Here is a 230,686-nt window from a genome sequence, read left to right on the forward strand (position 1 = left end):
TGGAGGAGTCGTTGGGGACTTCGAAGGCTCGTCGTGACCTGTCGGTCTCTCTGAACAATGTGGGGCGGGTGGCCGAGGTCCGTGGTGACTGGGATACGGCGCAGGTTGCCTACCAGCAGTCGCTGCAGATTCGTCGGGAGCTGGAGGACCTGCTGGGAACCCCGCAGGCTCAGCAGGACGTGTCAACCTCTGAGGAGCACCTTAGGCGCCTGAGTCAGAAGCGCGCTGACCTGGGAGAACTCTGAGCGGAACCGTATCTCAGTAAAGCTGAGGACCACCTGTTCGGAAGACGGAACAATCACAACGCGACCCGTCTGATAGGGGAGGCACAGTGCGCGCACAGGCGCAGCACATGAGTCTTGTATGATACCTACAAATGATAGCGGCTCGAGTTGTCTGAAATCTAGATCACAGTTGTGTTGAGATTGTGACCTCGTGCGTGTTTTGTTTGTTCGCTATTCCCAAACAGTCGGTTTGTGACACAGTGGCCTTGGTCATCACGGGGCAGCCTTCCCGTCTCCTGAGCGGGTAGTGAGGGCGTCCTGTGATGGTTCACGAGGCAGACCTTGTTATCTATGCCAGGAATCCGGAGATCCCATGAACACATTGTCCACGGGCGCCACCTCTCGGCCGGCCCTCTCACGGGGGGCGGTGAGGGGACTCGTCGCCATCCTTGCTCTCTTCCTCGTCGCGATCTTGTCTCAGCTCTCGCCCCAGGCGAGCGCCGACGAGAACAAGAGCGTCAACGTTTCCAACCTGTCTCTGACACGTGTGGACGGCAACAACGTTGAGCAGGACGGGAAGCTCAACTACTACGACCTCGCTCGCCTGAGCTTCGACTGGAACGGCGTCGACGCCAACCTCAAGTCGGGCGACTCCTTCACCATTGGTCTGGGCGAGTACTTCAGCAACCTGCAGAACAACGCCACCCACCCGATGACCGTCGAGTACGGCGGCAAGGACGTTGAGGTCGGCACCTGCACCCTCACCGTCAGGGACGTCACCTGCACCTTCAACTCCAAGGTCGATGAGCTGAAGGCTGCCGGCTTCCACAACTTCAAGGGCAGCGGCTCTGCCCTGGTGTCGGTCGTTAAGACCACCGACTCGCAGACCGTTGACCTCACCGCCAACGGCGTCACAACCCCTGTCATTCTGCCCGGTGGTGGCGGCATCGGCGGTCCTCAGGAGAGCGACTGGGAGCTCACCAAGTGGGCCTCCACTTTCTACAACAACTACAAGGAGCTGACCTGGGGTGTGAACTTCGGGACCAACCAGACCACTGGTGGCAAGCTCGGTAAGACCTTCGACGGTTCCCGCCAGACCATCGTCTTCACCGACACCCTCGGCGGTGGCATGAGCTTCAACCAGGCCGACGCCTCTCGTACGGTGCTCTACCTGCGTCCCGCGGACGGCAAGTCCATCCCGCTGACCAACGCCGCCGGCCAGGACTCCACCACCCAGTACGGTGACTTCGACGTCAAGGCCTCCTACTCCGCGGACGGCCGCGTCGCCACCTACGAGGTGACCGGTCCGTTCCAGAACAGCACCAACTTCACCCTGGAGTACCCGGTCTCCTTCGTGGACGCCAACGGCAACGCCGTCACCGCAACCCGGGGCACCGTCTACGAGAACAGCATCAACCTCAACGGCACGGACCTGATCAGCACTCAGCGGCAGTCCTACGTCCAGTACTTCGACATCTCGGTCCAAATGGAGCCCGGCTTCGGCACCTTCGACGTGACCAAGGTCGTTCAGGGCGACGGCGCCGCTCAAGCTGCAGACTCCTCCTTCGTCGTCGACGTCGCCTACGAGCTGCCGGCCGCCGCCAGTTCCTACCCGAACTGGAAGGCCCCCGAGGGCCAGAAGCCCACTGGCGAGGGCCGCACCGGTACGTCCTCCGTCACCGTCAAGCCCGGTGCACCGGTCACCTTCGAGGGGACCTTCCCCGTGGGCACCAAGATCACGCTGAGCGAGGACATCTCCAAGGCCCAGCCCGCAGCCTCTGGCTACAGCTGGGGCGAGCCGGTCTTCACCGTGGACGGTCAGAACACCAACACCTTCACCATCCGCGACCAGGAGCTCGTCAAGGTCTCTCTGACTAACACGACGACCACGACTACGGCTCCGCCGACCACCACGGCTCCGCCCACGACCACGGCTCCGCCGACCACCACGGTCCCGCCGGCCACCACGCCTCCGGCGACCACGGCTCCGCCGACCACCACGGCTCCGCCCGCGGTCCCGCCGACCACCACCCCGGGCGCTCCGGTTCCGCCCACCTCCACCCCGAGGACGCCGACCAGCACCCCGCCGCTGGCTCGCACCGGTGCTAACGCCGTTGCGCTCCTGCTCCTCGCCGGTGCCGGCGTGGGTGGCGGCGCTCTGCTGGTGGCTCGCCGCCGCAACGCCTCCTGAACGCGGGTGACCGCTTCTCGAGCCTGAACTTCATCAGGAGATCCCAGTGGCCCCTCCCCGGTTCAACCGGGGCGGGGCCACTGGCGTGCCGTCTGCATTCCGGGCGCTCCCGGGCCCGGGACGGTCCCTGGGCATGAGGGCGACTCAACCCTAGGGAGGAGCCTCCCTCACCATCAATCATTCTCCCGGGGGTCTCGGTGGCCTCGTCTCCCTTTCTAGCCTGGAGTCATGAGCGCAGCGACATCCTCTTCTCCGTCCTCACTGACCTCCTTCGTCTCCTCCCTGGAGCAGCCGCCCCCGGCCTGGGGGAGCTTCGACGACGTGCCGGCCCCAATGTCCATGGGCCTGGGACGGGTGATCGGTCGGCTGCTCAAGCAGCTCCTCTGGCGCCGCTGAGGGCCCTCGCCGCCTGGTAGACGCACTACCTCGGTGAGATCGGTCCTTGGAAGACCGGCTCTTCGCGAGCGGGGCGTGACGGGGTCGTCGCGTGTCCGTACATCGACAGGCAAGCGCTCCCGGGCCGATGGCCCTTATGCTGGCCCGCAGCGACGGTCGGCCCACGCGGGCAGCAGGTCACAGGCTCCTGCCGTATCCGGCCCCATCGCTTCACGCAGTCGAAGTGCCCGCAGAAGGCACGCTACACAGCAAGGTGGTCCATCTCGTGGCTCAGGAGCTCTCACCCGCCCAGCGCACCCTCACCGTCGGCGTCCTCGGCGCCGGGACCGTCGGCAGCCAGGTGATCCGCCTGCTCACCGAACAGGCTGACGACTTCGCTGCCCGTTCCGGTGCTCGCCTGGAGATCACGGGAGTGGCCGTGCGCGACGTCGACGCTCCACGAGACGCCTCGGTGCCCCGGAACCTCCTCACTGACGACGCCACCGCCGTCGCCACCGGCAACGATCTGGTCATCGAGCTCATCGGCGGCATCGAGCCCGCCCGGACCCTCATCCTGGCCGCATTCAAGGCCGGGGCCAGCGTCATCACCGGCAACAAAGCCCTCATCGCCGCCCACGGTCCCGAGCTCTACGCGGCCGCGGCCGCTGCCGGCACCGATTTCTACTACGAGGCCGCCGTCGCGGGCGCCATTCCCGTCGTCTATGCGCTGCGCGAGTCGATGGCCGGGGACCGCGTCACCAGCGTGCTCGGCATCGTCAACGGCACCACCAACTACATCCTCGACGAGATGAGCACCAAGGGCCTGTCCTTCGAGACCGCCCTGGCCACCGCCCAGGAGCTCGGTTACGCCGAGGCCGACCCTACCGCCGACGTCGACGGCCTGGACGCGGCCGCCAAGGCCGCCATCATCGCCTCGCTCGCCTTCCACACCCGCGTGGGCCTCGACGACGTCTCCGTCGAGGGCATCCGCGCTATCACCGCCGATGACATCCGCGAGGCCCACGCCTCGGGCTGCGAGCTCAAGCTGCTCGCCATCGCCCAGCGCCGCGACGACAAGCACGCCCACGGCATCTCCGTGCGCGTCCACCCCGCCCTCGTGCCCAACGACCACCCGCTGGCCAGCGTCCGCGGCGCCTACAACGCCGTCCTGGTCGAGGCCGAGAGCGCCGGGCGCCTCATGTTCTACGGACAGGGCGCAGGGGGAGCCCCGACTGCCTCAGCCGTCCTGTCCGACGTCGTCGCCGCCGCCGCCCACCGGGTCCACGGCGGCCAGGCCCCCCGCGAGTCCTCCTACGCGAGCCTCCCCGTCCTCGGCCCCGAGGCCGCCGTCACCCGCTACCAGATCCAGCTGCGCTCAGACGACGCCGTCGGCTCCCTGGCCGCCATGGCCTCCGTCTTCGCCGAGAACGGGGTCTCCATCAACTCGGTGCGTCAGAGCGCCTACGTCACCACCGACGGCAGCGACGACCAGGCCGTCGTCACCTTCGTGACCCACCCCGCTCCCGTCTTCCACCTCGACGCCGCCGTCGAGGGGCTGCGGGACTCGGACCGGGTCGCCGAAATCGTCTCCGTCCAACGCGTCGAGGGCGAGTGACATGCGGATCGTCTACGAGCGCGCCGCCGTCCGCGTCCCGGCCACGACGGCGAACATGGGGCCGGGCTTCGACTCCTTCGGCATGGCCTTCCGCTACTACGACGAGGTCTCGGTGCGCCCGATCACCGGCGTCACCCGCGTCATCGTCGAGGGCGTCGGAGCCGAGACGGTGCCCACTGACGACGACAACCTCGTCGTGCGGGCGCTGCGAGCCGGCCTGGACGCCGTCGGCGCCCCGCAGGCCGGTTTCGAAATGCGCTGCCTCAACCGGATCCCCCACGGCGGAGGCATGGGTTCCTCCGCCAGCGCTGCGGTGGCCGGGCTCATGCTGGCGCGCGGTCTCATCTCCGAGCCCGAGGCCCTCGACAACGACCGGATTTTTTCCCTGGCCACCGAGTTCGAAGGCCACCCCGACAATGTCGCCCCGGCCGTCTTCGGCGGAGCCACCGTCGCCTGGGTCGAGCGCGGCGGCCATCCGCGCATGGCGCCCATGCCGGTGGACGCCTCACTCGGGGTGAGCCTGCTCATCCCGCCGTCGACCACGCGCCTGTCCACCAAGGAGGCCCGCCAGGTCTTGCCCGTCTCCGTTCCGCGCGAGGACGCCCTGTTCAACACCTCCCGGGCGGCCGTCCTCATGCTCGCGCTCGCCGGGCGCCCCGACCTGCTCATGGCCGGCACCGAGGACCGACTCCACCAGGAGTACCGGCGCGGCGTCCTTCCGGCCTCCATGGCGGTCATGGACTCCCTGCGCGAGCAGGGCTACCCGGCGGTCATCTCCGGAGCCGGCCCCACAGTACTCGTCCTGTCCACACTGGCCGAACAGACCCGCTTCACCCTGGAGAACCACGGCTGGAGCGTGCTCAGCCCCGGCATCGACACCCGCGGCGCGGTCCTGACCTCCTGAATCTGCCCTACGTGTGGAGACAGATGCGGTGACCGTGCGCGGGTGTGATGTCTCGGAACATAGACGGCGAGAAGCTGGAATATCGGTGGAACGTTGCGCGTTGCTCCGTTAGGCACTGCGTGAACGGGCTGCTATGCTGACACCGTCGGCCGCGCGGATTGCACCGCGCCGCTGACCGCACCAGCCCCGGACCTGAGGCTTATGCCCCTGCAGGAGCCGGCAGTGCATGGCCTTCCCCGTGAACGATTCCGGGGGGTCTCCCCAGTTGAACGTCTCCTCCCGCGGAGCGTCATCACACCGTTAGGACACTCGTGACCGAGACCTCCAGCGCCCAGCCCTCACTTTCCACCATGCGTCTGGCCGAGCTCCAGTCGCTCGCAGGCTCCATGGGCCTCAAGGGCATCTCCCGTATGCGAAAGAGCGAGCTCGTCTCCGCCATCCGTCAGGCGCGCGCCTCCTCATCCTCCGCTTCCGACTCCCCGAGTGCGTCGACCGGCTCATCCGATGCCGACGGGACCGACATCCCCGATTCCTCCTCCGGCGCATCCTCCTCTGAGCCCGCAGAGGCGACTGCTCCGGCGCGCTCGCGCCGTCGTCGCGCCACCGCGGCCTCCGGCGCCCCCGAGGAGCGCCAGTCTTCGCCGGCGCTCGACCTGGGCATCGACCTGCCCGACCGTTCCGGCTCCTCCGCCGACTCCGACGACGAGGAGCGTCCCGCGCGCAACAGGTGGCGCGAACGCACCGCGCGTTCCGAGCAGACGGGCGACGACGGCGACTCCTACGCCCGTTCGGAGCGCGGCGAGCGTTCATCGCGCGATCAGACGCGCCGCGGCCGCAGGCGCGCCCACGCCTCCGCGGGAGCCCCCGAGCCCCAGGAGCGCACCTCCCGCGAGCCCCGCACGGACTCGCCCGAGGACCATGCCGATGCCAAGGCCGCTCTCATGCGCGACCTGGCCGACGCCACTGGGACCTCCGTCGTCGAGCCCCGGGAGCGCTCGCGCCGGGGCCGCGACGGCAATGACGACGCCGACGGCTACGACGACGAGCGCGGCGGGCGTCGACGTCGGGGCCGCAAGCGCGGACGCGACCGCTTCGACCGTGACGACCGTGACGCCGGCCGCGAGCACCGTGACAACAACAGCGGGCGCGGCAACCGCAACCAGCCGCGCGAGGACGAGGTCCTCCTGCCGGTGGCCGGCATCCTGGACGTCACCGACAATCAGCACGCCTATCTGCGTACCTCCGGCTATCTGCCCGGCCCCAAAGACGTCTACGTCTCCAACCAGCTCATCAAGGACAACGGGCTGCGCGCCGGCGACGCCGTGACCGGCTGGGTCCGCGAGGGCGGAGATTCCTCCGCGCCCCACCACGGCGGACGCAACAACCGCCGTCAGAACCGCGCCGGCCGGGTCAAGTACAACCCCATGGTCAGCGTCGAGACCGTCAACGGCATGGACGCCGAGCGCTCCAAGCGCCGGCCTGAGTTCGCCAAGCTTACCCCCCTCTACCCCCAGGAGCAGCTGCGCCTGGAGACCACGCCCAAGGCCGTCACCCCGCGGATCATCGACCTGGTCTCGCCCATCGGTAAGGGGCAGCGAGGGCTCATCGTCTCCCCGCCCAAGGCGGGTAAGACGATCGTTCTGCAGCAGATCGCCAACGCCATCAGCGTCAACAACCCTGAGGCCCACCTCATGGTCGTGCTCGTCGACGAGCGCCCCGAGGAGGTCACCGACATGCAGCGCACCGTCAAGGGGGAGGTCATCGCCTCCACCTTCGACCGGCCGGCCTCCGACCACACGATTGTGGCCGAGCTGGCCATCGAGCGCGCCAAGCGCCTCGTGGAGCTGGGGCAGGACGTCGTCGTGCTGCTAGACTCCATCACCCGCCTCGGGCGCGCCTACAACCTGGCGGCGCCTGCCAGCGGCCGAATCCTCTCCGGTGGTGTGGACGCCTCCGCCCTCTACCCGCCCAAGCGCTTCTTCGGCGCCGCCCGCAACGTGGAGAACGGCGGCAGCCTGACCATCCTGGCCACGGCGCTGGTGGAGACCGGCTCCAAGATGGACGAGGTCATCTTCGAGGAGTTCAAGGGCACCGGGAACATGGAGCTGCGCCTGTCGCGCCAGCTCGCCGACAAACGCATCTTCCCGGCCGTGGATGTGGCCGCCTCCGGCACCCGCCGCGAGGAGCTGCTCATCGACCCCGCCCAGCTCAAGATCATGTGGCGCCTGCGCCGCCTCTTCGCCGGGCTCGAGCAGCAGCAGGCCCTCGAGTTGGTGCTGTCCAAGCTCAAGGACACCCAGTCCAACGCCGAGTTCCTCATGGTCCTGTCCAAGACCACTCCGGCCAGCGCCTCGCCGGCCGACGGCGAGGACGAGTAGAACCTGCGGAACCGGTTCGGTTCCCGGCAGGACCGGGCGAGCTCGACTCCAGGCAGGTGCCCGTTATCACCAGGCACAACCGTTGCGCGGGTGAGCCGGCCGGTGGCATAGTCTGCTGCTGGCCTCCGGTTCACCTGCGCCCCCGCGCGGGACCCGGGACCCTCTGACGCTTAAGGAGAAACCTATGAAGCAGGGCATTCACCCCGACTACGTGGCCACCACGGTCACGTGCACCTGTGGCAACACCTTCGAGACCCGCTCCACCGTCACCTCCGGTGAGATCCGCGTGGACGTGTGCTCGGCCTGCCACCCCTTCTACACCGGCAAGCAGAAGATCCTCGACACCGGTGGCCGAGTCGCCCGCTTCGAGGCCCGGTACGGCAAGCGCGGCAAGTAACCGCGTCTAACGACGTCGGCGGCCGGCTCCCAGAGCCGCCGTCGGCGTCGTTCGCATATCGCGGCGTGTATCGCAGGTGCGCGTCAGCACGATTCCCAGCCCATGAAGGAACCCGAGTCCATGAGTGAGGACTTCTCCGCCGCCGAGCCGCTCCTGGCCGAGTACGCGGACATCGAGGCCGAGATGGCCGGGCCCGCGGCAGCCGACCCCGGCGCCATGCGTCGGCTGGGGCGCCGCTACGCCGAGCTGGGCAGGGTCGTTGCCGCCTACCGGGCCTGGCAGACGGCCAGCGCCGACCTGGCCGATGCCCTCGAGCTGGCGGCGGAGGATGAGGACTTTGCCGCCGAGGTCCCGGCGCTTGAGGCGGCCGCGACCGAGGCCGGCGAGCATCTGCGCGAGGTCCTCGTGCCCCGCGACCCCGACGACGCCCGCGACGTCCTCATCGAGGTCAAGGCCGGTGAGGGCGGGGAGGAGTCGGCGTTGTTCGCCTCCGACCTGGCCCGCATGTACTCCCGCTATGCCGAACGACAGGGGTGGGCCGTCGAGGTTCTCGACGCCACCGACTCCGACCTGGGCGGTTACAAGGACGTGCGGCTGGCCATCAAGACCCGCGGACCCGTGGAGCCCCAAGACGGGGTGTGGGCGCACCTGAAGTACGAGGGCGGCGTCCACCGCGTCCAGCGCGTCCCGGTCACCGAGTCGCAAGGGCGCATCCACACTTCCGCCGCCGGAGTCCTGGTCATGCCGGAGGCCGACGACCCCGGTGAGCTCCAGATCGACGCCGCAGACCTGCGCATCGACGTCTTCCGCTCCTCGGGGCCGGGGGGCCAGAGCGTCAACACCACCGACTCGGCCGTGCGCATCACCCACCTGCCCTCCGGGATCGTCGTGTCGATGCAGAACGAGAAGTCCCAGCTGCAGAACAAGGAAGCGGCCATGCGGGTCCTGCGGGCCCGGCTCCTGGCCGAGCGAGCGGCCGCCGCCGCCGCCGAGGCCGCGCAGGCCCGTCGCAGTCAGGTGCGCACTGTGGACCGCTCCGAGCGAATCCGCACCTACAATTTCCCTGAGAACCGGATCGCCGACCACCGCACCGGCTTCAAGGCCTACAACCTCGATGCCGTGCTCGACGGTGACCTCGGCCCGGTGATCGCCTCGGCTATCGCCATGGACGAGGCTGAACGATTATCCCAGGTGGGTGAGGGCAGTGGCTCCTGAGTTGTGCGGCGGCGCGCCGGCGGGCGCGGTGGACCGCTACGGGCTGCGGGCGCTGGTGCGCCAGGCGGCCGGGCGGCTGGCTGCGGCCGGCGTGACCAGTCCCCAGGTCGATGCCCGGATCCTCGCCGAGCACCTGCTGGGGCGGGCACTGCTGCTGGCCGACGGCGCCGACGGAGACTTCCCGGCGGCCTATGACGCGCTGGTGCTGCGACGCGAGTGCCGCGAGCCCCTTCAGCACATCATCGGGCGCATGTGGCTGCGGGGGGCCGAGCTCATCAGCCGCCCCGGCGTCTTCATCGTGCGCCCGGAGACCGAGGTGGTGGCCGGAGCCGCCATTGAGGCCGCCCGCGAGGTGATGGCCGGCGGCGGGGGAGTGGTTCTGACCGCCGACCTGTGCACCGGTTCGGGAGCGATCGCCGCCTGCGTCGCCAAGGAGGTGCCAGGAGCCCGGGTGGTCGCCGTCGAGATCAGTGAGACCGCCGCGACCCTGGCCCGCGAGAACTGCGAGCGGCTGGTCCCCGGACGCGTCGAGGTGATCCACGCCGACGCCACCGACCCGCTTGTCCTCCACGACCTCAACGGGCAGGTCGACGTCGTCGTCTCCAACCCGCCCTACGTTCCGGCCGGCGCCGTGGAGGATACTGAGACCTCCCAGCATGAGCCCACCGTGGCCCTCTACGGCGGGGGACCCGACGGGCTGGATATTCCGATCGATGTCCTCGTGCGCTCGGTCGCGCTGCTGCGCACCGGCGGGGTGCTCGTCATGGAGCACGACCACGAGCAGGGGGCACTGCTGCGCGCGGCCGCGCTCGGGGCTGGGTTCAAGCAGGCTGAGACCGGGCAGGACCTCACCGGCCGCGACCGCTACCTGCGCGCGGTGCGGTAAATCCCGCCGTCGGGGCCAGCAGTGCTCGGGCCGCCTGCCGCCTCTGCAGTCGGCGTGCTGGATACTCTGGTCATAGTTCTGCGGTTCTGAGAGAATAGTTCTGTGGCGGTTAAAGTGACGATTGATACCAAGGCGCTGGCGGAGGCATGCGCCCGGTTCGGTGTTGCTCGATTGCGTGTTTTCGGGTCGGTACTTACCGATCATTTCGATCCCCATACCAGCGACATTGACTTTCTTGTTGATTTCCAAGCGGGTCGTAATGATCGATTTGCTGATTTCTTCGGTCTGCAGGATGAGTTGACGAGGATCTTCGGCAGGAAGATTGACCTGGTCGTTGCAGAGTCGGTCAAGAATCCTTACTTCAAGTCCTCGGTGCTGAGGGGTGCTGAGGATGTCTATGCGGCCTGAGTCCTATGCTCACATCTGGGATGCTCTTCAGGCGGTGCGAGCCCTGCGACGATTCACGCAGGGTGTGAGTGAAGAGGAGTACCTGTCAAACCTGATGTTGAGTTCCGCTGTCGAACGGCAGATCGAGATCCTCGGTGAGGCGCTGAATAGGGTGCGGAAATCTGATCCACAAACGGTTAACCAAATTCCTGACATTCATCGAATTATTGGAATGCGTAATATTATTGCTCATGAGTATGGGAGTTTGGATAGTCAACTCGTCTGGGCTGCGGCGACGACTCGTGTAGTGATGCTTGAGACGATCTTGGCTGAGATGCTCCAGGATACTCATTGGCCTGAGTGACGGCGCCGAAGGCCTACCCGAGCCCGACCGCGGCGGGTACGTGATTCAGCTGTGTGATGCTCTCTCGCACTCGGTGAGCTGAGACGCCGCAGTTCGAGCGTATGCGGACTGATCAGGCGTGTCAGGGAGTCCAGCTGGACGTGGCCGTTCTGTTCAAGACGGGATGTCGTAGGCGGCATACGGTGTCGCTATGGCACTACGACTCGGATTCATCGGCATCGTGACTCGCAATATGTCCGCCTCACTCACCTTCTACCGTCTGCTTGGAGCGGCCGTTCCTGAAAGGAGCGACGAGCCGCATGTCGATACCAGGCTCGAAGACGGCACCGTTCTTGCATGGGACACCATCGACCTCATTCGCCGTCTTGATCCCGGTTATGAGTCGCCCTCGGGAGGTCACCGCATCGCCCTGGCCTTTGACCAGGGGACAGTGAGTGCTGTGGATGCCACCTACGCCAGGCTCACCGGAGCAGGATACGAAGGTCGCACCGAGCCGTGGGATGCCCCCTGGGGGCAGCGCTACGCCACGGTGCTCGACCCCGATGGCAATAGCGTCGACCTCTTCGCGGCCTTGGAGAACTGAGCCGGCGTCGCCCCGACCATGCGCACGAACTCGCGGGTCAGATGCGGTTGATCCGCATAGCCGGTAGTCGCTGAGACATGGGCCAGTGAAAGTCCCCGCTGGAGAAGCGAGCGGGCCCGGAGCGCTCGCTCGACACGTGCCAGAGTGGTGTACCCGTAGCCGAAGGTCTCCAGCATTCGTCTGCGCAGCGTGCGCTCCGACCAGTCCAGAGCCCGGGCGGCCTCTCGGGCTGACGCTCCGGTCCGGGCGAGTCGGTGCGCCGTCGTCACCCACGGTTCCGCCTGGTCGGCGAGCAGCGCAGAGAGTACAAGCTCGGGGTGGGGATCGTTGCTCGCTCGCATCATCAGGTCGTACAAGGCAACCGCCTCCGAACCCAACGCGGTGCGCAGCTCCACTACTCGGTTCCTCAGCTCGCTGAGGGCCACGGGCAGGATCCTGCGAGCCGTACCCGCCTCCAGCCTCAAACCGACGGTGGGGTGAACGTCGTCGGCGGGAGCGTGGATGACACGAGTCTGCGGGCCGCATAGGAGCACCTGCTCGCTGCGGACGATGAGGTCGACGCATCCGTCAGCGGGAATAGGGGTGGCGCTGCCGCCCGCCGATCGCCAGAGCGTGCGCTGCTCACTGAGGACCGTCTCGGAGTACACCTCTCTATCGTGGAGCCGTGAGCGATGCGAGTCCAGAGACCTGTAGAGGATGGATCGTCAGAGTGGATCCGGCACTATACGTATACGCGCGTGGGGAAATATTAGCGAGCTTAGAAGTTGTCACCGTCCTTGGTTGATAGCTGCTCCGCCGACTCGTGAATCACCTCGGTGGCGTCCTCAAGGAAGGTAATCAGCTGATCGACCCGGTTTTCGGGCCAGCCCTCCACCAGGGCGGTCAGCCTCCGATTGGCGGGCAGGAACATCTGGGCAAGGCGATCAACGCCCGTGGCATGGATGGTGAATGAGCGCAGGTCTGTCTCACTGGGACGACGTTCGACCCAGCCGTCGCGGGTGAGTCTGCGTAGCACGCTTGTCATCGTTGTTGTCCCCATCCGGGTTCGGCGGGCAAGGGCAGTGGGGGTCTGCGGACCATCGCGGTGCAGGACGTCGAGCACCGCTAGATCGCTGTCGTTGAGCCCGGTTTGCGCCGCTACAGCGCGGTTGCTGGCGGCGAGCTCACTGTTCATAGCACGCAACGCCCGGATGAGACGCTGATCATGAATCCGTCTGCTCAAGCGATCCTCCTGATCCGGTTCAACGTGGATGGGCGTCAGGATAGATCGACGGCGAGCTTGCCGCGGACGTGGCCCTTTGCCAGCTCGGTATAGGCGGCGCGAACCTGCTCCAATGTGAATGGGTACGTGCGAGCGATGTCGACCTTGATGACGTCGTCCGCCACCAGTTGTGCTACTTCCTCAAGGTCGATGCGTCCACTGCTGTGTCGTGAGCCGGTGAACTGCGCTCCCCTGAGTATCGCCGTGGGTGAGGGAACCAGGGTGCCAATGGAACGGCCCGTCAGCCCGAGATCGCGGCCAAGTTGTACGTAGCCGCCGCCGTAGCAGTCCAGGAGCTTGGTGATAGGTGACGGAGCCGCCTCGCAAACCCGACTTGTCAGGTTCTCACCATAGGTGACTGGAATGATGCCCAAGGAGCGGAGATACTCGGTATTGCGGGCGCCGGCAATTCCGATCACGGTGGCACCCCGGCTCAAAGCGAGCTGAGCGGCAATCGAGCCCACGCCGCCTGCGGCGGCACTGATGACAATGACATCGCCCTCGTGCAGGTTCAGCTGTCTGAATGCGCCGCACGCGGTTTGCGAGGCAACACCCAGACAGGCCGCCTGCGTGAATGACAACGGGGCTGGCTTCTTGACGACATCGTCGGTGGGTGCCACCAACTCGGTGGTGAACGCTCCGTGGGTGTCGGCCTGGCCAGGGGCACTTCGCAAGGTACCCAGCACGGCGTCGCCCACGGCGAGGTCCGTGACGTTGGTACCGACTGCGTCGATGACTCCCGCGAAGTCTCGGGCCACGCCCCTGGGGAAACGGGAGGATGCGCCCTCGAGCCACCGTCGAGGGTGAATGAGGCGTTGAACCCGTTCGACAGGTCGCAGGTCGCCTTCGAAGGTCTTGAAATCGAGAGGGTTGAGCCCGACGGCGCGCACCGCGATGCGTACCTCTCCGTCGCCCGGTGCCTGCGTCGGGCGCTCGACCTCCTCCAGGACCTCTGGTCCGCCGAATCTCCGGTACTCGATCGCCCGACCCATGGTTACCTCCTCTGACTCGCTCGACAGTGAGATGCTGTGCTCACCTTGAACTACTACGTGAAACGAATAGTACGAGATTCGTACTAGTTTAGACAAGGAGGCATCTCTGGATGAGTTCTGTGGGCTCTTCAAGGAGAGGGATGCGGCGCCACTGCGTCCAGGGATGCGGCGCCACTGCGCCCAGGGATGCGGCGCCACTGCGCCCAGTGCTCACTGTCCGACAGTGTCGTCAATGCCAGCAACGCATCCTTTGTCGGCGAGCCCGAGTGCATCCAGGATGATGTCGCTCGTTTTAGCCGTTGACCATGAGCGCGAGTTTCGAATCTGGTTGGACACGGGCGGCTCCCTAGGTGCCCGCTCGGGGTCCGGTGCGGCGGGAGTGGTTTCCTGCTTAAGGCGAGGGCTCCTCTCCGGCGGCTTGCCGGTAGCGGCGTGATGCGTCAGTAAGCCTGCTGATCAGCGTCCCCAGGGTCTTCAGGTTCTTCTCTCCGATCTCCTGGCCGACGGTGTCGGCCCAGGCGTGCTGCTCCGCGGTGAGTGCCGTGATCGCTCGCCGTCCCTTGCCGGTCAGGACGAGCAGGTTCTGACCGCGCCGCCCGGGATTGGGCTGCCAGTGCGCCCAGTCCTGCGCGACGACATCATTGGCCACCCGCTGCACGCTCTGCCGCGTCAGTCCGACCCGACGCGCGATCTTGGCAACCGGCAGCGGTTCCTCCAGGACGGCGCCCAGCACCTGCCACCGGGCCGGGGTCAGCTTATGCGGGGCCGTAATCACCGCAGCCGCCTCCAGGAGCTCCCCGTTGAGGGCGAAGACGGGAAGGACCAAGGCGGTGAGGGCGTCCCCCTCAGGCGTTCTGCCAGGCAACGGTCGCCTCCATCAGGGCCATGTAGTCCTTCTCCTTGCCGTTGAGGAAGACCTGTTCCCAGGAGTCGACCATCGCATCGGGCACAAGCCCGGTGATCCGCATGATCTCCGCGGTGAAGGGGACCGCATGGATGCCTGAGGCCGTGGTGACGCCCCGGTTGGTCACCACTGGGGCCTCCACGTAGTGCGCACCGCCTCGGTATCCGCTGGCCTCAAGGTACGAGGCGGCATTCGAGGTATGGCGGCGCTCGTCCAGGAAACCGGCTCGGGCCAGTAGAAGTGTGGCACCGCAGATCGCCGCCACCGGAATCTCCTTGTCCATGAGATGGCTGGCCGCCTTGATGAGCTTCTCGTGCCCGGCCGCGTAGTGGTCCCCTCCAGGGATGACCAGGGCTGCGAGCGAGCCGTCGGCGGCCAGCGCATCCAGGACGCCGAGGTCGGCCTCCGGCGCCAGCGGCAGGTTCCCGAGCGTGCGCACCGGCTCCAGCCCGTCGCCCACGAGCAGCAGTCGAAAGCGCCCGGGCTTGAGGTGCTCCGCGCCCGTGATCTGAGTGGTGAGGTAGGCGTACTCCCAGTCCGCCATGGTCTCGGTCGTGTATAGGGCTATGGTCCGCATCTCGGCTCCTCTCAGGTTGGTTCCGCCATTTATTGACAGCATGCTGTCAATATCGACAGTATGCTGTCAATGTCTGGTTGGGGTGGAGAAGAACGGAACGTGTCGGTGCCCTGGCCTAGGCTTGGTCTCACGATGAACGCGATGAACTCCCTCTTCGGTGCCCTGCCCATGCCCGGCTCCGGCGGTGCGGCCACGCCGCCGCCCGAGGCCGCGCTGCCCGCCCTCATCCCCACCGGAGGCTCCTTCGACGACGACTCCTGGGCCGACGTCGAGGCGCCGGAGGAGGACTGGGGCCCCGAGGACGCCCCGCCGCCCGAGGACGAGGCCGCCGCAGCCCCCACCTGGGAGGAGCGTCAGGACGAGGTCTCCGCCCTGGTCGCCCGGGCTCAGGCCAATGCCGCCGCGGCGCGGGCCCGAGCCGACGGCGCCGCGCCGTCGGGCCACGTCTCCGGCCCCGCCTGGGGGGTGACGGTCTCAGACCCGGCCGAGCTGCTCTCCGGCCTCAACCCCGCCCAGGAGGCCGCCGTCACCCACGCCGGCACGCCACTGCTCATCATCGCCGGGGCCGGATCGGGCAAGACCCGGGTCCTCACCCACCGCATCGCCCACCTCATCGCCACCGGCCGCGCCCGCCCCGGCGAGATCCTGGCCATCACCTTCACCAACAAGGCCGCCGCCGAGATGCGCGAGCGCGTCACGGCGCTGGTCGGGCCCGCCGGAGCGCGCATGTGGGTCTCCACCTTCCACTCCGCCTGCGTGCGCATCCTGCGCCGCGAGCACGAGGCCGCCGGCCTGCGCTCCACCTTCTCCATCTACGACGCCGCCGACTCCACCCGCCTCATCACTCTCATCGTGCGCGAGCTGGGCATCGACCCCAAGCGCTTCACCCCCAAGACCTTCGCCCGCCGCATCTCCGACCTCAAGAACGAGCTCATCACCCCGGCCCAGTTCGCCGAGCGGGCCGTGACCTCCAACCCCCTCGAGCGCCACCTGACCGAGGTCTACCGCGCCTACGCCGAACGCCTGAGCGCCGCCAACGCCCTGGACTTCGACGACATCATCATGCGCACCGTCGCCCTGCTCCAGACCCGGCCGGCCGTGGCCGAGATGTACCGGCGCCGCTTCCGCCACATCCTGGTCGACGAGTACCAGGACACCAACCACGCCCAGTACGTCCTCGTGCGCGAGCTCGTCGGCGGGCCCGGCACCTCCGGGGCGGACTCGACCCTGCCGCCGAGCGAGCTGACCGTCGTCGGTGACTCCGACCAGTCCATCTACGCCTTCCGCGGCGCCACCATCCGCAACATCGAGGAGTTCGAGGAGGACTACCCGACGGCGCGCACCATCCTGCTGGAGCAGAACTACCGTTCCACCCAGAACATCCTCTCGGCCGCCAACGCTGTCATCTCCCGCAACAGCGGAAGGCGCGAGAAGAACTTGTGGACCGCCGCCGGCGACGGCGCCCCCATCATCGGCTACGTCGCCGACTCCGAGCACGACGAGGCCCGCTGGATCAGCCAGGAGGTCGACCGCCTGTCCGACGAGCACGGCGTGCACCCCCGTGACGTCGCCGTCTTCTACCGCACCAACGCCCAGTCCCGGGCGCTCGAAGAGGCCCTCATGCGCGCCGGCCAGCCCTACAAGGTCATCGGCGGCACCCGCTTCTACGACCGCCGCGAGATCAAGGACGCCATCGCCTACCTGCGCGCCGTCGACAACCCCGACGACGACGTCAACCTGCGCCGCATCCTCAACGTCCCCAAGCGTGGCCTGGGGGACAAGGCCGAGGGCGCCCTGGCCGAGCACGCCGCCCGCTACGCCGTCTCCTTCGGACAGGCGATCGCCGACGCCGCCGGTGCCCCCCGCGAGGCGCAAACAGACGAGGCAGGCGGGGCCGCCGGTGCTGAGAGTGCAGACGGGCAGGCCCCGTCCGCCGCCGAGGCCGGCGAGCCGCCCGAGGTCGAGGGTCTGACCACCCGGGCCCGCAACCAGGTGCGCGGCTTCCACGAGCTGCTCACCACCCTGCGGCACATGGTGACCGCCGGCGACGGCGTCGCCGACGTCCTCGACTCCGCCCTGGACGCCTCGGGCTACCTCGCCGAGCTGCGCGCCAGCGACGATCCACAGGACGCCACCCGTGTGGAGAACCTCGCAGAGCTCCACTCCGTGGCCAGCGACTTCCAGGCCGCCAACCCCGACGGCACCCTGGCCGACTTCCTCGAACGTGTCTCGCTCGTGGCCGACTCCGACCAGCTCCCGCCCAGCGCCGATCTGGAGGACGAAGACGCCCGGCAGGCCGAGGAGCAAGGCCGGATCACCCTCATGACCGTCCACACCGCCAAAGGCCTGGAGTTCCCGGTCGTCTTCGTCACCGGCATGGAGGACGGCACCTTCCCCCACACCCGCTCCCTGGCCGAGGAGTCCGAGCTCGCCGAGGAGCGGCGCCTGGCCTACGTGGCCCTCACCCGCGCCCGCGAGCGCCTCTACCTCACCCGCGCCGCCGTGCGCTCGGCCTGGGGCGCGGCCAACGCCATGCCAGCCTCCCGCTTCCTCGACGACGTGCCGGGCGAGACCATCGACTGGAAGCGCCTGGCATCCTCCATGGAGGCGCTGCGCGGCGGCGGCACCGGCTGGGGGAGCAGCTGGGGGGAGGGCGGCTTCGGCTCGGGCGGTCGGCGCTCGGGTGGTTCCCGGCAGGGCTCCTACTCCGACGACGATGACTTCGCCCCTCCCGTGGGGGGAGGCGCCAAGCGCTCGGGCAAGCTGGGGCGCGTGGAGACCGCCCAGGACCGGGCCGCCAAGCGTACCTCTGCCCGCCTCGAGGCCCGTGGCAAGCAAAGCACCCCCTCGCCGGCCGGGAGCGCAGCCGCCTCGGAGGACCTGCCCGCGGCCGTGGCCGGGCTGAGGGCTGGCGACCAGGTGCGCCACGACTCCTACGGGGTGGGCACCGTCGTCGGCCTGGAGGGCAAGGGGCGCTCCCTGACCGCCCGCGTTGAGTTCGTCATCGACGGAGCCCCCGCCACCAAGCGCCTCATCCTGCGCTACGCCCCCGTGGCCAAGATCTGACGGATCAATCTCTCACGCTACTGGGAACTGCGCTAAGCGCAGGATAAGGGCTGGTTCCTCCTGGCGGGGGAGGCGTGGCTACCGGTGGGCAGGGAACACTGGGGTCATGAACAGCGCGGATTCCTCTCCAGCCTCTTCAGCAGAACCTCGGCCTGTTCGTCTCCTGGACCGACTCGTTCCGGTCAGTCCCCAGTGGCGTATTCCCCCACGGAAGGCGGAGCGCCTCGGCTGGCTCCAGCTCCTTCTGGGAGTCCCGGTCGTCGTCGGCGCTCAGATGGCCGTCGGGCTGCTGGCGGTGGCGACTGGTTTTGCGCGACTCGGTGCCGGTGGCGGAACGGTGGGTCGGCCGGGTGCCGCGTTCATCATCGCGATCAGTGCAGTGCCCCTGACCCTGCTCGGATACTGGCTGCTGGTGCGCTTCGTCGGCGGTCGGCCCGTCATTGAGCTCGGCGGGCGCAGGGCGGCACTGCGCGAGCTCCTGGTCGGCCTGGCCATGGGCGCGCTGCTCATGTGCGCCGTCATCGCGGTTCTGACCCTGCTCGGTTCCTACCACGTGGTGGACGTCGGCTGGAACACGGGGGTCCTCGCCGGTCTCCAAGCCGGAATCCTCGCAGGATTCACCGAGGAGATCCTCGTCAGAGGCGTCATGCTGCGCCTCATCGAGGGATGGCTGGGGACCTGGTGGGCGTTGGCCATCACCGCGGTGTTCTTCGGCGTCGCCCACCTCGGCAACCCTCAAGCCACCGTCTTCGGCGCGGTGGCGATCATATTGGAGGCCGGAATCCTGTTGGGCGCCTGCTACCTGCTCACCCGGCGCCTGTGGCTGGCGATCGGGGTGCACGCCGCCTGGAACTTCGTCCAGGGCGGCATCTTCGGCTCCGACATCTCCGGTACCGGGTCGGGACGCGGACTCATCGAGGCCCGCTTCACCGGACCCGACCTGCTCACCGGCGGAGCCATGGGCGTCGAGGGCTCCATCGTCGCGGTCCTGCTGTGCACGACGGCCGGTCTGGCCATGCTGGTCGCGGTTCACCGGCGCGGGCTCATCGTCCCGCCCTGCTGGCGCCGCCCGGCCCAGGCTGCGCCGGAGATCACGCAGCCGGCCTAGGGTCTGCTGCGAAGCTAGAATGGGGCACCTTGTGTTCGTACCATAGGGTGCGCGGTCGTACCCTCTACCCCTCGAACGCGCGGCATAAGGTACGACCGCGACGTCGAGCACCACGGGCGGTGACGGTCTGAGCGGGCCGCGACCGGATCAGCTGTGAGTCGGCACCAGGCGCACGGGGCGCCGCTCAGCCCGGAAGTCGTTGACCGGGGCGTCGGAGGCGTACCCCAGGGCGAAGCCCGTGATGAGGCGGTAGTCGGCCGGCGCCTCGAACTCGGCGTCGAAGGGGCGGCGCCAGGTGGCCAGGACCCCGAGGGGGCAGGAGTCGACGCCGTGGGCCTTGGCCGACAGGAACAGGGTCTGCAGCATGATCCCGGCGTCGAGCGCTGCGAAGGGCATGAGGCCCTTGTGGATAAGGACGAAACCGATGACCGGGGCGCCGAAGGCCTCACAGTTGCGGCGGGTGGCCGCGTCGCGGGCCTCGCGGTCGTCCCTCGCGATGCCCATGTGCGCGTACAGCTGGCCGCCGACAGCCTGGGAGTGGGGCAGCAGCTCCGCGGGATAGGGCGCCCAGGTGCGGTAGTCGCCGTCGGGCGCCTTGCCGCTCAGGACCAGGCGGGCCATGGCGCCGGGTTCCTTGTGCTGGAAGGGCAGTGTGGCATCGAACTCGGCGATGTAGGCCGAGCGCAGGCGGTCCGCCCGCTCACCGGTGGCCAGCGCCACCATGAAGGGCCGTGTGTTCGACCAGCTCGGAGCCTGACGGGCATCGTCAAGGATGGCGTCGAGGACCTGACTCGGCACCGGGTCAGGCCGGAAGTCGCGCACAGAATGCCGGGCAGTGGCCAAGTCGGAGAAAGCTTCGGGGTTCATTGTGACGTCTCCTTGGACAGGTCATGGAGCCGGTTGACGGGGCCGATTGCGGCGCAGCCTCAGTCTTGGGTGTGACGCGGCGTCGTACGCAAGCGTTACGACTGATGTCGGGGCCCGAAGGTGGAGTCGTCCAGCTGGCGCAGGACGCGGGCCGGGTTGCCCACCGCGAGACTGCCGGTGGGGATGTCCTTGGTGACCACCGAGCCCGCACCGATGACGCAGTTGTCCCCGATGGTTACACCGGGGCAGACGATCACCCCGCCGCCCAGCCACACGTTGTCGCCGATCGTGATGGGGTCGGCCGCCTCCAGGGAGCAGGCGCGCGGCGTCGGCTCTAGGGGATGGACCGGCGTGAGCAGCTGGACATTCGGGCCGATCTGGCAGTGGGCACCGATACGGATCTCCACGACGTCCAGGGCCACGAGCCCATAGTTGGCGAAGGTCCCCTCACCCACAGTGATGTTGTCTCCGTAGTCCACACGCACCGGCGGCAGCAGGCGAGCCTTGTCACCCAGTCCCGGGATCGCCGAGCGCAGCAGGTCCCAGCAGTCCTCTTCACCCTCGGCGAAGGCCCGCTCGAAGCGGTAGAGCATCTTGCGGGCGTGCGCCGCGATCCTGGCACTGTCCGGGTCATCGGAGACGTACCAGTCGCCGGCGAGCATACGCTCGCGATTGGTGCGCTCGTCCCCAACGAAGTAGGGCTCGGCCTCGGGGAAGCGCGGGGCGGGGTTCTCACTCATGGCTCGACCGTACCGTCATCATCGTGGCCGCGGGTCTTACGTACGATCTCGACTCACCGGTTGTTCCAGGCCTGGCGGGCATGGTCCACCAGCTCGCCCATACCGGTGTCCCCCAGCTTCGGGGTGAGCGCGCTGGCTTGGGGCCGGCCATTGTCGTCGAGCGCGCTCAAGCGTTTGGCCCCGGCCCGGGCGACCATCGACTCCATGCTCGTTTGAGCCTTCTGGGCTGCGGCCGTGTCCCCCCTGCGCAGTGCCAGGATGAGGTCGACGGCGGCCAGATCCGCACTTGCCCAGTTCGAGGTGGCGTCGATCCACGGCTTGGCGTCGTTGTAGAAGTCGCGCACTTTGACCGAGGCCAGCGTGGTGGGAGCGTCCTTCAGCAGTCGCAGGCGCGTGCGCAGCGCGGCCGCCTTGGCCTCGATGTCCGCGGTGTCCTCGCCGTCGAGGGACCAGATGAACGCGTAGACGTCGTTCCAGGTGCGCGAGGCCCGCCAGCCGGTGAACTCCCACTGCTCGTGCACGTCGACGAAGGCCTGCATCGCCTCCCACGCGGGTCCCGAGCTCGCGCCCACGATCTTGGCCATCGCCGTGCTCCTCGTGGTCTGGGCGTCGTGCCCGGTCGGGTTCCACGCGTAGCTGGCGTACTCGGCCACGGCCAGCCGGGAGGCGTAGGGCTGGATCATCGGGTTGGTGGTGATTCCGGTGATCGCCGTGCCCAGGTCGGTGCTGCGCGCCGGCATCGCCCCCAGGAACAGTCGGGCCTGGTTCTCCCCATCATTGGCGGGGAAGTTGTCCCAGACGACCAGCTTGCTCGTACCGTAGGCCGCAGCCGCCTGGGAGGCCTGCTCGGTGGTGATGGAGTCGGTGACGATTCCTCGCCCCGTCCACTGCACGGAGATGGCGGGGTCGAGCTCCTTCCCCAGGGTGGTCTTGTAGTCCGTCTTGTCCATGCCCGTGTACTGGGTGGGGGCCATCCACAGGTCCGGCAGGCCCTTCGACTTGATGTACTCCCGCTGAATGCGGCCCAGGAAGTAGGCCTGCGCCTGAGCTAGAGCCGCCTTGTCCCCGGTCGCCGTGAACTGCGCCGTGTCGGAGTCGCAGGTGAAGTCTCCGGAGATGTCGTCGAAGGCGACGTAGAAGCTCGTGATCCCGATGTCCCGCAGCTGATCGAAGACGCCGGTGGCGGCGGCGTAGTCCTCGGGGGAGGAGTAGCAGATGTCCTCCCCAGGGGAGAGCGCGACCACCAGGTTAATGTGCGCCGCCCTGGCCGTCTGCGAGAGCTGCTTCAGCCGGGCCAGGTCGGAGGCCGGGTAGCGCTCGCGCCACCTGGCGCGCAGATACGGATCGTCCTTGGGGGCGTAGACGTAGGTGTTCATGCGCTGATCGCCCATGTAGGACAGCATGTCCATACGCGCTCGGTGACTCCAGGGGATGCCGTAGAAGCCCTCGACCACGCCGCGCACCCGCATGGCCGGCCAGTCGGTGATCGTTGCGCCGGCGACCTTGCCGCCCACCGTGATCTGCCTGAGCGTCGTCGTCGCGTGGAAGGCTCCGGAGGCGTCGCTTCCCAGGGCGATCACGGAGGGGACGCCCGCCGATGAGGTGGTCAGGGCATAGCCCTCGGCCTGGGAGGGGACCGACAGGGAGGCCGGGCGGTACTGGGAAGCGTTGCCGTCATCGGTGCCGACGACGATCCTCGCCCGCCCGCTTCGGGACACCACCTTGCCCCCGGCATCGGTGACGATCGCGGTGGCCGCCTTGACGACGTCGTCGCCAGCCCCGCCTCCGACCTTGACGATCTCCACCGTCCCGGTCAGGTCCACCGCCGGTCCCGTCCACTGAACCGACTGGGGCGCCGGGGTCAGGGCCGGGGTATCCGGCGCGGCCGCGGCCGTGGGCTCAGGCGCCGAGGAGACGAGCCCGAGTACCAATCCGACGAGGAATGCGGGGATGAGGAGGGACCGAAGACGGGATGAGGAGGGCAATGCTCCTGAAACGACCATGAGGGCCATTGTTCACTAACGGCACTTGAACTGTTCGCGGTAAAAACCTTCAAACGATGCGGCCGGTTGGCGCCGCGCTCACAGCACCTCGGCCACGGCCGAGCGCAGCGTCTCCGGCAGGCCCAAAGACTCCATCTCGCCCAGGAGGGCGGTCCCGCTCAGACCCCTTCGCACAGCGGCCCAGGCCAGATCCTTGGCCATATACTCCACGCGCGCCGCGTCCAGGATCGCGTGAACCTCGCCGCGCCAGTCGGCCGGCGCCTGCTCCACTTCGCGCAGCACCAGCTCGACGCCGTCGGCCAGCTCCTGACGGCTCAGTTCCCCTAAGTGCACGAGTGTCCCAGCCCCCAGGGTGAAGCCGTCGCCGTCGACCTCCTTGACGGCCAGTCGGCGCGCCTGACCGCCGACTCCCAGCAGGGCGCCCGCCACTCGGCCGGCCAGAAGCCTCACCGTCACCAGCCGCGAGGCCGGGACCACGTCGGCGGCCCCCTCCAGGCGGATACGGAGCACCGCATTCCCGCCGTCCTTCCCCTCGGTCTGCGGCCAGGTGAACCTCATGCGGGTACGGGCGATTCGATCCGGACCCGGCTCGGCCGAGCCGTCGTCCTCCTCCAGGGTGAAGCCCCCCGCGCCTCCGGGCACGACGACGATCTCCAGCTCGCGCGGATTGTCCCCGGCCGCCTCCGTCAGGCTCCCGGCCAGGGGGATCACCGCCCCGGCCCGGGCGAGCACGCCGATACGGTCCAGCGGGCGAGACAGGCTCAGCATGCGCCCGTGCCCGCCGGTGGTGGCCTCGTAGCGGCGCCCCGTGGGCAGGTCGTACCAAACGCCGTCGGGCAACCAGGTCGTCTCCCGGCCCAGGCCGGTGGCCTCGTCCAGCGGGGAGGTGAAGGGCACCACCAGCAGGTCCCCGAAGCAGAAGGTGCGCCGGTGCTCATAGGCGGCCATCTCCTGCGGGTGGTCGTGGTAGACCGGTCGCACCGGGCCGACTCCCTCGCTCACCGAGCGCCTGGCCCACGTGTACAGGTAGGGCACCAGCCGGTGACGCAGCCGCAGGTGCGCCTCCATAGTGGCGCGCGCATCGCGCGAGTAGCGCCAGGGCTCCTTGGACGTGAAGCCCGAGTTCGACGAGTGCAGGCGGTTGATGGGGGAGAAGCAGCCCAGCTGGAACCAGCGGGCCGCCATCGCGTCGTCGCTGGTTCCCAGCATGTGCCCGCCGATGTCGTTGGACCACCAGAAGTAGCCGATGTTGGCGGCCGTGGCCGTGAACATCGGCTGGAAGCGCAGCGAGTCCCAGCTGATGATCGTGTCCCCGGAGAAGCCCACCGGCGTGCGGTGGCTCGAGGCGTCGGCGAAGCGCGAGAAGGTCACCGGCCGACGCCGCTCCACGCCGCCCGCCTCCGTCGGGCGCTCGCGGCCCGAGTCGAGGTAGTGGACGTGGTTGAGCATCCACAACGGATCCAGGCCGGGAACCGTGGTGGAGCCGCCCTGCTGCCAGTCCAGCCACCAGAAGTCCACGCCCTCATCCTCCAGGCGGTGGTGGAGCCGGGAGAGGTAGGAGGCCACGAAGCCCCGGTCGGCGATGTTGAAGGGAATGTCCTCACCGCCGCCGGCGTCCAGGCCCAGGTCGGAGCAGACCTCCTCGTAGGCGTCCTCGTGACGCCGCACCCCCTGGGCCGGGTGGACGTTGAGCGTGGTGAGCATCCCCCGCTCATGCAGACCGGTCAGGAAGGCCCTGGGGTCGGGGAAGAGGTCCCGGTTCCAGGTGTAGCCCGTCCAGCCCGTGCCGATCGCCGGGTCGATGTCGGTGACGTGCCAGTCCATGTCGATGACCGCCACCGAGAAGGGCAGCCCGTGGGCGGCGAAGCGGTCCATGAGCTCCAGGTACTCCTGGGCGCTGTAGGGGTGGTAGCGGCTCCACCAGTTGCCCAACAGCGCCCGCGGAATGAGAGGACTGGGACCGGTGAGGCGGAAGAAGTCGCGCAGCGCCCCCCGGTAGTCCTGGCCATAGCCGAAGACGTAGAGGTCCTGCGCCCCGTCGGCCAGGCGGTTGCCGGACTCACGGGGCCGGACCCACTCGTCCTGAGTGAGCAGCAGCGAGGCAGAGTCGTCCAGGGCGGTGATGCCGTTCAAGCTCAGCAGTCCCGGGCTGAGGGCGACGGCGCCGTCGGCCTCATCGAGGGTGCGGGTGGTGCCGCCCAGGTTCGTCGGGAAGGTCTCGTCGGGGTCCCAGGCGTCGCCGTGGTGCCAGGTGCCGCCGTGGGCGTGAAGCGCCGTCGAGCGCAGCCTGACGTTGAGTCCGGACGGGGAGAAGCCCAGCGAGGGGACATGAGTCAGGTGCAGGTGCTCGGTGATGATCTCCAGACGGTCTTCGCCCCGCACCACCTGGAACGACGGGGGCTCGCCGAGGTCGCGGCTGACGACCAGTTGGGTGGCGGCGTCGGCGAACACGCCGGCGGGGGAGAATTCCATGCGGATGAGCCGGGAGGTCAGCACCGTGAACCGGTATCGGGACTCGGCCGGCGAGGACCCGACCACGACCGCCTCGGCGGGGGCTGCTGCTGGACGCAGTGTGTCGGGGGCATTGGAGAGAGGAGAAACCAACGATCGGCCTTTCACAGGGGTCGTCATAGGGACACGATGGGAGAGGTGGCACCTGGGGCAAGGCGCGAGAGATCATCATAATCGGCCGCGGTTGGCAGCGCTTTCTGACACAATCGGCATGGGTCCGCCAAGACTGCGGCGGCGCAGCCGGGACGATTCCCGAGCTGCCGGGCCCGACGTCGTGCACCCGGGTGACGCATGCAGCCCCGTCCGCGTCGGGGCTGCTCTCTGTTCTTGTCTCCCCTTCAGATTCCGCCACATGCCGGTAGGAAGGAAGCCTCCCATGACCCGTCCCGCATCCCTGGTCGTCTCTCCCCATCACGTCGGCGAGGAACCGGACTGGTGGCGCCGCGCCGTCGTCTATCAGGTCTACCCCCGTTCCTTCGCCGACTCTGACGGCGATGGGATCGGCGACATCCCGGGCCTGACCAGCCGCCTGGACCACCTCGATGAGCTCGGGGTCGACGTCGTGTGGCTCAGCCCTGTCTACCGCTCTCCGCAGGACGACAACGGCTACGACATCTCCGACTACCAGGACATCGACCCCCACTTCGGCTCCCTGGAGGACCTCGACTCCCTCATCGAGGGGCTCCACGCCCGCGGCATGCGTCTGGTCATGGACCTCGTCGTCAACCACACCAGCGACGAGCACCCCTGGTTCACCGCCAGCCGCTCCTCGACGCAGGACCCCAAGCGCGACTGGTACATCTGGAGACCCGCCCGGCAGGTCGACGGGCTGACCCCCGGGCAACCGGGCACCGAGCCCACCAACTGGGGATCGGCCTTCTCCGGGTCGGCCTGGGCCTGGGACGAGGGCACCCAGGAGTTCTACCTGCACCTCTTCTCACCCAAGCAGCCCGACCTCAACTGGGAGAACCCCGAGGTGCGCCGCGCCGTCCACGAGATGATGACCTGGTGGCTGGACCGCGGAGTCGACGGCTTCCGCATGGACGTCATCAACTTCATCTCCAAGACCTACCCGCTCACCGACGCCCCCCAGGGCGAGGGCGACCTCTACGGCAACTCCTTCGCCGCAGTGGCCAACGGGCCGCGCATCCACGAGTTCCTCCACGAGATGAACCAGCAGGTCCTCGCACCCCGGCCCGGGCACGTCATCACCGTCGGAGAGATGCCCGGAGCCACGCGAAGCGAGGCCGCCCTCTACACCGACCCCGCCCGCGCCGAGCTCGACATGGTCTTCCAGTTCGAGCACGTCAGCCTCACTGACGGGCCCGGAGGCAAGTTCGACCCACAGCCCCTCCACCTCGTCACCCTCAAGAAGAACCTCGCCGACTGGCAGGCCGCACTCGCCCCCGTCACGGACTCCTCCGGCGTCGTCACGGCGGAGAAGGGCTGGAACTCAGCCTACTGGGACAACCACGACCAGCCCCGCGCCGTCTCCCGCTTCGGCGACGACGACCCGGCCTGGCGCGTCCGCTCAGCCAAGACCCTCGCCACGATCCTCCACACCCACCGCGGCACCCCCTACGTCTACCAGGGGGAGGAGCTCGGCATGGCCAACACGGTCTTCCGCTCCATCGAGGACTACCGGGACCTGGAGTCCGTCAACCACTTCCACGAGCGCGTGCGCGCCGGCGACGACCCGGCCGCCGTCCTGGCAGGCCTGGCCCCCATCTCCCGGGACAACGCCCGCACCCCCGTCCACTGGGACGGCAGCGAGAAGGCCGGGTTCACCACCGGCGAGCCCTGGATCGCCCTGGCCCCCGACCACGGCACCGTCCACGCCGCAGCCCAGGCGGGAGTACCCGGCAGCGTCTTCGAGCACTACCGCTCCCTGATCGCCCTGCGCCACGACGACGACGCCCTCGCCCTGGGCACCTTCCGGCTGCTGGCGGCCGACCACCCCACCGCCTGGGTCATCCTGCGCCAGTGGCGCTCCCCCGAGCCGGGCGAGGACCGCCTCGAACAGCTGCTGCTCATCGCCCAGTGTGCTCGCGAGGACCTGCCCCTGATCGGCGAGGGCGGCCTGCTGACCGCGCTCGCGGCCGAGGGACTGGAGCCGGGCCAGTGGGTCGGGGCCGAACAGATCCTTCGCGCCGGCGACCCGGACATCCAGCCGGGCTCAGAGCACACGGGAGTGCCAGAGGCTCTAGCTGGCTGGGACTCGGTGCTGCTGCGCCATCGGGCCTGAGACGGCCCCGACGGCGCCCGCCAGACGGCCCCGACTGGAATAGTGCCGGCCGGCCGATCGTTGGTCTCGGTGGACAAACCCGCGGATATCGGAAGTAGGAGAGCACCATGGAGTTCAGCCAGGTCGTCGCCAATCGGCACTCGGTACGAGACTTCACCGACCAGCCCGTCTCCCAGGAGGAGCTGGCGGACATCGTGCGCACCGCCCAGCAGGCGCCGTCGTGGGTGAACTCCCAGCCCTGGCGGGTCTATGCGGCCACCGGGGCCACGCTGGCCGGGATCAAGAAGCGCCATGCCGCAGACATCGCCGCCGGCAGGAAGGGAGACTCCGACCTCCCGGTGAAGCCCCGTACCGAGTGGTCTCCGACCACCCAGGAGAACATGGCCGCGCTCGGCGAGCAGATCGGTGCCCAACTGGGCGAGGGCGCCCAGGAGTTCCAGGCTTCGCAGGGACGGTTGTTCAACGCCCAGGCGGTCCTGTACGTGACGATCCCGGTCGAGTCCACTCCGTGGTCCTTCCACGACCTCGGGGCCTTCTCCGCCATGCTCGTCCTGGCGGCTGCCGACAAGGGCCTTGGCGCCATCAACGCCTACGCCCTGGTCATGTACCCGGACGAGGTGCGCGAGGCCATGGGGATCGGAGCCGATGAGATCGTGGCGGTCGGGATCGCGCTGGGCCACCCCGCGGACTCGGCGCTGGCGGCCTTCGCCCCCAGCCGCGTCGACGTCGACGAGATCCTCACGATCAAGGACTGAGCGTAGGGCGATGCTCCCGCCGCCGGCCCAAGAGGAGGATGAGGATTGCGGTGATAGCTGAGCCCAGGAGCAGGATGGCGGCGTTGAGCCATGAGATCTCGAAGTCGGGCAGGTTCTCGCTCTGAAGCTGGCCGATGAACAGGCCCAGCGCGTTTCCGCTGACGTGCAGACCCAGGGCGAAGAACACGGACCCCAGTCGCACCACCGACCAGCCGGCGAGCAGCCCGAAAAGCACCTTGTGGAGAACCTGCCAGGCGTAGCCCGGAAGGCTGGTCTCTGAGGCCAGCCAGGTCGGAAGATGCAGGGCGGTGAAGGATGCCGTTGTCATAAGCACAGCCGCAGTGGCCCCGAAGCGTTCTCGCACCGGTGCGAACAGGGTGCGTCTCAGCGTGATCTCCTCAGGGATCGCGTTATACGCAATGCCGACTAAGACGGCGAAGACCAGGGCGTGAAGCACCGTGGATGCGGTGATCTCCGGTTTCCACAGGGGGCCGGTGCCCGTCGGCCCCATCCAGGCGTGCAGCCCGCCAAAGGTGACCCCGGCCAGGGCGCCGGTGGTGAAGAGGACAGTTCTGCTGCGAATACCGCCACCGGCCAGCAGGTCGCACCAGCCGCGGTGAGATAGCCCGAACCAGAGAGCGAGTCCGCCGAGGTGAAGGAGGACGAGCATGAGGATCCACGGTCCCCGGACGAGTGCCAGGGCGGTTCCCAGTGCCGGGGCGCCGACCAGCAAGGCGACGGCGGCAAGGGTGACGCTTTCAGAGACAACGGGCTGCCCGGTCTCGAAGGTATGGGCGTCGGCCGTGGAGGGCCGTGACGCGTGGCGAGGTGGGGCGACGTCCCTGTGACGATCCATAGTGATTCCGGTGAGAAGTGGCTGTCTGTCACGATCCGCGCAGGAGTATACGGTCGATCGGAAGAATGAATGACCCTGACGCGCGGCAGGAGGCTTTTACTATCGCATCCCCAAGTTCCGCAGCCGGGAGGCCACGGCTTGCCGCCAGGTGGAGGAGGTCACCAGCATGACCGGCAGGACGACGGCGATCAGCGCTGTCAGTGTCCAGACCCCGGCGCGGGCCAGTTCCCAGGTGAAGACGATCCCGAAGATGGGGGCCTTCTGGGTCGTGGCAAGCACCGCGCCCGCTCCCGCCATTGCCAGCACCGAGATGCTGACCTCCACCCCGCTGGCCTGAAGCGCGATCGCCAGGGCGGCTCCTGCGCTTGATCCCACGGCCAGGGACGGTGCCAAGCGGCCGCCGGTAGCACCGGCCCCGAGCGTGAGCCCGGTGAGGGCCGGCTTGAGGACCACGATGCCCAGCAGCATGACCAGGGTCGCACCCGCAGCGCCGCTCGAGGCTTCCGGAACGCGGGTGCCCAGGGCCGCCTCCATGGCGTCGCGTCCGTTGCCGACGACGGCCGGAACCCGCAGGCTCACCAGCCCGGTGACCAGTCCGGCCGCCCCGATCGCCACTGGCAGCCAGCGGGTGGCGCGTACCTGGCGTGCCAGCATCCACGACCACAGTCGCCTGGCCCCCACTCCCAGCGCGGCGGCTACGGGCACGAGCAGAACCAATCCGAGGACGGTTCCCGACGAGGGTCCCTGCGAGGTGATCTCGAAGGTGGGCCGTCCGTGGGAGTGCAGCCAGGAGACGAGTGTGGCGATGACGCACACCGGGACCGCCACGAGGGCTCCGCGCCGTCGCATCCCGGTGACCATGACGAGCTCGACGGCGTAGGCCGCACCTCCCAGCGGCGCGTTGTACATGGCCGCCAGGCCCGCCCCGGCCGCAGAGGCGATGAGGATGGCGCCCTCGGGCCTGCCGATCCCCAGGCGGGCGGCGAGCCTGGCCGCGACCGCCCCGGCGGCCAGGCGCGGGGCGCCCTCGCGCCCCACCGAGTTGCCCGAACCGACTGTGAGGACCTGGGTGACGGCGTCGAGGAAGGGCCGTGCCAGTCCTATCCGGGTTGCCGCCCTGCCCGAGCGGTCCGCCACTGCGGTCTCCACGTCGGCCACCCCACCGGTTGCGCGCAGCCACCACCACATGCCACCGGCGACGAGGCCGCCCGTGGCCGGGGCGAGTGCGCGCCGCCAGGGTGGGGCGCCGGCCAGCCGCTCCAGGAGCGCGCTGTGGGCGACGCCGTAGAACAGCGACTCGAAGACCTCCAGGAGCAGTGCCATCGCGATCCCGATGAGGCCCGCGGCCACGCCCGCCAAGGCGGCGGCCAGAAGGAATCGGGGTCGGGTCAGCGCGCGCACGCCAGGCACGATACCCGGCCCCGCGGATCGGGCGCCGACGAGACGACCGACGCCGTCACCGGCCTCGGGCAGGCCCCGTTAGCGGCGGGGCCTCGACGTGCGGCTCGGGCGTCCCAGGTACCAGACGGCTGCGGCCGTCACCAGCGTCTCGGCGAGCATGGCAATAACGGACGGAGTGGTGAACCGGCTCCATCCGGTCAGGGTCTCCTCCCGGCTCAGAGAGTCCAGCAGAACACCGGTGAAGTTGCCGCCCACATGCATGCCCAGGGCGAAGGCCAGGGAGTCCAGGCGCAGGACGGACCAGGCGGCCACCAGTCCGAAGAGAAGCTTCTCGGGGACCTCAGCCGCATAGGTGGAGGCGGTGGCGTGAGAGGAGATCCAGGTGGGCAGGTGCATGACGACGAAAGCCAGGGCTGTGGTCCACAGGGCGAACCCGCCCCCGAACTGCGCCCGCAGGGGTTCGAGCAGGCAGCGGCGCAGCGAGAACTCTTCGGGGACGGCGTTCATGAGCACACCGACCCCCAGTGCCATAGCCAGGGCGGACAGCAACCCGGTAGGTGTCACCGGGGCAAGGGCGGCTCCCGGGTTGTCGATCGGGTGGTGTGCCAGGGCGCTGAGAGCGCACAGGCCCGCGCCGACGGCGAAGAGCAGCCAGGGACTGCGAGGTCCCGCGGAGCGGAGCAGGTCGCGCCAACTGCGGCGCCACACGAGGAACCAGATCGCCAGCGCCCCCAGGTGCAGAACGGCGAGGACCTGCCAGGGGCCGCCCACCAGAGCCAGGACGACGCCGAGCGACAGGCCTCCGACGAGCAGGACCAGGGCCGCCCAGGCGCTCCTCCGAGTGCGGGCCGCGTCCGCTCCGGCGGAGGCTCCGGCGGTCTCGGGCGGAACCACCGTGCGCTGCGGGCCGGGGCGGGCAGTCACCTCCTGCTACCTCTGATCGCCGGCCGCGTCGTCGACCGCCTCACCGAAGTCGGGGACGTCCTCGAGCGCCAGGGTTCCACTGTTCTGGCTGACCAGGGACACGGCGGGGCGCAGACCCAGCCACCACTGGTGGCGGGGGCGACGGTGGTCGCGGTCGAGGTCATCGTTCATGCGGTCCAACGGGTGGTTGGAGACCTTGCCCCCCACTAGGCCCACGTAGGAGGCTGTCGGCTCGCCGCGCTTGAGGGCACCGGCCAGCAGATCCAGGGAGTAGGCGACGAGCTTGGTCGCCATGATCCGGTCGAAGGCCGTGGGGCTGCCGCCCTGCTGCTGGTGGCCCAGGATCGCCTCGCGCACGTCGTAGAGGTCCTTGCCCTCCTCGGCGAAGATGTGGGCCAGCACGTCGGTGGTGTAGTTGACGCTGGCCCGCTCGTTGCGGATCACCAGGTAGAGGCTGCGTCCTGAGCGGAAGGACTCCACCATCCGCTCGGAGTCGGCGGCCAGGCCTTTGAGCGTGATGCCCTCCTCGTTGAGGTAGACCTTCTCCGCGCCGGTGGCCAGACCGGACATCAGGGACAGGTAGCCGCACTTGCGGCCCATGACCTCGGCGACGAAGCAGCGGTGCGAGGCCGCCGCGGAGAGCTTGATGGAGTCCAGCGCCACCACCGCGTTGTTGAGGGCCGTGTCGGTGCCGATGCTCAGCTCAGAGCCGGGCAGGTTGTTGTCGATGGAGGCCGGCACGCACACGATCGGGATCTGGAAGGCGGGGTAGCGGTCCCGCTCGGTGACCAGGCGGTAGGCGCTCAGGTAGGCGTTGTAGCCGCCGATGACCAGCAGGGCGTCGATCTCATGGAGCTCGATGGCCCGCCCCAGGGCGTAGAGCTGCTCGATGGTGGGCACCTCGCGGCGCGTTCCCAGCTGGGCGCCGCCGTCGCCGACCCAGCCCTCGACGTCGGCCCAGGTCAGCTCGTGCACATCGCCGTCGAGTAGACCGGGGAAGCCGCCGTAGACTCCCAGCATCGTGAAGTCGTGGTCGATGCCCAGACGCACGGCCGCGCGCGCCGCCGTGTTCATCCCCGGGGCCAGGCCCCCGGCGTGGATGATGGCGACCCGCTTGGGGCGCGTGGTGGGTGAAGCCTGCGAGCCCGTGCCGGGGACGGGATCGACTGGCGGGGTGGACATGGTCTCGAACAGCTCGAGCATATTGCCGAAGCTGGCCCCGCGGGCCTGGATCGCCCCGAGGTAGTCATGGGCGGCCACGAGGTCCTTGACGGCGCGGGTGGCCGCGATCTGCTCCATCATCGGCAGGTGGCGGATGCGGTTGTGGCGTTCGGCGATGATGGCAGGCTCGCTGCCCGGTTCCATCGACACCACCTCGCGGGCGGCGGCGCAGCCCAGCAGCGTGGACATCCAGCGGTCGTAGGCGCTGGGGCGGCCACCGCGCTGGACGTGCCCCAGGATGGTGACGCGGGCGGCCTCGCCCAGCTTGTCGGCGATGACCTGGCGGACGTCGTCGGCGGTGATGCGGTTGCCCTCGCGGTCGGTGGCGCCCTCGGCGACGATCACCATGGACTCGCGGCGCCCGGCCTCCCGGCCCGCCTTGAGCTTGGAGCACATGTCCTCCTCCCAGTCCTTGCCCGGGGGGAGCTCGGGGACCAGGACGTAGTCGCAGCCCCCGGCCACGGCCGCCATGAGGGCCAGGTAGCCGCAGTGGCGGCCCATGACCTCCACGACGAAGGTGCGCTGGTGGGAGGCGGCCGTTGAGGAGATGTCGTCGATGGCCTCCAGGATGCGGTGGAGGGCCGAGTCGGTGCCGATGGTCATGTCGGCGCCCACGAGGTCGTTATCGATGCTGCCCACCAGGCCGGTCACCATGAGGACAGGGTGGGCGGCGGCCGTCTCTGCGCTGATGTCGCCGGTCGCGACGAGCTCCTCGAGCAGGGATGGCCAGTTCTTGCGGAACTCGTTGGTACCGGTCAGGGACCCGTCGCCGCCGATGACCACGAGCCGGTCGATGCCGTGCTCCAGGAGGTTGCGGGCGGCTGCCAGCTGACCGGCGCGCTCGCGGAACTCAGCCGAGCGGGCGGTGCCGATGATGGTGCCGCCGCGCTGGAGGATGGAGCCCACCGAGTCCCACTCCAGGGGGCGGATTCCGTCGCCGCCGGCCACGGCGCCGGCCCAGCCCTCCATGACCGCGTAGGGCCTGGCCCCCAGGCGGATGGCGGTGCGCACCACGGCCCGCACGGCCGCGTTCATGCCCTGGGCGTCGCCGCCGGAGGTGAGGACCCCGATGCGCAGGGGCTCGCCGTCCAGGCCGAGCAGCGGTCCGGCCGACGAGCCGGTGGGGGAGAGGGTGTTGTCTGAGGACATGACGGCTGGCATGTGGGGTCCTTCCCTGGGGTCGCCGGTGGGCCTGGCTCCCGGCGTCGGCCGGGAGGACGTCGGTCCTTATTGTTGCTGGTGAGCGCCGCCACGTCATCCGCCTGTGGTCCCAGAAGCGTTTCCTGGCCGCGGCATCCACGCACTCGCCGGTTCCCGGTGAACCTCCAGGAGGAGGGGAGCGATGTTGTCCCCCTGCTTTGGGAGCAGGGGGACAGCAGGTCCACGGACCAGGGATCTACCTGTCTCGGCGAGCGTGGAACCTGCGGGCCTCGGCGTCGAGGGTGCGCTTGCGTCGTCGGCCCCACTGCCTGCCGCTCCAGAGGCCGAGGAGCACCATGGCGCCGACCAGAGCACTCGTGGCCGTGAGTGCGGGCATGACCGTCTCCCTTCTCGAGTCCTCTCCTCGTATCAATCCATGATAATTCGCGTGGTGGCGAGCAGCTCAGGATTGGGAACGTACTTCGTGATCGGGAAATGCGTTTCCCCGCAGACGACTGGGGTCTGTCCTCAGTCATCTGCGGGAGAATTCAGTCCTCGTGGGGAAAGTACGTTCTCGACGGTGCTCGTGGCCGGCGGAGGCCCCGGCGCGCACGCTCCGCCGTGAGACGCCGCGCCCGTCTCCTCATGAGACGCTGCCTCGCCCCCGTGTCCGACCTCCTCGCGAGGCACCGGGACGTTAGGCTCAATACCGGTGCCCGCCCGGCCGACGCCGGCCCGCGCCCTCAAGCCATCCACATGCCCCGAGAGGATCAGCTGCATGGATCTCTACGAGTACCAGGCCAGGAACCTGTTCCGCCAGCACGGCGTCCCCGTGCTCGCCGGCGCCGTGGCCACGACCCCCGAGGAGGCGCGCAGCGCCGCGCAGTCCCTCCTGGAGGCGGGCAGCGAGCTAGTGGTCGTCAAGGCCCAGGTCAAGACCGGTGGCCGCGGCAAGGCCGGCGGCGTCAAGCTCGCCCGCACCGCCGCCGAGGCCGAGGCCCGCGCCCGCGACATCCTGGGCATGGACATCAAAGGCCACACCGTGCGCGCCGTCCTCATCTCCGACGGCGTCGACATCGAGGCCGAGTACTACTTCTCCATCCTCCTGGACCGCGCCGAGCGCCAGTACCTGGCCATGTGCTCGCGCGAGGGCGGCATGGACATCGAGACCCTCGCCGCCGAGCGCCCCGAGGCCCTGGCCCGCGTCGGCATCGACCCGCTCGAGGGCATCACCCCCGCCGTCGCCCACCGGATCGTTCAGGCCGCAGGCTTCGAGGCGGGGACACTGGCCGACGACGTCGCCGCCGTCATCGAGCGCCTCTGGGAGGTCTTCACCGCCGAGGACGCCACCCTCGTGGAGGTTAACCCCTTGGTCAAAGCCGCCGACGGCCGCATCATCGCCCTGGACGGCAAGGTCACCCTCGACGACAACTCCCGCTTCCGCCACCCCGCCCACGCCGAGCTCGTCGACTCCGCCGCCACCGACCCCCTGGAGGCCCGCGCCCGCGAGGCCGGCCTCAACTACGTGCGCCTCGAGGGCCAGGTCGGGGTCCTGGGCAACGGCGCAGGTCTGGTCATGTCCACCCTCGACGTCGTCGCCGGCGCCGGCGAGCGCCACGGCGGCATGAAGCCCGCCAACTTCCTCGACCTGGGAGGCGGGTCATCGGCCGAGGTCATGGCCACCGGCCTGGAAGTCGTGGCCTCCGACCCCCAGGTGCGCGCCATCCTCGTCAACGTCTTCGGCGGCATCACCTCCTGCGACACCGTCGCCCAGGGCATCGTGGCCGCCGTTGAGGCCCTGGGCGGGCTGCCCAAGCCCGTCGTCGTGCGTCTGGACGGCAACAACGCCGAGACCGGTCGCGCCATCCTGGCCGAGGCCGCCATCGAGGGCGTCACCGTCGTCGACACCATGGACGGGGCCGCCGACGTCGTCACCGCCATCGCCGAGCAGATCAGCGGGCAGACCGCTTCCAAGGAGGCCTGAGACATGAGCATCTTCCTGACCGAGACCGACCGCGTCATCGTCCAGGGCATGACCGGCTCCGAGGGCCGCAAGCACACCACCCGTATGCTCTCGGCCGGCACCAAGGTCGTCGCCGGCGTCAATCCCCGCAAGGCCGGCACCGCCGTCGCCTTCGACGTCGCCCCCATCGGCCCCGGCGCCGGCGAGGTTCAGGCCGGAACCGTTGAGGTCCCCGTCTACGGCACCGTCGCCGAGGCCAGGCAGGTCACCGGCGCCGAGGTCAGTGCCGTCTTCGTCCCGCCGGCCTTCGCCAAGGGCGCCGTCGTCGAGGCCGTCGACGCCGGGGTGCGCCTCGTCGTCGTCATCACCGAGGGCATCCCGGTGGCCGACGCGACCTGGATGCGCGCCTACGCGGCCGAGCATGGTGTCCAGATCATCGGCCCCAACTGTCCGGGCATCATCTCCCCGGCCCGCTCCAACGTGGGCATCACCCCGCCCGACATCACCGGTCCCGGTCCCCTGGGACTGGTCTCTAAGTCCGGCACCCTCACCTACCAGCTCATGCACGAGCTGTCCGACCTGGGCTTCACCACCTGCATCGGCATCGGCGGGGACCCGGTGGTCGGCACCACCCACATCGATGCTCTGGCCGCCTTCGAGGCCGACCCCGACACCCGCCTGGTGGTCATGATCGGCGAGATCGGGGGCGACGCCGAAGAGCGCGCTGCCGCTTACATCCGCGAGCATATGACCAAGCCGGTGGTCGCCTACGTCGCCGGCTTTACCGCCCCCGAGGGGCGCACCATGGGCCACGCCGGGGCTATCGTCTCTGGATCGTCGGGCACCGCCGAGGCCAAGAAGACCGCCCTGGAGGCCGCCGGCGTCCGGGTGGGGCGCACTCCCAGTCAGACCGCCGAGATTGCCCGCGAGCTCTACCGCCGGCTGGCCGGCGAGGTGGGAGCTTGAGCCCGGCCCGGTCACGAGTCGCCGGCCTGACGTCCTGGACCCTGTGGTCCCTGCGCGTGGGGATCGAATCGGTCGGCCTGAGCTGGCTGATGGTGGTGCTGCTGACGGTCGCCGTGTCCATGGCGAGCTCCAGCCTCAGCGCTGCGGCCGCCCTGAGCGCCGGCGAGGCCGTGCGCGCCGGTACGGCCCTGTGGAGCCTCGGCTTCGGGGGGATGGTCACCTCCTCCTCCGCCGACCAGGGAACCCTCAGCCTGCCGCTGCTGGGACTGACCCTGGTGCAGGTGGGCTGGACCTGGAACTGCGTGCGGCGCGCCCGTCCCACTCGTCCGGCGGCAGGGGCGGCCATCGTCATCGCCGCGGCCGCCGTCGCGATCCTGGTCTGCCTGACCGGCCCCAAGGGGCCCAGCGCCTGGCCGGCGGTCGGCGGAATCGCCGCGATCACGTGCGCCGTCGTCGCCGTCCAGCTTCAGCGCGCCGGCAACGGCTGGTCTGCCCTGACCCGGTGGTGGGACCGTCGCCCCCTTTGGGCGGCTCCGGCCCTGTCGCTGGCCTACGGCGCCGCGCGGGCCCTGGCGCTGCTGAGTCTCCTGGTGGTGGCCGCGGCCGCTTTCAAGGGAGCCGGCCGGGTCTCGGTCCTGCACGACGCCCTTGCCGGCGGCGGGTTCATCGCGATGGCCGGCCTCGTCCTGCTCCAGATCGCCTGGGTGCCGACCATGCTCATCTGGGCCTGCTCATGGCTCATCGGCGCCGGCTTCTCCGTAGGGTCGGGGACGGTGTTCGCCCCCGACCGCGTGGTGGCCGGTCCCGCGCCCGCCTTGCCGTTGCTGGGACTGCTGCCAGCGGCGCCGCTGAGCACCGCGGGCCTATGGCTCCCACTCGTGGTGACGGTCGGCGCCATGGTGGCCGCCTGGAGACGTCGGGCGGTCCTCAACTCCCTGCGGGTGCGCCATGCCGTCAGCGCCGCCGGGGCCGCCGCCCTCCTCGTGGCCGCCGGCGTGGGGCTGTTGTGCCTGGCCGCCTCCGGCTCCGTGGGGCCGGGCCGGATGACCGACGTCGGCCCCCAGGTCCTCTACACCGTGATCCTCGTCTTCGTCGAGGTCGGAGTCGGCCTGGCCGCCATGGCGATCCTGGCCCACCCCTATACGTGCACCTGGGCCAGGGGCGCCCTGCCCGAGTCGATCCTGCCGGCGACCGACCGGCGTCGAGATGCGGACGAGGACGACGTCGAAGAGCAGGACGGCGAGGCGTAGGGCCGGTGCTCCCCTCGGAGGGTTGCTACGGCCCGCGCAGGGCGGGAGACGGCGGCGCACCGTGCTGATCGGGAACGTACCTTTCGATCGAGGACTGAGTTCTCCCGCAGACGACTGAGGGTGGACGTCAGTGGTTTGCGGGATGGGTACGTTCTCGATGGAGAACGCAGTTCCCGATCCGCTTGGCCGGCCGCCCCGCTCTGCGGTCGAGGCCAGCCAGGATCACCACGGTCCCTGTCAGGTTCTGCGGGCTCGCGTCACCAACCGCGTGGCGCCCACAGCGCCCACTGGTGTGGACTCTGAGCATGCAGAACTGTTCGAGTCAGCGGGCCGGGGCATCGGCACTGCTCAGGGCGCCGATCGCCGTGTCCACGGCCTTGATGAGCTCAGGCGTCACCGCGAGGGGCGCCGACCCGGCCCGGTAGGTCATCCCGGGAATGGGGGTGTACAGGACATTCGCCTCCATGCCCGCGCGGCCCTCCTTGAGGGCCTGCCACAGGTCGGGGGACTCGTGGAAGAATCGCGTGACGCGCTCGTCGGAGGCCATCTGCTCCAGGACGTTATCGGCCGACTTGTGTGCCGCCCGGCCCGGCAGCCTGCGGGGAGGAATGTCGGTCTCGTCGTCATCATCGATGGTGGGGGCGGCCCCCTGGTACTCGACGACGACCAGCTGAGCCCCGCCGGAGGAAAGTCCCAGAGCGTGGACCGGGCTGTCGACGGGACGCTGGTCGATGGCACTGCCCCGGAAGGCGTCGGTGATTCGCAGCCCCTCTAGGATGGCGAACTGCTCGCCGTTACCGGTGTTGAGGCGGCGCGTCAGGTCCAGGATCTCGGCCTGCTGCTCCGACACTGAGGCGGCCAGATCGCGCATCTCGCCGACGACCTGGGAGTCGGCCCCGGAGTCGGCCAGATCGGCGACGGTCTCATCGATCCGGTTGGGCTCCAGGGCCTCGGCGCCGACGACGCCCAGGGACTCGGCGAGGTTCCGAAGACGCGCGATGTCGGCCTCGACCGCCACCTGCCGCTTGGTGCGCGCCGTGAACAACTCTTGGCTCTCGGAGAAGCTCTCAGCACCCCGGATCCGCCGGTTGACCGAGAGCTCGGCGGCCAGGTCAGTACCGCCCCCGGCGGGACTCGCACTCAGAGCCGAGCGAGGCATGTAGGTCATGGCGAAGTCCAGCAGGGCCAAGCACGCCTGCCCCGGCGTGAGAGTGCCTAGGTGACGTAAGAGGCTGCTCGACGACGGCGCTGTGCTGATGCGACGCCCCGGCGCCCCCAGCGTCAAGACGAGGGACAGGCTCATAGCCACCGCGGTCAGCGCACCGATCGCGTAGAGGAGCCCCTGGGTGCCGCTCAACCCGCTCCACCACTGGGAGAACAGGCGTGGCAGAGCGGAGAGGAACAGGTCGTCCTCGGTCTCCTTGAGTTCGGGGGCGAGCTGCCAGACGGTGCGCACCTCGTACATGCAGCACAGGAGGAACAGCACGACACTGACCACCAGGATCCCCAGGCGGAAGCCCTGGCGGGCATTAGGCTCAGCACCCGGCGTCGTGGCCTCCATGGCGTCGGCCCGCACGCCGCGCACCTGCTCGGCAGTCGCCCGACCCGCCCGCATGGCGTAGAGGCGCCCCTGGCGTAGGTCCCCGTAGGCGCCCCAGGTGACGGCCAGGTCGCCCCAGGTGAAGTTCGCCAGCGCCACCACCGAGACGATGAGAGCGCGCACGAATGGCGGCGCTTCAGTGAGGTTGGGGTAGCGGGGTGCCGGCGCCCCGGCCACCGTCCAGCCGTGCACGCCCGCGTAGGCGCGGCGGTGGGCGTCCAGGAGTAGGCAGGCGGCCATGAGAATGACGGACAAAGGGATAGCGCTCAGGCCTTCGCCATTGACCCGCCACAGGAACATGAGCAGCGCCGGGAAGCCGCCACCGGAGTCACTGTGGCCGAGCTGCTGGGCGATCCTGGCGATGTAGGTGGCGTGGTCGCTCACCGACTGCAGGATGACCACCGCCGGCAGGATCCAGGCCACGATCCGCAGCCACACGAGGTTCCTGGCCCCCTCGAAGGCCGGTGAGTCCTTGAGGCGCCACAGCGTGATCGCCAGGGCCACCGCCATCGTGATGTTGGCGGTGCTCACCTGATTGCTGACCGCCAGGACATTGCTGTCCTCCTGGGTCATCGACCCTGAGGTCCATGGATTGAAGGAGAAGGGCAGCCGCCCGTTGCCCAGGTTCGAGGCGAGCATGCTGCTCTCCCCAAGGGCCCGGATACCGTCCTTGACAGCCGTCAGGCCGGCGCCGGCGGCGAAACCGAGCAGGGCCCAGTCGGAGGCCGCCAGACGGCGCATCCGGCCCGGTGCCAGGAACACCACGAGGACCAGGGGCACCAGGGGGCTGAGCACGTCCAGGGCAATAGTCAGAGCGATGCTCATCCCGTTGCCCATGACGGACAGTCCCGCGCCGGTGCGCACGGAGCTCATGATCATGGCCACGATGAGCGACCAGACGGCGCCGACGCCGTACATAATCACCACCGAGCGCCAGCTGATGGTCCGCGTGCGCGCGAGCAGGGCCACCACCATGAGGCAGATGGCCATGAACGCCGCCGGGACGGCGGCATAAGCCAATCGCGGAACGATGAACAGGGCGGCGACGAGCAACGGGATCATGATGGCGTAGGCTCCGCGCATCACCAGGCTCAAAGCGCTGGACAGCCCCGAATGGCGGCTCCACCAGCGCCGGTAGGCGGAGGCGGCCTCCTGCCACCGCTCGGAAGGAACCCCGCGGTATACCGGTGTCGCTGCGATGTTGATGGGCGCAGTCATGCTGTGGACTGTATGCCGTATCTAAAGCCGCCCGCAAGGAAACAGGCCGTTCGGTCGGCCGATTCGCCAGCAGCGACGTCTCCGATGAAGACAGGATGACAGAACCGTGCCGGCGCTGGTGGCCTGAGCGCCACCACTCGATAGGATGGTCCCGGCCGTGACTGGCGAGGGTGGGGCACCACCGGGGAGCGGCCGAGGCCGTCCACGAACGGGACGTCGCCCGCCTGGGCGTCCCGCCCCCACGTTGCAGCAGGAGCGCCATGTCCTCGTCGTCCTCTCGTTCTCCCCGACCGGTCAACACAGCCGCCGAGGCGGTTCCCACCGCCCACGTCCCCACCGAGGGCCTCGTCAGCCCCGACCGCGTCCCCGTGCGCCGCGCCCTCGTCTCCGTCTACGACAAGACCGGCCTCGTTCCGCTCGCCCGGGCTCTGGCCGACGCCGGTATCGAGATCGTCTCCACCGGTTCCACCGCCGCCACCATCGCCGCCGCGGGCCTGGCCGTCACCCCGGTGGAGGAGGTCACCGGCTTGCCCGAGTGCCTCGAGGGCCGGGTCAAAACCCTCCACCCCGCCGTTCACGCCGGCATCCTCGCCGATCGCCGCAAGCCCGACCACCTCGACCAGCTGGGGACCCTGGGGGTCGCCCCCATCGACCTGGTCGTCGTCAACCTCTACCCCTTCACCGATACCGTCGCCTCCGGCGCCCCCTTCGACGCCTGCGTCGAGCAGATCGACATCGGCGGACCCGCCATGGTGCGCGCCGCCGCCAAGAATCACCCCGCCGTTGCCGTCGTCACCTGCCCCGAGCGCTACGACGCCGTCGCCGCTGCCGTGCGCGAGGGCGGCTTCACCCTGGCCGATCGCCGCCGCCTGGCCGCCGAGGCCTTCGCCCATACCGCCGCCTACGACGCCGCCGTGTCCACCTGGCTGTCCGCGCAGGTCGAGGCCGACGCCGCGGACGGGGCCGGTTCGAGCGAGCCGGCCGCGCCTCCCGCCTATGTCGGCGTCGGCTACGAGCGCCTGGCGAGCCTGCGCTACGGGGAGAATCCCCACCAGCGCGCCGCCGTCTACCGCACCGCCGGGGCGAGCGGGGGAGTGGCCGGCGCCCGCCAGCTCCACGGCAAGGCCATGAGCTACAACAACTACACCGACACCGACGCCGCGGTGCGCGCCGCCTACGACCACGGCGAGGTCGTCACGGTCGCCGTCGTCAAGCACGCCAACCCCTGCGGCATCGCCGTCTCGGCCGCCGGCGACGTCGCCGAGGCCCACCGCAAGGCCCACGCCTGCGACCCGGTCTCCGCCTACGGCGGCGTCATCGCCACCAACGCCACCGTCACCGCCGAGATGGCCCTCCAGATTAAGCCGATCTTCACCGAGGTCGTCGCCGCCCCCGCCTTCGCCGACGAGGCCGTGAAGATCCTGTCCGCCAAGAAGAACCTCCGCCTGCTCGTCGTCGAGGCCCCTCGGCGCGAGGGCTACGAGATCAAGCAGGTTTCCGGCGGCGCCGTCATCCAGGAGCGCGACGTGCTCAGCGCCGACGGCGATGACCCGGCGACCTGGACCCTGGCCGCAGGGCCGGCCGCGGACGACGACCTCCTGGCCGAGCTCGCCTTCGCCTGGCGCTCGGTGCGCGCCGTGCGCTCCAACGCCGTCCTCCTGACCCAGGGCGGTGCCACCGTCGGGGTGGGCATGGGACAGGTCAACCGCGTCGACTCCTGCAAGCTCGCCGTCGAGCGCGCCAACACCCTGGGCGCCCGCTCCACCGGCGACGCCGCAGCCGACAGCCCGCAGAAGGACCGGGCGGAGCCGGTGGAGAAGGGCGCTGTCGGCGGGGGCGACGCCGCCGAGGTCCTGGGAGACCCGACCGGAGAGGCGGCGAGCGCGCCCGAGCGCGCCCGCGGATCCGTGGCCGCCTCCGACGCCTTCTTCCCCTTCGCCGACGGGCTCCAGGTCCTCATCGATGCCGGAGTGCGCGCCGTCGTCCAGCCCGGTGGGTCCATTCGCGACCAGGAGGTCATCGACGCAGCTCAGGCAGCCGGCGTCACCATGTACCTCACCGGCACCCGCCACTTCGCCCACTGACCCGCTGCGGCGGCCCGGGCCCGTCGCTCTCGCTTCGGGCACGGGGCCGCCCTTCGGGAGGAAGGTCGTGGACCGACGCCCCTGCGCGCCGATAGGCTCACCACCGTGACTCACGACCCGCATCCCCGGCAGGCCGAGCACAAGGAGCCCTACCGCACCATCTGTGTCATCCTCGTGGCCATTGGCCTGGCAGCGGTCCCGGCCATTGCGCTGCTGGGACACCGCCGCATCGCCGTCCTATGGGCGGCCACCGGGATCCTGGCACTCGCCATCGTCAGGATCCAGCGCCCCGACGGCACCTGGCTGGCCGCGCGCAGCCGCCTGTTCGACGTCGCCTTTGGAATCGCCCTGGCCGCAGTCCTGTTCCTCCTGTCCTCCTACGTCAACCTGCCCCACATCATGTAAGCGGCGCCGTCGCGTTATCGGCCCCGGCGATTTCTCCAGCCGGCATGATCACTCTCCTCCTGTGATCTGGGCCGTTCGGGTCCCATTTCTCGGTCCGAGGCGGCGCCGTCACCGGCCGGTGTGGCACGCTGGGCCCAGTCCAGACGTCCTGTCACCATCGTTTCACTCTCTGAAGGTCCCCTATGTCACGCAATCCCTCGGCTCCGCCTTCCCTGGGGCACCGCCTCAGCCACAGCATCCTGACCTGGGTCATCGGCGCGATCGTCCTGGCACTGATCGTGGGCTCGATCCGGGTCGGCGGCCGCCCGATCGTCCCCAAGCCCGTCGGCAACATCTTCGCGACCTTCTCCGACCTGTTCAGCCAGTTCCTCAGCTTCGCCATCCCGCTCATCATCATCGGGCTCGTGACCCCCGCCATCGCCGACCTGGGGCGCGGCGCCGGCAAGTGGCTCGGCGTCACCACGGCCCTGGCCTACACCTCCACCCTCTTCGCCGGCTTCCTCACCTTCCTGGTGTGCGCCGCCACCTTCCCCCGCCTGCTCGCCGGAACCTCACTGGCTGACGTAGCCAAGCCCGAAGGGGCCCTGAGCAGCTACTTCACCGTGGAGATGCCGCCGGCCGTCGAGGTCATGACCGCTCTGCTGCTCTCCTTCGTCCTGGGCATCGGCCTGTCCATGGTGCCCCGGGGCGTCCTGCGCAAGGGCTTCATCGAGTTCCGGGCCATCATCACCCGCCTCATCGAGCGGATCATCATCCCGCTGCTGCCCCTGCACATCTTCGGCATCTTCCTCAACCTCACCTACACCGGTGCGGCTGGAGCCGTCATGAAAGCGCTTCTGCGCGTCGTCGTCGTGGTCCTCATCCTCGAGGTCGTTATCCTGGGCATCCAGTTCGTCGTCGCCGGAGTCGTTGGCCGCCGCAACCCGCTCAGGGCCCTGGTCACCATGATTCCGGCCTACCTGACGGCACTGGGCACGTCCTCCTCGGCGGCCACGATCCCGGTCACCCTGCGCCAGACCAAGAAGAACGGCGTATCCGACGCCGTGGCCTCTTTCACCGTCCCCCTGTGCGCCACGATCCACCTGGCGGGATCGACCTCGAAGATCTTCTCCTTCGCCTTCGCCATCGTCCTTACCCAGGACCTGCACGTGAGCACCGCCCAGTGGGTCGGTTTCATCTTCATGCTCGGCATCACGATGGTGGCCGCGCCGGGCGTGCCCGGAGGCGCCATCATGGCGGCCACCGGTCTGCTGTCCTCCATGCTCGGCTTCAACGACCAGCAGGTGGCCCTCATGATCGCCACCTACATCGCCCTGGACTCCTTCGGCACCGCCACGAACGTCACCGGTGACGGCGCCATCGCCATCATCGTGGACCGCATGGCGGGCGGCTCCGTCAACGACGAGGGCGACCCGGAGAACGTTCGCGAGCTCTCCTTCGACGGCATGGCCTACCTCCATGCGGTCAGCGTCGAAGGGGTTGTCAGCCCCGAGGAGCTGGAGGCCTCCGCCGCCGCCCGCTCCAGCGAGTAGAACGGCAGCCACCCAATCGGGCGCCGAGAGTCACCGGAACTCTCGGCGCCCGATCTGTGCATCCGTCAGTGGCCGCGGGCGGTCAGGGTGCGCAGCGCTCCGGGCTCGGCCAGGAGCTTGGCCGGCGGACCGGCCTGCACCACCGTCCCGGCGTCCATGACCACGACGTGGTCGGCCTGCTCGGACCACTGCAGGCGGTGGGTGATCTCGATGATCGTGGCCTGCGGCAGGTAGGTGCGCACCCCGATCCGTACCCGCTCATCCAACTCGGGGTCCAGGTGAGAGGTGAACTCGTCCAGGATGAGTACTCCGGGGTTGGCGAGGAGGGCTCGCGCCAGCGCCAGACGCTGTCGCTGGCCTCCGGACAGGGACTGCCCGCGTTCGCCCACAAGGGTGTCGTAGCCGTCCTCGAGGGCCTCGATGTCCTCATCGATGCAGGCGGCCCGGCAGGCCCGGACCACCTGGGCGTCACTGGCCGCCGGCGCCGCCAGACGCACATTGTCCGCGATGGTGGCACGCATGAGGTGGACCCTCTGATCCACCATGCCGATCTCCTGGTAGAGGCTGATCGCCCGCAGGTCGGCCACGTCCTGGCCGTCGATGAGGATGCGGCCCGAGTCCGGCTCGTCGTATCGCATGGCCAGCTGGGCCAGCGTCGACTTGCCCGATCCGGAGGCCCCCACGATGCAGGTCCACTTACCGGCCCTGGCCCTGACACTTACTCCGCGGACGGCCTGCGCGGCGGTGTTGGGGTAGGAGTAGGTGACGTCCTGCCACAGGACCTCATGCGAGATACCGCCGGTCAGCTCTTGATCGCCGTCGCGTACCTCCACCGGGGCGTTGACGACCTCCCACACCCTTTCGGCCGAGGCGAAGGAGGCGTTGAGCGCGCCGGCGAGCTCCTCGACGCCGCGCACGGTCTCGCTCATCCGCAGCACCGCCGCCGCGGCGGCCGCAAGCAGGGGGACGCCCGCACCGCGGCCGGTGGTGGGCAGCATCGCCCCCACCACGACGACGGCGATCGGCGCGGTCAGGCTCGCCATCTGGTTGACGCCCCGGCGCACGGAGGCCCACTGGCCCACGGGCCGTGAGGCGCCGGTGATCTCGGCGTCGATCCTGGCCATCTCGTCGAGACGCACCCGGCTGCGTCCGTACCCGACGACCTCGCTCATGCCTTGGACGGTGTCGGTGACGTGCTGGGTGAGGTCCGCCCGCGCCGCCGAGCTGGATCGGGAGGCCTCCAGGGAGGCGGTGAATCCCAGACGGGGCACGATGAGCAGCTGGAGCGCCACGAAGGGGAGCACGGTCAGGGCCACCAGCCAGGACACCTTGAGACCGATGACCGCGAGCACCACGAGCGGGGTGATGACGGCGGAGACCGCCGGGGCGAAGGTGTGGGCGAAGAAGACCTCGATGCGGTCCACGTCCTTGGTGGCTCGCGACAGTAGGTCGCCCGAGCGGGAGGTCGCACTGACCCGGGGCGAGCGGGGGATGAGCGAGCGGAAGATCTGCCCCCGCAGCAACTCGAGGGCCTTGAAAGCCACCAGGTGGCCCAGGAACTGCTCGGCGTAGCGCAGGGCGGCCTTGAGTATCGACAGGCCCGCCATGACGGCCAGCACCGGCCAGATGGCCGGCAATGGTGCGCCGCTCGTCATCGCCAGCCCCATCGAGGCCACGGCGTAGGCCCCCAGGGCGAACAGGGACACGCCGCTGAGCAGGTCGATGGTGCGGCACAGGGTGGAGCCCAGCAGCGGTGATAGCACCGGGCGGGTGACATGAAGCAGCCAGCGCACCAGCACCGTGCGCGACGGCCGCTGCGGCCCTGAGTCGCCGTCGTTCCCGCTCACCGCGTTCTCAGTCGGTGCGCCGACGTCGTGCGGCCGGGCCGCCGGCGAGCGTCTGGTCCGGATCATGACCGCGCCTCCCCACTCTGCGCGGTGGCCGCCCCGTCGGAGGTTCCGCCTTCGTGAGCGTCGTCGGCGGCGCCGCCGGTGCCGGCCGGTGCCTTGGCCGTACCCGCCTCGTGAATCCCGCGGGCCGCGACCCTGACGATCCGGTCGGCGTTGACCAGCGCCCCCTCGCGGTGCGAGATGGTGATGACGGTGCGGCCCCGGGCCAGTTGCTCGATGGACTCGACGATAGCGGCCTCGCTGGCCAGGTCCACCTGGCTGGTGGGCTCGTCCAGCAGCAGCAAGGGGCGGTCGGCCAGTACCGCGCGTGCGAGCGACAGGCGCTGGGCCTGCCCGCCGGAGAGCCCCAGTCCGGCCTCACCGACCTGCGTCTCCAGCCCCGCGGGCATGAGCGCGACCTCCTTGTCGAGACGGGCTGCTTCCAGGGCGTGCCACATCTGCGACGGCGTCGCATAGGGCTGGGCCAGGCGCAGGTTGTCCGCGATCGTCCCGGTGAACAGCCACGTCGTCTGCGCCACCAGGGCGGAGGCCTCGCGCACCTCGTCCTGAGTGGCGGCGGTGAGCTCGGCTCCCTCGACGCGCAGCGAGCCCGCGCTGGGCAGCAGGTTCCCTGAGAGCATCGCCATGAGCGTCGATTTTCCCGCACCCGAGGGACCCACGACCGCTAGGTGCTCACCGCGCCGCACGACCAAATTCACGCCCTCGAGCACCGGCTCCTCGTCCCAGGTGGCCGCGACGTCGTCGAGCACGACGATGTCCTGTGCCGTCGCGCCAGCCGGGGTACCCGCCTCCGGGCGGGCACTCGGCGCGGACCGGGGCAGGGGCCGTGCCAGAATCCGGCGGATGGCGCGCTGATTGGCCATGCCTCCCATCCCCACGTAGAAGAAGGCGCCCACGTGGTCGAGCGGCTCCAGGAGCACGTAGGAGGTCAGGACGATCGCCAGTGCATCGCCGACGCCGATCGCTCCGTCCGACAGGCGCACGAGGGCCATCCCCGCGGCCACGGTGATGAGGAACAGGGAGAACAGGCTGTCGGTGAGCAGGATGACGAGCTGGTTTCCCGCCAACAGGCCCATGACGGCGCGCCGGTTCGTCTCCCCCTCCAGGCGCAGGCGGGCGCTGATGCGCTCGGCCGCCCGGGCCAGGGTGAGGGTCCGCAACCCCTGGATGGCGTCGAGGTACTCGGCGGCCAGACGCGTGCGCGCACGCCTGGAGTCCGACGACGATGCCCGCAGACGCGAGTGGCAGAAGGTGATGAAGACCGGTACCACGATGACGGCCACCCCCAGAATCACGGCGGGTGCGACGTCGACCGCCGCGGCCAGCTCGATGAGCACCAGCAGGGGCGCCGCCGCCGCGGCCAGAGTGGGGGCGAGGAAGGTCTGACGGTAGAGGGCCACGCGCTCGGCGCCGTCGGTCAGGAGGGAGACGGTGGCGCCGCTGCGCACGTCGGCGGCGCGCGCCGGCCCCAGGCCGAGCAGATGGGCTAGCGTGAGCCGGCGCAGGTGGACCTCTTCGCTGAGCGCACTGGAGCGGGCGACCCGCTGGGCCAGCAGCTGACAGATGGCGCTCAGGACCGCTGCGGCCAGCGCCTGGGCCAGCAGGCCCACCGCAGGCGAGGAGACCAGCAGGGCCCCCAGGGCGCGCCCGGTGGAGATGAGGCACCAGCCCGAGCCCAGGGCGCCCAGCAGCGTCAGACCGAAGGAGACGGCGCCCGAGCGGCGCCCGGCGGACGAGGAGATTCGGGCCGGGGGCTTAGAGCCCCGACGCAGCGGCGCCGGGAGAAGTACGGGGGATCGACGTGAGCTCATCACGGTCCTGGAGGCGAGAAGCGGGCTGGGGGAGGGCCCCAGAGTATCGATCGAGACGGGGTGCTGTCAGGACCGGGACGGATCACGCCTGGATCACCGGGCGCCAGCAGGATCTCCACCACTGTCGGTCAAGGAAGTGGTGAGAGTCACGAAACCTTGCGGATCGCTGTGTTCACCTGCGCGTACGTCATAGCGTTGTCCTGCCGGGCTGCCGCCTGCGGCCCGCGACGACACACGTCTCGAAGGAGTCCTCGATGGCAAATGCTCCCGTCAATATCACCATCACCGGTGCCGCCGGCAACATCGGCTATGCGCTGCTGTTCCGCATCGCCTCCGGAGCCCTGCTCGGCCCGGACCAGCGCGTCAACCTCCGCCTGCTGGAGATCCCGCCGGCCATCAAGGCCGCTGAGGGCACCGCCATGGAGCTGTTCGACTCGGCCTTCCCGACCCTGGGCAGCGTCGACATCTTCGACGACGCGAAGGCCGCCTTCGAGGGCGCCAACATCGCCTTCCTCGTGGGGTCCATGCCCCGCAAGGCCGGCATGGAGCGCGCCGACCTGCTCTCCGCCAACGGCGGCATCTTCGGCCCCCAGGGCGAGGCGCTCAACGCCGGCGCCGCCGACGACATCAAGGTGCTCGTCGTGGGCAACCCCGCCAACACCAACGCCCTCATCGCCGCCTCCCACGCCCCCGACATCCCCGCCTCGCGCTTCACGGCCATGACCCGCCTGGACCACAACCGCGCCCTGGCCCAGCTCGCCACCAAGGCGGGCTGCCACGTCACCGACATCGACAAGGTCACCGTCTGGGGCAACCACTCCTCCACCCAGTACCCCGACCTGACCCACGCCACCGTCAAGGGCGCCCCCGTCACCGACATCCTGGCCGACCGTGCCTGGGTCGAGGGGGACTTCATCCCGACCGTCGCCAAGCGCGGCGCCGCCATCATCGACGCCCGCGGCGCCTCCTCGGCCGCCTCAGCCGCCTCAGCCGCCATCGACCACGTGCACGACTGGGTGCTGGGCACTTCGGGATCCTGGACCTCCTCCTCGGTCATGTCCGACGGCTCCTACGGCGTGCCCGAGGGCATCATCTCCTCCTTCCCCTGCACCTCGGAGAACGGCGAGTGGAAGATCGTCCAGGGTCTGGAGATCGATGACTTCTCCCGCGGCAGGATCGACGCCTCGGCGGCCGAACTCGTCGAGGAGAAGAACACCGTGGCCTCCATGGGGCTGATCTGAGCGCTCTGAGCTATCCGGCTCGGCGCTCGGGCTCGGCCTGAGAGCGTGCTGGGCCGCCTCGTCCGCAGTCTGGTACAGACCACTCGGCGCCACTGAGCCTGTTCGGTGCTCACCAGGTCCTCGCTGCTTACTGAGCAGCGAGGACCTTTTTCATGCTCGCGACGCACAGGCTGCTGGTTGAACCATTGCCATTACTGGTATAGACCTGTGGTGGTCGACCGGAATAATGATTGTTTGCGCAATATATGTTTGAGTTTCGCTCAACTTAGGTCTACTCTCTGCCCTGTTGAGATCAGATGACTGGATGACATCTCCTCTCACCGCCCGCGGCGACGGTGCCGTGGACATGAAACAACGTCGTTTCTAAGGAGCAGTCCCATGCGTCCCACCCACTACCTCTCCCGCCGCGCCGTGCTGGCGGGGCTGGGAACCACTGCAGTCGCCGCCACCCTGGCCGCCTGCGCGACCTCCGGCAGCTCCGGCTCGAAGTCCGGTGGAGCCGCCGGCGAAGGGGACGCCAGCCAGGTCGACGTCGTCACCTGGTGGTCGGCCGGCTCGGAGAAGCTCGGCCTGGATGCCCTGGTCAAGGTCTTCAACGAGCAGTTCCCCAAGACGAAGTTCGAGAACAAGGCCGTCTCCGGCGGCGCCGGCAGCCAGGCCAAGCAGAAGCTCGCCGCGGACCTGGCCGCCAAGAACCCGCCGGACACCTACCAGGCCCACGCCGGTGCCGAGATCAAGGACCACATCGAGGCCGGCTACCTACTGGACGTCTCCAGCCTCTACGAGGAGTTCAAGCTCAACGAGGCATTCCCCGCCGCGCTCATGGACCGCCTCAAGGACTCCGACGGCAAGATCTACTCGGTGCCCTCCAACATCCACCGGGCCAACGTCGTGTGGGCCTCGGTTCCCGCACTCAAGGCCGCCGGGCTCGACCCGACCAAGCCCGCCACCACCATCGACGCCTGGATCGCAGACATGGAGAAGGTCAAGGCCGCCGGCCTGACGCCCATCACCATGGGCATGGCCTGGACCCAGCTCGAGCTGCTCGAGACCATCCTCATCGCCGACCTGGGCGTGGACGCCTACAACGGGCTCTTCGACGGCAAGACCGACTGGGGCGGCGCCGAGGTCACCAAGGCGCTTGAACACTACAAGACGATCGTGGGCTACACCGACTCCTCTCTCTACACCGAGGACTGGGAGCCCGCCATGAAACCCATCATGGACGGCAAGGCCGCCTTCAACGTCATGGGCGACTGGGCAGTGGCCGGCTTCGACGCCGCCGGAAAGAAGGCCGGAGAGGATTACGTCTACTTCCCGGTCCCGGGCACCGACGGCATCTTCGACTTCCTGGCCGACTCCTTCACCCTGCCTGACGGCGCCAAGCACCCCGGCGGAGCCAAGAACTGGCTCAACGCGATCTCCTCCAAGGACGGCCAGATCGCCTTCAACACCGTCAAGGGCTCTATCCCCGCCCGCACGGACCTCACCGACGAGGAGAAGGGCAAGTTCTCCGAGTACCAGCGCTCGGCCATGGAGTCCTTCGCCAAGGACAAGATCGTCTCCTCCATCGCCCACGGCGCGGCCCTGCCGGCCAAGGCCACCAACGCGATGAACGATGCCCTGACCAAGTTCGCCCAGGGCGCCTCCGACGTCACCGCGCTCCAGGCGGATCTCAAGGCCGCTGCCGCCTCCTGATCGGCTCTCCGGGGGCGGGAACGGGCCGCGCGTCCGCACCGGTTCGTTCCCTTCCTCGGGCCGCTCGCCCACCGGATGACCGGTGGCCACCACCACTGCGGGCCGATCCGCCCGCCACAACGCATCAGGAGAAACACGTGAGCACCAAGAGCGTCCCAGTGCGGCGCCGTCGGGCGAGCTGGAGGCAGTGGGGACCCGGCCTCCTGCTCATCTCGCCCTCGATCCTCCTCGTCGGCGTCTTCGTCTACGGGATGATCGGGATCAACATCAATACCTCCCTGCTGGACATGCACACCGCGGGCCAGGTCTCCGGGCGCAGGGGGACCACCGTCGTCGGGCTGAGCAACTTCACGGCCCTATTCGGCAATCCCGACTTCCGGCATTCCTTCGTCAACCTCATCCTGTTCACCATCACCTTCCTGGCCGGCACCCTCGTGGTCGGCTTCCTATGGGCCTGGCTCCTGGACCGCCCCATCAAGGGGGAGGGGATCTTCCGTTCCATCTTCCTGTTCCCCATGGCCGTGTCCTTCGTGGCCTCCGGCGTGGTGTGGAGGTGGCTGCTCAACTCTGCCCAGGGCGAGCAGGCCTCGGGACTCAATCGCCTCTTCGAGATGACGGGACTGAGATTCCTGGAAAACTCATGGACCCAGAACACCACCTGGGGGATCCTGGCCATCGCGCTGCCGGCCGTGTGGCAGCTGGCCGGATACGTCATGGCCCTCTTCCTGGCGGGCTTCCGCGGCATCCCCGACGACCTGCGCGAGGCCGCCCGGGTCGACGGCGCCAGCGAGTGGCAACTCTACAAGTCGATCATCTTCCCCCAGCTGACGCCGATCGCCCTGAGCGCCGTCATCATCATCGGGCACATGTCCCTGAAGTCCTTCGACCTCATCATGTCGATCACCGACCAGCGGACCTACTCCACCAAGGTCCCGGCCATCGACATGTTCAACTTCATGACGGACAACGACTACTCCAACGCCGCCGCCGTCGGCACGATCCTGCTGGTCCTGGTCGCGATCGCCGTCATCCCCTATCTCATCCATGACGCCAAGGGCAGGAGGTGAGCGGTCATGGCACAGACTCTTCCGATGCGAGCGCCGCGCCGTCCCGGCTGGGGCCAGAGCGTTCGATTCATCCTGCTGCTGGCCTCGGTGATCCTTGTCCTCATCCCCGTCTACGTCCTACTGGTCACCTCCTTCAAGGGATCCGCCGACGCCGACCCCTCCCGCACCTGGTACCTGCCCGAGGTCTGGGTCGCCAAGAACTGGGCCAACGCCTGGAACCAGCTCAGTGGCGGGCTGCTGCGCTCCCTGGCCCTGGTCATCCCCTCCTCGATCATCTCGGCGATGCTGGGCAGTGCCAACGGCTTCGTCCTGTCCAAGTGGCGCTTCCCCGGGGCCAATGTGGTCTTCACCCTCATCCTGTTCGGCATGTTCATCCCCTACCAGGCCGTCATGATCCCGCTCATGAGACTGGTGACCAGTGTCGAGGTGGGGTTCGGGATTCACACGCTGATCCTCATGCACGTGGTCTACGGCATCCCGATCACGACGCTCATCTTCCGCAACTACTATGAGACCATTCCGAACGAGCTCATCGAGGCCGCCCGGGTCGACGGGGCCGGCATGCTGCGCACCTACGGCTCGGTGGTCCTGCCGATCTCGGTACCCAGCTTCGTCGTCGTCCTCATCTGGCAGTTCACCTCCGCCTGGAACGACTTCCTGTTCGCCCTGTTCTTCGGTGGTGGGGCTCAGTCCGGGCCGGTGACGCTGGCACTCAACAACCTGGCTCACGGATCGATCCTGGCCGACTACGGGGCCTCCATGTCCGGAGCCCTCATCGCCTCTGTGCCCACCCTGGCGGTCTACATCCTGCTGGGCAAGTACTTCGTCGGAGGACTCATGGCCGGCTCGGTCAAGGGCTGAGGCCGGATGGTCTCCCGCCCCAGCTCCTGCGGGGCTCGCAGACACCCGCTATCGCTTCCGGCTCCCGTCCCCGGCTTGGGGGCGAGAGCCGGATGTGATGAGATCGGGGCATGGCACGTCGCAGATCCAAGCGCCCCTACGGGCGGGGGCACATCCCCTTGAGCATGGACCGTCTCGCCTCCGTGCCGCGCACCCAGACCGGTCCCGGCGGGGCCGATTTCACCGTGCGCTACCTGCGGGGCGGGGACAAGCCCTACACCTGCCCCGGCTGCCACCGCGTCATCCCCGCGGGCACCGCGCACGTGGTGGCCTGGACCAACGAGTCGCTCTTCGGGGCGGACCGGGGCCTGGAGGAGCGACGGCACTGGCACACTTCCTGCTGGGAGCGCCGCCTCTGGTAGTCGGGCCGAGGACGCGGCATGCGGGCCGGTCACACGAGTGGCTCGGGAGAGCGCTCCTCCCAGTCCGGCAGGAGGCGGTTCAGCGCGAAGCGCAGCGGCACGATGTCGCCATCGCGTCCGCCCTCGCCGATGGTCATCGGCACCGGCTGGCTCTCGGGCCTGACCCCGCGCAGGCGTTGGCTCAGGCTCAGCGGCATCGACAGGATGTAGAAGCGCCCCTGCGTGTCGATGCCGACGGTTTCGTCGGCCCTCAGGTACCACCCGCGCAGCGGGGTGCGGGCGCTGCCACCGGAGTAGCCGCGCACTCGCAGCGCAACGGGCTCAAGGCCCTCGTCACGGGCGACCCGGAGGAAGAGGCCGATGATACGGGCGGCTCGGGCGTGCTCGGCGTCCTGGCGCTCCTGGAGCATGCGGGCCCGCTGGGCGGCCGCTCGACGACGCGACGCCGTCCAGTCGGAGTCCCCGCAGTCCCCGGTGTCTGAGGCGCTGGATGACTCGTCCCCGAACCGGGCGGCGTCGTCGGCTGTCACGATTGCGCCTCAGCGGCGCCCCTTGCCCTGACGGGGGTGACGGTTGCCGGCGTTGCCGGAGCCGCCCTGGTTCCTCCCGGGAGCCGGAACGCTCTCGATGCGGCCGGAACCCCCCTTGGGCGCGTTCTTCTGAGCCGCCTGCGTGGATGCCTTCTTCTGGCCGCCACCCGAGGCCCCGGCCGTGTTCCCGGCCGGAGCGGGAGCCGAGGCGGCCGAGGGCGCAGAGGTGGCGCTGTTCGAGCTGGCGGCGTTGGCGCTACTGGCGGCGTTAGCGCTGCTGGCGGCCGCTGCCGGTTCCGCCGACGCGGCGGAGGACTGCTCCCGCGCCGGCTCCTGAGCCTCCTGGGGCAGAGCGACGACGTGGTCGCTGAAGGTGGGCGCCTGGGGCAGGGCACCGCCCAGGACGCCGCGCATCTCAGTGAGGTAGGCAGAGACCGAGTCGCGCTGGCGCTCGAGCTCCTGGAGCTGGCGGGCCGCAACCTGGGCGGTGACGTCCGCGTCGGCCCGGGCGTCGCCGACGATCTGCTCGGCCTCGATCCGGGCCTGCGCCAAGGTCTCCTCGGCCTGGGCGACGGCCTCCTCCTGACGCTTGCGGGCCTCGGCGTCGGTGCGTGCCCGGACCTCCTCGGCGCGGGACAGCGCCTCCTGCAGGCGCTCCTCGGCCTCCTGGGCCTGCATCTGGGCCTGCTCCTGCATCTCACGGATGCGCTCGCGGGTGGCCTCGTGGGCGTCGGAGTCCTCCTGGGCGGCCTGCTCGTGCGCCGCGGCGATCTCCAAGGTGGCCTGCTGACGAAGCTCGGTGGCCTCGGCTCGGGCGGCGGCGGCCTCATCGGTGGCCGAGCGGCGCAGCGTCTCGGACTCGTTGCGCGCAGAGGTGAGGATCTCCTCGGCCTCGCGCTGCGCCTTGCCGACGGTCAGCTCCGCCTCCTGCTTGGCGGCGGAGAGGATTTCCTCGGCCTTCGCCGTGGAGGTCTTGCGCAGCTCGTCGGCTTCGGCCGCGGCCGCCTCGCGGTTGGCGGTGGCGTCGCGCTCGGAGGTGATGGCGATCTCGGCCGCCTGCTTGCGGGCCTGGGACAGGACCAGTGCGGCCTCGCGCTCGGCGGAGGCCCGCATCTCGGTGACAGCCGCCTCGGAGTCGGCGGAGAGCTGGGCTGCCTTGCGCGAGGCGGAGGAGACGAGCTCCTGGGCGCGGGCCTCGGCGTTGGCCAAGGCGGTGGAGGCCTCCCCCTGGGAGCGGGAGCGCAGCTCGCTGGCCTCGCGTCGGGCGTCGGCGAGCAGAGTCGCCGCTTCCGAGGCGCTGCGCTCGGAGAGGTTCTTGGCGTTGGTGCGAGTGCGGGTCAGCAGGGCGTCGGCCTCGGCATTGGCCTTGGACAGGACGGACGCGCTCTGCTCCTCGGCGCTGCGCAGCAGCTGCTCGATCCGCGAACCCAGACCGGCGTAGGTCGGCTTGTCGGACTCTCGCAGCCGGCGCTGAGCGTCGGCCAGTTCGCCGGCCAGCGTCATGGCGCGCTGGTCAAGGCTGGCGACCTCACGACGCGCGTCGGCCAGCTGTCGCGAGAGCTGCTCCAGCTTCCGGTCGACCTGGGCGCGGTCGTAACCGCGCATCGTGATGGCAAACTCGCTGTATTCCTCAGCCACGTCGGGTTCCTCCTCCTGGCGAGCCGGGGACGCTCACCGCAGCCCAAGAGTAACGATTGGGTGTGATCGGGACGGTGGTCACGAAAGCGTGACGATACGCACAATCTAGCAGGTAGAGGTCCGGTTCTGAGCGCGATTGCCGGGGTTGCCGAGGATGCGTTCGGCAGCCGGACGGGTGCGGGTGGACCGCGCCGCCTCGTTTCTCCGAGCGTTCCTCCGGCTCCCGTCTGAGAACTGGTCAGGGCTTGGTGCCCGGCGGTGGTCTTTTCTGCCGACAGGTTTTCGGGAGAGATCGCTTCGCTCTGCGCGTGCTCCGTTGTGATTTTGCGCCGAGGTCAGTGCGTTCGTGGGGTCCGTCATGCGATTCTGGTGCCCGTCGGGCGCACGGTGAGCGCTCGTAGCGATGTCCGACACTTGTAGTCGGCCCTCGTCAACCGTGTCCGCGAGCATAGGAGATCCGCGTCGTGAGTCGACGTATCTTGAGCGTGGTGGTGACCGTCCTCGGACTGATCGTCGTCGCCCTGGCCGTCTGTTCGGCCACCATCTGGAAACCCAGCTCCAAGGTCGAGGCGACGCTCGCCTCCGGTCCTTCCCAGCCCTACGTCGTTACCGCTCCCGGAGTTCTCAGCAGTGCCGAGTCCGATGTCGCAGTGACCGCGAAGTCCTCCGACGGCAAGGACGTCCACCTTTTCGTCGCACGTGCGGCCGACGTCGAGGCCTGGCTGAGCCCCGACGCCGACAACGCTCTTCCCTATACGGTGGTCACCAGCATTGACGCCGACGCCGGCACCCTGGCCTCCAAGGACGAGACCCAGTACTGCCCCGATCCCTCCGCTGCCCCGGCGGCCTCTGCCACTCCGGCGGCCCCCGCTACTCCGACCGCCTCCGCGGCGACCGCTTCTCAATCCTCCGCCTCCGCCCAGGCCGGGGCGACGTCGTCGGCCTCCGGGTCGCAGTGCTCGGAGCGCAAGGCCGGCGCCGTGAGCGCCTCGGGCTCCGACCTCTGGTTGGGGGAGAAGACCGGCGGCTCCTCAGTCACCTTCAACACCGCCGAGTCCGCCGATCGCGAGCTGCTGCCGCGCAAGAACCTCGACGAGCAGATCGTCGTCATGGCGTTGACCGACGGCAAGGCCAAGGCCCCTGCCCTGACCATCAGCTGGTCGCGGCAGGTCGAGACGCCCTGGTACTTCTACGGCGGTCTGGCCCTAGGCGGCCTGCTCGTGCTCGCGGGAGCCTTCCTGTTCTTCATCGATCTCCAGCTGCGTCGGGCCGATGTCGAGCGGCGGACCCTTTCGGCCGAGCGTGCGGCCCGCATCGCCAATGCCGACTCCGTCTCCACGGAGGGCATTCCCCAGGTAGACGATCCTGACCGGCAGCTGACCCGTCGAGAGCTGAGGGACAAGGAACGGGCTGAGGCCTCCGGCGAGGCCTGGACCGACCCTCGCACCGGCCGCGTCTACCTCGACGGCATCGAGGCTCCCGCCGTTCCCCAAGCGCCCGAGATGCCCACGGCTGACGGCGGTGGCGATGGTTATGGTTATGGATTCGGCGGCTACGGAGAGAGCAGCATCGGGCAGGAGGAACAGTCGGTCGCGGGGGTCGCCCGGGGCTCGTCGGTCGTCCCCGGCCTTGATGAGGAGGCCACTCAGCAGTACCGAGCCGCCCGTGGACTGGAGGGCCTCCAAGACGGCGAGGCGCTGGCGATCGCCTCGGATGACGCTGACGCGTCGAGTGCGCCCGGATTCTCCGAGGCTCCCGCTCACACCAGTCACGTGAACCACCACAGCCACGCGGCTCCGAGCGACGATCCGGCCCCTGAGCAGCGTGAGGACCTCCAGGATTACTCTCGTTTCGCCCCGCAGGAGCATCACACCAGTCACGTGGCCGGTGACCCGCACGAGGAGCAGATCCTCGTCGAGAGCGACACAGCCGAGATCGAGGATGTGACGACGTCGGCCCAGCCCCAGGAGCCCGGTCTCCAGATACCCGACGGCCTCGCCCAGCCCGAGGTCCAGTCTTGGCCGGCCGCCGACCAGCCCCAGCCCGAGGTCCAGTCCTGGCCAGCCGCCGACCGGTCGGAGGCGACCAGTGTGCCGCAGGACCTGGTGGAGGTTGAGGAGGAGGTGCAGGAGCCCGCTTTCCCCGCGACCAGTCCCGCCGAATCGTCCGCGACGTCGACCACCGTGTCATGGCCCTCCTACTCCGACGGCGTTGAGCTGCCCCCTGCCGCCGACCCCGCCGCCATCCAGGCCGCCGCCGCCGAGCCCCTCGGCGAGACCGATCCCACCGAGGACCCCCACAACCAGGAGCACGCATGAAGTCCACCCGTCGAGCCTTCCTGAGCGCGGGCGGTGCCTCCGCCCTCGCCCTGAGCCTGGCCGCCTGCTCGAAGTCGCAGAAAACCAAGACCGCCGCGACCCAGGCCTCCGGAACGCCCATCGCCGAGCCCGTCCTCAACGACAAGCAGCTCTCCGAGATTCTCCAGCGTGTCCAGGTCGGTCTGGAGACAGCGGACAAGGAGAAGAACGCGGAAAAGCTCAAGGAGGTCATGTCCGGTCCGGCTGCACGGATCCGTGCAGCCGAGTACGCCACGGCCTCCGCCAGCGGGAACAACGAGTTCATCCACCCCGTGACCACCAAGATCCAGGGCGGGGGAGTGGGCCAAACCGCTGGCTTCCCCCGCAACGCCGCGGCGGCCTCGGAGGGCGCCAGCCCCTCGATCCTGTCTCTGGAGCAGAACTCGGCGCGTGACCAGTTCAAGGTATGGGCCTGGGTACAGGGATTCTCGGAGCAGAAGAACATCCCGGTTCTGACCAAGCAGTCAGCTCAGCACGCCAAGCAGGTGACGGCGGACTCCGCAGGTCTGGTCGCAACCCCCAAGGCGGTGCTCGACGCCTATGTCGATGCGCTCAACAACCCCGAGGGCGAGAACGGCAAGGCCTTCCCCGATGACCTGCTGCGCCAGAAGATCCAGGCGACCCGCGCCACCAACCTCAGCTCTTTGGGCGAGGTCTCCGTGACGGCGACTGCTGGGGCGGACGGGTTCCAGGGACTCCAGATGGAGGAGGGCGACGGTGGGGCGCTGGTCTTCACGACCCTGACCTATACGGTCGTCTACAAGCGCACGGTCGACGGATCCGACCTGACCCTGCAGGGTGACGTTGCCGCCCTCATGGGCGGCAACCAGAAGATCATCGGCACGGTCACCGCCACCTACGACTCCATGGTCGCCTTCGCCATCCCCAAGGAGGGCAGCAGCGAGAAGGCGACGATCCTGGGAGCGGAGACCGCACTGATCAAGGTGGACCGGGACGACTCCCAGACACCTGCCCCCACGGCCTCGGCGTCGGCCAGGCCGTCCTGAAACATCACCGCTGCTCGGCCCGACTCCGCGACGATCCTCGGAGTCGGGCCGCCGGCGCGCTCGGGCCTCTGACCGCAGGGCGAGGCCTGCCGGCCGCGTTGGCGCTGAAAGACAACAAAAGACCCTGATCAATACCCTGATCAATGAAGCTACCGGGCTGCGGCCCGAGGAAGGCAACCTGTCAATGAGCATGTTCGGCGCCGTCGACTTATCCAGTTTCGCCCCGGCCTCCAAGCCTGCCGGTTCCAGCTCCGGGGCCTCGGCGCAGGCCTCCAGCGACTCCGGTGGTGCCGGAGGCCCGGCGGCTGCGCTTGTGGTCGACGTCGATGCCTCCAGCCTGCGCGATGTGGCCGAGCTCTCCGCCCGGGTCCCCGTCATCGTCGTCCTGCACAGCCCGCGCAGCCAGGTCAGCACCGATCTCGCCGCCGTTCTGGAGCGGCTCGCGGGGCAGTATGCCGGCCGCTTCCAGGTGGCTCGCGTAAATGTCGACGCCGCTCCGGAGGTCGCTCAGGCGCTTCAGGCGCAGGCCGTTCCCACGGTCGTGGCCCTCATTGCCGGGCAGCCGGTGCCGATGTTCCAGGGCACGGTTCCCGAGGATCAGCTGCGCTCGATCCTCGATCAGCTGCTGGAGGTGGCGGCAGCCAACGGTGTCAGCGGCACCATCGCCGTCGACGCGGCGGCCGGTGCAGACGCCCGATCCAGGGAACCCGAGGAGACCGAGGTCGAGCGCGCAGCCCGTGAGGCCCTCGAGGCCGGCGACTTCGCCGCCGCCGAGGAGGTCTACACCCACGCCATCGCTCAGAATCCGGGCGATGAGGAGCTCAAGGTCGCCCGCAACCAGGTGCGCCTCGCGGCCCGCCTGGACGGCAAGGACCCCCATGAGCTACTCGTGGCGGCCGACGCCGAGCCTGCCGACCTCGAGGCATCCCTGGCCGGGGCCGACGCCGCTCTGTCCCTCGGCGACGTCAACGCTGCCCTCGGCCGGGCCCTGGAGGCCGTGCGCACCCACCAGGGGGAGGAGCGCGAGACGGCTCGCCTGCGTCTGCTCGAGTTCTTCGAGATCATCGGCCCCACAGCCCCGGAGGTCGCCCAGGCCCGCCGCCGCCTGGCCACCATGCTCTACTGAGCTCTGCTGAGCGCCTGTCGCGCGCCCGCCCAACAGACGCGACGCCCCCTCACCGCGGTGGTGAGGGGGCGCTCGCGTCTGTGGCTTGAGGATCAGGCGATCGGCTCGGGGTCGATCTTCCAGACCTCGCGGGCGTAGTCGCTGATGGTGCGGTCGGAGGAGAATCGGCCCGAGCGGGTGATGTTCACCCAGGCCCTGCGCTGCCAGGCGCGGGTGTCGGCGTAGTCGGCCGCCATGGCGTCCTTGGTCTCGCGGTAGGAGGCGAAGTCGCCCAGGACGTAGTAGACGTCGGCCGGCTCGTAGGAGGGCTCCAGGAGGCTGCGGCGCAGGTCGGCGAACCAGCCCGAGCCGTTGTCATCGAGGGTGCCGTCGGTGAAGGCGTCCAGGACGCGCTTGAGGCCGGGGACGTTCTCGTAGTGCCACACCGGGTCGTAGCTCTCGCGCAGGCCGGGCAGCTCGTCCTCGGTGGCGCCGAAGATGTAGGCGTTGTCATCACCCACTGCCTCGAGGATCTCCACGTTGGCGCCGTCGAGCGTGCCCAGGGTCAGGGCTCCGTTCATCATGAACTTCATGTTGGAGGTTCCCGAGGCCTCCTTGCCGGCCATCGAGATCTGCTCGGAGACGTCGGCGGCCGGGATGATGTGCTCGGCCGGGGAGACGTTGTAGTTGTGGACGAAGACGACCTTAAGGGTCTTGGAGACGACCGGGTCGTTGTTGACCAGCTCGGCGATGGCATTGATGAGCTTGATGACGCCCTTGGCCCGGATGTAGCCGGGAGCCGCCTTCGCCCCGAAGATGAAGGCCCGCTTGGGGACCTCCAGACTCGGGTCCTGCTTCATGCGGAAGTAGAGGTCCAGGATGTAGATGGCGTTGAGCAGCTGGCGCTTGTACTCGTGGAGGCGCTTGATCTGGACGTCGAAGATGGCCTCCGGGTCGATCTCGATCCCCTCGCGCTGGGCGATCCAGGCGGCGAAGTCCACCTTGTTGGCGTGCTTGATCTCCGCCAGGCGGTCGTAGACGGACTCGTCCACGGAGTCGGTGTGCTCGGCCAGGACGGTGAGGTCCTTGACCCAGGTGTCCGAGCCGGTGACCTCGTCCAGGAGCGCCGACAGGCGCGGGTTGCACTGGCGCAGCCAGCGGCGCGGGGTGACGCCGTTGGTCTTGTTGTTGAAGCGCTCGGGCCAGATGGCGTGCCACTCGCCCAGGGTCTCGCGCTTGATGATCTCGGTGTGCAGCGCGGCGACGCCGTTGATGGAGTAGGAGGCGTAGCAGGCGATCCAGGCCATGCGCACCTTGTCCCCGGAGATGGGGGCCATGTAGTCGATGGTGCCCTGCTCCAGGCCTCGCTCGGCCATCTCCATGCGGAAGCGGCGGTCGATCTCGCGGACGATCTCGGTGATGCGCGGGAAGAGACGGTCGAAGATGGAGATCTCCCAGGTCTCCAGGGCCTCGGCCAGTACCGTGTGGTTGGTGTAGGCAAAGGTCTTGGTGACCACCTCCCAGGCCTCCTCCCAGCCCAGGTGGTGCTCGTCCAGGAGGATGCGCATCAGCTCGGGGATGGCGAGCACCGGGTGGGTGTCGTTGAGCTGGATGGCGTTGTAGTCGGCGAAGCCGGTCAGGTCCTCACCATGGTGGCTGACGTAGTTCTCAACGATCTGCTGCAGGGAGGCCGAGCAGAAGAAGTACTGCTGGCGCACCCGCAGGACCTTGCCCTCGTAGGTGGCGTCGTTGGGGTAGAGGACACGGGAGATGTCCGAGGTGCGCTCGCGCTCGACGATGGCCTCGGTGAAGCGCTGGGAGTTGAAGGCGTCGTAGTCGAACTCCTCGAGCGGCTCGGCCTTCCACAGGCGCAGGGTCCCCACGTTCTTGGTGCCGTAGCCGGTGATGGGCATGTCGTAGGGGATGGCACGCACGGTCATGTCCTGGTAGTGGACCAGGCGCTGGGCCTCCTCGTGGCGGATGACGAAGGGGTAGCCCTCCTCCATCCAGGGGTCGGGGTGCTCGGTCTGGAAGCCGTCCTCGAAGAGCTGCTTGAACAGCCCGTAGCGGTAGAGGATGCCGAAACCGTTGACCGGCAGGTCCAGGGTGGCGCAGGAGTCCAGGAAGCAGGCGGCCAGGCGGCCCAGCCCGCCGTTGCCCAGGGCGGCGTCGGGCTCCTGCTCCAGGACATCGGAGAGACTCACGCCGAAGGAGCCGACGGTCTCACGGGCCTCATCGATCATGCCCAGGTTGGACAGGTTGTTGAGCAGGGCGCGGCCCATGAGGAACTCCGCGGAGAAGTAGTGCTCCTGGCGTCCGGCGCTGTACTTCTGCTCAGTGGCGTACCAGTCGTCCGCGATGGTGTCGACGACGGCGGCGGACAGGCCCTGCCACACCTCCATGAGGGTGGCTGCGGTCTCGGGTCGACCGGATACGGCGCGCACCTGCGCGGGGGCGCTTGTGACCAGGTTCTGTGTCATTCTTCTTCCCTTGTCAGGCTTCATGGTCGCCGACTGCGTCTACGTGCAGTGGGCTGGGCAACGTGCATCGCCTGGACTCGGGCCCGCCGGGCTGCCATGGGCCGCGCTGGGCTGCACAGGGCAGGGGAGGGCCACGCGCCTGTGCGAGACGCACCCAGACTACCGGCTCGGCCTGCGATACGCGTAGGACGAATGCCGCAGATCCGTCATGCGGGTTTCCGGGTGCAGGAGATGGTTGGTTGCAGGGCATGCGCTTCGTTACGCCGCGGGTTGGTCGGAGTGGGGCCACGCTGGTCAGTACTGGGGCCCTCGATGCATCGAGGGCCCCAGGCTGCTCTCATCGCACACCTCTTGAGGGGCGGATGAACTGTTGTGTGCCGTTTGTGGATTCAATCAGTGATCGCTGTGCTCGCGACGCGCTTGAGGAAAAATAAAGACAATCCCTGAAGCGTCATCGGAATGAGGAGCAGTGTCGGCATCCATAATCCCTTCACGCCGTACAAGTTTATGCTGAATGGTACGCTGAGTACGGCGATCGTGGCGGTGGCACTGAAGCACAGAACTGATATCGCGAAAGCCAGCTGAGCATTCCGTCCGTGCGGCGAGGGAGATGTGCTCTGGGACATTACAGGTACCCAAAGCATGTCACGGCGCCTGAGATTGCTCCTGCCCCAAGAGTTGCGATGCCGCCGATGCATGCGGCGCATATGGCTGCTCCGACGCCGGTTGCAGCGCCAGCGCATGAGCCCCCGCATAATGACGTGATCGCCCAGGCGGCACCTCCTCCGATTCCGAGGACGGTGCCCAGGCATGCGGCGACAGCTCCCGCGCCTACGGGCACAGCTTGGTCGGGGGCGGATTTTTGCTTCGCGATGGCGGCTCGAGTTTCGTCGAGTTGTTGCTGCAGGACATCGTCCCCGACGAATTCATGACCCGTGTCAGAATCCTTGACTAGTTCCCCGTCCGTGTATGATGTCATTTGGAAATGATTTGCGGCATTGTGGGTGAGGTGGGTCTCGGAGTAAGTGGCTGGTGCGCCATCTGGGGACAAGACGATGGTTGTGTTGCTCGTCAAGCTCAATCCGTTTCCTTTGAGGGGGAAGGTTACGGCACTGTAAGTTTTTTCTTCTGTGGTGACACGAAGAACAGTTGCGTTGTCGGTATCCACTGCTTCTCGTGAGGTGTGGATGTTGGCGGTTCCAGAGTCAAGGGCCTGTTCGGCCTGCAACTTCGCTCTGCTGGCGACAGATGGATCTGTTTCGTTGCGAACAGTCGCAGTTTTTTTCCCCTGTTGTTCTGCGGCGCACCCAGTGGTGACTGTACTGGATCGTGCCTGCGAACTTGATGGGGGCGAGTCTGGCGGGGATGCAACAGCGGCGCCTGCGGTTGAAATGGATAGCGTGACGGTTGCGGCGAGTGTCACGAGGAGTCGTCCTGGTTTCATGGGTCTTGCCTTCCCTGTCATCGTTGATTCTCGGCTGTTGTCCTTCCGCCCCAAGAGGAATCGATCGTAAGATACTCAGTGTGGGCGAATATTGTTCGATATGCGATGGGGTTGCTGCTGTGCCATGAGTCTTGATGCTGCTTCGTTGTTGCAGGGAGCCCCGATTGGTGCTGCTGCGCACGAAAATAAACTGGCGTCAGTCAGACTGAGGCCGTGCATGTCGAACATTTATTATTATACATGAATGTAACGGAGTAAATCGGGATAATTCTCTGGACCTTCCCTGAGAATAAACTGATGTCATTATCTGGTTTTTAAGGAATTATCAAGCAAACTGCTGGCCCATCATATGGGGCGCTCCCGTTGCCACAGCTGGGAGGGGGGCCGATGGCGCGCGAAGCGCCATCGGCCCCTGGCTCTAGGTCTGCGTGCAACCGCCGATGCCCGGCGGGTGCAGGTCCAGTTGCGGCTCAGTCCCGGCTCGGGCGCAGGAAGACCGCGCCCATCGGGGGGACCCGCAGGCGCACCGAGGCCGGGCGCCCGTTCCAGGGCAGGTCCTCGGCCTCGACCCGGCCCAGGTTGCCCACACCGGAGCCGCCGTACTCCTCGGAGTCGGTGTTGAGGACCTCCTCCCAGTCCCCGGCGAAGGGCAGGCCCACCCGGTAGCCCTCATGCGGGGTGCCGGCGAAGTTGATGATGCAGACCATGAGGTCGGCCCGCCCGTCGGCGTCGGTCCCCTTACGCAGGTAGGACAGGACATTGTGGTCGCCGTCGCCGGCCTCGATCCACTCGAATCCTCGGTGGGAGAAGTCCTCCGACCACAGGGCGGGCGAGTCGAGGTAGAGGCGGTTAAGGTCGCCGACCAGGGCGAGCAGGCCCTGGTGGCCCGGGTCGTCCAGGATCCACCAGTCCAGGGAGTTGTCCGCGTTCCACTCGGTCCCCTGACCGAACTCCTGGCCCATGAACAGCAGTTGCTTGCCGGGGTGGGACCACTGATAGGCGTACAGGGCGCGCAGACCCGCCAGCTCCTGCCAGGGGTCTCCGGGCATCTTGGACAGCAGGGAGCCCTTGCCGTGGACGACTTCGTCATGGCTCAGCGGCAGGATGAACTGCTCGGAGAAGGCGTAGACGAGGGAGAAGGTCAGCTCGCCGTGGTGATAGCGGCGGTTGACCGGGTCCTCGGCCAGATAGCGCAGGGTGTCGTTCATCCACCCCATGTTCCACTTCAGGCCGAAGCCCAGGCCGCCGTACTCGGTGGGGGCGGTCACGCCCGGCCAGGCCGTGGACTCCTCGGCGGCCATGATGATGCCGGGGTTCTTCCGGTAGGCGGTAGCAGTGGCCTCCTGCAGGAAGCTGATGGCCTCCAGGTGCTCGCGGCCGCCGAACTGGTTGGGGTGCCACTGGCCGTCCTGGCGCGAGTAGTCCAGGTAGAGCATGGAGGCCACGGCGTCGACGCGCAGACCATCGGCGTGGAACTCCTGGAGCCAGTACAGGGCGTTGGCGACCAGGAAGTTGCGCACCTCGTTGCGGCCGAAGTTGAACACGTAGGTGCCCCAGTCGGGGTGCTCACCGCGCTGCGGGTCGGGATCCTCGTAGAGCGCAGTGCCGTCGAAGCGGGCCAGGGCCCACTCGTCCTTGGGGAAGTGGGCGGGCACCCAGTCCAGGATGACGCCGATACCGGCCTGGTGGAGCTGGTCCACCAGGTAGCGGAAGTCATCCGGGGTGCCGAAGCGCGAGGTGGGCGCGTAGTAGCTGGTGACCTGGTAGCCCCAGGACCCGCCGAAGGGGTGCTCGGCCACCGGCAGGAACTCGACATGGGTGAAGCCGGCCTCCTTGACGTAGGGGACCAGCTCCTCGGCCAGGCCGCGGAAGCCCAGGCCCTGGCGCCACGAGCCGATGTGGACCTCGTAGATGCTCATCGGGCCGTTGTGGGGGTCGGTGGTGGCGCGCTTGGCCATCCAGTCCTGGTCCCCCCACTCGTGGAACTGGTCGGTGACCACCGAGGCGGTGGCCGGGGGGACCTCGGTGGCCCGGGCCATCGGGTCGGCCTTCTGGTGCCAGGATCCGTCGCCGAAGCAGATCTCGAACTTGTAGCGGGCGCCTACGCCGACGCCGGGGACGAAGAGCTCCCACACGCCGGACGAGCCCAGGGAGCGCATGGCGGTGGCGGTGCCGTCCCAGTAGTTGAAGTCGCCGACGACGCGCACGGCGCGGGCGTTAGGGGCCCATACCGCGAAAGCGGTTCCCTCGACCTCGCCCATGGGGCCGTCGTAGCGCTTGATATGGGCGCCCAGAACCTCCCACAGCTCCTCGTGGCGGCCCTCGGAGATGAGGTAGGTGTCCATCTCGCCCAGAGTGGGCATGTAGCGGTAGGGGTCGTCGACGGTGGTGGTCTCGTCGCCGTAGGTGACCTCGATGCGGTAGTCGGGAACCTCCTGGCCCGGCAGGACCGCGACCCATACGCCGTCCTGCTCGTGGGTGGCCGGGTAGGTGCCCTCCTTGGTGACGACGACGACGTTGTCGGCCAGGTGGCGCACGGTGCGGACGGTCACTCCGTCCTCGCCCACGTGGGCGCCCAGGACCTCGTGCGGGTCGTGGTAGCGCGCGTAGGCGATGTCGGCCAGAACCCAGGGGTCCACGGGGACGGGGGCGAGGTCGGCCGGGGCTTGGGACCTGGGGTCGTTCTCAGGGGTGTTGGCACTCATACAGCAACTCTTCCATGCGTCGGTGATTAGCGGGTGCTTTTGGACGTCGAACCGTTGGGAATGATGGGGATATAGAGATCGTTCTGTGCTCAGCCCTCCATGGGATCGTTCAGGACCGACGTGATACCCGCCACGGGGATGCTCAGCCAGTCGGGACGGTTGCGGGCCTCGTAGACGGCCTCGTACAGGGCCTTGTCGAGCTCCAGACAGGTCAGGACCGTCTGGTGCGAGTCCTCGGCCTGCTCCTGGTCGCCGGATGCCGCTGGCGACGGGGCGAGAGAGCCGGTCTCCTGGCGTCCCAGGCGGTAGCCCTCCTCGAAGGCGGAGCGCACGGCGGGGAGCCAATCGGGGTGGGGTGCCTTGCCCACGGCGGCGGCGTAGTCGAAGGAGCGCAGCATTCCGGCCACGTCCCGGGCCGGCAGGTCGGGATCGGAGCGCTGGGCCAGGGGACGCAGGGGCTCCCCCTCGAAGTCCAGGACGTACCAGCGCTGCTCGCCGTCGATCTCGTGGAGAACCTGTCCCAGGTGGTAATCGCCGTGGATGCGGGTGGCCGGTTCCAGGGCGTCCAGCGCCTCGAGCCGGGCCAGAGCCCGCTCCACCTTGAGCTCCAGGGCGGGGATGTGGCCGGAGAGCTCGGGCACCTCCTCCAGCGCCCACCGGGCGCGCTTGCGCAGCGCGGCGGCGAGCTCGGCTGGCGAGGGGGGCCTGCTCGCGCCCAGGGAGGCGGCCAGGTGGTGGTGCATCTGCGCCGTCGTGCGGCCCAGATCGCGGGCCAGGTCGACGGCGCGGGCCCGCACCGGCCCGTCGACGTCGTCGGTGGAGGCCAGGGAGCAGAACAGCTCGAAGCCGTCGTCGGCCCGGGGCACGAAGCTGCATGCCACCGCCGAGTCGGTGGACTCCTCCAGGGCGGGCTGGCCGCAGCCGCCCATGCGCGTCCAGGTCAGGGTGGACCAGGCCACCGGCGTGGGCACCCGGTCCCAGCCGCTGCGGGCCAGGGCCACCGACAGCTCCACGTCGGGATTGCGCCCGTGCTCCAGGACCCGCAGGAGCTTGACGATGAGGTCACCGGTGGCGGCGTCCTGCTCCCCAAGAGCCTCGGCGGGGTCGGAAGGGGCCGGCAGGATGACGGAGGTGTTGGACTGCTCCCCGGTGGTCACCCGCAGCCTCGGCGCCCGCTGGGCGATGGCCAGGGCTCCGGCCTCGTCCAGGACGGTGCCCGCCTTCAGCGTGCTCAGGGCCCAGGCCCGCCAGAAGGCCGGGTGGTGGGCGCCGTCGACGAGCGCCACCTGCGTGGGTGACCCCTGAGAGCCGGTGGTCACCAGCAGGCCGTGGTTGCCGGGTGCCTCACCGGGGGTGGCGAAGGAGTCGAGCGCCTCGGCGGCCTCCAGGACCACCGGTACGTGCAGCAGCACGGCGCTCCGGGCGCGCCCACTGTGCCCGGTGTGCTCACCGTGCCCGCTGCCGCCCCGCGGTGCGGCTATGACGAGGTCGCGCACGCCCTCCTCGGGTTCCCAGGAGGCGATGATGCGCAAGGAGCCCGGCACCGGGGCGGCGTCTCCTTTGAGCGGGAACCAGCGGCGCTGAAGCATCCACGGGCCCAGGGCCGCCAGGATCTCGGTGTCGCTGGGCCAGGTCGACGGGGCCTGGGCGCTGCGCAGCGGGGGCGCGGTCGACGCCGCGTTCTGTGCTGCCTTGGCTGCGGAGATGGAATCGGTGGGCATCAGGCATCCTCTCGGTGGGGCGGTTCTGGGCGGTATGGGTAGAGGTGGTGTCGGCCGGGGGCGCGGAGGATTGGGAGTCCCCCGAGTGCTCCGTGCCCTCGGCATTCTCCACGCTCTCCGGCGTGTCCCTGTCGACCGACAGCCAGTAATAGCCGCGCGCGCCCAGCGTCAGGGTGAGGCGGCCGTGTTCGTCGATGGAGGGGAAGGGGCAGCCGCCGAACAGGTCGATGGTGCGTCGCCCGGCCAGCTCGGGAACCTCGATCGTCACCGAGCGGGGCGTGGCCGAGAGGTTGGCGACGCACAGGAGGCTCTCCCCCTCCGGCGCCGAGGGGTCGTCGCAGCGCGTGTGCGCCAGGACGGCGTCGTCGCTGGTGGGGCGCAGGAGGAAGCCTCCGCGTCCCAGCACGGGGTGGGAGCGGCGCAGGTGCAGGATCCGCCGGGTGAAGTGCAGCAGCGAGTCGGGCCGGCCCATCTCGGTGGCCACCGTCAGGTGCGCGTAGCCGGGTGCCTGGATGAGCGGCAGGGTCAGCGCACCGGGGTCGACGACGGTGGAGAAGCCCATGTTGGGGGAGTCGTCCCACTGCATGGGGGTGCGCACCGCGTCGCGGTCCTCCAGCCAGATGTTCTCGCCCATGCCGATCTCGTCGCCGTAGTAGAGGCAAGGGCTGCCCGGCAGGGACAGGAGCAGGGCGTAGGCCAGCTCGACCTCGGCGCGCGAGGCGTCCAGGAGCGGGGCCAGGCGCCGCCGGATCCCGATGTTGGCGCGCATGCGCTCCTCGGGGGCGTACCAGGCGTACATCTGGTCGCGCTCGGCGTCGGTGACCATCTCCAGGGTCAACTCGTCGTGGTTGCGCAGGAAGGTGCCCCATTGCCCGTGGGCGGGGATGTCCGGGGTCTTCTCCAGCACCCAGCGGATGGCCTCGGCCGAGCCCTGGCGCAGCGCGTAGAAGATGCGCGGCATGACCGGGAAGTGGAAGCACATGGTGCACTCGGGAGCCTCTTCGGTGCCGAAGTACTCCACAACGTCGTCGGGCCACTGGTTGGCCTCGGCGATCGTGATGGTCCCGGGGAACTCTCGATCGAGCATCTCGCGGATGCCGGCGATGATCTCATGGGTGCCGGGCAGGTTCTCGCAGTTGGTGCCCTCAGACTCGGTCAGGTAGGGGATGGCGTCCATGCGGAAGCCGTCCACCCCGGTGCGCGCCCAGAAGCGGATAACGTCGTGGATCGCGTCGACGACCGCCGGATTGCGGAAGTTGAGGTCGGGCTGGTGGGAGAAGAAGCGGTGCCAATAAAACTGACCGCGCTCGACGTCGTAGGCCCAGTTCGACTCCTCGGTGTCCACGAAGATGATGCGGGCGTCGTCGTAGCCGGAGTCGTCGTCGGCCCACACGTAGAAGTCCCCGTAGGGGCCCTCGGGGTCCGAGCGGGAGGCCTGGAACCAGGGATGGGCATCCGAGGTGTGGTTGACGACCATGTCGATGACGATGCGGATCCCGCGCTGATGGGCCTGGTGGACCAGCTCGCGGAAGTCCTCCATCGTTCCGTAGCGCGGATCGATGGCCGTGTAGTCGGAGATGTCGTAGCCGCCGTCGCGTATGGGCGAGGGGTAGAAGGGCGGAATCCACACGCAGTCCACGCCCAGCCACGCCAGGTAGTCCAGACGGGAGATGAGCCCGCGCAGGTCCCCGATGCCGTCGCCGTCGGAGTCTGCGAAGGAGCGCAGCAGCGCTTCGTAGAAGACGGCCGTGCGGAACCACTCCGGGTCCGCGCTGATGCCGGGGCGGGCCTGAGCCGGCAGGACCGGTACCCCGGGGATCGGCGGTGCCACCGTCATCGGCATGGGGATTCCGCCGCTGGGGGTGGGGATCGCCGCCATCGGTGCCGCCACGGGGACCGTCGCCGGTGCGGGCTGGCCGAAGGGGCTGGTCTGTCCAGGCTGCCCGGGCTGCATGGGCGCGACGGCCGGCGATGCGGCCGGAACCTCGCTGCCGGCGGGCATCGGGGCGGCGCTCATCGGGTCCGTGCTCACAGCGGCTCCACGGAGAAGACGTGGGCGACCTGTCCTGCGAAGGGGTCGAGGCGCACGTAGTTCTGCCCGGACCACTCGTAGGTATCTCCGGTGAGCTCGTCAGTCACCCTGACCACTGGGTGCGAGGCGTCGATCCAGCCGGGCAGGCCCAGGGCTTCCAGGTTGAGGTAGACCTCGCCGGCCCGGGCCCCGTGCGGGTCGAGGTTGACCACTGTCAGGACGACGTCGTCCTTGCCCGTGGGGCTGTGGAAGGCGTCCACCCGCTTGGAGTAGGCGATGATCTGGTCATCGCTGGTGGGGTGGAAGTAGATGTCCCGCAGCTGGCGCAGGGCCGGGTGGGCGGCCCGGGCGGAGTTGAGGCGGGTGAGCAGGTCCTCGATGCCGTTGCGGCGCGCTGCGGCGAAGTCGCGCGGCTTGTACTCGTACTTCTCGTTGTCGATCTGCTCCTCGTAGCCCGGGCGGGGGGTGGACTCGGCCAGCTCGTAGCCGGAGTAGATGCCCCAGGTCGGTGAGAGTGTGGCCGCCAGAACGGCGCGCAGCTTGAAGGCGGGAACCTTCCCGTTGGTCATGAAGGGCGTGAGAATGTCATGCGTGGTGGGCCAGAAGGCCGGGCGCAGCAGGTGCGCGGTCGCCTTGCTGAGCTCCATCGTGTAATCGATGAGCTCTTCCTTGGTGTTGCGCCAGGCGAAGTACGTGTAGGACTGGTGGAAGCCGATCATGCCCAGGGTGCGCATCATGGCCGGGCGGGTGAAGGCCTCGGCCAGGAACAGTACGTCCGGGGACTCGGTGTGGATCTCGGCGATGAGCCGCTGCCAGAAGGCCAGGGGCTTGGTGTGGGGGTTGTCCACCCGGAAGATCGTCACCCCGTGCTCGATCCAGGTGTGCACGACCTCCAGGATGGCCTGGTAGATGCCCTCGGGGTCATTGTCGAAGTTGAGCGGGTAGATGTCCTGGTACTTCTTGGGCGGGTTCTCCGCGTAGGCGATGGAGCCGTCGGCCAGGACCGTGAACCACTCCGGGTGCTCGGTCACCCACGGGTGGTCCGGGGAGCACTGGAGCGCCAGGTCCAAGGCCACCTCCATGCCCAGCTCGCGTGAGCGGGCCACCAGGGCGTCGAAGTCCTCGAAGGTGCCCAGGTCGGGGTGGATGGCGTCGTGCCCGCCGTCGGGCGAGCCGATGCCGTAGGGGGAGCCGGGATCCCCGGGGCGGGCTGTCAGGGTGTTGTTACGGCCCTTGCGGTTGGTGGTTCCGATCGGGGAGATGGGCGTGAGATAGAGGACGTCGAAGCCCATGGCCGCGATGCGGTCCAGGCGCTCGGCAGCGGTGCGCAGCGTCCCCGAGTACCAGGTACCCTCCTCACTGACCCCCGAGCCCAGCGAGCGCGGGAAGATCTCGTACCAGGCGCCGGCCAGGGCGCGCTCGCGGTCCACCTGGAGGGGGTACTCGGCGGTGGGGGAGACGTGGTCGCGCAGCGGCAGGCGATCCAGGGTCGCCTTGACCGAGTCGGCCAGGCCGGCCGCCAGGCGGTCGCCCACAGGGTTGGAGGGGTCTCGCATGATCCACACCGCGTCGTTGAGGGCCTTGATGCCCTCCTCGTCCCGTCCTTCGACGGCCACTGCCCGGTCCAGGACCCGGGCACCCTCCTCCAGCATGAGTTCGACGTCGATGCCGGCAGGGACCTTGATGCCGGCGTCGTGGCTCCAGGTGGCGTACGGGTCCGACCAGCCCTCGACGCGGAAGCGCCAGTCCCCGGGGGCGTCGGGAGCCAAGGAAGCCTCGTAGCGATCCAGTCCCGGGGCGATGTCGTGCATGCGGGCACTGGGGCCGTCGCTGCCGTCAGGGCGCACCAGGACCGCGGTGGCCCCGTAGCGGTCGTGCCCCTCGCGGAAGACGGTGGCGCGGATCGGAATGACCTCCCCGACGACGGCCTTGGCCGGCCAGCGCCCGTCCTCAACGACGGGGAAGACCTCGGTGACCGGGATCCGGCCAATCAACGAGTGCTGGGCCGGCTGCGGTCTGCTCGCCACGGCCGCCGTGGACACCGTCTCTGTCGCATCGGTCGGATCGGCAGCGGGCTTGGAGGGACGGGTGGAATGCTTCTTGCCGGCCTCGGGCGTCGTGTTAGGAGTCACAGGAACAAGACTACGGTGAGAAACGATTTGAGTCACATATTTGGCTGTGCCACGGTGATCGGCCCGGTACGCGCGTCGCGAACCGGGCCGATCGGGCAATACGGGCCGGCGTCTCAGTAGTTCATGTGCATGGCGGTGCGGACGTCGTCGAGCGTCTTCTCGGCGACCTCGTTAGCCCGGGCGTTGCCCTGTCCCAGGACCTCCAGGAGGTAGTCCTCGTTGGCGGCCAGCTCGGCGCGACGGGCCCGGATGGGGGCGAAGAACTCGTTGACGGCCTCCGTGACGACCTTCTTGAGCGCGCCCGCGCCGCCGTCGCCGATGCGCTCGGCGATCTCCTCGGGCGCCCCCGCCCCGCACAGGGAGGCCAGCATCAGCAGGTTAGAGACCTCCGGGCGTCCGGCCGGGTCGTAGGTGATGACGCGCTCGGAGTCCGTCTTGGCCTTCTTGAGGAGCTTGGCGGTCTCATCGGCACTCATGCCCAGCTCAATCGTGTTGCGCCGGGATTTGCTCATCTTCTCCCCGTCCAGCCCCAGCAGCATCGGTGCCTGGCTGAGCAGCGCCTCGGGGCGGCGGAAGACCGGGTGGTCCTTGACGGCCCGTCCGTAGCGCTTGTCGAAGCGCTGGGCGATGAGACGGGCCTGCTCCAGGTGGGGGAGCTGGTCCTTGCCCACCGGCACGAGGTTCGCCTGGCAGAAGAGGATGTCGGTGGCCTGGTGGACGGGATAGGTGAGTAGTAGGCCGCTCATGGCACGTCCGCCCGTGGCCTCCAGCTCGGACTTGACCGTGGGGTTGCGATGGAGCTCTGACTCGGTGACCAGGGACAGGAACGGCAGCATCAGCTGGTTCTGGGCCGGGACCGCCGAGTGGGCGAAGATCGTCGAGCGCTGCGGGTCCACGCCCACGGCCAGGGCATCGGTGACCAGGGACAGGACGCGCTCGCGAATGGGGCCGACGGCGTCGCGGTCGGTGATGACCTGGTAATCGGCCACGAGGATCCAGGTGTCCACGCCCGCGTCCTGGATCGTCTTCCAGGAGTGCATGGTGCCGAAGTAGTGGCCCAGGTGCATGTTCCCGGTGGGGCGCACCCCGGTGAACATCCGGTAGCGGCCGGGGTTGACGGCGATATCGGCCTCGATCTCGGCGGAGCGTGCGATCGAGCGGGCCAGGGAGGCGTCATTGGTGGCGTTGGCCAGGGCCTCCTCGGCCGCGGTGGGGGTCTGAGTCATGGCCACATCCTAGGGGGTACGGTCTCGGCGCCGCCGCGATGGCGGTCGGCTTGGGGCGGTGGGCCCTGACGTCCTGAAGTCGCGTGGAGTCGCAGATAACTATGAACTATGAAGAAGGGCCGGGTTGCGGGCCGCCATGAGTGCTGATACCGGCCCAAATGGGTACTTGGCGGAGCTATTATAAGGTGTTGCCTGTTGTCGAAACTTGCTAAGTATTTCCATGTACTTGCAATAGGTGTGCGTGGACATGGGGGCGGCAGTTGGACGCCCGGCCATGACGCCTGGGGCATGGTCAGCATTAACGTGGCTGAGTTCGTCGAGGCGGTCGTTGGTTGGCCTATTGTCATTTCTGTAAATTCATCTGGCGGTATTATCACCTTGCGGTGCGCATCCCGAGTGAACAAGTGGGTAAAAGCAGACAATTGAGCCAAGCTGAAACATGTCATCCGGGGCAGCCAGTCGCTTTAGATCAATGGTACATGCCGCAACTATTGAAGCTATTGTTCAACTCATTGAAGATGTATGATCCGGATTTCGGCTGCGCATTTGTAGATGAGCGAATGTATAGCGACTTCGACCACTCTGCGGCACTGTCGGCCATGCGTTGCCCTATGTTGGTGCTACATGCCAACTGGAAACGGCTGCCAAGTTACGGTTTGGTTGGTGCTATGGATGATGACGACGAAAAACGGCTCCAACAATTATTGCCTTAGGCTCGGTGCCGGAGAGTGCGTGCTAATCATGTAATTGAGGTCTTCAGGCCGCGAGCCGTCATTCGGGAAATCGTGAATTTTGCGAAGTAAGACTCATCCTCATTGCCAGTGTTGAGCAGAACTGCATTCTGCAGGCCGTGCCGGGCGGGTAGGGCGGATCCGCACCGTTGCGCACGGAGAAGGCCGATTTCGCGCCCCGGATGATGATGCACGGGATTGCTCCGTTAGCCAGAGCGAAGCACCAGCACAATGATCCAGGAGGACTCCGAACGTACCGGCAGTCAGAGGCTCGCGTTCGTAGGGTAGACGTCGCGTTCGTGCCCTATACCCTACGAACTCGAGAGCTACCCTACGAACGCGGTGGCCTAGCCATACCTAGTTGTGTGAAGCCAGGGAGGTGATGGTCGCGGTGAAGGGCTGAGCACGATAGTTCATCCCGCTGTCGGTGACGACTCGCACGAGCTCGGTGATGCCGTGGGCGGCCAGGAAGGCCCGGGCACGGCAGAAGAAGCCGATCGTGGTAGAGGCCTTCTCATCCATCGAGGGCCTCGGCGTAGGCCAGGCGGGAGAAGCCGTCGATGGCGGTGTGCAGGTAGGTGCAGCCGGCCCTGGCGCTCCTGTCCCGCCTGGAGGCCTTCGACTCACCCATCCTGACAGCCCAAACCCCGCTGCCCCCACCCACGACTACAACCTCATGACTCACAACACCTAGCGCTTGCCGACCGTACCAACCTGTTCGGTCTGGCTGCCCGTCTTGAGGGTCTCCAACAACTCACCGGAGAAGTAGACCCGTAGGGACAGAGCCTCGAGCATCGTCGTGTCCCCGGGGCGGTCCTGGTGGCAGTCCGTGGGGCCCTCGGAATGCTGAGCACCGCTGCCGGCGCTCGCGGCCCCGCCGGATTTCTCAGTCTTCGGCGAGGCGCCTGCCCCCGAGTCCCCCGCGCGGCGGCTGACGCGACGCGTCTGGGAGAAGGGTGCCGTGTGGGGCTGGGGGACCGCCCAGGTCGAGTCCCAGGCCAGGTGCCAGTCGGTGCCGCGCCCCCCGGGCAGGACGACGTCGACCTGGTCCAGGGCGCCGTTGATGACCACGAGCATGTCGTCGTCGTTCCAGGGGCGCCCCGAGCGCAGCATCTGGACGACGCGCGTGTGCGGATCGTGCCAGGACTCCCCGTCCATTGGGGCGGCGTCGCCCCGGTACCAGGCCAGGTCCGGGATCGCGTCGCCCTCGAGGACCTGACCGGTCGCGAAGCGCGAGGGACGCACCACCGGATGGGTCTGGCGCAGGTGGATGAGGAATCGGGTCGTGGCGACCAGGTCGCGCTGCCAGACCTCGAGGTTCCAGTCGACCCAGGAGAACACCGAGTCCTGGCAGTAGCAGTTGTTGTTGCCCTGCTGGGTACGGCCCATCTCGTCGCCGCCCAGCAGCATGGGCGTCCCGGCGCTCAGAAGCATGGTGGCCAGCAGGTTGCGCATGGAGCGGCGCCGCAGCACCTCGATCGGCCCGCCGTTGATGCCCTCGACGACGTCGCCCTCGAAACCGTGGTTCCAGGAGCGGTTGTTGGAGGTGCCGTCCCGGTTGTCCTCCTTGTTGGCCAGGTTGTGCTTGTGGTCGTAGACCACCAGGTCGCGCAGGGTGAAGCCGTCGTGGGCCGCCACGAAGTTGACCGACCCCAGGGGGCCGCGCCCGCCGGGGAACTCCCCGTGGCTGAACAGGTCCGCGCTGCCCGACAGGCGCGTGGCCAGGTCGCGCAGGTCCGATCCCAGGCGCCCCTTGGAGATCTCCGAGGCGTCGTGCAGCCAGAAGGAGCGGGTGGTGTCGCGGAAGTGGTCGTTCCAGTCCTGGAAGGGTTCCGGGAACTGGCCGGTGCGCCAGCCGCCGGGGCCCACGTCCCATGGCTCGCTGATGAGCTTGACGGTGTTGAGCACCGGGTCCGTGGCGATCGCCGTGAGTAGAGGGTGGCGCGGCGAGAACTCCGCGGCGTGGCGGCCCAGCGTGGTGGCCAGGTCGAAGCGGAAGCCGTCCACGCCGACCTCGGTGACCCAGTAGCGCAGCGAGTCCAGAACCATCCGGATCGCCCCGGTGGCCCGGAAGTCCACCGTGTTGCCCGTGCCGGTGACGTCCATGTACTGCGCCGGCAGGTAGGGGGCGTGCAGGTAGTAGTCCAGGTTGTCCAGGCCGCGCAGGCTCAAGGCGGGGCCGTCGACCCCGCCCTCGCAGGTGTGGTTGTAGACGACGTCGAGTACGACTTCCAGGCCCGCCTCGTGGAGCATGGAGATCATGCCGCGCACCTCGTCCAGGACAGCCTGCGGGCCGGCCGCGCGCGCCGCGGCCGTGGCGTAGGAGGGCTCCGGCGCGAAGTAGCTCAGCGTGGAGTAGCCCCAGTAGTTGGTCAGGCCCCGCTTGGTCAGGAATGGCTCGGTCACCGAGGCGTGGATGGGCAGCAGCTCGATCGTGGTGACCCCCAGGCTCTTGAGGTGCTCGACCGTCACCGAGTGGGCCAGGCCCGCGTAGGTGCCGCGCAGCTCCTCGGGCACGCCGGGCAGCTTGTAGGTCAGGCCCTTGACATGGGCCTCGTAGATGATGGTGCGCTCGCGGGGCACGCGCGGGCCCGGAACGACCGGGAAGGTGTTGCCGGTGACGACGCCGACGGCGGTGCGGCCGGCCGAGTCCAGGTGAGAGGGACGCCATGGCTCGGCCGCGGGGACCAGGTCGTCGGTGACCTCGTGGGCGTAGACGGCCGGTCCCAGATCGACCTGGCCGTCCAATGCGCGGGCGTAGGGATCCAGCAACAGCTTGCGGGGGTTGTAGAGCAGACCCTCATGCGGGTTCCAGGGCCCGTGGGCGCGGTATCCGTAGCGCTGACCGGGGCAGATGCCGGGCACGTGGGCGCTCCAGATGCCGCGCAGGGGGCCGTGCATCCCGATCCGGGTCTCCTCCGCGATCGTGCCGTCGGTTCCCATGGTCAGGAGGCACAGGTCCATGGCTGTGGCGTGCGGGGCGTGGACCGCGAAGTCCGCGCCGTCGCCGCTGAGAGTGACGCCCAGGCCGTGGTCGGGAGCTGATGGCAGCTCGGCGCGCGGTGCTGGAGCGGGCTCTGGCGTCGAAGGCATAGGTACATTGTCCTGGCGGCCGCTGATTGCGACCACTTGAGGGGCAGTGAGGTCTCACTCGTGCGAGTGCGCCGCGTCGCGTTTACCAGTCGTACAGACATCGCATCGTCACCATGCGGACGCGACCGGGACGGCACGATCAATACTCTGACGCCGTGTCAGGGTGACTCAGCGCTCAGTGGCGAGATGCCGCTGTTATGGCAACCTTGAGCACATGAGAATCGTGGTCTGCATCAAACACGTTCCCGACGTGCAGTCCGAGCGGCGCCTTCAGGACGGCCGGCTCGTGCGAGGCGAGGAGGACGTTCTCAACGAGCTCGATGAGAACGCCGTCGAGGCCGCCGTCTGTCTGGCCGAGGAGACCGACGGTGAGGTCATCGCCCTGACCATGGGACCCGAGGACTCCGAGGACGGGGTGCGCCGCGCCCTCCAGATGGGCGCCGACTCCGGGATCGTCGTCGCCGACGACGCCCTGGCCGGCGCCGACGTCGTCACCACTGCCCGGGTCCTGGCCGCCGCCATTGAGCGCATCGGCGAGGTGGACCTGATCGTCACCGGCATGGCCTCTCTGGACTCCCTAACCTCGATGCTGCCGGGCGCGCTGGCGGCCGCCCTGCACCTGCCGGCCCTGACGCTGGCCAACCGGTTCGAGGTCGACGGCGGGACCGTGACCGCCACCCGCACCGTGGGAACCGTCCGCGAGGTCGTCAGCGCCCCGCTGCCCGCCGTCGTCAGCGTCACCGATCAGGCCAACGAGCCCCGCTACCCCAACTTCGCCGCCATGCGCGCCGCGAAGAAGAAGCCCATCGACTTCTGGGACGCTTCCGAGCTCGGCCTTGAGGTCGCCGACCCGGCCGTAAAAGTCGTCGATGACGAGGCCCGGCCCGCACGCGAGTCCGGAATTATCCGCACCGACGCCGGCGAGGCGGGCCGCGAGCTCGCCGCCTGGCTCGTGGAGAACAAGCTCGTCTGACGGTGAGCCGCAGCGCCAGCCCGTGCCCCTCAGCAGGGGTACCGGAGCCCGCCGCGTTGTCCCACCCGCCTCATACCACCCGCGAAAGAAGCTGATTCCCATGCTCGATGCCCCCATCCTCGTGCTCGTCGACCTCGAGACCACCGAGACGGAGCCCGCCCCCACCGGCCCCAGCCTGGAGCTGCTCACCGCCGCTCGGGGCCTGACCAGCGGCGACGTCGTCGCCCTGACCCTCCGGCCCCTGGACGATGCGGCCTCCGCGGTCCTGGCCGGCGCCGGAGCCACCCGCCTGCTGACCGCCGACCTGGGCGAGTCCGCCCACCTGCCCGCCACCGCTGCCGATGCCGTCGTAGCGGCCGTGAGCACCGTGGCGCCCGCCGCGGTCCTGGTCGTCTCCGACTACCGCGGCAAGGAGCTCGCCGGGCGGGCCGCCGTCCTGCTTGACTCGGCCTGCGTCTCCGACGTCACCGCCCTAGAGACCGCCAGTAGTGCGGATGGCTCCGTGCTGCGGGCCTCCAAGCTGGTCCTGTCCGGCTCCTGGTCCACCACCGTCTCCGTGGGCTCGGGCGCCGGCGCCCCGATCGTCGCCGTGCGCCCCGGGATCGCCGAGGTCGCCGCGGCTGAAGGCACGGCACTGGCCGCCGAGCCCCTCGATGTGCCCGTCAGCGCCGAGGCCGCCGCCGTGCGCCTCGTCTCGCGCGAGGCTACCTCCGTCGCCTCCGGCCCCGCCCTGACCGAGGCCCGCACCGTCGTCGTTGGCGGTCGCGGCGTGGACGGCGACTTCGACCTGGTCCGCTCCCTGGCCGAGCCGCTCGACGCCGCCGTCGGCGCCACTCGTGTGGCCTGCGACGAAGGCTGGATCGAGCGCAGCGCCCAGATCGGCCAGACCGGCGAGACGATCTCCCCGCGCCTGTACATCGGGCTCGGCGTCTCCGGCGCCGTCCACCACACCAGCGGCATCCAGGGGGCCGGGACGGTGGTGGCGATCTGCGACGACTCCGAGGCCCCCATCTTCGAGATGGCCGACTTCGGCGTCGTCGGCGATGTCACCGAGGTCGTGCCCCAGCTCGTCGAGGAGCTCGCCAAGCTGCGCGGCTGAGCCGCCAGTGGGGGCGCCGCGCAGCACCGACCGCTCTGGGAGAGGACGATGACCGCAGGATCGACGAGCCGCCCAGAGCCCGCAGAGGGAAGAGCGCTGCGTCCTGCAGCCGAGGAGCGGTGGGCCGATGAGCTGGCTGCTCTGGCTGCAGCAGATGCTAAGTCCGGCGCGGAGATCCCCCGGGGATGGCGCCTGTCACCCCGCTCCGTGCGCACCTTCATCGTCGGGGACGAGGACCTCGGCATCACCCGGAAGTTCTACGGCGACGATCCCCTGATCGACCGGGCGATCGTCACCCTGCTGGGCCGTCAGGGACTCATGCTCGTCGGAGAGCCGGGGACCGCGAAGTCCATGCTCTCAGAGCTGCTCGCAGCCGCGATCTGTGGGACCTCGACCCTGACGATCCAGGGCTCGGCGGGCACCACCGAGGACCACGTCCGCTACTCGTGGAACTACGCGCTCCTCATCGCCGAGGGCCCCTCGCGCAGAGCCCTGGTGCCCTCACCGGTCTACCAGGCCATGGAGCAGGGCGCCGTCGTGCGCTTCGAGGAGATCACCCGCTGCCCGCCCGAGATCCAGGACACGCTCGTCTCGGTGCTCTCCGAGAAGCAGCTCATGGTCCCAGAGCTGGAAGACGGCTTCCGCGTCAGCGCGGCTCAGGGATTCAACATCATCGCCACTGCCAACCTGCGCGACCGCGGTGTCCACGAGATGTCCTCCGCGCTCAAGCGGCGCTTCAACTTCGAGACGGTGAGGCCCATCGCCGACCGCGCCTTCGAGGCCGAGCTCATCGCCAGCGCCCTAGATACCGAGCTCGGTGAGCAGCGCGTGCCGATGAACCCGAAGGTGCTCGACGTCCTGGTGACTGTCTTCGCCGACCTGCGCACCGGGACCACCGCCACCGGGACCCCGGTCAAACGTCCCGAGACCGTCATGTCCACCGCCGAGGCCGTCAACGTCGGCGTGGCCGCCTCGTTGAGCGCGCGCTACCTGGGTGACGGCGCGGTGCGGGCCTCCGATATCGCCCGCCAGCTGGTGGGGGTGGCCCTCAAGGGCCAGGACGAGGACGCCAAGCGCATGCGGTTCTACATCGACTCGGTGGTGCGCGAGCGCGCCGCCTCCAGCACCGATTGGAAGGACTTCCTGACCGCCTCTCAAGGACTGTGGGAGTGAGCGCGCCGACGACACAGGTCCCCACCCGGCTCCAGCGCGCCCTGGACTCCCAGCAGCGCTGGGGCCGGGCAGGCGTCCACCTCGTCCCGATCCGGCACCACTCGCCGGCCTGCTCGCTGGCCCTGTCGGCGCTCCTGGAGGAGGTACGTCCCGCCACGGTCCTCATCGAGGGGCCGGTCGAGTACGCCGCCCTCCTGCCCGCCCTCCAGGACCCGGCGACCGTCCCTCCGGTGGCGATGCTCTCCCTGGGGGAGCGCACCGCCTCCTACTATCCGCTGGCCGAGTTCTCTCCGGAGTGGGTCGCTCTGCGGTGGGCGGGTGAGCACGGGGCCGAGGCCGTCTTCATCGACCGCAGCGCCTGTCTTCGAGATGATGACGATCCCTGCGACGATGCCCGCGGCGCTGTCGCCCGCACGCTCCAGGCCGAGCGGTACCTCGCCCGATCTCGCAGCCTGGACGCCCTCGCCCGGAGCCTGGGCTGCCGGGACCATGACGAGGTCTGGGAGCACCTCTTCGAGGACCGCGCCACCGCCGAAATCCGCAGTTGGCGGGGCTTCTTCTCCGACATGCTGGCCTGGTCCGGGCTGGCCCGCCTCGACACTGAGCGCGAGGTCCTCGACGCCGACGGTACCCACGCCCGCGAGGCCGTCATGACAGCGGCTCTGCGAAACCACCTGCCCGGTACCACCGAGGCGATCAAAACCTCCAGGGACGCCACCACGGCGCCGATCGTCATCGTCACCGGAGGATTCCACACCTTGGCGCTGCTCGACTGCCTCGATGGGACAGAGCACGCCGCCTGGCTACCCGAACCGCAGCCCCAGCCCGGCGGGCCGGCCTGGCTCATTCGCTACGACTTCGCCCGCCTCGACGCTCTGCGCGGCTACGGCGCCGGCATGCCCTCACCGGGACTGTGGCAGCGCGCCTGGCGGGCCCGCACCGGTTCCAACCCGCCGCCCGATCGCAGCAGCGGCTCGAACACGGCCGTGCGGCAGGCTGCGCAGACCGCCCCCGAATCGGTGAGAGCCGCCCGAGACTTCGCCACCACCGTGCTCCTCGACATCGCCACCGCTCTGCGCGAGCTCGGCGAACCACTGGGGACCGCCCAGGTGCTGGACGCCGTTGAGCAGGCCCTGGGATTAGCCGCCCTGCGCGGGCGCGCCTGGCCCGGCCGCTGCGACCTCATCGACGCCCTCACCAGCTGCCTGGTCAAGGACGACTCCGGCATATCCGGCAACCTGGGGGCAGCCGTCGCCTCCGTCCTGGCCCCCTCCGACGTCGGACAGATCCCCGAGGGCACCGCCATTCCACCACTGGTCTCCCAGGTGCGCGACCAGCTGCGCGCCGCGCGCATCATCACCGATGACGCCGTCGAGCACCGCGTCAGCCTCGACACCAGCCGCAGACCGCGCCACCGCGAGCGCCGTGAGCTGCTCGCCCGCCTGCGTTTCGTCGGCTCCGGCTTCGCCCACCAGATCTCGGGGGCCGACCTCGTCGCCGGCACCGGCATGGGCCAGTTCTTCGAGGAATGGGTCTACGCCTGGACCCCCGTCGTGGAGGCCGCACTCGTGCGCGCGGCCCAGGAGGCCCCCGATCTCGACGTCCTCGTGCGAACCCGACTGGCCGAACGACTCACCGGTGAGCTCGATGCCGACACCTTGGCCACCCTGGTCAGTGAGCTAGCGGTCATGGGGCTCGACACCGAGGCCGGCGAAGTCTGCGACCGCCTGGAGGACCGTCTCGGTCGGCTCAGCGACCTGAGTGAGCTCGTCGAGGCCCTGCACCGGTTGACGGGGCTGATCGAGTTCACCTCTCGTCTGCGCCTGGACCACGCCGTGCCCCGAATTCGTGCCATGGTGCGTCGAGGCGTCGCCATGATCGCCCGTCTCGTCCCGGACCTGGCAGGTCTGGAGGATCAGGAGGCCGAGGCGGCCGTCGACGCCCTCATCTCGGTGCGTGATCTCCTTGTCCGGCTGACGGCTTGGGACCACCGCGGCGGCGGTGACGATGGCGGCAAGGGGCCGCACGCCGGCCTCGGCGCGGTGATGCGTGAGATCGAGGCCCTTCGCCTCAGCCGTGACGCCGCCGCGGTGCTGGTCGGCTGCGCCACCGGTGTCGCAGCATCCGCCGGGGCGCTGACCGGGCAGGAGACGAGGAGCGCCGTCGTCGCCCATCTCGCGGTGGGGGCGGATCCGACGCGGGCGGCGGACTTCATCGTGGGACTGGTGCGCACCTCTCCGGATGTGCTCCTGCACTGCCCGGACACCGTCGAGGCCGTCACCGCTGCTCTCACGGCGCTGGACGACCAGGCCTTCGTCGCCGTCCTGCCGGACCTGCGTCGCGCCTTCACGACGCTTCGCCCCATCGAGACCCACCGCCTGGCCGGCACGGTGGCCGGGCTCGTGGGAACCAGCGCCGCCAACCTCGACGTCGTCTGGAGCGTCGACCCCGCTCAGGCCGCCCTGGGGGCCCAGGTCGAACGGGATCTGGTCGCCTCGCTGGTGCGCGACGGACTGGGGCAGTGGGCGCGATGACGAACAGTGCGCCGTCGAACCGTCCCGGCTCCTGGACGGGCACGGACCGGGAGCTGGCGGCGCGCCGCTGGCGCATGGTCCTGGGGCGCTACGCCGAGCCGGCTCTGCCGCGCAGCCAGCAGGACGCTGAGCTTGATGAGGCGCTGGGCTACGTCTACGACCGCGAGTACACCGGCCGCGGACACCGCCTGGGTCGTGGCGGTGGAGGCAGTGACGATCGGGCGCGCGGCGGACCAGGCCCCTCGGTTCTGCGGGCGGTCGACTGGCTCGACGGTGCCCGCCGGCTCTTCCCCGCCTCCACCCTGGAGCGTCTGGAGAGCGATGCCCTGACCCGCTACGGGCTCACTGAACTGCTCGCGGACCCGGCCGCCGTCGACTCCATCGACACCAGTGCCGAGTTGGGAGCCGCCCTGCTGCGTATCAAGGGAAGGATCCCGCCCCGGCTCTCCGACGGGCTGCGGGCCCTTATTTCCCGGGTTGTCGCCGACATCATGGAACGGCTGCGCCGCCCCGTGACAACCGCCCTGAGCGGCTCCCGGCGGCGCAGTAGCGCCAGTCCCCATGCCTTAGCGCGCAATTTCGATTGGCGTCGCACCATCACCGCCAACCTGGGCAACGTGGACCCCGAGACCGGCCGCATGATTGTTGAGGACGTGCGCTTCATGGCGCGCCACAGGAGACGTCACCTGACCTGGGACGTCATCATCCTGGTGGACCAGTCCGCCTCCATGGCCTCCTGCCTGCTTCAGAGCGCGGTAATGGCCTCGATCCTCGCGGGCCTTCCCGGTCTGTCCGTGCGTCTGGCCGTCTTCGACACCACCGTCGTCGACCTCAGCCACCTGGTTGACGATCCCGTCGAGGTCCTCATGACCAGTCAGCTGGGAGGCGGAACAGACATCGCCAACGCCGTCGGATACGCCGCCGAAGCGGTTACCAGCCCCAGCCGCACCATCGTGACGGTCATCAGCGACTTCCAGGAGGGCGGATCGGTGTCCACCCTCGTGAAACGAGTGCATGACCTGGTCGCGCAGGGCATCACCGTGCTGGGGCTGGCATCTCTGGGCGACGAGGGCCGCGTCTGGTACGACCACGACGTCGCCGAACGGCTCTCCGAGGTCGGAATGAGGATCGCCGCCATGACCCCGGACCGCTTCGCCACCTGGCTGGCGGAGGCGACCGCATGAACGTGCGGCGCGGCCCCGCTCGGCTCTCCTCCGACGGCCCCAGTTCCCCGGAGCGGCCCGAGCCCGCTGGACAATCCCCCTATGCGGCCTTCGCGGTCTACGGTGCGCTCGACGACGTCGCCCTGGCTGCCCTGGGCAACCGGGGCCTGCTGCGTCGCGGGCGCGCCGAGCTGGCGGCCGGACGCGTCGAGTCCGAAAGAGGCCCCGCAGACGACGGCGCAGCCCCGCATCCAGCGCCGGAGACGCTCACCATCCGGGTCGGCCGGCCGCCGATCCCGGTCACCCTGACGGCCGCCGGACCCCAGGACGCGCGCTGTCCCTGCCCCGTGGCCGGCATCTGCCTGCACGTCCTGGCCGCCTGCCTGTGGATGCGAGAGGCCGTCAACCGCGGCGGGACCGTCGAGGACAGCGGCGCCACCGAGGTGACCACGGGACCCACCCCGTCTCAGGTGCGGCCCAGGCCGCCCGAGGCGCCTGCCCATGAGAGCGGAAGCGACCCGGTCCTGGAGGAGGTGCTCGCCTGGGAGCCCGCCTGCGTCGAGAAGTCTCTGGGCGCAGAGGCCCGGCGGCGCGTGCAGGCGTCCCTGGCCGGCCTCGACCCGGCCCGACTCGCCACCGGCACCGAGGTGACCAGTGCGCCCGGGCGCCTGAGCATCACCTGGCCGGGCGCACCCGAGGTCGTCGTGATCGCTGGGCTGGGACCACGGGGCATGATCGTCTCAGGGCGCCACTCGCCGACGGCCAACGCGGCCTGGCGCCTCCAGTCCGTCATACGGCTCTTCGCCCGGGCGGGCCGCCCTTGGCCGTGGCCGGATGAGACGACTACCCTCAGCGACCGCCAGCGCGGTGCCCTCTCGAAGGTCGCAACCGTCATCGAGACCATCGTCTCCGCAGGGATCTCACACGCCGGCCCCCGCAGCGCCGCCGACCTCGAGCGCCTCGCCCAGGTCAGCCGCCTGGAGGGGCTGCCCCGGCTATCCCGGCTGCTGACCTCCGCCGCCGGGAGGCTCCGAGCGCTTGCCGAGCACGACGACGCCGTCGACGAGGCCACCGTCCTCAGCGCCCTGGCCGCCGCCTGGTCCCTGACCCAGGCGCTCACAGCCGTCACCGACCCACCCGGCCCCGCTCTCATCGGGCCGGCCGACACCGAGACGGCCGAGACCGGCCTGCTGCTACCACTGAGCGCCACCTGGTGGACGACCCCCTCGGGAAGCCGAGGACTGACCATCAGGCTCTGGGATCTGGACAACGGCCGACCGGAGGCGGTCACCACCGGACGAGCCGCCGGGGTCGATGCGGCCTTCCGCTACTCCGAGGACGCGATCCTCCTGTGGGGCGCCTCGGTGAAGAACATCCTGTCTGGACCCTTGCGCCTGACGGGCGCCGCGCGCCGGCCCGACGGCGCGCTGGCCCCCTCCAGCCGCACTGCCGTCACCCGCCGCAGCGGAGAGGCCGGTTACGACGACGTCGACCTGGAAGCCGTGGCCGAACGTCTTCAACAGGTCGGCTCCGGGCCGGAAGCCGCCCGCTTCGAAGCCCCCGTGGCCCGGGTCCGTCTGATCATGGTCGCCAAGGACGGCCTGGGACCGATCGACATCGACGAGGTCCACCAGCGCTACCTGTGGCCGGTGACCAGCACCGATGGGCACAGGCGTCTGCTGACCATGGAGGTCGGCGGTCGGGAGATGCAGATGGTCTCCGACGTGCTGTCCCGCGAGCTTCAGGTGCACGCCATCACCGTCGAGGGCGACCGCCCGGCTGGTGTCTTCGTGCGCGAGCACGGCCGGATCTGCCTTCTGGCGACAACCTTCCCCCCTTCACGCAGCGCCTCCAACCGGGAGTACCGTCGGCTGCGCCGACGCACGGAGCAGATGCACAGCCGGATGCGCACCCAAGCACCGGAAAAGAACAGGACGGACCAGACGCCGATGCGGGTGCTGGCCCAGGACGTGCACGAGGCGCTCACTGCGCTCGCGGCCTCCGGGACGACACGTCCCACAGGCATGGTGGCGCACGTGCTGCGCACGCGCGCTCGCATGGCCGATGACCTCCAACTCACCACCCTGGCGGCCGCGCTCGCCGAGGTGGACAACCGGCCGAGCCCCGGTGCCGTACTGCGGGCCTGCGCCGTCGTCGACCGGCTCGACGCCTTGACGCGCTGATACCACTGAGCGCGCTGATATCACCAGTCCCACTGGTGCCGCTCGCCGGAGCCGGGGGAGTGCTCCCCCGGGTATCGGGGCTGACGGGGAGCACGCGGCTCGCTAACCTCCGAGTGTCTCCGTGAATCGGTGCGGAGGGGGACGACGAGCGAGATCACCTCGCAGGAACCGTCTCGGCGCGATGCCGAATAGCAGAGAAGAACCAGGGGGCACAACAATGTTCGCACTCGCATCCTCGGCACGCAGGCTTGTCTCCCGGGCCCTGGAACCGCTGAAGAATGCGGGGCAGGACATGCACCGGCGCGCGGTCGACTACGTCATTTCCGGCGAAGACCCGCAGATCCTGGACGCCATCGGCTCCTGCCCGGCCGGTTCCGGGACCAGCCCGGCGAGCACGCAGGTCACCTCCTGGAGCTCGGTGCTTCAGGACCTCAGGCAGGAGGACGAGGCCCCGGCGACCTCCGGGACTGGACGGCGAGACAGCTTGTACAGCAGCAATGCCCTGACCACCGAGCAGTGGGGGCGACTTGGACGCCTACTGGAGGCGATCGATCAAGCCGGCTCGCAGAAGGAGAGTCCGGCGCTCACCATGTTCCCGGCCTGGTTATCCCAGTTGACCGCAGACATGCTCAGCTGCTCCGCCATCGCACGCGAGCACGACCCGAGGGCGCGCCCAGTCCTGGACGAGCCGTTGTCGAGCGCCTCGGTGATGGCCGCCATGCGGCCCGGATGGGACATCTCGCGCCTCATGGCCCTCCTCGATGACGGCGGCCTCGGCCCCGAGGACCTTCCCGCCGCGATCTTCCTCCTCGCCTTCGCCGAGAGCGGGGGAGCCAGGCGCGACTGGTTCACCTCCCACCGTCTCCTGCCTGTGGCCCTGCCCGGAGTACTGGACTATCTCACCGAGCACGCCCGTGAGCTGCCCACGGAGCTGATAGACCAGCTGAGCCTTGAAGAACGAGCCCGGGTGCTGGCCTGCACCAGGGCCGATGCGCCGTGGGCACTCGCCGGAGCCCACCTGGTCGGCGCACTCGCCGTCGGCTCATCCAAGAGGCTGCGCAAGGAGGCTATCGACATCCTGAAGGGCCTGGAAGCATCAACGTGCCGTCAGGTACTGGCACCGGCACTGGCCACGGCGCGGCCGTCCCACGCCGCAGAGCTGGAGGACTTCCTGTTGACCGTCGAGGGCGGAGAGGAACTGCTCGCTCAGGCGGCCGGCTCCAACAAGCGGCTGGGCGACATGATGGCCCGCAGGCAGGCCAACCGGGCGATCCTCGATACCGACGCCACTGGCGGGAGTACCGGTGAGGGCGATGGTGACTCCCAGGACGAGGAGACGATCGAGCTCGCGCCCCTGCCCGTGATCGACCCGAATGCGGCCGTTGCCGAGCCCGCTGAGCTGCGCCGAGTCGTCGAGCAGGTCATACGGCGCTCGGACTCCTGGGGCGCCAGGGCTGACCGGGCCTCGCAGTCCGCGCTTGAGAAACTGGTGGCGGTGGCCGAGGGAAGGAAGCGGAAGCTTCCGATCTTCATGCGCCACCGGTTCGGGGATATGTGGTGGATCATCGACTGCGCCCCGCACCTGAGTCCCGCCCATGTTCTGCGCCTTATCCGCGCCCACGCTCTTAAGCCCTACTTCCTCGCTGTGCGCTACTGCGTGGAGTGCGATATCGACCCGCGAGTGCTCCTGCGCCTGATCGACAACCTCGGCCTGAGCGACCACGAAGTCGATGAGGCCATCGAGGAAATGTCCGCCGCCATTGTCTCCGGAACGCCTCCGTGGCTGGCGTGGCCATGGTGCGCCGAACATCCCGAGCTGCTGCGCGAGGCCCTCGACAACCCGGCTCGCATCACCGATGCCTTGAAGATCCTGGCCCAGTTCCCCCGCATCCCGGCCGAGCTCAGGATCCCTGTCGGCGCGATCGCCCTCGGGTCCTCGAAGGTCAACCGGCCCCTGGCGCAACAGGCTCTGCGCACCTACCCGCGGGCGCACGAGCTAGCCGAACAGTCCCTGACATCGAAGTCCCAGGAGGTGCGGTCCTGGGCGGCGGACTGGATCCGCTCCCTGGCTGATCCCGCCTCCATCGAACCCCTGCGGACCGCGCTACTCAAGGAGAAGAAACCCGTACCCCGAGCGGCGCTCCTGGCGGCGCTGCGCGACTGCGGCGCCGACATGGACGAGTTCCTCTCCCCGTCGGTCCTGAGTGCCGAGGCCGCCGAGGGCCTCAAGGCCAAGAGAGCCCCGTCGCTGCGATGGTTCCACATGGGCTCCCTGCCGGCAGTGCGCTGGAGGGACGGCTCCGACGTCGAGCCGCAGATCATCCAGTGGTGGGTCACGATCGCCGAGAAGCTGAAGAACCCCGACGGCAGGGGGCCGATCGACTTCTACCTCTCCCTGCTGGAGCCGGGCGACGCCGCCGTCCTAGCCGCCCACGTCACCCGTGCCTGGGCGGCCCAGGACACCCGTCACCCCGCGGTGGAGGACAGCCGGGAACACGCGGACAAGGTGGGGCGGCAGGAGCACGACAGGGCGCAGGCCTGGCTGCGACGGTGCCGGCAGAGCGCCGCTCAGGCGCGCTTCCTCAAGGAGGCCGAGGAGGAGGCGGCAGTGCCGCTGGAGGCGCGGATCGCCGCCGCCTTCGCACGCCACCAGCGCGAGTACCTGGGATCGGCCGTGGCCAGCAAGGGCCTGCTCGCCTTCTCGGTGCGTATGGACGGCGGGGAGCTGGCGGCCTTCGTGCGCGCCTTCATGCGGGACAACCCCGGTCGGCGCGCCCAGTTCGACGCGCTGATCCACTGCCTGTACGCCCACTCCAGCAACGAGGCGCTGCATGTGCTTCTGAGCATCGCGCGGCGGCACAAGATGCGGGGCATTCAGGCCACCGCAGGCGACCTCGCCAGGGCGGTTGCCGAGGAGCGCGGATGGAGCGATGACGAGCTCGCCGACCGGACCGTACCGACGGCAGGATTCGACGACGACGGCCTCCTGCACCTGTCCTACGGGATCCGGGAGTTGACCGGGCGCCTGACCCCTGAGCTCAAGATCGCGCTGTCCGACGCCGACGGAAAGACCTACGCCTCCCTGCCCGCCGCCCGGGTGGGTGAGGACGAGGAGCTCGTCAAGGCCGCCAAGAAGCAGCTGACGGCCGCCCGCAAGGAGGCCAAGGCTGTCCTGACCCTCCAGAAGGGGCGCCTGTACGAGGCCATGTGCGCGGGACGGACCTGGAAAGGGGCCCAGTGGCGCGAGTCGCTGGCGGCCCACCCTCTCATGAGGCAGCTTTGCACCCGCCTCATCTGGGCGGTGATCCGTGCCGACAACGTCGCGTCCGCAACATTCCGGCTCACCGAGGACGGCGCCCTCATCGGCGTCGATGACTCCACGATCGATCTTCCCGACGACGCCGACGTCGCGCTCGCCCACGGAACCATGCTCAGCCAGAGTCAGTGCAGCGCCTGGCGCGAGCACCTGGCCGACTACGAGGTGACGCCCCTGTTCGATCAGTTGACGGCCACCGCCCCCGAGATCGAGCCCGGGCAGAAGGCCTTCACCGACCTGGAGGGGCATCTCACGGACACTTTCGCGTTCCGTACGACGGCGACCAAACGCGGCTACGAGCGCGGCGCCCCGGTGGACGGCAGCTGGTTCGACGACTACGTCAAGGAGTTCACTTCGGCCGGGCTGAGCGCCACCATCCGGTTCACCGGCTCCAACCTGCCCGAGGACAAGATCACCTGCGCCACCCGAGACCTCACCTTCAGGAGCGGGTACCGGACGCTCTCACTGTCCTCGGTGCCCCCGGTACTGCTGGCCGAGTGCTACGCGGACTACGCGGCCCTCGCCGCGCTGGGGGCATTCGACCCGAACTGGGAGAACAAAACCAGGTTGATCTGATCGTGTTCGAGGGCATGGTTCGGGGCGGGAAGGAACCAGGTCCTTCCCGCCCCGAGTGCTATGGGCGCTCGGCCGCTTCCCAGCCGTCCCCGAGGTCCTGGAGCCGGCCTCACGATTCTCGACGACGTCTCGCGCCCGCCCGCCGCCCGCAAGAGTGAGGACAGCCGAGGACAACTGAGGACAGCGAGCTGGGCCAGGCGCCGTCCGACTCCGACCCGCAAGGAGGCGGCCGCTGTCCTCAAGGTCCGGAGCGGGCGTCTGTACGAGGCCATATGCATGGGGCGCGCCTGGCCGGCTCCGCTGCGGCGAGTGCTGTTCGCCAGCCACCGCTGGCCGGGTTTCCGGTGGCTCGCATGGCCTAGATGGCCCACCGCCGGGATGAGGGAGCGCGAAACGGTGAGCCCGCTGCCGTTCGGCTTGACGGTACCTCCCCTCTGTGTCATTGTATTAGTGCAGTAATACAGACGGTCTGACGAGGTCGCCTGTGCTGCGCTCATGAGCAGTACCCGTACCCGACCACTAGGAGAGCCATGGATCTCGACGACTCCCGTCCGATCTGGGTTCAGCTGGCCGACGTCTTCCGCCGCCGGATCGTCTCCGGCCAGTGGCCCCCGGGCACCAAGGTTCCCAGCGTGCGCGAGCTCGCCGCAGACACCGGTGTCAACCCCAACACCGTCCAGCGGGCGCTGGGCGCGCTGGACCGCGAGGGGCTCACCGCGGCAGAACGGACTGCCGGGCGCTTCGTCACCACCAGGAAAAGCGTCATCAACTCCGTTCGCCGGAACCTGGCCTCCGGGGCCACGGACGCCTACATCGACACCCTCACCGCCATCGGCATGGACCTGGACCAGACCACGGCGCTCCTCACCGAGCGCTGGTGGGCCCCGGACCGCCAGGACCGTTAGACAACAGGAGATGCGTCATGAGCGCACAGACCCTCAGCACAACCACCACTATCCCCTCCCTCGACGGCGCCGCACCGCTGGTCGTCGTCGAGAACCTCACCAAGACCTTCCGGGGCCTGCCCGCGCTGGACGGGCTGAGTCTCGAGCTGCCTCCCGGGCGGATCATCGGCCTCATGGGCTCCAACGGCTCGGGCAAGACCACACTGCTCAAGATCCTGGCCGGAGTCCTGGCTGACTACGACGGCCGGGTCCGTATCGCCGGACACGATCCCGGTCCCGAGTCCAAGGCGCTCGTCTCCTTCCTCCCCGATGCGAGCTTCCTGGCCCCCGGTCTGACCGCCCCGGCCGCCATCGCCCAGTACCGGCGATTCTTCTCCGACTTCGACGCGGACAAGGCCGCCGAGCTCGTGCGCTTCTTCAACCTGCCGACTCACCGCACCCTCAAGGAGATGAGCAAGGGCATGGGGGAGAAGCTGCGCATCAGCCTGGCCATGTCGCGCCGGGTCCGCGTCTATCTCCTCGATGAGCCGATCTCCGGAGTCGATCCCGCCGCCCGCGACGTCATCCTCGACGGCATCCTGCGCGACTTCAACCCCGAGGCGCTCATGCTGATCTCCACCCACCTCATTGCCGACGTCGAGCCCATCATCGACTCCGCCGTCTTCCTCAAGGACGGCCGCCTGCTGATGGCCGGTGACGCCGACGACCTGCGCCAGGACCACGGTATGAGCCTGGACGCCCTGTTCAGGAAGGAGTACCACTGATGTTCACCACACTGCTCATGGAAGAGGCCCGTACCCAGGCTCGGCGCAATGCCGGAGTCGTGGGGATCGTGGCGGTCATCGCCGTCGGCTCCATGCTTCTGAGCCTGCTCGAGCTTCCCGTGCTCTCCTCGATGCTGCTTGTTGCCGCGTTCGTGGCGCTCGTGGCCATGCCCGCCGTCGTGAGCGTCCAGATCGGTATCGAGTACTGGGCCTCCATGTACGGCGCCCGCGGCTATCTCACCATGAGCCTGCCGGTGAGGGGACGCACCTTGTTCGCCGCCAAGACGCTGTACGCCATCATTGCGGTGCTGGCGTCGGTCGCGGTGGCGACGCTCCTGATGGTCGGCTGGTTCGCTGCCTACGCGCACCTGCTCGGTATCACGCTGGGAGAGTTTTTCGAACCGGTGCGTCAGCTGATCAGCATGGTGGGAACCGACATGCTCGTCTTCTACGGGCTGACCATGGTGGAGGGCGTCGTCGCGACGATCATCGAGGTCGCCGCGGTGATAAGCATCGGGGCGCAGGGGCGCTGGAACCGGTTCGGTTTCGGGGCGCCCGCAGCCGGCCTGGTCATCCTCTACACGGTCAACCAGCTCGTGGCCCTGGTCGCCACGATGCTGCTGCCGCTGTCGCTCGATGTGACCAGCGGGCGGATCGTCACACGCATGATGCTCCCGCAGTTCATTGAGGCTATCCGCACGAACCAGGAACCGCAGCTGGTGGGAATCGGTTCCCCAGTGGCGGCGCTGATTCTGGTCGCGATCCTGGTCTGGTGGGCGGTGCGAGCGATCGAGCGGCACACCTGCCTGCGCTGATCGCTGCCCAATGAGCCCGGTGCGCGTGTGCCCGGGTCGCGGTGACTACTCCGTGGCCCCGGGCACTGCCGCGTCGCCGGTTTTGGGTGCGGCCGCGTCGAAGGCGGCCGCGACGACGTCGGCATAGTCGGCCGGGTTCACCAGGGCGATTCCCTGGGCGCGGTCGGCTAGGAGGAGCAGGCTGTCCCCCGGGGCCAGGTTGAAGATCTCCCGGACCTCCTTGGGGATGACGATCTGCGACTTGGGGCCGAGCTTGACGGTGGCGATGTAGCGCCCCGGATTCTGGGCAGGGAGATCGGACGGGGCGCCGGGCTGCTTGTCCGACGGAGAGTCGGCGGGCGTGTCGGCTGGCATAGTGGGAGGTCCCTTTCCTGCTGGTGCTGTTGGGCTCCGGGATTCCCCTTAACCCTAGCTCTTCCGCGCGATGACGGCGCGGTGGGAGCCCAAGGGGCGGGCGGGCCGTCAGGCGACGGCCCGGCCGGAGGCCCGTGCGGAGGTGACGGTGGCCTGGGCGAGGACCTGATCGCCGTCGGCGCCGCCGTAGACGACCAGGCTCTGACCGGCGGCGACGCCGCGCAGGGGGGTGTTCAGCTCGGCGTTCAGGAGGCCCGAGGCCTCATCGATGCGGACCTTTGCCGGAACCGGGCGGCCGTGGGCGCGCACCTGGACGCTGGCCTCCTGCCAGCCGACGGCGGGGGAGTCGTTGGGGGCGGATGCGGCGTTGATGGGCGGGTCGGTGAGCGGCTCGGGCTCGGCCAGCAGGACGAGCCCGTCGCCGTCGACCGTGGTACGGCTGAGCAGCTCCTCCGGGCCGACGACCACCTCGTTGGTGGCCGGGCGGGTTTCGATGACGTAGCGGGGGCGGCCGTCGTCGGCCGGGCGGGACAGGCCCAGGCCCTTGCGCTGGCCGACGGTGAAGCCGAAGTAGCCCTGGTGGGTGCCCAGGACCTCGCCGTCGGGCGAGACCATGGCGCCCTCGTGGGCGCCGAGCGAGCGGGTCAGGAAGCCTCTCGTGTCGCCGTCGGCCACGAAGCAGATGTCGTAGGAGTCCGGCTTGGAGGCCACCGGTAGACCGCGGGCCTCGGCCTCGGCGCGCACCTGTGCCTTGGAGGGCGCGTCGCCCAGCGGGAAGAGGGCGCGGGCCAGGCCCTCGCGGCCGGAGACCGCCAGCACATAGGACTGGTCCTTGGCGGCGTCGACGGCGCGGCGCAGGATCAGGCCGGAAGTGTCGCCGGGGCGGCCGGAGGCGGCGCCGCCGCTTAAGCGCGCGTAGTGGCCGGTGGCGACGGCGTCGAAGCCCAGGGCCAGGGCGCGCTCCAGGAGGGCGTCGAACTTGACGCGCTCGTTGCAACGCACGCAGGGGTTGGGGGTGCGCCCGGCGCGGTACTCGTCGAGGAAGTCGGCCACGACGCGCTCTTCGAACTCCTCGGACAGGTCCCACACGTAGAAGGGGATACCCAGGATCTGGGCGGCCCAGCGGGCGTCGGCGGAGTCCTCGATGGAGCAGCAGCCGCGCGATCCCGTACGGGTCTGGGCCCGGTTACGGGTCAGGGCCATGTGGACCCCAACGACCTCATGCCCGGCGTCGACGGCGCGCGCGGCCGCGACGGCGGAGTCGACTCCGCCGGACAGGGCGGCCAGGACGCGCACGAGGGTCTCCTTCACAGCTACGGCTACGGCCGTGGCAGGCTACCGCAGGTCGACGGCGATGGGGGAACCGGGAGGAACCGGGAGAACACAGACAGCGTTGTGGTGACCGGCATAGGGTGATGGGGGGAAGGGGGTGATGACTGACGAGTACGCCGTCGATCCCCGCAGCTCCGCCCGGATGCTGCACGATCAGCGCTGAGATGACGAGGGACTGCCACTGGTTCGGTCGTCCGTGTCAATCGCATTCAAGTTTGTTTCTTCAAGAAGGAGACGCAGTGTTTAATTTATGGTTCGTTCTTTCGATAGCTGTCTTGGTCCTGCTGCCGCTGCTGATCATTCTGATTGTGGTGGGCGGCCGGAGGCGGTCGATGAAGAAGCGGGAGCGCCGGTAGCCCCCTAGAACCTGAGGACTGCCGGTCGAGCTCACGCATTCGGAGAGCTACGCTATCCCGGCCGTCGTCGGCACGTAGCTGACCGGATCGAGTCGTTTCGATTGCTGGCGCTGCAACGGCACCCACCGCCACCAGGTGACGCACCGCCACGCCCACTCCAGGGGGCCGTAGGCGAACCGGGAGAGCCAAAGACGGCAGAACACCCATTGGAGGGGCAGAACCGCGGCAGCGACGATGAGACCGGGGATGACGTCGTCGGTGGAGCGCGAATCGAGCAGCACTCCCGCCGGCACCATGACGAAGGAAGCGGTGACGTAGCAGGTCAGCGCCATGCGGCCCAGGGGCTCGAATACCGCGCTCAGGGCCCGCCGCACCGGGGTGCGCCAGAGCAGCGCCAGAAGGCAGACATAGAGACAGGCCATGAGTCCTCCGGCGACTCCGCCCGCCGTGAAGAACCTGGGATCACCGCCCTCGGCGGCCTGCCAGGGGATCGCGGCCGCGCTGGCGGCTGCGAATACGAGCGTCGCCGCCCCGATCCGACGGTCGGCGTGCTCGAGCCGCGCCGGAAGGCCGTAGGCCTGGGCCGCCGATCCCAGAAGGAACAGCCCGGGCAGCGATAGTGCCCCTCCTCCTGAGAATGCGTAGGCGCCGACCGTCGCCAGCAGACCGAGTACCAGACGCACGGAGCGCGGGACCTTGAGGGCGAATGGCAGGAGGATGGCTCCCGCAACCGCGTAGTCGCGCAGGATCTCACCGGGATAGAGGATCGAGTGGAGTAGCCCGATCACCAGGAGCGCGGCCAGGCGGCGCAGCAGGATCTTCCAGGCGGGGGCGCCCCGGCGGATCGCGGAATCGATGACGAACCCCATGCTCATTCCGAACATGAAGGAGAAGATCGGTACGAAGCGGGTCGCCACCAGGAAGTTCAGGACGTTCTCCGCCAACGGGACGGCTTGGAAGGGCCGGACCGGGACGTCATACCCCAGGTACATGAGATCGGCGGCGTTGACGAGGAGAATGCCTGCGACGGCGAAGCCGCGCAAGGAGTCGAGGAAATGGAACCGGTTGCTGGTACTCATGGAGCCGACCGTAGAGCCCGACGACGGTCATCGTGACCGGTGGGGGCCAGTTTCCACCCGGGGTTGCAAGGTGTCGGGGCGATTTCCAACTCGGGGACGCGCAACCGGTGCCGGGTTACCCACCCACGCGCACGAGTCCGCTCTCGTAGGCCAGCACAATGAGCTGGGCCCGGTCACGCAGCTCCAGCTTGTGCAGGATCCGGTTGAGGTGGGACTTGATCGTCGACTCGGCCAGGACCAGGTGCTGGGCGATTTCGGCGTTGCTCATGGCGCGTCCGACCAGCGTGACGATCTCCTTCTCCCGATCGGATAGAGCACCGATGGAGTCTTTGTGCACGGTGCCGGCGCCGTGCTCCCAGGGGCCGGCTGGGCCGGCGGTGGAACCGGCGGGGGTGAACCACCGCTTCAGCAGCCGGCGCGTGGCCGACGGCGCCACCACCGAGTCTCCTCGGGCCACGGCGCGGATACCGGCCAGGAGCTCGGGCGCCGTCGAGTCCTTGAGCAGGAAGCCCGAGGCCCCGGCCCGCATCGCCGCCACGAGGTAGTCGTCCAGGTCGAAGGTGGTCAGGATGAGCACCTTCAGGTCGGGGTGGCTGCCCAGAACCGTGTGGGTGGCGGAGATGCCGTCCAAGGTGGGCATCCTGATATCCATGAGGACGATGTCGGGCTGAGTGGCCTTGACCATGGGAAGAACACCGACGCCGTCGGAGGCCTGGCCGACCACGCACATGTCCTTCTGGGCATCGAGAATCATGCGGAAGCCGGAACGGACCAGGTCCTGATCGTCCACCAGCGCAATGCGCAGAGTTCGGGTCATATCGGTTTTCCTCCTGGGTTCACGACTGTCGACTGAGGGGCCTCGGAGGGAATGCGGGCGCGCACGATGAATCCTCCCCCGGGGCCCGGGCCCGCCTCCAGGGAGCCGCCGACCGCCGCCAGGCGTTGGCGCAGGTTCACCAGTCCCTGGCCCCCGCCGGTATCCGCGGGCTTCTGCTGGGACGACGGGAGGCGGCCGCCGGCCCTCGGGGCAGGCGCCCCGGTGCCGGGAGCGCTGGGCTGATCGGCGACGGTCAGAACGACCTCCTTGTGAGCCTCGTCGTCACGGTACTCCAGCCTCACCTCGACCGCGGCCGCCTCGGCGTGCTTGAGCACGTTGGTCAGAGACTCCTGCGTCGTTCGGTACAGGGCGAGCTCCGCCTGCGCGCTGAGCGGACTGCGGCCTCCTGTCTGCTCGCCCTCACTGATCAGCCGGTCGTCCACTGACAGGGTGACCGGCAGCCCGGTCGCACGGACGTCGTCGACGATCCTGGGTAGATCGGCGATCCTCGGGACCGGACGCAGCGGCGTCTCGGTGACAGGGGAGGCGGGCCGGGCATCGTCGGGCTCAGCGGGTTCTGCGGCGCTCCGGTGCTCTTCCGATTGCGGGGGAGAGGCCAGAGTGCGGGTCAGGCTGCGGGTGTCGGCCAGGGCCGAGTGCGCGGTCGCCCGGATCTGCCCGAGCGCCTGAGCCGCCTGCTCCAGTCGCTCGTCGGCGGGGAGGTCGATGTCCTCGGAGCCGGCCGCCAGGTAGTGGCCCGCCTCGGCCTGCACGGCGATCAGCGCCAGGGCGTGTCCGACGACGTCGTGAACCTCCCTGGCAATCTCGTTGCGCAGCGCGGCGTCGTGCGCAGCCCGGCGCTGCTCCTCCGCCGTCAGGCGGCTGGCCCGCAGCTGGCGGCGCTGCGTCACGAATCTTCCCAGGCCCCAGGCGATGGCGGCGCTGCACAGCTGTGCGAAGGCGGCCTGCGCCATGTCCTGGGCCCAGAGGGAGGGCGGGACGATTCCCAGCTCATCCCGGTTCCAGTCCCACGCCCCCAGCGTTGAGCCGACGACGACGGCTATGGCCCACATCGGCGTGAACCCCCGTTCGCCCCACCGGCCTACCGCGTACAGGGACACGACGATCGTCAGATCCGCGGGCAGCGGGGCATCGGTGACGCCGAGCTGGAGTGCGCACAGCACAAGATGGACGCCGAGGACGGCGTCGGGCTGCTCTCGGCGCCACCGCAGCACGATGACTGCCAGCGCGGCGCCAGCCGTGATGCCCCAGGAGCCGTCAGAGACCTGCCATGTGCCCACGATCGCGAAGAGCGTGAGAACGCCGGCGCCCACGGCTCGCACGCAGCGGGTCACGATGCGTCTGATCTGCTTGGGCATGCCCTCACTATGGCAGAGAGTTTCGGGCGATAACAGCGTTTCGCCGCCGGAGTCAACCCGCAATATCGTCGCGTCACATGTGTCGTAGGTCAGGTGTAGATATGAGGATGTAAGCCGATCGGCCAACTCAATGAGGAGTGATTCGTATGTCAACAATCAGTCTTCCGCACCTGCTCGATGCCTGCCGCCCGGGCGGCGCCAGCGTCCTGACCTCGGTCACCCCCTTGGAGCCCGCTGCGGGCCCCCATGCTTCGGTGGCTCCGGCGAAGTTCCTCGAGGGAAAAGGGAGAACCGCCAAGCCGGTATTCGCCTATGAACGGCGCTTCTGGGATGGGGAGGCCGTCACCGCCGTCCTCATCGACTCCAAACAGTCCCAGAGCAACCGGCTCGAGGCCGCCGTGTCAGCGGCCATCGCGGACCAGGATCCCGTGCTGGCCCGCACCCCGCGCATTGAGCTGCGCTTTGAGGACGGCCAGGTATACAGCGACATCGACCTCCCCCACCGGGCCTTCGACGGGCAGATCCGAGCAGGCACCATCAACGGAGAGCCCGCAACCGCGGCCCAGGAGTACCGGGAGCTGCGGAACGCCACCGTGGCCGATGCGCGCCCGCTGCTGGAGCGCAGCCCCATCACGCTCCTACTTGGCGGCTGGGACGCCAGCCGTAAGACCCATGCAGGTCGTTATCGCAGCCTCCTCGTCGGCGAGATCATCGGCATCCTCTCCGATCAGGGCAGAGATCCGGAGGTGAACCAGTCCAAGCGCGGAGGTGCGCGAATTGATCCATTAGGGGCGAGAATCCAGCTCGATCAGGCAGAGCGCGAAGCTATCGCGGACGTCCAGAAGTCCGAGTTGTCGGACAAGGCCTACACGAACTCCTATGGAAAAGACGGAAAGTCGTCGTCCCTGGGGCTCGGCGGCATTCCGCCGTCGCTAGAGCAGCTCGGTGGTGTCACCTGCCGGGCCATCATCCGCTCCCATGTGCTCAGCTTCGCCGCGCTTCGCGCCCTGCGCTTCGACAGCCCGACGCCGGAGGGAAACGTCGCCTGCCGAGCGCTGTTGGCCGCGCTCGCCCTCAACGGCCTGGCCCGTTCCGACGCCGAGCTCCTCCTACGGGCCAACTGCGACCTGGTGGAGGCCGGCCCCGCAGTCGTCACCCTGGACAAGCGCTACGGGCAGAAGGAGAACTTCGAGCCGTTGAGCATCGAGCAGGCGCAGGAACTGCTGAGCGCCGCCATCGATAACGCCGTACAGGCGGCGAACTTGACCTGGGACGGCTCGATCCTCGTCGTCGAGGGGAACCCGACGATTCTTGCCGCTGCCGCCGACGACGCGCAGGACGACTGATGGCCCCCGTCAGCATCACTGCGTACTTTCCCCTCGGCGTTTACCACGGACACGCACCGGACGGCAGTCCCGAACCGATCCCCTCACCGGCTCGGTTGTTCGCCGCCCTGGTGAGTGTTGCTCACACCGGGACCACGGCGAAACCTGATGGCCAGGCGGCTCCCGATATGGATGAGGTGCTGACCTGGTTGGAAGAGCACCCTCCCAACGGCCTGCATATCCCGAGCATGATCCGAGTCCAGTCAGACAACAGGATCATCTACCGGAAAACCGGCACGATCGAGAAGGCTCGCCCCAAGACCGCCGCCAAGGCGATCTCCGACGGTTACGCGGCCAATGGGGCGATCGGCTGGCTCTGGGATGACATGCCAGACGATGTCCGTCACGCTCTCGCTCGACTGTGCGAGGACGTGCCGTGCCTGGGGGAGATGGACAGTCCCGTGGTCATGAGTACCGAACCAGTCGAGGCGAACTGGCGACTCGACCCTGCCGCAACCGCTTTCACACCGGGAGGTCTGCGCCTACGGGTAGCCGCACCAGGAAGAACCGGTGTGCTCCGCGAGCTGTATTCCCAGTCCCGGCCTCTCAAACCTTCGAGTGCATCCGCAGACGCGTTCCACTCCACGGGAGATTCCGTCAGAACATTCCCGACCTCCGAGGAGTGCCTGCGGACGGTTAGGTACGAGGCTGTGAAACCTGTTAACAACGATGAGTCGCCTTGGGGCGATGTCCTGGTCTTCTCCGCCGCTGATGGGACCGAGCGAGCTTTCTCTGCGGAACGCCGATTGGGTTGGTGCGTCGCCTTCCACAAGGCACTCATTAAACGCATTGGTGAGGGAGCTCCTCCAGTCGTCACTGGGCACTACCAACGGGATCTGGCGGCTCCCGCCAACCACCTGGCCATCCAGTACGTTCCCGCCTCCGTTCTTGCCCAGTCGACGCTCAAAGCGGCATCCGGTGCTCCAGGCGCCTTCCTTGTCATGCTGCCCTCCGACATCGGCGATGACGACCGGGCCGTCATCTGGAGAGCCTTGATCGGAATGACCCAGGTGCGCTCCCGTTGGGCCGAGGCCCGTCTGCACCGGCTGGGGGAGGTCGTCGATGCGAGGACGTTCTGGCGCCCACCCGCTGATGGGACCCGACGCTTGTGGTCCCCGACGCCGGTGGCGGTGCCGGAGGTGACCCGCCAGCGAGGGAAGTGGACCTTCGAGGATGCGATCCTCCTGTCCCTGGGATTCGTGTGGCGCGATCACCTCGAAGCCGTGCCCAAAGGCACCCAGGGCTACCGCTCGTTGGCCGCCCAGGTACGTGAGCATGGGGCTGGAGCGATGTGGTACCACCGCATCACGAGGAACCCGAGCTCCTACGCCCATAAGATGCAGCGTGGCATGACCGCCCAGCCCTACACCGCACTCCTCAGCGCCGGGGACCTCCTGGCGGACACTGAACTGGCCGCCGTAGGGCAGAGCCGGCACCTGGGTGGGGGCCTGCTGGTACCGGCAGACCTGCCTGCCGAGCTGGCGCAGAGCGTAGTCGGGAGGTGGCCGTGATCGCCATCGAGGACTTCGGAGACTTCTTCGAAGCGGTTCACGGTGCCGGGAGGCGGCCCTTCGCCTGGCAGGAGGATCTGCTGAGGCGCCTGGTTGACACCGGGACCTGGCCCGAGCAGATCATCGCGCCGACCGGCGCCGGCAAGTCATCGGTCGTGGAGATACACGTCTTCGCCGTGGCACTGTTCGCGGTCGGCGCCGCGCAGAGCCTGCCCCGAAGGCTGGCCGTGGTGGTCAACCGCAGGGCGCTGACCGACTCCCATGCCGTACACGCAGAGAGGATTCGGCGCCTTCTGGACGAGGCCCCCGTGGACGACTCGGTCCTCGGGCGGGTCCGGGACGCCCTGGTCGGACTGCGTGCGCCCGACGCCGATGACAGGACCCCGCTGGTCACCGCCACGATGCGGGGAGCGGCGGCCACCGACCGAGCTTGGCTCAACGCCCCGGAGGCCTGCGCGGTGCTGTGCATGACACCGGCGATGTGGGCGTCGAGCCTGCTGTTCCGCTCCTACGGGGCCTCCCGGCTTGCACGCCCCAGGCTGGCGGGGATGCTGGCGCTCGATGCCGCCGTGGTGGTCGATGAGGCGCACCTGAGCCGCCAGATCCTCGTGACTGCCCGGAGGGTGGGGCAGCTGTGCGCCCGGAGCGCGCAGCAGCTGGGAGTCACGGCGCTCCAGACCGTGGAGATGACGGCAACGCCCTCAGGCGATGCGACGGACGTCGTCGGCGTCACCCGGGACACCCTGGCAACCGACCCACGGTTGGCCTCCCGCATGCGGGCCGCGAAATCCGCTCGTTATATGGAGACGGCCGTGTGGCCCGCCAATAAGAGGATGACCAGGGCCTATCGCGAGGAGATCATTTCGCAGGTGCATGCGGCTGTTGAGGACGCTCGCGAGCTCGTCCCCGACGGCCCCCGGACGGTGGGCTGCGTTCTCAACCGCGTGGATAGCGCGGTTCAGGTTGCGCGGGCTCTCCACCAGGAGGGGCTGAACTGCCGACTGTGGGTGGGGCGCATGCGCCCCTGGGATCTGAAACGTTCGAGACAGGACGAACCGGGGCTCTTCGATACGGCGGGAGCGCGGGGCGTCGACGTCCTCGTGGCGACCCAGACCATCGAGGTCGGGGTCGATCTGGACCTGGTCCACATGGTGACTGAACTCGCCTCCGGCAGTGCCCTGGCTCAGCGCGCCGGCCGCGTTAACCGACTGGGGCTGCGCGAGCGAGCGTGGTTCACCGTCGTCGGCCCTCCGGGGGAGGCCCCGTTGGGAAAGGACGTACTCCCGTACCGGAAGGATGACCTACTCGCCGGTCGCACATGGATTCTGGGCCGTGCCGACGACGGCGACCTGTCTCCTCTGACGATCGGTGAGAAGCCCAAGGCACCGCCCGCGGAGTCTGCTCGCCGCCTGCTGTACCAGAGGCCTGAACCCTGGGATGCGGTCCTGTGGTCGAAGACGTCCATGAAGCTCGTCATCGAACCGGAGCTCGACCTGTGGATCCGCGACGACCTTGACCCTGAGGCCGGAACGGTGGGTCTCGTCCTGCGGGATCTGAAGGACCTGCCCGATGCGACGGCGTGCGAGACCCTGGTGACCGAGGTACCTCCGCAGGACCTTGAGGTCTATCCCATGACCATGGCCACCGCTCAGAAGACGGTTCAACGCCTGGGGGAGGATACGGACTTCTCGTTGGAGCGGTCGGTGCTGTGGCGAGACGGGGCGATCCTGCCCCAGTGGCAGGCGACTGTCTTCGAGGATGAGGATGGGGGGAAGAGCGCATCTCGTGTGCTTCGCCCCGGCGACCTCCTCATCCTGGACGCCTCCGCGCCGCTTCTGACCTCCGGCGTTGTCACAGACGATGGTGAGGAACTGGGGATGCCGGTGCCCTGCGAGGAGCTCGACGGGGTGGCTGGCGTCGTCACCGACCCCGATGAATTGCGTGGGCTGGCTGCTCTGGAATCGGATGAGCTGTGTGATCTGTTCCCGGGGGAGACAGTGGTGTGGCCTCCGGGCCGGGATGAGGTGGACGGGCCCACATGGATGGTTCGGCGTAGCAGCGTGACGCCGGATGACGAGTCCGACGACCGTTCCGCCTGGTCCGTCAGTCGCCGGGTACTCCTCGCGGATCACAACGCTGCGGTCGCCGCCCGCGCGGGGGCGCTGGCCGATGGCATCGGCATCGAGCCGAAGCCTGCAGCGGCCCTGAGCGAGGCCGGTGCCTGGCACGACGTCGGCAAGAACGATGCCCGTTTCCAGCGGCTTCTGTGGCGAGGCGATCCTGCTGGCAGGGAGGCGCTTGCCAAGAGCGGGGGCCGCAGCACGCCGCTGGGGGCCGTGCGGCGGGCCCGGGCGGATGCCGGGCTGCCAACGGGATGGCGCCATGAGCTGGCCTCCGCAGCCGCCTACTGGGAGCAGGCAGAGTCCGACGGCGTTGGGCAGGAGTTCCGGGATTTGGTCACGAGGCTGGTGGGTACCAGTCATGGTCACGGCAGGCCCTTGTTCGACCACGACCCGGTCACTGCGGGCCCTGACCATGCCGATGCTTTGGAGGAGCTGGTGGGCGAAGGTGAGTGGGAGTCGCTGATCGCCCGCACTGACAGGCAGTGGGGCCCTTGGGGGACCGCCTACCTCGAGGCACTGCTGCGCGCCGCTGACTGCACAATCTCCATGGAAGGGAAGTGATGGGGATGATTCTTGGCGGAGAGATCACCAGTGCGCTGACAACCTTCGCGGGGCTCGGGCTCGCGCTCATCCTGGAAGGTGACGGAGCCGAGCAGGTCCGGCTCGGCTGGACCGACGCCGTCGAGCCCCGGATGGTTGTCACCGCCGACGGCTACGACGATGAGGCTGTTGCGACTGCCGTATATCAGCATGCTCTTTCTCTTGCCGACTCAGAAAGTTGGCCGCAGATTAATCTAGATCGTAAGCCATGGGTGAACAACAAGGGAAAAATGACGAGTGCCGCTATGAGTCCGTGTATTGCTCCTCCGAATCGGGAAGAGGAATGGGAGTATCTTGACGACTTGCGTAATAAGATTATCGATCGTTGCTTGTTCGGGAATGAAAGTGGGGTAAATCTCGAACTGATTGGAGCTCTTGGTAGGCCGGCGTACTGGTGTGATAAGAAGGGAAACTCAAGCCCCGATCTGGGGGCGAGTCGTTATGATATGGAGGTTCGCAGAAGTGGTAGGAATCTCGTTCATGAGAAGATTGCGCCTCTGGCGTGCTTTATAGCTGAGCGTAGTGTGGAGGAGATTTCTGCGGGGCTTTGTGGCGTGCGTATTAATAGGAGAAAGGTTGGAGGAAAAGGGAGGCCGCGGGACTCTGCTGGCCTGACCCCGCCTGGGTGTGTGGACTCTTCTTTAGTGTGGGCTGCTTTGTGGGGTATATCTTCGTTTCCTGTGGTGCATCGCGTCAATCGATGCTCGGTATCTGCGGGTGCTATCCCGTCCGGTGAGCGCGAGCCTCTAAATGTTGTTGTTCCAGCCGTTGTCGGCGGGTACTCTCTGCATCGATGGAGGGCGCTGATTGTTTCCAGTCAACTAGCCTGCTGGCAGGATCGTGAGGAGAGCTCTTTGGGGTGGCTGCGTCGGCATGGAGTGAGGGCGGTCATTGTGTTTAATGTGAATGTTATTCGTCTTCGTGCCCCATCGCCAGACGAGTTTTATCTAGGTGCGGGTGATGTGTGTCCAATTTAAGATCATCTAGAGGGAAGGAGTCGCCGTGTGGATGGGGAGGCTAGTTCTCTGGTTCTCAGATCTTGGTCCTGGAGGCTGTCCGGGGCGAGCTCAGGCGGTGGAGTTGATGTATCGCCGCCGCCGTCTGTCAAAGGAGACAGAACATGACAACTCAAATGGTTTCGGAACCTATTCCGATCAGTCTGGTGGTTCATGCCGTTTACTGTCCGCGGAGAGCATGGCTTGAATCGGTGGGGGAGAAAACGGATACCATGCAGATGCAAGCCGGATTGGATGCCCACCGGCGCGTGGACAACACCGCGGAGAGCAGAACGAGCGAGCATCGGGCGGTCAACGTACGTTCGGAGCGCCTGGGGCTGTCCGGGCGCTGCGACGTCGTCGAAGGTGTGGACGATGGCCCACTGACCGTGGTGGAGTACAAGGCCACCCCGATACGGCGTCGCCCCCAGGTCACCTACGCCAACCGACTCCAGCTCGCGCTCCAGTCGCTGTGTCTTAAGGAAATGGGGCATGAAGTCCAGGGAACTGAGGTCTACTTCACCGGACATCGCCGGCGAGTCGAGGTCGAGCTGACCGATGCCGACTTCGCCCGGGCCGAAGAAGCGGTCGCTCGTACGCGTCGTCTGATCGGGGCACCCCAGGCGCCAGAACCGCCGACCGACGACAGCCGTTGCCAGTGGTGCTCCCACGCTTCGGTGTGCCTGCCCTCTGAGCACCGGTATGAGAACGCCCGGCGACGGATCGTCGCCTCTGCGCCCGACGCCCAGATCCTGCATGTAACCACCGCTGGAGCGCGAGCGTCCCTCAGCAGTGGCCGGGTCGAGGTCGCCAAGTCTGGCGAGCATCTTCTCAGCGTGCCGATTGAGCGGGTGCTCGGACTGGTGGTCCATGGGAACGTCGATGTCTCCTCCGCCCTGCTGCGCGAGCTGTGCTGGCGCGACCGGTGCGTGGTGTGGTGCTCATGGTCGGGGCGAGTGATCGGCTGGTCTCAGGGGGCGGACTCTCCCAACGGGCTCCAGCGGGTACGCCAGCATGTTGCCAGCGCCGAGGGGAGGCTGGACATCGCCCAGCAGATGGTCTCGGCGAAGATCGCGAACCAGGCCACACTGCTACGACGCAACGGGGAGGCCTCGGATATCGTGGAGCGGATGCGCCGCCTGCAACGTGGCGCTGTATCGACTCCCTCATTGGCCGACCTACTCGGAGTTGAGGGCGAGGCCGCCGGGCTTTACTTCGATTCCTTCCCCACGATGCTCACGGGAAGTACGGCGGCCTTCGCCGCGTCCCGGTGGAAGGGACGGCGACGCCGTCCAGCGCCCGACCCCGCAAACGCTGCACTGGACTACATCTACGCCCTGCTGCTGGGAGACTGCATCCGAGCGCTGGTGGCCTGCGGTCTCGACCCTCACGCCGGATTCCTTCACTCCAGCTCGCGCAACAAGCCCGCCCTGGCGCTGGACCTCATGGAGGAGTTCAGAGCGCCAGTTGCGGACTCCGTCGTCGTTCGGGCCTTTCGGAACGGTGAGCTGACGGAGCAGGACTTCACGGGCGAGATCGGAAGCTGCCGATTAACGGATCGCGGGCGCAAGCAACTCATCTCCGGGTTCGAGCGCCGCATCGAGACCTCCTTCCGGCACCCGGTCTTCGGCTACGACATCACCTGGCGGCGAGCCATTGAGGTTCAGGCTCGACTCGTGCTCGGGGTCATCGATGGGACTCAGTCTGTCTACAAGGGAGTGACGGCACGCTGATGCGTGACGATGTCAGACGCGTCCTTGTGGCCTACGATGTCCCGTCCGACCGGCGCCGAACGAGGGTGGCCAAGAAGTTGCTGCAATACGGTGACCGCATCCAGTACTCCGTGTTTGTCGTGGACGCGGCGCCGGCCAAGCTCCTGCGGATGCGGGGCGAGCTGGAAGGAATCATCAAGACAGATGAGGACTCCGTGCTCCTATGCGACGTCGGTCTGCTGTCCTCCGTCGATGAGCAACGGTTCTCCTACGTCGGTCTGACCAGAACCATCACATCGGAGGGGCCGCTCATCGCCTGACGCGAGCGCTCCGGTGCTCGGAGAACCTCGGGCAGCGCTCGCAACGATAAAACGTTGGAACGGCAGGGATTAGGTGGACTGAGCTGAAGACAGATACGGCTTAGTCCAAGCCCTCGCACGGAGCGCTCGCGAAGTGGCCTCAGATGGGCTTGGTGGCAGGCTATACTAAGCGGACCGTTGCAGTTCCTTCGGGAGCTGCACTTCATTGAGGCTTTCCTTAGTTCCACGGCCGAGTCCCCGAGGGCGGGTTGCAGTTCCTTCGGGAGCTGCACTTCATTGAGGCTTGTGACAGGTGATCCTCATGTTTCCCTCTCTCTCAGGGGTTGCAGTTCCTTCGGGAGCTGCACTTCATTGAGGCCAGGCCGGGATCAGCGACTTCGCGTTGGAGTAGATGTTGCAGTTCCTTCGGGAGCTGCACTTCATTGAGGCCCTTCGTCGTCACCAGCCACAGCACGCCAGCCTCGTTGCAGTTCCTTCGGGAGCTGCACTTCATTGAGGCTCGGCATTACCTTCAAGCCGCGTCTGGGGCGTATCGTTGCAGTTCCTTCGGGAGCTGCACTTCATTGAGGCATGGTGGTGTTGTTGCGATGATGGTAATCCCAGAGTTGCAGTTCCTTCGGGAGCTGCACTTCATTGAGGCTCGGCAAATGCAACCTGTGAGACAATCACCGAGAGTTGCAGTTCCTTCGGGAACTGCACTTCATTGAGGCTCAGAGCGTCTGCTGATGCGCCATTCTGGGACGTGTTGCAGTTCCTTCGGGAACTGCACTTCATTGAGGCAACGCCGTCAAGTCGCGGCTGGGAACGAAGACATAGTTGCAGTTCCTTCGGGAACTGCACTTCATTGAGACGGTTGGTTCCGTGTGGTGATCTGGTAGGTGGCCGTGTTGCAGTTCCTTCGGGAGCTGCACTTCATTGAGGCCCTTCGTCGTCACCAGCCACAGCACGCCAGCCTCGTTGCAGTTCCTTCGGGAGCTGCACTTCATTGAGGCTCCTGCCGCTTCTTGTCCACAACGATAACTCGCCGGTTGCAGTTCCTTCGGGAGCTGCACTTCATTGAGGCGAGAGGGGTAGGAGCCCGGCGGCAGGCGCCAGGCCCACCCGTTGCAGTTCCTTCGGGAGCTGCACTTCATTGAGGCTGCTCAAAGGAGTGCCGCCAGGCCTGGATAACCGAGTTGCAGTTCCTTCGGGAGCTGCACTTCATTGAGGCGGGGTCGACCTCCTGGACCTGTGGCGCGGCACGCTGGTTGCAGTTCCTTCGGGAGCTGCACTTCATTGAGGCACCGGCGACAACCAGATGGTCTCCGCCGACAGCGAGGGTTGCAGTTCCTTCGGGAGCTGCACTTCATTGAGACAGGCGGGAATTGAGATGTCTATTTCGGCTTTCGATTCCCGCCTGCCGCCTCATGTGTCACCCGACAGGTGCGCCCGGCCCCCTCCAGGGCACTGGGCAAGGCGGTGAACAACCGGTCGGCGTCGACGGCGCTCGCGGCCGCGACGGCGGAGTCGACTCCGCCAGACAGGGAGGCCAAGACGTGCACGAGGATCTCCTTCAGGCAGACGGGTGACCGTCACTACGACTGTGGCAGGCAACCGCAGGGCGACCGCGACGGGGCAACCGGAAGAATCCAGGGGACCTTGCTGTGATCGGCACAGGACGGCGCTGAGGAAGGAACTGTCATGATCGACGAGTACGCCATTGACGCCCGCAGCTTCTCCCAGACCCGGCACGATCAGCGTCGAGATGATGAAGGACTACCACCGGATTCTTAAACGGGGGACCGCCGATGCGAGGCGGCCGTCCTTCGCCGGCGGGGACTGCAAACGCGTTCCCAACGTGGTGGGAGCACGTGAAACGGGCTCATTGAGCGGCGAACTCGTGGCCTGCGCGAATGAGGTCCCTGAGCCAGCCGCTCTCCGCTGCCTCCATCGTCTTGACGACGACGTGGTGATTCCACCTGTTCGTGCTGACCTGGTCGACGCGGTGGAAGTGCGGATCCTCCATGGAGCGGTTGAGCCTCACGTTCAGGAACAGGGTGCCGTCGGTCGTCTTCTCATAGGCCCAGACCCATAGGAACTTCCGGTTGACGGAGAAGCTCACCTGGGCCGTCAGGTGCTTCGTGACGGCGCCAAGCGACATGACATAGGACTCGATTGCGGTGTACATGGCGGCCGATGCCGGCTTGCCGCTGAAGTCGCCGATCATCTTGTTCGAGGCGGTTGGCATGCGATTCTCCTCGGCACTTGTTGACTTGGATACGGTTAAAAGTGTTCCCCTGCCGTCTTGTGTGTTGCCTTCCAAGCGCGCCTGGCCCCCTCTAGGGCGGCGGGCAGAGCGGAGAGCAGGCGCTCGACGTCGTCGGGACTCGTCTCCCGGCCCAGGGAGCAGCGCAGCGTGGAGCGGGCCGGTCCCTCCTCGAAGCCCATCGCCAGCATCACATGGCTTGGCTGAGCGACCCCGGCGTGACAGGCTGATCCCGCCGATGCATCAATACCCGCCATATCCAGAGCCATGAGCAGCGCCTCGGCCTGCGCATCCTCGAACCACAGGTGGGCGGTCGAGGGCAGGTGAGCAACCCCCGCAGGGAGCGTGACATGCACACCATCCAGGGCAGCGACCGCCCGCAGGAGCCTGTCCCGCAGCGCTCCCAGGCGCGCGGCCTCAGCCTCGCGCTCGCCCACCGCCAGCTCCACGGCCAGTGCCAGGGCCCGGGCCCCCACGACATCCTGCGTGCCCGAGCGGATGCCCCGTTCCTGGCCGCCCCCGCCCGTCACCGGCCTCAGCTCCAGATCGCGGCGAACCACCAGGGCCCCCACCCCTACCGGCGCGCCCAGTTTGTGGCCGCTCAGGCTCATGACATCCAGCCCCCACCCGTGGAAGTCCACGGCCGTCTTACCCAGGGCCGCCACGACGTCGGAGTGCACCGGCACGTATCCGGGCCGCCCGGGGCGCTCGACCCCCGTGGCGCGGCGCACCTCGCCGACCACCGCAGCCATGTCCTGGACCACCCCGGTCTCATTATTGGCCGCCATGACCGACACCAGGCTCACCGGCGCAGCAGAATCCTGATCCGAGGGTGCGAGCGCAGCGGCCACAGACCCGAGGACCACTCGACCGGCGCCGTCGACCTCCAGCACGCTCACATCCGCACCCAGCTGCTCGGCGGCGGTGCGCGCGGATTCCAGCACCGCTGGATGCTCGATGGGGGAGACCACCAATCGCCCGCCGGGCACGGCGCGCGCCCGGCCGGCGATCACCAGCGCGCTGGCCTCAGTGCCGCCGGAGGTCAGGACCACCTCATGGGCGTTGACCCCGAGGGCCTGGGCGATCCTGGCGCGTGCCTGGGCCAGTAGACCCGCGACCCGCCGGCCTGAGGCGTGCTGGGAGCTGGGATTGGCCCACCCGCCCAGCCCCTCGGCCAGATCCTGTGCCATCTGCTCGGCCACCTGGGGGCGGATAGGGCTGGAGGCGGCGTGATCGAGGTAGGCGCGCGCGGGCATGCCTCCACCCTAGTTGCACATCTTCGGATCGGGGCCAACGGGATCATACGGACAACTCGGGGATGGCCGGCCAGAACCCACCTGGAGATGCGCTGCGGGGCAGGGGCGGGCCATTAGGGTGGACGGGCTGGAGTAGGGCGCCGAGCGCGGGGAGGCGGACCTGCACAATCCTGACCAGAAGGTGGCCTCCTTCGTCCTTCCGGGCATCTCCCGGCCAGAGGGATTCATCGCCGCCCGCGAGGCGGGTGCCCTCATCATGCTCGGGGCGGGCGAGAGCCGGTCCTTCACTGTGACCACGGGACTTAAGGAGAACTGACATGGCAGCCGATCGCACCAACCTCACAGGCGCCGCGAGCAGTGCCGACGGGGACGGCAAGGACATCGCCGTCATCGGGTCCAGCAATATGGATCTCATCACCTACATCACCCGCATGCCTGGCGAGGGCGAGACCGTGGAGGCGCCCGACTTCGCCATGGGCTTCGGCGGCAAGGGCGCCAACCAGGCGGTCAGCGCCTCCAGACTGGGCTCACGGGTGCTCATGCTCACCCGGGTCGGCAATGACCTCTTCGCCGAGAGCACCATCGAGAACTACCGGCGCAACGGCATCGATACCACCCATGTCCTGTCCACCGAGGCCGCCAGCGGGGTGGCGCCGATCTTCGTCGATGAGGAGTCGCGCAACTCCATCCTCATCGTCAAGGGGGCCAACGCCCTGCTCAGTCCGCAGGATGTGCGTCGGGCTGAGGCCCGGATCGCCGCCTGCCGGCTCATCGTCCTGCAGCTCGAGATCCCCCTGGAGACGGTCTATGAGGCGGTGGCCCTGGGCAAGCGCCACTCCATCCCCGTGCTGCTCAACCCGGCCCCGGCCCAGCCCGACCTGGAGCTGGAGAAGGTGCGCGACTGCCAGTACATCGTGCCCAATGAGAGCGAGCTGTCCCTGCTGACCGGCATGCCCGTGGACAGCCTCGACGACGTGCACAATGCCGCGGCGGTCCTGCTGGAGGTGGGCATCGCCAATGTCATCGTCACTCTGGGCTCGCGCGGCGCCCTCTGGATGACCCGCACTGAGGACCGGCTCATCCCCGGCGTGGCGGTCGAGGCGCGCGACACCACCGGCGCGGGGGATGCCTTCATCGGCTGCTTCAGCCACTTCCTGGTTTCCACCGGCGATACGGCCGCCTCCCTGGAGATGGCCAACCGCTACTCGGCAGACTCGGTGACCAAGCGGGGCACCCAGTCCTCCTACGCCTCCAAAGAGGAGTTCGAGGAGATCCTGCGGGGGTAGGCCCTCCACGATGCTCCCCGCATGAAGGGCCAGCGCAGGACATCTGCACCCGCCCGCAGCGCGACCGGGCCCACTGCTGGGAGTCGATGCTCTTCCCCTATTCCGTATAGGTGTGCCTATGTGCGCTCCTCTTCTCCGGGTGGGAGAGTGAGGCCATGCGCATCGACCAGCTCGCCCTGTCCCGCTCCGCCACCGACCGCGACGCCGAACGGCGCAGCGAGCCCGGGCTGCTGGAGCGCCTCGCGGCCGACCCCGAGACCCGGCTGCTGCTGGTCGACGCCCGCGGCCGCGTCGCCCTGACCGGCCCCGCCATCCACCCCGACCTGCCCGATGACGGCCTCACCCCACCCAGCCTGATCGGCGGACCCGGCGCCACCGCCTGGGAGGGCCCCGGTACCCGCAGCGGCTGGGGCCTGCCCGACCTGCGCGCCGGCTACCTCGGTGCCTCAGCACCCACCTGCTGCCCTGACCTGACCGCCCTCTACATGGGCCGCGAGCTCTCCGACGACGGCGCCCCCGCCGGCCCCAGCTGGATCGCCGTCGTCGTGCCCCCGGCCCTGGAAGTCCCCGACGCCCCCGAACCGCCCGCCACCGGCTCCGACGCCGAGGGCACCGCCGTCGACCACCCGGACCTGCGCCGCTTGCTGGAGCGCTACCCGCTGTCCGCCCTGCGGGCCATGGGCGCCCAGATGACCGCCCGCGACGCCGGCCTGGCCACCACCGCCACCGCCCTGGCCGCCTGGCATGCCCGCTCCGCCTACTGCCCGGTCTGCGGCGGGCGCACCGAGGTCACCGAGGCCGGCTGGGCCCGCAGGTGCACCGACTGCGCCACCGTCCACTTCCCGCGCACCGACCCGGCCGTCATCATGACGGTCGTCGACGAGTCCGACCGCCTCCTCCTCGTGCGCGGCGCCGCCTGGGCGCCCCGGCGCTTCTCGGTGGTGGCCGGCTTCGTCGAGGCCGGAGAGTCCGTCGAGGCGGCCGTGGCCCGCGAGGTGCGGGAGGAGACCGGGCTGTGTGTGGCCGAGGTCGAGTACATCGCCTCCCAGCCCTGGCCCTTCCCCCGCTCCCTCATGCTCGGCTGCCGGGCGCGACTGGCCCTGGGCGAAGACCGGCCCCGCCCCGACGGCCAAGAGGTCGTCGAGGCCCGCCTCGTCTCCCGCGACGAGCTCACCGCGGGTGTCGACGACGGCAGCATCCTCCTGCCCGGCCCCACCTCCATCGCCCGCCTCCTCATCGAGGACTGGTACGGCGGCCCCATCGTCGGTTGACGTCGGCCGAATAGCGATTGTTGATGCTTGGGGGCGTGGTGAGCGGGAGTAGAAAGGGATGGCCGTACCGATGAGGGCGAGGAGATGGGTCTTGCTGGCCGGTGCCGTCTTGCTGGCCGGTGCCGCGGGGGCGGTGGCGGTGTTGGTCTTTTGGTTGTGGGGGTGGTTTACGGTGGAGCCGGCTGTGTTGCGTGATGGGGAGACTCGGACTTCGGCGTCGGGGCGGTACACCTCGGAGTTTTTCGCGGAGGAGATCGACGGGAAGCGCAATGTGTACCCGGTGATCAAGAATGCGGCGGGTGAGGTGGTGTGGGCAGACGATCGGCGTTATCTCATGAGTGCGCATTCGGTGGGGGTGGTGTGGCAGGAGGACGCCGACGTGTTGTGGCTGCTGTCCAAAGATATTGGTTCGTCGTGCGTGGTGGAGAAGGATGGGGTGTGGGTCAAGGATTGGAACTGGAGCGCACTACCTTCCGATATCGAGAAGATCGAGAAGGGCTAATAATGAAAGAGGACTTATTCACAGGATGAGATAGGTGGTTGCTGGCCTGGGTAAACGCAGATGACTGGTATGTTCGTGAATAACCCTTAAGGGGTTGAACCAGTTGAATCCACCCGGCATCGGTCGGTTTCCATCGCGTCGGCTCACTGCCACTGATTCTCGTCACCGACCCGTGGCAGGCTGGTCCCGATGAGCCCGACCGCCCCCCGCCCCGCCCCGACCGGCATGCCAGCGCCCCGGCCGGCCCACTCCGACGTCCCCCGCAATGCCCATCCCGGCGCCCGCCCGGACGCAGCCCGCCTCCTGGAGGCCCTCGACCCCGACCAGTGCGAGGTCGCCGAACACCTCGAAGGACCCCTGTGCGTTCTGGCCGGAGCCGGCACCGGCAAGACCCGGGCCATCACCTACCGCATCGCCCACGGCGTGGCCACCGGCGCCTACCAGGCCACCCAGGTCCTGGCCGTCACCTTCACCGCCCGCGCTGCCGGCGAAATGCGCTCGCGCCTTGCCGACCTCGGCGTCCCCGGGGTCCAGGCCCGCACCTTCCACGCCGCCGCCCTGCGCCAGCTCACCTACTTCTGGCCCACCGCCATCGGCGGGCGCCGCCCCGACATCCAGGCCCACAAGGCGCCCCTGGTCGGCGCCGCCGCCCGGCGCTTGAGCCTGCCCACCGACCGGGCCACCGTGCGGGATCTGGCCGCCGAGGTCGAGTGGGCCAAGGTCACCATGACCCTGCCCGAGGACTACGCCCAGGCCGCCATCGCCGCCGGCCGTACCGACGTGGCCGGGCAGGAGGCCGCCACGGTCGCCCAGGTCCTGGCCCTCTACGAGGAGGCCAAGAGCGAGCGCGGCGTCATCGACTTCGAGGACGTGCTCCTGCTGACCATCGGCATACTCCTGGATCGCGAGGACATCGCCTCCCAGGTGCGCGGCCAGTACAAGCACTTCGTCGTCGACGAGTACCAGGACGTCTCCCCGCTCCAGCAGCGCCTGCTGGACCTGTGGTTGGGCAGGCGCCGCCAGCTGTGCGTCGTCGGCGATGTCTCCCAGACCATCTACTCCTTCACCGGGGCCACCCCCGCGTTCCTGACCGGCTTCACCACCCGCTACGAGGACGCCCGCACCGTGCGCCTGAGCCGCGACTACCGCTCCACCCCGCAGGTCGTCTCCCTGGCCAACCAGGTCCTCGCGCGCTCGCGGCGCGGGGGAGACGGCCCGCGCCTTCCCGCCGGCGCCGTCGAACTGGTCGCCCAGCGGCCCAGCGGCCCCGCCGTGCGCTTCAAGACCTACGACGACGACCTCGCCGAGGCCGAGGGCGCCGTCGCCCAGGTGCGCCGCCTGCAGGCCGCCGGGGTCCCCCTGAGCGAGATCGCGATCCTGTACCGCACCAACTCCCAGTCCGAGGCCTTCGAGCAGGCCCTGGCCGGAGCCCAGATCGGCTATCTCGTGCGCGGCGGCGAGCGCTTCTTCGAGCGCGAGGAGGTCAAGCGCGCCATGGCCGTCATCCTGGGGGCCGCCCGCACCGAGAAGGCCACCCTGACCGGAGACCTCGGCCAGGATGCGCGCACCGTCCTGTCTCGCGAGGGCTGGAGCGAGGAGCCGCCCGCCCCCCGCGGAGCCGTGCGCGAGCGCTGGGACGCCCTCAACGCCCTGGTGGCCCTGGCCGACGAGATGGCCCAGACCCGAGGCGCCGACCTCGACGCCTTCCACACCGAGCTGCGCGAGCGCGCCGATGCCCAGAACGCCCCCACCGTCGAGGGCGTCACCCTGTCCTCGCTGCACGCCGCCAAGGGCCTGGAGTGGGACGCCGTCATCCTCGTGGGCGCCTGTGAGGGCCTGCTGCCGATCTCCCTGGCCGAGGGGCACACCGCCATCGAGGAGGAACGGCGCCTGCTCTACGTGGGCGTCACCCGTGCGCGCGAGCACCTCATCATCTCCTACGCCCGGGCCCGCAACGCCGGAGGCCGCACCTCCCGAAAGGCCTCCCGCTTCCTGGACGGCCTGTGGCCCACCGCCCACGGATCCCGAGACGCCTCCCGGCGGCAGAGCCGCCAGTCCGCCAGGGAGCGTTCCCGGCAGTCCGCCGCCGACTTCGAGGCCAACAACGACCCGCGCACCATCGCCCTGTTCGAGGAACTGCGGGCCTGGCGCTCCCAGATCGCCAAGGAGCGCTCCAGACCCGCCTACACGGTCTTCGCCGACGCCACCCTGCGGGACATCGCCGTCGTCAAGCCCACCAGCCTGCCCCAGCTCTCCCTCATCCACGGCGTGGGCGCCAACAAGCTCCAAGAGTACGGCGGCCAGGTACTCGCCCTCCTGCGGGACTTCGAGGCCGGCGGCTGAACAGCGCAGGCCCTCGCCGGCGACGGCGCTCGGGCATCGCTCACAGCTGCGAGCACAGGCACTCGGGATGGCGCTGCCAGGCCCGGCGCCGCCCCAGGGGATCCCGGCCGTCGACCTCGACCGAGTGCGTGGCCCACCAGAGGGCGGAGCCTCCGGTCGGATCGCCGGTCCCGCTGCAACCGCCCGCAGCATCCTCGACAGGAGGCGCCTGACCCAGGAGCGTGTCGACGACGGCCCGAGCCGCCAGCGCCGCCGACTCGTGCAGGACCAGGCGCTCGACGTCGGGCATCGGAAGGGTGCGCATCTGCGTGGCCAGTGCCGGCCAGCACGGATCGGCGTCCCGCTCCCACAATTCCAGGCAGGTCGAGCACGGGCCGCCGCTACCCAGGACCGGGCCGACGCGAACCCCTGCCTCACCGACGACGACCGGCAGATGGATGATGCCCTCCTGGGCGAGCCTGCGGGCCAGCAGTGGCTCCACCACATGCGCATCCACCGTCACCATGACATCGGGTCGAGTGCGCAGTGGAGCCCGCGTCCTTAGGGCGGGGAAGCGCGCCGACAGAAGCGGCTCCAGACCGCCGTCCTTGGGGGCTCGCGTGGACAGGATCGTGCCCACCCCGGCCTCCGCCAGCCACAGGGCGGCCTCCTGCGCCAGGGCGCTGACGCCGTGAAGCGCCAGGACCGCCTGGGACAAGGCCGCTCCACGGCGCTTGGCATCGGCGCCCAGCCGGTCCCAGTAGACGCCGTCGGCCCCGCCGAGCTCGCTGGTCGCCGAGGAGACCAGGGCGCCCTGCCTCTCCAGCTCCTCCACGATCTGGCGCGCCCGCGTCATGGGCACCCGGCTGCGCCTGGCGGCCCGGTAGACGCCACTGGACTCCAGGGAGCGGGCGAACTCGTCCAGCAGCCGCTGCTCGGCCGGGCTCAGATCGCCGACAATGGTGCGCCGCGCGGGGCTCGTGCCGATCTGGCTGACTCCCTGCTGGCGCCACAGGATGGCGCACCCGCCTCGAATACGCATCGTGCCTCCTCAAGCCTCCCGGCGTCCTCGCCAGGACGCGGGAACCCTCGGTCCCGACTACCGCGTCGAGACCCGATCCGAGAATGGCACGAGCCGGTTTGAGGCGGCCAGAGGTGACCACGGGCCTGTGGATAACTCTGCCGGGCGCTCAGCGGGCGGAGCAGGTGGTCAGGCCGGAGGTGTTGCCCGAGGCGATCGCCTCGGTAGCGGTGACCGCCTCATGCAGGGTGCTCACGGCGAAGACCTGCATCCCCTCGGGCTCATGGTCCTTGACCTCGTCGCAGTTGCTCGCTGGCGCCAGGAAGAACTTCGAGCCGGAGTTGCGGGCTCCCGCCATCTTCTGCTGGATACCGCCGATGGGGCCGACCTGCCCATCCATATCGATCGTCCCAGTCCCTGCGATGTCCTTGCCACCGGTCAGGGAACCGGGGGTGATCTCGTCGACGACCCCCAGGGCGAACATCATTCCGGCACTGGGCCCGCCGACGTCGGACAGGCCGAAGGTGGCTTCCACCGGGCTGTCCACCGAGATCTTGAGGTTCAGCCCCAGCAGCGAGCCGGTGGTCCCCTCCTGTGGGGCGATCGTGGTGAGCGCGGCGGAGACCTGCTGCTCGCCGCGGCGCACGCCGAGTGAGACCCTCGTCCCCTCGGGGATGGTGGTCATCAGCTCGCGAAGCTGGGAGAAGGAGGTGATGGCGGTCGTCTCGCCGCCCTCGGGCGTGATGGACTCCAGGACGTCGTCGGCCTGGACCTCGGTGGAGGTCTGCTGCTCGGTCACTTCGGTGACGGTCAGGCGCATGGACGTGGCCAGGCCGGTCTCGATGAGCGCGGCGATGACGGCCGAGTCCTGCGAGGCGGTCATCTGGGCCTTGCCGGTCTCCTCGACCTGCTCGGCGCTCTGGTCCCGGGGGCAGACCTCGTTGCGGTCCACGATCCGCTTGTCCGATGAGAACCATGCGGCGATGAGGTCCGCGGTCGTCACCGGGTATCCGGGGCAGCCCGACACGGAGACGGTCGTCATCCGTAGGGCGCCTTCGGTCGGATAGGTCTCAGTGCCCGTGACCTTCAGCACGTCCTGGTCCGACGACGAGCCGTTGTCCAGCACGTTCCAGGTGGGGCCGGGGGCCTCGATGACCACGTTAAGCGGCACCATGAAAACGGCGACGACCAGGGCGACAACCAGGACGAACGCCCCTGCGGCCACGGCGCGCCGCAGCCTGCGCCGGTGCCAGTCCGGCTCGGGAAGGTCTTCGTCGAGCTCCTGCGGCAGGTCGACCCGGTCGATCCTGTCCTCGTCATTCTCCCGGGGCGGCTGGGGAAGGTCGGAACCGGTCGAGTCGGCCGCGTCGGCGGCGCTGTGCTGGTCTGGGTGCGTCACGCGCTCATCATGCGACATCTTCCATGGGAAGACAGACGATTATCGATACGAACTTGGCACGAAGTCGACACGATGACAACACGGCAGGGCGGGAGCGCGGATCGGAGAAGCATCTGGCACGCCGTCGGCGAACGGAGCATGGCCCCTATACAGGAATGGGTGCGACCATAAGGCCGTTAGTGACGATGTCCAGATAATGTTGTTCCAGCACCACCCGGCGAGAGGAAAGCCCGTGAGCGAGGACGCCTTCGACGAGCTCGAGAAGATGCTCGCATCACTTTTCGGCGAGCAGATGGCATCCGACGCCGTCGGGGCTCTGCGTTCATCCGGGGTGGATCCAAGCGCTATCGCCCAGATGCCGGGCGTGGGGGACATCTCCCAGCTCAGCCCCGGCCAGCTGCTGGCCATGCGTGCCCAGTTCCAGCAGATGTTCTCCGCCTCCACCACCGAGCCGGTCAACTGGCAGATGGGTCAGGAACTGGCCCTCCGTCAGGCGCGCGGCGACGGCGACCCCACGGTGACCGCCACGGTCGCCGACTCCACGCGCCAGGCCCTGCAGGTGGCCGACCTGTGGCTCGACACCGCCACCGAGCTCATGCCCGCCCCCGGGCAGCGGGAGGCCTGGAGTCGCAGCACCTGGGTCGAGCGCACCCTGCCGGTGTGGAAGGACGTGTGCGCCCCCGTGGCCGAGGCCGTTACCGCCGCCCTGGCCCGCACCCTGGAGAAGCAGATCCGTGAGATGCCCGCCGAGATGGAGCAGGCCGCCCAGCAGATGGGGGCGCTCGGATCCATCATGCGGACCATGGCGGGCACGGCCTTCGGACTCCAGATCGGCCAGGCCATCGGAGAGCTGGCCAAGGAGGCCCTGGGGGCGACGGACACCGGCCTGCCGCTGACCCGCGAACCGGGCACCGCGCTGATTCCCGCCAACGTGTCCGCCTTCGCCGAGGGCCTGGAGGTCGATGAGGACGAGGCCCGCATGTTCCTGGCGGTGCGCGAGGCTGCCACCGCCCGTCTCTACGCCCATGTGCCGTGGCTGCGCGGGCAGGTGCTCCAGGCTGTGGCCGCCTACGCCCGGGAGATCCGCATCGACACCGAGACCCTGGAGTCGGCGGTGGCCCAGGTGGATCCCAACGACCCCGACGCACTGCGCGAGGCTCTCGAGAGTGGACTGTTCGCACCCCAGGAGACACAGGCCCAGCGGGAGGCCCTTGAGAACCTGGAGACGCTGCTGGCCCTCGTCGAGGGCTGGGTCGAGGTGGTCACCGCCCGTGCCGCCTCACCCCATCTGCCCCACCTCATGGCGCTGGCCGAGATGATGCGCCGGCGCCGGGCCCAGGGCGGGGCCGCCGAACAGGTCTTCGCCCGCCTCATCGGGCTGACCTTCCGCCCCCGCCGGGCCCGGGAGGCCGCCGAGCTGTGGTCGCACCTGGGCGCCCAGGCCGGCGACGTCGAGCGCGATGCCTTCTGGAACCACCCCGACGTCATGCCCACCGCTTCCGAGCTCGCCAACCCCAGGGACTTTCTCACCATGCGGCGCATGGCCCAGGATATCGACGCCGAGATCGACGCCGACCTGGCCTCCCTCCTGGACGGCACCCTCGGGTACGCCGAGGGCGCCAAGGAGGCGGACGAGAACAGCCCCGAGGGGCTCGGGGACCGGATCTCCCCGTCTGCCACCGAGACCTCGCAGGAGCTGAACGATTCGGCAGCCTCTGACGGCGCCGACGACGACCGGCCCGAGGGTGCGGACTCGGACCACCCGGAAACGGACTGAGAGCGGGAAGGGTCGCGCGACGGCCTCGGCGCCCGCCCTCCCGAGGTCGGGGCCTACAGGAAAGTCGTCGCCAGCGCTTCGACCAGCCCCGGTACCAGCTGCTCGCCCTGGTAGACGGAGGCGTCGTCGTCATGGGCGCGTGAGCGCAGCGCGCACCAGGACTCGCCGCTGCGCAGGACCCCCACCACCATGCGGATGTCCTCACGGTCGGGGCGCGCCTGGAGGAAGGCGAGGCGCTCGGCGGCGTCGGCGATGGCGTCGGCCTCCTCCTGCGCCGCAGGGGGTAGAACCAGACGCTCGACGCTGATGGCCGCTCCGTGGACGGATTCGGGCCAGGCCAACTGGGCCAGCAGATGCTCCAGGTCCGCGGCGGCCGGCAGGCCCTCCTGCTCCACAACCGTGAGCAGCTCGAGGTCGGTGCGCGCTTCCTCCACGGCGGAGGCGTCCAGGAACTCTGCCAGGTCCGGGTCGGTCCGAAGGGCCTCGGCGGTGCGCGCCAGGGCGAAGACGCGCACCGGCTGGTCCCAGCCGAAGGCCGCCACGTGGACCTCGGTCTCCGCCACCGCACGGGCGAGGGCCCGACTCCGGGGAGAGGCGGACCGAACCCCATTGGCCGCAGAGGTCCCGGGAGCCGAAGCGGGGGAGGGCTCGGAAACGGCTCGACGCGACACGGAATCGGGGTCGGGCGGCGGGGTGGGCGTATCGTCAGTCACGGGGCCATCGTCTCACCGGCGCCTCTGACGGATCGAATGACACGGCCCCGTGTGCACGGCTTTCGCGCTGCGGCCGGCCGGAAGTCGGCTTCTCGCCTTCTCGCCCCGAAGAAGGTTTATGGACGCGTCGATGGTGTGTGGGACGATGGCCCGAGCGGCCCTTCCGGCCGATGGCGCCGCGCTGGACCATGCGCGGGGCAGCGTAACAACGTACGTCAGACAGGGAGCAGGATCGTGAGTACCACGCCCGATGACGAGTCCCGGGACTCTTCCTCCGACGAGTCCTCGAGCACGTCTTCCGGCTCGTCCCGGCAGAAGAAATCCTCCAGTGACAGGACAGGGCTGTTCGGCTTGGGGCGCTTCGGTAGAGGCGGGATCCGCCCTCCGCGCGCACCGCGCAGCAGGACCGCGCGGCGTCGTCCCGGGCCCCTGGCGCTGACCATCTCGATCATCGCCGCGATCGCCGTCATCATCGGCATCATGTCGCAGGTGTGGACCGAGGTCCTCTGGTACAGCCAGATCGGCTACGCCCGCGTGTTGTGGACGCAGTGGATTGCTCTCATTGTCCTGTTCCTGGTGGGGTTCGCCGTCATGTTCGGAGCCGTCTTCGTCTCGATGACGGCGGCCTACCGGGCCCGGGAGATCGGGGTGCCCGACGACGAGGCCACCCGTAACCTGGAGGCTTACCGCACGGTCATCGAGCCCCTGCGACGGCGCCTGACTTGGGCGGTGCCCGCTGTGCTGGCTCTGTTCGGCTCGGCCTGGGAGCTGGCCCCCAGCTGGCGCGAGGTTCTCCTGGCCTTCAATGCGCAGTCCTTCGGCGTCAAGGATCCCCAGTTCGGTATCGACGTCTCCTTCTACATCTTCATTCTGCCCGCCGTGCTGATACTCCTCTCCTTCCTGTCGGGCGTCGTCCTGTTCTCCGGGGTGGCCTCCGTCGTCGTCCACTACCTGTACGGCGGCATCTCCGTGGTGCGCAGGCCCCACTTCACCAAGGCGGCCCGCATCCACCTGGCCGTCTTCCTGGCGCTGTACGCTGTCATCCGGGCGGTGGGCTACTGGCTGGGGCGCTACAGCGCCCTGTACGCCTCCAACTCCAAGTTCGACGGCGCCAACTACACCGACGTCAACGCGGTCATCCCCGCCAACGCCATCCTCGCGGCAATCGCCTTGGCAGTGGCGATCCTCTTCATCGCCTCGGTGCGCTCCAGCTCCTGGCGCCTGCCGATCATCGGTGTGGTCGTCATGATCGTCTCCTCGCTGGTGGTGGGCACCGCCTACCCGCTGGTGATCCAGAACTTCGTCGTCGACCCCAACGCCCAGCGCCAGGAGGCGGAGTACATCCAGCGCAACATCAACGCCACCAAGGCCGCCTACGGCCTGGAGAATGTGGAGACCACCAACTACGACGCCACGACGACGGCGACGGCCGGACAGCTGGAGAAGGACGCGGAATCCACCGCCTCGATCCGTCTGCTCGACCCGGGCCTGGTCTCACCGACCTTCCAGCAGCTCCAGCAGAACAAGCAGTACTACTCGTTTGCGAACCGCCTCAACGTGGACCGCTACAAGTTGGACTCCACCAGTCGGGACACGGTCATCGCCGTGCGGGAGCTGAACCTGTCCGGCCTCGGTGAGGGGCAGCAGACCTGGGTCAACGAGCACACGGTGTACACCCACGGCTACGGCGTGGTGAACGCCTACGGCAACACGGTGGCCTCCGGCGGCTATCCCTCCTTCTGGGAAGGCGGTATCCCGTCCAAGGGGGACCTGGGCGAGTACGAGCCCCGGATCTACTTCGGTCAGTCCTTGCCGTCGTACTCCATCGTCGGCGGCAAGGATAACGGCTCGCCGCGCGAGCTGGACTACCCCGATGACGAGTCCAAGACCGGCCAGGTCAACACCACCTTCTCCGGCAACGGCGGGCCGAGCGTATCGAACCCGCTCAACCGGCTGCTCTACGCCGCCAAGTTCCAGGAGGCCAACATCCTCTTCTCCCAGGAGGTGCGCGAGGGCTCCCAGATCCTCTACGACCGGAACCCGGCCACGCGCGTCTCCAAGGTGGCCCCCTGGCTGACCTTGGACAACAGCCCCTACCCGGCCGTCGTCGACCATGACGACAACCCGGCCACGCCCAAGCGGGTGATGTGGATCCTCGACGGCTACACCACCACGAACAACTATCCCTACTCCCAGCACGAGTCGCTGGCCAAGGCCTCGGCCACCGCCAACGGCCAGGGCGGACTGCTCGGGGCGCCGGAGGAGTCCAACTACGTGCGCAACTCCGTCAAGGCCGTCGTCGACGCCTACGACGGATCGGTCAAGCTCTACCAGTGGGACGACAAGGACCCGATCCTCAAGGCCTGGGAGAAGGTCTTCCCCGGCTCGGTCACGCCCATGAGTCAGATGAGCGCCGACCTCATCGCGCACATGCGCTACCCGGAGGACCTGTTCAACGTCCAGCGCACGATGATGGCGAGCTATCACGTCAACGATGCCGCGGAGTTCTACTCCGGTGGTGACTTCTGGAAGATCCCAGATGACCCGACCACGACCAACCAGGACCAGCAGGCCCCCTACTACCTGACCCTCAAGATGCCGGGCCAGGATCAGGCGACCTTCTCCCTGTCCAGCGTCTACATCATCGGCGGAAACACTAACCGCAACGTGCTCACCGGCTTCCTCGCGGTGGACTCCGAGACGTCTCCCGGAACCGGGAAGAAGGGCGAGCGCAGTCCCAGCTACGGCAAACTGAGACTCCTGGAGCTGCCGAGGTCATCGAACGTCTCCGGGCCGGGCCAGGTCCAGAATATCTTCGACTCCAACCCGACGGCCTCCACGACCCTGAACCTGCTCTCCCAGCAGGGCTCCCAGGTCATCAAGGGCAACCTGCTGACGCTGCCCGTGGGAGGCGGCCTGCTCTACGTCCAGCCGGTCTACGTCCAGTCCTCATCCGGTACGCAATACCCGCTACTGCGCAAGGTGCTGGTCTCCTTCGGAGACAACGTCGGCTTCGCGGATACCCTCTCCGAGGCGCTCGACCAGGTCTTCGGCGGCAATTCCGGGGCGACGACGGGGGAGCAGGCCGTTAACGGGGATGCCGGCGCCGCCAATGACACCAATGAGTCCACCGATGGCAACAATCCGACGGCGGGCGGGGGAGCGGCCTCGCCGGCCCCCAGCGCCGAGACCACGGCCTCCGCAAGCGCACCGGCGTCCCAGTCCGCGGACCCGTCGGCTTCTGGAGCCTCGGATCCGAAGGCGGAACTCAGTCAGGCCCTGTCGGACGCCCAGGCCGCGATGACCGATTCGGACAACGCCAGGAGCAAGGGCGACTGGGCCGCCTACGGTGAGGCGCAGAAGCGCCTCAGTGACGCCGTTAACCGGGCCGCCGCCGCACAGCAGAAGATGGGCTGAGCGCACTGCCTGCGACATGAGGACGTGCCCTGCCACCCGCCTCACCGGGCGGTGAGCAAGGGCACGTCCTCGCTATTTGCCCTGAGGGCGCGACGGAGCCTAAGGTTGGTCTCGCCAACGCGGGGTGGAGCAGTTCGGTAGCTCGCCGGGCTCATAACCCGGAGGTCGCAGGTTCGAATCCTGTCCCCGCTACCACTCCAGAGGAGCCCGGTCCTTCCCAGGACCGGGCTCCTCTGCTCTGTCTGTGCGGAGGATTGTCGGTTGGGGTTGTGGGTTGTCTGCGCGCTCGGCGGATCTGTGCGAAACTCAAGTATGGCGAAGAAGCACCCCACCATGGACCGTTCCCTGTACGAGGCCGAGCTGCTGAGGCTGCAGGCGGAGCTGGTCGAGATGCAGGAGTGGGTCAGGGCCACTGGAGCCCGCGTCGTCGTCATCTTCGAGGGGCGTGATGCGGCCGGCAAGGGCGGAGCGATCAAGCGCATCACCGAGTACCTCAACCCGCGCATCGCTCGTGTGGTCGCGCTGCCTGTGCCCACCGAGCGCGAGCGCACCCAGTGGTACTTCCAGCGCTACATCGCGCACCTGCCCGCTGCTGGTGAGATCTGCCTGTTCGACCGCTCCTGGTACAACCGCGGCGGCGTCGAGCACGTTATGGGCTACTGCACCCCGGAGGAGCACCGGCGCTTCCTCCAGCAGTGCCCGGTCTTCGAGAGGATGCTCGTCGACGACGGCATCCTGCTGCGCAAGTACTGGTTCTCCGTGCCCCAGAAGGAGCAGTACAAGCGCTTCAAATCGAGGATGACCGACCCCATGCGCCGATGGAAGCTCTCGCCCACGGACCTGGAGGCTCTGCCCCGCTGGGAGGACTACTCGCGCGCCAAGGACGAGATGTTCGTCCACACCGACATCGACTCCGCCCGCTGGCACGTCGTGGAGTCCGCGGACAAGCGTAAGGCGCGCATCAATATGATCCACCACCTGCTGGAGTCCATCCCCTACCAGCACGTGGAACGCCCAGAGATGAAGTTCCCGAAGAAGGCCTCATTGCCGTCGACGGGCTACCGCCGTACGGATCGTTCCCTTCAGAGCGAGGTGCCCGACTACGCTGCCACTCTCAGTGAGTCTGAGGTACCCGAGCGCTACGTGGACCTTGAGGACCAGGGGATCGGTTAGGGAAGCCGCCCCAGGCGCTCCAGCTCCTGGAAGACCTGGCCGACCGGCTCGCGGACGATGAGGTCGGCGCGGGAGTCGTAGGGAGTAGGAGTCGCGTTCATGAGGACCAGGCGCTCACCGGCGTAGTAGTCGATGAGGCCCGCCGCCGGGTAGACGACCAGGCTCGTTCCCGCCACGATGAGCAGGTCCGCCTCCGAAATCGCCCGGACGGCGCCCTCGAGGACATCGCTGTCCAGCATTTCGCCGTAGAACACGATGTCCGGCCGCAGCACCGAGTCGCATTCGCGGCAGCGGGGAACCGCACCGGAGCGGGCGTCGTCGACGTCGGAGAGCGAGAATCGTTCGCCGCAGCCGGTGCAGATCAGGCGCGACCAGTTGCCGTGCAGCTCGAGGACCCGCTCGGAGCCCGCTCGCTGGTGGAGGCCGTCGATGTTCTGCGTGACCACGGCCGACAGCCTCCCGGCCCTCTCCAGGTCGGCCACGAACCTGTGGGCGGCATTGGGGGCGACTCCCTCGCGGGCGTTCTCCTGGGCGAACCACTCCCAGTAGGCCTGCGGGTTCACCGTGAAGAAGTCGATGGAGAGCACCTGCTCCAGGGGGATCTCGCGGTCCTGGTGGTAGAAGCCCTTAGCGCCCCGGAAGTCCGGGATGCCGGACTCCGTGGAGACCCCGGCGCCGCCGAAGAAGACGATGCGCTTGGACTCCGCGATCCACTGGGTGAGCAGGCCCCATTGGCTGTCCTGTTGGTCCATGCACCCCAGCCTAACGCCGGAAGCCGCCCTGGCAGGGGCGGAGGCGGAACCCGTCGCGACGCCAGACGAGGTACAGGCTCAAGGCGCACGTGAGAGTCGACAGCGTCCCGGTGGCATAGCGCTCGAAGGCGCTGGCGGTGATGAAGAGATTGAACACCGAGGCGATAAGCAGCCACAGGGTCGAGACGTACACGATGCTGCGCGCGGTGCGATCACGTAGAGGACGGTGCAGCAGGCCGCCGTACCTGAGGTACGCCAGGGCGCAAGCTGACCAGGTCAGGAAGAAGGCCAGGTTGAGCGGCCTGAGCATGGGAGGGGAGACGGTGTAGGCCCCGCCCAGGACGAACCGTCCCAGAGGAAGACCCAGGGCCAGTAACAGCTGCAGCACACCGTTGGCGAGGAAGGAGGCGGCGCACACAGCCGCGATCACGGGTGACCTCATGAGAGCGACTGTATCGGTCCGCATCCTGACAACGTGAAGAATCGAGGAGTAGGTAGACAGCTCAGCGTTGAGTTAGGTTTCAGTGGATTGGCCGGTAGTTGGTGCGATCGGCCTCGGTCACGTCCCGAATTACCCGAGCCGGGTTGCCCGCAGCGATGACACCGGGTGGGATGCTGCGGGTAACAACGCTGCCTCCTCCGACCACACTACTCGAGCCAATGGCCACGCCGGGGAGGACCGTGACGTTGCCACCGATCCAGACGTCGTCGCCGATCGTGATCGGACGAGCTCGGCAGGCGCCGTCGGCGCGCTCACGAGGATCCAGCGCATGGTTGGAGGTGTACAGGCCGACCTTGGGGCCCAGAAGCACATTGTCTCCGATGGAGATGGGGGCGCCGTCGAGCATGACGCAGTCGAAGTTCGCAAAGAAATGGGAGCCGAGGTGGATATTGCGTCCGAACTCGCACCGGAACGTCGGCTCGAGGTTCACTTCGCGGCCCATCGACCCCACGATCCGACGCAACAAGGCCTCACGTTCCTCAGCGGGCCGACCGTAAGAGCGGTTGTAGACATCAATGGCCTGGACGGCTTCGACCCGAGCTGCAATGAGTTCGGGTGTCAGGTCATCGTACATCGCGCCAGTAGCCATATGAGCGAATTGCTCCGTCAGGTTCATGCTGACCGGTCCTATTTCCTGCTGTGTCGGTTCATCGTCTCAAAGAGACTAGACCCGATGCGGTCTCGTGGGTGATGGCATGGGATCCGGGTAAGAAATCGAGCGATTACTACCGCCCGATTTCCCGGATATCCGGGGTGTTGATCTCAGCCTCTTTGCAGGACGCCGAGCAGAACGGCAAGGGCCCAGACCGACGGCGGAATGGTTTGGATTGTGGTCCGCCAGATCTGGGCTCTTTGCGCGCTCGCCCAGAAGAAGAGGCTCAGATACCGAAGCCGACCCGGCGGGGCTCGGCCTCGCCAAGCTCCACGTACGCCAGAGACCCGGCCGGGACGAAGACCTTGCGCCCCTTGTCATCGGTGAGGGTGACGGCCTTGGTCTCGGCGTCGGCCACGGCGGCCAGCACCTTCTCCTGCGAGTCGGAGGTCTCCAGCGAGAGCTCGCGGCTGGCGTGCTTGATTCCGATCGTGACCTGCATGGGACTCCTTCGCATCATCTGTGTGCCGTATAGAGCGGCGTGCCGCCCGTCGGGGAGGGGCGCGAACCTGACCTGATCCTAGAGGCGCAAGGATGCGCCCGACGCCCGAGCGCCCTGGGAACCGCGCCGTTTCGCGTCACGCGGACATGCGAGTCGCCGACTTCCGGGGAGGGGAGGGCCTCGTCGGCGGTGACGATCCCTTAACGACGTACGCTCATGTCAGTTGCTCGTGGTGAGATGGTCCCATGTCCCAGGACCCCGTCCGTCTCCTTCCGCCCCCTGAGGCGCCGGAGCTCCCCGCTGCCGACGCCGATGGGCAGCGGGTCCTGGATCGCGTGGCCGAGGGCACCAACGTCGTCGTCCTGGGGGCGCCGGGGACCGGCAAGACGTCGCTGGCCCTGAGACTGCTGGCCGAGGCGGTCGCCGGTGGTCGGGACGCCGTCCTGCTCGCCCCCACCCGCGCGCGTGCGGACTGGCTGCGCGGCCGGGCCGCCCACCTGCTGCGCGAGGGCCACGGTGACGGTGTTGTGCGGGTGCGCACCCCCGCCGCCCTCGCCCTGACGATCCTGACCACCTCACTGACCAGGCGACCTGACCCACTGCCGCCTCCGGTCCTCCTGGCCGGTGCGGAGGAGGACTCCGTCCTGGCCTCTATGATCAGCGCCATCAGTTGGCCGGGGCTCCCTGCCGAGGCAACCGGCTCCAGGGCCTTCCGCTCCGAACTGCGCAACCTTCTGGCGCGCGCCGGAGAGCTCGGCATCACCGCCGACGAGCTGGCCGACCTGGGGCGACGGCTCGACGTCCCCATCTGGGGGCCGGCCGCGCAGCTCCTGCGCACCTGGGATGCGCAGGGCAGGCCCAGCGCCGACAGGAGGGCGCAGACCCGCAAGATGGACACCGCCCGCCTCCAGGACCGGGCCGTGGAATCCCTAAGGACGTGGGGCTCCGACGGCGTCACCGTGCCCCGCCCCGTCCCCGACCTCGTCATCGTCGATGACTACCAGGACTGTACGGCCGCCACCGCTCGGCTCCTGACGGCCCTGGCCACCCCGGACCCCGATGGGCACCGGGCGCAGATCGTGGTCGTGGGAGACCCGGACGTTGCGGTGGAGACCTTCCGCGGCGGCACGCCCAGTCTGCTGATCGCCGCTGAGGACAACTCGGGGTTGGGGGCCACCCGACTGCGGCTGAGTACCTGCTACCGGGGCGACCCGGTGATCGCGATGGCGGTCGCCGACCAGAGCGCCCGCGTCCCGGTGACGGGGACCGCCGCCCACCGGCGGACGACCCTGGCCCCCCGTACTCCGGTATCGCGCATCCTCCAGGCGCCCGACGAGGACCGGGCGGCGCCGGCAGGCGTCGAGGCGATCCTGGCCTCGAGCAGCTGGCAGGAGCGCGCCCACGTCGCCCGCGTGCTGCGGCTCGAGCACGTCCACCACGGAACCCCCTGGTCACAGATGGCGGTCGTCGTCCGGAGCGCCAACGAGGCTGAGGCTCTCGCCAGGGATCTGCGCAGGAGGGGGGTGCCCCTGGCCTCCCGCACACCCGCGGTACTGCTGCGCGCAGAACCGGCCGCGGCCGCTCTTCTGGATATCGTGCGCGCAGGCCTTCGCGACCAGCTGGGGGACGGAGGCGAACCGCCGCAGCGCGAGGCCGCCATCAACCTGCTCACCAGTCCCCTGGTGGGGTTGACCACCATGGACCTGCGCCGACTGCGTCGCAGACTGCGCCAGGACCATGACGCGGCCCAGCTCGCGACGAGCACCGGAGAGGCGGAGGCATCCGGAGGAACGGACACGCGGGCCGGCGCCGACGCCGCGCTCCTGGCCCTGTTGACGGACGCCGATCGGGCCGGCGCCCTCGCCCACTCCCTGGAGGGGGAGTCCCTCGGCATCCAGGCGGGCCGGCTCCTCACCGCCTCCCGGATCATCGAGGCCCTGCGCACCGCCATGCGCGACACGGTCACCGATGCCCCTCGTGACGTCGAGGCCCTCCTGTGGGCCGCCTGGGATGCCTCCGGCAGGGCGGAGGCGTGGCGCGCCACCGCCCTGCGGCCCTCCGGCGACTCTGCGCGCTCGGTCCTGTCCGAGGCCGCAGAGCACGACCTCGACGTCGTCACCACCCTGTTCAAGCGCGCCGAGGTCTGGGCCGAGCGCCACCCGGGCCAGGACGCGAGCGGCTTCCTGGCCGAGCTCGACGCCGAGGTCCTCCCCTCCGACTCCGTGGCCCCCCAGGGCAGGCGCCCCGAGGGCGTCGCCGTCATGACCCCGGCGCGCTGTGCGGGCCAGGAATGGGAATTCGTCGTGGTCACCGGCCTGGAACGCGACCGCTGGCCCGACCTGCGTCTGCGCGATTCGCTGACCCGCACCGGCCTCCTCGTCGACGCCGTCACCGACCGCCTGCCTGTGGGAGCCGACGTCGCAGGAACCGCGGGTGATAACGGAGACGACGGAGCCATCGCGGCTGCCCAGGCGCAGGTGCGCGCCGATGAGCGGCGCATGCTCATCATGGCTCTCTCTCGCGCCTCCCGCCGTCTCCTGCTGACCGCCACTGCCGACGCCGAGCACGCTCCCTCGCCCTTCCTGATGGAGATCGCCTGGGCCACTGGAATCCAGCTCGCCGACGATGACGGTGCACCCATCGTCACTCCCGACACCGGGGACCTCACCCTGCGCGGCCTGGTGGGGGAGCTGCGCCGTGCTGCCGTCGCCGGGAGTCTGGAGACCGCCGCCCCCGCTGAACGCCGACTCGGCCGGGCGGCCGCCGCGATGCTCGCCGAACTCGCCGACCAGAACGTCCCCGGTGCTGACCCCGCCACCTGGATCGGCGCCGGAGGGCCCACCTCCACCACCCCGCTCGTCGCCGAGGGGCAGCGGATACGGGTCAGCCCCTCCGACGTCGAGGGCCTGTCCGCCTGCCCGCTCAAATGGTTCCTGTCACGCAACGGCGGCTCGGCCCCGGCTGGTGACGCCCAGACCTTGGGCAGTCTCGTTCATGCCGTCGCAGAAAAGGCGGAGAGGGAGCACCTGCGCGGTCCCGCCCTGCGGGAGCTCTTCGAAGAGCGCCTGGGCGACCTCGGCTACCCCGACACCTGGCAGGGCGGCCTGGCCGCTGACCGCGCCCGCGCCATGATCGAGCGCCTCGACGCCTACCTGAAAGACTGCGACGCCCTGGGCATTCGCGCCGACGTCGAGCAGCCCGTCCGAGCCCACCTCGACATTCCGCTGGAGGTGCTCAGCCCAGAGGTGCGCAGCCGGGTGGAGGAACGGGTGCCCGCCTCCGGACCGCGGATCCTGCCCGTGACGATTTCGGGGCGCATCGACAGGCTCGAGCACCTCGGCGAGGCCCCTCAAGACGGCCCGGACGGCGATGAGGAGAACGACGTCGTGCGGGTCATGGACCTCAAGACCGGCCGGCGCGTCCCCAGGGCCGCCCATCGCCACCCTCAGCTCGCGGTATACCAGCTCGCCTTGAGCTCGCAGGGACTCGACGTCATCGGCGGGGCCCTCGTACTCCTGGGCAAGGAGCCCACCAGGCGGTCCGCGGACGGCTACGTCCTGGCCCCTGTGGGCGCCGCCCTCGATCCCAACCCTTACGTGCTGCACCTGCCCAGTGATGATCTCGACACCGACCCCATCGACCCGGAACTCGAGGACGAGAGCGGTGGCGGCGCCGCAGATGATGCCGAGGCCCCGGCTGAGTTCCGGCAGGACTACTGGACCGAGGATCTCGTGGCGAGTGCGGCCGTGGCCGGCCTGGGGCCCCTGATCGAGGCCCGCACCGGCGAGCAATGCCGCACCTGCATGGTCAAGGACTCCTGTCCCGTTCAGGTCGAGGGAAGGCGAGTCGTCTCATGAGCCCTACCAGCACCGGCGAGCTCACCCCGAAGTCACTGGCCATCGCGCTGGGGATCCACACCCCCACTCAGGAGCAGGCGCGCGTCATCGCCCACCGGCTCAGCCCGCTCCTGGTCGTCGCCGGTGCCGGATCGGGCAAGACGGCCACGATGGCGCAGCGGGTCGTCTACCTGATCGCCACCGGACAGGTCCGCCCCGACCAGGTCCTCGGACTGACCTTCACCCGCAAGGCCACCTCCGAACTGGACCAGCGCGTCGCCTCCCGCCTGTCCGGCCTGGGAGCAGCCGGTCTGCTCCCGACCACAGCGCTGGACGGTGGGGGCATCGGCGATGCGGGCGACTTCGGAGAGCCGACGATCGCCACCTACAACTCCTTCGCCGGCTCACTGGTGCGCGACCACGGCCTGCGCATCGGCGTCGACCCCGACTCCGCCCTCATCACCCAGGCCCGGTCCTGGCAGATCGTCACCTCCCTGATTGAGGCGCGCACGCTCCCTCTGCCCAGCGAGAGCCTCGTTCACAACGCGAACGCGGCCCTGGTCCTGAGCGACGCCCTGAGTCAGAACCTGCTAACCATTGACGAGGCCGCTGAGAACCTGGCCGACCTAAACGAGCAGTTCACGGCCCTGGCCTCCATCAAGGGCTGCAAGACACTGGTCGGCAAGGCACCGGCCGTCATGGCCGAGTGGGAGGCCCTGTTCGACGTCGTCGCCGAGCTGCAGCGCTACAAGCGCTGCCACGGTCTGCTCGACTTCGGCGACCAGATCGCCCTGGCCTGCACCATCGCCGAGTCCGTCCCCGAGGCAGCCGCCCAGGTACGAGCCCAGTACCCCGCCGTCCTGCTGGACGAGTTCCAGGACACCTCGGTCGCCCAGGTCCGACTCCTGTCCGCACTCTTCGCCGACTCCGGGGTGACCGCCGTCGGCGACCCGCATCAGGCCATCTACGGGTGGCGCGGGGCGAGCGCCGGAGCGCTGGACACCTTCCACCAGCGCTTCAATCCCACCGGAACCGCCCGCCTCGCCTCCGGGGAACTTCCGGCCGACGCCGCCCCCGTCCTGGAGCTGTCGACCTCCTGGCGTAATGACTCCGCTATCCTCGAGGCCGCCAATGCCGTCTCGGCGCCCCTGCGCTCCGGCGTCATCCAGGACGGGGATCCGGTGGGAGAGCACATCGCCGTCGCGCCCCTGCGGGCCCGGCCCGTCGCCTTCGGCCTGAAGCCGGGCACGGTGCACGGAGCCTTTCTCCAGGATCCCGTCGAGGAGGCCCGTACCGTCGCCGGCTTCCTCGCCGAGCGCTGGTCGCCCAGCGCCGAGATGGCCGTCCTGTGTCGCACTCGGGTGCAGATGGAGCCCATCGCTGCCGAGCTGGAGACGGCCGGTGTGCCCTACACGATCGTGGGCCTGGGCGGGATGCTGTACGTCCCCGAGGTCGCCGATGTCCGCGCCCTGCTGACCGTCGCCTCCGATCCCGCGCGCGGGGACCGGGTGGTCAGGCTTCTGACCGGTTTCGGCATCGGCGCCGGCGACCTGCGCGCCCTGGCGGCGTTGGCCCGTGAGGTCGTCCGCCCGGCCCCGGAGGCGAGCAGGACCGCTACGGAGAGCCGAAGTGCCCAGGACGAGGCCGACTCGCCGCTGATCAGCGAAGCCCTGGACACCCTGCTGCGATGGCACGAGGAGGGGACGGAGGACCTGGCGTCCGCTGTCGAGCTGACGCCGGCGGGGCTCGCCGTCGCCCTGCGCACCGCCCGGGCGATCAGGCGCGTCCGCGAGGCCATCGCTCTGCCCCTTCCCGACCTTGTCGCCCTGGCCGAGCAAGCCCTCGACCTTGACATCGAGATCGCCGCCCGAGTCGGCAACCCGATGGGGCACCGCGCCCTCGACTCCTTCCAGGAGACGGCCCTCGCCTTCGCCACGGACACCGACTCGGCCACGCTCACTGGCTTCCTGGAGTGGCTCGACGCCGCCGAGGAGCACGAGGACGCCATGAGCGCTCCCGAGGTCGACCCCTCGCCCGGGGCGGTCCAGCTCCTCACCGTTCACGCCGCCAAGGGCCTGGAGTGGGATGTCGTCGCCGTGCCCGGCATGGTTGAACAGGTCTTCCCCTCCTACACCAGCAGTGCCAAGGTCGACCTGAGCGTAGTGGAGACGGGGTGGATGGGCAGCACCTCGACCTTCCCGTTCCCCCTGCGGGCCGATGCCGACGACCTGCCTCCCTTCTCCGTCGGTGGTCTCGACCCCGCTGTCACGGACAAGTCTCTTCTGGCTGAGACCATGACCATCTACAAGGAGGCCCTGGGGCGCCACAGCCTGCGCGAGGAGCGCCGCCTGGCCTATGTCGCCTTCACTCGGGCCCGCCACGAGCTCCTCCTGACCGGCTCCCACCTGTCCAAGACCGCCTCTAAATCGCGCCCGCCGTCGCGCTTCCTCACCGAGCTCCGACGGCGCGACCTGCTCGTCGTCCACGGAGACGGCTGGGTCTACTTCGACGATTCCCGCCCGAACCCGCTGGTCGCCCTGAGCCACGTGGGCACCTGGCCCCTGGACGCCGAGGAACCGGAGACGCCGGGCACCGCGGGAGAACGCGGAGACGAAGAACCTCCCGCGGACCGGGCCGTCGCCCTGCGCCGGGCCCGGCGGGCGGCCGCCGCCCAGGTCGCAAAGGCCATGAGCGACGCCGGCCCCGCCGATGCGGACCCCGCCGCGGCCATCGATGCCGGGCCAGGGGCAGAGGGGGCCGATGAGACACTGCGGCGATGGCGGCTCGAGGCGGGCCTCCTCCTGGCAGAGCGCGCCAGGGCCTCGGCGGCGACGCCCGCAGTCCGCATGCCCGAGCACCTGGCCGCCACGCGCCTGGACGACCTGCGCGCCGACCGGCTGCGCTTCGCCCTCGAACTGCGCCGCCCCCTCCCGCCCGAGCCTCGCGCCGCCGGCCGGCTGGGAACCGTCTTCCACGACGCCGTCGCCCAGCGCCTGAGCGCACGCGGCACTCTGTTCGACTTGGCCGAGGCGGGCGTTCCCGACGGCCTCGCCCCCCGGGATCGGGCCCGTATCGAGCGCTGGCTGGAGACGGCCGAGAACCTGCCACTCCTGGAGGACTACGTCCTGGCCGAGACCGAGACGGAACGGGAGATCACCATCGGCGCCACCACCCTGCGCTGCCGCATGGATGCCGTCTTCCGCCGCCTGGATGGGACCGGCTGGCTCATCGTCGACTGGAAGACCGGGCGCCGCCGGGTCCCCGTCGACCAGCTCAGCGTCTACGTCCACGCTTGGGCGGCGTCCCAGGGCGTGCCGACCGGCTCGGTGCGCGCCGCCTACGTGTACGTCGACTACCCCGGAGGACGTATCGACGAGCTCAGCGCCGCCGGCCTGCTCGGCCTCGACCAGATCGGGGCGGCCCTGACTCCCGACTCCTCGACCAACGAGATGACGCCTCTTCCCGCACCCGAGCAGCCGGGCTAACGCCGACTTCGGGCCGGCCTCGGCTTAACCACTCGGGCTGAAGCGCACTCGGTCCGGCAAACAGCTGTTGGACGGCGGCCTGCTCGGCATCGTCAACCTGGTGTGAGCCAGCGCCTTCCCGGTACTCATGAGTCGCAACCCGCTGACCTGACCCCGATAGGGGCGGGAGGCGGAGTCAGTCGTCCTCGTCGTCGACGCGCACCATTGCCACCGGGTTGGTGATCGCGTCGGGCTCCGCGGGCTCGCGCTCCCCGGGCACCGGCGCCAGCCGGGGCGCGGCAGGCTCCACCAGCGGGGCATCGCCCACCTGGGCGGCCAGGTCCTCCAGCATCGCCACCGCGTCATTGATGACCGGCTTGTCCCCGGTCCTGACCCCGTGCAGGAGCCATCGTGCCAGGCTGAGCTCACTGACCAGCTCGGCCCGCTCGCGCAGATGCCGGTCCACTCCCTCGGAGCGGGCGATATCGTAAGCATCCTCGATGGAGTCCAGACAGTCTACCGGCGCCGAGGAGTACACCCAGGCCAGGTCCTCGGCCGGATCACCCACGTGCGCCTGCGACCAGCCACGCACGGCCACGACCGTGCCGCCGGCCACCAGCACGTTCTCCTCGGCGAGGTCGCCGTGGACCACGGCGGGGCGGAACCGCCACAGGGCCGTGTCCTCCAGCGCTTGCTCCCAGCGTCCCAGCAGGGTAGGCGGGGTCTTGCCCGTCGCGGCGGCGTCGTCCAGAAGACTCAGCCAACGTCGGCGCACCTCCTCGGCGTCGTAGACCGGCATGCCCGCCTCGGAGATCACCGACATGTCCAGCTCGTGGATCTCGCCGAGGGCCTTGCCCAATCCCGCCGACATCCCCGGCCCCGGGCGGAGCGCCTCCACAGGGATCGGCTTGCCCTCCACATGGGAGCGGACCTGGATGTGGGCGCCCTGCTGGCGCAGCGACCCGCTGACGCGAGGCACGTCGAAGGAGAGCCGCCCGTCGTCGACGACCCGGCCGATGCGCCGCAGCACTTCAGCCTCCGCCTCCAGGGACGCGCCGACGGCGTCGGTGCGCGCCTCATGAACCTCCCAGTGCCGGCCCTGGGTGTCGATGACGCCGGTGATATGCCGCTCCGGGGTCTCGGACTGCGGCAGCGCCAGGCGAGCCGGGTTGAGCCCGGCGACGGCGACGCTCGCCATCGCAGCCAGAGCCAGGGCCGAATGGCGGGGGCGGTGAGTGGCGGATTGGGTCTCCGGAGTCGGCCGGCTGTTCCTGGGCGGGCCGGCCGACGCGCCCGGTAACGGGGCGACGACGACGGGCGCCCGGTAGTCGTCGTCATGCCCGCCGGGATGCTCGGCCTGCTGCTTGCCGTGGTCGTCATGGTCGTCGCCAGCCGGAGCCGCAGCGCGCTCGACGTCGGAGGCCGCCTCATCGGTGAGATCGTCGACACGGCCGTCGACATCGGTGCTGCCGGGGGCGTCCGGGGACTGCGGAGGCTGTGACATGGTCCAACCGTAGGCGACAGGTCCCATATCTCGCAGGACAGCCGCGCCCGTCCGCTGGCGGCAAACGTCGAGAACGGTGGGAAACAGGCCGATGAAGATTCAACGCTTCCCGGGTTATCCACAGGCTATGCCGAGGTGGTGGCCAATTCGTGACCAGGTGCCCTAGAGTTTATCCGTGACATCGGTCACCGACCGGCCGGTGCATCTGAGTTCAACGCAGAGCTCCTGCTCGATCCGCAATCATCTACACCCGATCCCATTCAGATACTCGCTGAGAGGCATCATGGACGCTGCCGATCTCCTTCTCACGGAGGTTCGTGAGCTGGTTCGCGCTCGCGGAATCGATCCGCTCAAGGACAACTCCGACCTCGAACGGCTTGTCACCGAGGCCGAGGACGACTACTTGCGCCGCTCCGACGCCGGTCTCGTCCCGCCGCTCGTCGATCCCACGGGAGCCCGCTGTCACGTGCTGGACTCCATGGCGGGCCTGGGGCCGCTCCAGAACTACCTTGACGACGAGTCCATCGAGGAGATCTGGATCAATGCCCCCGGTCGTGTCTTCGTCGCCCGCTCCGGGCGCCCCGAGCTGACCACCACGATCCTGGAGAACGAGGACCTCACCGTCCTGGTCGAACGGATGCTGCGGGCCTCCGGGCGCCGCCTGGACCTGTCCAGCCCCTTCGTCGACGCCCAGTTGGCGGGCGGCCAGCGCCTTCACGTCGTCATCCCGCCCATCACCTCTCAGCACTGGGCGGTCAACATCCGTAAGCACACCTCCCGCGCCTCGCGCACCAGTGACCTCGTGCGCATGGGCTCCCTGACCAGCCAGGTGGCCGCCTTCCTGGACGCCTCCGTGCAGTCCGGCCTCAACATTCTGGTCTCGGGGGCCACCCAGGCCGGAAAGACCACGATGGTCCGGGCACTGGCCGGAGCCATCCCCGGCGGACAGCGGGTCATCTCCTGCGAGGAGGTTTTCGAACTGGCCTTGAGGAACCGGGACTGTGTGGCCATGCAGACCCGGCCGCCCAACCTCGAAGGCGTTGGCGAGATCAGCCTGCGTCGCCTGGTCAAGGAGGCCCTGCGCATGCGCCCTGACCGCCTCCTTATCGGCGAGGTCCGCGAGGCCGAGGCTCTCGACCTTCTTATCGCCATGAACTCTGGGCTCCCTTCGATGTGTACATTGCACGCCAACTCCGCGCGAGAGGCCGTCATTAAGATCTGCACTCTGCCCCTGCTGGCGGGGGAGAACGTCTCTAGCGACTTCGTGGTCCCCACCGTCGCCAGCGCCATCGATCTGGTCGTCCACCTCGACCTGGACCGCAACGGACGCCGCACCGTCAGAGAGGTCGCCGCCATGTCGGGCAGGGTCGAGAACGGCGTCATCGAGCTCTCCGACGTTTTCCACCGCGATTCCGCCGGCAACCTCGTGCGGGGCGCGGGTGCGCCCGGCGCCGCCGAGCGGTTCAGTCGAGCCGGCTACGACCTCACGGCGCTGTTGAACGGGCGCCCCGCCGTCGGCAAGGAGGCCTACTGATGGGCGCCGTCGCCGGACTCCTCGGGGGAGTGGGAATGCTGCTCATCTGGATGGCCTGCACCTCCGATCCGCCCCAGTGGCGCTCGAGACGCTCTCGTCTCCTTGCGGACATCCTGGTTCAGGCCGGTGCCGGCCGCACCAGCCCCACGATGTTCGTCCTGGGCTCGCTCGGACTGGGACTGCTCATCGGCATGGTTTTCCTGGGAATATCGCGGGCCTGGCCGGTCGCCGTCTCCTTCGCGGCCATCTTCACGGCGATTCCCTTCCTCATCATCTCCTCGCGGGCACGCAACCGACGGACCCGCCTGCGCGAGGTATGGCCCGAGGCCGTCGATACCCTCGTCTCGGGGGTTCGCGCGGGCATGAGCCTGCCCGAAGCCCTGACCAACCTCGGAGAGCGCGGCCCGGAGGCCGTCCGTCCGCAGTTCCGGGCCTTCGCCGCCGACTATGCCGCCACAGCCCGCTTCGATAACTCCCTGGACCGGCTTAAGGCCCGCTTCGCCGACCCCGTCGCCGACCGAATCGTCGAGGCCCTACGCCTGGCTCACGAGGTCGGCGGTACCGACCTGGGTACTCTGCTGCGCTCTCTGTCGCAGATGCTGCGCGAGGACATGCGCACCCGCGGCGAGCTCGAGGCGCGCCAGTCCTGGACCGTCAACGGCGCCAAGGTCGCCGTCGCCGCCCCGTGGTTCGTTCTGGCGCTGTTATCCACCCGTTCTCAGGCGGCGGCCGCCTACGCCACCGCGACCGGTGCCGTCATCCTTCTGGCCGGGGCCGTTGTCTCGATCATCGCCTACCGGCTCATGCTGCGCCTGGGGCGCCTCCCTGAAGAGGAGAGGATGCTGCGATGACACCACTCAACGCAACATTCGTCGGAGGACTTGCGGGACTGGTGGGAGCAGTGGGGGTCCTGGTCATCATCTCGGCCGTACGCCGACGCCGGCCCACCCTCATGGCCAGACTGGAGCCCTACGTCCACCAGCAGCCCACCACCTCGGGCCTTCTGACCGCCCCGGCGGGGCTGACCTCGGACGGGCGCACCGTCGTCGGTCTGCTCATGGCCTCTACTGCCGGTGTCCTCAACCTCGGCCGGATGATGGAAACCCTGGGGTCCTCGGCGGAGTCGGTCCGTCGGCGCCTCATGCGGTCCGGATCGCCCCTTGGCCTGGACCAGTTCCGCCTCCAACAGGTCCTGTGGTCGACGACGGCGCTCCTCCTCGTCCTGGCAACCGGTGGACTGGCGGCCCTGATCAGGTCCGTCAACGTTCCGGCACTCATCATCCTGTCCGTCTTGGCCACCGTGGCCGGGGCTGCCGCCCGCGACTGGTGGCTCAGCCGGGCCGTGGCGAAACGGCTGTCGCGAATCGAGGCCCAGCTGCCCGACGTCGTCGAGCTCCTCGCTCTGGCCGTGGGGGCCGGTCAGGGACCCGTGGCCGCCATCGAACGCGTCGTTGCGCTCGGGCGAGGCGATCTCATCGAGGAGCTGGGTGCCACCTTGACCGACATCCGCTCCGGCACCGTCCTGTCCACCGCCCTGGACCGTATGGAGAGGCGGGTCGGTTCCGTCCACGTCACTCGTCTGTGCGAGGCCATCGTCGTGGCTCTCGAGCGCGGTACACCTCTGGCTGATGTCCTGCGGTCCCAGGCGACCGACGTGCGCGAGGCGGCGCGTCAGGACCTCATGGAGGAGGGAGGCAGACGCGAGATTGCGCAAATGGTCCCCGTCGTCTTCCTCGTGCTGCCCATCACCGTCGTCTTCGCCCTCTTCCCGGGCCTGTTCGTCCTCAGGCTGGGGGTGTAGCGCATCCATCGTCCCCTTCTGCCCTCCGGCCCTCCTCGCCCCGTCTTTTCGATCAGCTTCCCACCCGTCGCCAAGGAGCAGTCATGAAGCGCATCCTTCTCTCGCCTCGTTCGTCCCGTCTCGCCCTCAGGTCGTGGTGGAGGTCTCGCCCGGCCCGGATCGATCTGACTGACGAGCGCGGTGATGTCCCCGGCTGGGTCCTGGTGACCCTCATGACCGCCGGTCTCGTCGTGGCCCTGTGGACGGTGGCCGGCAGCACGCTGACCGAGGTCTTCCTCAACGCCATTGCGAAGGTCACGAGTGCTATCTGATCAGGATCGCCGTCGGGCGCCGTGTGAGAGCCGCGCCGCCCTTCGGGACTGTTGGCGCCGAGTGCGAGCTCAAAGCGAGTCGGGTTCGGCCGTCGTCGACTTCGTCCTGGTCGGCGCGCTCGTCATCACCGTGTTCGTGGCCCTCCTCCAGGTCGCACTGGGCGTCTACGCGCGCAACGTCCTCACCGACGCCGCCGGTGACGGGGCCCGTCGGGCTGCCCTGGTCGGGGGGACCGAGGCCGAGGCCCGTCAGCGGGTGCAGACCCTGTCCGAGGCGGCGCTGCGTCGTGGCTACGTGGATACCATCTCTGTCGCGCGGGTCCCCTCCGGCGACCTGTCGATCGTTGAGGTGACGGTGACGGCGCCCTTTCCGGTTCTGGGACTCTTCGGACCCGCAGGGACACTGACGGTGAAGGGACACGCGGTTGATGAGTCCTCCCTGGTCCGGGAGAAGTGAGCGCAGGTGATCCTCGTGGCCTTTCCCAGGATTCTCAGACGCCTTGCCTCGGGACTTCCGGGCGTGAGACGCATTGCCACAGTCGGTCTGCGCACGCGGCGGACCGTGCACCGACTCCGGTGCGTTTTCGGGGGTGTCGGCCGCTATCCCCGGGCGTTGGTGCACCGGGAGGAGGGCAACGCCGTTGTCGAGTTCATCGGTTGGAGCGTCATCCTGGTCGTACCCGTCCTCTACCTCGTGGTCGCGCTCGCTCAGATCCAAGCCACGACCTTCGCCGTCGCCTCGGCGGCCGACGCCGCCAGCCGTGTCTTGGAGGTCGACGACTCGCCATCCGCCATGGACAAGGCTCAGGTGGCGGTGGGGCTGGCCCTGTCCGATCAGGGAATCGACGCCGATCCGGCCGGATCGCTGATGGTCACCTGCGCCTACGGCTGCGCTCGAGGGCAGACCGCGGTCGTCAAGGTCGCGGTCGGCGTGGACCTGCCGGGCTTCGCCTCCCTGGGGATCGGCCGCGACGTCGTCGTCGTGGACACCGAACGGTCCATCACCTTGCCGGGCAAGGAGGAGCCGTGAGCGGGAGGCCGGTCCCCGGGAGCGTTCTTCGACGAGTGTCGAAGCAGATGCGTCGCCTGCGCCGGGAGGAGGATGGACAGACGCTCCTGCTGGGAATCGGGCTCATCTGTATCGTCTTCGCCCTGCTGTTCATCGCGGCCTCGGCGACAGCCGTCTACCTAGACCTCAAGACTCTCACGTCGCTGGCGGATTCGGCCGCGGCCGCGGGAGCAGACGGAACGGACGCGAACCCGTACTACGGGGGCGATGGGACGGGCGCGGCGCCCGGCGTTCTGACCGATGCGGAGGTGGGCGTCAACGCCTCTGCCGATCTGTCGGCCCAGCCGGCGGCCGCCAAGCTGGCGGGGACCACGATCATCGGCGCCCGGGCCGCCGATGGCCAGACCGCCGTGGTGACGCTGCAAGCCCGCTCCCGTCCGCCCTTCCTGCCCTGGGGCATCATCCCCGCCGATGGCTTCACCATCACCGCCACCGGTTCGGCCCGAATGACGACGACGCAGTGAGCCGACAGACTCACTGCGCCGTAGCGGGTTGGTTGGGCTGCTGCTGAGCGGGATGGTGACGGGCTGGGAGCCGTAGTCAGGCCTGCTCGACGAAGCCCGTTGAGACGACGGGGGAGGAGTGCCGGTGCAGGTGCATCCGGGCGCGCAGCTCCTCCTTCTGCCGACGTGAGAGCTGGGCGATGTAGGCCCGCTTCACCGTGAACAGGATGTTGATGCCCACCAGGAGGTAGAAGGCGTTGGCGATGACGCTGGGCCAGGCCCCGGAGCTCGCGCAGTTGATGGTCAGCAGTACCGAACCTGTGATGTTGAGGGCCTGGTACTTGAGGGAATCGCCCGCGATCGTGCCCTTGGAGACCAGGAAGTAGGCCACGAGGAGCTCGGCGGCACCGATCCAGCCGCCGAGAGAGATGAGGGAGGGGAGCACATCGTTCACGGAACCGATTCTTGGCCCGTCCTCCGATGAAGGTCAATCGCATCTCTCTGCATGAGGGGTGTAGATTTACTTCATGCAGGTACTGCCTCAGAGACTCTCGGTTCTATTGGCCGTCCACCGGGCCGGAGGAGTCGTCGCAGCGGCAGATATCCTTCACATCACGCCGTCCGCAGTCTCCCAGCAGATTCGCCTGCTGGAGCGCGAGTGCGGCACCCTGGTCCTGGATCGCGCACCCACCGGAGCCGTGCTCACCGTGGCCGGCAAGGTTCTGGCGGATGCGGCCGAGCGCATCGAGGACGAGCTGACCACCGTGCGCCGTGAGCTGGCGGACCTGGACGATTCCATCCCCTCAGGTGTGGTGCGTGTGGGAAGCTTCGCCTCCGCCGTCCGTGCCCTCCTGCTGCCCCTGCTGTCGTCGCTAGCGACCACCAGTCCGGAGCTGGAGGTGATCGTTGAGGAGGTCGAGGAGCGCAATGCCCTGTCCCGGCTGCGCCGGGGCGAGCTCGACCTGGTCCTCATCGAGCGCGACGAGCACACGCTTCCATCCGCGCCCCGGGGTATGGCAGATATGCCGTTGCTGGACGAGTCCTGGCTCGTCGTTGTGCCGGCCGAGCAGGCGACTCCCTCCACTCTGGCGGATTTGGTGAGGGCAACCTGGATCGACCTCGCCCCGGGGACGGCGGGCGCCTTCGCCTTGGACCGCTTGGAGCGCCAGCTGGGGACGCCGTTGACGATGCGACACGTCGCCTACGATTACGACGTCGTCCTGGCCATGGTCAGCCAGGGGCTGGGGTGCGCACTCCTGCCCGAGCTGGCCGTCTACTCCGGGCTCGTCCCGGACGAGCTCAGTGTGGTGCGCCTGCCCGGCCTGGGTGTGCGCCAGCTGGTGGTGCGCCACCGCTCGACCCGCACCGAACCGAGCCCGGCAACGCGTGCGGTGCTCGAGGCGTTGCTTGCCCAGGCCCAGGGGCTCGAGCTGGGGTGACGGATCAGACGTGCTGCAGCTTGCGGACGAGCGCCGGCGAGGGGCGATGATGGTCGGCGCCGACCGACGAGACGGCGCCGACGGCGCCCCAGGCGCGTTCTGCCGTAGACTCGTCTCCGTGGCCACTGACTTCTCCTCCGAGATCGAACGACTCCGACACACCTACGCCTCCATCGCCGCGGTGACCGACCCCGATGCCCTGCGCGCCCGCATCGCCGAGCTCTCCGAGCAGGCCTCCGCCCCGGACCTGTGGGATGACCCCGACTCCGCCCAAGTGGTCACCTCCGCCCTGTCCCACGCCCAGGCCGACCTCAAGCGCGTCGAGAGTCTGGGGGAGCGCATCGAGGACCTCGAGGCGATGGTCGAGCTCGCTGGTGAGGAGGAGGGGGAGGATGCCGCCGAGATCCTCGCCGAGGCCGAGTCGGACCTGACGGCCATCAGCAAGGACCTCTCCGACTTGGAAATCCGCACGCTACTGAGTGGCGAGTACGATCCGCGCGACGCCGTCGTCACCATCCGCTCGGGCGCCGGCGGCGTGGATGCCGCCGACTTCGCCGAGATGCTCCTGCGCATGTACACCCGGTGGGCCGAGCGGCACGACTATCCCGTCAAGGTCCTCAACACCTCTTACGCAGAGGAGGCGGGCCTGAAGTCGGTCACCTTCGAGGTTCACGCCCCGTACGCCTACGGGACCTTGAGCGTCGAGGGCGGCACGCACCGCCTGGTGCGCATCAGCCCCTTCGACAACCAGGGCCGCCGCCAGACCTCTTTCGCCGCCGTCGAGGTCATCCCTCTCATCGAGTCCACCGACCACATCGACATCCCCGAGACCGACATCCGCATCGATGTCTTCCGCTCTTCGGGACCCGGCGGGCAGAGCGTCAACACTACCGACTCCGCCGTGCGCATCACCCACCTGCCCACGGGCCTGGTGGTCTCCATGCAGGATGAGAAGTCCCAGATCCAGAACCGTGCCGCCGCGATGCGCGTCCTCCAGTCGCGCCTGCTCCTGCTCAAGCAGCAGGAGGAGGATGCCAAGAAGAAGGAGCTCGCCGGGGACGTCAAGGCCTCCTGGGGGGACCAGATGCGCTCCTACGTCCTCAATCCCTACCAGATGGTCAAGGACCTGCGGACCAACTTCGAGGTCGGCAACCCCGACTCGGTATTCGACGGCGACATCGACGGCTTCATTGACGCCGGTATCCGCTGGCGCAAGCAGCAGGAAACGGCCGAGGACTGAGCGGCTCGCTTCATTAGAAGCGTCACCGGAGTCAGGGATCCCCCGGAGGGATCCCTGATTTCTTTTCTATGTGCCCCTGGTTTCTCTGACTTGCGATTGAGGTCGCAAAATATTAGACGTACCGTGAATTTTATGAGCGCATCACATGAAAAACTTCGGTCGGTGGAAGTCTCATCAACACTCTCGTCTCTCGAGTCCTCGGATCTCAGTGGGTATCGATCAGATCAAGGTCGTCACCTCACCGCAGGCGGCAAGGTTCTGCGCATTGTCATCGCGGTTGCGATGATGTTCGCCTGCGCGCTCGCTCCGCCTATACTGAAGCAGGTTCCTGTCATCCAGTCTTTTGCTCTCGCACATGAGAATCCCGTTGGTCTCGTGGAGTCATTCGCGGTGGGGTCGTGTGTGTTGCTGATCTATGGGGCGGCGGTGGTGCTCGCTCTTACCTTGTGCTACGTCTTGGGCTGTACGCTTGACCGGGGTCGGCGTGTCGGTATGGGGCTGCGCACCGACAGACGTGCGCTGCTGTGGCTGGCAGGGATGATTCTGGCTGCGCTCGTCGTAGACCTTGTGGTGGCCGGCATGCTTCATGTCTTCGGGATTGCTGGTGGAGGCCAGCCGTTACCCCAGAGCCCAGCGTGGCTCATGATCGTCGAGTCCTTCTCCATAGCCTTCCTTCTCCAGGGAATCCCTGAGGAGATCATATGGAGGGGGTGGCTCTACTCCTCACTGGGTGAGACGCGTTTCGCAGCAGTGTCCAGCGTCCTCGGATTCACTGCTCTTCATCTTCTCTCTCAAGGAGGTCAGCAGAATCTTCTTGAGCACCTCACATATCTCGCCTTGCCGTGCGGATTTGCGGTGACAGCATTGATTGTTCGAATGATCTCCGGGTCGACCTGGGCGGCCATCGGCGTGCACGGGGGATTTCATGTGGCGAACGACGTGTTGTCGGATCGGTTGCATCTCCCCAGCGGGTCGATCACCTGGGTGCTCCAAGGCCTACTCTGGGCCGCGGTCGGCCTTCTCATTCTCGCCTTCCACCGCCGTCGTCAGCGGCTGGCGGCGTTGACAGACCGGACATGTTGACCCCCTCCATCTCCAGGAGACGTTCCTTCCGGTCGACCCCGCCTGCGTAGCCGCGCAGGCTCCCGTCGGAGGCAAGCACACGGTGGCACGGCACGATGAGAGTGATCGGGTTGTGCCCGACCGCGCCACCCACGGCCTGGGCGGACATCTGCTTGCGGCCCAAGCGACGCGCAACCTCGGCAGCGATACGGGCATAGGTGCTGGTGGCGCCGAAGGGGACGGAGAGCATGATGGAGGTGACCATCTTCTTGAAGTCGGAGCCCTCGACCCTGATCGGCGGAGTGAATCCCGGGTCGGTGCCCTCGAAGTAGGTATCGAGCCACTGGGCCGTCTGCGTGAAGACGGGCAGATGGGGCTGGACTACCGCGTCGTCGCTGATCGTCGAACGGTCGTAGTTCTGGCCGTCGAACCACAGACCTGTCAGGTGCTCGCCATCGCCGGCCATGGTCATGGCTCCCAAGGGGGACTCGTAATGGTTGAGGTAGTGCATCGTTCCCTTCCCCTCGTTCGTCTTCCTGCTCATGGTGTCACGCTCGGGCACGGTTCTGCCTCGCATCGGCTCGCTGCGGATCCGCGTGCACCGTCTCACCTCCGCCGTCGTCGCCATTGCTCCGGGGCTCCCTTAGGCTTGGCCACGGTGCGCAGGGCGGGACCGGTCGGTCGCCGTCGTCGCGCAGAACCTCCGCTCACACCCTGACGAAAGGCGCAGACGAGCAGTGGCTGAGTACATCTACCAGATGATCAAGGCGCGTAAGGCCCACGGCGACAAGGTCATCCTCGACGACGTCACCATGGCCTTCCTCCCCGGAGCCAAGATCGGCATGGTCGGCCCCAACGGTGCCGGCAAGTCCTCCATCCTCAAGATCATGGCCGGCATCGACCAGCCCTCCAACGGCGAGGCCCGCCTGACCCCCGGCTACAGCGTCGGCATCCTCCTGCAGGAGCCCCCGCTCAACGAGGACAAGACGGTGCTCGGCAACGTCGAGGAGGGCGTTGCCGAGATCAAGTCCAAGCTGGACCGTTACAACGAGATCAGCGCTGCCATGGCGGACCCGGACGCCGACTTCGACGCCCTCATGGCGGAGATGGGCACCCTCCAGGACGCTCTGGACGCGGCCAATGCCTGGGACCTCGACTCCCAGCTGGAGCAGGCCATGGACGCCCTGCGCTGCCCCCCGCCGGACGCCGAGGTCAAGAACCTCTCCGGTGGTGAGCGCCGCCGCGTGGCCCTGTGCAAGCTGCTCCTCGAGGCCCCGGACCTCCTCCTGCTGGACGAGCCCACCAACCACCTCGACGCCGAGTCCGTCCTCTGGCTCGAGCAGCACCTGGCCAGCTACCAGGGCGCCGTCATCGCCGTTACCCACGACCGCTACTTCCTCGACCACGTCGCCCAGTGGATCGCCGAGGTCGACCGCGGCCACCTCTACCCTTACGAGGGCAACTACTCCACCTACCTGGAGACCAAGGAGAAGCGCCTCGAGGTCCAGGGCAAGAAGGATGCCAAACTCGCCAAGCGCCTCAAGGAGGAGCTCGAGTGGGTGCGATCCTCCGCCAAGGGGCGCCAGGCCAAGTCCAAGGCACGTCTGGCCCGCTACGAGGAGATGGCCGCCGAGGCCGAGCGCACCCGCAAGCTCGACTTCGAGGAGATCCAGATCCCGCCGGGGCCCCGACTGGGCAACCAGGTCCTGGAGGCCACCAACCTCAACAAGGGCTTCGACGGGCGCACTCTCATCGACGGGCTCTCCTTCACCCTGCCGCGCAACGGCATTGTCGGGGTCGTCGGCCCTAACGGCGTCGGAAAGTCCACCCTGTTCAAGACCATCGTTGGCCTGGAGCCGCTGGACGGCGGAGACCTCAAGATCGGCCAGACCGTCAAGCTCTCCTACGTCGACCAGTCCCGAGCCGGCATCGACCCCAAGAAGACCCTCTGGGAGGTCGTCTCCGACGGGCTGGACTACATTCAGGTGGGTAACGTGGAGATGCCCTCGCGCGCCTACGTCGCCTCCTTCGGTTTCAAGGGGGCCGACCAGCAAAAGCCTGCTGGCGTGCTCTCCGGCGGTGAGCGCAACCGCCTCAACCTGGCGCTGACCCTCAAGCAGGGCGGCAACCTCATTCTCCTGGACGAGCCCACCAACGACCTCGACGTCGAGACCCTGGGGTCGCTGGAGAACGCCCTGCTGGAGTTCCCCGGCTGCGCCGTGGTCATCACCCACGACCGATGGTTCCTCGACCGCGTGGCCACACACATCCTCGCTTGGGAGGGAACCGATGAGGACCCGGCCAGCTGGTACTGGTTCGAGGGGAACTTCGCCTCCTACGAGGAGAACAAGGTCGAGCGCCTCGGACCCGAGGCGGCCCGGCCTCACCGGGTCACCTACCGGAAGCTGACCCGAGAATGAGCCCTGAGTGATCGAGCTCCGGCTCGATCCGCCATCTCAGACAGAGACGCCATTCCCTCAGCCGACCGGCTGAGGGAATGGCGTCTCTATTACGGACAATGAGGGTGCCGCGTCATGGTGCTGAAAACCGTCATCGCTGGAGACTCTGAGACCTGCACCAAGAGCGGTGATGCCTGTGTCGGAGCGACTCAGTTCAGAAAATTGACCACGATAGTGTTTGGAGTAGGTGATCGTCAAGGGGGATTGACCGCTCTGGTGTGATTTGCAAGGTGGCTTTTATGGTTTTTTCAGGCGGTAACCTTGTGTGGCTGGGTTGCCGTCTTGAGTACTCCGCCACTTTGAAAGGACAATTATCATGGGTGCAACAATGGCTCGCCGTGTCGCAAGTGCCGGCTCACTTCTCGCACTCGTCGCCGGCGCTCTCCTGATTCCGACCTCGACAGCAAGCGCTGCTGAGAGAGACGGAGTCTGTGACGAGGGGGAGGTCTGCTTCTACTACAACAGCAACGGGAAAGGATCGGTTTCCGACTTCAGTAGTTCCGTCCCAAACTATGGGGGAAGTCAGCCCAACTGCTATGAGTTCAAGGGGGACGGAAATGGTCGAGGTGAGTGTGTGAAGAACAATGTGGCCTCGGTCTGGAATCGGACGGGCCAGTCGGTGACTATTTACTACAACTCCAACTATTCGGGGCCTAGTCAAACGATTCCTGACGGTGAGCCGGTGAACCTCCGTCCTGACCTCAAGAATGAGAATGCGTCGCATAAGATCGACAACTTTAAGTTGTGCGTGAATGGGAACTGCCCCTTGTAGCCTGGGCTGAGCTGATGGGGTGTCGTAAACAGCAGTGCCAGTCGACTTCAACAGATGTCGACTGGCACTGCTCTCATGATAAACGTTCCCGATTGCGTCTCACGTGCCTTGTCCGGCAAGATTGACCGTGCTTAGAGTGCCTATTGGGAGGCGTTGCGATGAGTAGGAAGACACCGGACCTCATTCCCGAAGGCGGCGTCATAGGGAGGCTCCCGTTCGAGGGGTGGTGGCTGAGCGAGCTCAGCCCCGCGCGCCGCGTCCCGAGCCACGGGACCGACCTGTTCGGCACCACGTACGCGCTCGACTTCCTTGTCGTCGACGATGACGGTCGCACGGCGCCTGCTCGCAGCCTGCGCACGGTCTTCGCCACCGAACCGCCAGAGCTCTTCTACGCCTTCGGGCGCCCCCTGTACTCGCCCATCGCAGGAACCGTGGTGTCTGTTCACGACGGCGAACCCGACCACGAGGCGCGCCGCTCGATACTGACGCTCATCCCGTACGGGTTGAGTCAGCCCCGGAGGATTCGACGGGGACTGACCGCGATCCTTGGGAATCACGTCATCATCCAGGTTGCAGAAAGCCCTTACTACGTTGGACTCGTACACCTTCAGCGAGGCTCCGTTCAGGCGTCGGCTGGTGACCGGGTGAGCGCCGGCGATCAGATCGGCAGATGCGGCAACTCCGGGAACTCCACGCAGCCCCATCTCCACATTCAAGCGATGGACAGCCCTGATCCCTATGCCGCGAAGGGTGTGCCGCTCCGTTTCGACGAGTTCCAGCAACACCGCCCGAGGCAAGGTGCCCCGTGGACGCTGCGTGAGCAGGCCTGCCCGGAGCAGGGCTCGGTCGTCGCTCGCCTTGATGACGCCATAGAATGAGTCTCAGATCCGGCGTGACGATCCGTTGCGGTGCTGCTGCGGCCTGATTACGACGAGAAGTAGGGGATGAGCCTACGGCGCGGTGCGCTGGTTCTGATCGGGGACGTACTTGTACGGCGAGGACTGCGTCTTCCTGCAAACCTCTGAGGCCCGGTGGCAGTCGTTTGTCGGAAAAGTACGTCCTGGACGGACAACGCAGTTCCCGCCCCGTACCGAGTCGCTGAGGCCACACAGGGGAACAGTGAAGGCAGCAGTGACTCCTATGAGGAAACCTTTATTTTAGGCATGCCATGCCATAGTGCCGTGAATGATTGCCGCGATTGATGGACCAACGATCATGGCCGGCTCTCTGCGTCGGATACCGATACCGACGTCGACGATTTGGACCACCGTTGCAGCAATGAGGACCAGTCTCACGGTAGTAACGTCTAAAGCTGCGACGAAAGGCACGACTGCGGTGACTATGCCAAAGGGAACCGCTCGAGCCGCATACATCTGAGCGAAGAACCTCTCCCCGGGGCTGACCTCTCGCGACTTACTCATGATCTGAGGTCGGAAGACAATCAGCAGCGACGACGTCATGCTGATAGTGGCAGCAATGGCGTTGAGGACCTGAAGCATAGCAATCACCGCCATGAACCGTTTGAGACGATAGAAATGCAGAAAAGGCGTCAGTCGGGGAGCGTGCTGCCGTCGTCGCCCTCGCCCATGCGGATCCGCCAACGGCCCGATCCGGCGCCGGTCGCTGAGTCCGTGGGTATGCGGACCATGCCCTCCTGGGCGATGGTCGACACGAGCCTGCCGGATGAGTCGAAGACCTGGGCTCGCGCCATGCCCCGGCCACCCTGTGAGGAGGGGGAGTCCTGCACGTAGAGCAGCCAGTCGCCCATGTCCACGTCCCGGTGGAACCACTGTGCGTGGTCAAGGGTTGCCAGACTCATGCCCTCACTGCGCCAGGACAGCCCCTGGCTGCGCAGCACCGGCTCCAGCATCACCTGGTCACACACATAGGCCAGCAGCGCCCGGTGCACGGTCTGAGAGGTCTGCGTCGGGATACGACTGCGCGAACGCATCCACAGATGTTGGCGGCCGGCTCGCTCCTTGGCAGGGCGCAGATAGAGGTTGCCCTCCACGTGCCTGAGGTCGAATGCCGCCGTGCGCCCCAGAAAGCGCGCCACCGGGTGATCGATGGTGCGGAAGATCTCCAGGGCGCTCGTCAGGTCCTCAGGCCGCGGCACTGAGGGAGCAGTGACGTGAATGTCAGCCCCCTCCTGCTCCTCCTGGAAGGAGGTGAGCATCGTGAGGATCGGTGTGCCCTCCTGAGACGCCGCGGTGCGTCTCTGAGAGAAGGAACGCCCGTCATGCAGCCGCTCGACGGCGAAGCTGATCGGCTTGTCCGGCTGACCGCCCCGCATGAAGAAGGCGTGGACCGAGTGCGGCAGACGTTCCCCGTCTCCGTCGTCTTCGACCGTGGCGGCTGCGGCGAGCATGCCCTGGGCAACCACCTGGCCGCCATAAACCCGACCCGAGAGCTGGGGCAGAGATCCGCCAGTGAAGACGTCCCTCCCGTCTCCCGCCGCCAGGCCGAGGACCCGGGTCACCGAACCGAGGGGTTCCTCCGTGGCGGCGGGGACGGGATACGGGACCGTCACAGACCGAGCTCCTCCAGGATCGGCAGCTTGGCGCGCACGGCTGTGTGGGCCTCCTCGGCGGTGGCCGCGGCGATGGCGATCTTGGCCAGCTCCCGGCACTCGTCGAGGGTGACGGACTTCAGAACGGCGTCGACGTCGGGCAGGGCACGTGCCGTCATCGACAGTGAGGCGACACCCAGGCCCACCAGCACGGTTGCCAGTGCCGGGTCCGCAGCGGCCTCACCGCATACGCCCACCGGGCGGCCATTGGGGGAGGCTCCCTCGCATGCTGTGCCGATCAGACGCAGCACGGCCGGTTGCCAAGCCGTGGACAGGTCCGCCAGTGAGGACAGCAGGCGGTCGGCCGCCATGACGTACTGGGTGAGGTCGTTGGTACCCACGGAGGCGAAGTCCGCATGCTCGAAGAGCTTGTCCGCCATGAGCGCGGCGGAGGGCACCTCGATCATCATCCCGGCCGTCTTCAGGCCGTAGGAGCGCGCCTTCTCCGTGAACGCCTTGGCCTCATCCGCTGTGGAGATCATCGGAGCCATGACCCACACCTTGGCCTCGGTGGCGGCCTCGGCCTTGGCCAGCGCCTCGAGCTGGTGCTCCAGCACCTCGGGGTCGCGGCGCGTGGTCCGGTAGGCGCGCACGCCGAGCGCCGGATTGGCCTCGGTGGCATCGGTCAGGAACGGCAGCGGCTTGTCAGCTCCGGCGTCGAGGGTGCGCACGACGACCTTTTTGCCGGGGAAGGCCTCCAGAACGCCCTGGTAAGCCTCCACCTGAGCCTCCACCGTGGGCTCCTCGGGCTGGTCGAGGAAGCAGAACTCGGTGCGGAACAGGCCGACTCCCATCGCGCCGGCCTCCGCAGCACTGCGGGCGCCGGCCGCATCGCCGACATTGGCCAGCAGCTGGACCTCGTGGCCGTCCTTGGTGGCGCCGTCGCCGTTGAAGACACGCACGCGCGAGGCCAGCTCGCGGGCCCGGCGCAGGGCATCCTCGGAGGGGTTGATGGTGATCGTTCCCTTGGTGCCGTCCACCAGGACGATGTCGCCCTCGGCCAGCGCATCGGTGACCTCCTCGCCGGTACCGACGATCGCCGGCATACCCAGGGCCCTCGCCAGGATGGCGGTGTGAGAGGTGGGCCCGCCCTCGGAGGTGATGAAGGCGATGACCTTCTCCGGATCCAGCAGCGCGGTGTCGGCCGGGGCCAGGTCGGCGGCCACGAGCACGAAGGGCTCGGGCAGACGGGGGATGCCTGGCATGGGGGACTCGGTCAAGACGGCGACGATACGGTCGCGCACGTCCTGCACGTCACGAGTGCGCTCAGCCATGTAACCGCCCAGCGACTCCAGCATGGTGGCCAGTGTCCCCGCAGACTCCCACACGGCACGCTCGGGAACCAGGCGCTTCTCTCGCACCATCGCCTGCGCCGTCGAGGTCAGAGTGGGGTCGGCCGCCATCTGCGCGGTGGTCTCAAGGAGTGTGCGAGCCTCAGCCTTAGCCTCGGCAGCGGACAGCTCCAGGCCCTTCTTGACCTGCTGAGCCGCCAGTGCGATGCGCTCGCACTCCTTCTCGATGTCGCGGCTGGGCTCGAGTGTGGCGATCTCGGGTTCAGGAATAGGGGGCGCCATCCTGGCGACGGGGCCGGCCACAAGGCCAGGGCTCACACCGATGCCGGACAGGGTTGTGGAAGTGGTGTCGGACGCTGTCATGTGGTGCTCCTCATCGGAGACGAAAGGGGATCATCGTTCATTGTGCCCCGACTACGGCCTGAATGAGACGTTTCCGCCAGGGGAATAAAGTTTCCTCCAGTGCCGGTTCCAAGGCATCTATCGCGTTTCCATAAGGTTATGCGAAGGAACGTCGCTAGGGGAGGGGCGTCTGCCGGTGGAGCCGTTCTTCGTGCGGCAAAGTCGCCTCATCCCCACCGCTGCCGCTTCGCCGTCTCGAGTCCGTGCCCTCGCCGCGAGTGGCGCGGAGGTGGGATAAAGTGATCGTGACCACGAAGAGCTTCAGCCGCCCGGCCGACCGCATGACAGACGGGAACTGCGTGAGGACGGGAACCGAGAAGGAGTAGCCATGAGCACTGCATCTGACATCGTCGCCGGTCTTGGCGGCCAAGAGAACATCACCGACCTCGAGCCGTGCATCACGCGTCTGCGCGTGGAGGTCGCCGACCAGGCGAAGGTTGACGAGGAGGCGCTGCGGGCGGCCGGTGCTTTCGGCGTGGTGCGCTCGGGTCGCGTCGTCCAGGTTGTCGTCGGTCCGACGGCGGACACCCTCGCCTCAGAGATCGCGTCCCTCTGACAGGGGGCCGCCCGTCGATGCCTCCCGGGACGCCTGGTTCCAATATCCGCATGTTGGAACCGGGCGACCCGCCATTGGCCCGACGACGTCGGGGCGGGGCTCGGGCAACCGTCCCACCAGTCGTCTAATCGAATGCGGTCCTAGACACACGGGGCCGCCGCTCATCATCTGCGGCGGCGCGATCCCAGGGTGCGATGGTGAAACTGTTGCAGCAAAACATCAGCCGACACGGTGCGGCAGGGTGCACAACTGTGAGTAGCTAGGGCACACTTGGACATTGCTAGTCCTCCTAGCGCCCGTGTCCCGTTCCAACCTACCAGTCCCCCTAGGGTTGACGGCGGAGCGCACAACATGCTCCACGGCGCCCACCGCACATCTGCTCACGCAAGGCTGACCCACGCACATGAACGAGTTCAACGACGACCAGTTACCTGCTTCTGAGAGCCTCAAGCATCTTGCTGAGGCATATGGTGTCTCCACCGAGTACTGGGACTACCACGGCAACCTTGCCTCGCCTTCAAGCGCCACCCTCAAGGCCGTGCTCGCCGCACTCGGCGTGCGGGCGCGTACCGACGAGGAGATCGAACAGTCCTTGAGGGGGGTCGAGGATGCCCCCTGGCGTCAGACGCTCGCCCCCACCGTGGTCACACGCGGCGGCGTGGAGTCCACTGTCCCCGTCTACGTGCCCGACGGCGCCAAGGTGCGGGTTCGGGTCGAACTCGAGGACGGCGAGGTCCGCGAGCTGACCCAGACCGAGGACTGGACCGTGCCCAGGGAGGTCGACGGGGTCAAGCGGGGGCGCGCCTCCTTCATCCTGGGCTCCGATCTGCCCCTGGGCTGGCACCGAATCGTCGCCGAGGTTAGCCCCGGCTCCGCTGACCAGGCAGCGCTCCAGGGGGCGCACGCCGCCCCGCCGGCTGATGCCGATTCCGAAACGGTCACGGTGGCCTCGGCCCTCGCGGTGACTCCCAACCACCTTGATCTACCCAAGGCGCTCGGAGATCGCGGTTGGGGAGTCATGACCCAGCTCTACTCGATCCGTTCGCGGGCCTCCTGGGGGACCGGCGACACCGATGACCTCACCGAGCTCGTTTCCTTCCTGGGAGACCAGGGGGCCGACTTCCTGCTCATCAATCCGTTGCACGCCGCCGAGCCCGTGGCGCCGATGACCCCCTCGCCCTACCTGCCCGTCACCCGGCGCTTCGTCAACCCGCTCTACATTCGGCCGGAGAACATCCCGGAGGTCGCCCGACTGTCCGGGCCCAAGCGCTCGCTGGTGCAATGGGCCTTTGAGGAGGTCAAGGACAGCGATCTGAGCGCCGAGCCTATCGATCGCGACGCGGTGTGGAAGGCCAAGCGCGAGGCGCTGGAGGTCATCTTCGCCGCTGGCCGCTCTTACTCCCGCCAGCGCGACTTCGAACGTTTCCGGGCCGAGCAGGGCGAGGGGCTGGAGCGCTTCGCCCTGTGGAGCGCGCTGGTGGAGAAGCACGGCCCCCTGGAGACGTGGCCCGCCACCTTGCGGGAGGCGGACTCCGCTTACGTGGCCAACGAGGCCCATCTGCTGGCCGAGCGCATCGACTTCTTCGCCTGGCTGCAGTGGATCGTCGACGAGCAGTTGGCCCGCGCCCAGGCCGAGGCCCTGGCATCGGGAATGGCCCTGGGCGTCATGGACGACCTCGCCGTGGGGGTGCACTCCCAGGGAGCGGACGTGTGGTCCAACCCGGAGGCCTTCGCTTCCGGCGTCACCGTGGGCGCTCCGCCGGACATGTACAACCAGCAGGGGCAGAACTGGTCTCAGCCGCCGTGGAACCCCGAGTACCTGGCTCGCACCGCCTACGCCCCACTGCGAGACATGGCGCGGACGGTACTGCGTCACGCCGGCGCGCTGCGCGTGGACCACGTCATCGGCCTGTTCCGCCTGTGGTGGATTCCCGAGGGAATGGGGGCCGACCATGGCGCCTATGTGCGCTACGACCACGAGGCCATGCTCGGCGTCGTCCTCCTGGAGGCCCATCGGGCCGGTGCCGTCGTCATCGGCGAGGATCTGGGAACCGTGGAGCCCTGGGCCCGAGACTATCTGGCCAGTCGGGGCGTGCTGGGCACCAGTGTGCTGTGGTTCGAGAAGCAGCACGACGGCTGGCCCCTCCAGCCCCAGGACTACCGCCGCCTGGCCCTGTCCACGGTCAGCACCCACGATCTTCCCCCGACCGCCGGCTACCTCGCCGACGAGCACGTCGAGCTGCGCGAGAGGCTCGGACTACTCACCGAGCCGGTCGAGCAGGTGCGCACCGAGGCGCGCATCGAGCGCGACCGGATGACGGCCCGGCTGCGCGAGCACGGTCTGCTGGGGGATTCACCCACGGAGCGCCAGGTGGTTGAGGCCCTGCACCGCTACGTGGTGCGCACCCCCTCGGTCCTGGTCGGCATCGCACTGGTCGACGGAGTGGGGGAGCGGCGCGCCCAGAACCAGCCCGGCACCGACCAGGAGTACCCCAACTGGAGGATCCCCCTGGCCGACGGCGCAGGCGAGGTCGTCCTGGTCGACGACCTGCCCGGGAACACCCGGCTGGGAAGTCTCCTGTCCGCCGTGCGCGAGGAAATGACCTCACAGGACTGAACCGATCGCCTCGTACTTCCTGGGGTCGATGACGCATCGCGGTGCCGGCCGTCATCCAGACGGCCGGCACCGCATCATCCGTTTATCTTCGGCCCCTGGCTCAGGTGTGCGCGCCGTTGGATCTCGCCTCCGCGAGGACAGGTGAGCCCGGGCGCGGAGGTGCGCACTCGGCCTCAGACCCAATCCATGAGCGTGTCGCCCGCTGCCACTTTGCGTCCGAGCAGGGTGGGCCCCAGTGCGGACTCATCGCCCTCCAGGGCGATGACAGGGACGATCGGGTTGAGGCCATGCTCCTCGATGTAGGCGGGGGACCAGGTGACGACGGGCTGGCCGGCGTCGACCGCCTCGCCCTCACCGGCCAGGAGGGTGAAGCCCCTGCCCCCCAGACCCACGGTGTCCAGCCCCAGGTGGACCAGGACGCTGCGCCCCTCATCGGTGGAGATGATGTAAGCGTGGGGGTGGATCTTGGCAATGGTCCCGCCGACCGGGGCCAGGGCTGCCACCTCCTCACCGCTAGCACGATCCGGGGCGACGGCCACTCCCGGGCCGACGATCCGGCCTGAGAACACGGGATCGGGAACGGAATCGAGGCCGACGACGACGCCGGCTACGGGGGACCGGACGGTCAGGCTCACCGCAGGTCCTCGATGTCTTCTGCGAGCGTGTCTGCGTTGGGTCCGACGACGACCTGAACGATCTCGCCGAGCTTGACGACCCCGTGTGCACCTGCGGCCCTCAGGGCAGGCTCATCGATCAGGGAGCCGTCCTCGAGTTCGCAGCGCAAGCGAGTGATGCAGGGTTCGATCTCGACGATGTTGTCGAATCCTCCGAGGGCGTCGACGATACTCTGGGCTTGGGACATAGGTTCCTCCTGGGTGGGCCGGACGGGTGCCGGGATTGGGTGCGTAATAGTGCCGGGGTGGGTCGTCGGGAAGTGGAGAAAGGGATGCGCTGTCGGGTGTGGCCCCTTCGCCGGTGACGGACTAGTGGTCCATACCAGTAATCCATGTTACAGGCCGTCATGTACTTGTCCAGTGTCGATCGACGACTGTTTTTCAAGACGAGGGGCGGGAGGGGCGGAAGGCCGGTTTTGGGGCGGCCACCGGAACCCACAGGGTGTAGCGATCGGCGCGGAACAGGGTACGCGAGTAATCGATGGCGCAGTGCTCGTGGAAGGTGCGTCGTGTGATGTCCAGCGTCGGGGCGTCCTCCGGGACCGACAGCAGTGCGGCCTCCTGGGCGGTGGCCGCGTGGGCCTCGATCATGTCCTCGCCCCATTCGGGCGCCAGACCGGCCCGGGCCAGCTCGGCGTAGACCGAGAAACTCGGGCTGGTGCGAAGCAGATCGGGAAGAAGTGCTGCGGGGATCCAGTTCTCCTCGATGGCCATGGGGATCGCATTGGCGGTCAGCAGGCGACGCAGGTGGTGGACCTCGGCTTCCGCTTCCAGTTCAAGCGCCTCCGCCACGGTCTCGCCGGCGGGGACGGTCTCCGCCAGCAGCATGACGACTCCGGGCTCCATTCCGCGACGTTGCATCTCCTGGGTGAAGGAGGTCAGCCGAATCTGCAGATCGAGTTTCGGGGGTGCAACGAACGTGCCCTTGCCCTGATGGCGCTCCAGGATGCCGTCAACGACGAGCGTGTCGATGGCCTGGCGCACGGTCATCCGGGAGACCTCGAACCGCTCGCACAGCTCGCGCTCGGAGGGGACTGGGGAGCCGTTGGCGAGTCCGTTCCTGACCAGCTCCAGCAGGTGGTTGCGCACGATGACGTACTTCGCCAGTCTCTTGCCTGGGTTCTTGGGCATGGGGCTCCCCTGGTCGACAGTGGGTGGAGGTGGTCGGAGAGGTGAACTGGTCGTGACCATTGTTTTCGCTCCGGCGCGTCCTTCATTATGGCTGAAGAGCGCTTTTAATGCTTGACATTGAAGGTTCCATAGGTTTTTCTGGTGGCACTGGACCAGACGTGCTCGGTGTCGATCCGTCTAGACCACCACCGTCATGGTGACTATCTCTGACGCGGCAGTGCTGCCGCTTGATTCCACTTTGGAGAACATCATGTCAGACAAGAAGAAGACGAGCGGTGCCTTTGCCCTCGCTCAACGGCTGGGGCGGTCACTGATGCTGCCCATTGCCACCCTTCCGGCTGCGGGTTTGCTGGTGCGCCTGGGGCAGGCGGACATGCTGGGAGCCGACGGGCTCGCCCGGAATCTGTCCTGGCTCCAGCCAGTTGCAGACATCTTCGCCGCAGCCGGCGGGGCGGTTTTCGACAACCTGCCCCTCATCTTCGCCGTCGGCGTGGCCGTCGGCTTCGCCAAGAAGGCTGACGGCTCCACCGGGGTGGCTGGCCTGTTCGGCTACCTCATCTATCGCGCAGTGACCTGGATCATGTCCCCCATCGTCATGGGCAAGCCCGAGCCCCTGAGTCAGGAGGCCCTCGACTGCCTGCACAGCTTCGATCCAGCCAAGGGGGAGATCGTTCAGGTGGGACCCTGGAACCAGGGCATCAAGCTCTGCGACATCCCCACCCAGACGCCCATCAACTACGGGGTCCTCGGCGGCATCATCATCGGAGTCGTCGCCGCTCTGCTCTGGCAACGGTACTACCGGATCAAGTTGCCTGACTGGCTGGCCTTCTTCGGTGGGCGCCGGTTCGTCCCGATTGTCACCTCCGGCGCGGCGCTCATCATCGCCCTGGTCATGTCGGGGCTCTACCCCGCCTTCAACTGGCTCATCAACGACCAGCTCGGCGGCTGGCTCATCGACGCCGGAAACTCCAAGGGCGCCGCCGGCGCCTTGGCGGTCTTCGTCTTCGGCACCGTCAACCGCCTACTCATCCCCTTCGGCCTGCACCACCTGCTCAACTCGGTGCCCTGGTTCCAACTCGGTTCCTGCCAAACGGCCTCCGGAGGTACCGCCCACGGTGACCTCACCTGTTTCTTCCAAGGGGTGGACGGCTCGAACTCGTGGACCGGAAGCTTCATGACCGGTTTCTTCCCGATCATGATGTTCGCCTTGCCCGCCGCCGCGCTGGCCATCTGGCACACCGCCAAGCCCGCCAAGCGCAAGGCGACCGGCGCCCTCATGATTTCTGTGGCCCTGACCGCCTTCATCACCGGCATTACCGAGCCCCTCGAATACGCCTTCGCCTACGTGGCCTTCCCGATCTACGCCGTCCACGCGGTCCTGACCGGTTCCTCCCTGGCGGTCGCCAACCTCCTGGGCGCCAAGGACGGCTTCTCCTTCTCCGCCGGGGCGATCGACTACCTGCTCAACTTCGGCAAGTCCGCCGAGCTCTCCGGCGGCGTGGTACGCGGACCACTCATGATCGTCATCATGGGTCTGGTCTACGCCGTTATCTACTACTTCCTCTTCCGGTTCCTCATCATCAGGTTCAACTTCAAGACTCCCGGCCGGGAGGATGATGATGTCGACGCCTTCGCCGCCGCCCAGGCCGCTGCCGCCAAGTCCTCGGGCAAGCGGGACGAGGATCCGCACCAGCGCTGACTGATCCGGCGATCAGCACAGAGGCGGCCGGGGCCGGGCACATGATGTGCTCGGCCCCGGCCAGTCCGTCTCTCGATCCCCGCCGGGCGGGACCCGGCGCGGTTACTGGCCGCTGATCTCAGCGGCCTGAGCCCTGGCCGTGCGCTGGGTGTCGTCGAGGTTTTCGCGCACGATCCGTCGCAGGGCCGCTGGTGCTTCGGCATGGGAGCCCAGCCACCCCTCCAGGGCGGCGGCCGGGTCAACCCCGTCCAGGCCAACCGTGACGCAGGACCACAGGCCCGTCAGCAGGTTCTCCGCCATGTGGAAGGTTCGCGAGGACCACACGGAGTCGATGGCGTCCACGTACTCGGCCACGAAGGGCTTCAGCAGCTCGGGATGGCGCTCGACGTTTGCCAGGCCGCGCAGCACGCGCACCTGGGTCTCGTTGGGCATGGAGGCGTCATCGACGAGCGCCCTCCATGTGCTCTGCTTCGCCTCCGGCGTCGGGATGGCGGCGCGGGCCTCGGCGGCGCGCTCACGCCCCGTGGTCGTGCGGTCCCGGTTCTCCTCGGTGCGGATCTGCTCCTCCCCGAAGCGGCCGGCAGCCACCAGTCCGGTCAGCAGGTCCCAGCGCAGGTCCTGGTCGACGTCGAGCCCGTCAAGAGCTGTGGTCCCCTCCAGAAGGCCGGTGACGGCGTCGAGCTGCTCGTCCGTCACCGCGTGGGCGGACAGAGCCCGCACCAGCTGGAGCTGCTTGTCGCTTCCGGCCGTGGCTGCCCGGGCCAGCTCCAGTAGCCGGTCGGCGGTCCCCGGGGCGAGGTCGCGGCGCACGGCCGGGGGCAGGAAACCGGACAGACAGGTGGTGATCCGTCCCAGGAGTCCCTGGATGACTGAGGAGTGCTCCTCCACGCTCAGTGCCCGCAGCGCCGCCTTCAGGAAATGGGAGGCCGCGAGTTCGCCGTCGCGCACCATGTCCCAGGCCGACGCCAGGACGATCGAGCGCGGCAGGGACTCGGTGAAGGCCTCGATATGGGCGAGCCCCTGGGCAAGCGAGTCCTCGTCCAGGCGGACCTTGGCGTAGGTGAGGTCGTCGTCGTTGAGGATCAGGATGTCGGCCCGCCTGGTGCCGACCAGTTCGGGAACCGGTGTCAGCTCTCCAGCGACGTCAAGCTCGATGCGGCCGGTGCGCTCCAGACGTGCCTCGGCGCCCTGGCCAGTCAGGCTGTAGGAACCGATCGCCACCCGGTGCGGGCGCAGGGAGGCGGGCGAATCGGCCGGGATCTCCTGGCGGATGGCCGCCTGGGTGATGATGCCGTCGGCGTCGGCGATAACCTGGGTGCGCAGGGTCGTCACCCCCGCCTCCTGGAGCCACAGATGGGTCCATGCGCTCAGGTCGCGGCCCGAGACCGCCTCCAGTTCTCGGAGCAGGTCGCTCAGTTCGGCGTTGGCGTAGGCATGCGCCGCCAGGTAGCGCTGGATACCGGCGAAGAAGTTGTCCCTGCCCACGTATCCCACGAGTGCAGCCAGGACCGAGGCGCCTTTGGCGTAGGTGATGCCGTCGAAGTTGACCTCGACGTCGTGGAGGTCGTTGATCTCTGCAGCCACCGGATGGGTGGAGCTGAGCTGATCCTGGTTGTAGGCCCATCCCTTCTCCAGAGTCTGGAAGGTCGTCCAGGCCTGGTTCCATCGGGTGATCTCGGCGGTGGCCAGGGTGGAGGTGAACTCCGCGAAGGACTCGTTGAGCCACAGGTCGTTCCACCAGGTCATGGTCACCATGTCTCCGAACCACATGTGGGCCAGCTCGTGCAGGATGGTCACGGCTCGCCGCTCGACGCGGGCCTCGACGGGCTGGGAGCGGAAGATGTAGTCGTCGCGGTGGGTGACGCAGCCGGCGTTCTCCATCGCCCCGGCATTGAACTCGGGCACGAAGATCTGGTCGTACTTGGTGAAGGCGTAGGGCGTTGCGAACAAGTCCTCGTAGTAGGCGAAGCCCCGTTTGGTCAGGTCCAGGATCTCCTCGGAGTCCATGTACTCGACCACGCTCTTGCGGCAGTAGACCCCCAGGGGCACGGAGCGCCCGTCGCTGGCCACGTACTCGTCTGTGGTGCCGACGTAGGGGCCTGCCACGATGGCCGTGACGTAGGAGCTCATCGGCTCGGTGGGGGCGAAGGCGAAGGTACGGGCCTCTCCCGAGCCGTCGGACGCCTTCGCCCGGGTCGGCTCGGGGGTGGGGGAGTTGGACAGCACCGTCCAGTTCGCCGGGGTGGTGACGGTGAAGGTGAAGGAGGCCTTGAGATCGGGCTGCTCGAAGACGGCGAAGACGCGCCGTGAGTCGGGCACCTCGAACTGGCTGTAGAGGTAGGTCTCGCCGTCGGCCGGATCGGTGAAGCGGTGCAGGCCCTCTCCGGTGTGCATGTAGGCGCAGTCGGCGTCGACGACCAGCTCGTTGTCCGCGGCCAGGTCCATCAGCGCGATCCGTGAGTCCTCGTAGACCTCGGTGGGGTCGAGGGCACGCCCATTGAGAGTGATGGAGTGGACGGTTGGCGCGATCAGGTCGATGAACGTGGAGGCTCCTGGCGTGGCCGTGAACCGTACGGTGGTGGTGGACCGGAAGACCGTCTCACCGTGCGTGAGGTCGAGGACGACGTCGTAGCTCCGGGTATGCACCGTCGCGCTGCGCTTCGTGGCCTCGAGGTGAGTCAGGTTCTGACCAGGCATAAGAACTCCTGTCTGAAAGGGGCGTGTGGCTCATAGGCGCCGGGCGATTGTCTCACCTTCCGATTCAGGAGGGAGTATCGGCAGTCCATGACGACGCCGGGGAGACGACGCAATGCGTGTCGTCTCCCCGGCGTCAGAGGCAGTTCCGGTGGTGCAGGAAATGTTGAGAGTTGAGAAGAGTGATCAGGCCTTGTTACGACGGCGGAGGAACAGGACCGCCCCGCCGATTGCCACGAGCAGTGCGGCGATCCCGCCGAAGATCAGGCCGTTGGCACCGGTGTGTGCCAGGGACTTGCCGTTGTTGGTGTTCGTCTCACCGGCGGCCCTGGTGTCGGAGGAAGACTCCTTCGTACCCGAGCTCACGCTCTTACTGCGGTTGGTCTGGTTGTTGACCTGCTGATCGGTTGTGGTTTTGTCCTCGCCACCGCCGTTGGTCTGGGTCTCCCCGCCACCACCGTTGTTCTCGGTGGTCTCGTTCTCGCTGGTGGAGCGCTCCGAGTTGATGGTGAAGGTATGGTTGGAAACCGTGGTGATGGTCTTGCTGGTGGCCGTCTCACCGTGGTGGGAGCCGGTCAGAACCAGCAGGTACTCACCGTCGGCAGCATCGGTGGGCGCGGGTAGGTTGCCCACCAGGTTGCCGTTGGCGTCGACCGTCAGCTCTCCAAGGGTGTAGCGAATGCTGGAGTCGCTCTTGTGCTTCAGGAGCACAGTCACCGTCTCACCGGCGTAGAACCCCTGGGCGTTGAAGGTGAAGGTCTGGGACTGTGTCTCCGTGCGGGCGGACACCTCGTAGGAGCCGGAGATGCGCGTGTCGTCGAAGAAGATCTGGGTCTGCTGCTGAGTGGTCGTCTGCACAGTCTCGGTCTTGCCGCCGTAGGTCATGCATCCGGCGCCGATGGTCCACCCATCGGTGGTGGTCGCGGTGGAGGAACCGATGGACTTGATCAGTGCGGCCAGATCGAGATCGGTGGACCAGCTGCCGTCCGCGGCTGCCTCGGTCTTGACGATGTCGGAGACGGTGCCGTCCGGGGCGTACAGTGCGATGCCGACGGTGGCTTGCTGTCCAGTGCAGCCGGTCCCGGAGACGGTGAAGGAACTGTTGGTGCTGGCGGAGACGAAGGTCTTCTCCTGAGTGATCCTGAAGCTGCTGCTCGAGTGGCTCTCGCTGGAGCTGCTGGGGCTCGGGGCGTTCTCACTGGGGCTCGGGCTGCTGGAGCTGGTCGGGCTGCTCGTGCTGTTCCTGTTGGAGTCGTTGGCGAGAGCGGGGGAGGCAATGAGAGAGGCTCCGGTCATTGCGGCCACCGCGCTCGCTGCGGCCAGGGGACGTCCAAGACGCATGTGTCCTCCTAGGTCTACGGGGAACGAAGGCTGCCGGTGATCCGATTCTTCACCGGCTTGTTATCTACCGTAACGAGGAATGGGTCAAGGGCGTAGGTCTCAAATGTGATACCGGTCACTTCGGGAGGTGTCGTCACTCACGTGAGAAAGGCGATGTATGTTGAAGGTGCGCGCGTAACGTTGCGGTGATGCGGAACTCTTGTGGTGGTGGAAGGATCAGGAGCTTGCCGGGCGGCAGGTCTTGGGAGCGTACCCGTAGTGGGCCAGCAGGTCCCGCGACTCCTGATTGGGTGAGACGATGATGGACTCGTCTCGAGGCCCTGTTGGAAGATCGATGATCGTGGTGGAGCCGGCCTTCTTGGCCTTCGACACGCGACGTCCCAATGCGATCAGATCGCCGAGGCTGGTTCCCGAGTCGAGCGTGATGTTGCCGGCGACCGTGTGCGCCAGCTGATGGAGCGCCAGGGGATTGCCGGATTTCTGTCCGACGGCGGACAGGACCGCCTGCATCACCATGGTGGTGGACTCGCTGCGGCGCTGGGCGCCGTCGGCCTCGCTCATGGCTACCCAGGTGCCGTCGCGCAGGATTTCCGGGTGACGGGAGCGGACGAGGGCAAGGGCGTCGATGCCCGAAAGCCGGCGGGTGCCGGCGGAGGTGAGGTTCAGTCCGGTGTAGGCGTCCCGCACCGGCTCGGGAATGTCCACTTCAATACCGCCCAGGGAGTCGATGATGTCGGCGAACTGGGCCATGTCGATGGTGACGAGATGAGTGGTGGGGACTCCCAGGCCGGTGCACAGTGCGTTGACTGTGTTCTGTGGTCCGGGGATGTAGGTGGTGGCCAAACGGTCCAGCTCCATGCCCTTGCTGTTGACGGTCAGGTCCCGGGGCAGGTTGATGACCGTGAGCCCCGCCTCCGACGGGCGCATCAGGGCGATGACATCGGCGCGCGAGCCCTCCACGTCCTGAATGGTCCCGTACCGGTTCTGATCTCCCGGCACGGTGGCGCGGGAATCCGTTCCCAGGATCAGCCAGGTCTCGCCCGCTGTCGGCGATGAGGTCGAGGGCATGGCGATGTCGACGCGCGTGGGGCGATGAACCAAGACGGCCACATCGGCTCCCAGGGCAATAGCGACTACAGCCACCGCGGAGGTCAATGCAACGGTGACTTTCCGGCGTTTCGACCAGTGCCGTGGTCCTCGACCACGACGGGTCCGCTGATGGAGGTGGGAGACGGCGTCGACGGTGTTGTCCTCGGACGTCGTTGGGGAGTTGTCGGTGCTCTCGTCGTCGGAGGTGGAGTCCATGGTCTCAGTGTCAGCCCCGGGGGAAGGTTCGTGGCGTCGTGCGCGGTCGCCTGTGTGCCGCGCACCGTCTACGGGTGGTGAAGCTCATCGGGGAGACGACGCGCGGCGGCGCCGTCTCCCCGACGGGAAGTGTTCCCAGTCATGCTGGGAAGATGCTGTCAGGCCTTGCGGCGACGCACGATCAGGACGCCACCACCGATGGCCACGAGGGCCGCGGCGATGCCGCCGAAGAGAAGACCGTTGGCACCGGTCTTGGCCAGCGGCTTGTTAGAGGTGGAAGCGGCCTGGGTAGCGCCGGTGTTGGCCGGGGCCTTCGCGCTGTTGCTGGGGGTTGTGGGGGCGCCCGTGGCGTTGCCGTTACCGTTACCGCCAATGCCGTTGTCGGCGGCCTCGCCGAGGTCGAAGGCCCCGTTCTTGACGGTGATGACCCTCTTGCTGGTGGCGGCCTCGCCGTAGCGGGCGCCCTCGAGGGTCAGCAGGTACTGACCGTCGGCAACACCGGTGGGAGCCGGCAGGGTGCCATGCACCTTACCCGTGGCGTCGGCGGTGACCTTACCGATGTTGTAGGTGATGCTGGGGTCGTCCTTGCCAACGAGTGAAACGGTGACCTCCTCATTGGGGGAGAATCCGGTGGCGTCAACCGTGAAGGTCTGGGTGCCGTTCGGGTCGGTGTTGATCTCGAAGGTGCCGTCGACGTCGGTGTCGTCGAAGGCGATGGCCTTCTGGTCCTGGCCCTGCTGCTGGCCGCCGTAGGTGACGCATCCTGCGCCGATGGACCAGCCGTCGGCTGTGCCATCCGTCTTGGCCTCAACACCGGTTGACTTGACCAGCTCAGGAATGTTCAGCGTGGTGGACCAGTTGCCCTCGGCGGTGGGCTTCGTGCTCACGACGGTGGACATGGTGCCGTCAGGGGCGTACAGGGCGATGCCAACAGCCGCTTCCTTGCCGGTGCAGCCGGTTCCGGCCACCGAGAAGGCGGTGTCGGAGGGGTTGACGATGTTCTGCTGGTCGTCAGCGAACTTGATAGTGCCGTCGGCCAAGGCGGGGGAGGCGGCAAGGGAGGCGCCAATTGCTGCGGCCATTACGCTCGCGGCGGCAAGGGGGCGTCCGAGACGCATGAGTACTCCTAGGTGTACGGGGAAAACAGGTGGTAACCGGTGAGCCGGGGTATCACCGCGTTATGTTCCACCCTAGCGTTGAATTGGAAGAGGATCCATCGTTATCTGTGAATGAGGTATCCGTTTCGGTATAGAACGCCGTGATCCCGCTCACGGAAGTCGATGAATCAAGATGCGCGGGTCGTCTACCAGATGGACACCCGCTCGTCCGGTGCCAGCCACAGGGCGTCGTCGGGCCGGACCTCGAAGGCGCGGTAGAAGGCCTCGACGTTGCGCACGATTCCGTTGCAGCGGAACTCTGCCGGCGAGTGCGGGTCCACGGTCAGCAGCAGTTCAGCGTAGTCCGGACGGTTCTTGGAGCGCCAGATCCTCGCCCAGGAGTAGAAGAAGCGTTGCAGGCCGGTCAGTCCGTCGACGACGGGGGCCTCATCGACCGAGCCGATGCCTGCGTCGGCCAGTGCCAGGGCGTAGGCCTTGAGGGCGATTCCCAGACCGCCCAGGTCGCCGATGTTCTCTCCAATGGTCAGGGCGCCGTTGACGTGCGGAATCTCCCCCTCCGGCGTGCCCACGGCCTTGTGTTTGGCGGTGACGACCTCGGGCGTGTAGGCGTCGTACTGGCTGATGAGCGCACTGGTGCGTTCGGTGAAGGCCTCCCGGTCCTCCCGGGTCCACCAGTCGCTGACCTTTCCCGTGCCGTCGAAGGTGGATCCCTGGTCGTCGAAGCCGTGGCCGATCTCGTGGCCGATGACGGCGCCGATGCCCGCGTAGTTCACGGCGTCGTCCGCCTGCGGGTCGAAGAAGGGCGGTTGAAGGATCGCGGCGGGGAAGACGATCTCGTTCATCGTGGGGTTGTAGTAGGCGTTAACCGTCTGCGGCGTCATATGCCACTCGTCCCGGTCTACCGGCTTGGTCAGCTTGTCCAGCGAGTAGGCCATGTCGGCCCGTTCCACACTGCGCACCGAGGTCAGGACGTCCCCGGGGGTGATCTCGACGGCGGAGTAGTCGCGCCAGCGCACCGGATAGCCGATCTTGGGGGTGAACAGCGCCAGCTTGTCCAGGGCGCGTGCCCGCGTGGCCGGGCTCATCCACTCCAGAGAGGAGATGGACTGGCGGTAGGCCTCGATGAGCCGGCCGACCAGTATCTCCATCGCTGACTTGTGCGACGGCGGGAAGTGGCGTTCCACGTAGATCTCGCCCAGCGCCTCGCCCAGGCAGGACTCCACCAGGGCGACGCCGCGCTTCCAACGGGCCCTCAGCTCGTCGGTTCCCTGGAGCGTGCGGCCGTAGAAGTCGAAGTTTTCCTCCACGAAGGCGCCTGAGAGCAGGGTCGCCCGCCCGTGAACGATGTGCCATGCCGCCCAGGCCTTGAGGTCCTCCAGGTCGGTTTCCTGCCAGATTCTGGCCGCGTGGGGCAGATAATCGGGCTGAGTGACGATGGCCTCGTCGAGGAAGGTGGTCTGCTCGATTCCGGCGGATCGGGCCGCCGACCGAATCCCCTCGCGCCATTCCCTCCAGGGCAGGGTCGGCGCCGAGTCCACGATCTCCTGCCAGGACATCGGATTGTTCATTTTCTCTACGTCGCGGCAGGTGACCCGGTCCCAGTGGCCCTTGGCCAGATCGGTCTCCACGGCCATGACCCGCTCGGCGAGGTCCTCAGCGGAGGTGCCGAAGGCGTCTGTGAGATCCGCCAGTTGAAGCATTCTGGCCACGTGCGCCACATAGGCCCGGCGCAGCGGCGCCTGAGCCTCTTCGCGGTAGTAGGACTCATCCGGCAGGCCCAACCCCGATTGGCCGACCCAGCTCGTGTAGCGCTCCGGATCGTTGATGTCGACCTCGACGTCGGCGCCGACGACGCCCATGAACCCGATCGGCGTCATCCCGCCGAGCACCCGGGCCAGCTCCTCCTTGGAGGCGGCGGCCAGCACCGGTGTCAGCTCACCGGCCAACGGCCCGGCTCCGAGCGCCTCGAGGTGCTCGTCGTCCATGAAGGCCGCATAGAGGGCGCCGACACGGCCCCGGTTCGTGGCCAGCGCCCGGGAGGCCTCCTCGGAGGAAGCAGCGGAGAAGCTGTCGGCGAGCTCCTCGACGATCTGACGGCAGGCCGCCTCGGCCTCGTCCCGCAGCACGGTGAAGGCACCGCTGCCGGGACGGTCCGCCGGGATCTCGGCCGTGGCCAGCCACCCGCCGTTGACGAAGCGGAACAGGTCGTCCTGGGGGCGGATGGAGGAGTCGGTGGCGGCTGTCTCCAGGACGCCGGCCAGAACCTCACCGGCGGGGCTATCCGGTTGTCCGGTGGACGGGGATGATGAGTCGGAGGAGGGGGAGGGGCCGGTCTGGATCGGAGAGGCGTCAGTCATAACCAACACGCTAACCCGGCCCGGTCTTTTCCGGCGTCTTGACGACGCTCATGCCCTCATGGTGCGTACCGCTGTTCGCGTGAGGCACAATTCAGCCCATGCGCATCCATATCGCCTCCGACCACGCCGGCTTCGATCTCAAGAGCGCCGTGATCGAGCATCTGCGGGAGGTGGGCCATGACGTCATCGACCATGGAGCCCACTCCTACGACCCAGATGACGACTACCCCGCCTACTGCCTGGCCTGCGGAGAGGCCGTGGTGGCCGACGCCGGAAGTCTCGGCATCGTCCTTGGCGGAAGCGGCAACGGGGAGCAGATCGCCGCCAACAAGGTCGACGGGGTGCGCGCCGCTCTGGCATGGTCAATCGAGACCGCCCAACTGGCCCGCCAGCACAACAACGCCAACGTCGTCGCCCTGGGTGGACGTATGCACGACCTGGCAGCGGGCCTGGCGATCATCGACGCCTTCCTCGCCGAGCCCTTCAGCGGAGATGAGCGCCACGTGCGCCGTATCGCGCAGCTCGCTGACTATGAGATGCGCACCCACGACGGAGCCGCCCCCGCCGGAGGCCCCTCCGGCGCTCCCACCATCACCCCCGCCGGGGCCTGATCGGGGCGTCGCATGCCGGAGGGCCACACCATCCACCGGCTCGCCGCAGCCCTGAACGAGCTCTACGGCGGACAGAACCTGCACACCTCCTCCCCGCAGGGACGCTTCGCCGACGGAGCGAGCCGTCTGGACGGCCAGGTGCTCCTGGGCGGTCAGGCCCACGGCAAGCATCTCTTCCTCCCGTTCGGGCCCCGCCCCGACATGCCCCTTGACGACGCCTCCGTCACCTGGCTGCGAATTCACCTCGGCCTGTACGGCTCGTGGACCTTCGACGGCGACCGCGAGTTCACTGCACCCCATGCCATCGGCGCACCCCGCAGACGTGTCGGCGAGCGCGGCGAACATGCCCTCAAGGGAGGAGGAGGCTCCGCCCTGGCCGGACTCAAGGGCGGATCCGTCGGCGTCGATCCTGGTGAGGACACCGAGAGAACGGGCGCCGACAGTCGCGGCTGCCCGGCTCCCGACGAGTGGGAGCCGCCCGAGCCGCGTGGCGCGGTGCGGTTGCGGCTCCTCGGACGCCACGGTGTGGCCGACCTGACGGGACCGGCCGCCTGCGAGCTGCTGGATGCCGAGGGCGTGGCCGCCGTGCGCCGCAGGCTCGGGCCGGACCCGCTGCGCCCCGACGCCGATGTGGAGGTTTTCGTGGCCAAGGCGCGCTCGCGGCGCAAGAGCATCGGCGAGTTGCTCATGGACCAGGCCGTCATCTCCGGGGCTGGCAACATCTACCGGGCCGAGACGCTCTTCCGGGTGGGGGTCTCACCCTTCCGGGCCGGCAACCGCATCAGCGAGGAGCGGTTGCGGGCCATCTGGGAGGATCTGCGCCCTCTCATGGAATACGGTGTGGCCACCGGGTTCATCACCACCGTCGACCTCGACGATGTTCCCGACCCCCTGCCGCCGGACGACCCCGAAGCCGGACGGTGGTACGTATACCACCGCGCCGGGCGGCCCTGCCTGCGTTGCGGAACCCCGGTGGCGGAGCGGGAGATGGCGGCCCGCCGCCTCTTCTGGTGCCCCTCCTGCCAGGCCCGCTGAGATTCGGGCAGTTCGTTTCCAGGACGCCCGGATACCAATATGGTCGCCGGACACAAGTATAGGGGGCCTAGGGTTGCGGCATGTCGAATGCCTCGCCCCTCCTGCGCTCCTCGAACTGGTCCTCCTCGACCACTGGGCTGCTGATCCGGCACCACCACCTGAGCGTGCCCTTGGACCGCAGCGGCCAGGGAGACCTTGCCCCCGATGGCTCGGACTCCATCACCGTCTACGCCCGCGAGGTCTCGGCTGCGGGCATCGAGCCGCTCTCCCGGCCACCACTTGTCTTCCTCCAGGGCGGGCCCGGCTGCGAGGCGCCCCGTCCCAGCGCCGACGCCGGCCTCAGCTGGCTCGGCGCGATCCTGGAGCACTACCGAGTCATCCTCATAGACCAGCGCGGTACCGGTGCCTCCAGCCCGGTGGACCGGCCCGATGCCGCCGGTAGTCCCGCGGCCACCGCCCGGTTGCTCACCCACCTGCGCGCCGACGAGATCGTCGAGGACTGCGAGGATCTGCGCAGCGCCCTAGGCCTGGAGCGATGGAGCCTGCTGGGACAATCCTTCGGAGGATTCTGCGTCACCCGTTATCTGTCCGAGCATGCCGAGAGTCTGGAGACCGTCTACATCACCGGAGGCCTGCCCGCCGTCGGACACAGCATCGATGAGGTCTACGCCCTCAGCTATGAGGCAATGCGCGCCAAGAGCGAGGAGTACTACGACCGTTACCCCAAGGACCGCGACCGGATGTCCCACCTGTCCGAGCTGGCCGGCCGCGGCGAGCTGACGACGGCGGGCGGGGACATCGTCGGGCCCGAGCGCCTGCGCTCGCTCGGCGCCCTGTTGGGAGGGGCAGGGGGTGCGGACACCCTCCACCACCTTCTGGAACGCGATCCCGATTCCTGGACCTTCCGCTACGACCTGGGGCACTCATTGGCCTTCGGCGGGCGGTCCCCGCTCTACGCCGTCATCCACGAGTCCTGCTGGGCCGATGCCGGTACCACCGACTGGGCCGCCCAGAGGGCCCGGCCCGCGGTTTTCGAGGACGACCCCACGCTGCTGACCGGTGAGCACGTGCGCCGCGAGAGCTTCGCAGAGGACACCGGCCTTCGCCCCTGGCTGGCGGTGGCCGATCTTCTGGCCGCGCATGAGTGGCCTGCGCTCTACGACCCGACCCGACTCAAGGCCACCACGACTCCTGGAGCCGCCGCCGTCTACGCCCGTGACGTGTTCGTGCCGATAACCACCTCACTGGAGACGGCTGCGCTTATCCCCGGTCTGCGCACTTGGATCACCAGCGAGTACGAGCACGACGGCTCGCGCGCCTCCGGCGGCAAGGTCTTCAACCGTCTGCGCGACCTGGCCGCGGGAATGATCTCCCGCTGACCGTGCGCAGCAGGCGCGGTCAGCGGGAGATCCGGGTGGTTTGAAACCGTCAGAAGAGGTGTCTCAGATGTAGATGGTCGGGTCCATCATGAGCTCGGGGTCGGTGCGAGGGTCTCGGGCCCGGCTGGGGACACCCACTGCGACGTGCCCCTGCGGCAGGTTCTTCACCAGTACCGCGTTGGCTCCGACCTTGGCGCCATCCTCGACGATGACCGGCCCCAGAACCTTGGCGCCGGCGCCGATCTGCACGTTGTTGCCGATGGTGGGATGACGCTTGCCGGGACTCATGGACACTCCGCCAAGAGTCACTCCGTGGAACAGCAGGACGTCGTCGCCAACTTCGGCCGTCTCACCGATGACCACTCCCATACCGTGGTCGATGAAGAAGCGCTCGCCGATGACTGCGGCTGGGTGGATCTCGATGCCGGTGAAGTTTCGGGCGGCCTGGGACAGGGCGCGTGCGGCGAAGCGGTGCCCTTTGTGCCACAGCTTGTGGGCGGCTCGGTGCGCCCACAGAGCGTGAACGCCGGGATAGAGGAGTGCAACCTCCAGGTTGGACCGGGCGGCGGGGTCGCGTCTGCGGGCCGTGGCCAGGTCCTCGCGGGCCAGGTCCAGCAGGGACCGTTTGGAGTTGTGCATGGTTGTGCTCCTCAGTTGGGGGGGTGACAGTGCGGTCCCGGTCTACTCATGAGTCCGCACCGCACCCGCTGCGCCGGTGACAACACCGACGGCGGCTTGCCTGTTCCGGGCTTACCGCCGTCGGAGTCGTCAGTCGAGGAAGTCCTTGTACAAGGGCGTGCTCAGGTAGCGCTCACCGGTGTCCGGCAGGACGGTGACGATGGTCTTACCCGCCAGCTCGGGGCGCCTGGCCAGCTCGCTCGCGGCGGCCAGGGCAGCGCCTGAGGAGATGCCTACGAGGAGGCCCTCCTCCGCGGCGGCGCGGCGTGCGTAGGTGATGGCGACGTCGGACTCGATGTGGAGCAGCTCGTCCCAGATTTCCTGGTCGAGGATCTCGGGAACCACGTTGGGTCCGAGGCCCTGGATCTTGTGGGGAGCGGCCTTCCCCTCGCTCAGCAGCGGGGACTCGGAGGGCTCGACGCCGTAGATCTTCACCCCGGGCTTCTCCTGACGCAGGACCTGGCCCACGCCGGTCAGCGTGCCCCCGGTGCCGATTCCGGCGACGAAGACGTCGATGTCGCCCTCGGTCTGCTCCAGGATCTCCCGGGCCGTGGCCTCTCGGTGGACCTTGGGATTGGCGGGATTTGTGAACTGGGAGGCCAGGATCGAGTTGGGGGTGGCCGCCTGGATCTCCTCGGCGCGTTTGACCGCACCGGCCACGCCGCCCTCGGAGGTCAGCACCAGCTCGGCGCCGAAGGCCCGCATAATGGCCCGTCGCTCCTTGGACATGGTCTCAGGCATGGTGATGATGACCTTGTAGCCCAGGGCCGCTCCCACCATGGCCAGGCCGACGCCGGTGTTGCCGGAGGTCGCCTCCACGATGGTGCCGCCGGGTTTGAGGGCGCCGGAGTCCTCCGCGGCGCGGACGATGGACAGGGCGATACGGTCCTTGACCGAGGAGGCCGGCTCGAAGGCCTCGACCTTGGCCAGAACGGTGGCGGGCGCGCCATCGGTCACGCGGTTGATACGAACCAGCGGAGTGTTGCCGACCAGGGCGGTTGCGTCGGGTGCGTAGGTCATAGTGATGTCCTTTGAGGTTTGCGGGTTGAATGAGCCCTCGGTGCCGATACCGGCGCCTTTCCGAGACGAGGTGGCGCCGGGCCCGCGGGAGAGCCCGTGAGAATGACAAAAGAGGTGGGGGGAGACGGTCCGCGTCCGTCGTCAATGGGCAGCCATACTGCGTCGAGTGGGTGAAAACAGCAGGAGAGACCGCCTGCTCCGGGAGCGCCGGGCATGCGCGCAGCGGTACGCGCACGGATGTCGTGGCCTGGCGCTCTACCTACACCGGCAGCATCGACACATGGACATGGGGGACATGGCGCACATGGCGGTCATGGCCATCATGGTCCTCCTGTCCTCGGGGCGGCTGACTGCGCCTGCCCGTGTCTGGGCTGCTCGTGAACTGATCCGGGACCGTTCCGGCCCGGCTTTCGCTGAAACACTACCCCGTGTCCCGCTGCGATGACCGCATTCTGGGGTCGACTGTGTCACATCGCGGTGGGCCCTGAAGCTCTGGAGGCGTGCGGATCGTGTGTCGGCCATGTCATGCAGACGATGGCAACGGGACCTCGACCAGACGGCTTCCGGCGGGCTCGGCAATCCCCTCGCCCCGCGTAAGAGCGGCCAGCGGCTCCCGTAGGAGAGCCGGGTCGGCGAAGGGTGTTGCCAGGATGAGAACGGCGTGGGTCGGCCCCCAGATGGTCTCCTCCACCTGGATCGAACGATGACCGTCATGGTCGCCGCCGGTGACATCGCGGGAACGCAGTTCGGCCTCGATCCTGCCGGCCTGGGCGACCGGTACCCGCAGGTCCCACAGGTGACGCCGGATCAGCTCGACGCGCGAGGCGCGGGCCAGTGCCCGGGCAGTGGCCTCCGAGTAGGCGCGCACCAGGCCTCCGGTCCCCAGAAGCGTCCCACCGAAGTAGCGGGCGACGACGACGGTCGTGTTGGCTAATCGCGTTCCCCGCAGTGTCTCGAGCATGGGCTGGCCCGCCGTACCCGAGGGCTCGCCGTCGTCGTTGGAGCGCTCAGTAGGGTGGTGCGACGCGGTCGGGGCGCCGGACTCGGAGAGCACGGTGACAGTCATCGCCGAGCAGTGATGACGCGCATCGGGGTAAGCGGAACGCACTCGTGCGATGAACTCGCGGGCCTCGTCCATGGTGTCCGTGCGGCGGGCTCTCGCCAGGAAGTGCGACCTCTTGATCTCCAGGTCGATCTCAGGCTGCTCGCCATGAGCCAGCGTGACCAGCCCACGGGGGCCATCGTTGCGAGCAGGTCGGCGGGAGGATGTGCCGGGGGCGTGTGAGGCCATGGAAGGATCTTCGCACGGGCGGGCGCGGGATCGATGTCACACGGGTGGAGACGGTCATGGACTGGAAGCGGTCGGGCGAATGTCGTTATGGTGTCCCTCGGTCCAGTTTCGAGGGGTCGCCTGACCCCTTTGGTTCATGAGAGAGGAGCGGGCCCATGGCAGTGCCGAAGCGGAAGATGTCCCGCAGCAACACCCGCAACCGCCGCTCACAGTGGAAGGCCAAGCTCACCGAGCTCAACACCATCCGCGTTCAGGGCCGCGAGATCGCCGTGCCCCGCCGTCTTGTGCGGGCCTACAAGGAGGGCCTCATCGAGCAGTGAGGCTGCAGGTGGAGGGTGAGAGCCCTTCATCCATGCGGGTGTAGCTCAATGGTAGAGCCTCTGCCTTCCAAGCAGATTGCGCGGGTTCGATTCCCGTCACCCGCTCTGTGAGCCGAAAGGGGCCGCCTCCTCGGCGGTCCCTTTCGCCACGTCACGGGCTGTGGCGCAGTTTGGTAGCGCACCTGCTTTGGGAGCAGGGGGCCGCGGGTTCAAATCCCGCCAGCCCGACCGTTCGCCCTACGGGCGAGGGCGTCGTGCGCTTGCTTCAAGTGCTGTCGCGGTGAGCACTACGCTGGAGTCATGCCCTCGTACCGATCGATTCTTACGGTGAACGCGCTCAAAGCGGGTCACAGTCCCAAGGATGTCGAGTCCGCCGCCCGCAGCGCTGTCAAGCAAACCACTGTTCTGGAGTCGTTCCAGATCGATGTCGTGCGCGCGGAGCCCCGGGTGACGGTCCGCTTCACCGGTTCTGACGACGCTGAGGCCCGCGACGTTCACGCCGACGTCGTTGATGCGGTTGGGCGGGTTGCCCGGGTTGAGCGGGCTTGGCAGGCCGTCGTTGTCGGAGGGCGGAGCGTGCCACTGAGCCCGAGGTGATGACAGGTCTTGCCCTTGTGTCCAGAGTCATGCGCCAGGTGGGGATGCATCATCGATCCCACTGGCCGTTTGCCCTAAGATGGCACGGATTGACGCCACAGACGCGCGTCCGCCGAACGCTTCAGAACGCTTCGGTGTTACCGCAGAACTCAGACCTTGGGAGCAACCCCCGTGAAGACCACTGTCGAGAATCTCGACCCCAGTCGCATCAAGCTGACCGTCGAGGTCCCCTATGAGGAGCTCAAGCCCAGCCTCGATGCCGCCTACAAGGAGATCGGCTCTCAGATCCAGGTTCCCGGCTTCCGCCGCGGCCATGTCCCCAACCGGGTCATCGACCAGAGGGTCGGCCGTGGGGCCGTCATCCAGGAGGCCGTCAACAACAAGCTCTCCGACTTCTACCGGGACGCCATCACCGAGGCCGAGCGGGTCCCCATGCTCCAGCCCGAGGTTGACGTTGTCGAACTGCCCAACGCCACCGGTGAGAACGGCGGCCAGCTTGCCTTCACCGCCGAGGTCACCGTCCGTCCCGTCATCGAGCTGCCCGAGCTGAGCAAGACCGAACTGACCGTCGACGCCGTCGAGGTCACCGACGAGGACGTCGACACCGAGTTGGACAACCTGCGCGCTCGTTTCGGCTCCCTGAAGTCCGTGGGCCGCAAGGCCAAGACCGGTGACTTCGTCACCATCGACCTCAAGGCGGTCATTGACGGTGAGGAGGTCGACTCCATCTCCGGCGTCTCCTACGAGATCGGCAAGGGCAACATGCTCAAGGGGCTGGATACCGCTCTGCGCGGTCTCAAGACCGATGAGTCCGCCACCTTCACCACCGAGCTGGCCGGCGGCGAGCACGCGGGCGAGGAGGCCGAGGTCACCGTGACCGCCACCGCCGTCAAGCAGCGCGAGCTGCCCAAGGTTGACGATGAGTTCGCCCAGCTCGCCTCCGAGTTCGACACCGTTGAGGAGCTGCGTGAGGACCTCGTCAAGCAGGTCTCCGAGCGCAAGACCGGTGAGCAGGCCGTCGCCGCCCGTGACGCTCTACTCGAGCATCTGCGCGGTGAGGTGTCCTTCGACGTCCCCGAGGCCGTTGTCGAGGCCGAGATCGCCCAGCACCTCCAGGCCGAGGGCAAGGAGAGCGACGAGGAGCACGCCAAGGAGATCCGGGACGACATCGTCACCGGTGTGCGCGACCAGATCATCCTCGACGTCCTGGCCGAAGACCTCAAGGTCGGCGTGGCTCAGGACGAGCTCCTCGAGTTCCTCTTCCAGACCGCTCAGCAGTACGGCATGGAGCCCGCCCAGTTCCTCCAGGGAGCCCAGCAGGCTGGGCAGATTCCTGCCTTCGTCTCCGAGGTTGCTCGCAACAAATCCTTGGCCATGGCCCTGCGACAGGCCAAGGTCGTCGACTCCAAGGGAGAGGTCGTGGACCTGTCGGCCTACATCGGCTCCGATGAGGACGATGCTGCCGCGGCCGCCGAGGCCGCTGCGGCGGCCGTCGCTGAGGCCGCTGACGATGACAGCGCCGACTCCGCCGAGAGTGGCGAGGAGTGAGCTGATTCCGTTCCCGGGTACGGCATACCATTAGCGGGCCCACCTTCTTCTGAGAAGGTGGGCCCGCCAATTTGGTTCGCTTGTTCGCGTCTTCCGGATGTTATTCCTGGGCTGCTGCGAGGAGATCAGCTCGCAGGCACCAGCTCTTTGCGCTTGGGACGGATGACTCCGAAATTGCGCTCCGGAATCGCCATCTTGAAGTAGTAGGCCACACCAATGGGCACGACGATGAGACTGACGAAGAGGCAGTAGAAGGGTTGGAAGATGAGCCACTTGTTCCCGTGGTCCCAGTGAAGCCACACGATAGCCGCGTAGTAGATGAACAACGCGAGCAGTAGAGTCCAGCCGGGAGAGATGACGGCGATCCATCTGAGGACGAACATGCTGATCACGACGATACCGCTGTACATCCACAGGAACGGATGCTGGAAGACGAATCTGAAGTTGATGATGAAAAGCCTGAAAGAGCCGCCACTCCACGCAATCCGTTGACGCCACCAGGCGTACAGCGTGTCCGGCGCGTTGGTGTTGACGTGGGCAAGAATATGAACGGCCTTGTATCCAAGGGCGTCCCCGATGATCCCGGACTCGATGTCATTGCCCTGGAAGAACAGCGAGTGACGAGCCATGATCTGGCGCATCACGTCGGTCTTACCGATATGAAGGGCTCCGCTGAGAAGCCACGGCATGATTCGACGAGCGCGCATGGAGACAACGTACTCGTGACGCTGCATCTGGACGATGAAGGGCCCCTTCTTCTGCGGGACGATGGTGACCGAGGCGAAGTCCGCCTTGTTGGCCACCAGGGCGCCGACGATGTGGGTCAGTGACTCCTGTGCCGTGGTGTCGGCGTCAAGGCAGACCGTGTAGGAGTTGAGCGGTGCGGCCAGCAGCGCGTCTCGAACAACCGTGTCACGAGTGATCCCCGAGGTGCTCCGTTTGCGTCCCACTTTGCGCGGAACGTACTCGCTGCGGAAGATCCTGAATCCGTAGCGGATGGCAATGTCCTCAAGGTCGCGGTAGAACTCTTCGGACTCGCCGGAGGTTGTGCACAGGACCACCCGATCACCGTAGGGGTGCAGATAGTCCGCGTTCTGGAGATACTTGACGTTGCCGTAGATCGGCACGAGGACGCTGAAGTCTTCAGAGATAACGTCGGGGTGGAGTTCTACCGCCTTGTACCACTTCGAGGTGATGCCGGCCCATATGTCAATCCCGATCCAGAATAGGATTCCCACCAGAAGGGTGATGACAATCATGCGGCGTTCCTCTCTGGTGCATGGAATTGTGCGGGCTTGCTGAACACTGGTAACCCCTTACTGGGTGGTGCGGCAGGCGGAAGACGTGGAGACCGGGCGGGGATGGGGTTATTGAAAACTAAAAGAATGTGGTAGGGTAGTTGAGAGGGGAACTAGGGTTTGGGGTCGGTAGACATACAGACTCTCTTACTGTTCCCTGCGTTCTCTGGGCGGATAAAAGCGATGGTGCCACGCCCGTCTTCCCTATGCCACGGTGTGGGAAGCGAGTCACGTCAAGATCTCGGGCATCCACAATCTATTCTATGGAAGGTTTAGTTTTCCTACAAGGGTGCGTGAGTTGGCTTACCGTTCCGAGTTGTCACGGGAACTGCGTGAGGCGCGACACCATGCGTGATGCTCCGGGTTGGGCGGAATCGCCCGGTGCTACGAACCCTCCGGATGAGGCACCTGTTTTTGCGGATGTCACAAGAAAGCGGGACGGGGTGCGGAGCCCTCTGCGCTCCGCACCCCGCCTCTACGTGGTACTTGCCGCCGGTCGGCGGCTCCGTCGACGGTTGTGTCGTTCTGCCCCGCGCTACTCCGCTGCTGTCGTGTCGATCTTGTCGACATCGACCATCACCAGTTGCATGCGGCATGGCGACACGGCTGTCAGAGCGTGACGGTCTCCGGGGGCCAGGTAGATGACGTCGCCGGCACTCATCCGCTCAACGCGCTCGCCGATGGAGAAGTCCATCTCGCCCTCCAGGAGCGTGACGACCACGGCGCGAGGGGAGGTGTGTTCGGTCAGGAGCTGACCGGTGTCGAAGGTGAAGATGACGGTGCGCAGGATGTCATTGTTGACGACGACTCGTGAGGTGGTGGCCTCATCGGAGATGGGCAGGGCCTCGTTGAGTCCGAGCCGGAACAGGGATTCGGTGGACGGGGTGCTGGCTGAGGGTGACATGTGTGCTCCTTCGGTGTTGAGTGATGAGAACTGCAAGAATGAACGAGGATTACGAGGATCAGGTCGTCAGGCGGCGTCGAAACGGGCGCAGGACGCACAGCTCGAGCACCAGCGTCAGCGCGGCCATGATGACGGATAGGGCGAAGACGTCGGCGGTTTCCAGATTTGTGCGGGCCTGCTGGACCTCTGCGCCAAGGCCCGTCGGGGTGCTCAGAAGCTCGGCCATGACCGTGACCCTCACGGACTGGCCGACGGCGACTGTCAGAGCAGACAGTACCGGTGGCGCTACCGCTGGCAGAATGATCCTGCGGATCGTCCACGGGCGGGACTTGGAGAAGACCGTCGCCATTTCCAGCAGGTCGCCGTCGACGTTGAGGACCGCGTCGCGCATGGAGGCGACGAGCAGAGGCAGCGTGACCAGAGCGACCACCAGGATGACGACGCCCGTCGTCGGTCCGAGCCATATCATCCCGACCACGACGAGCACGATCGGCGGTACCGCCATAAGGATCTGGACCCAGGAGTCCAGCAGCTCACGCAGCCAGGTCCAGGTGCCCAGGGCCCAGCCCGTCGGGATGCCGATGAGACAGGACAGCCCCAGACCGACGACGGCTCTGGACAAAGTGAGCCACAAGGTCCATCCCAGCGCTCCGTCGTCGATCAGCCCCAGGAAGGCGCTCCAGGTCGCCGCCGGACCGGGAAGGGCGTACTCGGGCTGGTCCAGTGCGGCCCAGTACCAGATGAGGATGGCCAAGCCGATACCGGCCCACCACAGAAGACGTGCGCGCCAGCGAACGAGGGGTGATGGCGGGCCCGGGGTCACCGGGGGTCTTTCAGGTAGAAGTCGTCGGCGGGCATCTTGCCGCCGACGATGTCCGGGCTGACGGTGGACAGACGGGTGTAGAAGTCGACCAGCTGGTCCTTGGCCCGGGCCGCCGGAACCAGATTCAGCTGGAGGCGGGGGATCACCTCGGTGACGATCGGTGCGGGGACCTCGGTCTTCTGGGAGATGGCATTGATAGTCTCCTCGGATTTCGCGTTGGTGGCCGCGATACAGGCCTCCACCTCATTGAGGACTGCCCCGACCGCCTGAGGGTTGGAATCCGTGATCTCCTGCGGCATGACCAGTCCGGCCATGGGGAACTTCGCCTCCCCGCCGGTCACCTCCGCCCAGATCTGCTGGAGATCGGCCGTGCGCTCCAGGATTTTGCCCTGCTGCTTGGCTTTGGCCAGGCTGACGCTGGCGGGGTGCTCGGGAAGGACCGCGAACTCGGCGTTGCCCGCCAGGAGGTTGGATAGTGCTTCCTGGCCATCGGTGTAGCTCTGGATCGTCAGGTCCTTGCTCGTGTCCCAGCCCTTCTGGCCCAGCAGGTAGCGGAAAACGAGGTCCGGCATGTTGTTCGGCATGGGCACGGCCACCGTCTTACCGCGCAGGGCCTCAAGGCCCTGCTCCGAGGTTCCCTCGGGACCGATGATGTAGAGCATGCCCCACACCTGCATCGCGACCAGGCGCAGTGGGACGCCCTTGTTGAACAGGTTCGCCGCCGCGTAGGAGGGTGTCGCGGCCAGGTCGGTCTGCTTTTGCATAAGCAGCGTCTTCATCGCGTCGATACTCGACCAGTTCTCCACCGTGGCCTTGCCGATCGTCGGGGCCAGCTTGCCCTGGCCACCGAAGAGCGTCATCGGCGCCATGTAGGCCAGAGTTGTGGGAACGTGGACGCGCAGGGTGTCAATGTGACCGCCGGTCCCGCTGGATGAGGCCTTGCCCGAACGCGATGAACAGGCTGACAGGATCGCCGGGGAAAGGGCGCCGAGACCGGCCAGGGTGATGAGTGAGCGGCGCCTGATCGGTGCTCCTGGCCTACGAGCGGTGCTTGCGCGTGAAGTGTGTGAGTTCGTGTGGTTGCCCATGGTGCTTCGTTGTCCTTCGTCGTCGGGGTATGCAGAGGTATGAGAGGAGGTCGTGGAGCGTGGGGGTGCCGTTGGCTGCCCGGCCCTCAGCCGGACAAGTGCCAGGTTCCCGGAGGGCCATCGAGGTGGAGGTGGAGGTGAGAGACCTCCTCGGCCTCGTCGGGGTCGTGCGTGACCCAGACGGTGATGACGTCCTGGTCGGCGAGCAGGTCGGTGAGATCGGCCCTCAGCGCCTTGGCCAGGGGACGGTCCAGGGCGGAGAATGGCTCATCGACTAGGAGCAGACTCGGCCCGGTCGACAGCGCCCGGGCGATGGACACCCGCTGACGCATACCTCCGGAGAGCCGGGTCGGCGGGAGGTGTCCGGCAGAGGCGAGGCCCACCCTTTCCAGCCATTGGGCGGCCGTCAGATCCGGCGTCGGGCCGCCGACCACCAGGGAGATGTTGCGGTGGGCTGAGTACCAGGGCATGAGCCGCGGCTCCTGGAATACCTGGGCCAGGCCCCCCGTCGGGCGGGAGACGGAGCCGGAGTCGGTGTCCGACAGGCCCGAGATCGCCCGCAGCAGTGTGGTCTTGCCGGCTCCGGAGGCCCCGGTGACCGCCAGGGTCTGTCCAGGGACGACCGTCACGGACAGATCCTCCACCAAGGTCAGGCCCCGGCGGATCATCGTGACGTGATCCAGTCTGAGCTCGCCGCGGTCCCCATGCCGTTGAGCCTGCTGGTCCGTCACGTTCGAGGAACTGGTCGCAACATCCGTCATGAGGTCGGAGCCTCTCGGCCAGAGGCGCCGCCGGCGTCTTCGGCGGCATCAGGCTCCTGAACCGCCCTGGCGTTCTCGGCGGGGCTCTCGGTGGGGGAGTCCGGCTTTCGTGCGACCGTGCCAATGGCATGAAGAGCCTCGCCCTGAAGCCGGAAGCTTTGCCGCATCGCGTAGCGTCCGCCCGGGGTCAGGATGCGTGCCGCTTCTACGAGGATCTCGCGCTTGTGGTTGTCGGACTGGATCGTCAGCATCGCCTCGCCGACGATGTGGTCGGCCGATGTCGGCCCGGCGGGAGGTGCGGTCTCGGATTTCGGGGGCTGGTGCGCGCTCACGGTTCGTCCTCCTCGGTCCGGCTGCCTTCGGGGTGTGCAGATCACATCCACGTAAATACGTAACGACACCTTATCCTATTTGTTTATGCTGACAGGTTCGTGTGTCGTGAGTCGCGTCGCTGCGGCATCCGGACTGTTTGGAAGGGGTGCTTGGCGCGGGGGTGGCCGGTTGTTGCGGGGGTGCCGTGATTCCGGGGTCTTCGTGGCCCTTGCTCTTGCCGTCTTGACCGTCTTGACCCGCTCCGTCGATTGGGGCGCGCTACTGCGGGTGCGGGTATGGGTGCGGGCCGGGACGCCGTTGACGGCGCGGATGGAAGCACTTACTCTGTGACTCAATAGTCATATGACTGGATAGTCATAGGAGGTTCTCATGCCCCGTTCCACCTTCTTCAACCTTCCCGAGGACAAGCGCGCCCGCGTCGTCGAGGCCCTCAAGGTCGAATTCGCCGCCCGCCCCTACGCCCGGGCGTCGGTCGACCGCGTCATCGGTGCCGCCGGCGTGTCCAAGGGCAGCTTCTACCAGTATTTCGACAACAAGGAGGACGCCTACGCCCACCTGGTGCGCGAACTCGTGAGCGCGAGTGTCGACCTGGCGGGGGCCGCCGTGCCCGAGGCCCCCTTCGAGGAGGTGCTCGCCGGCATCGTGCGGGGCAGCCGCGACTTCCACCTGCGCGACCCGCTGGGATGGGCCGTGCTCGCGCGCACCCTGGCCGACGACGCTCCGCCGATGCTCGAGTCCGACCAGTCCGTCTCCGGCAGCGTCCACCGATGGGCGGTCGCCGCCATCGCCGCCGGGCAGACGTCCGGTGAGCTGCGCGAGGACATTGATGCCGAGACCGCCGCCTGGATGATCGAGCGCGTGCTGCTTGGAACGCCCCACTACGTCATGAGCCGTTTCAACGTGGACCCCGAGCGCGTCGCCGCCGACAGCAGCGCCTTCGACCGGCCCGAGATCGACCGGGTGGCCGATGACGTCGTCGCTTTGCTGGTCTCCGCCCTCAAGGCGCCGTGCGTCCGCGAGGACCGGAATGGTGGCTACGGGGGCGAGGACCGTGCCTGAGACGATTGCGGTCCGCGGGCTCTCCTTCACCTACCGGGGCTCGGCTCATCCCGCGCTGGACGGCGTCGGTCTGTGCGTCGCCGAGGGCGAGATTCTCGGGCTACTGGGGCCCAGCGGTGCGGGCAAGTCCACCCTTCAGAGGATCCTGACCGGTCTGCTCACCGGGTACCGGGGCTCGGTGCGAGTGCTCGGCCGCGAGATCCGTGACTGGGGGCGCGAGGTCTACGAGCGCATCGGGGTCGCCTTCGAGACGCCCGTCTCCTTCAGGCACCTTACCCTGCGCGAGAACCTCGCCTACGTCGCCCGCCTATATCGCGGATCCGTCCGGGATCTGGAGGGCGTACTGGCCGCCGTCGGCCTCGCCGACGACGCGGATCTGCTCGCTGCGCACATGAGCAAGGGCATGGGCGTGCGCTTCAACGTTGCCCGTGCCCTCCTGCACGAACCCGAGCTGGTATTCCTCGACGAGCCCACCGCCGGCCTCGACCCGGTGGGGGTGCAGAGGATGGAGAAGCTCATCGCCGTTGAACGTGACAGGGGGCGCACCATCGTCGTCACCACCCACGATATGACCCTCGCTCATCGTGCCTGCGACCGGGTCGGATTCGTCGTCGACGGGCATCTCGTCGAGATCGGCATCCCGGGGGAGCTGTGCCGGCGCCACGGCAAGCGGGAGGTCCGCGTCACCTGGGACGGGGGTGGCAGCGTCTACCCCCTGGACGGTCTCGCCGATGATGCCTCCTTCTACGAGGTGCTGCGCACCCGGACGGTGCGCACGCTCCACTCGCGAGAGGCCGACCTGGCCGAGGTCTTCGCGTCCGTCACCGGTCGGGAGCTGTCATGACCGGGACCGGGGCGAGGCGTGCCACCGCAAGGCGCACTGCCGCCACTCTTGTACTCGACCTGCGGCGGCAGGCCGCGGCGGGGTATTGGTTCGTAGCCCTGCTCGCGGGGCTGACGGTCGGCGCCGTCCTGCTCTCGCTCGCCGGGGACCCGCTCCGCTGGTGGCCGCTCGTGGTCCTGTCCGAGCTGTCCATCACCTCGTTCTACTTCGCCGCCGTGCAGATCCTGCGCGAGCGGGGTGAGGGCATCCTCGCCGCCCAGGCCGTCACCCCGCTCGCGCCGGGGGAGTACCTGGTCGCGCTCGCCGGCTCCCTGTGCCTGCTCGCCTTCGCCGAGGTTGGTGCGCTGGTCCTCGCGGCCCACGGCGCGGCGGTGCTCTGGCCGGTCCTGGCCATCGGCGTGGCCCTCGTCTCCTGCCTCTACGTCCTCTACGGCGTCATCGTCGTTGCCGATTACGAGACCATAGGGGCCTTTCTGCTGCCCTCGGGGTTGTGGACCCTCGTCCTGGGCGTCCCCCTACTGCCCCTCCTCGGAGTCCCGGACGGGTGGTGGCTGTGGTGCCACCCGCTCCAGCCCGCCGTCGTCCTCATCGAGATCTCCTTCGGGACGCGCCCGGTCTGGGCCGCCGCGCCCTGCGCGCTGCTCGGGACCATCTGGTGCGCACTCCTCGCCCTGGCCGCCCGGGCGAGGCTGGTGCGCGCCGTCATCCCGAGAGGTGCGACGTCATGAGATTCCGCGCCGTGCTGGGGCTGTTGCCCGCCGATCTGCGCCGTCTGGCCCGTGACGAACTGCTGGTATGGATGCCCGCTGTGCCCCTCGCCATGGCCCTGGCCGCGCGACTCGGTGTGCCAGCGCTCCTGGGGTCCGTCGGCCCGGGCGGGGCAGGAGCCCGGGAGTGGACCGCCCGCATCGACGTGACCGCCTTCGCCATCGTCGTGCCGGTGCTGGTCGGGACAGTCGTGGGTTTCATGCTGCTGGGGGAGAAGGAGGACGGGGTCTGGTCGGTCCTCGCCGTCACGCCGGTGTCCCTGCGAGGCTACCTGATCTGGAGAGCCGCCGGCGCGGTGATCGTCGCGGCCGTCGCTTGCGGGGTATGCGTGTGGCTCGCCGACCTGAACGATCTGGGAGCGGCGCCCGCCGCCATCCTCGCCGCCACCGGCGCGCCCCTGGCCGGTGCCGTCGCCCTGGGACTGGCCGCCTGGGCGGGGGACACGATCCAGGGATTCGCCGCCGTCAAGCTGACCCTGATAGTCCTCGTTCTACCCGCCGTAGTGTCCCACGGTGCAGGGGCGTGGCAGTGGCCGCTCGCCGCGATTCCGAGCTGGTGGCCGGTGCGGGCCTACTGGGATCTGATCGACAAGGGGACCTGGTGGCCGGCATGGTTGTTGGGGGCCATCGCGGTCAACCTTACGGTCGTGGCGCTCGGGTGGCGCCGGGTCGTGCCGTGAGCTGCGGCGAAACCGTGAACCAGGCGGTTCTGGCGGCATTCGTGAGACGTTCCGGACCGGCGGACCCGGACGGAAAGGGGCCAGTCGTGCCCACACCTGTGACGAAGCTTCTGACTGAACCGTCGCCGGCGCAGGAAATCGCATGATTGACAGGGCTCTTGCTGGGGGTGGCGAGGAGCGCTGAAGGTCCCTTCGCAACAGACTCGGACGCACCCATCACCATCCGTACTTGATGAGCACCCCGCGCCCAGGATCGCCACCCCCTGTCACCGTTACCACGACCCCACCGCGCCGCCCCATCGACGCGATCTCCAAGCCCGCCCCTGTCGCGCCGATGGGTACCCTTCCCGCGGTTCCTGCGGTACTGCCCGGGCCGCCGACCTGCGGGCGGGAGCCTGCGCCGTGGGCGAAAAGGGCGTCATGGCGGGCATAGCGGACGGGGGCGTCGCGTTAGCGTTGGCGATACCGAACATGAGAGGACTGACGTGAGCGAGCTCTATACACCCGCTGCGGTCGCCCCGCCCCAGGCAGCCGACGTCAACGGTGCAGGCTTGGGGCTGACCGACTCCATCTACAACCGCCTCCTCAAGGAGCGCATTATCTGGCTCGGCTCCGAGGTGCGTGACGACAACGCCAACGCCATTTGCGCCCAGATGCTGCTGCTGGCCGCCGAGGATCCCGAGCGGGACATCTACCTCTACATCAACAGTCCCGGCGGCTCGGTCACCGCCGGCATGGCCATCTACGACACGATGCAGTACGTCCAGCCCGACGTCGCTACCGTGGCCACGGGCCTGGCCGCCTCCATGGGGCAGCACCTGCTGTCGGCAGGCGCCAAGGGCAAGCGCTATCTCACCCCGCACGCCCGCGTGCTCATGCACCAGCCCTCGGGTGGCGCCGGGGGGTCGGCCACGGACATCCGCATCAACGCCGACCTCATCATCAAGATGAAGCAGGAGCTCGCGGAGATCACGGCGGCCAACACCGGGCACACGGTGGAGGAGATCATCGCCGACTCCGACCGGGATCATTGGTTCTCGGCCCAGGAGGCCCTCGAGTACGGCTTCGTCGACCACATCGTGCGCTCCAGCCGGGAGATCGGCAAGCAGAACGGAGACAACTGACATGTCCTCGACCCGTCCCTACTTCGAGGCCGTCGCCCGCCAGGCCGGCGCCATGCCGCAGGCCCGCTACGTACTGCCCCAGTTCGAGGAGCGCACCGCCTACGGCTTCAAGCGTCAGGACCCCTACGCTAAGCTCTTCGAGGACCGCATCGTCTTCATGGGTGTTCAGGTCGACGACGCCTCGGCCGACGACATCATGGCCCAGCTGCTGGTCCTGGAGTCCCAGGACCCCGACGGCCTCATCACCATGTACATCAACAGTCCCGGCGGATCCTTCACGGCACTGACGGCCATCTACGACACCATGCAGTACATCAAGCCGCAGGTGCAGACCGTCTGCCTGGGGCAGGCCGCCTCCGCCGCCGCCGTCCTGCTGGCCGCTGGAAGCCCGGGCAAGCGCCTTGCCCTGCCCAACGCGCGCGTCCTCATCCACCAGCCCGCCATGGAGGGGATGCAGGGCCAGGCAAGCGACATCGAGATCGTTGCCGACGAGATCGACCGCATGCGCTCCTGGCTCGAGGACACCCTGGCCGCGCACACCGGCCAGGACCGCGAGAAGATCCACACCGATCTTGAACGGGACAAGATCCTCACGGCCGCGGCCGCCAAGGACTACGGGATCGTGGACCAGGTGCTCACCTCCCGCAAGGCGCCCGCCTCCCCGCATTCCTCCTGAAGGCGTCGTCGCTGCTTACGGTGCTCCCGCCGGCCTTGGCGGGAGCACCGACCGAGCAGCCGGTGAAAATGAAACGCGCAAACGCTGGCAGCATGGTGCCCAACGTGGCATATTGCGGACTGGACACGCCGCCATGTCCTCGATGCACCTGCCGGCTCAGCCCGTAGGCTGACGCAGGGTCACCCGGGCAGGGGGACCGATGACGAATCTGGAGGAAAACTGTGGCACGTAACGCTGAGAGTGTGGATCTGCTGAAGTGCTCCTTCTGCGGCAAGAGCCAAAAGCAGGTCAAGAAGCTCATCGCCGGGCCTGGTGTGTACATCTGCGACGAATGCATCGAGTTGTGCAACGAGATCGTCGATGAGGAATTGGGCGAGTCTGGTGCCGGTGTCCCCCTCGAGCTGCCCAAGCCCCAGGAGATCTTCGACTTCCTCAATCAGTACGTCATCGGGCAGGAGTCCGCCAAACGGGCGATGAGCGTGGCGGTCTACAACCACTACAAGCGTGTCCAGGTCAAGGAGCGCTCCGTGGCCGAGGGGGACGGCCTGGAGCTGGGCAAGTCCAACATCCTCCTACTGGGGCCCACCGGAACCGGCAAGACCCACCTGGCCCGCACCCTGGCCCGCCTCCTCGACGTCCCCTTCGCCATCGTTGACGCCACGGCGCTGACCGAAGCGGGTTACGTGGGCGAGGACGTGGAGAACATCCTTCTCAAGCTCATCCAGGCCGCCGACGGCGACGTCAAGCGCGCCGAGAAGGGCATCATCTACATCGACGAGATCGACAAGATCGGTCGTAAGGCGGAGAACCCCTCCATCACTCGAGACGTCTCCGGCGAGGGCGTCCAGCAGGCGCTGCTCAAGATCATCGAGGGCACTACGGCGTCGGTGCCCCCGGGGGGCGGGCGCAAGCACCCTCACCAGGAGTTCCTGGAGATCGATACCACCAACATCCTCTTCATCGCCGCTGGAGCCTTCGCCGGGATCGAGGAGATCGTGCGCCAACGCCAGCGCAAGGAGTCCGGCGCCCAGATGGTGGGCTTCGGCGCCCAGCTGGTTGGTGGTACGGGGTCCAAGGACGTCTTCACCTCCCCGGTGCGTCCTGAGGATCTTCACAAGTTCGGCCTCATCCCGGAGTTCATCGGCCGTCTGCCCGTTATCGCCACCGTTCAGGACCTGGGTGTGCGCGAGCTCGTGCGCGTCATGACCGAGCCCAAGAACGCCCTGGTCTCCCAGTACCAGTATCTCTTCAGCCTCGACGGCGTCGAGCTAGAGCTGACCGACGCCGCCATCGAAGCGGTGGCCTCCCTCGCCCTGGAGCGCAAGACCGGCGCCCGAGGACTGACCTCCATCGTGGAGGAAGTTCTGGGGCAGGCCATGTTCGAGGTCCCCTCCCTGCCCGAGGTCGGGCGCGTCGTCGTCGACGCCGATGCCGTGCGGGGAACAGGAAAGCCCAGCTACCAGGCAGGATCGGGCACACTTCGATCGGCTGCCAAAGCGGGGGAGCGGAGCCGAACCGCATGAGCAGGGGACAGGACGGCGTTCCCCCGCAGCTGGCCGTCTACCGCGCCACCATCGACAACCTCGACGCCGCCCTCGTTCATCTCCTGGCTGAGCGCTTCCGCTGCACTCAGCAGGTGGGCCTGCTCAAGGCCCGCCTGGACCTGCCGCCGGCCGACCCCGGACGCGAGCGCCAGCAGGTGGCGCGCTTACGGGCGCTGGCCGAGGAGGCCGGCCTCGACCCGGTCTTCGCTGAGAAGTTCTTCGCCTTCATCGTCGCCGAAGTCATCCAGCACCACGAGGAGATCCGCGACGGCCGTGGGGCCGAGCGCGCCCGGCAGGCGGGACTGGAGGCACCGACGGACGCAGCCGTCTAGGCGCGCTCCCGGTAACTCGCCTCGACGCCCGCCATTGGGAGCGGGTTGCGGAAGGAGGGGCGGTGGGTCGCTTAGCAGGCTCTATACCAGTGGATGTCGATGCCGCTGGGCGGTTCGGTCGTAAATGGGCGGTTGGGGAGGCGTCCCTTTGCGCGGGGTTGCGGCCTGTGGGTGTCGGGAGGGGCAGGCCGGGGAGCCGCCTGTGCTGCGCGGGCCTTGATCGGGAACGTACTTCGTGATCGGGAACTGCGTTGTCCCGCAGACGACTGGGGGCGGACGCCAGTGGTTTGCGGGATGGGTACGTTCTGGATGGGAAACGCAGTTCTCGATTGGCGGCCGCCCGTTCCGCGCCGCTGTCGAGGCGGGCAAGTGCCGACTAGTGGGGGTCGGGGCTGGTGCGGTGTCCGTCGTCTCGCGCCGCCTACCGACGCGGCGTCGCGGAAGCGTCCGCAAGCCCCGGGGCGACCCGGGGCAGCCGAGCCCAACAGACTCGCACAACTGCCCCTATTCCTGCGACGGCGAGGCAGCGGCGCTGGGGACGAGTGGCGTGCGCGTGTAGAGCGCGTCGATCTCCGCCGCGAAACGCTTCTCCGCCTCGGCACGGCGCACTTTGAGAGAGGGCGTGAGCAGGCCGTTGGCCACCGTGAAGTCCGTGGGAAGCACCTTGAAGGTTCGAATCGACTCTGCCCGTGAGACCGCCTCATTGGCTCTGGCCACTGCCCGCTCCAGCGCGGCGCGCACCCTCGGGTCCTGGGCGGCGTCGACCACGGTCATCTCCTCCAGGCCGTGGGACGACAGCCACAGCGGCAGCATCTCCGCGTCCAGCGTGACGAGAGCCCCGACGCACGGCCGGTTCTCACCCACGACGAGCACCTGACTGACCAGCGGGTGGCCCCGCAGCCGGTCCTCCAGGGGAGCCGGGGCGACGTTCTTACCCCCGGCGGTCACGATGAGCTCCTTCTTGCGCCCCGTGATCCGCAGGAACCCCTCGGCGCCCTCGAAGGACCCGATGTCACCGGTGCGTAGCCAGCCGTCGGCGGTGAAGGCTTCGGCCGTGGCCTCGGGATTGTTGTGGTAGCCGGTGAAGGTGCCGATGCCCCGAACCAGGATCTCCCCGTCCCCGTCGAGGCGGACCGCACAGCCGGGAAGCGGCGTGCCGACGGTACCGATCCGGGTGGCGCCTGGCAGGTTCACGGCGCAGGGCCCCATCGTCTCGGTCAGGCCGTAGCCCTCCAGGACGGTGACCCCCGCGCCGCGGTAGAAGTGCCCCAGGCGCTCGCCCAGCGGCCCGCCCCCGGAGATCACATGGGTGACCTGCCCGCCCAGGACGGAGCGCAGGGTGGAGAAGACGATCCGGTCGAAAGCCGCGCGCTGGGCCTTCAGCCTGCGCGACGGTCCCTCGGGGGTGTCCAGGGCCCGTGAGTAGGCGATCGCGGTCTTAGCCGCCAGACGGAAGACTTTCTGCCTGGCGCCGGTCGCCTTGGCGTCCGCGGCGTTGTAGATTTTCTCAAAGACGCGAGGCACGGCCAGAACCGCGGTGGGTTGGAAAGAGCCCAGGTCCGCCACCAGGTTGCGCACATCGGGCACATGGCCCAGGACGCCCGAGCGCGAGCAGACGATCGCGATTTCTACGAACCGGCCGAGCACATGGGCCAGTGGCAGGAACAGCAGGAATCGGACCTCCGCCCCGCCCAGGACCTCGGGCACATGGGGGCAGACGTTGACGCACAGGTGCACCAGGTTGCCGTGGCTGAGCTCGACGCCCTTGGGACGGCCCGTGGTGCCCGACGTGTAGACGATCGTCGCCAGGGACTGCGAGGTCAGGGCCGCGCTGCGCTGGTCGAGCTCGGCGGGCTCCACACCCCGACCGGCCTCGATGAGCCCCAGGACGTCTTGGCGCTCCACGCACAGGACGCGCAGGTCCGCCAGTTCGGGCACGGTGGAGGTCAGAGCGCCGATCATCGCGGCCATGGCCTCGTTCTCCACGACCATGAGCTTCACCCCGGCGTCGGTGAGGATCCACTGGGCCTGATCGGCCGACGAGGTCTCGTAGACGGGGACCACGACGAGCCCCGCCTCCCAGGCGGCGAAGTCCAGCAGCGTCCACTCGTACGAGGTGTGAGACATGATGCCCACGGCGTCGCCTGGTTTGAGCCCTTCGGCCACCAATCCCGCGGCGACCTCGCGCACTTGGGCACGGAAAGCGCTGGCACTCATCTCGCGCCAGCGCCGCCCCAACGGGGACTTGCGGGCGATGAGCCCGCCGTCGGGATTGCGGCGCACGCGCTCGGCCAGTGCCCAGGGTGTCGTCATGCCGTCGTGGACCGGGATCAGCAGCTCGGTGGCGTGCTCGCCGGACGGGTCGGAGGAGACGGCATCGGCCGGGGAGGTGGAGGCGTCGGTCATGGTGGCAAGTATGCCCGGCCCGGACAGCCGGAGGCGTCTACTCCTGCGGTCCTTTGCGCGTGGAGCTGTAGATGTCCGCGATGACTTCGGCGTGAGCTTCCATCACCGGACCGCGCTTGACCTTCAGCGACGGCGTGAGCAGGCCATTGGCTTCGGTGAAGTCGGTGGTCAGTACCCTGAAGGCGCGAATCGACTCGGCCCGGGAGACCGCGCGGTTCGTGCGCGCCACGGCCCGGTCCAGGGCGGCGAGCACCTGCGGATGGGTGGAGGCCTCGACGACGTCCATGGCCGGCAGCCCGTGGTTGCGCAGCCACTGGGGGAGCATCTCCTTGTCCAGCGTGATGAGCGCGGCGATGAAGGGCTCCTCGTCCCCGACGACGAGCACCTGGCTGATGAGCGGATGACCGCGCAGCCGGTCCTCCAGCTGGGCAGGGGCGACGTTCTTACCACCGGCGGTGACGATGAGCTCCTTCTTGCGCCCGGTGATGCGCAGGTAGCCGTCGTCGTCGAGAGCGCCGATGTCGCCGGTGCGGAACCATCCGTCGGCCGTGAAGGACTCGGCAGTCGCCTTGGGGTTGTTGTGGTAGGTGGAGAAGACGCCCAGGCCCCGTACCTGGATCTCGTCGTCCTCGCCGATGCGGATCTCATTGCCGCACACGGGTGGGCCGACAGTGCCGATCTTGTTGAGCCAGTCGGTGTTGACACTGACCGGACCGATCGTCTCGGTCAGGCCGTAGCCCTCCAGGATGACTAGCCCCAGTCCGCGGTAGAAGTGCCCCAGGCGCTGACCCAGTGGTCCTCCACCGGAGATGATGAAACGGGCGTTGGGGCCCATGAGGGCCCGGATCTTGCGGAAGACCAGGCGGTCGGCGACCGCGTGGGCCCGGCGTAGCGCGGGGGAGGGCCCGGTGGGGGTGTCCAGGGCGCGGGAGTAGGAGATGGCGACCTTAGCGGCCCAGCGGAACAGTTTGAGCCTGGCGCCGCTGCCGGCCTTGGCGTCCGCGGCGTTGTAGATCTTCTCCAGGACGCGAGGGACGGCCAGGACGTAGGAGGGGGCGAAGGACTGCAAGTCCGGCAGGAGTGTCTTGACATCGGGGGTGTGCCCCAGCACCCCCTCCCCGGCCAGGGACAGCAGTTGGAGGCAGCGCGCGTAGACGTGGGCCAGCGGCAGGAACAGCAGGAGGCGCACATGGGTGCCCCACAGGACGCCGGGCAGGTAGCGCACCCCGTGGTAGGGAATGCCGACGGCGTTGCGGTGGGTGAGCTCCACGCCCTTGGGGCGGCCGGTCGTGCCGGAGGTGTAGATGATGGAGTAGACGTCGTCGACCCTGAGGGCGTTGGAGCGCTGGTCCACCTGCGAGGGGCTGACGCCCGAGCCGGCCTGGACGATCGTCGTGATGGCGTCGGAGTCCAGGGCGAGGACCTCCACCGTGTGCTCGATGCCAGCGACAGCGCCGCGCACGAGCTCGGCCAGGGTGCCGCTCTCGGTGATGACCAGGCACACGTCGGAGTCGGAGACGATCCACTCGACCTGCTCGGCTGAGCTCGTCTCGTAGATGGGGACCGAGATCAAGCCGGCGCGGGCGATGGCCATGTCCAGCAGGAACCAATCGTAGGAGGTATGCGCCATGATGCCGACGGCGCTGCCCGCTTTCAGCCCCATGCCGATGAGGCCGGCAGCCACATGGGCCACCTCCTCGCCGAAGGTACGGGCCGAGACCTCCTGCCAGCCGCCTGACAGAGGCGACTTGCGGGCCACGAGTGGCTTGTCGCCGCTGCGGGCGATGCGATCGGCCAGCAGCCATGGAACCGACCAGTGCGCCTCGGGCTGGAAGGGGATCTCAGTACCGGAGACCCCGCCGGCCATATGGCCGGGGTAGCGCGGTGATCTGGTGCTGTTGCCGTGGGATGAGGAGGGACGAGAGCTCACGGTTTCATTGTGTCAGGCAGCTCGAGGGGCGGCGCTCCGTTGTGGTGAGAGAACCGGTGGGCTGCTGTGGAGGTTTTCACAGGCGAGGCCTGACGGCCTTGCGGAGATCGTGGGGCGGTGACGTCCGGTGGGGTGCTTCGGGATGGGAGTTCCTCTGAAGTGCGCGAAGGAACGAAGATGAAACGGATTGACCGACCGGTTACAGATGTGTAACGTGGATCTCATGCCCAAGTCGACGCGCGTCGACACTGTGGGTCCTTCCGGAACGGAGTCGGTGGGCTCCGGAACAGTTTCAAGGAGGAAACACGCATGACACCCCTACCCCGTCGTCAGTTCATCCAGGGTTCTGCCCTGGCGGCGGCGCTGGCCTCAATGGCGGCCTGCTCCACCTCCAGCGGGAACGACGACGGTCCCGTCACCTTTGAAGGCACCGGACCGATCACCTGGGTTCAGGGCAAGGACAACTCCGGCGGCAAGGTGCAGGCCAGGATCGATGAGTGGAACAAGGCCAACCCCGGCGAGGAGGTCAAGCTCATCGAGCTCTCCGCGGAGGCCGACCAACAGCGCACGGCATTGGTCAATGCCGCCAGGATCAACTCCAACGCCTACGACGTCGTCTCCCTGGACAACGTCTGGGTCTCCGAGTTCGCCGCCAACCGGTGGGTGGTCGAGCTGCCCGAGGACGAACTCAAGAACGACGATATCCTTGAGCCCGTCTGGCAGACGGGTGTCTATAAGGACAAGTTCTTCGCCGTTCCGTTCCACACGGATGCCCCGGTGATGTTCTACCGCAAGGACTTCCTGGCGGAGGCCGGCGTCGCGGTTCCCACGACCTGGGACGAGGTCAAGGCTGCCATCGACGCGGTGCGGGCCCTGCCCGGTCACGAGAACATCGGCGGCTTCGGAGGGCAGTTCGCCAAGTACGAGGGCCTGACCTGCTGCGCCTCGGAGTTCATCCACACCGCCGGCGGGGGCTTCTACGACCCGGATAACCAAGTGATCGTCGACTCTGCCGAATCGGTCACCGGTCTGCAGTGGCTCATCGACGGCTTCTCCCAGAACTACATCCCCAAGGAGTCCCTGGAGTGGAAGGAGGAGGACGGCCGCAATGCCTTTGAGGCGGGCAACCTTCTCTTCTACCGTCAGTGGCCCTACCAGTACGCCAATAACAAGGAGGCCCTGGGGACGGAGAAGTTCGACGTCGCCGCCCTTCCGAGTATCGACGGCAAGGACTTCGTGCCGACCCTGGGCGGGCACAACTGCGCCATTACCAAGGGATCGAAGAACAAGGCCACCGCCTTGAAGTTCGTCAAGTGGTGGATCAGCGAGGACTCCGAACGCTACCAACTGGAAACTCAGACACTCGCACCGATCCTCGGGTCGCTCTACGAGGACGCCGATCTGCTGCAGAAGTTCCCCTACCTGCCGATCCTCAGGCAGAGTCTTGAGAACGCCAAGAGCCGTCCTCAGGCCGTCTACTACGGCGACGTCACCGCGAAGATCCAGGACAACATCTACCCCGCGATCCAGCAGCCGGGGAGTAAGGCGGCCAAGGACGTCATCGCCAGCCTGAGCAACGACCTGAAGAAGCTGGAGGGGTAAGGCCACGGCAACGGCCGCCGCCGCGAGTGGCGCCCCTGAGACAAACCGGTCATGTCAACAAGGACGGTCAAAGGACACTCATGAGTACAACGACGCACTCCGAACAAGTCGTCAACCGCCAGTCCAAGAGCTCCAAGGCCCAGGCCCGTCTGGCCTGGATGCTCATCTCTCCGACGGTGCTGGTGCTGACCATCGTCATTCTCATCCCCATCGCCCAATCCCTCTACCAGTCGCTCTTCGGGCGACCCCGCCTGGAGGACGACGGCTTCTTCTCCACGACCGAGCCGTTCGTGGGCCTGAAGAACTACACCGATATCTTCTCCGGTGCAGGCGAACGGTTCTGGGTGGCCTTCTACAACACCACCCTCTTCGGCGTGGTCACCGTGGTCCTGGAGACCATCCTCGGTGTGGCCATGGCGCTTATCATGCACAAGGCGATGAAGGGACGCGGCATCGTGCGTGCCTCCATCCTCGTTCCCTGGGCGATCCCCACCGCCGTCTCCGCCATCCTGTGGGGCTGGATCTTCAACCAGAACGGTGTCGCCAACGCGATCCTGGGCCAGCACGTCATGTGGGCCTCGGGGGATCTGAGCGCCAAGATGGCCATCATCATCGCCGACGTGTGGAAGACGGCTCCCTACATCGGGTTGCTCACCCTGGCTGGGCTCCAGCTCATCCCCGACGAGGTCTATGAGGCTGCCAAGATCGACGGTGCGAGCGCCTGGAAGCGTTTCACCTCCATCACCCTTCCGCTGGTCAAGCCTGCGCTCGTCGTGGCCGTGGTCTTCCGGGCCCTGGACGCCCTGCGCATGTTCGACCTGCCCTACATCCTTATCGGTCCTAGGAAGAGCAGCGTGGAGACCCTCTCCATGCTGGTCCAGGACGAGAGCTCCAACTCCCGCTACGGCAGTGCCGCGGCCTACGCCCTCATCCTGTTCCTTTACGTCTTCGTCTTCGCCATCGCCTTCCTGAAGATCACCAACACCGACCTCAGCGGTAACGACGAGGCTCGGCGCAAGCGCAATGAGCGCAAGCTGCCGGTCAGCGCCTTCTTCAAGCGCTCCGGCTCCTCGACCCCGGCCTCCCAGACGGCTACCGAAAGGAATCAGCAGGCATGAGCACCTCCACCGCTGTACCGGTTCGCAAGACCAAGAGGGACTGGGGAAGCCTCTTCTCCAACGTCGGAATCGTCCTCATCGTCATCTACTGCCTGGCGCCCTTCTACTGGATGCTGGTCTCCTCGCTGCGCCCTGACAGCGAGATCTTCGAGAACAGCTGGTGGCCCCGCCACCCCTCCTTCGAGAACTACAAGGCGGTCTTCTCCTCGAAGAACGACTTCGCCAACGGCCTCATCAACTCCCTCATCGTCTCGATCGTCGTGACGATCGTGGCACTGGCCGTGGCGACCTTCACCGCCTACGCCCTGGCACGCCTCGACTTCCGGGGCAAGGGCCTGCTCATGCTCCTCATCATCGCCACCTCGATGTTCCCGCTCGTGGCCATCATCGTGCCCCTGCTGAAGAACTTCGCCGCCTGGGGCTGGACGGACACCTACCAAGCGATGATCGTCCCGGACCTGTCCTTCTCCCTGCCCCTGGCCGTGTGGAACCTGACGAGCTTCTTCAGGCAGATGCCCCAGGAGCTCGAGCAGTCCGCCATGGTCGATGGATGCACCCCCGGCCAAGCCTTCCGCAAGGTCATCCTCCCTCTGGCCGCGCCGGGCATCTTCACCACCGCCATCATCATCTTCATCGGCGCCTGGAACGAGTTCCTCGTGGCCGTCACGATGATCATCAAACCCTCGATGCAGCCGGCCACGGTGCTGCTGTCGAAGTTCACCGGTGATTCCCAGTTCAACACGCCCTTCGGCTCTCAGATGGCGGCCGGCGTCATCATGACGTTGCCGCTGGTGCTCATGGTGCTCTTCTTCCAGCGTCGCATCGTGGCGGGTCTGGCCGCCGGCGGACTCAAGCAGTAGTGCCGGCGCGGCCAGAACCCGGATCGCTGTAGGGTTTGTCCGCCACAGGCTCTCTCTGCGGGACGGCAGTATCGCGCCGCCGTCCCGCAGAGGACGTCTGTGACTCCCGCCGGCTCAAGGGGCATCTTTCTCTGTACGTCTCTGCTCTTCTCCTTCCTCCTTCTCTCTCACCTCGCCGCAGCGTTGCGGCCCGACCAGGACCCGCCCATGACCTCGACCAGCTCCTGCTCTCAGAGCCTCGTGCCGCGCACAGACACCGATGCCTGGTGGCGCGACGCCGTCATCTACCAGATCTATCCCCGCTCCTTCGCCGACACCAACGGCGACGGGATCGGCGACATCCAGGGCATCCGCGGGCACGTCGACTACCTGGCCGCGCTCGGTATCGATGCCGTGTGGCTTTCGCCGTTCTACCCCTCGCCCCAGGTCGACGCCGGCTACGACGTCTCCGACTACTTCGATCTGGCCCTCGAGTACGGATCCCTGGAAGACCTCGACGCCCTCATCGCCGATCTCCACGAAGCCGGCATCCGCGTGGTCATCGACCTGGTGCCCAACCACTCCTCCGACCAGCACGAATGGTTCCGCTCCGCCCTGGCCGCAGGCCCGGGCTCCCCCGAGCGCGACCGCTACATCTTCCGCCATAGCGACGACGGCGCCCCGAACAACTGGGGCTCGCTGTTCGGAGGCTCCGCCTGGCAGCCGGTCGAGCCGCTCACCGGCCGCAGCCGGGACCGCGGTTGGTACTACCTCCACCTGTTCGCCGCCGAGCAGCCCGACTTCAACTGGTCCAACGAGGACGTCCACGAGCACTTCCGCACCTTCCTGCGCTTCTGGGTGGAGCGGGGCATCGACGGGTTTCGTGTCGACGTCGCTCACGGACTGGTCAAGGCCGAGGGTCTGCCCGATGACGACCTCGGCCCGGACCGGTGGAACGTCGTTGCAGCAGAAGACGAGGATGCTGCCGCCGCCCGTGAGAAGCTGCCTGACGTCGGCCCCGCCTTCAACCAGCCCGGGGTCCACGACATCTACCGCGAGTGGCGCAGTGTCCTGAACGAGGTCGGCACGGACATCCTCATGGTCGCCGAAGCCTGGGTACCCACCGAGGCGGATGCCGCCCTGTACGTGCGCGCAGACGAGATGAGCCAGGCCTTCAACTTCCCCTTCCTGACCGCCGGGTGGGACGCCGCTGAGCTGCGCCGCGTCATCGACGTCTCCCTGGCCGAGTACGGTGCCGTCGGGGCTCCGGCCACCTGGGTGCTGTCCAACCACGACGTCGTACGCCACGCCTCCCGCCTGGCCTACCCCGCCGACATGGACACCAACCCTGGGATCGGACCGAACGACCCCCAGCCCGACGCCGAGCTTGGCCTGGCCCGGGCGCGCGCCGCGACCCTGTTCATGCTGGGGCTGCCCGGCAGCGCCTACCTCTACCAGGGGGAGGAGCTGGGACTGCCCGAGCACACCACCATGGAGGACGAGGCCCGCCAGGACCCCTTGTGGGAGCGCACTAACCACCTCGTGCCGGGGCGCGACGGCTGCCGGGTTCCCCTGCCCTGGACTCGGGACGGGGTCTCCTACGGGTACAACACCACCGGTCGTACTTGGCTGCCCCAGCCCGAAGGGTGGGGCGACTACTCGCCTGAGGCCCAGGAAGGGCTCGAGGACTCCACCCTCGCCCTGTACCGGCGGGCCATCGCCCTGCGGCGCGAGCGCCGGCTCGGGCACGGGGCTGTGGAGTGGCTGGCGTCAGAGCCCGGAGTCCTTTTCCTGCGCAACGGAGTGACAGGTGTCGTCCTCAACACCACTGAGCATCCGGTGATGATCGAGGACACCGGCAGGCCTCTCATCATCTCTTGGCATTCTGCCGATCGGGGCGGGGCAGATGCTACGGAAACCGTCGTCCTGCCGCCCAATGGCGCCTGTTGGCTGGATCTTCCGCAAGGAGGACCTGATGGCGGCGACCCGTGCTGACGTAGCCCGAGCGGCGGGGGTGTCGCCCTCGACCGTCACCTATGTCCTGTCCGGACAGCGCTCGACGCGCTCGAGCACCCGGGAGCGGGTCATGCGGGCCGTGCGCGAGCTCGACTACCACCCCAATACCGCTGCCCGTTCTCTGGCCTCGCCGGTGCTGCGCACCGTGGGGGTACTGTTCCGACGTCAGCGCTCGACCATTGACGCCAATGACCTCGACTACGTCGACGGCATTCGCCGGGCCCTGGAACCCAGCGGACTCCAGGTCGTCATCCCGGTCATGACATCTTCGGCGCCGCTGATCGAGCTGCGCTCACTCGTGCGCTCGGGATCGCTGGGCGGTGTCATCCTCATGGATGTGTCTCAGGGCGATGAGCGTGAGGCGATGCTCCTGGAGGAGAAGATCCCCACTGTTCTCATCGGATCCTCCGGCTGCACCGTCGGGGCGCCGGGCGTCGACACCGACTTCGCCCAGATGGCGCACGAAGCCGTGAAGCACCTGGCCGGGCTCGGGCACCGGCGCATCGTCGCACTCATGCGGGAGACCAGCGCCGACGACGCCCATGCGCGCCAGGACCAGGCCCAGGAGCTTCTGCGTGCCGCGGTCGACCTGGGGGTGGATGTCCTGGTGCGCCAGGTTCCGGAGCTGGCGCTGGCCGGAAGCGAGATTGTGGGAGCGGACGGACTGGTGGAGGGGCGCAGCGCCGTCGTCTCCAACAACCCTGCCGCCCTGGTGGGGCTCGCCTGTGCGGCGCAGGCCCACGGGCTGTCCATTCCCACCGACCTGTCCGTACTCACCCTCGGGGTCACGGAGTGCCGCGGGCGGCAGGGAGAGGCCTTCAGCGAGTTCAGCGTGGACCGCGAGGCGATGGGAACTGCCGCGGGCTCGATCCTGATAGCCTGCCTGAGGGGAGAACCGGAGCCGGCAGAGCATCGCACGCTCATGCCCGTCTTCCTCAGGAACCGCGGATCCACGGTGCGCTGCCGGAGCTGAGGAGCAGACACGAAACCACCCGCATAGTTGCACGATGTGCCAGACTCAGCGGTGAGTCGATGTTGCTGAGGATGATGGGATGGCGCCGAGTAGAACCCGCGTGGTCAACACTCTGATCGGCCTCCTGACCGTGGCCGTGGTCGGTCTGACCGTCCTTCCGTGGCTGGTCCCCAGGATTCAGGAGGCGGTGCGGGACAAACCCAACTCCGACCGGGTTCTGGCGGCGGTCAAAGAGCATCAGGCGGTGATCGACGCCGAGCGGACCGATCCCGAGGCCTCCACTGGGGCCTCCCCACCCATGCGAGCCGAAGAGACCATCCGTACCGAGCGTGATCGGCTCGCCCAGATGGGAATTCGGTGGAGGGACGTCAAGAGCGAAGTGAAACTCGTCAAGGCGGCATTCCATGACAATGGGACTGTGCGCGCTACTACGAAGGTCACGACGAGCATGATCTATGGAGACTCCTCCGATGTCGTGACTACAGAGGTGGTCCCGCATGTTCTGACTCTCACCGGTAGTGACGGAGCCGGCTACAAGGTGGTACAGGATGTCATCATCGAGCCCGAGCTGACGGGGAGCCCTCCGGACAGGGCGCATGTCGCGCGGGCGGTCACCGCTGCGTTCGGTGCGATCGCCCTGGCGGCGATGGCCCTGTCCTGGTGGAAGCGCAGCCGTACACCCCACATGTCCCTCACACCCCGCGTGTTCCCCTGGTTCAGGTTCGGTTGCGCGTTCGCGTTGGCGATCGGGCTCGCCTGGATGTTCACCGTCGACAACGCCGAGGTTGAGGACGAGTTCGGCGCCGGATCGGTGTTGTGCATGCGGGAGCGCTTCTCCACGCTCGAGTTCGGGTACTTCTCCCACGACTGCGTCGTGCAGAGCCGGATCGACGTCCTTGCAGCATTGCTGACCGCGATCGTCATCGTCCTCATCGAGTACCGGATCCTGCTGAGCCTTGAGGCGAGAACCAATCGCGTGAGCCTGCCCGGTGCGTCCCAGAACGACGACGGTGGCGCCACCCCAGGACGGGGCGGCGCCACCGTTCGTCAGAAGACCGGCTGCTAGCGGCTCACTTCTTCTTGGCCGGCTTGGCCGGGGCCTCACCAAGCTCGGCGGCCGTGACAGTCACCGATGCGGCTGCGTCGGCCGACTCGGAGTCCGCGGCCTGGGCGGCCTGCTCCACGGTGAAGGTGCCGGTCACCTTGGCCGCCTCGGTCAGGTCCGCACGCACCGCCTCAATAGCCTCGGCGTACTCGGGCCGGTCGGCGGCGACGGCCAGCGTCACCGAGAGGATCGGCGTCTTCTGGCTCGTCTTAGCTTCCGACTTCACCTTGCGCAGCGCCGCCAGGGCAGCCCCGGCGCGGGCGACCAGCTCGGCGTCGGCCCCCGCGGAGGCCTCACGCAGGCCGGTTGATTCCGGCCAGGCCGCCCGGTGCACCGAGCCGCTGCGGTACCAGCTCCACACCTCCTCGGTGGCGAAGGGCAGGAAGGGGGCCAGCAGGCGCACGAAGGTGTCCACCGCGATCGCCAACGTCGCCCGCGCCGAGCGGACGGCGGCGGGCTCGTGAGAGCCGTCGAAGTCATTGGCCCGGTCCTTGACCAGCTCGATGTAGTCATCGCAGAAGGTCCAGAAGAAGGACTCGGTGACCTCCAGGGCGCGGGCGTGCCCGAAGCCCTCGAAGGCGGCCGTGGCGGTGTCGACGACGTCGGCCAGCGCGGCCAGGACCGCCCGGTCGATCGGCTCGCTGACCACCGAGGCGTCCAGGCAGGGGGCGGGCGCCGCGGCCACGGTGGCCTCGTCCGCGTCCCACGGGATCCCCATGGACAGGGCGAACTTGGAGGCGTTGAGGACCTTGATGGCCAGGCGACGGCCGATCTTGATCTGGGTCTCCTCGAAGGCCGCGTCCAGGCCCAGGCGCGCCGAGCTGGCCCAGTAGCGCACGGCGTCGGAGCCGTACTGCTCCAGCAGGCCCATGGGGGTGACGACATTGCCCTTCGACTTGGACATCTTCTTGTGGTCGGAGTCCAGGATCCAGCCGGACAGGCCGGCGTTCTGCCACGGCAGGGCCGCGAACTCCAGGTCCGCGCGCACCACCGAGGTGAACAGCCAGGTGCGGATGATGTCCTGGCCCTGCGGGCGCAGGTCCATCGGGTAGACCCGGCCGAAGAGGTCCTCGTCGGTCAGCCAGCCCGAGGCCAGCTGGGGTGACAGGGAGGAGGTGGCCCAGGTGTCCATGATGTCGAACTCGCCGACGAAGCCGCCGGGCTTGCCGCGCTGGTCCTCGGTGTAGCCGGACGGGACGTCGGAGGAGGGGTCCACCGGCAGCTCGGACTCGTCCGGGGTCAGGATCGCGTCGTAGTCGACCTCGCCGTCGGAGCCCACCTTGTACCACAGCGGGAAGGGGACGCCGAAAAAGCGCTGGCGCGAGACCAGCCAGTCGTTGTTGAGGCCCCGCACCCAGTTCTCGTAGCGCACGCGCATGAAGTCCGGGTGAAACTCCAGCTGGCGGCCGCGCTCCAGCAGCTCGTCGCGCAGATCGGCGCCGGAGGTCGGGTTCGTCCACTCCTTACCGCCGTTGCGGATGTACCACTGGCGGGAGGTGACGATCTCCAGGGGCTTGTCGCCCTTCTCAAAGAAGTTCGTCTGACGCACCGTCTTGACGGGCTCGCCGCGCATCTCACCGGTCTGCGCCAGGTGGGCCACGATGGCCTCGCGGGCGGAGAAGGTGGTCTTGCCGGCCATGGCCCCGTACGCCTCGCGGCCGGCCTCGGAGGTGATCCACTCGGGTGTCTCGGTCTCGATGCGCCCGTCCTTGCGCAGGATGGCGCGCAGCGGCAGCTGCAGGTCGCGCCACCAGTCGATGTCGGTGGTGTCTCCGAAGGTGCAGCACATGGCGATACCGGCGCCCTTGTCCTTCTCCGCGGCCGGGTGGGGCAGGACCGGCACCTTGACGCCGAAGACGGGGGAGGACACCGTGGTGCCGAACAGGGGCTGGTAGCGCTCGTCATCGGGGTGGGCCACGAGGGCCACGCAGGCGGGCAGCAGCTCGGGACGGGTTGTCTCGATGCACACGTCGATGCCGTTCTCCACCGGGGCGCCGGCGGCCTCGGCCTTGGCGGCGGCCTCCTCGTCCACGATATGGAAGGCCAGACGGTGGTAGAAGCCGGGGTACTCGCGCGACTCCAGCTCGGCCTGAGCCACCGCCGTCTGGAAGGTGACGTCCCACAGGCCGGGCGCCGCCGCCTGGTAGGCCTCACCGCGCTCAAGGTTGTGCAGGAAGGCGGTCTGGGCGACCTTGCGGGCCCGCTCCCCGATGGTCTGGTAGGTGTGCGACCAGTCCACGCTCAGGCCGAGCCGGCGCCACAGGGCCTCGAACTGCTTCTCGTCCTCGACCGTGAGGCGCTCGCACAGCTCGACGAAGTTGCGACGCGAGACCGGCACCTGGTCGCGGGCCTTGATCGACTTGCCCTCGCCGCCGGTGTGCGGCGGGGTGAAGTCTGGGTCGTAGGGAAGGGAGGGGTCGCAGCGCACTCCGAAGTAGTTCTGGACGCGGCGCTCGGTGGGCAGGCCGTTGTCGTCCCAGCCCATGGGGTAGAACACCGCCTTGCCGCGCATGCGCTGGAAGCGGGCCACTGTGTCGGTGTGGGTGTAGGAGAAGACGTGCCCCACGTGCAGGGAGCCGGAGACCGTCGGCGGCGGGGTGTCGATGGAGAAGACCTCCGCCCGCTCGGCGCTGCGGTCGAAGGCGTAGGTTCCCTCGGACTCCCAGCGCTCGCCCCAGGCGGTCTCCAGGCCGTCGGTCGACACCTTGGCCGGCACTCGCGGGCTGTGAGGCTCGGAGGGCAGCAGACGGCTGGACGATGACGGGGCAGCGGCGGGGCTCGTGGGGGTCTCAGACATGAGGCCGATTCTGTCACGGCGCGGCCGCAGGCCTCGACACGGCCCGGTGTGAGGTCGGCAGGCCTCGGAGGCACTCGGTCGCCCCCAAAGCGCGCATCCGGGTTACGAAACGCGCACAGATTGGTACGCTTGTACCAACACGGATCGAGGGGACCCCGCAGCGGCCCCGGGCCGCAGTCGAGGAGGACGCGCATGGATGAGGAACCGGTGGAGCACAAGGACCCAGTGGCGCAGACGATGTCGGGCGTCTCCCGGAACCCCTTAGCGGAGGCTGGCAGCGAGACCGGAGGGGACGTCACCGACCGCCTGCGGGAGCTCAGCGAGCACGCCGGGGTTCTCAGTCGCAAGAACACCCACCTGGCCAACGCCCTGCGGGCGGCGCGTCAGGAGCTGGCGGCTTTGCACGAGGACGTCAAGGCCCTTCAACTCCCGCCCCTGGCGCACGCCACGGTCCTGGTCGTGGATGCCACTGCACGCACCGCCGATGTCTCCATCGCTGGGAGGCGCCACCGGGTGGGCGTGGGGCCTGCCGTCGTGTCCTCCTCGCTGCACCCGGGCGACGATGTCGTCCTCAACGAGCATCTCGTCATCACCGCGACCTGCCCCTCGCCCCGCTTTGGTGAGGTCGTCACCGTCAAGGAGACCTACGACGACGGCACCGTCCTCGTCCTGGCCCGCCACGACGAGGAGCAGGTCCTCACCCTCTCCGCCGCCTTGACCGACCGCCGCCCCCGGGTGGGCGACGCGCTCGTGGCCGACCTGGCCGTGCGCATGGCACTGCGCCCCGTGGTGCGCTCCGAGGTTGAGGAGCTCGTCCTGGAGGAGGTGCCCGACGTCGGGTACGAGGACATCGGCGGACTGGGCGAGCAGATCGAGCTCATCCGCGATGCCGTCGAGCTGCCCTTCCTGCATCCCGACCTCTACCGCGAGCACCGGCTCACCCCACCGCGCGGCGTGCTGCTCTACGGGCCGCCCGGCTGCGGCAAGACGCTCATCGCCAAGGCGGTCGCCGCCTCCTTGAGCGCGGGCGGGCGGGGCGAGGCCTACTTCCTCAACATCAAGGGGCCCCAGCTGCTGGACAAGTACGTGGGAGAGACCGAGCGGCGCATCCGCGTCATCTTCGCCCGGGCCCGGGAGAAGGCCGCCACCGGGGTGCCCGTCGTCGTCTTCTTCGACGAGATGGACTCCCTGTTCCGCACCCGCGGATCGGGGCGGTCCTCGGACGTGGAAACCACCGTGGTCCCGCAGATGCTCGCCGAGATCGACGGCGTCGACGAGCTTGACAACGTCGTGGTCATCGGGGCCACCAACCGCGAGGACATGATCGACCCGGCGATCCTGCGGCCGGGCCGCCTCGACGTCAAGATCCGCATCGGCCGACCGGACCGGGACGGCGCTGCCGAAATCCTGGCGACCTACCTGACGCCCGACCTCCCGATCAGCGAGGAGCTCCTGGCCGCCCACGGCGGCGCGCAGGGGGCGGTGGACGCTCTTATCGAGCAGGTGGTCGAGGCCCTCTACACCCGCCGCCGCGCCACCGAGATGGTTGAGCTCACCCGCTCCGACGGGCAGGTCGAGATCCTCCACGTCGCCGACCTCGTCAGCGGCGCCATGCTCGCCAACATCGTCGACCGGGCCAAGAAGGCGGCGGTCAAGGACTTGGTCACCGGCGGGAAGCGCGGTCTGACGCAGGAGCACCTGCACCGCGCCGTTATCGAGGAGATCATGGAGAACGAGGGCCTGCCCGCCACCGTCCACCCCGACGACTGGGCCCGCGTCAGCGGGCGGCGCGGCGCCCCGGTGACCTCCATGGCCGTGCTCCAGCGCCCCCGGGAGGAGTGAGGACGTGGCATCGACGAGTTCCCATCGGGCCCCCGGCCGCGAGGTGACGGTCATGGGGATGGAGACCGAGTACGGCATCCTCGGTGCTGAGCCCGAGGACGTCGTGGCGGCCTGTCTGGAGGCCGAGATTGAGCAGGGGCGCTGTCCGGGTGTGCGCTGGGACTACTCGGGGGAGTACCCTCTGCGCGACGCCCGCGGTTTCGAGGTGGACCGCTCAGCGGTCGATCCCTCCATGCTCACCGACGTCCCTGGAGCCGCGTCCGTCGAGGGGCCCGTCCCCGGGCGACTGCGCACCACCGTCGTCGCGCGGCTGACCGCCCAGGAGGAGGCCTGGCAGCGCGGCACCGCCACCTGCCTGTCCAGTGGCGGGCGCCTCTATGTGGACCACGGCCACCCCGAGTACGCCACCCCCGAGTGCACCGGGGCCGCGCAGGCCGCCCTGGCCGACCGGGCCGGGGACCTCCTGGTGGCCCGGGGGGCCGAGCTGTTGCGCCGTCGTGGCGTGGCGGCCCGCCTGTTCAAGAACAACGTCGACGGCAAGGGCGCCACCTACGGCACCCACGAGAACTACCTCGTGCCCCGTTCGATCGACTTCGACGACCTCACCCAGGCCCTCGTGCCCCTGCTCGTGGTCCGCCCGCTCCTGGTGGGCTCCGGTCGGGTCGGCATCGGGGCCGTGGCCCGGGGCGCCGACTTCCAGATCAGTCAGAGGGCCGACTACCTGGAGAAGGTTGTGGGCCTGGGAACCACGGTGGACCGCCCCCTGGTCAACACCCGCGACGAGCCCCACGCCGACCCCGAGCGTTGGCGGCGCCTCCACCTGGTGCCCGGAGACGCCAATTGCTTCGACACGATGACCTGGCTCAAGCTCGGCATGACCTCCCTGGTGCTCCAGGTCCTGGCCGACGGCGTCCCCGCAGCCTGGCGCCGCCTGCGCCTGGCCGACCCCGTGACCCAGGCCCGGGAGGTCTCCCGCGACACCCGCCTTCGCGGCGCGCTCGAGCTGGCCGACGGTCGGCGCCTGAGCGCCCTGGAGATCCTGGAGCAGTACCTCGAGACGGTGCGCGGCCACCTGGGGGACCAGGGACGCGCCGCGCCGGCGCCGGTGGGCGACCCCCTGCGCCCGGACCTGTCGGCGCTGGCCGACGGCGCAGACACCGACGGAGCCGAGACCGGCGCGATCCTCGCCTTCTGGCAGGCCTCGCTGCGCGAGCTCGAGACTCTGCGCGCCGGGGGCGACGGGTCAGAAGGCCCGGGAGACTCGGAAGGCCTCGCCGGGCACCTGGAGTGGGTCGCCAAGAAGCAGCTTCTGGACGCCACCGCTCGCCGCCACCCCGATGCGCACGGGCACGATGTCCTCCACGCCGTCGACCTGGCCTGGTCCGAGCTGTCTCCGGCCGGGCGAGGCCTGGCCGAGCGGGTGCCCGCCGGCGTCGACGCACGCGGTGGGCTCGACGAGCAGATGGGGGAGGCGTCCCTCGCCGAGCCGCCCGCCACGACCCGGGCCTGGCTTCGCGGTAGGCTCGTGAGTGCCTTCCCCGGCCAGGTGGTCGCCGCCGGCTGGCACTCCATGGTTCTGGAGACCGGTGAGAAGGACCAGCGTCGCCTGCCCCTGACCGACCCCCTGTCCTTCACCCGCGCCATCGCGTCACCGGCCGTCGAGGGCGCCGCCGACGTCGTCGAGGTCCTGACGCGCCTGACGGGCGAGCGCCTGGACCGCCTAGCGCCCACCACCGAAGCCGTGACCGTACCCGCCACCCCGTCAGGAGAATAGATAATGAGTGAGTTCGCCCAGCCGTCCCGCAGCCGTCAGGACGACCCCGCCCCCGACGACGATCCGGGTCCGGCCCCCGCCGGACCCGCCCGGGGCCAGGGCCTGGAGTCGGTCCTGGACATGATCGACGACGTCCTGGCCGTCGACGCCCAGGAGTTCGTGCGCGGCTTCGTCCAGAAGGGCGGCCAGTGAGCGCCAGCGGCCCAGGTCCGCGCGTCACCGGCCTGGAGACCGAGTTCGGCGTCCTGTGCGCCCCCGCCAGGCCGCAGGCAGCCGCGAAGGGGGACCTGCCAGACGTGGAGCGGGCGGCGGCGCTCATCTTCCGTCACCGACCCGCCGGATACCGCAGCACCAACCTGTTCCTGCCCAACGGTGGGCGCCTCTACCTCGACATCGGTGACCACCCCGAGTACGCCACCGCCGAGTGCGTGCGCGTGCGCGACCTCATCGCCCAGGACCAGGCCGGGCGCGCGATCCTGGCCGCCATGGCGCAGCGCGCCGCCGCGAGCCTCGCTCAACGGGGAACCCCGGCCCGGCTCCACCTCCTGGCCAACAGCACCGACTCGGCCGGTCACACCTACGGCTGCCACGAGAGCTACTCCGTGCCCCGCCACCTGCTCGATGACTCGCCCGGGGCCCAGGGCGTCGACGGCGGGAGCGGTGAGGCCGTCATGGCGGTGCTCACCTCTTTCCTGGCCACCCGCCCCGTCCTGGTCGGCTCCGGGCGCCCTCTGGGGGCAGGCGCCGCCAACGGGAACATGGACGGCCCGGGCGCTGGGGACGAAGAGGCGGCCTGGGGCCTGTCTCCGCGCGCCCCGCACCTCAAGACCCTGACCTCCGCCGACACGACCGGGCAGCGAGCCCTGGTCAACACCCGCGACGAGCCCCACGCCGATGCCGCCCGTCTGCGCCGCCTGCACGTCACCTGCGCTGACACCACCATGGCCGAACCGACGACGGGACTGCGCAGCGCCGTGACTCTCCTGCTCCTGGACGCCCTTGAGGCCGGGTGGGACTTCACCGATCTCTCCCTGACCGACCCACTGGCCACGCTGTCCGCACTGGGGGAGAGTCCCTGGGGAGACGTCCCGGTCGCCACCATCGACGGCCGCCGCCTGACCGCCGTCGATATCCAGGAGGCCTTCCTGGAGCGACTCGCCTCCTACCTGGACGACACCGGTGTGCCCGACTTCCTCCGCGGCGCCGAGCACCTGCTGGAGGACCTGGCGCCCCGCGTCATCTCCGCGCTGCGCCACCACGACGCAGGTTCCATCGACACCGAGATCGACTGGGCGATTAAGCGCCGCCTCATGCGCGCCCAGCGCGAGCGCCACCCCCGGCTGTCCGGTGAGGCGCTGGAGGCCCTGCGCTCGCGGGTGGACCTGGCCTATCACGACCTCAACGACGAGACCGGACTCGCCCCGCGCCTGACCGCGCAAGGGGCCATGGCGCGCCTGTGCGAACCGGAGGAGATCGAGCGCGCTCACCACGCGCCCCCGACGACGCGCGCCGCCCTGCGCGGAGCCTTCGTGGCGGCCTGCCTGGAGGTGGGCGCCGACTTCTCGGTGACCTGGGAGAGCCTGCGCCTGGACTCGCCGCCCACCGCACCGGTCGACCTGTCCGACCCCCTGGCGGCGGTTCATGAGGTCGCCGAGGCCCTGACCGAGCGGGTCAAGCACCTGCGCCCCGAGGAGATGCACCGCATCGACCTCGTGGGACGCGGGGGCCTGGGCGCGCCTGGTTAGGCTCCCTCGAGCCTCGCGCTGGCGTCCTTCAGCACTCATTCGTCACCCGGTTCTCTCGTCTTTTCAACGGTTAGTCCTGATCGTCCTATAGCTGCTCCGTGCCTGTTCAGCCCTTGCGGGAACCCCCAAGAAGGAGTACATACTTAGGTGTGCCTCACCAAAGCCGGTGGGGTGCTGACGAGAGGATCCGGTATGGCCGGCACAGCCAGTTCAGTCAGGACAGCAGCGACCAACCCCGCCAGTGGCAACGGTGGTGCCCGGGCGACGAACATCGCCTCGCCGCGCAACCTCATCAACGTGGGAGTCTTCACCGCCCTGTACTTCATCGCCCTGTTCACCTCCGGGATGCTCGGAGCGATCCACCCGATCATGATCTTCATCGGCGGGATCCTCGGCATCCTCGTCGAGGCGATCATCTGCATGCTCTACGTGGCCCGGACCCGGGCCTTCGGCGCCTACGCCATCCTGGGGCTCATCATCGGCATCCTCATGGTCGCCACCGGACACGCCTGGGTCACACCCCTGATCGCAACCGTCCTGGGACTCGCCGCCGACACCATCACCCGCGCCGGTGGATACGCCAGAACCGCCACCAACGCCCTGGGGTTCGCCGTCTTCTCCATGTGGGCCATCAGCCCGATCCTCCCGGTGATATGGGCCTCGGACGCCTACTTCGCCGACATCCGCGAGTCCATGGGGGACACGTACGCCAGAGACCTCCAGTCGCTGATCAGCATGAAGTTCCTTCTTGGGTGGATGCTCGTCATCGCACTCGTGGCCGGTGCTAGCGCTCTGCTGGGAATGAAGGTGCTGCGCAAGCACTTCGAGCGCGCAGGCGTCGCCTGAGCATGCGGCGTCCACAGATCTCGATGTCCCCGGCCGGCCCGGCAGCGCCGGAAGCGCCGCGCCCGCAGAGCCGCTCGCTCCTCGATGCCCCGTTCGGGGCGCGCCCTCGCTCCGGCGCCAGCGCTATTGCCCGTGTTCGTGCCGATCCGCGCAGCAAGTTCCTGCTGCTCCTGGTGTGCAATGTGCTGGTGATGGGGGTTGCCCCCACCGGCGCCGTCGGACTCATCGCGGTCCTGGTGGGGGTGCTCATCGCCCTGGACGAGCCGGTGCGCGTCCTCATGAGCTACTGCGCCATCACCGCGATGTTCTGGGGACTGACTCAGCTGCCTCAGTGGCGGCCGAGCGGGCTCGCGGTGTTCCTCGGAGTCGTTGCCTACTGGCTGCTGCGCTTCGCCATCTCACTGTCTTTGGGGGCATGGTTCGTCACCACCACCCGCGTGAGCACCCTGCTGGCGGCCCTCAACCAGCTGCGCGCGCCGCGGTTCCTCACCATTCCGCTGGCGGTGCTCTTCCGGTTCGTGCCGGTGGCCCTCGATGAGGCCAGGGGCGTCATCGAGGCCATGCGGCTGCGTGGCTACAGCGGCTCCTACCTGTGGCGCCACCCGCTTCAGTGCATTGAGAAGCTCGTGGTGCCCGTCCTGGCCGCCTCGGCCCGTAGCGCCGACGACCTCTCGGCCGCGGCTCTCATCAGGGGTCTGGGAGGCGGCGGCCGCCCCACCGTCGTCGATCGTCTGCGCTTCGGGAGCGCCGACGCCGTGCTCCTCGCACTGAGCGCCGCCATGGTGGCGCTCGCGCTGTTGCCCGCCCCGGGGGCGTGGCGGTGAGCCCGCTCGATGAGACGAGGCTGGGCATCAGAGGCGTCTCCTACGCCTATCCCACCGGCCAGCAGGTGCTCGACGGCGTTGATCTGGATGTCGCTCCCGGAAGTCTCACCCTCGTGTGCGGGGCCTCGGGGTCGGGCAAGTCCACGATCCTGCGGCTGCTCAACGGCCTCATCCCGCACTTCCACGACGGCGAGCTCACCGGCCGGGTCTTCGTCGGGGACGAGGAGGTCTGCGACACCCCGATCGAGCGCTCCGGCCTGCGCACCGCCACGGTCTTCCAGAATCCCGCCTCCCAATTCTTCACGACCACTGTGGCCGACGAGCTCGCCTTCGCGCCCCAGAACTACCAGGTCCCCGCGCCGGAGATCTGGCAACGTCGCAACGAGGCCCTGGAGACGCTGGGCATCACCGACCTGGCCGAGAGGGAGCTGTGCGGCCTGTCCGGCGGACAGACCCAGAAGGTCGCCTGCGCCCAGGCCCTGGCCCAGCAGACCCCCGTCATCCTCCTGGACGAGCCCACCTCTAACCTGGACCCGCGGGCGATTGACGACGTGCGCGCCGCCATCGAACGGCTCAAACAGTCCGGCCGGACCCTCGTGGTGGCCGAGCACCGCATCTACTTCCTGCGCGGACTCGTCGACGAGGCCGTCATCATGGGGCGGGGACGCGTCCTGTACCGGATGAGCGGCGAGGAGCTGTGGCGGATCGAGGACGAGCGGCGCAGGCGGCTGGGCCTGCGCACCCTGGAGCGGCCCCGCCTGGCCGCGAGCCCCGAGCCCGTCGCTGCCCGGGCCGGCCACGCGGATAGGACGGCCGACGACGTCGCGAGTAACGGCGTCGAGCATCCCTCCCGCGCGGCCGGTGGCGCACTGCGGGCCGAGCCCGACGAGACTCCCGGAGGTCCGCAGGAGGGCGGTCTGCGTATCGAGAACCTGAAGGTCGAGCGCGGCGGCCGCCTCATCCTCGACATCTCCGAGCTCTTCTTCCCCGCAGGTGCGATCACCGGCGTCATGGGTGCCAATGGGATCGGCAAAACAACCCTGGCGCGAGCCGTCTGCGGTCTGCAACGCGCCCGCAGGGGCGTGCGCATCGCCCTGGACGGTAAGGAGCTTGCCGCCGGGCAGGCCTTCCTCGTCATGCAGGACGTCCACCGCCAGCTCTTCGCCGAGTCGGTCTCCCGGGAGGCCGGCCTTCCGCAGCTCAAGCGCCTCGACCTGGCCGACCTGGCCGACCGTCACCCGCTTTCGCTCAGCGGCGGGCAAAAGCAGCGCCTCGTCATCGCCACCGCGATCGACCAAGACGCCCGCGTCCTCATCCTGGATGAGCCCACCTCCGGTGTCGACCACCGACATCTCGTGGCTATCGCCGCTGAGCTGCGGGACCTGGCGCGCGAGGGGCGCGTCGTCATCGTCATCAGCCACGACATCGAGTTCCTTAACGAGTGCACCGACCACGTCATTGAGATTGAATGACATCTCACTGAAGGTAAATAATGATAATGATTTGCAAGTATGACGATATTCGAGTAGATGTGCGGTCATCGCGCTGGCGCGCCTGAGGTGGTGCGTCCTCGGTACTCCGGTACGACGTCGGACTGTTCACCACGACCTGCGAGAACACACAAGGAGAAGAAATGAGTCCCACCAACCGCACAGCGACATCGACTGGGCAGGAGCGGCCCACCGTACGCACGTCGTCGCGCTCGGGTCTGGCCGACTCCGCGCTCGGCACCCGCAATCTCATGACGATCGCTGCCCTGGCCGTAGTCTCGATGATTCTCCTCGTGCCGCTGAGCTACCTGGCCCCGGCGGCGGGAGCCTCCCGAGATGCAGTGCTCTTGGGCTGCGCGATCATGGGACTGTGGCTCGTGCCGTACCTGCTGCCCGCCACCGTCGTGCGCCGCCCCGGCGCCGTGATGATCGCGGCCCTTCTCATGGGCATCATGTGTGTCTTCACCACTCCGACCGGCCCTGCGGCCATTGTCGGCAACCTCATCGGCGGAGCCTTCGTCGAGGTACCCCTGGCTCTCCTGCTCTACCGGAAGTGGACCTGGTGGTCCTACCTGCTCTCGGCGATGACCTTCGGTCTGCTTAACGGCATCATGTACGTCTCCGTCATGAGCGCCTCGGCGGGCGTCGCCTCCGCGAGTGCCGGCGTCATCATCGCCGTGGTTTCGGCACTTGTCGGTGGCGCCATCACCATCGTCCTGACCCGGCTGCTCAACCGCGCCGGTGTCGGCATCGACCACCGCGCGACCGGCCGTGCCTGAGTCAGCGCTCGCCGTGTCCGATGCGCCCGCGGTGGAGCAATCGCATGGCGAGCCGGCAGAACCGGCGCTGGTGAGGATCGAGGGGCTCAGCGTCCACTACCTCGGGCGCGAGAGCTGGGTCCTGGACTCAGTGAGCCTCACCCACCTGCGCGGCCAGGTCACAGCCGTCATCGGTCCGTCGGGCTGCGGCAAGACCACGCTGGTGCGTGCCTTGTGTGGTCTTATCCCGCACTGCCTGCCCTCGGAGTACTCCGGCAGCCTGAGCCTGGACGGTACCGAGGTCGCCGATGCCACCGTCCAGGCCCTGGCCGAGACCGTCGCCTACGTCGGTCAGAACCCCGACGCCGCCGTCGTCACCCGCACCGTCCACGACGACGTCGCCTTCCCGCTGCAGAACCTGTGCCTGCCCCGCAGTGAGATCACCTCGCGGGTTCACGAGGCCCTGCGCGCCGTGGGCCTGATCGAACGCATCTGGGATGACCCCTGGAGACTCTCAGGCGGACAGCGCCAGCGTCTCGCCGTCGCTGTCGCCCTGGCCATGCGCCCGCAGCTCCTCGTCCTCGACGAGCCCACCAGCACCATCGATGCCACTGGGCGCGAGGAGTTCTACACACTCATCTCCTCCCTGACGGCCTCCGGGACGGCAGTCGTCGTCATCGACCATGACCTCGACCCGGTACTGCCCATCGTCGACCAGGTCCTCGCCCTCGATGCCGCCGGAAGCATCATCGCCATCGGCACCCCGCGCGAGGTCTTCATGGGGCACCGCGGCGAGCTGACCGACGCCGGCGTATGGATGCCCCGGTCCCTGCGCGACCTCGACGATGACCTCCTCGCGGGTTCTTCCGGGCAGGGAATGCCATTGACCTGCGCCGAAGCCGGAATCCGGGTGCCACGGCTCACCGACATGTGCGCGGACGGCGAGGTGCGTTACCTGGAAAAGCAGACACGGGACTCCGCTGAGAGCTGGCAGCGGGTCGAGGCGATTGACACCCGCGACGCGCTCGCGGGCGTGACTCGTCAGGAGCCCAGAACCAGCGTGGAGCTGGTCGACCTCGAGGTTCCGGGGCGTTCGCCCAGCGTGTCCATGCAACTGGGCGGCGGGGAACTTGTGGCGCTCGTCGGCCCCAACGGCGCGGGCAAGTCCTCGATCCTGTCCGCCCTGGCCGGTCTCGTGCGCTCCACCGCACGCAAGGCGGTGGTTGGTGGCCGGGAGGTGGGTAGGGGCAGGCACCTGGTCGGCTACGTCTTCCAGAATCCGGAGCACCAGTTCGTGGCCACCACCGTCGGGGTCGAGCTCGCCGTCGGAGGCACCTCTCCGGAACGGGTTAACCAGCTCCTTCAGCAGTTCCATCTGACCGCCCACCGGAACCATCACCCCCTGACCCTCTCAGGCGGCCAGGCCCGCAGGCTCTCGGTAGCCACCATGGTCAGCGAGGAGCGCGACGTCGTCGTCCTGGACGAGCCCACCTACGGGCAGGACTGGGATAACACCTGTGAGCTCATGGACTTCATCGACCAGCTGCGCCATCAGGGGCGCACGGTCATCATGGCCACACACGACCTCGAGCTCGCCCTGGAGCACTGCACCCACATCATCGCACTGCCAGGGCCGACGTCGCGAACCGGCACGGACCCCGATCGGGCGCAGCAGGTCACCGAGGTCGACGACGCAGACGATACGGCGAAGGCAGACGACAGCGGGTCGGCGGCCTCATCTCCCGGCCCATCCGACCCTCGCCCGGTGCCGCCCCGGCCCCAACCGCGACGCGGCTTGTTCACCTCGCTCAACCCCCTCACCCTCTTCGCGTCGGTCCTGCCGGTCATGGTGATGGTCTTCGCTCTGCGCAACTATCACCTCAACCTGGGCGTCCTGCTGGCCTCCTCGGTCCTGGTCATCGCCGCACGCGCCTCCCTGCGGCGCACCATGGCCTCGGTGATTGCCCCCTGGGCGGTCACTACGCTCATGATCTGGATCTTCAGCAGCGGAAGCCACCATCAGGAGACTGCTGCGCGCCTTTACGACCTGGGTGACGCGGTGACAGGAGGTACCGGCATCGGTGCGCTCGTCGCACTCGTCCTCGTCTCCGGAGTCTCCACCGACCCCGAAGCTCTCATCCGCACCCTGACCACCACCTTCCGCATGCCCTACCGTCTGGGGGCCGCGGGCACCGCGGCCATCGCCTTCATCACCCGATTCCACGACGACTTCGTACTCCTGCGCACCGCCAGGGCACTGCGCGGAATCGGAGGGCGCTGGGGGCTCGCGGCCCCCGTGGTCCGCTGGGTCGGATCCGTTCTGCCGCTGATGATCCTGGCCATCCAGCACGCCGAGCGCGTCGCCCTGTCCATGGACTCGCGCGCCTTCGGCGCCCATCGGCGGCGCACCGAGATGACCGATGAGCCCTGGAGAGCGCGCGACTGGTGCGTCGTCGTGCTCACCTGGGCGCTGGTCACCGTCACCTGGAACACGCTCCGTTGAGGAGAGCATCATGACCAACGACACGACTCACCAGACGACGAAACGCACTGCCAAACCGCAGGACGACCGGCGCAGTGGCACCGCCGATGCCGTCCGGCGCGGCGTCACCGTCGGAGACCTCATTCGGCCGGCGCGCCCGGCCATGATCGTCTCCGGCCTGCTGACCGCGCTCGGAGCGCTGATGTCCATCGCCCCCTTCGAGGCCCTGCGCAACATGGCGGCCATATGGCTGGGCGAGGCCTCACCGGAGGGGTGGCGTGGCAGCCTGTGGTCCTGGGCGGCGCTCGCAGTCGTAGCCCTGTTCGCCTCCCAGGCCCTCTACCTGGCCGGCCTCGGGATCACGCATCTGGCCGAGGCCCGGCTGCGACACCACCTGCGTGAGCGGGTCGTCGAGGCCATCAGCGGCCTGCCCCTGGGACGGGTGGCGCAGATCCCGCACGGCACCATCCGCAAGATGGTCTGCGACGACACCACCGCCATCCACACCCTCGTGGCCCACATCCCCTGCGACGCCACCAACGCCGTCGTCATGGCAGTGGCCGGAGCGGCCTATCTGCTGTGGACCGACTGGCGCCTGGCCTGCGCGCTGCTGGGGCTGTGGGTACTAACCCTGGGGGTCATGTCCCTGACCCTGGCCGGCATGTCGGGTATCACCGAGCGCTTCGGCGCCGCGCAGACCGCGCTGGCCGCCGCGACCGTGGAGATGATCGAGGGCATCAAGGAGATCAAGGGCTTCCAGGCCACCGACGCCTCCCGCACCCGTTTCAGCCGGGCCCGCACCGAGTTCTCCAGGCTGTCATACGAGTGGGTGAGCAGGTCCGGCCGAAGCATCAGCGCCATGACGGCGGTCCTGCGCCCCTCCACGGTCTTCGCCACGGTCGCGCTCCTGGCCGTCCTGTTCACCTCCCAGGGGTGGACGCCGCTGTCCGCGACGCTGCCCTTCTTCCTGGTGGCCCTTGGGCTACCGGAGGGGCTCATGACCCTCATCGGCCTCATGCAGCACATGTACGAGTCCAGAATGGCCGCCCAGGCCACCGCAGAGCTGCTCTCCCAGTCGCCGATGCCCGAGGGGACTCACAACGACGGTGAGGGGCCGGCCCCCGGGCGCGTCGCCGTCGAGGACGTCACCTTCTCCTACGAACCGGGCTCTCCGGTCCTGCGCGGCGTGTCCTTCACCGCTGAACCGGGAACCGTCACGGCGCTCGTCGGCCCCTCCGGGGGTGGCAAGTCGACCCTGGCCCGCCTCATCGCCCGCTTCTACGACGTCGACGACGGTGCTGTGCGCATCAGCGGCATCGATGTGCGCGAAGCGACCTTCCCCTGGCTGCTCTCGCGCGTGGCGATCGTCCTGCAGGACGTCGCCCTGGCCCACGAGTCCGTCCACGACAACATCGCCCTGGGACGCCCTGGTGCCACGCGGGAGCAGGTCGAGGCGGCCGCCCGCGCGGCCTGCATCCACGAGCGCATTACGCGTCTGCCTCACGGCTACGACACGATCCTGGGAGATACGGGCGGGTTCCTCTCCGGCGGAGAGCGCCAGCGCGTGACCCTGGCGCGCGCCTACCTCCAGGACGCCCCCGTCCTCGTCCTGGACGAGGCCACCGCCCAGGCAGACCCCGCCTCCGAGCGCGACATCCACCAAGCCCTGTCCCGACTGGCGGCCGGGCGGACCGTCATCATCATCGCCCACCGCCTGTCCACGATCCGCGATGCCGACCAGATCCTCGTCGTCGACGCAGGACGCATCGCCGAACGCGGCACGCACGAGGAGCTGCTGGCTGCAGGCGGCCGTTACGCCGCCATGTGGAGCAGCCAGGACCTGAGCGAGGAGACCGACGCCGCGGCACTGACCGCCCTGACCGAGCCATCCGGGGCCAAGACCGCCGGGCGGGAGGAGAAATAGCATGTGGAGCCTGCTGACGCGAATCGTCAATGCCGCCGAGATGCGGACCATCACCGCCTGGTTCGCAGCCTCCGCCGTCCTTCAGGGCCTCACCCTGGCCCTCATGATCCCCTTCCTCCGCGCCCTCTACTCCCGCTCGGAGTCCCTGACCGCCTGGCTGATCGCTGTCGTGCTCATGGGAGTGAGCACCGTCGTCGTCGACACCACGGCCATGCACCGCTCCTACCGGGTCAGCGTCTTCGAGGTCTGCGACACGATGATCGACCGCATCGCCGAGCACGTCCTGACCCTGCCCCTGGGGTGGTTCAGCGCCGAGCGGGAGGCCGCCGTCGTCAACGCCACCTCCAAGGAGGTCAACACCCTCTCCCACCTGGCCTCCATGGTGATCCCCAATCTGTGCAACGCCTTCATCGTCCCGCTGGTCATGGTGGTGGCCACCGCCGTCGTCGAGTGGCCCCTGGCGCTTATCATGGCCGCCACCATCATCCCGCTGATCCTCGCGTGGCGGCTCATGGGAGCCGCAACCACCCGCGCCAACGAGATGGAGGACCGCACCTCAAGCGCCGCCGCCGGGCGTCTCGTGGAGTTCGCCAGACTCCAGCCGGTGCTCCGGGCAACCGGCGTCACCAAGACGGGCTGGGAGCCGGTGCGAGCCTCCCTGGAGGCCGACTCCGAGTCCACCCTGGACGGCTTGCGGGTCAAGGGCAGGCCCGGCCAGTACTTCAACCTCATCGTCAACATCGCCTTCGTCCTGGTCACGGCGGTCGGTCTGTCACGCGTGAGCGGGCACCGGCTCGACGTCGTCGGATACCTCGCGATCATGGCGGTTACCGCGCGCACACTCCTGCCACTGACCAAGGCCGCTCTGTACGCCTCCGAGGCGGACAACGCGAAGGTCGCCCTGCGGGCCGTGGGGGACATCCTCGACGCGCGTCCCCTGCCCGACCCCGAGCCCGGCCAGGAGATCGAGCCCCGGGGAACCACGATCGCCCTGAACGACGTCTCCTTCTCCTATGATGCCGGCCGCCCCGTCCTGGCGGGCGTCTCCATGACCGCCCGCCAGGGCCGGGTGACTGCCCTGGTGGGCCCGTCGGGGGCGGGCAAATCCACAATCCTGCGCCTGGCCGCCCGGTTCTGGGACGTCGACGACGGGACGGTCACCATCGGCGGCGCACCGGTGCGCTCCATGCGGACCTCGACGATCATGGGCATGACCTCCATGGTCTTCCAAGACGTCTACCTGTTCGACACTACGATCCGGGAGAACCTGCGCATCGCCCGGCCCAGGGCCACCGATGCCGAGCTGGCCGAGGCCGCTCGGCGCGCCCGCCTGGACCGCGTCATCGAGGCGCTCCCGCACGGGTGGGACACCCAGGTCGGCCCCGGTGGGCTGAGCCTGTCTGGCGGGGAACGTCAGCGCGTCGCCATCGCCCGCGCCTTCGTCAAGGACGCCCCGATCCTCCTACTCGACGAGATCACCTCGGCCCTGGACGGGGAGAACGAGTCCGCCATCACCGAGGTGGTGCGCGAGCTCTCCGAGGGCCGAACCGTCATCGTGGTGGCCCACCGCCTGTCCACCGTCCGCCAGGCCGACGAGGTCGTCTTCCTCGAACCGACCCAGGCCGGTGCCCGCGTGGCCCAATGCGGTACGCCCCGGGAGCTGGCGGCCGTCCCCGGCCCCTTCCGCGAGTTCATCGAGGCCTCCACGGCCTCCTTGCGCTGGCACATCCGCCAGGAGTGACGCGCAGGCCGGCCATCTCGAATACGACAGATTCACGGACTGACGCTGTCTCATACCGAGCGGTATGAGACAGCGTTTCTGTTGCTATGAGAGCCCTCAAGGCTCTATGAAACCTTATTGAAATACTGTCTGGTATTGTGAATACCGACTGGTACGGATCAGATTGGTGGTCTGGTCGGGTACTCGGTTTCGGTTAGCAGAACGAAAGGAGAGGACTTCATGGCCGATGTACTAGCCATTGAGGACCTTCATAAGCACTTCGGAAGCGGGGCGCACACCGTGAGAGCCAACGCCGGTGTCACCATGCAGGTGGGGGCCGGCGAGGTGGTTGGGCTCCTCGGGCACAACGGCGCGGGCAAGACCACGCTGGTCAACCAGGTGGTGGGGCTGTTGCGTCCAACCTCCGGAAGCATCCGGCTCGACGGCGTCGACGCCGTTGCCAACCCCGCTCTCGCCCGCCGCCTCACCAACGTCCAGGCACAGGCCAATGTCCCCATCACGGGGCTCACGCCGCTGCTGGCCATCGACCTGGTAGGGCGCATGCGAGGAGGGCGTCCGCGCCAGACGCGCAGGCGCGCCGAGGAGCTCATCGAGGCTCTCGACCTGGGGGAGTGGGCGATGACTCCCGCGCAGAAAGTTTCCGGCGGTATCGCCCGCCTGACAGCCTTCGCCATGTGCGCCGTCGTCCCCGGGCGCCTGGTCATCCTCGACGAGCCCACCAACGACGTCGACCCGGTGCGCCGCCGTCTGCTGTGGGACCAGATTCGCCTCCTGGCCGATGCCGGATCCGCAGTCCTCCTCGTGACCCACAACGTGCGGGAGGCCGAACGGGCTGTCGACCGGCTCACCGTCCTGGATCACGGCCACGTCCTCGCTGAGGGAACTCCCGCAGCGCTCGTTGCCGGTCACGGATCGCCCTTCGTCCTGGAGGTCAGTCGGACTCACGGTCGGCGGTTCGAGTCGCCCGCGGGAATGACGCTGACACAGCACGATGCCGTGCGCGCATCCGTAGCAGTGCCCTCTGACCGTACGGCGCAGGCCGTGGAGTGGGCCGCTCACGCCCTCAAGGACGGAGCGATCGAGCGCTACGAGCTGGCGCCGATCTCACTGGAGGACGTCTACGTGGACCTTACCGGGGGCGCGGGTGAGGAGGCGCGCCGTCGTGCCGCGTGAAGCGGAACAAGACCCGGTCCAACCCGAAGCCACGTCGTGCGCACCGGCTCCCCAACGAGCTCAAGGTCAACGACCTGGAGGTCCAACCCGAAGCCACGTCGTGCGCACCGGCTCCTCGCTGTTGCGCGGGCATGACCTCCGTCCCCACAGAATCAGGAAATGAAGGAGAACCCGATGTCTACTCCAACCAGTACGACTGCTGATCCGGACCAGGCCGGTGGTACCGGCCTCAGGGCGGTGTCCCGGACGACTCCGCTCTGGCGCCAGCTCGGCCTGCTTGTTCAGTGGCAGTTCCGCCGCAGCCTGCCCATGCTTCCTCTCTTCATCATCGTCCAGACGCTGCTGTCCGTCTCAATGGTCCTGGGATACGGGCTCATAGTGGGCCACCCCGGCCGCGAGGCGAGCCTCTACCTGGCCGGCGGCGGCCCGGCGGTCGCGCTCATCTCGGTAGGTCTCATCATGACGCCCCAGTGGGTCTCCCAGTCGCGCACCGAGGGCAGCCTGGACTGGATGCGTACCCTGCCCGTCCCCAGAGTCGCCTTCCTCCTGGCTGACCTCGCGATCTGGACCGCTCTCGCGCTACCCGGTCTGGTCGTGGGCGTCCTCGTCGCCAATGCCCGCTTCGATGTCGACCTCGCCCCGCAGTGGTGGCTGATACCCGGCGCCGTGCTCGTCGCCCTGACAGCAGCCTGCATCGGCTACGCCATCGCCACCCTCCTGGCTCCGGCCCTGGCCCAGATCCTCTCCCAGGTGCTCGCCTTCGGCATCATGCTGTTCTCACCCGTCAGCTTCCCCACCGACAGGCTCCCCGACTGGGCACAGGAGATCCACCGCTGGCTGCCCTTCGAGCCCATGGCGCAGGTGGTGCGCGCCGGTCTGTTCTCCCACGACGCCACCATGCCCATCCGTTCCTGGATTCTGCTGGGCGGATGGTGCCTGGTGGCCGTTGCCGGAGCGTCATGGGCCCTGGGAAGGCGGCCCTGAGCCGGCCGGGATGCCCGCATGGTCGGGGCCCGGTGGAGGAAGTGGCGGATGCGGGGGAGGGAGCGCTGTAAAACCCTTCTTGAGGGACCTCCTCTACAGTGGGGACATGACCGCCAGGAGCTCCGCCCGCGGGCCGAACAGTGACAGTGATGACTCCGGGGCCTCCGCCTCCGATAACATCAGGGATGCGACGCGCGCCCTCAATGAGGCGATCAGCGCCTTCTCCCGTGCGGTGGGGGCGGCCGGCCAGGGAGCGAGGCAGAGCAGTGAGAATGCCGTAGCGGCTTCCCTGGACCTCGCCTCCCGGAAGTTGGCCTCCGCCTCCACCGCAGTCAGCGGCGCTGCCCCGGGGCGGGGCGGTGGACGCCGTCGGAGTGAGGAGACCAGGGCACGGATTCTTGCCGCTGCCAGGGAGGTATTCGCCGCCGAGGGCTACGAGGGCGCCTCGGTCAGTGATATCGCCTCGGCCGCCGGGTTCACCAAGGGCGCCTTCTACTCCTCCTTCCCCTCCAAGGAGGCGCTGTTCCTGGAGGTCGTCACCTGTGGTGAGGAGAGCTCGGATGAGGCCGCGCGGGAAATGTCGAGCCCCGACCAGTGGGGCGAGCAGCTCCAGGAGCTTCCCATGGAGGATGTTGTCCTGCACCTGGAGACCTGGCTCTACGCGATACGCCACGAGGACTCCCGGGACCGACTGGCCGGCTCCTGGCGCCGCTGGCTGAGAGAGACCTCTCTCATGGTGGCCCGTTCCCACGGACGCCAGGAGTCGAGCCAGCAGGACGAGGAGACGGCATTCGGACTCCTGGCGGTGGGCATCTTCGGCCGCGTGAGCGCAGCCGTCACCACCTCGCAGGAGGTCGAACCCATCATCCAGCGCCTGTCCGAGCGTCTCCTTGAGGGTGGCGGTAACTGACGTTCCTCCTCCGCCGAGAGCGACATGTTTCGCGTAGGGGCACGGAAAAACAGTTGCCCTTCGCGAAAAGTGTTCTTCTCGGTGGAGGGAGGGCCTCGCGGTCAGGCGACCATCTCCCGGTAGCGGTGGACCACCAGCTCGGCGACCGCCGGGTGGTCGCCGATGGGAGCGGCCACGACATCGGCGCCCGTGGAGTGCAGGGCCCGGTGGAAACGCCCCTCCGCCAGCAGGTAGGTGGCCACGCCCACCCGCCTGGCACCCCGGGCCCGGGCCGTGCTCACCGCGTCACGGACGCCGGGGCGCGCACCCGAGAGGTAGGCGGGCGTAACTCTGCGCCCCAGACGCGCCTCGAGCAAGCAGGTGATGGCCTCAACCTCCTCCAGCGCTGCCGCCTGACGCGATCCGGCCGCGCCCAGGACGACATGATCTAGCCCTGCGATTCCGCCCAGGGGAGTGGATGCCTCGTGAAGCCGCTGCGCGACGGCCTCCACCAGGTGCTCCTCGACCCCCAGGTGTTCGGTGACCGTCCCCGATCCGTGCCGGTCCACCGCGGCCGGTACGTCATTGAGGACGTGATAGCCGCGGGCCAGGAAGAAGGGCAGCACCACCGGATCCACCAGCCCCTCGAGCGCCGTGGCCGGGTCCGGGGGCTGGAGTTCGATGTAGCCGGTGCGCACCTCCACTCCCGGCAGGATCGTGCGGACGCGCTCGGCGGTACTGAACATGACTGAGGACGGCCCGGGTCGGCGCGAGCCGTGGGCGAGCAGTACCAGAGGACGGGTACTCATACCGGCTCCACCACCAGATCTGCGTGCGTGCGAGAACGGGCCGGCTCGACCGGCGTCGGCCCGACGGGACCACCGGCGGTGATCGGATCGTCCGGTGCGGCGGCCCCAGGTGCGCGGTCGTGCCGGTGGGTGGATCGGACCTCCTTAAGCGCCTGATCGGTCTCCTCGCGGACGTCCTTGGCGGTAGTCCGCGCCTTGCGGACCGCCAGAGCCAGGAAGGCCGCCCACACCGCCCCGAGTGCGCCGTACAACAGGACCCCAGTCCGGGCTGAGGACCCGGCCCAAGACAGCAGGACACGCAGGTTCGTGGCCAGGATCAGACCGCCGACGGCAGTGCCCAGCACCGTTCCGGGCAGACGGGAGACCAGCCAAGCGGCGACCGGTGCAGCCACCAGCCCGCCGGCCAGCAGGGCCAGGACGATCCCGAGGCTGATGCCCGCCGTTCCCAGGCCGGTGAGGAAACCGGCCGAGGCCGCCACTGTCACGAGGAACTCCGAGGCCCCCACCGAGCCGACCACTGTGCGCGGTGCCGTGCGACCGCCAGTGAGCAGGGTTGTTGTCACCACCGGACCCCAGCCGCCACCGCCGGTGGCGTCGACGAAACCGCCCACCAGCCCCAGGGGAACCAGGAGCCGCCTGCCGTGCGGGGAGCGCCGGCTACCAGAGCCTCGGGGCGGGCGCAGGGCGAAACGCCCCAGAACATAGGCCCCCAGCAGGATCAGCAGGCTCGCCGTCACCGGGGTCGCCGCGCGGGTCGACAGGTGTGACAGGACTGTGGCGCCGCTGAAGGCCCCCACCGCACCGGGCAGCCCCAGCCGGACCACCAGGCGGGGGTCGGTGTTGCCCAACCGCCAGTGGGAGGCCCCCGAGGCCAGGGTCGTGCCGATCTCAGCCAGGTGCACCGAGGCCGAGGCCAGTGCCGGACTCAGCCCGGCCAGAAGCAGCAGGGAGGACGAGGTCATGCCGTACCCCATCCCGAGGGCGCCGTCGACCAGCTGAGCGGCCAAACCGACGAGGGTGAGAAGAACAAGCTTGCGCATCAGTGACTCCAGGACGTTCGGTCTGCATGTGCCGAGGCGGGTTAGGCGGCGGGATTCGCCGGCCGGGTCACCTCGACGACTCGGTCGGCCCAGTACGGGCTCAGGGTGACGACGTCGCCGATGACGATGACCGCGGGGGCGGTCACGCCGTACCGGGCGGCGACGTCGGCCAGACATCGCAGCTCGGTGGTGGTCACGCGCTGGTCGGGGTGGTAGCCGCGCTCGATGATCGCCGCCGGAGTGGCCGCGTCGCTGCCGGCCTCCAGCAGGGAGGCGACTGAGTCCCGCAGCCGGGAGACCCCCATGAGCAGGATGAGGGTGTGATCGCGGCGCTGGGGGAGCACCCCGAGATCCGCATGGGCCGTGATGACTGAGAAACCGCGCGACAGCCCCCGGTGGGTGACGGGGATCCCTGCCGCGGCGGGCACGGCGATGGCACTGGTGATCCCCGGAACGACCTCGACGGCGACACCGGCCTTGCGGCAGGCGGCGGCCTCCTCTCCGCCGCGCCCGAGCACATAGGGATCGCCGCCCTTGAGACGGACCACCCCTTTGCCGCGGCCGGCCAGGTCGACCAGGAGCGCATCGATCTCTTCCTGGCTCATGACGTGCCGGCCGCGCCGCTTGGAGGCGTCGATGACCTCGGTATCGGGTCCAAGGTCCTCCAGGAGGTCCCGGGGCGCCAGCGCGTCGACGACGACCACGTCCGCCAGGCCCAACAGCTCCAGGCCGCGGGCGGTGATGAGACCGCTGCTGCCCGGGCCACCGCCCACCAACGCCACCCAGCCGGCGGTGGCGGCGTGGGGGGAGAACTCGCGGGGCATGCCTCAGCTCCTGCCTGGGGAAGCGGCCGCACCCGGTTCACTGCTGCCAGCGCCCGCCAGCTGCACCATGCCCGCCCCGAGTGTGCCGCCCTCGTGGGCGTCGATGAGGAGGAAGGCGCCGTCGGACCGTGAGACCGAATAGTCGGCCAACGGCACCGGCGAGGCCAGACGCAGCCGCACCAGGCCGATGTCATTGAGCTCAAGAGCATCCGCCGGCACCGTGGTCAGGTCGTCCAGGTCGAGGCGGCCCTCAATGGTGCGCACGATCGCCTGGACCGTCTGGGCACCGTGCTTGAGCAGCACCCGCTCCCGGGGGCGCAGGGACTCCTCGCTCAGCCAGGACACGCGGGCGGAGACCTCGGTGAGCACTTGGGGCGCGTCGCCCGCCGCGGCCAGGGTGTCGCCACGGGCGACGTCGACGTCGTCAGCCAGACGAACCGTCACCGACTGGCCCTCGACGGCCTCCTCCAAGCTGCGCTCGCCCAGGTCGATGCCGGTCACGCGCGATCGCCTGCCCGAGGGCAGGACCACGACGGGGTCGCCGACACGTACCGTGCCTGAGGTGATCTGCCCGGCGTAGCCGCGGTAGTCGCGCAGCTCGGGCCTCGGCGCCGCACCCTGGGGGCGGATGACCAGCTGGACCGGGAGACGGAAGGAGCCCTCATCGCGGGCGGTGGGCAGGGACTCCAGAAGCCCCAGCAGGGTCGGCCCCTCGTAGAAGGGCGTGCCGGCCGAGGCCTCGACGATGTTGTCCCCCAGGAGCGCGGAGGTAGGAAGGACATGGATCTCGGCCACACCCAGCTCCGCGGCCACGGCGCGGATATCGGCCTCGATGGCGGTATAGACCTCGGCGGAGAAGTCCACCAGGTCGATCTTGTTGACCGCGACGATGACGTGCGGGACCCGCAGGAGGGCGGCGACCGCCAGGTGGCGGCGTGTCTGCTCCAGGACCCCGTTGCGGGCGTCCACCAGCAGCACGACGACGTCGGCCGTGGAGCAGCCGGTGACCGTGTTGCGGGTGTACTGCACGTGCCCGGGGCAGTCAGCCAGGATGAAGGAGCGCTGCGGGGTGGCGAAGTAGCGGTAGGCGACGTCGATCGTGATGCCCTGCTCCCGCTCGGCCCGCAGCCCGTCGGTCAGCAGTGCGAGATCGGCACTGGTCAGCCCCCTGTCCAGGCTGACCTGCTCGACGGCGGCCAGCTGGTCTCGCAGGACGGACTTGGAGTCGAACAGCAGGCGGCCCACGAGCGTGGACTTGCCGTCGTCGACGCTGCCGGCCGTGGCCAGTCGCAGCAGCGAGCCGGTGGCGGCGGCGCGCGCCTCGGCCTCGGCGGGGATATCGGTGAGGGTGGGGGTGCTCATCAGAAGTAGCCCTCCTTCTTGCGGTCCTCCATGGCCGCCTCGCTCAGGCGGTCATCGGCGCGGGTGGCTCCCCGCTCGGTCAGGGTGGAAGCGGCGACCTCCAGGACGATGTCGTGGTTGGTGGCGGCGTCGGACTCGACGGCGCCCGTGCAGGACATGTCGCCCACGGTGCGGTATCGCACCGTGCGAGTAACCACCTGCTCACCGGCGCGCAGCGCGTTGACGCCGCCGGCCGCCAGCCACATCCCGTCACGCAGGAAGACCTCGCGCTCATGGGCGTAGTAGAGGTCGGGCAGGGAGATGTCCTCGCGCTCGATGTAGCGCCACACGTCGAGCTCGGTCCAGTTGCTCAAGGGGAAGACCCGCACGTGCTCCCCGGGACGGTGACGGGGATTGAGCAGATTCCACAGCTCGGGGCGCTGGTTGCGCGGGTCCCACTGGCCGAACTCGTCACGCAGGGAGACGATGCGCTCCTTGGCCCGGGCCTTCTCCTCGTCGCGGCGTCCGCCGCCGAAGACGCCGTCGAAGCCGCCCTCCTCGATGGCGTCGAGAAGCGGGATTGTCTGGAGAGGATTGCGTGTGCCGTCGGTGCGCTCGCGCAGACGGCCGTCGTCGATGTAGTCCTGGACGCGGGCCACCACCAGCCGCAGGCCGAGGTCTTCGACCGTCTGGTCGCGGTAGGCCAGCACCTCGGGGAAGTTGTGACCGGTGTCCACGTGCAGGACGGGGAAGGGGATCGGAGCGGGCCAGAAGGCCTTGCGCGCCAGGTGCAGCATGACCACGGAGTCCTTGCCTCCGGAGAACAGCAGGACGGGGCGGCGGCATTCGGCGGCGATCTCCCGGATGACGAGGATGGCCTCGGCCTCCAGGACGTCAAGAATGCCCAGGGCCTCGGCGGCCATAGGGGCCTCGGAAAGGTCGGCGAGACCGGACGGTTCGAGGTCCGGCGCCTGAATGGGGTCAGGGGAGGGGGCAGGGGCCGGCTGGGTGTGGGTCAGGGTGATGCTCATAGGTGGATTCCGCATTCTGTCTTGGTGAATCCGGCCCAGCGGCCGGAACGGGGATCGTCTCCGGGTTTGACTCGCGCTGTGCACGGGGCGCAGCCGATCGAGGGGTATCCGTCGTACAGGAGGGGGTTGATGAGCACGCCGTGCTGGTCGGCGTAGCCGGTCAGGTCCTCCATGCTCCAGGCGGCCAGGGGGTTGATCTTGACGATCTCGTGAGTGGAGTCCCAACCGACCAGGGGCGTGTGGGTGCGGGTGGGGGCGTCCTCTCGGCGCACCCCGGTGGCCCACGCCTCGTAGCTGCTCAGGGCCCGGGCCAGTGGCTCGACCTTGCGCAGACGGCAGCAGGCGACCGGGTCTCGCGACCACAAGTCCGGTCCGTAGAGCTCGTCCTGCTCGGCCACGGTCAGCTCGGGCGTCACGTCGACGACGGTGACGTCCATGGTGGCGGCCACCGCGTCGCGGGTGCCCATGGTCTCCGCGAAGTGGTACCCGGTATCCAGGAAGAGGACGTCGACACCGGGAAGGACCCGGGAGACCACGTGAGGCAGGACGGCATCGGCCATGGAGCAGGCCACGGCGAGTGTGTCGGGGAAGTTCTGGGCCGCCCACTGGACGACGTCGAGGGCAGGGGCATCGTCACCGAGCTCGCGCGCGCCGGCCTCGGCCAGGGCACGCAGCTCCTGCGTAGATCGCAGCGGAGCCCGGCCTGTGCCCTGAGACTTCGGGGCGACAGCAGGATCGTGGCGTGGCAGGTCCAGGTGCACCCGGGTGCCCTTAGCGGTAACGGCGCTCACTGCAGGGCCTCCTCATCGGCTCGGTGCGCCCACTGGGCGAAGGTCTCCTCGGGAATGCGCTGATCCAGGTACCGGCGCACCAGGCGCTCGACGTAGTCGGTCAGGTCGGAGGCGGGAACCTTGAGGCCCCGCACCGTACGGCCCAGGCCGGCCTCGGCGCGTCCGTCGGCTGCCAGGCCACCGCCCAGGTGCACCTGGAAGCCGGGCACCTGCTCGCCGTCGACCGTGATGATCTGGCCCTTAAGGCCGATGTCCGCGATCTGGATACGGGCGCAGGAGTTCGGGCAGCCGTTGACGGTCAGGGTGATGCGCCGCTCGAGGTCGGTGTCGGCCAGGCGAGCATCGAGCTCGGACGATACGCGCGCCGCCAGCTTCTTGGTCTCCACGATCGCGAACTTGCAGAACTCCAGTCCGGTGCAGGCCAGGGTCGAGCGGGTGAAAGCGCCCGGATTGGGATCGAGCCCCAGCTCTCGCAGGCCGGCGACGGCGTCGTCGACTTTGTCAGCCGGTACGTCCAGGAGCAGCAGGTTCTGCAGAGGGGTAGTGCGCACCCGGTCTGAGCCGACCCTGCCGGCCAGGTCGGCCAGGCCCAGCAGGACGTCGCCGCTCAACCGGCCGACGGGTGGCTTGGCCCCCACCCAGAAGCGGCCGTCCTTCTGCTCGTGGACGCCGATGTGGTCGGAGTCCCCGCTTGGCTCCTCAGGTGCCGGGCCGTCGGGCAGGGTGCGTCCCAGGTAATCCTCCTGGAGGACCTGGCGGAACCTCTCCGGCCCCCACTCGGCCATGAGGAACTTCAGTCGGGCCTTGTTGCGCAGGCGACGGTACCCGTAGTCGCGGAAGATGCGGATGACGCCGTACCAGACGTCGAGGGCGTCCTCCGGCGTGACGAAGGCCCCCAGCCGCTGGCCCAGACGTGGGGCGGTGGACAGGGCGCCTGCCACCCACAGGTCGTAGCCGGGACCGAGCTCGGGGTGGTTGACGCCGACGAAGGAGATGTCGTTGATCTCGTGGAGGATATCGAGGCTGGGGGAGCCGGTGATGGCGGTCTTGAACTTGCGGGGCAGATTGGCCAGGTCGGGGTCGCCCAGGTAGGTATCCTTGATGGCCCGTGCCAGCGGGGTCGGATCGATGACCTCGTCCTTGGCGATGCCGGCCACCGGGGAGACCAGGAACCCCCGGGGCGTGTCCCCGCAGCCCTCGATCGTAGTCAGACCCACCGACTCCAGGCGCTGCCACAGCTCGGGCACACTGCCGATCTCCACCCAGTGGAGCTGAATATTCTGGCGATCGGTGATGTCGGCGGTGCCGCGGGCGAAGTCGTTGGAGACCGAGCCCAGCACGTGAAGCTGCTCGCGGCTCAGGCTCCCACCGTCCAGACGCACCCGCTGCAGGAAGTAGCGGTCGGAGAGCTCGGAGGCGTCCAGCCGGGCCGTACGGCCGCCGTCGATCCCCTGCTTGCGCTGGGTGTACAGACCCCACCAGCGGAAACGGCCGTTGAGGTCGTCGGGGGCGATGGTCTCGTAGCCGCCTGGGCCGTAGGTGTTCACGATCCGCTCGCGTACCGCCAGCGGGGACCCGTCCTGTTTGAAGGCTTCGTTGTCATTGAGCGGCTTACGCCCGTCGAGGGCCCACTGGCCGTTCGACTGGGCCTTGCGCGGTGGGCGCACGGTGCGGGCAGGTGGCGTGACGGTGGTGGTCA

General features: G+C 68.2%; 180 protein-coding genes, 3 tRNA genes, 3 pseudogenes, 1 CRISPR repeat array and 1 riboswitch (1 of these 188 cut by a window edge). Of the genes and pseudogenes, 110 read left to right on the forward strand and 76 right to left on the reverse strand.

Going from position 1 to position 230,686, the window contains the following annotated elements:
* From FK256_RS02840 to FK256_RS02895, 12 genes are all read left to right on the forward strand, one after another.
* Positions 1–245: hypothetical protein (locus tag FK256_RS02840; RefSeq protein ID WP_211343512.1), on the forward strand; the 245-nt coding region annotated here is incomplete at its 5' end.
* 352 nt (positions 246–597) lie between these two features.
* Positions 598–2,415, forward strand: a complete 1,818-nt coding sequence (locus FK256_RS02845; RefSeq protein ID WP_141423647.1) for a DUF7926 domain-containing protein — start codon at positions 598–600, stop codon at positions 2,413–2,415.
* 228 nt (positions 2,416–2,643) lie between these two features.
* Positions 2,644–2,811 (forward strand): hypothetical protein, encoded by a 168-nt coding sequence (locus FK256_RS14240; RefSeq protein ID WP_021609168.1) that lies wholly within the window; start codon positions 2,644–2,646, stop codon positions 2,809–2,811.
* A gap of 265 nt (positions 2,812–3,076) precedes the next feature.
* Positions 3,077–4,405, forward strand: coding sequence for a homoserine dehydrogenase (locus tag FK256_RS02850; RefSeq protein WP_141423648.1), 1,329 nt, complete (start codon positions 3,077–3,079; stop codon positions 4,403–4,405).
* Position 4,406: 1 nt separating this feature from the next.
* A complete protein-coding gene (gene thrB / locus FK256_RS02855; protein ID WP_021607017.1) occupies positions 4,407–5,309 on the forward strand; it encodes a homoserine kinase in 903 nt (300 codons plus the stop codon).
* Between the two features lie 311 nt (positions 5,310–5,620).
* Positions 5,621–7,687 (forward strand): transcription termination factor Rho, encoded by a 2,067-nt coding sequence (gene rho / locus FK256_RS02865; RefSeq protein WP_141423649.1) that lies wholly within the window; start codon positions 5,621–5,623, stop codon positions 7,685–7,687.
* Between the two features lie 184 nt (positions 7,688–7,871).
* Positions 7,872–8,084, forward strand: coding sequence for a 50S ribosomal protein L31 (rpmE, locus tag FK256_RS02870; RefSeq protein ID WP_009232438.1), 213 nt, complete (start codon positions 7,872–7,874; stop codon positions 8,082–8,084).
* Positions 8,085–8,204: 120 nt separating this feature from the next.
* Positions 8,205–9,299, forward strand: a complete 1,095-nt coding sequence (gene prfA / locus FK256_RS02875) for a peptide chain release factor 1 (protein WP_141423650.1) — start codon at positions 8,205–8,207, stop codon at positions 9,297–9,299.
* The gene (gene prmC, locus FK256_RS02880; protein WP_141423651.1) at positions 9,289–10,185 is read left to right on the forward strand and encodes a peptide chain release factor N(5)-glutamine methyltransferase; all 897 of its coding nucleotides are present in this window, start codon (positions 9,289–9,291) and stop codon (positions 10,183–10,185) included. The genes prfA and prmC overlap by 11 nt, the downstream gene beginning before the upstream one ends.
* A gap of 102 nt (positions 10,186–10,287) precedes the next feature.
* Positions 10,288–10,593 carry a nucleotidyltransferase family protein gene (locus tag FK256_RS02885; protein ID WP_043539168.1) on the forward strand — a complete coding sequence of 102 codons (306 nt, stop codon included), beginning with the start codon at positions 10,288–10,290 and terminating at the stop codon, positions 10,591–10,593.
* Positions 10,583–10,936, forward strand: coding sequence for a HepT-like ribonuclease domain-containing protein (locus tag FK256_RS02890; protein ID WP_170197894.1), 354 nt, complete (start codon positions 10,583–10,585; stop codon positions 10,934–10,936). The genes FK256_RS02885 and FK256_RS02890 overlap by 11 nt, the downstream gene beginning before the upstream one ends.
* Positions 10,937–11,126: 190 nt before the next feature.
* Positions 11,127–11,519: a VOC family protein gene (locus FK256_RS02895; RefSeq protein ID WP_141423653.1), complete on the forward strand. Its 393-nt coding sequence runs from the start codon at positions 11,127–11,129 to the stop codon at positions 11,517–11,519.
* Here FK256_RS02895 and FK256_RS02900 read toward each other — a convergent pair.
* From FK256_RS02900 to FK256_RS02920, 5 genes are all read right to left on the reverse strand, one after another.
* On the reverse strand, positions 11,456–12,166 hold the full coding sequence (locus FK256_RS02900) for a helix-turn-helix transcriptional regulator (protein ID WP_141423654.1): 711 nt from the start codon (positions 12,164–12,166) through the stop codon (positions 11,456–11,458). The two genes, FK256_RS02895 and FK256_RS02900, sit on opposite strands and share 64 nt — an antisense overlap.
* A 110-nt stretch (positions 12,167–12,276) precedes the next feature.
* A complete protein-coding gene (locus FK256_RS02905; protein ID WP_141423655.1) occupies positions 12,277–12,693 on the reverse strand; it encodes a MarR family winged helix-turn-helix transcriptional regulator in 417 nt (138 codons plus the stop codon).
* Positions 12,694–12,776: 83 nt separating this feature from the next.
* Positions 12,777–13,772 carry an NADP-dependent oxidoreductase gene (locus FK256_RS02910; RefSeq protein WP_141423656.1) on the reverse strand — a complete coding sequence of 332 codons (996 nt, stop codon included), beginning with the start codon at positions 13,770–13,772 and terminating at the stop codon, positions 12,777–12,779.
* A gap of 391 nt (positions 13,773–14,163) precedes the next feature.
* A complete protein-coding gene (locus FK256_RS02915) occupies positions 14,164–14,637 on the reverse strand; it encodes a MarR family winged helix-turn-helix transcriptional regulator (protein ID WP_141423657.1) in 474 nt (157 codons plus the stop codon).
* On the reverse strand, positions 14,618–15,253 hold the full coding sequence (locus FK256_RS02920) for a DJ-1/PfpI family protein (protein ID WP_141423658.1): 636 nt from the start codon (positions 15,251–15,253) through the stop codon (positions 14,618–14,620). Before FK256_RS02920 ends, FK256_RS02915 begins: the two co-directional genes overlap by 20 nt.
* A gap of 132 nt (positions 15,254–15,385) precedes the next feature.
* On the opposite strand from FK256_RS02920, the gene FK256_RS02925 reads away from it, so the two are divergent.
* Both FK256_RS02925 and FK256_RS02930 read left to right on the forward strand, forming a co-directional pair.
* Positions 15,386–18,319: a UvrD-helicase domain-containing protein gene (locus FK256_RS02925; protein ID WP_141423659.1), complete on the forward strand. Its 2,934-nt coding sequence runs from the start codon at positions 15,386–15,388 to the stop codon at positions 18,317–18,319.
* 106 nt (positions 18,320–18,425) lie between these two features.
* Positions 18,426–19,427, forward strand: a complete 1,002-nt coding sequence (locus FK256_RS02930; RefSeq protein ID WP_141423660.1) for a CPBP family intramembrane glutamic endopeptidase — start codon at positions 18,426–18,428, stop codon at positions 19,425–19,427.
* Between the two features lie 147 nt (positions 19,428–19,574).
* On the opposite strand, the gene FK256_RS02935 is transcribed toward FK256_RS02930, so the two are convergent.
* From FK256_RS02935 to FK256_RS02950, 4 genes are all read right to left on the reverse strand, one after another.
* Complete coding sequence (locus tag FK256_RS02935; protein ID WP_141423661.1) at positions 19,575–20,294, reverse strand: nitroreductase; 720 nt, start codon at positions 20,292–20,294, stop codon at positions 19,575–19,577.
* 95 nt (positions 20,295–20,389) lie between these two features.
* Positions 20,390–21,034, reverse strand: coding sequence for a sugar O-acetyltransferase (locus FK256_RS02940; protein WP_009232423.1), 645 nt, complete (start codon positions 21,032–21,034; stop codon positions 20,390–20,392).
* 53 nt (positions 21,035–21,087) lie between these two features.
* Positions 21,088–23,037 carry a glycoside hydrolase family 84 protein gene (locus tag FK256_RS02945; protein ID WP_170197895.1) on the reverse strand — a complete coding sequence of 650 codons (1,950 nt, stop codon included), beginning with the start codon at positions 23,035–23,037 and terminating at the stop codon, positions 21,088–21,090.
* A gap of 78 nt (positions 23,038–23,115) precedes the next feature.
* Positions 23,116–25,641: a TIM-barrel domain-containing protein gene (locus FK256_RS02950; protein ID WP_141423663.1), complete on the reverse strand. Its 2,526-nt coding sequence runs from the start codon at positions 25,639–25,641 to the stop codon at positions 23,116–23,118.
* A gap of 283 nt (positions 25,642–25,924) precedes the next feature.
* Here FK256_RS02950 and FK256_RS02955 point away from each other — a divergent pair, with 283 nt between their 5' ends.
* Positions 25,925–27,793 carry an alpha-glucosidase gene (locus FK256_RS02955; protein WP_141423664.1) on the forward strand — a complete coding sequence of 623 codons (1,869 nt, stop codon included), beginning with the start codon at positions 25,925–25,927 and terminating at the stop codon, positions 27,791–27,793.
* Between the two features lie 107 nt (positions 27,794–27,900).
* The gene (locus FK256_RS02960; protein WP_141423665.1) at positions 27,901–28,548 is read left to right on the forward strand and encodes a nitroreductase; all 648 of its coding nucleotides are present in this window, start codon (positions 27,901–27,903) and stop codon (positions 28,546–28,548) included.
* On the opposite strand, the gene FK256_RS02965 is transcribed toward FK256_RS02960, so the two are convergent.
* The 5 genes from FK256_RS02965 to FK256_RS14245 form a co-directional block, all read right to left on the reverse strand.
* Positions 28,538–29,404, reverse strand: coding sequence for a CPBP family intramembrane glutamic endopeptidase (locus FK256_RS02965; protein ID WP_141423666.1), 867 nt, complete (start codon positions 29,402–29,404; stop codon positions 28,538–28,540). The two genes, FK256_RS02960 and FK256_RS02965, sit on opposite strands and share 11 nt — an antisense overlap.
* A gap of 99 nt (positions 29,405–29,503) precedes the next feature.
* The gene (locus FK256_RS02970; RefSeq protein WP_141423667.1) at positions 29,504–30,805 is read right to left on the reverse strand and encodes a chloride channel protein; all 1,302 of its coding nucleotides are present in this window, start codon (positions 30,803–30,805) and stop codon (positions 29,504–29,506) included.
* Positions 30,806–30,883: 78 nt separating this feature from the next.
* Positions 30,884–31,729, reverse strand: a complete 846-nt coding sequence (locus FK256_RS02975) for a CPBP family intramembrane glutamic endopeptidase (RefSeq protein ID WP_141423668.1) — start codon at positions 31,727–31,729, stop codon at positions 30,884–30,886.
* Between the two features lie 6 nt (positions 31,730–31,735).
* On the reverse strand, positions 31,736–34,111 hold the full coding sequence (locus tag FK256_RS02980) for a 6-phosphofructokinase (protein WP_211343513.1): 2,376 nt from the start codon (positions 34,109–34,111) through the stop codon (positions 31,736–31,738).
* A 235-nt stretch (positions 34,112–34,346) separates the two neighbouring features.
* The gene (locus FK256_RS14245; protein ID WP_170197896.1) at positions 34,347–34,487 is read right to left on the reverse strand and encodes a hypothetical protein; all 141 of its coding nucleotides are present in this window, start codon (positions 34,485–34,487) and stop codon (positions 34,347–34,349) included.
* Positions 34,488–34,868: 381 nt separating this feature from the next.
* On the opposite strand from FK256_RS14245, the gene sucC reads away from it, so the two are divergent.
* The 3 genes from sucC to FK256_RS02995 are packed head-to-tail and all read left to right on the forward strand — an operon-like array spanning position 34,869 to position 38,269.
* Positions 34,869–36,074, forward strand: coding sequence for an ADP-forming succinate--CoA ligase subunit beta (gene sucC, locus FK256_RS02985; RefSeq protein ID WP_141423669.1), 1,206 nt, complete (start codon positions 34,869–34,871; stop codon positions 36,072–36,074).
* A 3-nt stretch (positions 36,075–36,077) separates the two neighbouring features.
* Entirely contained in the window at positions 36,078–37,019 is a 942-nt protein-coding gene (sucD, locus tag FK256_RS02990; protein WP_009232411.1) for a succinate--CoA ligase subunit alpha, read from the forward strand.
* Positions 37,016–38,269, forward strand: a complete 1,254-nt coding sequence (locus FK256_RS02995; protein ID WP_141423670.1) for a cell division protein PerM — start codon at positions 37,016–37,018, stop codon at positions 38,267–38,269. Before sucD ends, FK256_RS02995 begins: the two co-directional genes overlap by 4 nt.
* Positions 38,270–38,591: 322 nt before the next feature.
* Here the strand turns inward: FK256_RS02995 and FK256_RS03000 are convergent, their stop codons facing one another.
* The gene (locus FK256_RS03000; RefSeq protein WP_141423671.1) at positions 38,592–41,087 is read right to left on the reverse strand and encodes a hypothetical protein; all 2,496 of its coding nucleotides are present in this window, start codon (positions 41,085–41,087) and stop codon (positions 38,592–38,594) included.
* Positions 41,088–41,234: 147 nt separating this feature from the next.
* A riboswitch (ZMP/ZTP riboswitch) is annotated at positions 41,235–41,324 on the forward strand.
* A 23-nt stretch (positions 41,325–41,347) separates the two neighbouring features.
* Between FK256_RS03000 and purH the strand changes: the two genes are divergently transcribed.
* The 3 genes from purH (at position 41,348) to FK256_RS03015 (ending at position 45,108) form a co-directional block, all read left to right on the forward strand.
* A complete protein-coding gene (gene purH, locus FK256_RS03005) occupies positions 41,348–43,171 on the forward strand; it encodes a bifunctional phosphoribosylaminoimidazolecarboxamide formyltransferase/IMP cyclohydrolase (RefSeq protein ID WP_141423672.1) in 1,824 nt (607 codons plus the stop codon).
* A 105-nt stretch (positions 43,172–43,276) separates the two neighbouring features.
* Positions 43,277–43,576 carry a DUF3017 domain-containing protein gene (locus FK256_RS03010; protein WP_009232406.1) on the forward strand — a complete coding sequence of 100 codons (300 nt, stop codon included), beginning with the start codon at positions 43,277–43,279 and terminating at the stop codon, positions 43,574–43,576.
* Between the two features lie 182 nt (positions 43,577–43,758).
* A complete protein-coding gene (locus FK256_RS03015; protein ID WP_141423673.1) occupies positions 43,759–45,108 on the forward strand; it encodes a dicarboxylate/amino acid:cation symporter in 1,350 nt (449 codons plus the stop codon).
* A 65-nt stretch (positions 45,109–45,173) separates the two neighbouring features.
* Here FK256_RS03015 and FK256_RS14860 read toward each other — a convergent pair whose 3' ends face one another.
* The 3 genes and pseudogenes from FK256_RS14860 to FK256_RS03025 form a co-directional block, all read right to left on the reverse strand.
* Positions 45,174–46,106, reverse strand: coding sequence for an ATP-binding cassette domain-containing protein (locus tag FK256_RS14860; RefSeq protein ID WP_425321575.1), 933 nt, complete (start codon positions 46,104–46,106; stop codon positions 45,174–45,176).
* A 6-nt stretch (positions 46,107–46,112) separates the two neighbouring features.
* Positions 46,113–46,793 (reverse strand): annotated as a pseudogene (locus tag FK256_RS14865) (ABC transporter transmembrane domain-containing protein); the annotation flags it as partial.
* Positions 46,794–47,017: 224 nt separating this feature from the next.
* Positions 47,018–48,829 (reverse strand): ABC transporter ATP-binding protein/permease, encoded by a 1,812-nt coding sequence (locus tag FK256_RS03025; RefSeq protein ID WP_141423675.1) that lies wholly within the window; start codon positions 48,827–48,829, stop codon positions 47,018–47,020.
* Between the two features lie 254 nt (positions 48,830–49,083).
* On the opposite strand from FK256_RS03025, the gene FK256_RS03030 reads away from it, so the two are divergent.
* The 5 genes from FK256_RS03030 to FK256_RS03050 all read left to right on the forward strand — a co-directional run bounded on the left by FK256_RS03030 (position 49,084) and on the right by FK256_RS03050 (position 54,097).
* Positions 49,084–50,070: a malate dehydrogenase gene (locus FK256_RS03030; protein ID WP_021604892.1), complete on the forward strand. Its 987-nt coding sequence runs from the start codon at positions 49,084–49,086 to the stop codon at positions 50,068–50,070.
* 378 nt (positions 50,071–50,448) lie between these two features.
* On the forward strand, positions 50,449–51,768 hold the full coding sequence (locus FK256_RS03035; protein ID WP_141423676.1) for an ABC transporter substrate-binding protein: 1,320 nt from the start codon (positions 50,449–50,451) through the stop codon (positions 51,766–51,768).
* Between the two features lie 137 nt (positions 51,769–51,905).
* A complete protein-coding gene (locus FK256_RS03040; protein WP_009232400.1) occupies positions 51,906–52,835 on the forward strand; it encodes a carbohydrate ABC transporter permease in 930 nt (309 codons plus the stop codon).
* Between the two features lie 6 nt (positions 52,836–52,841).
* Positions 52,842–53,696 (forward strand): carbohydrate ABC transporter permease, encoded by an 855-nt coding sequence (locus FK256_RS03045; RefSeq protein ID WP_141423677.1) that lies wholly within the window; start codon positions 52,842–52,844, stop codon positions 53,694–53,696.
* Between the two features lie 110 nt (positions 53,697–53,806).
* Complete coding sequence (locus tag FK256_RS03050) at positions 53,807–54,097, forward strand: hypothetical protein (protein WP_009232398.1); 291 nt, start codon at positions 53,807–53,809, stop codon at positions 54,095–54,097.
* 29 nt (positions 54,098–54,126) lie between these two features.
* Here FK256_RS03050 and FK256_RS03055 read toward each other — a convergent pair whose 3' ends face one another.
* Positions 54,127–54,627 carry a hypothetical protein gene (locus FK256_RS03055; protein ID WP_141423678.1) on the reverse strand — a complete coding sequence of 167 codons (501 nt, stop codon included), beginning with the start codon at positions 54,625–54,627 and terminating at the stop codon, positions 54,127–54,129.
* A gap of 9 nt (positions 54,628–54,636) precedes the next feature.
* Entirely contained in the window at positions 54,637–56,265 is a 1,629-nt protein-coding gene (locus tag FK256_RS03060; protein WP_021604897.1) for a DivIVA domain-containing protein, read from the reverse strand.
* Between the two features lie 464 nt (positions 56,266–56,729).
* Here FK256_RS03060 and FK256_RS03065 point away from each other — a divergent pair, with 464 nt between their 5' ends.
* The 3 genes from FK256_RS03065 to FK256_RS03075 all read left to right on the forward strand — a co-directional run bounded on the left by FK256_RS03065 (position 56,730) and on the right by FK256_RS03075 (position 60,755).
* The gene (locus FK256_RS03065) at positions 56,730–58,583 is read left to right on the forward strand and encodes a hypothetical protein (RefSeq protein ID WP_141423679.1); all 1,854 of its coding nucleotides are present in this window, start codon (positions 56,730–56,732) and stop codon (positions 58,581–58,583) included.
* Positions 58,580–59,629, forward strand: a complete 1,050-nt coding sequence (locus tag FK256_RS03070) for a DUF8094 domain-containing protein (protein ID WP_009232394.1) — start codon at positions 58,580–58,582, stop codon at positions 59,627–59,629. The genes FK256_RS03065 and FK256_RS03070 overlap by 4 nt, the downstream gene beginning before the upstream one ends.
* A 184-nt stretch (positions 59,630–59,813) precedes the next feature.
* Positions 59,814–60,755 (forward strand): tetratricopeptide repeat protein, encoded by a 942-nt coding sequence (locus FK256_RS03075; protein WP_021604899.1) that lies wholly within the window; start codon positions 59,814–59,816, stop codon positions 60,753–60,755.
* Positions 60,756–60,847: 92 nt separating this feature from the next.
* Here FK256_RS03075 and FK256_RS03080 read toward each other — a convergent pair whose 3' ends face one another.
* From FK256_RS03080 to trpS, 6 genes and pseudogenes are all read right to left on the reverse strand, one after another.
* Positions 60,848–63,214, reverse strand: a complete 2,367-nt coding sequence (locus FK256_RS03080; protein ID WP_021604900.1) for a glycogen/starch/alpha-glucan phosphorylase — start codon at positions 63,212–63,214, stop codon at positions 60,848–60,850.
* A 1,914-nt stretch (positions 63,215–65,128) separates the two neighbouring features.
* Positions 65,129–67,363, reverse strand: coding sequence for a 1,4-alpha-glucan branching protein GlgB (glgB, locus tag FK256_RS03085; protein WP_021606737.1), 2,235 nt, complete (start codon positions 67,361–67,363; stop codon positions 65,129–65,131).
* Positions 67,364–67,452: 89 nt separating this feature from the next.
* Positions 67,453–69,084 carry a phosphotransferase gene (locus tag FK256_RS03090; protein WP_141423680.1) on the reverse strand — a complete coding sequence of 544 codons (1,632 nt, stop codon included), beginning with the start codon at positions 69,082–69,084 and terminating at the stop codon, positions 67,453–67,455.
* Positions 69,085–69,169: 85 nt separating this feature from the next.
* Positions 69,170–71,101, reverse strand: a pseudogene (treS, locus tag FK256_RS03095) (maltose alpha-D-glucosyltransferase); the annotation flags it as partial.
* A gap of 11 nt (positions 71,102–71,112) precedes the next feature.
* Positions 71,113–73,248, reverse strand: a complete 2,136-nt coding sequence (locus FK256_RS03100) for an alpha-1,4-glucan--maltose-1-phosphate maltosyltransferase (RefSeq protein ID WP_280525776.1) — start codon at positions 73,246–73,248, stop codon at positions 71,113–71,115.
* A 113-nt stretch (positions 73,249–73,361) separates the two neighbouring features.
* Positions 73,362–74,474 carry a tryptophan--tRNA ligase gene (trpS, locus tag FK256_RS03105; protein WP_021606732.1) on the reverse strand — a complete coding sequence of 371 codons (1,113 nt, stop codon included), beginning with the start codon at positions 74,472–74,474 and terminating at the stop codon, positions 73,362–73,364.
* A gap of 383 nt (positions 74,475–74,857) precedes the next feature.
* Between trpS and FK256_RS03110 the strand changes: the two genes are divergently transcribed.
* Positions 74,858–75,187 carry a hypothetical protein gene (locus tag FK256_RS03110; RefSeq protein ID WP_141423682.1) on the forward strand — a complete coding sequence of 110 codons (330 nt, stop codon included), beginning with the start codon at positions 74,858–74,860 and terminating at the stop codon, positions 75,185–75,187.
* Between the two features lie 378 nt (positions 75,188–75,565).
* Here the strand turns inward: FK256_RS03110 and FK256_RS14535 are convergent.
* Both FK256_RS14535 and glgX read right to left on the reverse strand, forming a co-directional pair.
* A pseudogene (locus FK256_RS14535) lies at positions 75,566–75,860 on the reverse strand (IS481 family transposase); the annotation flags it as partial.
* 35 nt (positions 75,861–75,895) lie between these two features.
* On the reverse strand, positions 75,896–78,298 hold the full coding sequence (glgX, locus tag FK256_RS03115; protein WP_141423683.1) for a glycogen debranching protein GlgX: 2,403 nt from the start codon (positions 78,296–78,298) through the stop codon (positions 75,896–75,898).
* 214 nt (positions 78,299–78,512) lie between these two features.
* Between glgX and FK256_RS03120 the strand changes: the two genes are divergently transcribed.
* The 10 genes from FK256_RS03120 (at position 78,513) to FK256_RS03165 (ending at position 93,799) form a co-directional block, all read left to right on the forward strand.
* Positions 78,513–79,271 carry an electron transfer flavoprotein subunit beta/FixA family protein gene (locus FK256_RS03120; protein WP_021606726.1) on the forward strand — a complete coding sequence of 253 codons (759 nt, stop codon included), beginning with the start codon at positions 78,513–78,515 and terminating at the stop codon, positions 79,269–79,271.
* Between the two features lie 100 nt (positions 79,272–79,371).
* Entirely contained in the window at positions 79,372–80,370 is a 999-nt protein-coding gene (locus FK256_RS03125; RefSeq protein WP_141423684.1) for an electron transfer flavoprotein subunit alpha/FixB family protein, read from the forward strand.
* Positions 80,371–80,418: 48 nt separating this feature from the next.
* The gene (locus tag FK256_RS03130) at positions 80,419–81,543 is read left to right on the forward strand and encodes an ATP-binding protein (protein ID WP_141423685.1); all 1,125 of its coding nucleotides are present in this window, start codon (positions 80,419–80,421) and stop codon (positions 81,541–81,543) included.
* Entirely contained in the window at positions 81,540–84,077 is a 2,538-nt protein-coding gene (locus tag FK256_RS03135; protein WP_141423686.1) for a DUF5682 family protein, read from the forward strand. Before FK256_RS03130 ends, FK256_RS03135 begins: the two co-directional genes overlap by 4 nt.
* Complete coding sequence (locus FK256_RS03140) at positions 84,074–85,261, forward strand: VWA domain-containing protein (protein WP_141423687.1); 1,188 nt, start codon at positions 84,074–84,076, stop codon at positions 85,259–85,261. The genes FK256_RS03135 and FK256_RS03140 overlap by 4 nt, the downstream gene beginning before the upstream one ends.
* Positions 85,258–87,423, forward strand: a complete 2,166-nt coding sequence (locus FK256_RS03145) for a WD40 repeat domain-containing protein (protein WP_141423688.1) — start codon at positions 85,258–85,260, stop codon at positions 87,421–87,423. The genes FK256_RS03140 and FK256_RS03145 overlap by 4 nt, the downstream gene beginning before the upstream one ends.
* Positions 87,424–87,640: 217 nt before the next feature.
* Positions 87,641–91,315: a DUF4132 domain-containing protein gene (locus tag FK256_RS03150; RefSeq protein ID WP_244936114.1), complete on the forward strand. Its 3,675-nt coding sequence runs from the start codon at positions 87,641–87,643 to the stop codon at positions 91,313–91,315.
* A 530-nt stretch (positions 91,316–91,845) separates the two neighbouring features.
* Positions 91,846–92,220: a GntR family transcriptional regulator gene (locus tag FK256_RS03155; RefSeq protein WP_021606889.1), complete on the forward strand. Its 375-nt coding sequence runs from the start codon at positions 91,846–91,848 to the stop codon at positions 92,218–92,220.
* Between the two features lie 17 nt (positions 92,221–92,237).
* Complete coding sequence (locus tag FK256_RS03160) at positions 92,238–92,984, forward strand: ABC transporter ATP-binding protein (protein WP_021606888.1); 747 nt, start codon at positions 92,238–92,240, stop codon at positions 92,982–92,984.
* Positions 92,984–93,799, forward strand: coding sequence for a hypothetical protein (locus FK256_RS03165; RefSeq protein WP_141423689.1), 816 nt, complete (start codon positions 92,984–92,986; stop codon positions 93,797–93,799). The genes FK256_RS03160 and FK256_RS03165 overlap by 1 nt, the downstream gene beginning before the upstream one ends.
* A gap of 45 nt (positions 93,800–93,844) precedes the next feature.
* On the opposite strand, the gene FK256_RS03170 is transcribed toward FK256_RS03165, so the two are convergent.
* From FK256_RS03170 to FK256_RS03190, 5 genes are all read right to left on the reverse strand, one after another.
* Complete coding sequence (locus FK256_RS03170) at positions 93,845–94,153, reverse strand: AbrB/MazE/SpoVT family DNA-binding domain-containing protein (protein ID WP_141423690.1); 309 nt, start codon at positions 94,151–94,153, stop codon at positions 93,845–93,847.
* A gap of 108 nt (positions 94,154–94,261) precedes the next feature.
* Positions 94,262–95,449 carry a tRNA 2-thiouridine(34) synthase MnmA gene (gene mnmA / locus FK256_RS03175; protein WP_141423691.1) on the reverse strand — a complete coding sequence of 396 codons (1,188 nt, stop codon included), beginning with the start codon at positions 95,447–95,449 and terminating at the stop codon, positions 94,262–94,264.
* Positions 95,450–95,888: 439 nt separating this feature from the next.
* The gene (locus FK256_RS03180; RefSeq protein ID WP_021606882.1) at positions 95,889–96,920 is read right to left on the reverse strand and encodes a DUF418 domain-containing protein; all 1,032 of its coding nucleotides are present in this window, start codon (positions 96,918–96,920) and stop codon (positions 95,889–95,891) included.
* A gap of 115 nt (positions 96,921–97,035) precedes the next feature.
* Positions 97,036–97,737, reverse strand: coding sequence for a response regulator transcription factor (locus FK256_RS03185; RefSeq protein ID WP_141423692.1), 702 nt, complete (start codon positions 97,735–97,737; stop codon positions 97,036–97,038).
* The gene (locus FK256_RS03190) at positions 97,734–99,116 is read right to left on the reverse strand and encodes a sensor histidine kinase (RefSeq protein ID WP_244936115.1); all 1,383 of its coding nucleotides are present in this window, start codon (positions 99,114–99,116) and stop codon (positions 97,734–97,736) included. Before FK256_RS03190 ends, FK256_RS03185 begins: the two co-directional genes overlap by 4 nt.
* 146 nt (positions 99,117–99,262) lie before the next feature.
* On the opposite strand from FK256_RS03190, the gene cas7g reads away from it, so the two are divergent.
* The 6 genes from cas7g to cas2 all read left to right on the forward strand — a co-directional run bounded on the left by cas7g (position 99,263) and on the right by cas2 (position 107,762).
* A complete protein-coding gene (cas7g, locus tag FK256_RS03195) occupies positions 99,263–100,462 on the forward strand; it encodes a type I-G CRISPR-associated RAMP protein Csb1/Cas7g (protein ID WP_141423694.1) in 1,200 nt (399 codons plus the stop codon).
* Positions 100,462–102,012, forward strand: a complete 1,551-nt coding sequence (gene csb2 / locus FK256_RS03200; protein ID WP_141423695.1) for a type I-G CRISPR-associated protein Csb2 — start codon at positions 100,462–100,464, stop codon at positions 102,010–102,012. The genes cas7g and csb2 overlap by 1 nt, the downstream gene beginning before the upstream one ends.
* The gene (gene cas3g, locus FK256_RS03205; protein WP_141423696.1) at positions 102,009–104,696 is read left to right on the forward strand and encodes a type I-G CRISPR-associated helicase/endonuclease Cas3g; all 2,688 of its coding nucleotides are present in this window, start codon (positions 102,009–102,011) and stop codon (positions 104,694–104,696) included. The genes csb2 and cas3g overlap by 4 nt, the downstream gene beginning before the upstream one ends.
* Entirely contained in the window at positions 104,696–105,712 is a 1,017-nt protein-coding gene (locus tag FK256_RS03210; RefSeq protein WP_141423697.1) for a hypothetical protein, read from the forward strand. The genes cas3g and FK256_RS03210 overlap by 1 nt, the downstream gene beginning before the upstream one ends.
* 155 nt (positions 105,713–105,867) lie before the next feature.
* Positions 105,868–107,463 carry a CRISPR-associated endonuclease Cas1 gene (gene cas1 / locus FK256_RS03215; RefSeq protein ID WP_141423888.1) on the forward strand — a complete coding sequence of 532 codons (1,596 nt, stop codon included), beginning with the start codon at positions 105,868–105,870 and terminating at the stop codon, positions 107,461–107,463.
* On the forward strand, positions 107,463–107,762 hold the full coding sequence (cas2, locus tag FK256_RS03220; RefSeq protein ID WP_021609898.1) for a CRISPR-associated endonuclease Cas2: 300 nt from the start codon (positions 107,463–107,465) through the stop codon (positions 107,760–107,762). Before cas1 ends, cas2 begins: the two co-directional genes overlap by 1 nt.
* A gap of 176 nt (positions 107,763–107,938) precedes the next feature.
* Positions 107,939–109,117: a CRISPR direct-repeat array (repeat unit 36 nt; unit sequence GTTGCAGTTCCTTCGGGAGCTGCACTTCATTGAGGC).
* Between the two features lie 18 nt (positions 109,118–109,135).
* Here cas2 and FK256_RS14255 read toward each other — a convergent pair.
* The 3 genes from FK256_RS14255 to FK256_RS03235 form a co-directional block, all read right to left on the reverse strand.
* Positions 109,136–109,303 (reverse strand): hypothetical protein, encoded by a 168-nt coding sequence (locus tag FK256_RS14255; protein WP_170197893.1) that lies wholly within the window; start codon positions 109,301–109,303, stop codon positions 109,136–109,138.
* 320 nt (positions 109,304–109,623) lie between these two features.
* Entirely contained in the window at positions 109,624–109,989 is a 366-nt protein-coding gene (locus FK256_RS03230) for a DUF5655 domain-containing protein (protein WP_141423699.1), read from the reverse strand.
* Positions 109,990–110,024: 35 nt separating this feature from the next.
* Positions 110,025–111,263, reverse strand: coding sequence for a cysteine desulfurase family protein (locus FK256_RS03235; protein WP_141423700.1), 1,239 nt, complete (start codon positions 111,261–111,263; stop codon positions 110,025–110,027).
* 181 nt (positions 111,264–111,444) lie between these two features.
* Between FK256_RS03235 and FK256_RS14720 the strand changes: the two genes are divergently transcribed.
* The 5 genes from FK256_RS14720 to FK256_RS03260 all read left to right on the forward strand — a co-directional run bounded on the left by FK256_RS14720 (position 111,445) and on the right by FK256_RS03260 (position 116,665).
* Positions 111,445–111,579, forward strand: coding sequence for a hypothetical protein (locus tag FK256_RS14720; protein WP_280525777.1), 135 nt, complete (start codon positions 111,445–111,447; stop codon positions 111,577–111,579).
* 1 nt (position 111,580) lies between these two features.
* Positions 111,581–112,549 carry a ribokinase gene (rbsK, locus tag FK256_RS03245; RefSeq protein WP_141423701.1) on the forward strand — a complete coding sequence of 323 codons (969 nt, stop codon included), beginning with the start codon at positions 111,581–111,583 and terminating at the stop codon, positions 112,547–112,549.
* Positions 112,550–112,704: 155 nt separating this feature from the next.
* A complete protein-coding gene (gene nudC, locus FK256_RS03250) occupies positions 112,705–113,820 on the forward strand; it encodes an NAD(+) diphosphatase (protein WP_141423702.1) in 1,116 nt (371 codons plus the stop codon).
* Positions 113,821–113,911: 91 nt separating this feature from the next.
* Positions 113,912–114,322: a hypothetical protein gene (locus FK256_RS03255; protein WP_141423703.1), complete on the forward strand. Its 411-nt coding sequence runs from the start codon at positions 113,912–113,914 to the stop codon at positions 114,320–114,322.
* 189 nt (positions 114,323–114,511) lie between these two features.
* Positions 114,512–116,665 carry an ATP-dependent helicase gene (locus FK256_RS03260; RefSeq protein ID WP_141423704.1) on the forward strand — a complete coding sequence of 718 codons (2,154 nt, stop codon included), beginning with the start codon at positions 114,512–114,514 and terminating at the stop codon, positions 116,663–116,665.
* Positions 116,666–116,705: 40 nt separating this feature from the next.
* Here the strand turns inward: FK256_RS03260 and FK256_RS03265 are convergent, their stop codons facing one another.
* Both FK256_RS03265 and FK256_RS03270 read right to left on the reverse strand, forming a co-directional pair.
* Complete coding sequence (locus FK256_RS03265; RefSeq protein WP_141423705.1) at positions 116,706–117,686, reverse strand: hypothetical protein; 981 nt, start codon at positions 117,684–117,686, stop codon at positions 116,706–116,708.
* Between the two features lie 148 nt (positions 117,687–117,834).
* A complete protein-coding gene (locus FK256_RS03270; RefSeq protein ID WP_211343514.1) occupies positions 117,835–119,082 on the reverse strand; it encodes a YlbL family protein in 1,248 nt (415 codons plus the stop codon).
* Positions 119,083–119,296: 214 nt separating this feature from the next.
* Between FK256_RS03270 and FK256_RS03275 the strand changes: the two genes are divergently transcribed.
* Complete coding sequence (locus FK256_RS03275) at positions 119,297–120,841, forward strand: zinc-dependent metalloprotease (protein WP_141423707.1); 1,545 nt, start codon at positions 119,297–119,299, stop codon at positions 120,839–120,841.
* A 53-nt stretch (positions 120,842–120,894) separates the two neighbouring features.
* On the opposite strand, the gene FK256_RS03280 is transcribed toward FK256_RS03275, so the two are convergent.
* On the reverse strand, positions 120,895–121,404 hold the full coding sequence (locus FK256_RS03280; protein WP_244936135.1) for a PPA1309 family protein: 510 nt from the start codon (positions 121,402–121,404) through the stop codon (positions 120,895–120,897).
* A 384-nt stretch (positions 121,405–121,788) separates the two neighbouring features.
* On the opposite strand from FK256_RS03280, the gene FK256_RS03285 reads away from it, so the two are divergent.
* From FK256_RS03285 to ppk2, 3 genes are all read left to right on the forward strand, one after another.
* The gene (locus tag FK256_RS03285) at positions 121,789–124,971 is read left to right on the forward strand and encodes a UPF0182 family membrane protein (RefSeq protein WP_141423709.1); all 3,183 of its coding nucleotides are present in this window, start codon (positions 121,789–121,791) and stop codon (positions 124,969–124,971) included.
* Between the two features lie 118 nt (positions 124,972–125,089).
* Positions 125,090–125,166 (forward strand) — tRNA-Met (locus tag FK256_RS03290).
* 138 nt (positions 125,167–125,304) lie between these two features.
* Positions 125,305–126,144 (forward strand): polyphosphate kinase 2, encoded by an 840-nt coding sequence (ppk2, locus tag FK256_RS03295; RefSeq protein ID WP_009232353.1) that lies wholly within the window; start codon positions 125,305–125,307, stop codon positions 126,142–126,144.
* Here the strand turns inward: ppk2 and FK256_RS03300 are convergent.
* From FK256_RS03300 to FK256_RS03315, 4 genes are all read right to left on the reverse strand, one after another.
* Positions 126,141–126,896, reverse strand: a complete 756-nt coding sequence (locus FK256_RS03300) for an NAD-dependent protein deacylase (protein ID WP_141423710.1) — start codon at positions 126,894–126,896, stop codon at positions 126,141–126,143. The two genes, ppk2 and FK256_RS03300, sit on opposite strands and share 4 nt — an antisense overlap.
* A 10-nt stretch (positions 126,897–126,906) precedes the next feature.
* Positions 126,907–127,338, reverse strand: a complete 432-nt coding sequence (locus FK256_RS03305; protein WP_141423711.1) for a hypothetical protein — start codon at positions 127,336–127,338, stop codon at positions 126,907–126,909.
* Between the two features lie 79 nt (positions 127,339–127,417).
* On the reverse strand, positions 127,418–128,014 hold the full coding sequence (locus tag FK256_RS03310) for a sugar O-acetyltransferase (RefSeq protein ID WP_009232350.1): 597 nt from the start codon (positions 128,012–128,014) through the stop codon (positions 127,418–127,420).
* 262 nt (positions 128,015–128,276) lie between these two features.
* Entirely contained in the window at positions 128,277–128,492 is a 216-nt protein-coding gene (locus FK256_RS03315) for a DUF3107 domain-containing protein (protein ID WP_009232349.1), read from the reverse strand.
* Between the two features lie 245 nt (positions 128,493–128,737).
* On the opposite strand from FK256_RS03315, the gene FK256_RS03320 reads away from it, so the two are divergent.
* A complete protein-coding gene (locus FK256_RS03320; RefSeq protein ID WP_141423712.1) occupies positions 128,738–132,349 on the forward strand; it encodes a UrvD/REP family ATP-dependent DNA helicase in 3,612 nt (1,203 codons plus the stop codon).
* A complete protein-coding gene (locus tag FK256_RS03325) occupies positions 132,346–135,813 on the forward strand; it encodes an ATP-dependent helicase (RefSeq protein WP_141423713.1) in 3,468 nt (1,155 codons plus the stop codon). The genes FK256_RS03320 and FK256_RS03325 overlap by 4 nt, the downstream gene beginning before the upstream one ends.
* Positions 135,814–135,988: 175 nt before the next feature.
* On the opposite strand, the gene FK256_RS03330 is transcribed toward FK256_RS03325, so the two are convergent.
* Positions 135,989–137,296, reverse strand: coding sequence for a phosphotransferase (locus FK256_RS03330; RefSeq protein ID WP_141423714.1), 1,308 nt, complete (start codon positions 137,294–137,296; stop codon positions 135,989–135,991).
* A 283-nt stretch (positions 137,297–137,579) separates the two neighbouring features.
* Here FK256_RS03330 and FK256_RS03335 point away from each other — a divergent pair, with 283 nt between their 5' ends.
* The 7 genes from FK256_RS03335 (at position 137,580) to FK256_RS03365 (ending at position 142,475) form a co-directional block, all read left to right on the forward strand.
* The gene (locus tag FK256_RS03335) at positions 137,580–138,830 is read left to right on the forward strand and encodes a TadA family conjugal transfer-associated ATPase (RefSeq protein ID WP_021606667.1); all 1,251 of its coding nucleotides are present in this window, start codon (positions 137,580–137,582) and stop codon (positions 138,828–138,830) included.
* Entirely contained in the window at positions 138,830–139,681 is an 852-nt protein-coding gene (locus FK256_RS03340; RefSeq protein ID WP_141423715.1) for a type II secretion system F family protein, read from the forward strand. Before FK256_RS03335 ends, FK256_RS03340 begins: the two co-directional genes overlap by 1 nt.
* Positions 139,678–140,631 (forward strand): type II secretion system F family protein, encoded by a 954-nt coding sequence (locus FK256_RS03345; protein ID WP_039894151.1) that lies wholly within the window; start codon positions 139,678–139,680, stop codon positions 140,629–140,631. Before FK256_RS03340 ends, FK256_RS03345 begins: the two co-directional genes overlap by 4 nt.
* Before the next feature lie 83 nt (positions 140,632–140,714).
* Positions 140,715–140,942 carry a hypothetical protein gene (locus FK256_RS03350; protein ID WP_021606664.1) on the forward strand — a complete coding sequence of 76 codons (228 nt, stop codon included), beginning with the start codon at positions 140,715–140,717 and terminating at the stop codon, positions 140,940–140,942.
* Entirely contained in the window at positions 140,917–141,399 is a 483-nt protein-coding gene (locus tag FK256_RS03355) for a TadE family protein (protein ID WP_414730891.1), read from the forward strand. The genes FK256_RS03350 and FK256_RS03355 overlap by 26 nt, the downstream gene beginning before the upstream one ends.
* 63 nt (positions 141,400–141,462) lie before the next feature.
* Positions 141,463–141,972, forward strand: a complete 510-nt coding sequence (locus FK256_RS03360) for a hypothetical protein (RefSeq protein WP_244936116.1) — start codon at positions 141,463–141,465, stop codon at positions 141,970–141,972.
* 47 nt (positions 141,973–142,019) lie between these two features.
* Entirely contained in the window at positions 142,020–142,475 is a 456-nt protein-coding gene (locus FK256_RS03365; RefSeq protein ID WP_141423890.1) for a glycosyltransferase, read from the forward strand.
* A 76-nt stretch (positions 142,476–142,551) separates the two neighbouring features.
* Here the strand turns inward: FK256_RS03365 and FK256_RS03370 are convergent, their stop codons facing one another.
* A complete protein-coding gene (locus FK256_RS03370) occupies positions 142,552–142,908 on the reverse strand; it encodes a CBU_0592 family membrane protein (protein WP_039894146.1) in 357 nt (118 codons plus the stop codon).
* Between the two features lie 73 nt (positions 142,909–142,981).
* Between FK256_RS03370 and FK256_RS03375 the strand changes: the two genes are divergently transcribed.
* The 3 genes from FK256_RS03375 (at position 142,982) to FK256_RS03385 (ending at position 146,216) form a co-directional block, all read left to right on the forward strand.
* Complete coding sequence (locus tag FK256_RS03375) at positions 142,982–143,893, forward strand: LysR family transcriptional regulator (RefSeq protein ID WP_141423716.1); 912 nt, start codon at positions 142,982–142,984, stop codon at positions 143,891–143,893.
* A 118-nt stretch (positions 143,894–144,011) separates the two neighbouring features.
* Complete coding sequence (gene prfB / locus FK256_RS03380; protein WP_039894173.1) at positions 144,012–145,133, forward strand: peptide chain release factor 2; 1,122 nt, start codon at positions 144,012–144,014, stop codon at positions 145,131–145,133.
* Positions 145,134–145,415: 282 nt separating this feature from the next.
* Positions 145,416–146,216 carry a CPBP family intramembrane glutamic endopeptidase gene (locus tag FK256_RS03385; RefSeq protein ID WP_141423892.1) on the forward strand — a complete coding sequence of 267 codons (801 nt, stop codon included), beginning with the start codon at positions 145,416–145,418 and terminating at the stop codon, positions 146,214–146,216.
* Here FK256_RS03385 and FK256_RS03390 read toward each other — a convergent pair.
* Positions 146,155–146,739 (reverse strand): methylated-DNA--[protein]-cysteine S-methyltransferase, encoded by a 585-nt coding sequence (locus tag FK256_RS03390; protein ID WP_425321573.1) that lies wholly within the window; start codon positions 146,737–146,739, stop codon positions 146,155–146,157. The genes FK256_RS03385 and FK256_RS03390 overlap by 62 nt on opposite strands.
* A 193-nt stretch (positions 146,740–146,932) precedes the next feature.
* Between FK256_RS03390 and ettA the strand changes: the two genes are divergently transcribed.
* The 3 genes from ettA (at position 146,933) to FK256_RS03405 (ending at position 150,304) form a co-directional block, all read left to right on the forward strand.
* Positions 146,933–148,615, forward strand: coding sequence for an energy-dependent translational throttle protein EttA (gene ettA, locus FK256_RS03395; RefSeq protein ID WP_141423717.1), 1,683 nt, complete (start codon positions 146,933–146,935; stop codon positions 148,613–148,615).
* A 367-nt stretch (positions 148,616–148,982) separates the two neighbouring features.
* Positions 148,983–149,426: a peptidase inhibitor family I36 protein gene (locus FK256_RS03400; RefSeq protein ID WP_231681173.1), complete on the forward strand. Its 444-nt coding sequence runs from the start codon at positions 148,983–148,985 to the stop codon at positions 149,424–149,426.
* A gap of 158 nt (positions 149,427–149,584) precedes the next feature.
* Complete coding sequence (locus FK256_RS03405) at positions 149,585–150,304, forward strand: M23 family metallopeptidase (protein WP_141423718.1); 720 nt, start codon at positions 149,585–149,587, stop codon at positions 150,302–150,304.
* Between the two features lie 279 nt (positions 150,305–150,583).
* Here the strand turns inward: FK256_RS03405 and FK256_RS03410 are convergent, their stop codons facing one another.
* Genes FK256_RS03410 through ptsP form a run of 3 tightly spaced genes read right to left on the reverse strand, consistent with a single transcriptional unit; the run spans position 150,584 to position 153,650 of the window.
* Complete coding sequence (locus tag FK256_RS03410) at positions 150,584–150,940, reverse strand: hypothetical protein (RefSeq protein ID WP_141423719.1); 357 nt, start codon at positions 150,938–150,940, stop codon at positions 150,584–150,586.
* Positions 150,941–150,975: 35 nt separating this feature from the next.
* On the reverse strand, positions 150,976–151,956 hold the full coding sequence (locus FK256_RS03415) for an acyl-CoA thioesterase (RefSeq protein WP_141423720.1): 981 nt from the start codon (positions 151,954–151,956) through the stop codon (positions 150,976–150,978).
* Positions 151,953–153,650: a phosphoenolpyruvate--protein phosphotransferase gene (gene ptsP / locus FK256_RS03420; protein WP_141423721.1), complete on the reverse strand. Its 1,698-nt coding sequence runs from the start codon at positions 153,648–153,650 to the stop codon at positions 151,953–151,955. Before ptsP ends, FK256_RS03415 begins: the two co-directional genes overlap by 4 nt.
* Before the next feature lie 367 nt (positions 153,651–154,017).
* On the opposite strand from ptsP, the gene FK256_RS03425 reads away from it, so the two are divergent.
* A complete protein-coding gene (locus tag FK256_RS03425; protein ID WP_009232324.1) occupies positions 154,018–154,245 on the forward strand; it encodes a PTS sugar transporter subunit IIB in 228 nt (75 codons plus the stop codon).
* Between the two features lie 403 nt (positions 154,246–154,648).
* On the forward strand, positions 154,649–156,862 hold the full coding sequence (malQ, locus tag FK256_RS03430; protein ID WP_021606646.1) for a 4-alpha-glucanotransferase: 2,214 nt from the start codon (positions 154,649–154,651) through the stop codon (positions 156,860–156,862).
* A gap of 173 nt (positions 156,863–157,035) precedes the next feature.
* On the opposite strand, the gene FK256_RS03435 is transcribed toward malQ, so the two are convergent.
* The 3 genes from FK256_RS03435 to FK256_RS03445 all read right to left on the reverse strand — a co-directional run bounded on the left by FK256_RS03435 (position 157,036) and on the right by FK256_RS03445 (position 158,667).
* Positions 157,036–157,497, reverse strand: a complete 462-nt coding sequence (locus FK256_RS03435) for a PTS sugar transporter subunit IIA (RefSeq protein ID WP_141423722.1) — start codon at positions 157,495–157,497, stop codon at positions 157,036–157,038.
* Positions 157,494–157,724 carry a PTS sugar transporter subunit IIB gene (locus FK256_RS03440; RefSeq protein ID WP_009232321.1) on the reverse strand — a complete coding sequence of 77 codons (231 nt, stop codon included), beginning with the start codon at positions 157,722–157,724 and terminating at the stop codon, positions 157,494–157,496. The genes FK256_RS03435 and FK256_RS03440 overlap by 4 nt, the downstream gene beginning before the upstream one ends.
* A 193-nt stretch (positions 157,725–157,917) precedes the next feature.
* Positions 157,918–158,667 carry a GntR family transcriptional regulator gene (locus tag FK256_RS03445; protein ID WP_021606643.1) on the reverse strand — a complete coding sequence of 250 codons (750 nt, stop codon included), beginning with the start codon at positions 158,665–158,667 and terminating at the stop codon, positions 157,918–157,920.
* A gap of 250 nt (positions 158,668–158,917) precedes the next feature.
* On the opposite strand from FK256_RS03445, the gene FK256_RS03450 reads away from it, so the two are divergent.
* Positions 158,918–160,366, forward strand: coding sequence for a PTS transporter subunit EIIC (locus FK256_RS03450; protein WP_141423893.1), 1,449 nt, complete (start codon positions 158,918–158,920; stop codon positions 160,364–160,366).
* A 102-nt stretch (positions 160,367–160,468) separates the two neighbouring features.
* Here the strand turns inward: FK256_RS03450 and pepN are convergent, their stop codons facing one another.
* From pepN to FK256_RS03475, 5 genes are all read right to left on the reverse strand, one after another.
* Positions 160,469–163,063, reverse strand: a complete 2,595-nt coding sequence (gene pepN, locus FK256_RS03455) for an aminopeptidase N (protein ID WP_141423723.1) — start codon at positions 163,061–163,063, stop codon at positions 160,469–160,471.
* Between the two features lie 183 nt (positions 163,064–163,246).
* Complete coding sequence (locus FK256_RS03460; RefSeq protein WP_141423724.1) at positions 163,247–164,401, reverse strand: LPXTG cell wall anchor domain-containing protein; 1,155 nt, start codon at positions 164,399–164,401, stop codon at positions 163,247–163,249.
* Positions 164,402–164,617: 216 nt separating this feature from the next.
* Positions 164,618–165,706: an LCP family protein gene (locus FK256_RS03465; RefSeq protein ID WP_141423725.1), complete on the reverse strand. Its 1,089-nt coding sequence runs from the start codon at positions 165,704–165,706 to the stop codon at positions 164,618–164,620.
* A gap of 158 nt (positions 165,707–165,864) precedes the next feature.
* Positions 165,865–166,824 carry an LPXTG cell wall anchor domain-containing protein gene (locus FK256_RS03470; protein ID WP_141423726.1) on the reverse strand — a complete coding sequence of 320 codons (960 nt, stop codon included), beginning with the start codon at positions 166,822–166,824 and terminating at the stop codon, positions 165,865–165,867.
* Positions 166,825–167,009: 185 nt separating this feature from the next.
* The gene (locus FK256_RS03475) at positions 167,010–169,181 is read right to left on the reverse strand and encodes a M13 family metallopeptidase (RefSeq protein ID WP_141423727.1); all 2,172 of its coding nucleotides are present in this window, start codon (positions 169,179–169,181) and stop codon (positions 167,010–167,012) included.
* 98 nt (positions 169,182–169,279) lie between these two features.
* Here FK256_RS03475 and FK256_RS03480 point away from each other — a divergent pair, with 98 nt between their 5' ends.
* From FK256_RS03480 to FK256_RS03490, 3 genes are all read left to right on the forward strand, one after another.
* A complete protein-coding gene (locus tag FK256_RS03480; protein ID WP_141423728.1) occupies positions 169,280–169,792 on the forward strand; it encodes a ribose-5-phosphate isomerase in 513 nt (170 codons plus the stop codon).
* A 12-nt stretch (positions 169,793–169,804) separates the two neighbouring features.
* Entirely contained in the window at positions 169,805–170,827 is a 1,023-nt protein-coding gene (locus tag FK256_RS03485; protein ID WP_141423729.1) for an Fpg/Nei family DNA glycosylase, read from the forward strand.
* 80 nt (positions 170,828–170,907) lie between these two features.
* Positions 170,908–172,206, forward strand: coding sequence for an alpha/beta fold hydrolase (locus FK256_RS03490; RefSeq protein WP_141423730.1), 1,299 nt, complete (start codon positions 170,908–170,910; stop codon positions 172,204–172,206).
* Between the two features lie 63 nt (positions 172,207–172,269).
* Here the strand turns inward: FK256_RS03490 and epsC are convergent, their stop codons facing one another.
* From epsC to FK256_RS03505, 3 genes are all read right to left on the reverse strand, one after another.
* Entirely contained in the window at positions 172,270–172,845 is a 576-nt protein-coding gene (gene epsC / locus FK256_RS03495) for a serine O-acetyltransferase EpsC (RefSeq protein WP_021606632.1), read from the reverse strand.
* Positions 172,846–172,974: 129 nt separating this feature from the next.
* Positions 172,975–173,904: a cysteine synthase A gene (cysK, locus tag FK256_RS03500; RefSeq protein ID WP_141423731.1), complete on the reverse strand. Its 930-nt coding sequence runs from the start codon at positions 173,902–173,904 to the stop codon at positions 172,975–172,977.
* Between the two features lie 523 nt (positions 173,905–174,427).
* The gene (locus tag FK256_RS03505) at positions 174,428–175,195 is read right to left on the reverse strand and encodes an IMPACT family protein (protein WP_021606629.1); all 768 of its coding nucleotides are present in this window, start codon (positions 175,193–175,195) and stop codon (positions 174,428–174,430) included.
* A gap of 155 nt (positions 175,196–175,350) precedes the next feature.
* Between FK256_RS03505 and rpmF the strand changes: the two genes are divergently transcribed.
* The 5 genes from rpmF to tig all read left to right on the forward strand — a co-directional run bounded on the left by rpmF (position 175,351) and on the right by tig (position 177,660).
* On the forward strand, positions 175,351–175,515 hold the full coding sequence (rpmF, locus tag FK256_RS03510) for a 50S ribosomal protein L32 (RefSeq protein WP_009232306.1): 165 nt from the start codon (positions 175,351–175,353) through the stop codon (positions 175,513–175,515).
* Between the two features lie 34 nt (positions 175,516–175,549).
* A tRNA-Gly gene (locus tag FK256_RS03515) sits at positions 175,550–175,620 on the forward strand.
* Between the two features lie 49 nt (positions 175,621–175,669).
* Positions 175,670–175,743: transfer RNA gene (locus FK256_RS03520), tRNA-Pro, on the forward strand.
* A 72-nt stretch (positions 175,744–175,815) separates the two neighbouring features.
* Complete coding sequence (locus tag FK256_RS03525) at positions 175,816–176,112, forward strand: hypothetical protein (RefSeq protein WP_009232305.1); 297 nt, start codon at positions 175,816–175,818, stop codon at positions 176,110–176,112.
* Positions 176,113–176,283: 171 nt separating this feature from the next.
* Positions 176,284–177,660 (forward strand): trigger factor, encoded by a 1,377-nt coding sequence (gene tig, locus FK256_RS03530; protein ID WP_141423732.1) that lies wholly within the window; start codon positions 176,284–176,286, stop codon positions 177,658–177,660.
* A gap of 125 nt (positions 177,661–177,785) precedes the next feature.
* Here the strand turns inward: tig and FK256_RS03535 are convergent, their stop codons facing one another.
* The 6 genes from FK256_RS03535 to FK256_RS14870 all read right to left on the reverse strand — a co-directional run bounded on the left by FK256_RS03535 (position 177,786) and on the right by FK256_RS14870 (position 182,866).
* Positions 177,786–178,919, reverse strand: coding sequence for a glycosyltransferase family 2 protein (locus tag FK256_RS03535; protein ID WP_021606625.1), 1,134 nt, complete (start codon positions 178,917–178,919; stop codon positions 177,786–177,788).
* Between the two features lie 574 nt (positions 178,920–179,493).
* Positions 179,494–179,862, reverse strand: coding sequence for a cupin domain-containing protein (locus FK256_RS03540; RefSeq protein WP_009232302.1), 369 nt, complete (start codon positions 179,860–179,862; stop codon positions 179,494–179,496).
* A gap of 58 nt (positions 179,863–179,920) precedes the next feature.
* Entirely contained in the window at positions 179,921–180,685 is a 765-nt protein-coding gene (locus tag FK256_RS03545) for an ABC transporter permease (RefSeq protein WP_141423733.1), read from the reverse strand.
* A complete protein-coding gene (locus FK256_RS03550) occupies positions 180,682–181,554 on the reverse strand; it encodes an ABC transporter substrate-binding protein (RefSeq protein ID WP_309314036.1) in 873 nt (290 codons plus the stop codon). The genes FK256_RS03545 and FK256_RS03550 overlap by 4 nt, the downstream gene beginning before the upstream one ends.
* A gap of 305 nt (positions 181,555–181,859) precedes the next feature.
* Positions 181,860–182,534 (reverse strand): ATP-binding cassette domain-containing protein, encoded by a 675-nt coding sequence (locus tag FK256_RS03555; RefSeq protein ID WP_141423735.1) that lies wholly within the window; start codon positions 182,532–182,534, stop codon positions 181,860–181,862.
* Positions 182,531–182,866: a hypothetical protein gene (locus FK256_RS14870; protein ID WP_211343515.1), complete on the reverse strand. Its 336-nt coding sequence runs from the start codon at positions 182,864–182,866 to the stop codon at positions 182,531–182,533. Before FK256_RS14870 ends, FK256_RS03555 begins: the two co-directional genes overlap by 4 nt.
* 370 nt (positions 182,867–183,236) lie before the next feature.
* Between FK256_RS14870 and FK256_RS03565 the strand changes: the two genes are divergently transcribed.
* From FK256_RS03565 to FK256_RS03600, 8 genes are all read left to right on the forward strand, one after another.
* Positions 183,237–183,926 (forward strand): TetR/AcrR family transcriptional regulator, encoded by a 690-nt coding sequence (locus tag FK256_RS03565; RefSeq protein ID WP_141423736.1) that lies wholly within the window; start codon positions 183,237–183,239, stop codon positions 183,924–183,926.
* Positions 183,919–184,770 (forward strand): ABC transporter ATP-binding protein, encoded by an 852-nt coding sequence (locus FK256_RS03570; protein ID WP_244936117.1) that lies wholly within the window; start codon positions 183,919–183,921, stop codon positions 184,768–184,770. The genes FK256_RS03565 and FK256_RS03570 overlap by 8 nt, the downstream gene beginning before the upstream one ends.
* Complete coding sequence (locus FK256_RS03575) at positions 184,767–185,498, forward strand: fluoroquinolone export ABC transporter permease subunit (RefSeq protein ID WP_141423738.1); 732 nt, start codon at positions 184,767–184,769, stop codon at positions 185,496–185,498. The genes FK256_RS03570 and FK256_RS03575 overlap by 4 nt, the downstream gene beginning before the upstream one ends.
* Positions 185,495–186,217 carry a hypothetical protein gene (locus FK256_RS03580; RefSeq protein ID WP_141423739.1) on the forward strand — a complete coding sequence of 241 codons (723 nt, stop codon included), beginning with the start codon at positions 185,495–185,497 and terminating at the stop codon, positions 186,215–186,217. The genes FK256_RS03575 and FK256_RS03580 overlap by 4 nt, the downstream gene beginning before the upstream one ends.
* Before the next feature lie 485 nt (positions 186,218–186,702).
* Complete coding sequence (locus tag FK256_RS03585; protein ID WP_009232293.1) at positions 186,703–187,341, forward strand: ATP-dependent Clp protease proteolytic subunit; 639 nt, start codon at positions 186,703–186,705, stop codon at positions 187,339–187,341.
* Between the two features lies 1 nt (position 187,342).
* Positions 187,343–188,017: an ATP-dependent Clp protease proteolytic subunit gene (locus FK256_RS03590; RefSeq protein ID WP_021606613.1), complete on the forward strand. Its 675-nt coding sequence runs from the start codon at positions 187,343–187,345 to the stop codon at positions 188,015–188,017.
* 221 nt (positions 188,018–188,238) lie between these two features.
* On the forward strand, positions 188,239–189,540 hold the full coding sequence (gene clpX, locus FK256_RS03595) for an ATP-dependent Clp protease ATP-binding subunit ClpX (RefSeq protein ID WP_034474470.1): 1,302 nt from the start codon (positions 188,239–188,241) through the stop codon (positions 189,538–189,540).
* Entirely contained in the window at positions 189,537–189,893 is a 357-nt protein-coding gene (locus tag FK256_RS03600; RefSeq protein ID WP_009232290.1) for a chorismate mutase, read from the forward strand. The genes clpX and FK256_RS03600 overlap by 4 nt, the downstream gene beginning before the upstream one ends.
* A gap of 504 nt (positions 189,894–190,397) precedes the next feature.
* Here the strand turns inward: FK256_RS03600 and FK256_RS03610 are convergent.
* Positions 190,398–192,299 (reverse strand): AMP-dependent synthetase/ligase, encoded by a 1,902-nt coding sequence (locus FK256_RS03610; RefSeq protein ID WP_141423741.1) that lies wholly within the window; start codon positions 192,297–192,299, stop codon positions 190,398–190,400.
* A gap of 37 nt (positions 192,300–192,336) precedes the next feature.
* Positions 192,337–194,229 carry an AMP-dependent synthetase/ligase gene (locus FK256_RS03615; protein ID WP_141423742.1) on the reverse strand — a complete coding sequence of 631 codons (1,893 nt, stop codon included), beginning with the start codon at positions 194,227–194,229 and terminating at the stop codon, positions 192,337–192,339.
* Positions 194,230–194,538: 309 nt separating this feature from the next.
* On the opposite strand from FK256_RS03615, the gene FK256_RS03620 reads away from it, so the two are divergent.
* The 6 genes from FK256_RS03620 (at position 194,539) to FK256_RS03645 (ending at position 201,843) form a co-directional block, all read left to right on the forward strand.
* Positions 194,539–195,831, forward strand: coding sequence for an ABC transporter substrate-binding protein (locus tag FK256_RS03620; protein WP_141423743.1), 1,293 nt, complete (start codon positions 194,539–194,541; stop codon positions 195,829–195,831).
* An 80-nt stretch (positions 195,832–195,911) separates the two neighbouring features.
* On the forward strand, positions 195,912–196,949 hold the full coding sequence (locus tag FK256_RS03625; RefSeq protein ID WP_141423744.1) for a carbohydrate ABC transporter permease: 1,038 nt from the start codon (positions 195,912–195,914) through the stop codon (positions 196,947–196,949).
* Entirely contained in the window at positions 196,946–197,809 is an 864-nt protein-coding gene (locus FK256_RS03630; protein ID WP_141423745.1) for a carbohydrate ABC transporter permease, read from the forward strand. Before FK256_RS03625 ends, FK256_RS03630 begins: the two co-directional genes overlap by 4 nt.
* A 207-nt stretch (positions 197,810–198,016) precedes the next feature.
* Positions 198,017–199,783: a glycoside hydrolase family 13 protein gene (locus FK256_RS03635; RefSeq protein ID WP_141423746.1), complete on the forward strand. Its 1,767-nt coding sequence runs from the start codon at positions 198,017–198,019 to the stop codon at positions 199,781–199,783.
* Positions 199,764–200,777: a LacI family DNA-binding transcriptional regulator gene (locus FK256_RS03640; RefSeq protein WP_021605915.1), complete on the forward strand. Its 1,014-nt coding sequence runs from the start codon at positions 199,764–199,766 to the stop codon at positions 200,775–200,777. Before FK256_RS03635 ends, FK256_RS03640 begins: the two co-directional genes overlap by 20 nt.
* Positions 200,778–200,856: 79 nt before the next feature.
* Positions 200,857–201,843: a hypothetical protein gene (locus FK256_RS03645; RefSeq protein ID WP_141423747.1), complete on the forward strand. Its 987-nt coding sequence runs from the start codon at positions 200,857–200,859 to the stop codon at positions 201,841–201,843.
* Between the two features lie 4 nt (positions 201,844–201,847).
* Here FK256_RS03645 and valS read toward each other — a convergent pair whose 3' ends face one another.
* Positions 201,848–204,679 (reverse strand): valine--tRNA ligase, encoded by a 2,832-nt coding sequence (valS, locus tag FK256_RS03650; protein ID WP_141423748.1) that lies wholly within the window; start codon positions 204,677–204,679, stop codon positions 201,848–201,850.
* Between the two features lie 192 nt (positions 204,680–204,871).
* Here valS and arc point away from each other — a divergent pair, with 192 nt between their 5' ends.
* The 14 genes from arc to FK256_RS14725 all read left to right on the forward strand — a co-directional run bounded on the left by arc (position 204,872) and on the right by FK256_RS14725 (position 223,172).
* Entirely contained in the window at positions 204,872–206,521 is a 1,650-nt protein-coding gene (gene arc / locus FK256_RS03655) for a proteasome ATPase (RefSeq protein WP_141423749.1), read from the forward strand.
* 4 nt (positions 206,522–206,525) lie between these two features.
* Complete coding sequence (locus tag FK256_RS03660; protein ID WP_244936118.1) at positions 206,526–208,295, forward strand: proteasome accessory factor PafA2 family protein; 1,770 nt, start codon at positions 206,526–206,528, stop codon at positions 208,293–208,295.
* Between the two features lie 3 nt (positions 208,296–208,298).
* Entirely contained in the window at positions 208,299–208,487 is a 189-nt protein-coding gene (locus FK256_RS03665) for a ubiquitin-like protein Pup (protein WP_009232257.1), read from the forward strand.
* The gene (locus tag FK256_RS03670; RefSeq protein WP_141423750.1) at positions 208,484–210,040 is read left to right on the forward strand and encodes a proteasome accessory factor PafA2 family protein; all 1,557 of its coding nucleotides are present in this window, start codon (positions 208,484–208,486) and stop codon (positions 210,038–210,040) included. The genes FK256_RS03665 and FK256_RS03670 overlap by 4 nt, the downstream gene beginning before the upstream one ends.
* Positions 210,041–210,232: 192 nt before the next feature.
* Positions 210,233–210,886 carry an MptD family putative ECF transporter S component gene (locus FK256_RS03675; protein WP_141423751.1) on the forward strand — a complete coding sequence of 218 codons (654 nt, stop codon included), beginning with the start codon at positions 210,233–210,235 and terminating at the stop codon, positions 210,884–210,886.
* Positions 210,887–210,888: 2 nt separating this feature from the next.
* On the forward strand, positions 210,889–211,710 hold the full coding sequence (locus tag FK256_RS03680) for an energy-coupling factor transporter transmembrane component T (RefSeq protein ID WP_141423752.1): 822 nt from the start codon (positions 210,889–210,891) through the stop codon (positions 211,708–211,710).
* Positions 211,707–213,182 (forward strand): ABC transporter ATP-binding protein, encoded by a 1,476-nt coding sequence (locus FK256_RS03685; protein ID WP_141423753.1) that lies wholly within the window; start codon positions 211,707–211,709, stop codon positions 213,180–213,182. The genes FK256_RS03680 and FK256_RS03685 overlap by 4 nt, the downstream gene beginning before the upstream one ends.
* A 161-nt stretch (positions 213,183–213,343) precedes the next feature.
* Complete coding sequence (locus FK256_RS03690; protein ID WP_009232252.1) at positions 213,344–213,979, forward strand: ECF transporter S component; 636 nt, start codon at positions 213,344–213,346, stop codon at positions 213,977–213,979.
* Between the two features lie 70 nt (positions 213,980–214,049).
* The gene (locus FK256_RS03695; RefSeq protein WP_141423895.1) at positions 214,050–216,461 is read left to right on the forward strand and encodes an ATP-binding cassette domain-containing protein; all 2,412 of its coding nucleotides are present in this window, start codon (positions 214,050–214,052) and stop codon (positions 216,459–216,461) included.
* A gap of 10 nt (positions 216,462–216,471) precedes the next feature.
* Positions 216,472–218,364, forward strand: a complete 1,893-nt coding sequence (locus tag FK256_RS03700; RefSeq protein ID WP_141423754.1) for an ABC transporter ATP-binding protein — start codon at positions 216,472–216,474, stop codon at positions 218,362–218,364.
* A gap of 1 nt (position 218,365) precedes the next feature.
* Positions 218,366–220,105, forward strand: a complete 1,740-nt coding sequence (locus tag FK256_RS03705) for an ABC transporter ATP-binding protein (RefSeq protein ID WP_141423755.1) — start codon at positions 218,366–218,368, stop codon at positions 220,103–220,105.
* A gap of 219 nt (positions 220,106–220,324) precedes the next feature.
* A complete protein-coding gene (locus tag FK256_RS03710; protein WP_141423756.1) occupies positions 220,325–221,278 on the forward strand; it encodes an ABC transporter ATP-binding protein in 954 nt (317 codons plus the stop codon).
* A 174-nt stretch (positions 221,279–221,452) separates the two neighbouring features.
* The gene (locus FK256_RS03715) at positions 221,453–222,262 is read left to right on the forward strand and encodes an ABC transporter permease (RefSeq protein WP_039893350.1); all 810 of its coding nucleotides are present in this window, start codon (positions 221,453–221,455) and stop codon (positions 222,260–222,262) included.
* Between the two features lie 106 nt (positions 222,263–222,368).
* A complete protein-coding gene (locus FK256_RS14725) occupies positions 222,369–223,172 on the forward strand; it encodes a TetR/AcrR family transcriptional regulator (RefSeq protein ID WP_141423757.1) in 804 nt (267 codons plus the stop codon).
* Positions 223,173–223,273: 101 nt separating this feature from the next.
* Here the strand turns inward: FK256_RS14725 and FK256_RS03725 are convergent, their stop codons facing one another.
* The 7 genes in view from FK256_RS03725 to FK256_RS03755 are tightly spaced (at most 41 nt apart) and all read right to left on the reverse strand, a layout consistent with a single transcriptional unit that may run on beyond the window.
* Positions 223,274–223,960 carry a sirohydrochlorin chelatase gene (locus FK256_RS03725; RefSeq protein ID WP_141423758.1) on the reverse strand — a complete coding sequence of 229 codons (687 nt, stop codon included), beginning with the start codon at positions 223,958–223,960 and terminating at the stop codon, positions 223,274–223,276.
* Entirely contained in the window at positions 223,957–225,000 is a 1,044-nt protein-coding gene (locus FK256_RS03730) for a sulfite exporter TauE/SafE family protein (protein ID WP_141423759.1), read from the reverse strand. The genes FK256_RS03725 and FK256_RS03730 overlap by 4 nt, the downstream gene beginning before the upstream one ends.
* 41 nt (positions 225,001–225,041) lie before the next feature.
* Entirely contained in the window at positions 225,042–225,824 is a 783-nt protein-coding gene (gene cobA, locus FK256_RS03735; RefSeq protein ID WP_141423760.1) for a uroporphyrinogen-III C-methyltransferase, read from the reverse strand.
* Between the two features lie 3 nt (positions 225,825–225,827).
* Positions 225,828–227,186, reverse strand: coding sequence for a sulfate adenylyltransferase subunit 1 (locus FK256_RS03740; protein WP_141423761.1), 1,359 nt, complete (start codon positions 227,184–227,186; stop codon positions 225,828–225,830).
* Complete coding sequence (gene cysD / locus FK256_RS03745) at positions 227,186–228,196, reverse strand: sulfate adenylyltransferase subunit CysD (RefSeq protein ID WP_141423762.1); 1,011 nt, start codon at positions 228,194–228,196, stop codon at positions 227,186–227,188. The genes FK256_RS03740 and cysD overlap by 1 nt, the downstream gene beginning before the upstream one ends.
* Positions 228,193–228,945, reverse strand: coding sequence for a phosphoadenylyl-sulfate reductase (locus FK256_RS03750; RefSeq protein ID WP_425321576.1), 753 nt, complete (start codon positions 228,943–228,945; stop codon positions 228,193–228,195). The genes cysD and FK256_RS03750 overlap by 4 nt, the downstream gene beginning before the upstream one ends.
* Before the next feature lie 38 nt (positions 228,946–228,983).
* On the reverse strand, positions 228,984–230,686 hold the 3' portion of the coding sequence (locus tag FK256_RS03755; RefSeq protein WP_141423764.1) for a nitrite/sulfite reductase. Its footprint extends 1 nt past the window's final position; 1,703 of the gene's 1,704 nt are visible here — the last part of the coding sequence; the start codon is cut by the window's right edge — 2 of its three bases fall inside, at positions 230,685–230,686; the stop codon is at positions 228,984–228,986.

Source organism: Actinomyces johnsonii, from assembly GCF_006546835.1.
Classification (GTDB): domain Bacteria; phylum Actinomycetota; class Actinomycetes; order Actinomycetales; family Actinomycetaceae; genus Actinomyces; species Actinomyces johnsonii.

What these genes read in the sequence shown, in the direction of transcription:
- FK256_RS02845 (WP_141423647.1), top strand. Translation starts at nt 598, where the DNA reads ATGAACACATTGTCCACGGGCGCCACCTCTCGGCCGGCCCTCTCACGG.
- FK256_RS14240 (WP_021609168.1), top strand. Translation starts at nt 2,644, where the DNA reads ATGAGCGCAGCGACATCCTCTTCTCCGTCCTCACTGACCTCCTTCGTC.
- thrB (WP_021607017.1), top strand. Translation starts at nt 4,407, where the DNA reads ATGCGGATCGTCTACGAGCGCGCCGCCGTCCGCGTCCCGGCCACGACG.
- rpmE (WP_009232438.1), top strand. Translation starts at nt 7,872, where the DNA reads ATGAAGCAGGGCATTCACCCCGACTACGTGGCCACCACGGTCACGTGC.
- prfA (WP_141423650.1), top strand. Translation starts at nt 8,205, where the DNA reads ATGAGTGAGGACTTCTCCGCCGCCGAGCCGCTCCTGGCCGAGTACGCG.
- FK256_RS02890 (WP_170197894.1), top strand. Translation starts at nt 10,583, where the DNA reads ATGCGGCCTGAGTCCTATGCTCACATCTGGGATGCTCTTCAGGCGGTG.
- FK256_RS02895 (WP_141423653.1), top strand. Translation starts at nt 11,127, where the DNA reads ATGGCACTACGACTCGGATTCATCGGCATCGTGACTCGCAATATGTCC.
- FK256_RS02905 (WP_141423655.1), bottom strand. Translation starts at nt 12,693, where the DNA reads ATGAACAGTGAGCTCGCCGCCAGCAACCGCGCTGTAGCGGCGCAAACC.
- FK256_RS02910 (WP_141423656.1), bottom strand. Translation starts at nt 13,772, where the DNA reads ATGGGTCGGGCGATCGAGTACCGGAGATTCGGCGGACCAGAGGTCCTG.
- FK256_RS02920 (WP_141423658.1), bottom strand. Translation starts at nt 15,253, where the DNA reads ATGCGGACCATAGCCCTATACACGACCGAGACCATGGCGGACTGGGAG.
- FK256_RS02925 (WP_141423659.1), top strand. Translation starts at nt 15,386, where the DNA reads ATGAACGCGATGAACTCCCTCTTCGGTGCCCTGCCCATGCCCGGCTCC.
- FK256_RS02930 (WP_141423660.1), top strand. Translation starts at nt 18,426, where the DNA reads ATGAACAGCGCGGATTCCTCTCCAGCCTCTTCAGCAGAACCTCGGCCT.
- FK256_RS02935 (WP_141423661.1), bottom strand. Translation starts at nt 20,294, where the DNA reads ATGAACCCCGAAGCTTTCTCCGACTTGGCCACTGCCCGGCATTCTGTG.
- FK256_RS02940 (WP_009232423.1), bottom strand. Translation starts at nt 21,034, where the DNA reads ATGAGTGAGAACCCCGCCCCGCGCTTCCCCGAGGCCGAGCCCTACTTC.
- FK256_RS02945 (WP_170197895.1), bottom strand. Translation starts at nt 23,037, where the DNA reads ATGGTCGTTTCAGGAGCATTGCCCTCCTCATCCCGTCTTCGGTCCCTC.
- FK256_RS02955 (WP_141423664.1), top strand. Translation starts at nt 25,925, where the DNA reads ATGACCCGTCCCGCATCCCTGGTCGTCTCTCCCCATCACGTCGGCGAG.
- FK256_RS02960 (WP_141423665.1), top strand. Translation starts at nt 27,901, where the DNA reads ATGGAGTTCAGCCAGGTCGTCGCCAATCGGCACTCGGTACGAGACTTC.
- FK256_RS02965 (WP_141423666.1), bottom strand. Translation starts at nt 29,404, where the DNA reads ATGGATCGTCACAGGGACGTCGCCCCACCTCGCCACGCGTCACGGCCC.
- FK256_RS02980 (WP_211343513.1), bottom strand. Translation starts at nt 34,111, where the DNA reads ATGCCAGCCGTCATGTCCTCAGACAACACCCTCTCCCCCACCGGCTCG.
- FK256_RS14245 (WP_170197896.1), bottom strand. Translation starts at nt 34,487, where the DNA reads ATGCCCGCACTCACGGCCACGAGTGCTCTGGTCGGCGCCATGGTGCTC.
- sucC (WP_141423669.1), top strand. Translation starts at nt 34,869, where the DNA reads ATGGATCTCTACGAGTACCAGGCCAGGAACCTGTTCCGCCAGCACGGC.
- sucD (WP_009232411.1), top strand. Translation starts at nt 36,078, where the DNA reads ATGAGCATCTTCCTGACCGAGACCGACCGCGTCATCGTCCAGGGCATG.
- FK256_RS03000 (WP_141423671.1), bottom strand. Translation starts at nt 41,087, where the DNA reads ATGACTGCGCCCATCAACATCGCAGCGACACCGGTATACCGCGGGGTT.
- purH (WP_141423672.1), top strand. Translation starts at nt 41,348, where the DNA reads ATGTCCTCGTCGTCCTCTCGTTCTCCCCGACCGGTCAACACAGCCGCC.
- FK256_RS03015 (WP_141423673.1), top strand. Translation starts at nt 43,759, where the DNA reads ATGTCACGCAATCCCTCGGCTCCGCCTTCCCTGGGGCACCGCCTCAGC.
- FK256_RS14860 (WP_425321575.1), bottom strand. Translation starts at nt 46,106, where the DNA reads ATGCTGCCCACCACCGGCCGCGGTGCGGGCGTCCCCCTGCTTGCGGCC.
- FK256_RS03025 (WP_141423675.1), bottom strand. Translation starts at nt 48,829, where the DNA reads ATGAGCTCACGTCGATCCCCCGTACTTCTCCCGGCGCCGCTGCGTCGG.
- FK256_RS03030 (WP_021604892.1), top strand. Translation starts at nt 49,084, where the DNA reads ATGGCAAATGCTCCCGTCAATATCACCATCACCGGTGCCGCCGGCAAC.
- FK256_RS03035 (WP_141423676.1), top strand. Translation starts at nt 50,449, where the DNA reads ATGCGTCCCACCCACTACCTCTCCCGCCGCGCCGTGCTGGCGGGGCTG.
- FK256_RS03045 (WP_141423677.1), top strand. Translation starts at nt 52,842, where the DNA reads ATGGCACAGACTCTTCCGATGCGAGCGCCGCGCCGTCCCGGCTGGGGC.
- FK256_RS03050 (WP_009232398.1), top strand. Translation starts at nt 53,807, where the DNA reads ATGGCACGTCGCAGATCCAAGCGCCCCTACGGGCGGGGGCACATCCCC.
- FK256_RS03070 (WP_009232394.1), top strand. Translation starts at nt 58,580, where the DNA reads ATGAAGTCCACCCGTCGAGCCTTCCTGAGCGCGGGCGGTGCCTCCGCC.
- FK256_RS03075 (WP_021604899.1), top strand. Translation starts at nt 59,814, where the DNA reads ATGAGCATGTTCGGCGCCGTCGACTTATCCAGTTTCGCCCCGGCCTCC.
- FK256_RS03080 (WP_021604900.1), bottom strand. Translation starts at nt 63,214, where the DNA reads ATGACACAGAACCTGGTCACAAGCGCCCCCGCGCAGGTGCGCGCCGTA.
- glgB (WP_021606737.1), bottom strand. Translation starts at nt 67,363, where the DNA reads ATGAGTGCCAACACCCCTGAGAACGACCCCAGGTCCCAAGCCCCGGCC.
- FK256_RS03090 (WP_141423680.1), bottom strand. Translation starts at nt 69,084, where the DNA reads ATGCCCACCGATTCCATCTCCGCAGCCAAGGCAGCACAGAACGCGGCG.
- trpS (WP_021606732.1), bottom strand. Translation starts at nt 74,474, where the DNA reads ATGACTCAGACCCCCACCGCGGCCGAGGAGGCCCTGGCCAACGCCACC.
- glgX (WP_141423683.1), bottom strand. Translation starts at nt 78,298, where the DNA reads ATGCCTTCGACGCCAGAGCCCGCTCCAGCACCGCGCGCCGAGCTGCCA.
- FK256_RS03120 (WP_021606726.1), top strand. Translation starts at nt 78,513, where the DNA reads ATGAGAATCGTGGTCTGCATCAAACACGTTCCCGACGTGCAGTCCGAG.
- FK256_RS03125 (WP_141423684.1), top strand. Translation starts at nt 79,372, where the DNA reads ATGCTCGATGCCCCCATCCTCGTGCTCGTCGACCTCGAGACCACCGAG.
- FK256_RS03130 (WP_141423685.1), top strand. Translation starts at nt 80,419, where the DNA reads ATGACCGCAGGATCGACGAGCCGCCCAGAGCCCGCAGAGGGAAGAGCG.
- FK256_RS03140 (WP_141423687.1), top strand. Translation starts at nt 84,074, where the DNA reads ATGACGAACAGTGCGCCGTCGAACCGTCCCGGCTCCTGGACGGGCACG.
- FK256_RS03145 (WP_141423688.1), top strand. Translation starts at nt 85,258, where the DNA reads ATGAACGTGCGGCGCGGCCCCGCTCGGCTCTCCTCCGACGGCCCCAGT.
- FK256_RS03150 (WP_244936114.1), top strand. Translation starts at nt 87,641, where the DNA reads ATGTTCGCACTCGCATCCTCGGCACGCAGGCTTGTCTCCCGGGCCCTG.
- FK256_RS03155 (WP_021606889.1), top strand. Translation starts at nt 91,846, where the DNA reads ATGGATCTCGACGACTCCCGTCCGATCTGGGTTCAGCTGGCCGACGTC.
- FK256_RS03160 (WP_021606888.1), top strand. Translation starts at nt 92,238, where the DNA reads ATGAGCGCACAGACCCTCAGCACAACCACCACTATCCCCTCCCTCGAC.
- FK256_RS03165 (WP_141423689.1), top strand. Translation starts at nt 92,984, where the DNA reads ATGTTCACCACACTGCTCATGGAAGAGGCCCGTACCCAGGCTCGGCGC.
- FK256_RS03170 (WP_141423690.1), bottom strand. Translation starts at nt 94,153, where the DNA reads ATGCCAGCCGACACGCCCGCCGACTCTCCGTCGGACAAGCAGCCCGGC.
- FK256_RS03180 (WP_021606882.1), bottom strand. Translation starts at nt 96,920, where the DNA reads ATGAGTACCAGCAACCGGTTCCATTTCCTCGACTCCTTGCGCGGCTTC.
- FK256_RS03185 (WP_141423692.1), bottom strand. Translation starts at nt 97,737, where the DNA reads ATGACCCGAACTCTGCGCATTGCGCTGGTGGACGATCAGGACCTGGTC.
- FK256_RS03190 (WP_244936115.1), bottom strand. Translation starts at nt 99,116, where the DNA reads ATGCCCAAGCAGATCAGACGCATCGTGACCCGCTGCGTGCGAGCCGTG.
- cas7g (WP_141423694.1), top strand. Translation starts at nt 99,263, where the DNA reads ATGTCAACAATCAGTCTTCCGCACCTGCTCGATGCCTGCCGCCCGGGC.
- csb2 (WP_141423695.1), top strand. Translation starts at nt 100,462, where the DNA reads ATGGCCCCCGTCAGCATCACTGCGTACTTTCCCCTCGGCGTTTACCAC.
- FK256_RS03210 (WP_141423697.1), top strand. Translation starts at nt 104,696, where the DNA reads ATGGGGATGATTCTTGGCGGAGAGATCACCAGTGCGCTGACAACCTTC.
- cas1 (WP_141423888.1), top strand. Translation starts at nt 105,868, where the DNA reads ATGGTTTCGGAACCTATTCCGATCAGTCTGGTGGTTCATGCCGTTTAC.
- cas2 (WP_021609898.1), top strand. Translation starts at nt 107,463, where the DNA reads ATGCGTGACGATGTCAGACGCGTCCTTGTGGCCTACGATGTCCCGTCC.
- FK256_RS03230 (WP_141423699.1), bottom strand. Translation starts at nt 109,989, where the DNA reads ATGCCAACCGCCTCGAACAAGATGATCGGCGACTTCAGCGGCAAGCCG.
- FK256_RS03235 (WP_141423700.1), bottom strand. Translation starts at nt 111,263, where the DNA reads ATGCCCGCGCGCGCCTACCTCGATCACGCCGCCTCCAGCCCTATCCGC.
- rbsK (WP_141423701.1), top strand. Translation starts at nt 111,581, where the DNA reads ATGGCAGCCGATCGCACCAACCTCACAGGCGCCGCGAGCAGTGCCGAC.
- nudC (WP_141423702.1), top strand. Translation starts at nt 112,705, where the DNA reads ATGCGCATCGACCAGCTCGCCCTGTCCCGCTCCGCCACCGACCGCGAC.
- FK256_RS03260 (WP_141423704.1), top strand. Translation starts at nt 114,512, where the DNA reads ATGAGCCCGACCGCCCCCCGCCCCGCCCCGACCGGCATGCCAGCGCCC.
- FK256_RS03265 (WP_141423705.1), bottom strand. Translation starts at nt 117,686, where the DNA reads ATGCGTATTCGAGGCGGGTGCGCCATCCTGTGGCGCCAGCAGGGAGTC.
- FK256_RS03270 (WP_211343514.1), bottom strand. Translation starts at nt 119,082, where the DNA reads ATGTCGCATGATGAGCGCGTGACGCACCCAGACCAGCACAGCGCCGCC.
- ppk2 (WP_009232353.1), top strand. Translation starts at nt 125,305, where the DNA reads ATGGACCGTTCCCTGTACGAGGCCGAGCTGCTGAGGCTGCAGGCGGAG.
- FK256_RS03300 (WP_141423710.1), bottom strand. Translation starts at nt 126,896, where the DNA reads ATGGACCAACAGGACAGCCAATGGGGCCTGCTCACCCAGTGGATCGCG.
- FK256_RS03305 (WP_141423711.1), bottom strand. Translation starts at nt 127,338, where the DNA reads ATGAGGTCACCCGTGATCGCGGCTGTGTGCGCCGCCTCCTTCCTCGCC.
- FK256_RS03310 (WP_009232350.1), bottom strand. Translation starts at nt 128,014, where the DNA reads ATGAACCTGACGGAGCAATTCGCTCATATGGCTACTGGCGCGATGTAC.
- FK256_RS03315 (WP_009232349.1), bottom strand. Translation starts at nt 128,492, where the DNA reads ATGCAGGTCACGATCGGAATCAAGCACGCCAGCCGCGAGCTCTCGCTG.
- FK256_RS03320 (WP_141423712.1), top strand. Translation starts at nt 128,738, where the DNA reads ATGTCCCAGGACCCCGTCCGTCTCCTTCCGCCCCCTGAGGCGCCGGAG.
- FK256_RS03325 (WP_141423713.1), top strand. Translation starts at nt 132,346, where the DNA reads ATGAGCCCTACCAGCACCGGCGAGCTCACCCCGAAGTCACTGGCCATC.
- FK256_RS03330 (WP_141423714.1), bottom strand. Translation starts at nt 137,296, where the DNA reads ATGTCACAGCCTCCGCAGTCCCCGGACGCCCCCGGCAGCACCGATGTC.
- FK256_RS03335 (WP_021606667.1), top strand. Translation starts at nt 137,580, where the DNA reads ATGGACGCTGCCGATCTCCTTCTCACGGAGGTTCGTGAGCTGGTTCGC.
- FK256_RS03340 (WP_141423715.1), top strand. Translation starts at nt 138,830, where the DNA reads ATGGGCGCCGTCGCCGGACTCCTCGGGGGAGTGGGAATGCTGCTCATC.
- FK256_RS03345 (WP_039894151.1), top strand. Translation starts at nt 139,678, where the DNA reads ATGACACCACTCAACGCAACATTCGTCGGAGGACTTGCGGGACTGGTG.
- FK256_RS03350 (WP_021606664.1), top strand. Translation starts at nt 140,715, where the DNA reads ATGAAGCGCATCCTTCTCTCGCCTCGTTCGTCCCGTCTCGCCCTCAGG.
- FK256_RS03365 (WP_141423890.1), top strand. Translation starts at nt 142,020, where the DNA reads ATGCGTCGCCTGCGCCGGGAGGAGGATGGACAGACGCTCCTGCTGGGA.
- FK256_RS03375 (WP_141423716.1), top strand. Translation starts at nt 142,982, where the DNA reads ATGCAGGTACTGCCTCAGAGACTCTCGGTTCTATTGGCCGTCCACCGG.
- FK256_RS03385 (WP_141423892.1), top strand. Translation starts at nt 145,416, where the DNA reads ATGATGTTCGCCTGCGCGCTCGCTCCGCCTATACTGAAGCAGGTTCCT.
- FK256_RS03390 (WP_425321573.1), bottom strand. Translation starts at nt 146,739, where the DNA reads ATGAGCAGGAAGACGAACGAGGGGAAGGGAACGATGCACTACCTCAAC.
- FK256_RS03400 (WP_231681173.1), top strand. Translation starts at nt 148,983, where the DNA reads ATGGCTCGCCGTGTCGCAAGTGCCGGCTCACTTCTCGCACTCGTCGCC.
- FK256_RS03405 (WP_141423718.1), top strand. Translation starts at nt 149,585, where the DNA reads ATGAGTAGGAAGACACCGGACCTCATTCCCGAAGGCGGCGTCATAGGG.
- FK256_RS03410 (WP_141423719.1), bottom strand. Translation starts at nt 150,940, where the DNA reads ATGGCGGTGATTGCTATGCTTCAGGTCCTCAACGCCATTGCTGCCACT.
- ptsP (WP_141423721.1), bottom strand. Translation starts at nt 153,650, where the DNA reads ATGACAGCGTCCGACACCACTTCCACAACCCTGTCCGGCATCGGTGTG.
- FK256_RS03425 (WP_009232324.1), top strand. Translation starts at nt 154,018, where the DNA reads ATGAGCACTGCATCTGACATCGTCGCCGGTCTTGGCGGCCAAGAGAAC.
- malQ (WP_021606646.1), top strand. Translation starts at nt 154,649, where the DNA reads ATGAACGAGTTCAACGACGACCAGTTACCTGCTTCTGAGAGCCTCAAG.
- FK256_RS03440 (WP_009232321.1), bottom strand. Translation starts at nt 157,724, where the DNA reads ATGTCCCAAGCCCAGAGTATCGTCGACGCCCTCGGAGGATTCGACAAC.
- FK256_RS03445 (WP_021606643.1), bottom strand. Translation starts at nt 158,667, where the DNA reads ATGCCCAAGAACCCAGGCAAGAGACTGGCGAAGTACGTCATCGTGCGC.
- FK256_RS03450 (WP_141423893.1), top strand. Translation starts at nt 158,918, where the DNA reads ATGTCAGACAAGAAGAAGACGAGCGGTGCCTTTGCCCTCGCTCAACGG.
- pepN (WP_141423723.1), bottom strand. Translation starts at nt 163,063, where the DNA reads ATGCCTGGTCAGAACCTGACTCACCTCGAGGCCACGAAGCGCAGCGCG.
- FK256_RS03460 (WP_141423724.1), bottom strand. Translation starts at nt 164,401, where the DNA reads ATGCGTCTTGGACGTCCCCTGGCCGCAGCGAGCGCGGTGGCCGCAATG.
- FK256_RS03465 (WP_141423725.1), bottom strand. Translation starts at nt 165,706, where the DNA reads ATGGACTCCACCTCCGACGACGAGAGCACCGACAACTCCCCAACGACG.
- FK256_RS03470 (WP_141423726.1), bottom strand. Translation starts at nt 166,824, where the DNA reads ATGCGTCTCGGACGCCCCCTTGCCGCCGCGAGCGTAATGGCCGCAGCA.
- FK256_RS03475 (WP_141423727.1), bottom strand. Translation starts at nt 169,181, where the DNA reads ATGACTGACGCCTCTCCGATCCAGACCGGCCCCTCCCCCTCCTCCGAC.
- FK256_RS03480 (WP_141423728.1), top strand. Translation starts at nt 169,280, where the DNA reads ATGCGCATCCATATCGCCTCCGACCACGCCGGCTTCGATCTCAAGAGC.
- FK256_RS03485 (WP_141423729.1), top strand. Translation starts at nt 169,805, where the DNA reads ATGCCGGAGGGCCACACCATCCACCGGCTCGCCGCAGCCCTGAACGAG.
- FK256_RS03490 (WP_141423730.1), top strand. Translation starts at nt 170,908, where the DNA reads ATGTCGAATGCCTCGCCCCTCCTGCGCTCCTCGAACTGGTCCTCCTCG.
- epsC (WP_021606632.1), bottom strand. Translation starts at nt 172,845, where the DNA reads ATGCACAACTCCAAACGGTCCCTGCTGGACCTGGCCCGCGAGGACCTG.
- cysK (WP_141423731.1), bottom strand. Translation starts at nt 173,904, where the DNA reads ATGACCTACGCACCCGACGCAACCGCCCTGGTCGGCAACACTCCGCTG.
- FK256_RS03505 (WP_021606629.1), bottom strand. Translation starts at nt 175,195, where the DNA reads ATGGCCTCACACGCCCCCGGCACATCCTCCCGCCGACCTGCTCGCAAC.
- rpmF (WP_009232306.1), top strand. Translation starts at nt 175,351, where the DNA reads ATGGCAGTGCCGAAGCGGAAGATGTCCCGCAGCAACACCCGCAACCGC.
- FK256_RS03525 (WP_009232305.1), top strand. Translation starts at nt 175,816, where the DNA reads ATGCCCTCGTACCGATCGATTCTTACGGTGAACGCGCTCAAAGCGGGT.
- FK256_RS03535 (WP_021606625.1), bottom strand. Translation starts at nt 178,919, where the DNA reads ATGATTGTCATCACCCTTCTGGTGGGAATCCTATTCTGGATCGGGATT.
- FK256_RS03540 (WP_009232302.1), bottom strand. Translation starts at nt 179,862, where the DNA reads ATGTCACCCTCAGCCAGCACCCCGTCCACCGAATCCCTGTTCCGGCTC.
- FK256_RS03550 (WP_309314036.1), bottom strand. Translation starts at nt 181,554, where the DNA reads ATGGCGCCGATGACGCTCTTCGGTGGCCAGGGCAAGCTGGCCCCGACG.
- FK256_RS03555 (WP_141423735.1), bottom strand. Translation starts at nt 182,534, where the DNA reads ATGACGGATGTTGCGACCAGTTCCTCGAACGTGACGGACCAGCAGGCT.
- FK256_RS03565 (WP_141423736.1), top strand. Translation starts at nt 183,237, where the DNA reads ATGCCCCGTTCCACCTTCTTCAACCTTCCCGAGGACAAGCGCGCCCGC.
- FK256_RS03575 (WP_141423738.1), top strand. Translation starts at nt 184,767, where the DNA reads ATGACCGGGACCGGGGCGAGGCGTGCCACCGCAAGGCGCACTGCCGCC.
- FK256_RS03580 (WP_141423739.1), top strand. Translation starts at nt 185,495, where the DNA reads ATGAGATTCCGCGCCGTGCTGGGGCTGTTGCCCGCCGATCTGCGCCGT.
- FK256_RS03590 (WP_021606613.1), top strand. Translation starts at nt 187,343, where the DNA reads ATGTCCTCGACCCGTCCCTACTTCGAGGCCGTCGCCCGCCAGGCCGGC.
- FK256_RS03600 (WP_009232290.1), top strand. Translation starts at nt 189,537, where the DNA reads ATGAGCAGGGGACAGGACGGCGTTCCCCCGCAGCTGGCCGTCTACCGC.
- FK256_RS03610 (WP_141423741.1), bottom strand. Translation starts at nt 192,299, where the DNA reads ATGACCGACGCCTCCACCTCCCCGGCCGATGCCGTCTCCTCCGACCCG.
- FK256_RS03620 (WP_141423743.1), top strand. Translation starts at nt 194,539, where the DNA reads ATGACACCCCTACCCCGTCGTCAGTTCATCCAGGGTTCTGCCCTGGCG.
- FK256_RS03625 (WP_141423744.1), top strand. Translation starts at nt 195,912, where the DNA reads ATGAGTACAACGACGCACTCCGAACAAGTCGTCAACCGCCAGTCCAAG.
- FK256_RS03630 (WP_141423745.1), top strand. Translation starts at nt 196,946, where the DNA reads ATGAGCACCTCCACCGCTGTACCGGTTCGCAAGACCAAGAGGGACTGG.
- FK256_RS03635 (WP_141423746.1), top strand. Translation starts at nt 198,017, where the DNA reads ATGACCTCGACCAGCTCCTGCTCTCAGAGCCTCGTGCCGCGCACAGAC.
- FK256_RS03640 (WP_021605915.1), top strand. Translation starts at nt 199,764, where the DNA reads ATGGCGGCGACCCGTGCTGACGTAGCCCGAGCGGCGGGGGTGTCGCCC.
- FK256_RS03645 (WP_141423747.1), top strand. Translation starts at nt 200,857, where the DNA reads ATGGCGCCGAGTAGAACCCGCGTGGTCAACACTCTGATCGGCCTCCTG.
- valS (WP_141423748.1), bottom strand. Translation starts at nt 204,679, where the DNA reads ATGTCTGAGACCCCCACGAGCCCCGCCGCTGCCCCGTCATCGTCCAGC.
- arc (WP_141423749.1), top strand. Translation starts at nt 204,872, where the DNA reads ATGGATGAGGAACCGGTGGAGCACAAGGACCCAGTGGCGCAGACGATG.
- FK256_RS03665 (WP_009232257.1), top strand. Translation starts at nt 208,299, where the DNA reads ATGAGTGAGTTCGCCCAGCCGTCCCGCAGCCGTCAGGACGACCCCGCC.
- FK256_RS03675 (WP_141423751.1), top strand. Translation starts at nt 210,233, where the DNA reads ATGGCCGGCACAGCCAGTTCAGTCAGGACAGCAGCGACCAACCCCGCC.
- FK256_RS03680 (WP_141423752.1), top strand. Translation starts at nt 210,889, where the DNA reads ATGCGGCGTCCACAGATCTCGATGTCCCCGGCCGGCCCGGCAGCGCCG.
- FK256_RS03690 (WP_009232252.1), top strand. Translation starts at nt 213,344, where the DNA reads ATGAGTCCCACCAACCGCACAGCGACATCGACTGGGCAGGAGCGGCCC.
- FK256_RS03700 (WP_141423754.1), top strand. Translation starts at nt 216,472, where the DNA reads ATGACCAACGACACGACTCACCAGACGACGAAACGCACTGCCAAACCG.
- FK256_RS03705 (WP_141423755.1), top strand. Translation starts at nt 218,366, where the DNA reads ATGTGGAGCCTGCTGACGCGAATCGTCAATGCCGCCGAGATGCGGACC.
- FK256_RS03710 (WP_141423756.1), top strand. Translation starts at nt 220,325, where the DNA reads ATGGCCGATGTACTAGCCATTGAGGACCTTCATAAGCACTTCGGAAGC.
- FK256_RS03715 (WP_039893350.1), top strand. Translation starts at nt 221,453, where the DNA reads ATGTCTACTCCAACCAGTACGACTGCTGATCCGGACCAGGCCGGTGGT.
- FK256_RS14725 (WP_141423757.1), top strand. Translation starts at nt 222,369, where the DNA reads ATGACCGCCAGGAGCTCCGCCCGCGGGCCGAACAGTGACAGTGATGAC.
- FK256_RS03725 (WP_141423758.1), bottom strand. Translation starts at nt 223,960, where the DNA reads ATGAGTACCCGTCCTCTGGTACTGCTCGCCCACGGCTCGCGCCGACCC.
- FK256_RS03730 (WP_141423759.1), bottom strand. Translation starts at nt 225,000, where the DNA reads ATGCGCAAGCTTGTTCTTCTCACCCTCGTCGGTTTGGCCGCTCAGCTG.
- cobA (WP_141423760.1), bottom strand. Translation starts at nt 225,824, where the DNA reads ATGCCCCGCGAGTTCTCCCCCCACGCCGCCACCGCCGGCTGGGTGGCG.
- FK256_RS03740 (WP_141423761.1), bottom strand. Translation starts at nt 227,186, where the DNA reads ATGAGCACCCCCACCCTCACCGATATCCCCGCCGAGGCCGAGGCGCGC.
- cysD (WP_141423762.1), bottom strand. Translation starts at nt 228,196, where the DNA reads ATGAGCATCACCCTGACCCACACCCAGCCGGCCCCTGCCCCCTCCCCT.